Genomic DNA, 230,686 nt, shown 5'->3' with positions numbered 1-230,686 from the left:
TATTGATTGCATTATCACCCGGTTTATTTCCGAAGTCGATCACCTTGAAATGATCAGACTGCACGATAGAATTCCCTATTTTAAAACTGCTTTCAGCATGATCTCCAGCTGTAGCAACTTTACTGATTCCCGCAATGGAATTCTTATAAAACATAGTGTATGGGCTTCCGGTATCAAACTGCATATAATACGTCACAGTATCCAGGCTGAAGTGGACAGGTAAAAGCATTGCCTTTTTTGCCTTGTTTTCCCATTTTATTTTAACTGTTCCGCTTTCGTTACTGACGTGTAAATAATTTTTGTCTGGAGTGAATTTTCTGTCAAAATAGAAATATCCGGATAGGAGTGACAGCAGTATGAGAATTGAAGTAATGCTTAAAATCTTCTTAAATAAGTTCATTGTTTTTTTCTGCAATATTCTTTTATAATTTAAAAATCAGAGAAAAAACAGGACGACATTTTTATGACAATCTGATGTCACAGCTTATAAGAAGCTGTCTTTCAGGCTTATTGAAAGTTTTTGGGATTTGTTCAAACTCATGCCATTAATGATGACAATTCCTAATTTAAGAATACAAAACGTGATAAGACCATACATGAAAAGTGGTTTCTGTATTTGAAATTCTCTTTGAATAAAGGGAGTTATGATTAAAAACACAGAAAGCAGGAAGGTTAGAATAATTTGAATTTCAGTTATTTTTTTTCCAAGCTGTCTGTTATAAAAATCCTTTGTTTTTGAAGTCAGAATCAGAGGAAAAATAATTCCGCCAAAGGGAATAACCAAGCCTGCAAGCGCCGATAAGTTGATTAATTTGGAGCGCTCCGTATTGTTGATTTCTTCTCTTTCGAACAGACTTTCAGGCTTTAGCTCTAATGCTTTTGCTATTGCATTTAAGGTAAATCCTTTTAATGGGCTTCCGGCTTCAATCCGCTGAACTGTCCTCAATGAAAGCCCCGATTTTTCTGCAAGTTCATGCTGAGTAAGATGCTGTTTTTCCCGCCAATATTTTACTTTGTTCATTTTTTGGGAGCTATTAAAATAGCAGATAAGGGTTTGGCATCTCTGTGGGAGGTTTCAAAAAGAGATTTTTTGCAAGTTCTTTTGCATTCATCAGTAGTTATGTTTATATAATACTGCAAATATAGGATCGTTTTGTTTTAACATTCTACCTTTTTTACACCTCGACTTTAAATTCTAAATCAACATCATATCCTGATTGTCCACCCTGTACACCCCAGCTTTCTTTCATGCTGTCTCTCACAACAATGAGGATGTGGTCTTTTGGAATGCCTAATTCAGCCAGGTTTTTAACGGTTTCGCTAAACAGTTTTCGTTTAGCATCTATTGAACGTCCCGAAAATGCGTCAACACTAATCAGTGTATATAATTCTGGTTGTGTTTTTGTTGGTGAAACAGCAAATCGGTGAGGTGGATGCACTAAAAGTCTGATGGTTTTATCCTCCATTGGTATTTGAAATGCGGTTACCATTGCTGAATGAACTGCATCGATGATCTTATTTCCTTCTGCTTCGTTATAGTCTTTTCTGACTTCTATTAAAATGGCTGGCATATTTAATTTTCTTATAGTATTGGTTATTTGATATTTATTTTCACAGTACAGTAAGTTCTTTATAAAAAGTAGATTACGTTTCGGTTAACAGTTGCTTTAATTCATATTCCACCTCATCATCAGCCAGATCTTTAATCTTTACAAAGTTAAGATGCTCAATAAGTTTTATGGCTTTTTCATTTTGTAGGGTCGTAACTGCCCAAATGCGTTTTAATCCGATAGTATGGAGTCCGAATTCAATTGCTGAAGACAGGGCAGAAGTCATATAACCCTGGCCGCGGTATTGGGGCAATAGCACACAACCCAGTTCTCCTTCTCCGTTGTCAAAACCGCGATAATAACCGCAGGTGCCAACAATTTTATCGGTTGATTGATCTGCAATACCCCAGTGAATTGAATTTCCATTACGGTAATCAAGGTCTATTTTAGCCTGCATTGCTATGGCCTGTTCAGGTGTTGTAGCCTGAACAGCGTCGTAGAATGAGATTTCAATAATATCATTAATGTCGGAAGACTTAATCTCTCTTAACACTATTTTGTTGCCCGAAATGATTGGAAATTTGTCGTATGGTGGAAGTCTCATTTCATTTTATTGGGATGGTTGATGTGATGTTTAGTATCCTGATTCACGATGTGCAGGGTTATTCCTTTTTTTTAAATAACCTGTCAGGATAAGTATTACTGTCGATGAGCAAATGGGTGGTCTCATTTTTATTATTCTTTTGAAACCAGATTTTTTCTCCTTTAAATTTCGTGAAAAAGCTGCCATCCACATTTGCAGATAAGTTTATTTTTTTAGCCTGCCGGGTGCTTTGTATGTATAATTTGTTTTTCGTCAGCGATACATGAATCATTTGCGTACCAAACTGATAACTTCCGGTAAGAGACTTCTTCTGGGTGCGGGTCAGCTGTATTTCCTTCTGGGGAGGTTCTTCCATATTGTAAAGCAGATAACGTACACTTCCTAATTTTTCGAAAGCATCACCTGCATTTGCGAAAATGATGATGGTTTTATTGGTATCAGGATGTCGCTCTATCCACATTTTGTAACCGGGCCATCCGCCCGAATGCATCAGGATTTTTCCAAATTCTTTCGTGTTTTTTATCATCCAGCCAAAACCGTATCCGAAAGTAGTGCCATCGTTGAGTTCAGCAGGCGAAAAGGCTTCTTCGATCATCTCCCTCGAAACAAGTTTTTCGGTGTACAGCGCCTGCTCCCACTTCAGCATGTCGGGAGCGGTGCTGCTGGTAACCCCATCGCCATAAATACCGTCCATAAAATAAACAAACGCTTTATCAACCTGCGAACTATCCGCCATGATGTACGTATCTGTTTTTTCGTCTTTTACATAGCCATACGCATAGTTTGGGATTGTTCTCTTTTCATACCGTTTCCTGTAAACCTCTGTGTGGCTCATTTCAAGTGGCAGAAAGATTTTTTCTTTCACCTGGGTTATAAAATTCTGACCGCTCACCTTTTCAATTATTTTACACAGCAGCAAATATCCTGTATTGGAATATTGCCATTGTGTGCCGGGTGAAAACTCAACTTGGGGTTTCTTCTCGGCCAACAGTGCAATTGCATCCTCATTCATCAAAATTTTAGTGCTGTCCCAATGTTTTTCTGCAAGATCAACATAATCCGGTAGGCCGGAGGTATGGTTAAGCATGTGGCGGATCGTGATGTTATGATATGGGAGATCCGGAAGAAACTTTCGCAGACTGTCACTATAACTCAGCTTCCCCTGTTTTTCAAGCATCATGATGAGCATCGCAGTAAACTGTTTACCAATAGAACAGATTTCAAAAATAGATTCGGAATTGAGCAGCTCATTTTTTTCTCTGAAAGCAAACCCGTAGCTTTTTTGAAAAATGGGTTTACCGTTTTCGGCGATCAGCACGTTGCCGGAGAATTTATTGTCCCGGTGCAGCTGGGTGAAAATATTGTCGAACTGCGTAGCACGGTCTTGCGCGGTTAACATAAATGCACCGCAAAACACACCTGTAAGCACCAGTAATGATCGAATAATATTTTTCATTGTTTGTTGTGCTAGTTATTAATGAATATGAAAATAGGAGACAGACTGCTTGCTGATGAATCCCATGCAAAGTCTTGCATACCGGATATTGCGAATAATGCACTCCAGATTCTCCAGGTTAACAGCCATTAGATTACTTCTCTTACTGCGTCGGTCGTGTTGTCAACTGGTCAGGTAATGAAACTTTTATAATTTCAATATCCTGATAATCAATTCAAATTTACTAATTGTTTTTGAATTATTTTGTACGCTGCATTTTTTAAAAGATTCATTATCAGCAAAGGGGAAGCAAGTAGATAGTAATTTCTCTACATTAAAAAATAAGCAGGTATGAAATCTTTATTTATAGAATTCAAATCCCCGGATAGTCCCCATGTCACCCATACTTTACTTATCCAGATACACGGAAATACTTTTCCTGAATACGATTAATAAGCATCCCAAAATGAGATTAAAAGCTGCGAGTACTAAGTTTAGTGTATTATTCGGATCTCTGGGAAACAGCGGGTTAAAATCACGTTTAAGATCGTAGTACAGGTAGGAGATTACGGAGGTAAGATTTTCGAGAATCAAAAATCCGCCAATGATCACCAGTGCAAGGGTTACAATGTTTTTGGAATTGAAATTGTTTACTGGAATTCTGTTGTTTTCGAAACCTTTGTCAAGTTTAAACAGGTCAATAATCCGGTCGGGGAAACGTATAAGAAAGTACAGAATTGCAATACTGAATAAGACAATAATGAGAATGTAAATTAAAGTGCCGATTTTCTGACTCAAATCAGAGTCAAATCCTAAAACTGAGATCTGAGACGGAATGACTCCGAAGATAATCTGGATAAAAAAGTATAGACCGATAATCTTAATTAAAATTCTAAAGAAATCTCTGTTTAACATTCTGTTTGTTTTAAATTGAGGCTGGAGGATAGGCAGTTATGAATTTGACTTGGGAATTTTAAAAAGCAGAACAATCACATAGATTTGCAAAACGGTTCTCCGTCTGTAATTGTTTTTGTAAAATTCCAATTCATCATTTAGGGGATAGGTTAGTGGTGCAATCAATTGACACTGACAAACTTTTCTAAAAGCGCCGGAAGCTTAGTTTCGGAATTAATCTGATCATTATTCCAGAAACTCATCACACAGCTCACGTTTTTATTTCTGATGTTTTCTGCGATATAATAAATGGTCAGCGATTTTCCACCCGACATTCCGGCTAATGCAGAGGTCAGCCCTGTGAAATCATAAACCACTTTCTTCGCTTTTGTGGGAACGCCCTCAAATTGGAGATCTACAAGTTCTTCAGAGGTAACCTTTCCTCCCTTTCTTGATTTCGTGACGTTAAGTTGATTTTCAACTGATTCTTTTGCATCCTGCAGCGTCCTGTGAATACTCCAGTTCATTTCTCCTGAATACGGACATTGAACGGTATTCAAAAAAGTCCAGTAACACCTGTTTCCCAGTTCAACACTCCTTCCTGCAAAATCAATCGAACCAATTTCCATAGAAACAAAGTTTTGATCCGGAATTTTATTGTCGATAATGGCGTTAACTAATTGCTCTTCGGTTTCCTTATCCGGTGTGCCGTTTTTGATAAACCAAACAACATTCGTTTTCTTATCCGGAGTTTCGACAAAATAATAAGTGTCCGTTTGAAAATTGTTGTCCGTAATTTTTTGCTGCTTTGTTACAGAAAGATTATTATACCTGATCCGGTTGTTTTTTAGCTTAGCATCTGATTCCTGGATCTGGTGTTTCCTGAAAATCTTTTTCAGACCTTTTTCATCAAATGCAGTATTAAAAGTTTCGCTCGTTACACTGTAACCATCAATATTATACCAAATCTTCCCGTTATTTTTTAAAGCAGAAAGTCTTTCATAAAGAGTATTCTCCTGCGAAAAGCAAACAGAAAAAATGAAAATAAATAAGAGTTGTAGTGTTTTCATTTAAAACGGTATTTGTTATCATTACGAACTAACGGCTGTATATTACTAATCTTTGTAAATATAACGAAAAGGACAATTAGCGAAAATCTTTATGATGTAAACTTCAGCCCCGCTAATAGAAATACTTTGTTACAGGCAGTCTTTTTATTCACCCCATTTGTGAAATAATTTCATTTTCGTTTTACGGTTGTTCAGAATTAAAAAGCCATTAATTTGTGTTTCAGTTGAATTCCCTGGCTTAACAGCAATCATTCCGGTTTCAAAAAGATACACAGTAGAATTTTTAAAGTCAGTCTCAAATTTATTATTTTTCCCTATTAATTCTACGGAGTAGTTTCTTTTTGAGGTGTTTAACTCACCATTTTTAACATTCATACTGTCGGCTAATTTCCAACCATTTTTCTCCGCAAACGAAATTATTGAATTTTTGTCTAATTTATAATTTTCAGATTCCCAATTTATAATAGTTGTTCCTCCGAAAGGACCATGATCAGAAAAATTATATTTTATTTTGTCTTTGTCAAATTCTGTCCAGAATTTAGCAGGAATAATTTTGGAGCAACTATTCAAGATTAATATTAAAAAAATCAAAAATTTTCGATTAAACATGTTTTTGTAAGATTGCATGTAACTGCTGTTGTGTGTAGTTTATTTTATAATTAAATTCTGAAACTTTTAGATTCCAGAGTTTTAGCGTTTGAGTTGCGATAAGATAATCATCTTTTTCTCGAATTGATAATTGGTCTGTAAATGAACGTACAAATTTTGCCCAATAATTATTTTTAGAGTCGTTAAGCAAAAAGTAAAATCCTGCATCTCCAAAATTTTTGCCTGAAGAATCTAAAATTAATTCTCTATTTTTCCCAACACTTGGTTTCATAATCACAGTTGCATTTCCTTTTGGTAAAGGAAAAATGGCTTTTATAAAAGTTTGATTTGAAGGCAATTTGCAAGTTCCATAAATACCAGAATAAATAACTTGTCCAGTATTTTCAACTTTTCTTAACCAAATGGTATATTTTAATTCGTTTGTATTTTTGTCAAATAATTGAATGATTTCACTATTCAATTTTTCTTGATTATTGTTTTGCAAAGGAATGTTAAGTTGATTAATTCTTTTGCTGAAAAGTCGATTAACAACGAAACCAAACGGTTTGAAAAACGGATTCCATTTTACATCAAACACAAGTTCATAATTTGAAGTTTTCTCGTAAAATTCGATTACTTTTTTCGATAAACTATTTATTTCATTTTTACTTAAATTCAGTTGATTAATAGATGTTAAAAGTCCTTTAGATATTGAATTTCTTTCTACTGATAAATTTTCTTTTTCAGCTAATTGATTGATAAATTCTTCTCCAATTCCATTAACTTCTCCGAATGGACCGATTAGCCAATTGTCTTCATTTGGACTAAAATTTCGACCAGTAAAGATTACCCATTGCTGTGTAAACCAATCTTGGAATTTCTGCATTGTATAAGCTAAATTCATAGTTTGGTTTTTTCGTTATTTAGATAGTTTTTCTTTCCGTTCCATATTCCGTGTTCCGAAATGGGAAGAAATCGAAGAGTTGTAAATTCAAAATGAAAATCTTTTCGAGTTCTTTCTTTCATTGCATTTGAATGACGTTTTGGATTTTCCATTTTTGAATGACCATGAACCATTTCAGACATTTCCTTTTGTGATTTCCAAATAGTAAATGTAGAAATAAGATTTGGATAACGAATTGAAGCCAAAGATAGAGTAGTACCAGAATGATCACGTACTAATTTTTCTACAGGTCTTCCCCAACGTAAAAATCTTGGAATTTCTGTGTATTTCATTCTTGCTAAAGTGACAGCAACTACGGATTGATTTTCATTGTCAATTTCTATGTGAGTTTTCGGAATATTAAAATGTGAAATAGCTCCCCATTGTCTGATAAATTTTAGTTTTAAATACCAGCTTTTTGAAAGTTGTTTGCCCAAAGAATTTGATTGTAGAAATTCTGAAAATTGATTTTCATCTTCCCATTGAGCAAAAACAACTATTGTCCTTGAAAATAATCTAGTTGGTGAATAAATAGAAGAACCCAATTCCATTGCAGACATCGTTTCTTCGTGAATTAGGCCTTTAATTTTAGTTTTGGTAATTGGGGAAAGAACATTTTTTAATGCTGAAAAAAATGATAATTTAATTAAGTGATAAGTAAATAGATTTTGATTTTCGACTTCATTCATTTTATGACGAGCGTTCTTGATAAATTACACACAACTCTCAAATATACAAAACTTCTCCCGTCGACAACCAGATTTTACTCATTCTAAATTATTTCTGGTCTTAGTGTTTGTCAATTTCAGCCGTTTTGTAATATGCCTCTCAGACTCCCAACATCGAACAGTATACGGACAGTGTATATACAACGGATATAGAATGGATATACAACGGTTAGACAAAGGATATACAAAGGATATAGAAACTTGTCATTCATTTCTTTCCTCAGGCTGCTGTTTCCTTTGAAAATCCCTGTCATACTGTGCGTTTACCTCATATTGCCTGAGAACAGCAGTTTTCCCGTAAATGGACAAAACTGCCCTTTTCTTTCCCTTAATGGAAATTTTTGGAAAAAAGCGGCATTCTTTACATTTTAGCACCAGCTTTTCCTACCTCGGAGATTTTTGCGTTAGGAGATTCTCAAAGGCAGGGTTCAAACGAAGAAAAAAATGAAGCAAAAAGTAAGTATATTAAACTCTCGCTAATTTTCCTGATAACGCTGATGATAGGATTTAATGAGTTGAATAACGACCTGGGAGATTTTTGCGTTTAAGAAAAACTACCTTTAAGCCCTCGCTGATTCACTGATTTCGCTGATTTCGCTGATTTCCCAACCCTATACTTTTGCGTCCTCGCAGTGCAACGCTTCTAAATATTGCTGAAACGACCTAGGAGATTTTTGCGTTAAGAAAAATGGAATTTCTTCGCAACCAAATCTTCAATTGGCAATACCTAAAAATCCCCATTGTCTGAGTGGCGGCAAAAAATTGTGTACACAAAAACTTGTTGACTTTCCGCCCGAGTTTAGGGAATTTTCTCGAAGAAATTGCAGTTTTTTAGCAATCCGCCCTAAGGCGGATCGCCGATTCAATTAAAAATATATAAAAGATGAGGCAAAAAGATCCAGTCTTGATTTTTTCGTTCTTTTGCATCAAGGCAAAAGAACTTAAGATAAAAAATAACGACCTTTCTCGCACTCTCCTTCGGGAATCCTAGCCGCCGCTTCCCAAAAAACACCCTTTTTGGCAACGAGTCCGCAACAACTCCGCAACAACATCACCGGAAATTCGCTTCAGTTTACAGAACCACTTCACTCCCTGAAATAGTAACTCAGTTCAAAGAAATGTTAAAGGACAGTCAAAGGAAAGGGTACTTAATGTCCCCCGGATTGGAGTTCCCGAACTGGGTCAGAACCAACAGCATTATAAAATAACTGAAGATCACCTGCAAAAACTTCCTGCATTTACACTCAATAATTTTTGCCAATAATTTTATCATCTCAATAATTTCCCTATTTTTGACCAATGGAAAATTTCGTCGTTTCTGCAAGAAAATACCGCCCCCAGGAGTTCGATACTGTCGTGGGGCAGGCCCATATTACAGATACGCTCGAACACGCCATTGAAGAAAACCAGTTAGCCCAGGCGCTCTTGTTTTGTGGTCCTAGAGGGGTGGGTAAAACCACCTGTGCGAGAATCCTGGCCCGTAAGATCAATGAACGCGACGGTTCCACTTCCGAAGACGGTTTTGCCTACAATATCTTCGAACTCGATGCCGCTTCCAACAACTCCGTGGAAGACATCCGCGAACTGACGGATCAGGTGCGTTTTGCCCCACAGGTAGGGAAGTACAAGATTTATATCATTGATGAGGTGCACATGTTGTCCTCAGCGGCGTTCAACGCTTTCCTGAAGACACTTGAAGAACCGCCTGCACACGCGATCTTTATCCTTGCGACGACAGAGAAGCACAAGATCATTCCTACCATTCTGTCCCGTTGTCAGATTTACGATTTCAAAAGAATTACGATTGAAGACATTCAGAGTCACCTGAAAAACATCGCAGCAAAGGAAAACATCACTTATGAAGACGATGCCCTTTACCTGATTGCCCAGAAAGCCGACGGCGCACTGCGCGACGCGCTTTCCATATTCGACAGACTTTCTACATTTACCCAGAAAAACATTACCCTCGCCAAAGCCGCCGAGGTACTCAATATTCTTGATTACGACCAGTATCTCAACATCGTAGATCTGGCGCATGAAAACAGGATTCCCGATGTGCTATTCGCTTTCAACGAAATTGTGAAAAAAGGTTTTGACGCGCATATCTTCATTGCAGGATTGGGCAGCCATTTCCGTGATTTGATGATGGCGCAGAATCCTCATACGTTAAACCTGATTGAAGTAGGCGACAAAACCAAAGCAAGATTCTCCGAACAGAGCAAAAAGTGGAATGCCCAGCAGCTCATTGATGCGATTGAAATCTGTAACCATGCCGACATCAATTACAAAAACTCCAAGAATCCAAGGCTAACGGTAGAAATTGCTTTAATGCAGCTTTCGTCTCTGACAGCCGCAGGAACTGAGGTTAAAAAAAAAAGTATCTGATATTAGCGCCGCTTCTTAAAACAGCAGCTCCAACCATCCAACTCCCGAAATCAGAACCCAAACCGGCCGATTCAGAAGAAATTCCCAGGGAAGCTCCCCCCGTAATCGTAAAAACCGCCGCGCCCATTGCAGCCCGTAAGGTATCCTCCAAATTCAGCATCAGCGCCGTTTTGAACAAAACTGAAGTGGAAGAGGAAAAACCGGTTACCACCGCAAAAGAAACGCTCCCAAGCAACCACTTTACAGAGACCGACTTGCAGAAGGAGTGGGAGCAGTTCCTCAAAGATCTTCAGCGCAAAGACATCATCATTTACAGCGCGATCAGTTCCTTCAGACTGCAGAAAAAAGGTGAGGATATCGTTGAGGTCACTTATCCTTCAGAATCTGCGAAAATAGAATTTGAAAAGGTGAGGGCAGACTTCTTCAACCATTTCATGCACAAGGTAAATCATTTCAATATCACCATCGAATATAAAAATGATACCAGCCTGAAGAAAGAAATCATCACCAAACGGAAGATTTTCGATAAATTTGCTGAGATTAATCCTCTTTTAAAGGATTTAGATGAGATCTTCAAATTTGATTTAAATTAAAACCAAACGGAGTCAACATCGATGTTGACCAACCAATATTCCAATGGACTTACAAAATTTAGAAAACAGCTGGCTTCAGGATTTTCCCAGCCCTTTAATGATAGCCGGCCCATGCAGCGCCGAAAGCGAATCGCAGATGCTTGAAACTGCCCGAAGAATCAAGGAATCCAACGCACCGGTTCCGGTTTTCCGAGCCGGAATCTGGAAGCCCAGAACCAAACCCAACGGCTTCGAAGGGGTAGGGGTTATCGGCCTCAACTGGCTGAAAAAAGTAAAGGAAGAATACGGCTTCAAAACCGCTACCGAAGTGGCCAACGCCCATCATGTCGCTGCCGCTTTGGAGGCTGATGTAGATATTTTATGGATTGGTGCACGCTCAACCGTAAATCCATTCACCGTTCAGGAAATAGCTGAAGCGCTGAAAGGAACCGACAAACCGGTATTGGTAAAGAATCCTGTAAACCCTGATCTTGCCTTATGGATTGGCGCCCTTGAAAGACTTTTAGGTCAGGATGTTAAAAACCTTGGAGCAATACACCGTGGTTTTTCAACCTATCAGAAAACAAAATACAGAAATATCCCGAACTGGCAGATTGCACTGGATTTTAAGAATCAGTTTCCCAATATTCCGATGTTGGTAGACCCGTCGCATATCTGCGGGAACAGAACAGGCCTTGCCGGAATCGCTCAGGAAGCATTAAACGTCGGCTATCAGGGAATGATTATCGAAACACACTGCACTCCGGACGAGGCCTGGAGCGATGCCTCGCAGCAGATTACACCGGAAGTTCTCGCTGAACTGATCAGCAATTTACAAATCAGAAACTCCGATATTTCTGCCTTTGATGATGAAATGGGGCGGCACCGTACGCTGATTTCCGATCTCGATTTCCAGCTTATTGAACTGCTTTCTCACAGAATGAAGATTTCAGAAAAAATCGGAACGCTGAAAAAGGACAATAACATTGCCATCTTCCAGCCAGACCGCTGGAGAGTAATCACCGAATACGCCAACCAGAAAGCAGATGAAACAGGAATGTCTCAGGAATTCATCGAAAAGGTTTTCAAAGCCATCCATGAGGAGTCGATTGAAATTCAGAATAATATTTAAACAATGAACGGTTTTGAATTATTGAGTGATGAGTTGTTGGATGCTTTCAGGAATGAAGTCGGCGACCGCTTGCTCGATTCAATAAATGATGCAGGCGATTCTGAAATTGACGTAAATTATTTTGATTTTTACAATGCTGTTTCCTCTGTTTTTTCTTCTAAAATTGAAGGTGAAGACATAGAACTTGACAGTTTTTTGAAACATAAATTCTTAAAAGTAGAGTTTAAACCGGACTATACTTTGAGAGCAGATGATTTGTTTGCAGCCTACGAACTGTTGAAAATAAAAGAACTGAACCTCACTAATTTCCTGGAAGCACATGCGATATTAACCCGAAATTTACTGCCGAAATCGCAGCAGGGTCTGCTGCGAAATTCTCCGATGGTAGTAATGAATTCGGAGGGTAGGATCGAGTATTCAGCTACAGATCCAGGTCTCGTAAAAAGTGAAATTGATAAGCTCTTTCATGATATCGAAATAGTGTTATCGTTGGATTTAGATGAGTTAGAGGTCTTATACTACAGCTCGCAGATCCATTTCTGGTTCGTGAAAATTCATCCTTTTTATGATGGTAACGGGCGTGCGGGGAGACTGCTGGAAAAGTGGTTTTTAGTATCCCATTTTAACGAAAAAGGTTTCGCTCTTCAGACTGAGAAGAATTACTACCAGGATCTTCCCGTCTATTATAAAAATCTTAGAAAAACAGGATTTGAGTATGAAGACACCGATTTCTCAAAATCTTTAGATTTCATGCTTATGTCAGCAAATGCAATAATCAGTAAAAACACATGAAGGGTCTTATCACCAAATCTACGGGAAGCTGGTACCAGGTTTTAGAACAGGAAACAGGAAGATTCTTTGAAGCCAGAATCCGGGGTAAATTCAAACTCATTAAAACCAGACTTACCAATCCCTTGGCGGTAGGCGACAGAGTAGAGTTCTCCCTGGAACAGGATGAGGTCGCGTGGATTACGAAGATTGAACCGAAAAAGAATTACCTGATCCGCAAGTCGGTCAACCTTTCGAAAGAGGCGCATATCATTGCTTCGAATATTGATATTGCTTGCTTTATTTATACGTTAAGATTCCCGGAAACCTCCCTTGGATTTCTGGACCGTTTCCTCGCATGCTGCGAAGCCTACAACATTAAGCCGCTCATCCTTTTTAATAAAATGGACGTTTTAAGCGATGATGACAAAGAAATTGTTCAGAATATTGAGGCGCTTTACCAGAATATTGGGTATCACACTTTAGAGATCTCATCCTATTCTAAACTCAATTTAGAACTCCTTCAGGGCATCATCAAAGATCAGGTTTCGGTATTTTTCGGGCATTCCGGAAGCGGTAAATCTACTCTGGTCAATGCGCTGCAGCCCAATCTAAATCTTAAGACTTCAGAAATCTCGGCCACACAACTCAAAGGAAAACACACCACAACCTTTGCACAGATGCACTTTTGGGATTTTGGCGGAAGCGTTATTGATACCCCGGGTGTAAGGGAATTTGCGATGATTGACGTGGAGAAGGAAGAAATACAGCATTATTTTCCCGAGATTTTCCGGGTGGGGAGAGACTGTAAATTTCACAACTGCATGCACATCAACGAACCGAAATGCGCCGTACTTAATCAGCTTGAAACCGGCGAAATAGAGGAAACGCGATACATGACGTACCTGAAACTGATGGAAGAGGCAGAAGAAAATACTGCCCAATAAAAAAACCCAGCCGAAGCTGGGTAAAAACTAATAACCATGAAAACTCAAATTAAACATGAGAATCGAAAGTAAATTTACAACTTCCGTGCCAAAATAAATTAGCCTCTCATCAAAGGAATTTTCGGTACAAATATATAAAAGTTTTTGTACTTTTGCGCCATTAAAAAACAAGAGATATGTCAGGTAAAATTACATTCACCATGATTAAACCGGATGCAGTTGCAGATGGTCACATTGGTGCTATTTTAGGTAAAATTTCCGAAGGAGGTTTTAAGATCAAAGCTTTAAAATTAACTCAGCTAACTGTTGCTGATGCTAAGAAATTCTACGAAGTTCATGCTGAGAGACCTTTTTACGGGGAATTGGTAGACTTCATGAGTTCAGGACCAATCGTTGCAGCGGTTCTTGAAAAAGACAACGCTGTAGAAGATTTCAGAACGTTAATTGGTGCTACAAACCCTGCAGAAGCTGCAGAAGGAACCATCAGAAAAATGTTTGCAAGAAGCATTGGTGAAAACGCTGTTCACGGATCCGATTCTGATGAAAACGCTTTAATCGAAGCTGCTTTCCATTTTTCAGGAAGAGAAATTTTCTAAACCTGTGAAAAATACAACTGAAAAAGTCCCGGACATTCCGGGACTTTTTTATTTTACAGACGTGATCCTTATTTAAATTTTCAAAAGTTCTATGGTGCGTTCCGGGCTTTCGGAAGAGAACACCGCATTCCCCGCAACGAGTACATCAGCACCGGCATCGAAAAGTTTTGCGGCATTTTCCAGATTTACGCCTCCGTCAACCTCAATAAGCGCAGTGGAATTGTTTGAGAGTATGAGATCCTTTGTTTCAGCGATCTTCTTGTACGTGTTTTCGATGAATTTCTGCCCGCCAAAACCGGGGTTCACACTCATCAGCAGAACCAGATCTACATCAGCAATGATGTCCTCCAGCATTAAAACGGGAGTCGCAGGATTAAGTACAACACCCGCTTTTGCGCCCTTGTCCTGAATCATACTGATCGTACGGTGGAGATGGGTACATGCTTCGTAATGCACGGACACCAGATCTGCACCCATGTTGATGAATTCTTCAATATATTTTTCCGGCTCCACAATCATCAGATGCACATCTACAAATTTCTTTGCGTATTGCTGTACGGTTTTCATCACCGGAAATCCAAAGGAGATATTGGGCACGAATCTTCCGTCCATAACGTCGATGTGAAGCCAGTCTGCCTGCGAACCGTTGAGCATCTCGATATCCCGCTGCAGATTCCCAAAATCCGCCGAGAGTAATGACGGAGCGATTAATTTTGTTTTCATTCTTACTTTTTTATTCTTTTTACTTTTTACTTTTTCCGTGGCTCTTTTCTCAGTGATATTTCAGATTCATATCGGGTTTTATTTTCAGGAGCGTTTCGTAAATCAGTTTAATGACATTGGAAACATCTTCTTTAGAAACCATTTCTACCGTGGTATGCATGTACCGTAAAGGCAATGAGATCAATGCTGAAGGAACGCCGCCGTTCGAATGGGCGAAGGCATCAGTATCGGTTCCTGTCGCACGGCTTGCCGCCGCGCGCTGGAATGGTATATCCTTAGCTTTCGCCGTTTCCACAATAAGTTCACGGATAACATGATGAACGCTTGGCGCAAAGAAAACCACCGGTCCGGCCCCGCATTTCTGGTCGCCTTCCTTTTTCTTTTCGATCATCGGGGTGGTGGTGTCGTGAGTAACATCTGTAATGATCGCGATGTTGGGTTTAATGGTGTCTGCAATCATATCAGCACCATATAAACCGACTTCCTCCTGTACAGAATTGGTAATATAAAGCCCGAACGGAAGTTGATCTTTGTTTTCATGAACCATTCTTGCCACTTCAGCGATCATATAGCCTCCGATCCGGTTGTCAAGTGCACGACAGACGAAATATTTATCGTTAAGTTCGAAAAACTCATCAGGATAAGTAATCATGCAGCCTACGAAAACGCCCAAATCTTCTACTTCCTGTTTGGTGGTCGCACCGCAGTCGATAAAGATGTTTTCAAGTTTCGGAACCGGTTCGTTGGAACTGATTCCTCTTGTATGAATGGCTGGCCAGCCGAAAACTCCTTTCACAATTCCTTTCTCACCATGAATATTCACGACCTTCGACGGTGCAATCATCTGGTCTGAGCCTCCGTTCCGGATCACGTAGATTAAACCGTCATCGGTAATATAATTAACGTACCACGAAATTTCATCGGCGTGAGCTTCAATTACAACTTTAAATTCTGCCTCAGGATTGATGATGCCATAGCAGGTTCCGTAATGATCAAACTCAATTTGGTCCACATAAGGTTTTATATATTCCATCCAGACTTTCTGTCCGTTATGTTCGTAACCTGTTGGTGAGGCAGTGTTTAAATACTGTTCTAAAAATTTTAATGATTTATTTTCTTTTTTCATGAAAAAAGGAATGAATTTTGTTATTTTAAGCTTTGATTTTATACGAAGTAAAAATAATGAATTTTAACAAACCTGTCTTATTATTTCTACTGTTTTTAGGTCTTAATGCAAATGCACAGAAGGATTCGGTGGTGATCGCAAAACCCATTAGTCAATATCCGCCGGAATTACTTAAAACAGATGAATTTGGTAATAAATATTATTACGACGAAGCACAAAAGGCAAAAATATACGAGATTGACGGTGAGAATGTGGTGGTGATGGATGAATTAATTCTCTTTAACAAACCCCGGTTCAATAATCAGCTCGATCAGAATTACTACTATTTCCTCAATAAAAAACTCAACCGCGTTTATCCTCTGTTTCTTACTGCTCTGGAGCAATATCAGGACATACAGGATGAGATGAAAAACCTGGAACGCAGCGCCCAGAAAAAATATGTCAGCGAAAGACAGAATGCATTGGCGGCGCAGTATGAAGTTCAGTTGAGAGATTTAACCACAACCGAAGGCCGTGTTTTTGCGAAATTAATGAACCGTGCAACAGGGAAAACGGTTTATGAAATCATTCGTGAACTCCGCGGTGGCTGGAGTGCGTTCTGGTGGAATGTGAAAGGCAATATTGCCGATGTGGAAATTAAGGAACCTTATGATCCGCGCCGAAACCGTACCGACGAATTTCTGGAATCGCTCCTGCAAAGCAACTGGAACGCCGGATATTTTACGCCTTACCCTGGTTATCAGAATTTTAAAATCAAAAAATAATAATGAAGAAGATCCTCTCTAATCTGATGCTGCTTACGGCGGTATTGGCAGCCAATTTTATGTATTCGTTTGGTGTTACAGGACACCGTGTAGTTGCTGAAATCGCAGAAAACCATCTTTCAGGGAAAGCAAAAAGACATTTAAAAAAGATAATCGGCGACCAGAAACTCGCCTACTGGGCCAACTGGCCGGATTTTATAAAGTCTGATACCACGGGAGTCTGGAAACATACCGACCAGTGGCATTACGTGAACATCAGTCCGCAGGATAATTTCAAATCCTTTTCCGACAGTCTGCAGGTGCAGACCGGGCCAAATCTCTACACGCAGATCAAAACACTTTCTGCTCAGATTAAAGATATAAACACACCAGCTAAAGACAGGGAAATCGCTTTGCGCTTTCTCATTCACCTCGTTGGAGATTCGTCTCAGCCGATGCATGTTGGCCGTGCAGAGGATTTGGGCGGAAACAGAATAAAAATAAAGTTTTTCGGTGAAAACACGAATCTGCATTCCCTTTGGGACTCCAAGCTTATCGATTTTCAGAAATACAGTTATTCTGAATATTCGGCACTTTTGGACGTGAAATCCAAAGAAGAAGTAAAACAGATTCAGGCGGGAACTCTTGAAGAATGGTTATACGACAGCCACCAAAGCGCAAACAGAATTTATGCGAATACGGTGATGGACGTATCTTACGCCTACGATTACAATTATAAATTCGCAGATTTAATGGAACGCCAACTTTTATACGGCGGGCTGAGATTGGCTAAGATTCTCAACGATATATTATAGGAGTCTTTCTTTCAGATTTTCGAAAGCAATTTTATCGACAGGCAATATAAATGGATTCTCATCTGTATGGATGGGAATCCATTCTGTTTTTTCGATACACGGATCCATGATAAGAAAATCATTTTCATCGATGATTTCAACCAGATAATATATGGTTAAAAGCTGTTCATTTTCCCGGAACCGTGATACAACAAAATCTTCCTGTGTATAAAGGTGTGCCAGGACATTGATTTTAACATTCAGTTCCTCTTCAAATTCGCGGTGCAGACAGTCCAAAACTCCTTCTCCGAATTCAAGCCCGCCGCCTGGTAGTTTCATCAGCTGTTCACCCGCATACTCCTCATGCAGTACCAAAACTTTTCCGTCTTTGACAGCGGTGGCGTAAACGCGGATATTTAATTTATCAATCATGTTTTGCATTTAGATGAAAACAAAGTTAAGAAATTCGGTCAATTATTTTACTTCTCAGGCTTCAGTCAGCTTTATAGCATTGATCATCTCTCTTTTTCCCGGCGGACCGGCTTTTTTCTCTACTTTAAAATTGAGCGCTTCTAAAATCCTTCTCACACTGCCTTTGGAGGAGTAGGTGGTAAGCAGCCCTCCGCTTTTCATCTTTTCTGAAACCATCTGGAATAATGGTTTTTCCCATAAATCCGGCTGTACTCTTGCCCCGAAGCAGTCGTAGTACACCAAATCAATATTTGGCAACTTTAGGTCTTTAAGCTCAAAAAAATCACAATGATATTTTGTGAAGAAGAAATTGGGCAAAAGTTCAATGGTTTTGTTCCATTCACACTGGTGTAATTTTTTGTTGTATTCCTTAATAATTGCTTCGTCAAAAAATGAATCGTAAGCTAATTCTAAAATTTCATCTTCATTTACGGGGTATTTTTCGATGGTGAAGTACTCAATAACATGATTTTTATCAGTTTTCAAAAATTCATCAATTGTCACTAAAACATTCAGTCCTGTTCCAAAACCCAGTTCTAAAATATTAATTTCACAATTATTGACTAGTTTTAGTCCATTATTTATAAATACATGTCGCGCTTCCTGTAAAGCACCATGATGGGAGTGGTAATTCTCATTTAATTCATTGATATATAGCGTTTTGCTTCCGTCTGAAGTTGTTCTTATCTCTCTTCTCATCTCATTTTTTTTCAAAATTAATTTAAAATTTTGATATTAGAAAAATTATATTAAATTTGTAGAACATCAAAAAAAATTTTTAATATGATAATTCAAAAATCTACCAATCCGAGAATTTCAACCTTTGATCCTGAAAATTTTTCGTTTGGCAATACTTTTATCGACCACATGATTATCTGTGAATACGAAGACGGTATATGGGGCGATGTTAAATTGGTTCCTTATGGCCAGTTGCCATTTTCACCTGCAATGATGGGGGTAAATTACGGACAGGCTTGTTTCGAGGGAATGAAAGCTTATAAGGATAAGGATGGTCAGGTTTTTCTTTTCCGTCCGGAGAAGAATTTCGCAAGAATAAATAAATCTGCAAGCCGGCTTGCAATGCCCGAAGTTACTGAGGAAATGTTCATTGAAGGACTGAAAGCCCTGGTAGATATAGACCGCGCATGGATCCCGCAGGGTGAGGGAATGTCTTTATATATCCGTCCGCTTATTTTTGCAACTGAGGAAGCGCTGAAAGCAAGAATTTCCAATAAATATATGTTTGCAATCGTAGCAACACCGGCAAAAAGTTATTATTCAGAACCGGTTTCTGTACTGATTTCAGATTTTTATTCAAGAGCTGCAAACGGTGGAGTTGGTTCTGCAAAAGCGGCAGGAAATTACGCTGCATCTTTCTATCCAACCCAATTGGCTATCGAACAAGGTTATGAGCAGATCATCTGGACAGATGATGCGACACATGAATATTTTGAGGAAAGTGGTACCATGAATGTTTTCGTAAGAATTAATGATACAATATATACTCCGCCTACCTCCGAAAAAATTCTTGATGGGGTTACCCGCGACAGCTTTATACAGTTGGCAGAAAGAAGAGGAATTGAACTCAAAGTTGAGCCGGTTGCAGTGAAAACAGTAATTGAAGCGCAAAAGAACGGTACGCTGAAAGAAGTTTGGGGAGTGGGAACCGCAGTAGTAACTACAGTTTTCAAAGCCTTAGGTTACAACGGAGAAAAACTAAACCTTCCAAGCCTTTCTCTTGAAGAAAGTTTTGCATTAACCCTGCAGAAAGACCTTGTTGACATTCAGACTAATAAAGTTGAAGATCCTTTCGGATGGAGAGTTTTGGTTGAAAAGAAGATTTTGGAAACTGTTTAATCTCCATTAAAATAGTAGAAGAGAGCCGGGAAAAATTCAATCCCGGCTTTTTCGTTTGAGCATTTGGTGCGAATTCCTTATTTTCGCAAAGTATTTATGAAAAAATTCATCCTGATATCATCCTTACTGCTCATTGGCTGTGCGCAGAATCAGCAGGCGCATCCGCCGGTTGGTGGAATTCTGAGTGAAAAAGATCTGAATACTTCCAAAAACCGGGCGAAAAACTTAAATCAGACAGAAAGAGCACAAATTCAGGACTGGATCAAAAGCCAGCAGGAAAAATTCTATCCGATGAGTCTGAATTATTGGGTAAATATTGATAATCTGCAGCAGAATCAAAGAAAAAACGATGGTGACAGTATATCGTATGAATATGAAATATATGATTTTGATTTGGTAAAGCTTTATGATCAACCCAAAAAAAATAGTAATGTTCAGTTTGGCCGGTTTGAGGAACTGAAAGCGGTGGAAGATGCCCTGCGGTATTTGAATAAAAATCAGGAGGCGACCTTGCTAGTGCCTTCTGTGCTTGGTTTCGGTACTTATGGAGATAATGATAAAATCCCGAATGATATGCCTTTAATCATCAAAATAAAAGTACTTTAAAATCAAATAAATGCTAAAGAAAAATTTTTTAATCGCAATAGCAGCGATATCGCTGACGAGTTGCACTCCAATTTATAAAAAAATGAACGTAGACAAAGAAACTTACGAAGGACTGAAAGATGGCCTTTACGCAAATTTCCAAACTTCCAAAGGAAATATGATTGTGAAATTCGAAGACAAGAAAGCGCCGGTAACCGTAGCGAATTTTGTTGGTTTGGCTGAAGGAAAAATTGAAAATAAATCAAAAGCCAAAGGAGTTCCTTTTTATGACGGAACCATTTTCCACCGAGTGATTAAAGATTTTATGATTCAGGGGGGTGATCCCAAAGGAACCGGAATGGGTGATCCGGGTTACAAATTTGATGACGAGAAAAACGATCTTCAGCACACAGGTAAAGGAATTCTCTCAATGGCGAATTCGGGACCGAACACGAACGGATCTCAGTTTTTCATTACAGAAGTGGCAACACCGTGGCTTGATGGTAAGCATACGATTTTCGGATCTGTTGTAAATGGCGTTGAAGTGATTGATGCGATTGCTAATGTAGAAAAAGGTGCACAGGATAAACCTAAAACTGATGTTGTTTTAGAAAAGGTCGCAGTATTCACCAAAGGTGATGAATATAAAAACTACGATGCTGCTTCAATTTTTAATGACGGTAAAGGAAAGATTCAGGAAAATAACAAAGCGGTTATGAACCAGATAGAAGCAGACAAAAAGAAAAAAGCGGAAGAATTTGCTGCCAATCAGCAAAAACTTGTAGATGATTTAAAAGCGGAAATGCAGTCAACTACATCAGGGCTTTATTATAAAATTACCAAAGCCACTAACGGTGCAGCACCACAGCGTGGAGAGGAAGTTGCAGTGCATTACGCAGGTAAACTTGTGGATGGCAGCGAGTTTGATTCTTCCTTTAAGAGAAACCAGCCAATCGATATTCCTATCGGTGTGGGTCAGGTTATTAAAGGTTGGGACGAAGGAATTATGCTGTTGAAAGAAGGGGAAACTGCGACATTATTAATCCCCTCTGAATTGGGTTACGGATCAGCAGGTGCGGGCGGAGTTATTCCTCCAAATGCATGGCTGATCTTCGATGTGGAACTGGTAAAAGTGAAAAGTAACGCTTCCAGATAAACGAAGATTCTACAGTTTTTAACTTAATCTTAAGAATTATATAATCGAACACTTCAATCTGAAGTGTTCTTTTTTTTTTGTGTATTTATAAACCGCTTTCTTCCTAAAAGCTTTATAGCATTGATTAATTTCATTAAGGTGCTAAAAAAATGTTTTTATACAAGTTTGTTCTTTTGTAGTTTATTTCTTAATAAATACAATTTACGATTAAAATATTTAATAAAAAAAGGTGTTTTGACGGTATTTTATTTTTGGGATTGTAGGTAACTTTATTTAACACAAAATACACAGGTGATGAGAAACAAATTTATTCTGGGAATGTCGTTAATTCTATTTACGATTTCGCATGCGCAGGTGGGCATCAATACCACCACACCCAATGGAGCTACTGTTTTAGACATCAATTCCAACGAAAAAGGAATCTTGGTGCCGCGTCTTACAGATTCGGAACGGGATACTAAACTCGCAGACAATGATCCGTTAACCGTTCCTCCAGCAGGAGTTGTAAACTTAAATTTGGCGGCAGGTACACTTATTTACAATACATCTGCAGACCGGTTTGAATTCTGGGACGGTCTAGTATGGAGGCAATTATTTGTAGCAACCAGTTCCGTAGCAGGGAATGATGGGGTGGTGAAAGTAGATTCAGGCGCAGGAGGGGTAAAACCCATGCTGAGTTTAGCAGGTGCAGGAAATACTTATGGTCCTCCTGTACAGGTTTTATATAGCACGCCGCTGACTTTTGCGGCAAGCCCTACTACCAGCTGGCCTGAAACCACAGTTCCATACCCGGGTGTAACAGCCAATATTTATTCGGGTGCAACTGCTGCAACACAGCGCTGGAGAGAAAATCTGATCATGGGACAGGTACACATATGGAGGGTTATTGCTACCGCCACTGCCGGATCAAACTCAACAGGATCTCTTCTGGCAACCTTCAAAAATCCGGATTCAGGTTTTGAAATTAATTCCATTGCCCTGCTGCCTTCAGGATCCAGCGGTGTTCCCAAAGTTGTAACTTTTTATTTCTATACAATAGCAGACCCGCTCAGTATACCTGAAGCAACTAAAGGGTATCAGTTGTGGATGACCGCTGACCAGACGGTGTCAGTCCGGATCGACTCTATGACCAGAGTTTCACTGTTTAAAGACTAGTACGAGATGCAAAAAACGATAACTAATAACGACTCAATATAAACACAATTTATGAGAAGAAAAGAAGATGCTGAAAATGCATCTTCTTTTTTATACCACTTTTTCACCGCAGATTTTGCAGTATCGTGCATCGTCATCAATATCATCGTTCCCGCATCGGCCGCAGACCTTTTCAAGATTTTGTCTTTTGTTCCTCATTTCGGCGGTCACAATTCCGGTTGGTACTGCGATGATAGAGTAACCGGCAAGCATCAGAAGTACAGAGAGGAATTTTCCCAGTGGGGTGCCGGGCGAAACATCACCGTATCCTACCGTAGTTACCGTTACCACTGCCCAGTAAATACTTTGCGGAATGCTCTCGAATCCTTCTCGGTGACCTTCCACCATAAACATTAGTGATCCTACGATAACACAGAATATCACTAGGAACAGAAGAAAAATATAAATTTTTCGTGAACTGTGTTTCAGTGCTCTCACGATGAAATACCCATCGTTCATAAAGTCCAGGAGATTGAAAATCCGGAATACTCTGAGCATTCTCAGCATTCTTAAAATCAGAAAATACTTCGTAATCGGGAAAAACAGACTCAGATAAAAAGGAAGTATGGCGAGAAAATCAATAATTCCGAAAAAACTGAAAATATATGCTTTCTTATTTTTAATCGTGAGAATCCTTAAAACGTATTCAACAGTAAAGAAAGCGGTAATGATGATTTCAAGAATTACAAATAGAAGGTGCAGTTTCGCATCGAAAATCTGAACACTTTCCATCATGACGATAAATGTGCTCAAAAGAATGAGGAGCAAAAGAACAAGGTCGAAAAGTTTCCCTAGTTTTGTATCCGAGAGAAAAATAATTCGGTAGACCTGACGTTTCCATTTTGTTCGCTCAGATATGAAGTCATGTTCCTTTTCCATAGGTTTATTCACGATTAAAATTAAAGAAATAATTCTTATTTTCGCTACAAACTTAAGAAAATGACGGTAAAAGAGGCTATTTCTCAAATAGAAAAGAAAATCCAGATCCAGCAGGCAGAGGATTTTGATAATGTAGGACTTCTATGCGGAAATCTGCAGCGGGAAGTTACAGGAATTCTGGTTTGTCATGATGCTATGGAAAATGTTGTGGAAGAAGCTATTTCAAATAAACAAAATTTAATCGTCACTTTTCACCCCATTATTTTCTCCGGGCTAAAATCGATAACAGGAAAGAATTATGTTGAACGTGCGGTTTTGAAAGCAATTGAAAATAAAATTGCGATTTATGCCATCCACACTGCGTTCGATAATGATTATTTCGGGGTAAATTTCAGAATCTGCGAAGAGTTGGCGTTACAGGATCAAAAGGTGTTGATGCCTAAGTCACAGAACCTGAAAAAACTGGAAGTCTACGTGCCGGAAGATCACGCTGAAATACTTAAAGAAGCACTTTTTGAGGCTGGAGCGGGCAATATAGGTTTTTATGACGAATGCAGTTTTTCGGTAAATGGTAATGGGACATTCAGACCCATGGAGGGTTCCAATCCATTTTCGGGAACCCAAAATATCCGTGAAAATGCTCAGGAAAAACTTATTTCTGTAATTTTTGAAAATTTTAAACAGCGTAAGATCATCGATGCAATGAAAAATGCACATCCCTACGAAGAAGTCGCTTACCAAATCATCTCGCTCGAAAACGAGAATCAGTATTCCGGACTTGGAAGATTTGGCGACCTTAAAACAGAAATGGATGAAACTGATTTTCTGAAGTTTGTAAAGGAAAAATTCCTTTTGAAGGTCATTCGCCACTCACCTTTGAACAGCAGAAAAATTAAAAGAGTAGGGGTGCTGGGCGGAAGTGGCGCGAGCGGAATCCAAGCGGCGCTTTCTCAGCAATGCGATGCATATCTCACAGGCGATGTAAAGTATCATGATTTTTTTAAGAGTGAAGATAAAATGCTCATTTGCGACATCGGTCATTTTGAGTCCGAACAATTTGTAACCCAACAATTAATTGAGATTTTATCGGAAATTTTTCCTAAATTTGCAGTCTCAAAATCTGTTGAGAAAACAAATCCTGTAAATTATTTTTTATAAAAATATGGCTAAAAAAACTGTAGAAATCTCTGTTGAAGATAAGTTAAGGGCGCTTTACGACTTGCAAATCATCGATTCAAGATTAGACGAGATCCGCAACACAAGAGGTGAATTACCGATTGAAGTTGAGGATTTAGAAATTGAAATCGAAGGTCTGGAAAAAAGAGCCGAGAAGTTTCAAACTGAAATCAAAGAACAGAATGATGAAATCAGCACGAAGAATGAAGTGATTAATCACGCTAAAACTTTGATCGACAAATACAAAGCTCAACAGGAAACTGTTAGAAATAATAAGGAATTTGAAGCCTTAGAAAAAGAAATTGAATTCCAGGATCTTGAAATTCAGCTGGCTGAAAAGAGAATTAAAGAATTCGGTGTAAAAATCGCGCACAAAAACGAAACTTTTGAGGAACTGAACAACAAAATCAGTGAATTGAAGAATCACCTTAAATTCAAGAAAGAAGAGCTTGAAAATCTGGTTGCAGAAACACAGAAAGAAGAGGATTTCTTAATCGAAAAATCTAAGGAATTTGCTAAGAATATCGACGAAAGATTATTGGCTTCTTACCAGAGAATCCGCACCAATTCACCAACAGGTTTAGCGGTTGTAGGTCTGGAAAGAGGTGCGCCGAAAGGATCATTCTTTACGTTGCCTCCACAGAAACAGATGGAAATCGCGCAGAGAAAGAAAATCATCATTGACGAACACAGCGGAAAAATCCTTGTTGACGATGACATGGTTAACGAAGAAAACGAAAAAATGAAAGATATTATTAAATTCTAATAAATCTTCATCAAAAATAAAAAGGTTCGGAATTTCCGAACCTTTTTTTTTATTTCTGGTAACAGGTGTAATTAACCTACAACTGCTTCTTCAAGACAAACTTTAATTCTGTTCATTGCATCCTTCAGTTCTTTTTCTGAAGCAGCATAAGAAAAGCGGATACAGTTCGGGTTGCCGAAAGACACACCACCAACTGTTCCCACATAAGCATTTTCGAGAAGAAACATCGCGAAATCATCGGCGTTTTCAATCTCAGTTCCGTTCAGTTTTTTACCGATGTAGAACGAGATATCCGGGAAGAAATAAAAGGCAGCTTCCGGATAATTCACTTTAAATCCAGGAATTTCTTTCATCAGATTGTACACGATATCTCTCCTTTTTTGAAATTCGTCGATCATGTAACGGTACTCCGAAGGATCAGTTTTCAGGGCGGTTACCGATGCTTTCTGTGCCATCGTATTGGCGCCGCTCGTCATCTGTCCCTGGATTTTTTCACAGCCTTCCGCAAGCCATTTCGGACATGCAGAATAACCGATTCGCCAGCCTGTCATTGCAAACGCTTTCGACATTCCGTTAATCACCGCGGTCTGTTCATAGACCTGTGGAAATTCGGCAATAGAAGTATGTTTACCGTCGTAATTGATATATTCATAAATCTCATCGGAGATAATAGTGATTTGTGGATGTTTCGCCACAACATCTGCAATTTTTTCGAGTTCCTCGTAGGTATAAACGCTTCCGGAAGGGTTGCACGGTGAACTGTAAAGTAAAACCTTTGTTTTTGGAGTGATGGCTTTTTCTAGCTGTTCTGCGGTCATTTTAAACTCGCCTTCGATGGAAGTTTCCACAAAAACTGATGTTCCGCCCATCATTTTTACCATTTCATCGTAACTTACCCAATATGGCGCGGGCAGAATAACTTCATCACCGTCATTAAGCACAGATGCCAGAACATTTAAAATAGACTGTTTTGCTCCATTTGACACACAAATCTGGGAGGGTAGATAATTCAGGTTATTGTCGCGTTTCAGTTTTTCACAGATTGCCTGCCTTAAATCTAAAAATCCCGGAACCGGCGAGTAGTGGCTGAAATTATTATTAATGGCTTCAAAAGCGGCTTCCTTAATGTTTTTTGGTACGTCGAAGTCGGGTTCGCCGAGGGTTAAACTGATGACATCGAGACCATTGGCTTTCATTTCCCGAACTTTGTTGCTCATTACAAATGTTTGCGAAAAGCTCATTCTGCTAAGCCTTTCAGAGTGTTTTTCCATAATCATTCTTAATAAACTCAAAGATAATTTTTTTCTGCAAGGTTCTGAACTTGTTTTTTTAAATTTGTGGAAATTTAAATAAAATGCCTGCTGAACTTATTGAAAAGTATTTTCCGAACCTTACCGAACAACAGAAAGAACAGTTTAGTAAACTGCAAGAACTCTACGGGGAATGGAACGAAAAAATAAATGTGATTTCCCGAAAAGATATGGATTCACTTTATGAAAAACATATTCTGCACTCGCTTGGAATCGCCAAAGTCATGGAATTTGCACCCAATACAAAAGTTCTGGATATCGGAACCGGCGGCGGTTTTCCCGGGATTCCGCTGGCAATCCTATTTCCCGATTCGCACTTTACGCTGATTGATTCAATTGGTAAAAAGATCACTGTAGTGAAGGAAGTTTCTCAGGGGATCGGTCTGAAGAATGTCACTGCAATCCATGGCCGGGCGGAAGATCTAAAGGAGAAGTTTCATTTTGTGGTAAGCAGGGCGGTAACACAGATGCCGGTTTTCCTCCGTTGGTTAAAAGGAAAATTCGAAAAAGAGCAGTTCAATCCGAAGCACAACGGTGTTTTATATTTAAAAGGCGGCGATTTGTCTGAAGAACTTGCAGGTATGAAAGCTGAAATTTTCAGTCTTCATAAATTTTTCGAAACAGAATTTTTCGAAACCAAAAAAGTGGTATATTTATCAAAAGGAAATTTCAATTCTTAATTCATTAGATTAAAGTAATTATTGTTACTGTTTCACTAATAAATTTTACTTTTATGAAAACAATATTCAAATCAATTTTTGCCGCTGTTTTACTATTCGGTTTAGCGAGTTGTAATGACCGGCTAGAGGGCGATGAAATCACCAGCACCGAACCTCTAAAAATCGACAGTGTGAAAATCGCACAGGATACGATGGATATTTACAGTACGCAGACGATCAAAACCTACTCGCAGTTCAGTACGCAATGCGAGGGCTTTTACGGCTACGATTATCAGCATACTGCACCGCTTGAGCGTAAAGTGATTACCTATAAATTTAAAACATCTGCCAGTTGCGGTGAAATGGCGACCAGAACTTCTCAAATTAATTTCCGGCCTCAGGAAACAGGAACTTATCTTTTTAAATTCTGGACCGGCAAAGATGCAGCCGGCGCAAATACATGGATTGAACGGACAATCGTAGTTGAATAAACACAGATCAGTATATCATTTTTAAACATCAGGATTATAAGATTTTCCTGATGTTTTTTTATGGAATTTTTCTTAATTTACATCTTTATATTCTTTATGAAATTTCTTGATAAAATCGTCACCGAACTTCTCGCCCAAAATTCAGATCTGTCGGAATTCAATATTGTGCTTCCAGGTAAAAGACCTGTGGTTTTCATTAAAAAAATCCTCAAAGAAAAGCAGTATTCGGGCTTTCTACCCAACTTTTTCACCGTAGAAGATTTAATTAAAAATCTCTCGGGTAAGCAACCTATTCAGGGGATTTCGATGTGGCTTTTTTCCTTCGGGGTTTACCGGGACCTGCATCCAGACGAAGATTTTTCTAACTTCCTGAAATGGTTTCCTACGCTTTTGAAGGATTGGGATGATATCTTAAAGTTTTCCGAAAGCGACCAGCAGGTTCTGGAATACATGTTCGACGAGGAAAGAATCAAAAACTGGTCCGAAAATCTGGGAGAATCCGACGATACTCCAAGAAAGAGATTTCTCAATTTCTGGCAGAAAATGACGGTATTTCTTCCGCTCCTGAAGATGAAGCTCAGCGAGAGAAATTGGGCAACACCGGGAATGATTCACGAATCTGCAAAAAATAAAGTTGAAGGTTTTGCACAAAATACTGATGAAAAATTTGTCTTCTGCGGCTTTAATGCGTTTACTCCTGTAGAGGAAAAACTGGTTAAAAGTCTTTTGCAGTGGGATAAAGCGCAGTGTTTTTTTCAGGCGGATGAGTATTATGTGAATGATGAAAGACAGGAAGCAGGAAAATTCCTGCGGAGCCATAAAACCTGGAAAGAATTTAATGAGAGCCGGCCTTTCAGTTGGATGGAGAATGATTTTGCGCAGGCAAAAAAGATCAAAGTTTACGAAGTTTCCGGAAACATAACCCAGGCGAAAGTGCTGCCTGAGATTTTTAAAGAAATCAATCCAGAGGATCTGTTGAAAACTGCCGTTGTTTTACTCGACGAAAATTTGCTTCCTGCAACTTTAGATGCGATCAGCACGGTAGAATATCTTAACATCACCATGGGATTCCCGCTGAAAAATCTTGCGTTCAGCAATGCCATGAAAAAACTGTTTTATCTTCAGAAACAGCTTGAACAAAAGGATTCTTCCTATTACTATAATGATGTGCTTGCCGTTTTAGAAGAACTTCCGAACGGAGACGCAGACAGAAATATGATCTCGGTTTTCAAAGCGACAATTGAAGAAAGAAATATTGTTTATATATCCAAAAAACAGTTCTCAGATTTACTTTCTGATCTTTCTTATTTTCAGCTTTTTCAGAAACCGTCATCAGTGACTGAGTTTTTAGATTTGCTGATCAGTTATTGTTATGCGCTGAAATTCAGAGAACTGGATGATATTTTATATGAAAATATTGCTCACTTTGAAAAGAGTTTTAAGATCATTAAAAATCAGCTTTCGCCATATTCATTCCCTATAAATATGGAAACCCTGGAAGTGCTGATCAACCAGTTGGTGAGTTCTGAAGCTATTGATTTTCAGGGAGAACCGTTGGCCGGATTACAGGTGATGGGACTTTTGGAAACCAGACTTTTAAATTTTGAAAACATTATTTTACTCTCTGCCAACGAAGGAAAACTGCCGCTGGGTAATTCACAGAATACCTATTTGCCTTTTGACATCAGGAAACATTTTGGTTTGCATACGTTCTTAGAAAATGACGGAATTTATGCCTATCACTTTTACCGGTTGATTCAGGATTCGAGGAATGTCCATCTCCTTTTTAACGCTTTGGGTTCAGGGGTGAATACCGGTGAAAAAAGCCGTTTTATTACGCAAATCGAAATTGAAGATCCGTATCACCAACTTGAAAATATTATCATTGAAAACTCTTCAGATCCTATACGCCAGGAACCGATGCACATTAAGAAAACAGAGAAGGTCTTGGAGAAACTTGATGAATGGAAAAAGAAGGTTTCGGCCTCGCATCTTACTTCTTATATCTATAATCCAGTCGATTTTTACCTGACAAAAATCCTGAACACGCGGGAAGCCACTGAAATTGAAGAAGAACTCTCGCAGCGAAGTTATGGGAATTTGGTGCATTACGCCCTTCAGGATATATATGAAAAATTTATCGGTAAAAAGTTAACAGTTAATGATTTAGAGTTTTCGGATGAAGTTATTGTTAAAGTCATTAACCAAGCCATCGAAAAACTGAAACACCAAACTGAATTTTACGAAAAGGGAATGAATTTCATTCATAAATCCATCGCAGAAAGGGTAGTGCGGAGCGTCATCGAATATGATAAAAAATTGCTGGAAGAAGGAAACTCACTGGAGATATTAAGTGTGGAAGGTAATTTTGAGAATGTTGAATTTTTCCTGGATGAAGAAAAAACAAATCCGGTATATTTCTATGGTTTTATCGACCGTGTTGACCGCCTGAACGGAAATCTGAGGATTATCGATTTCAAAACTGCAAAAACTAAAAATCTTTCGATCTCAGCACCGAAAAAAGCGGAAGACGAAGAAAAGCTGGAAGAATTATTTTTCAGAGATGAATATAAGCAGGCGATGCAACTTTCAGTGTATGCTTATTCGGTTTTAAGCGCAGAAAAATATCCGGATAATTATCTGCAATGCGGAATCTGGAGTTTTGCTGAAGTAACAAAAGGAGTGCAGAATCTTCATCTTTTCGGAGAAAGAGAAATCTCGGAACAGCTTTTAGAAATTCCGATGAAATCTATTAAAAATGTAATTCTCGATATTCTTGATCCGCAACTGGAGTTTGTTGAAGAAGTGAAAGAAACGTGGGGAAATTAACTGAAAAAGCCTTCAGATTTCTGAAGGCTTTTTTTATAATATTTAAATCTCTATCCGAAGGCATTGATTCCTGTTACATCCATTCCTGTAATGAGTAAATGAATATCGTGGGTTCCTTCGTAAGTGATCACAGATTCTAAATTGGCCGCGTGACGCATCATCGGGAATTCTCCCATGATTCCCATTCCGCCAAGCATTTGTCGGGATTCTCTGGCAATATCAATCGCCATTTTTACGTTGTTTCGCTTCGCCATTGAAATCTGTGCAGGACTTGCTTTATGAGCATTTTTCAGGTTTCCTAACTGGAGGCAGAGCAACTGTGCTTTGGTGATTTCCGTTAAGAATTCAGCAATTTTTTTCTGCTGTAACTGGAAGGATGCAATGGGTTTTCCAAACTGTTTTCTTTCCTTGGAGTATTGAACAGCTGTACAGTAACAGTCTATTGCAGCGCCGATTACGCCCCATGAAATACCGTATCTTGCAGAATTTAGGCAGGAAAGCGGTCCTTTTAATCCAACTACTTTTGGTAACAGATTTTCTTTAGGAACTTTTACATTATTGAAAACCAGTTCACCGGTTTTGGAAGCACGCAGGCTCCATTTATTATGAGTTTCGGGAGTGGTAAATCCTTCGAAAGAACGTTCTACAATCAATCCCTGAACTTTTCCTTCTTCATTCTTTGCCCAGACAACGGCAATGTCACACAACGGCGCATTGGTAATCCACATTTTGGCACCGTTCAGCAAATAATGATCGCCTTTATCTTCGAAATGCGTTTCCATAGAACTCGGGTCAGAACCATGATTAGGTTCTGTAAGCCCAAAAGCGCCGATCATTTCACCTGAAGCTAAGTGGGGTAAATATTTATGTTTCTGTTCTTCTGAACCGTATTCGTTGATTGGGAACATGACGAGGGAACTCTGTACAGAAGCTGCGGAACGCACTGCAGAATCACCTCTTTCCAGTTCCTGCATAATAATTCCGTAGGAAATCTGGTCAAGACCTGAACCTCCGTATTCTTCAGGAATGTATGGCCCCAAAGCGCCGATTTTCCCTAATTCTTTCATCAGGCTGGGAATATCGGTGTGGTTCTGTGCCGCTTCATCTATTTTCGGCATTACAAAACTTTCAACCCAATCTCTTACCGATTGGCGGATTAACTTGTGTTCATCAGTTAAAAGTTCATCCATGAAGTAGTAATCCGGAATGGTTGTAAGCGGGTAGTATGACATAATTTTTATATTTGCCTAAAATTAGGATTTTTCGGAAAGGTGGCGAAATATTTCGGAAAATATTTAAGGAATCAATGTTTATTTTTTATCCACAAATTTGTAGAGATAAGGGGCTTTGTTGGCAGAACCGTCGAAGAATTTCTCCAGTCTTTCTAACGTATTAAGTGCCAGAATTTTCCGCTGAAAATTATTTCTCCGGAACTTCTCATCTAAAACTGTTTCATATACAGTCTGAAGTTCCTTCATCGTAAATTTTTCGGGAAGAAGATTACTCGCAACGATTTGTGTGTCGATGTTTTTCCGGATGTGCTGGAGCCCGCAATTAATAATTCTTTCATGATCGAAAGCCATTTTGGGAAGTTTATTCACTTCGAACCATTCGCAGGTTTCATTAAAAGTATCCGGAAAAGTATCGACCAGTGAAAAATCGATCAGGCTGCAGTATCCTACTGTAATAAAACGCTGAAAAATCCAGTGATCGGTTGGGACCTCAATATTTTTATTTTTAAGGAGGATCTGGTGAACATTGTTTTCGGTTCTGTTTTTCTCACCAAATGTGTGAAACTGTTCCAAAAAAATATCGGAAAGATGTGTTCTTTCGTAAAGCACCCGAAAAGCCGCCTCGTGTACGTCTTCATCATTAAAAACAAATCCGCCAGGCAAAGACCAGAGATCTAAATCATGGTATTTCAAAAGCAATACTTTGAGAATATCCTGATGAAAACCAAAGATTACACAATCTACCGAAATGTGCCGTACAAAGTCTTTGGTGTCGATGAGTTCCTGTAAATTCTGTTTGTTTTTTGAATCGTCTACTTTCATATTTAACAAAACTAACAATTATTTTCTTTTTTTGAGACAAAAGACCGGAAATAAATGAAACTTAGAAATAATAAACCAAAAACGGCTCCGGAAATAAATAGTGCATAGTAGCCACCATATTCAAATTCAAATACATAGGACATAATAATAGAACCCACCGAGCTGCCTAAGGAAGAGAAAATAACAATCAGACTGGTAAACAAATGAATTTCTGTCTTACCGATATTAGTGATCATTTGGGAGCTGATAACCGGATAAAGTGGTGAAAGAAACAATCCGATTAAGGGAAAAATATAAAGTGTAATCTGCAGATAACCGTTTGTTACCAATGCCTGGAATAAGAAAAGCATGCCCAGAATGGCTAAAGTACACCCAATAAAATATCTTGCCAGAGAAAAATGCTGAATAATCCGTGAGGTAATTATTCTCCCGATGTATGAAAACAAAGCCAAAAATGCCGAAGCCTGGAGCGCAAAGAAAGAATTCACATTCAGATGCTTTTTGTAAAAAGAAGGAAGCCAGGAATTGAAATTCTGTTCAATAAAAACAATTGCAAAAATAATCAGAAAGAAGAGAAGGTACTTTTTGCTGAAGAATTCTGTCACCTCACGAAATGAAAATAGTTTTGAACGGTCAGCATCTTTCCCAATTTGTGCGTTCAGCAGCAGTAAAATATTGATGACTGCCAAAAGAGCAATTATCCAGAACCCGAATTTCCAGTAATCAGCATATTCACTGGAAATAAGCCATCCAAAACCAATGTTTACCACGAAAATTCCAATCATAAATGAGGCCTCAACACTGCTCATGACTTTTGCCAGAGGAGTTTCTTCCAGAATATTATTCCTTAAAATTCCGTAAACCGAAATCTTAGCTACAGAAAAACTGATTCCTATAATGGCAAACCATAATTTAAAAAACCAGAAACCTCCGACAAACGGCAGTAGGAAACTGCAAACTGCAACAATAGTGAGGGAAAAAATTAAAGATATTTTGCTCCCAAAACGGTTGATAAAAATGGCTGCGAACAAAGAGACAATCGCAATTGGTAAATCTTTAAAAGCCTCAAGGAATCCTAAATTAGTGTATGAAATGTTTTCTTCAGAAAGCTGCAGAATGATAATTCCCATACAGTTCAAAACCATGGAAAAGATCAGAAAACTGATTTTAAGAGGAAGTGCAATCCTGGAATATTTTTGAATCATTTTAGAAAAATATGATTTTTTATTGCAGAGTTAATATTTGGGGAAGAAAATTTATTGTCTGTCTACGCATATTTAACTAAAATTAAGTATTTAAAGCCTCAAAAATAGAGGAAAAAATGAAATTAATTAAAAAAAAATTAATTGTATTGAAAAAAAGATTACATTTATTGTCTCAAATTGAGATAACAAAAACTATAAAAAATGAATTTAAATTATTCTAAAAGTCTCGGGTTAATCGCCGTACTTTATTTCACTTTTGGAGTTAACGCTCAGGTTTCAGATTCTTTAAAAGAAAAGAATATTGAAGAAGTAGTAGTGATTGGTTATGGATCTGTAAAAAAGAAAAATGCCACGAGTGCTATTGAGAACATTAAAGCTGACGTCTTCGAAAACCGCCCGATTTATAACGTTGGCCAGGCATTGCAGGGAAATGCCGCCGGGGTAAGCGTTATTCAGAATTCCGGTAAACCGGGACAATCCCTGAACGTGAAAATCCGTGGCAACAACTCCATTTCATCGGGGGTAAATCCTTTGTATGTGGTCGACGGAATCCAGACATTTGACATCAGTGGAATCAACACCGATGACATTGTAGATATGACAATCCTGAAAGATGCAACTTCCACTGCAATCTATGGCATCAGCGGTTCAGGAGGTGTTGTTATTATTACTACCAAAAGAGGAAAGGCTAACAAACCTCAATTGAATTTCAATGCGTATTGGGGAATATCTAACAAGGTAGACAACGTCGATGTTCTAAATCCGGAACAATACAAAACTCTGATATCCGAAATAAATCCGGCCTGGTTAAATACGATAAACGATCCTATGTATGCCGGAATTAATACGGATTGGAGAAAAGAAGTGTACCGTACGGGTTTCGATCAGAATTATAATGTAAACTACGCATTCGGAAACGAAAATGTAAGAGCCTATACGGCATTGGGATATCAGGGGATTACAGGTATCGTTTCTCCTTCAGATTTCGGAAGAACTTCTGCGAAAATAAATCTTGATGCAAAAGTTATCAACTGGTTGAAGGTAACTTCAAGTATAAATTACATCAATACAAGCTTAAACAATACATCGGATAATAATGCCGGAGCACAAGGTGGGGTAATCTTGTCTGCATTAACTACGCCTACTTTTATGCCTGCTTACGGCAGTCAGGTGAAAATAAGACCTACCGATTCGTCAGGTGAATATTTGAATGGCTACAAAGACGGACAATTTGCATTAAACCCTTTCACAGGAGGTTGGGAGAACCCGGTTTCTTTTATGAACAGGGAGTCCGACAGAACCAAAACTCAAAGATTTTTATCCAACTTGGGAATTGAGGTTAACCTTCTTAAAGATTTAGTTTGGAAGTCCAGCGTTTCCTTAGACCATATCAGCTCTACAAACGACAGATTCCTCGATCCGTACCGTTCGGAGTGGGGAAGACAACAGAAAGGAAGCGGTTCTGAAACAAATTTAACGTTCCAGGATTTCAACTTTGAAAATACGCTGAACTATACCTTGAAATCAGGAATCCATGATTTAGGGCTATTGGGAGGTTTCCAAATGCACGAGCGTAAGAATGATGGTCAGTATTATTGGGGAAGCCAGTTTGCAGATCCTTTACAGTCTCACTTTGTCTATGATGCCTCTAATCCGGCGCATGGAGAAATATACAGGAAAGAAGTTTTGAGAGAAGCATCATTCTTTGGTAGGGCCGTCTATACTTTGGCCAATAAGTATACAGTAATGGCTGTGTTCCGTGAGAATGGCAGCTCGGCGTTAGCAGATGATAAAAAGTGGGGATTCTTCCCGGGAGTATCTGCTTCGTGGAACATTGGAAACGAAGAATTCTTAGCAGATAATAATATAATATCTGAGCTGAAAGTAAGAGGTGGTTGGGGTAAGACAGGAAATGCTTCTGGAATACCTATCTATGCTCATTACAATTTGGAGAGACTTAATAAAGATGGAGGAAGCTGGTCTACTTATCAGTGGGGTAGTGATATAGGTTGGGAAGTTACGACTGATACCAATGTGGGAATAGATTTTGGCTTGGCTAACAACCGGATCAAATTTACAGCAGATTTCTATAAAAGAAAAACAGATGATCTGATTATGCCGATTACTATGGGATCTATAGGAAATATTCTGAGAAACGTAGGCTCCATGGAAAATAAAGGGATGGAATTTACCTTAAATACTGTAAATATTAAAAATGAAAATCTTACGTGGAACACCAATTTCAATATTTCATTTAATCAAAGTAAAGTCTTAGAACTTAAATGGATGCCAAATATTGATAAAGCCGGAATTCCGAGTGCAGGAAACTTAGTGAGATTCTCTGCAGGACAACCAATCAGTGCTTTCTATGGTTATCAGTTTGGCGGAGTAGACGCTGCTACAGGAGATATTATATATAAAGACCTTGATGGAAACGGTATGCTTAGTGCCGGTGACAGGACTTTTATAGGAGACCCAAATCCCGACTTTACGTTCGGATTTACGAACAATTTTTCGTACAAGAATTGGTATATGGATTTGCTGATAACAGGTTCTTATGGAAATGATATCTATAATGCATCCCGTTTCGAATTAGAAATGATGAATGATCACAAAAACCAGTCAACCAATGTACTGAACAGATGGATGAAACCTGGTGATATTACCGATGTACCAAGAGCATATGCAGCAAATTCAAAATTGGTGTCCGACCGATTTATCGAGGATGGCTCATTTATCAAGCTGAAAAGTGCAACATTGGGATATAATTTCAGTAATACGTTTAAAGGGATTAGTAAGCTTAATGTATACGTGACCGGTCAGAATTTATATACATGGACAGATTATACAGGATTCGATCCGGAAGTAAACGCATTTGCTTCTACCAATGGGGTATTGGGTATCGACTACGGAACTTATCCTCAGGTAAGAACATTCATTTTGGGACTAAAAGCTAATTTCTAATCATTAAAATTTACAATCATGAAACTAAATAAAAGTATATATTATCTATTTTTGGGTACTGCGCTAAGTATCGGAACCGTTTCCTGTGCAGATTATCTGAATACCGAACCAATTACAGACAGAGCTGTTGATTTCAGCGAAACGCCTTATACTAAAGCTTCCGAGGCTGAAGATCTAATGAAATCAATGTATGTAGGTCCGGGGTTTGGACATTCTAACTACTGGCAGCTGGATTATTTTGCGAACGGCGGAATGCAGACAGATGAAGCTTATGTAAGCGGTGATAACCAGGACAACAGACAGCAGGCAGAATACAGAATTCTATCTACAAACGGTAATGTTGACAGAAACTGGAAAGCAATTTATGAATTGATTAACAACTGTAATAAAGTGCTTAACTATGTTGACGGAATACAGGATCCCGCATTAACCGCGGAACGCAAAGCAGAAATGAAAGCCGAAGCCGCTATTGTAAGAGCGTTGTATTATTTTCATGCGGTACAGCTTTGGGGAGATGTTCCAATTGTAACGAAAGCAGTTATAGGAGTGACTTCTGAAAATTTTGAGGAGATCTATAACCAGGTTTTTCCGGCAAGAAAATCTAAAGAAGAGGTATATTCATTTATTATCTCGGATCTGGAAGGGGCCATACTTGCGGCTCCCGGTTCTTCAGTAAGCAAATACCGCGCAACGAGAGGTGTTGCGCAGGCACTTTTAGCTAAAGTATACGCAACAAAACCTAACCCGGATTATGCTAAAGTTGTTCAGTATGTTGATCAGCTATCAGGATCTTACAGCCTTTTACCGGATTACAATCATCTGTTTGATGGTAATCATAATGCCAATGCAGAATCTATTCTGGAAATTAATGCAGACGCAAGCAATATCTGGTGGTGGGGAACAGGAATGTTTATTGGTGACGGATGGCAGCGTTTCAATTTGCCAACCCACGATTTGGTAAATTCGTTTGATGCTCAGGGTGATAACATCAGAAAAGCAAATACCATTAAGTTTGATGTCGGAGTTAGCGACACCTACTGGACTGATAAAAACCACTATCCGTTTGCCTATAAGCAAAGAATTCAGGACGGAACACAGCATACCTACATCATCAGATACGCAGACATGCTGTTATTAAAAGCTGAAGCTAAGGTGAATCTTGGAGCGTATGCCGATGCAGAAGCTTTAATTAATCAGGTAAGAAACCGTGTTTCCCTACCGAATGTAGCAACTATTACCAGCAAAGAAGACGGTATGAACAAAGTTTTGAAAGAACGTTTGCTGGAGCTTGCTTTTGAAGGCCACCGATGGTTCGATCTTAAGCGTACAGGCAAGGCTTTAGAGATTATCAAAGCAAGAACCAATGGACAGGGAAGTCAATTAAGCTATGTAAACAATCTTACAGAACAAAGATTGTTGTGGCCAATTCCTCAGTCTCAGATGGATAACAACCCGAACCTTACCCAAAACGCTGGATATTAACTTTGATGATGATAAAATCAAATAAATCTTTATTAAAAAGTGCTGCACTTAGCGGTGTGGCACTTTTTTCATTATTTTCCTGCGGGAATAGAGTGTTGACAGAAACCGAAAATTCACAAGCAAAAAAAATCGAATTTTGGCTTACAAAAGGTGATGGTTCTGTAAAACTGCAACAACAGAATGCCCTCCATTTTGATAATGGATCGAACAGTTTCCCTACCATAGAAATTGATGAATCACAGAAATTCCAAACCGTTGACGGCTTTGGATACACCCTTACCGGTGGAAGCGTTCAGGTCATCAACACGCTTGCAGCCGATAAAAGAAAAGCGCTGTTAAATGAGATTTTCGGAAATATGGGGAATTCCATTTCTGTAAGTTACCTGCGGTTAAGTGTGGGCGCTTCAGATCTTGATGGTGAAGTTTTCTCCTATAATGATCTCCCGGCGGGACAAACTGATCTCAATTTAGAGAAATTCAGTTTGGCAAGAGATAAGGATTTGATCGCCATGCTGAAGGAAATTCTCGCCATCAATCCAAAAATAAAAATTATCGCTGCGCCCTGGTCACCTCCAGTTTGGATGAAAGATAACGGAAGTTCGATTGGCGGAAGTTTGAAGCCTGAATTCTACGGAGTTTATGCTAAATATTTCGTGGAATATATTCAGGGAATGAAAAAGGAAGGAATCACCATTGATGCGATCACACCTCAAAACGAACCGCTTCATCCAGGAAATAATCCAAGCCTTTTGATGACTTCCGAAATGCAGAAAGATTTCATTAAAAATCATTTGGGTCCCGAATTTAAAAAATCAGGTGTTTCGACGAAAATAGTTGTCTATGATCATAACTGCAACAAACCCGAATATGCGATCAATATTTTAGATGATCCGGAAGCCAATAAATATATCGACGGCTCTGCGTTTCACCTTTACGAAGGAGATATTTCAGCTTTAAGTATCGTTCACAATGCTCATCCGGACAAAAATTTATATTTTACTGAACAATGGACAGGCGCGAAAGGTAATTTCAAAGATGATTTAAACTGGCACACAAAAAACGTAATCATCGGCTCAATGCGAAACTGGAGCAAAATCGCCCTGGAATGGAATTTAGCTAATGATACTGCTTTCCAGCCACATACTCCGGGCGGATGTACCGAATGTAAAGGCGCCATCACCATTAATTCTTCCGGGGATTTTACCAGAAATGTTGCTTATTATATTATTGGACATGCTTCGAAATTTGTTCCTCAGAATTCGGTTAGAATTGCTTCAACACAAACTGAAAATATTGCTACAGCAGCATTTACAACTCCTTTGGGTAAAACAGTACTCATCGTACAAAATGACAGCGAAAGTGCAGAGAACTTTAATATTAAGTTTAAAGGAAATTCTGCTTCTGTCTCAATTCCGGGTAGATCTGCAGCAACGTATATTTTTTAAAAATACTCTTAATGCAACAGAAAATCACCATATTTTTATTCTTTTTCGTGGTAAAGTTATTTACGGGAGCCGTATCTGTATCTCATTTTTTCTCTGATAATATGGTATTGCAGCGTGATGCGAAAATTCCGGTTTGGGGATTTGCTGAGCCCAACGAAAAAGTAACTGTTGCATTCAAAAATCAGATTAAAACAACTGTAGCTGATGCTTCCGGTAACTGGAACGTATTGTTGGATAAAGAAAAATTTGGTGGTCCGTTTGAAATGAAAATTTCAGGCAGTAATCAGATTATTATTAAAAATATTTTAATCGGCGATGTCTGGCTCTGTAGTGGACAAAGCAATATGGAGTGGAATCTTGCAAGAGTTGATGGTTATCAAAGTGAATTAATTGAGCAGAATTTTCCTTTAGTCAGACACATTAAAGTTGAGAGAGCCATCAACACTTTACCCGAGAAAAATATCCAAGTAACCGCATGGAAAGTCGCCACTGCTTCAACAATAGGAGATTTTTCGGGTGTCGCTTATTTTTTTGCTAAAAAAATGTATCGGGAAACCAAAATTCCGGTTGGCATCATCAATTCTTCATGGGGCGGAACTAATGTTGAAACCTGGATCCCCAGAGATGGTTTTGAAAATTCCGAAGACTTTAAAGCAATGATTTCAAAAATGCCAAAAATTTCTCTGGATTCTTTGGTGAAATTTTCCACTGCTTCGAAAATCGCTGCTCTTCAAAAAAAACATCAGATAAACATTGAAGATTTCAATGAAACTTCGTACTTAAAAAGTGATTTTGATGACACCAAACTTCCGGAAATCTATCAGCCTAAAAGATGGGAAGATCAGGGTTTTGATGGTTTAGATGGAATTGTTTGGCTTAGAAAAAAAGTGACTTTAACTCAGGAAGATCTCGGCGGGAACGCGCAGCTTTTTCTTTCTCAGATCGATGACGAAGACATTACCTATTTCAATGGAAAACAAATAGGAACCAACAATTCCTATGATGCAGAACGGGTTTACACAGTTCCACAAAATCTGCTGAAAGCAGGTGAAAATATAATTGTCGTAAAAATTACAGATAACGGAAGCGGTGGTGGAATCTGGGGCGAACCTGAAAAATTAAAACTGGTTACCGCAAAATCTTCAATTCCACTTACCGGAAACTGGAAAATAACCATAGAGCAAATCTTCAACAGAATCAATGAAAATGAATTTCCGTCATTAGCTTACAACGCCATGATCGCTCCGTTGGTTCCGTTCAAAGTTAAAGGATTTCTTTGGTATCAGGGCGAATCGAATGAGGATCGAGCGGTGGAATACAACAAAAGTTTTCCTCTGCTGATCAATAGCTGGAGAGAAAAATTCGGGAAAGATCTTCCTTTTTATTTTGTGCAGCTTGCCACTTTTGAAACTCCCGGAAAAAACAGTAACGAGGGAAGTTCGTGGGCAGAACTCCGGGAAGCCCAGACCAATACTTTGAAGCTGAAAAATATAGGTATGGTAGTAACCACCGATATCGGCAATCCCAGTGACATTCACCCGTCCAATAAGAAATCAGTAGGGGAAAGGTTAGCGGATCTGGCGTTGAATAACGGAAATATCAGTCCGGTTTTTAATGATTTTAAAATTCAGAAAAACAAAGTTTCGGTAGGATTCAAACCGGTCGTAAAACTTAAAACATCAGATGATTCTACTTACGTGAAAGGTTTTGAAATTGCCGGCGAAGATCAGATTTTTTATCCGGCAACGGCAAAAATCTTTAAAAATAGAGTAGAAGTATATAGTGATAAGGTTAAAAATCCTGCCGCAGTAAGGTTCGGGTGGAAAGGAAATGCTTCAGAGAACAATCTGTTTACGGAAAACAATCTGCCGGTTTCGCCTTTTAGAACTGATCATTTTCCACTCACAACAAAAGAAGCGAAGTATAAGGTTAATCTTGATTAACAGAAAGATAATAGTAAATACTAAAAAAATAATGATAATGAGAAAAACATTGATTACATCGATCCTGCTTGGAACTTTCGTAACTGGATTCAGCCAGAATTACTGGAAAAACAGTACAAAGAAAACAGCAAAAGTAATCCTTACCAATGCAGCGACTAAAGAAAAACTTCAGGATAAAGGCCTGGTAAAGTTCGAAAAAATGGCCCAGCCAAAAGAAACAGATGCCTGCATTTTTGTGGATCCTGATTTTAAATATCAGAAATTAATCGGCATTGGCGGCGCTATTACAGATGCTTCAGCCGAAACGCTTTATAAAATGCCGAAAGCAAAACAGAAAGAAATTCTGGAGGCATATTACGGGAAAAACGGCTTGGGATACACCATCGTAAGAACCAATATGAATTCCTGCGATTTCTCCAGTGAATCCTATACCTATGTAAAAGATGGTGATGTGTCGCTTAAATCTTTTTCTGTTGCGAAAGACGAGAAATACAAAATCCCGATGATTAAGGAAGCTCAGAAACTCATTGGTGATCAGTTTACGTTTTATTTTTCGCCGTGGAGCCCGCCGGCATGGATGAAATCCAACAACAGTATGCTGAAAGGCGGTAGGCTGAAAGATGAATATTACCAACCGTGGGCAGAATATTACATTAAATTCATAAAAGAATACGAAAAACGCGGAATGCCGGTTTGGGGTTTAACCATACAAAATGAACCTATGGCAACGCAAACCTGGGAATCGTGTATTTATACTGCGGAAGAAGAAGGTAATTTCCTGAGAAACAACCTTGGGCCAACTTTATGGAAAAACGGCTACAAAGATAAAAAAGTAATCATTTGGGATCATAACCGCGATTTAATTTATCAGCGTGCTACGACAACCCTTCAGAATCCCGAAACGGCAAAATATGCACACGGAATCGGTTATCACTGGTACGAAACATGGAACAATAAATCCCAGCTTTTCGATAACTTAGAAGAAACCCAGAAGGCGTTTCCCAATATGTTCCTGGCATTTACCGAAGGTTGTAAAGAACAGTTCAAAATGGATCAGATTTATGATGTTTCCCTGGGTGAACTTTACGGACGCAATATGCTTAATGATTTCAACAAAGGAACGGCATTATGGACAGACTGGAATGTTCTTCTCGATGAAACCGGCGGCCCCAATCATGTTGGAAACTTCTGTTTTGCTCCTATTATCGCCGACACCCGAACCGGTGAAGTGCATTACACTTACGAATATTACTACATCGGCCATGTGTCTAAATATATTAAACCGGGTTCACAGAGAATTGGTAATTCGTCAAACAGAGCAGCACTTATTTCTACCGCTTTCATGAACGAGAAAGGGGAGTTGGTTACTGTGATAATGAATGAATCTGATAAAGATACCGATGCTTATTTATGGATCGAAGGGCAGGCAGCAAAATTGTCGGTTCCGGCACATTCCATTCAAACCGTGATTATATAACTAGTTTCTGTATTTTTTCATAACGAAAGAGCAACCAATTTTGGTTGCTCTTTTTATTAATCGAAAATTAAAGATAATTATTTTACCTTAAAATTCTTTTCAAAATTTGTACAGTCGATAGACTTCAGCGTGTGGCCTTCATATTTAAGTTGGGCAGGATTTGCATAAAAATCCCTGCTGCCTTCGGTTTTATGTTCTCCAATCCCTTCAATTAAATTTCCGTCTTTTCTGAGGAAATAGATTTCACGGTCAGAGGTTGTTCCTTCGGCCTCGAAAGTATAATTCAGCTTAATGGTATCGCCATTTTGTGTTCCCATCACATCACCGAAAGAACTGTCTTTCTCGAAATTTTTATAACGCATTTTACCGGTTATAGTGCCTAAATTATCGTCAAGCGAAACAAAAAGGGTGTCTTTTCCGGTTACCTCCATATAACAGGACTGTAGGGTAGAAGATTCTACAGGTTCATTGCTTTCAGGAACAGTAATAGAGTCCGGAGTTGCAGGCTGTGTATCAACAGTTTCGGTTGATTTTTTCTCACAACTTGCCGCTGTAAGTATGATTAATGCTGATAGTATTAAGTTTTTCATATAAGTTTTTATAATATTTGGGATTCTCTATATTTTTTAAAAGATAATATATTATGTTAAATGATATCAGAAATTACATTCAACTTTACTGAAGACAAAACTTTTAGTAAAATCGACTTTCGAAGGTTCTGCAAAAACAGTTGTCGAATCATTTATTTTCTCGACCTCTCCAATGCCTTCATAAAGTTTACCGGATTTGCTCAGAAGATAAATTTCGTTGAAACTGATATTTCCTCCCGTTGCCGTTCTGGACAATAATTTCAGCGTGTCACCGGATTTCGTTCCTGTAAAAGTTCCCGTTGAGGAATTGCTGGATTGTGGATTATTGTAAAGCAAACTGCCGGTAATATTTCCTGCGGAGTAAATCACGGAAAGTTTTACAGAATCCTGACCGTGCACAGCTTCGTAACATGTTTCTAAATTTTCTAACTGCTGAGAATCGCCTGTAAGATTTTTTTCTGCAGATTTATCAGAATTCTGGTTGCAGCTGAAAAGAGAAAACATGATGGCAGGTATTAATACGTAATTTTTCATGATAGATTGTATTTGCTGATTAGCTTTGTAAAGATAATAATATTTAGATTAAGGTATAATTTCTAAAAATATAAAACTCCTATAATTTATATTATGTTAAATTGGATTTGTTTCTGCAGAACTAAGTAAGTTCCTACGCTTCTGCAATCATTTTCCTTCTGTAACCTGCTGCTATAGCATTTGTAGTAAAAAAAAATCTCCCGCTTACCGGGAGACTTTAGTTATTAGTTTTTCAGACATTTTTCAAGGAACTGATCCTGTTCCCATAAAACGTGCAGAATACTTTCTTTAGCTGCATAACCGTGAGATTCTTTCGGTAAAAGAACCATTCTTACAGGCGCTCCCAGGTTTTTCAGTGCCTGGAAATATCTTTCGGTCTGAAGTGTGAATGTTCCTGGATTATTATCGGCTTCACCGTGAATAAGCAACATTGGAGTTTTCATCTTGTCAGCATTCATAAATGGCGACATTGTGTTGTAAACCTCCGGTACATCCCAGTAATTTCTTTGCTCAGACTGGAATCCAAACGGCGTCAGTGTTCTGTTATAAGCGCCGCTTCTTGCGATTCCACAGGCGTAATCTTTAGAATGCGTCAACAGGTTCGCAGTCATAAAAGCTCCGTAAGAATGTCCGCCAACCGCAACTTTGGATCTGTCGATATATCCTAATTTATCTACGGCATCAATTGCTGCTTTTCCGTTTGCAACCAACTGAGGCATAAATGTATCATTCGGTTCTGCTTTTCCTTCACCGATTATCGGGAAAGCTGCATCATCCAGAACTGCGTAACCTTTGTTCACCCAATAAATAAACGATCCGTAGCTTGGGAACGTAAAATCATTCGGGTTCTGGGTGTTTTGTCCAGCAGTGTTTTTGTCTTTATATTCTGTAGGATAAGCCCAGATTAACAGCGGTAATTTTTCTTTCGGGTTTTTTCTGTCGAAATTTGCCGGAAGATAAAGCGTTCCCGTGAGTTCTACTCCATCATTTCTTTTGTATTTGATAACTTCTTTATAAACATTTTTAATGCTTTCAAAAGGATTTTCAAAATGAGTTACTGCAGTTCCTTTTCCGTTTTTAATGTTTCTGATCGAATAATTCGGATATTGATTCGATGACTGCTCTACTACAAGAAGATTTCCGGTTTTGGCATCCAGAATGTCAATGATGTTTTCCTTGGAATTTTTCAGTTTCGAGGTATAAATTCTCTTTTTTCCAGAAGAATTCAAATCAACTTCATCAATAAACGGAAACTGACCTTCTTTCGTAAATCCTTCACCGACAAGATACGCTTTGTTATTTTTCGTATCAATAACTGTTCTTCCGTACTGATTTTTGGTGGTATTAAAGTTACCCGGATCGCTGTAAACGTCCTGATAATTGCGGTCATCAATAATTTTCGAAGCGTTATTTTTCAGATTGATGAGATAAGATTTTGTATTTCTTGTATCGTACCAGCTGTCTGAAACAATCGCAAAATCACCATTCGACCAATCAATACCACTGAAACGCTGCTTTGTTTTGAAGAAAGATTTCGGTGCATTGCTGAAAGGTGCTTCCCAAAGGAAAATTTCGTCTCTGTTTTCTACATTTTTAGACTGATCGCCCCCATCCAATGCCTCAGCATAAACCAAGGTTGAAGGCTGATCATCTCGCCAGCTCATATTTCTTTTTCCGGGTCTAACCGAAGAGAAACCTTTCGGCATAATCTCCGTAAGCGGAATTTCATTTACGGTTTTTACAGAATTACCGTCCTTATCGTACACGGTAGAAATCATTGGGAAACGGCTCAGCGGAACAATATAGGAATATGGTCGCTGTATCGTTGTAAGCATAAGATAATTTCCGTCCGGCGAAAAACTCATTCCTGAGTAAAGCGCTTCAGCTTTGAATGGAGTCAGATTTCCATTAAGAGATACTTTTACCAATTCTGCTTTTGCAAGCGTGTCGAAATTAGCTTCATCCTGTGGATTTTTTAGCAAATCCTGATAAGTTCTGTTTTGTGAAACTTTTCCGTCAGCATTTGAGACAGTAGGTCCGGAAGGTATCATTTTTTTATCATCGATCAGTGCACTTCTGCTGGCCGGAATCTGTTTTACCAAAAGAGTTTCCGAATCTTTCATCCAAACATAAGGCATTCCTAAGTTGGCATTAAGATGATCACCGGTAAGTTTTTTTGCGGTGGCTGTTGCGAGGTCAAGGATCCAAAGTTCCACTCCTTTCGCTGTGGTGTTGGTAAAAGCCAGTTTCTTTTCGTCTGGTGAAAAACTGGTGTAGGCAATTTTAGCATTAGCCGGAAGTCCTTTAACCTGAATTTCGTTTTTATCTTTTAACTTTCTAACTTTTAGATTATTAGCATAAGTAATTGTACTCGAAATGTTGGTTAACGGATTCACCCGTAAACCTGCAAGACGCATTTCTTCCTGGTTAAGATCATCCAGAGATTTGTAAGTAGGACGGTAAGAAAAGATGAGCCATTCTTTCTTGCTGTCCATCATTACACCTGGTGCTCTCTGGAAATCTGCCAGCTGAAGAATTTCCGCAGAAGGCTGCTGATACGTAATACTTTCCTGCGCGAAGGCAAATCCTGCATAAAGAAGCGCAACAAATGTTAGTTTAATTTTCATAAATATTAGGTTTGTTTTATAAAAAAATGCACAAACTTGCGTCAATGCATTTACTGATTTTTTTATGATGTTACCAGCCGGGCTCCCTTTTCCTGCCAATCATCGCATCGACAGAATATTTGCCGGGGCCGAAAGCGAAAAGCATTAAATAAACCGAAAGATAAAGCAGACTAGCTTCTCTTTTCTGGAAAGGATCGCCGCTGTGTACAATAAGCCCGGCAACTGCCATGGTAATGATAAGAAAAAATACTGCGAATCTGGTAAAAAGACCCAGAATAATAAAAATTGAACACACAAATTCAGCAAAAACCGCCAAAATCAACGAAGTTTTGTCGCTTAATCCAAGAAAGCTGAAAAACTGAATTTCTTCACCCGACAATAAATCCTGCAGTTTGGGATATCCGTGTGATAACATTGCAAAACCTACAAAAATTCTAGTAACAAGAAGAACAATATCAATAATCAGAGGATTACTTTTCGTTGAAGTAAAATAATTCATGAATCAATTTTTACCAAAAATAGTAAAATCCTTTGTAAAACGCAATTAACGCTAGGTTTTCTTTAGCGGTAACCGAAATTTTTTAAATCCCTCTCATTTTTTCGCCAGTCTTTTTTAACTTTTACGAATAGATTCAGATGAATTTTTTTGGCGAAGAATTTTTCAAGATCAATACGCGCTTCGGTGCCCACTTTTTTAATGGCTTCACCTTTGTGACCAATGATGATTCCTTTTTGCGTATCTCTTTCAACGTAAATGATTGAATCGATGAAGATAATTCCCTCTTTTTCTTTAAACATTTCAGTTACAACCTCCACCGAATAAGGGATTTCTTTATCGTAATTCAAAAGGATTTTTTCGCGGATCGCTTCGTTTACGAAGAATCTTTCAGGTTTATCGGTGTAAAGATCCTTGTCGTAATAAGGCGGATTTTCCGGAAGTAAAGATTTCAGTTTTGGTAAAATAACTTCGGTATTGAAACCTTTAAGCGCAGAGATCGGAAGAATTTCCGCTTTTGGAATCCTTTCATGCCACAACTCCATCGCCTTTTCAAGATCTTCCTGATTAGATTCGTCGATTTTATTAATAAGAATAAGAACCGGCACCGGAATTTTATTAAGTTTTTCTACCAAAAATTCGAAGGGTTCAGTTTTATCTAAAATATCAACAATAAACAAGAAAACATCGGCATCCTGAAGAGAATCCTTCACAAAATCCATCATTTTTTCCTGTAAACCGTACTTCGGATCCAAAACTCCCGGCGTATCCGAAAATACAATCTGTAAATCTTCTTCGTTGTACATCCCGAAAATTCTGTGTCTTGTCGTTTGTGCTTTCTGGGTAACGATCGCGAGCTTTTCGCCCATCAGTTTATTAAGAAGTGTCGATTTCCCGACATTGGGTTTCCCAACGATATTTACGAATCCTGCCTTGTGCATTATTTCTTTTTTTGAATAATTAAATAATATTGATCCGCATAATTTGTGAATCCCTGCAAAGATAGTGAAACATTGTTTGACCATTAAAGTTACAAAAGGATTTTTATCGCTTTGCAGTAAATGTCAGAAAAACTATCTTTGAAAGAAAATTATGAAACAATTTCTATTTTTTCTATTTATCGCGAATTTTTTCTCCGCTCAGAATTCCGATTTACTTCATACAAATTGGAAAATTACAAAAATGGTAAGCGAAGTTCAACCGGATCAGTTTCCACCTTCCATGCCCTATCAACAGGTTACCAATTTTTCAGTGACTGATCCACAACTCAATTTGTCTTTTTTCAATACCGTCTCAGCTAATTTATCGTTTAGTGTACAGGATGTGTTTACGGTAAATAGTAAAGCTTGCACATTAGCAGATTATTGGGGTGATAATGGAGAAGTAAATCAATTTTTTGCCTCTTTATGCGCTTTTTTCGAGATTGGGCATAGTTATCATTATTACATTGGAAATACTGGCAATGAAAAAACATTAGTTATTCACAATGCGATATTTGAAGAAATCCATTTTATATCCACCAATCTTGCAACTACAGAAAATAAATTATCCCAATATGCAATTGCTCCAAATCCGGTAACCACGATTTTGACTGTCCAAAATTCAGTGGGAATAAATTCTGTCCAATTATTTGACGTGTCAGGAAAATTAGTTTATGAATTAAAAAAGGAGAATGCCAAAACCTTGGATATTGATATGCGAAATTTCGAAACCGGAACTTATTTTATCAAATTAAATAATGATAAAACTTTTAAGATTATTAAAGAATAATTTGATTATTTTTTGAAAACCACCGGAAGAATTTCATTTTCAATAAGACCAAATTTTTTTCGGTCTTCATCGGAAAATTTTCTTGAATAAAAATTGATATCGGTATGAAAACCAACACTTTTTAGTCTTTCAAAGTAATCCATTCCGTACCAGCGAACGTGGTCGTACTGCCCGAAATGTTTCTGTCTTTCTTTAGGATCTTTAATACTGAAATCTTCGTAGGTTTTTTCTAAAGAATTCTTCATCGGCACCTGAAAAATTCCCCAGCCGCCTTTTTTCATCACGCGATAAAGTTCGCTCATCGCCTTTGCATCGTCTTCAATATGCTCCAGAACGTGATTGCAGAAGATCACATCGTAGCTTTCGTCTTCAAACGGAAGGTTCAAAATATCAGCCTTTACATCGACAATCGGTGAAAATAAATCGGCCGACGTATACTCCAGATTTTTCATTTTTTTGAACTTCCTCAGAAATTCCTGTTCCGGTGCGATGTGAAGGACTTTATAGTTTTTAGTAAAAAAATCGGTTTCATTTTTCAGATAGAGCCACATTTGGCGGTGTCTTTCCAAACTTAAAGTTCCGGGAGAAAGTGCATTTTCACGCTGTTTTCCGTATCCGTAAGGCAAAAATTTACGGTAAGATTTCCCATCGATAGGATCGGTGAATTTGTTGCCTTTAAACAGCTGATAAATCAACGGGCGAAGAAAAATGCTTAAGTTAATAAGCATTGGTCTTGGGATTTTGTTTAGAAGGAAATTGGCGATTTTTTTCATTAAAAATCCAGCGTAAATGGTTTTTCTTCGTCACTTACAATTCCTAAAGCTTCATAAATGTAGCTGAAAGTTGAAAGCAATACAGGTTTGCCATTAATAATACAAACATCGTGTTCGTAATGTGCTGAAGGTGAATTATCGAGTGAAGTCACTGTCCAGCCGTCATCATGAAATTTTACTTTCTCAGTTCCTAAATTAACCATCGGTTCGATGGCAAGCACGATTCCGTCCTTCAGAACTTTTCCGCTGCCTTTTCTACCGTAATTGGGAACTTGCGGATCTTCGTGCATTTTTCTACCCAAACCGTGCCCAACCAATTCGCGCACAACACCATAACCGTGTTTTTCACAATGTTCCTGAATGGCATTGGATATATCTCCTACTCTTTTTCCGCGGACGCACTGTGCAATGCCTTTGTATAAAGATTCTTTGGTAACCTTTAGCAGTTTTTTGGTCTCTGGAGCTACTTCGCCCACCTCGAATGAATAGGCATGGTCACCATAAAAACCATTCATATACACACCACAATCTACTGAAAGGATGTCGCCTTCTACCAAAGGTTTGTCGTTCGGAATGCCGTGTACTACTTCTGCATTAGGCGAAATACAAAGGTTTTTTGGGAAACCGTACATTCCTAAAAATGCAGGTTCGCCACCATGATCCCGGATGAATTCGCCACCAAGTTTATCCAAATGGTTGGTTGTAGCGCCGGGTTTTATTTCTTTGGCAAGCATTCCTAAAGTTTTGGAAACGAGTTGTGCACTTTCGCGCATCAGCCTCAGCTCGTCGAGTGTCTTTAATATAATCATAGGAAATAACTTTTACCAGAAAAGTCCTTTTTTCTTGTCTTTTTTCATTTTAGAATAGGCTAAAACTTCTGAGCCTTCAACACGGAATTCGATTCTTTCATTGATGATGTTATAGATTTCGCCCCAACCCGGAAATCCGCCAAGGTTTCTGTCATCGATAAATAAATCGGCATCAATTTTTCGCGAAGCTTGTGAATGATCAAAAATTTCACCTTCAAAACTTGAATTAACGGCATAAAATTCAACACCATTTTTTTTGCAGAATTCTACAGCTTCATCTAAAGTTTTCCCGTGTCTGTAAGTCCACAAAATTAATCTGTATCCTTCGGACTGAAGTTTTTTAAGCGTTTCAAATGCAAAAGTTTTGGGTTTGCCAATTCCGGGATATGCGTCTTCAACTACAGTTCCGTCGAAATCAATGGCCAGTTTTTTATTGCTTTTCATTATTCTAAATTATTCTAAAATTTCAGATGTGCAAAGATAATAAAATAAAAGAGCGGTTGAAAAAACAACCGCTCTCCTAAATTAATTATTATGTTGTATTATGATTTTACCCATTTAAACTGGTATTCTAAATCAGGAGTTGCAATTCGGTCGGTAATTCTCTGAAGTCTGCCTGGTAGTTTCATTAAATATTCCTGAGCTTTTTCAGCTTTTTCATTGAGCCCGGTAATATGTTCAATTTTCCAGTCTACAAGAAGGTCGCTCAGAATGTTGATGTAATCCTGACCGGTATAAACCATTGCGCGTTGTGCAGCATCGGAAAAATGGCCCCAAAGCTCACCGGCTTTCTGACCGGATTCACGCATCAAGTGAGCAGGCATTACGATTTTTTTACGCATCATATCTTCAAAAGCAAGCATCATTTCGGATGGGTCGAGTTCGAATATTCTTGTGACGAACTGTTTGTAGGCTTTTGCATGTCGCGCTTCATCAGCAGCGATCACCCCACACATTCTGGATAATTTGGTATTGCCTGTTTGTTTTGCAAGAGAACCTACTCTACGGTGAGAAATATTTGTCGCTGTTTCCTGAAAACTGGTATAAACAAAATTTCGGTAGGGATCCATAGAAGTTCCGATATCGAATCCGTCCTGAATTAAATACTGGGTGGTAATTTCCACTTCGCGCATATTTACGCGACCACAGAGATAAAGATATTTGTTGAGCAAATCGCCGTGACGGTTTTCTTCGGCAGTCCAGCTTCTGACCCACTGTGACCAGCCAGATCTGTTTTCCTGCTCTACGCCGTCGATTCCCATGATCCAGGATTCGTAACTTGGTAAAGCCTCTTCTGTAATACAGTCGCCGATTAGGGTGATAAACAGATCGTAACCCATTTCCTGGGCGTAAGTCTGGAGTTCTTCTACATCATGCTTAAAACTGTCCGCTGAAGGGTCAGGAAGGAAATCTGTAGGTTGCCAAATTTTTTCTACAGGCGTTAAATAGGAGGAAATAAAGTCATCAACTTCTTTACCTAAATTCCGCATGACTTCAATTCTCACTAATTTATTGTACATTACTTTTACTTTTTAGAAGGGACAAATATATATTAAATTTTAGTATTTCATGCATAGCTTTTTTGAAAAACTAAAAATTAATCGCCTATAAATATATTAATTTATTTGAAACTAACTTACCAGTACTTCGCCGGTCATAATCTCAGGAACTGGCACTCCCATTACTGTTAAAATTGAAGGAGCAACATCACCCAATTTACCCGGTTTTAAATTCCATGTACGGTCTTTATCCATTACAATCAGTGGAACCAGATTAGTTGAATGTTGTGTGTTCGGACTTCCGTCCGGGTTTTTCATTACATCAGAATTTCCGTGATCAGCAAGAATAAAAACTGCATAGCCGTGCTCATAAGCAGTTGTTGCGACTTTCTGGATGCATGCATCTACCGTTTCGGCAGCTTTTACGGCTGCAGAAAATACTCCGGTATGTCCTACCATATCAGTATTTGCGAAATTCAGGCAGATAAAATCTGCAGTTTCGTTTTCGATTTCCGGCAGAATTTTTTCGGTAATATCGTATGCCGACATTTCCGGTTTGAAATCATAAGTCGGAACATCTTTCGGACTCGGGCAAAGCAATCTTCGTTCTCCTATAAACTCGGCTTCCCGTCCTCCCGAAAAGAAAAAAGTAACATGTGGATATTTTTCTGTTTCTGCAACACGGATTTGCGTTTTTCCGTTGCGCTCAAGGATTTCACCCATGGTTTCCTCCAAAACTTTTTCATCAAAAACCACTTTTATATTTTGGTAGTCTTTATCATAATTGGTCATGGTAACATAATACAGATTCAGATGATTCATCCCAAACTCAGGAATATCGTTTTGTGAAAGAACTTCAGTAATCTCTCTTCCACGGTCTGTTCTGAAATTGAAACAGAAAACTACGTCATCACTTTCAATTTTTGTCATCGGTAAATTGCTGTCTTTCAGGCAAACAATGGGCCGGAGAAATTCGTCTGTGATTCCATCTTTATAACAATTGTCCAGCGTTCCGAGAATATCGCGGGTAGGTTCGCCAATGCCTCTTACCATTAGGTCGTACGCTAATTTCACCCTTTCCCAACGCTTGTCACGGTCCATTGCATAATATCTTCCGATAACGGAAGCTAATTTACCAGTGGTTAAAGACATGTGATCCAAAAGTTCTGCTATAAATGCTTTTCCGGAATGTGGATCACAATCGCGGCCATCGGTAAATGCATGCACATACACGTTATCATTCAAACCATATTCGTGCGCTGCAGTCAGCAATCCTTTGAGGTGGTTGATATGAGAATGTACGCCTCCATCAGATACTAAGCCAATAAAATGCACATTTTTTTTATTAAGCCTTGCATATTCAAAAGCCTGTGTAATCACATTTTCTCTCCCTAAAGTAGCATTTTCCACCGCCATATTGAGTTTGACAAGATTCTGATATACAACCCGTCCCGCCCCTAAATTCATGTGACCTACTTCAGAGTTGCCCATCTGCCCGAAAGGCAATCCTACGGCAATTCCGCTTGCTTCCAGGGTTGTATTGGGAAAATTATTATAACAGGAATCGATAAACGGGGTATTTGCCTGAGCAATTGCTGAAACTTCAGGGTTGGTTCCTATTCCCCACCCGTCGAGAATGGCTAAAATGGCTTTCTTTGACATTTTGAATATATTTTGTGATACAAATTTAAGGAATTGCGGGCAATAAACCGTTTAATAGCCGCTATAGTTTACGAAGTGGTTAACTCAGAATTTTCTCGAACGCCTTTCTCGCAGCGCCCCGGAAATAAACTTCACCACAATACGTATATCCCAATTTGTCTAAGATGCTCAACATCGGCAGATTGTCGAAATTAGTATCGACTTTTATACTGAAAACTGATTCTGATTTTGCAAGCTCTTCAATATTTTTAAAAAATTTTGTGGCTATTCCTTTTCCTGCAAATTCGTCGGAAACTGCCACCCTATGGATTACAACATATTCTCCGGAGCTTAACCAATTGCCTTCAATGATTTCATAAGCATGCTCAATATCGAAAATAATCGCTGCATATGCGGCAATCTGACCGTGGATTTCTAAAACATAACCAAAGCCTTTTTGAATGTCGGTTTCAACAGTTTCGATATTAGGATAGCCATCCTGCCACTGGTTACTTCCGTCATTTTTTCGGCGCTGAATAGCCTGCTGTAAAATTTTCCAGATGTTTGCTGTGTCCGCTATTTTAGCTTTTCTTACTATGTAATTCATGTTTTTTATACGCTTGGGATTGCTTAATTCTTACAAATTTAGCTAAACATTATAAGTATTGCCGGTATAGTTCACATCATAAACATTATATAAAAATACTTAATTTTAGAAAAAAATCATGAAGAAGAAGCTTGTCGTCTTTTCTGGCGCCGGTATTTCAGCGGAAAGTGGAGTTCAAACGTTCCGGGATTCTAACGGATTGTGGGAAAATCACCGAATTGAAGACGTGGCGAGTCCTGAGGGATTTAAGCGCAATCCGAAATTGGTTTTAGATTTCTATAATGCTAGGAGAAAACAACTTCTTGAAGTTGAACCCAACGAAGCCCACTTTATCTTAGCGGAACTTGAAGATTTATTTGAGGTCCATATTATCACGCAGAATGTTGATGACCTTCATGAGAGAGCCGGCTCTACCAAAGTTACTCACCTACATGGGGAACTGAAAAAGGCCAGACCTATTGACTCTGATACAGAAATGTTTTTCTGGGAAAAAGATCTGAATCTGGGAGACTTGGATGAAAATGGTGTACAGCTTCGGCCACATATTGTGTGGTTCGGTGAAATGGTCCCGGAAATGGATATGGCAATCTCAATTGCAAGGCAGGCAGAACTTTTGTTGGTTATCGGAACATCAATGCAAGTTTATCCCGCAGCCGCTCTTATTGACTATATTCCTTCCCACTGTAAAGTTTATGCAATCGATCCAAATCTAAAGAACAGTTTTGCGGACGATGCAAATTTTTTAAAGATGTCTGCCACGCAAGGAATGAAAAAACTTAAAGAGATTCTAATAATGAATCGGTAAAATATTCATAATCAAAAAATTAAGGAAATGCTGATTATGGTTATCAATATTACTGCTTCTAAAGTTGGTATTAGAAATAAAAAAAGAACCGATTAAAAACCGGTTCTCTTCTTTTTCATTATTTGTGTTGTATTTGATAGGTCAAAAGTACTATTAATATTGTCTAGAAAAACCGTGAAAACACCCTTTTTTAATATAAATTGTGTTTTATTGCAAATAAAACAATTCCGACACGGGTTTTTACATTGAGTTTCAAAAAGATAGAGTCTCTGTATCCGTCGATTGTTCGGGGACTCACGCACATTTGGTCGGCGATTTCGCGGTAAGTAAGTTCAGAACAGGCTAATTTTACGAATTCCAGTTCCCGGTCTTTTAATCCTTCGTTCAGATCGTTCATAAACTTCTGTTCGGTTTTGATCTTAAGCAGACTTTGCGTTACCAAGTCGGTATAAAATATTCCTTTTTCATGTACGATATTTATAGCATTGAATAAAATGTCGGGTGACATATCTTTAAGGAGATAACCTTTAGCCCCAGCTTTCAGCATCTTAATGATTGTCCCTTCGTTATCTTCCATTGTAAGGGCGATTATCTTTAGATTCGGGAATTTCTTAGAAATTTCGGCAGTTGTCTCGATGCCGTTTTTAATGGGCATATTGATATCCATTAAAACTACATCCGGAAAATTTTTGGTTTTTTGAAGCTCGTCAATAAAATCCTGACCGTTAAAACAATTCATTATAACCTGGAACTTGGGATTAAGGGAAATCATATTTTCCAATGCCTTAGATACCAGTTTGTGATCATCAACAATTGCAACTTTTACTGTTTCCATTGTCTTATTTTTTTGGATATATAAGTTTCAACACGGTGCCTACATTTTTCTCACTGCTAATCTGTAAGTCGGCATTCATCATCAGTGCCCGTTTTTTCATATTACTGAGGCCCGAGCCGTGTCCGCTCTGTTCATCGATTCCAATTCCGTTGTCAGTAATTGTAATGGTAAGTATTCTGGGTGCATCCTCAACCTGAATATTTAAATTTTTTGCTTTAGAGTGTTTCAGTGTATTATTGACGCTCTCCTGAATGATCCGGAAGATGATTACTCCATCCTTCGGGTTAATTTCTATATCGTGTTTATTGCTTCTAAATTCAATATCTATGAGTTTTAGGCGTGAAATCCGGTTCATCTCAATCTCCAGCGAATCAATAAGCCCAAAATGTTCTACCTGATCAGTGATAAAGGTCTTAGACATATTCCGGAGATCCTGAATGGTTTCCCCCAATAATTCGTTAATCTCATTCAGATTTGATTTGGCACTTTCCTCACACTGTGCGATCACCTGGTTAATCATAAGTTTTGCGACCGATAGTTTCTGACCAATATCGTCGTGCAGTTCCTGACCTATGTAAGTTAGCGTGACTTCACGCATTTCTATCTGGGCGAGCGTAAGTTCCTGCTGAAAATTCATTTCTTTCTCTTTTTGCAAAAGAAGAAGTTCACCTTTTTTTCTGACATAGAAAATATACACCAAAACCATCATTAAAATCACAAAGAGTATAATGATGGTTGATATTATCACCAGTATGTCGACCTCATTGGCTTTCAATTTTCCATAATTAAGTTTTCTTTTTTACTAAAGAATATGCCGGTGAGCATAATTGCGTATCCTGTAAAGTTAACAGAATAAAGTAAGATGAGAAAAATATCTTTAGAAATTGACAGTTGAATTGCATTTTTACTGATAATTATCAGGGGCAAAAGACCCAAATAAAGTACAATTAGACTGATTGCGATCCAAAAAGGGTAATATGAAGTAATGTTAAATATTTTTTCTGAATTGAAGGTTTCAAAGAAAAATAAGGTAATCGAAAAAAGTAAAAGTATGATGGTGAGGAAATATGTTAAATAAGGAAGATAGACAAAAAAATCACTCATGAAAATTATCGAAAGAGCAATATTCACGGAATTTAGACAAATAATGCCCAACTGAATTTTTTTCAAACGTTTGGTATTCAATATTTTATAGAAGTAAATCAAAACGATGCTGAAGAAACAAATGATAACTCCCCCAGCCATAAATGGCGTGGAATTATATTGGTCACCATAAAGCACTTTTCCGATTGTAGAAAACATTTCAGCGAGAAGTACCACAATCATCGATGCGATAAAATACCCGATATGTGGTCCTAATTTCTTCCGTTTTAATATTAATAGACTGATGATCAATAGATAAACAACAAGCAAGACACTTGTTAAATATAATCTGTTAATTTCCATAGCAAATACTAGTAAGGCGGATTAGCCGAAGAAAGATCCATTCCCGGCACTCCCTGAATCTCTGCACCTTTTACAGAAGAATTCTGGTCTTCAGATTTAGCTTGCGCGTCATCTTTATCTGATATAACAGTGGGAATCAAATACACTGTTTGGTAACCATAAAGTTTGGCATCCAATCTTGAATCGAAAGGTCCTTTAGCCGGATACTGTCCTAGTTTTATTTTAAGACCTGTTACTTTTTCTCCTTTGCTTTCTGCCTCTTTCTTGGCAAATGCGATATAACCTTCAAGTTCATCAATGGTGTACCAAAATTCTCTTGAATCTGGTTTGCCTTTTTCTCTCTTTTCGTTGATATATTTGTAATTGGTTGCCGAGTAAACCGAATCTAATTCCGACATTAGGTTTCCATCAATCAGTTTTTTCTGGTAACTGTCGTTTACTGATGATTGTTCAGGTTTTTTTTCAGTTTCAGCGGATTGCATTTGTTTGTTTTCCTGTGTGCAGCCAGATAAAACAACCGCAGTTAATAACAAGAGTATTGCTCTTGTTGAGTAGATTTTTATTCTCATAGTTTTTATTTTAACCAAAAATAGTTTATATTTGATTACAAATTATAGTAAAAACACCCTTTTTTTACTGATACCACAAAATTTTATATGTTTTCCAAAAATATTGCTCATAATTATCAAGAAATAAAGAAGAATTTACCTGAAGAGGTCCAACTTGTTGCAGTTTCGAAAACACATCCTGTAGAGGCAGTTCTTACAGTGTATAATTTAGGGCAAAGGGTATTCGGCGAAAATAAAGTACAGGAACTCTGTGAAAAGCAATCTCTTCTACCAAAAGATATCGAGTGGCACCTGATTGGACATCTCCAAACCAATAAAGTAAAATATATCGCACCTTTTATCGATACGATTCAGAGTGTAGATTCTTCGAAACTTTTAGAGGAAATCGATAAACAGGCCGCAAAAAACCAAAGAAAAATAAAAATTTTGCTTCAGGTAAAAATTGCTGAAGAGGAATCTAAATTCGGTTTGGAAATACACGAAGCAAAAGAACTTTTTCAGGAGTGGCTGAATGGAAAGTTTCCCCATATAGAAATTAACGGTTTAATGGGCATGGCCACCTTTACGGATGATAAAAACCAGGTGAAGAAAGAATTTACTCTTCTAAAACAAATCTTCGACAAACTCTCCTTACAGAAACCATTGAAACTTTTGTCGATGGGTATGAGTGACGACTATCCTGTTGCTATTTCCTGTGGAGCTAATTCCGTAAGGATTGGATCTGCAATTTTCGGAAACCGACAATATGACCTATAATTGGTTTTAGGTACGATTATTGCTGAATAATATGCAAATTTTAAACTGAATTTTTATTAAATCCATAAATTTTTATTAATGCAAAAAATCTTAATTGTTGAAGATGAAAAAGCCATTTCGGGCGTACTTCAAAGTATTCTTTCAGACGAGTTGCCGGATTACGAATTTGTAATCGCAGAAGACGGTCTCGAAGGCTTTAAGCATATTGAGAAAGATGATTTCGCCTTGGTCGTTTCCGATATCAAAATGCCTAAACTTTCAGGCACTGAGTTACTTAAACAATCTTTACAACTAAAACCAGATACCACATTCGTGATGATTTCCGGGCATGCAGATATCGATACTGCTGTAGATTGCCTGAAAGAAGGTGCATATGATTTCATTTCGAAACCCATTGATATCAACCGTCTTATTACCAGTGTTAAAAACGCTTTAGACAAAAGAAATCTTACCAGAACTAATCAGGTTCTGAAAGTAGAAAATACGACATTAAAGAAAAAAGTAAACAAGAAATATCAGATGATTGGTCAGTCCGCTGCCCTGAAGAAAATTCAGGACATGATTGAAAAAGTGGCTAGTTCTGATGCCAGAGTTTTAATTACTGGACCAAACGGGGCAGGAAAAGAATTGGTGGCTCACTCTATCCATGCGCAAAGTGAACGCAGCAAAGGACCAATGATTGAAGTTAACTGTGCTGCAATTCCATCAGAACTTATCGAATCTGAGCTTTTTGGACATGTTAAAGGCAGTTTTACAGGCGCCATCAAAGATAAACAGGGGAAATTTGAACTGGCAAATAACGGAACTATTTTTCTTGATGAAATTGGTGACATGACCCTCGTTGCTCAGGCAAAAGTTTTGCGGGCGTTACAGGAAAGCAAGGTTTCTCCGGTAGGAAGCGATAAAGAGATCAAAGTTGATGTTCGTGTTTTGGCAGCTACCAATAAAAACATGAAGCAGGAAATAGAAGCCGGGAAATTCCGGGAAGATTTGTATCACAGGCTATCGGTAATCGAAATCTACGTGCCGCCATTGGATGAAAGAAAAGAAGACATACGTCTGTTGGTAGATCATTTTGCCAAAACGATTTCCGAAGAGCATGGCACCGCTCAGAAGGTTTTCGACGAAAAAGCGATTTCCGCCCTTGAAAATTTCAGCTGGACAGGGAACATCCGTGAGTTACGTAATGTCGTCGAGCGGCTTATTATCTTAGGATCAAATCCGGTCTCGGAAGATGATGTTGCAAGTTTCGTAAGGAAATAATTACATTAAAATAAATAACTAGAAAAAGTTTGCAGTATTTTTGCTGCAAATTTTTTTTATGGCATTTCTCAACAAGCAGTACACGAAGGCGTGTCTTACATTAGCGCTTCCCGTTATGATCACACAGGTTGGTCAGGTATCGGTAAATTTGTTCGACAATATTATTGTGGGAAAACTTTTAGGAGCACAGGCTCTAGCCTCGGTATCACTGGGAAATGCGGTGTTTTTTTCGATTTTTGTATTTGCGCTTGGATTTTCGTTTGCCATTCCGCCACTAGTTTCTGAGGCTCATTCGCAGGAAAAACACAGCGTCATTAATTCAGTTTTCAGACATGGTTTTGTGATTAACCTGGGAATTGGATTGTTGCTGATGATTCTACTTTTCGCCGCCATGCCGCTACTCTATCATATGGATCAGCCGGTAGAAATTATTCCCGATACAATTGGATTTCTGAGCATCATGACTTTAAGTATTCTGCCGTTCATGGTGTTTCAGACGCTGCGCGAAGTCTCTGAAGGTTTATCTTACACCATCGGGGTAACCAAAGCCACCATTATTGCCAATGTCATTAATATTATTCTGAATTATGTCTTCATTAAAGGGATGTTTGGGTTTCCGGCGATGGGTGTCCAGGGATCTGCATTAGCAAGTTTAATCGCGAGAATTTTCATGATGATTTTTCTTTATTATGTCTTGCTGAAAGAAGAAAAAACCAGACAGTATATCAAGGCGTTTTCGTTAAAGATTGCAGAATTTTCCAAAGAAATGTTCAGTAAAATGCTGAAAATTGGTTTTCCTACAGCTTTGCAGATGTTTTTTGAAGTTACTGCGTTTGCGGGCGCGGCTTTTATCTGTGGGCTGGTTTCAGCAAAAGACATTGCGTCTCACCAAATTGCATTATCAATGGCTTCATTTACATTTAATCTTTGTATCGGATTTAGTGTTGCTTCCACAGTGCTTATTGGCCGCAAACTTGGCGAGCGGGATTATGTTGGGCTTAAGAAAGTCGGCATTAATAATCTGAAGATTGTCTTCATTTTTATGTTTGTATGCGGGGTGTTTTTCATTGTCGGCAGACATATACTCCCTACGTTCTTTACAAAACCTGAAGATATCGATGTGGTGCAGTTAGCAGCAAAATTATTGATCATTGCTTCCCTGTTTCAGCTTTCAGACGGAATCCAGGTCGTGGCACTCGGAAGTTTAAGGGGAATTCAGGATGTAAAGATTCCTTCTATTATTACTTTCATTGCGTATTGGTTAATAGCAATTCCTTTAGGTTATATTTTATGTGTTCCGATGAAAATGGGCGCTTTCGGAATGTGGATTGCCTTAGGTCTGGGGCTCACCGTCTCCGCGGTTTTGCTTGTTTACCGTTTTTTGAGTCTTTCGCAAAGAAAAATCAATGCAGCTCATTAATTAAAACCTTAAAACAGAAAATCCCCGAAATTACATTCGGGGATTTTTTATTTGAAGTTTGATTAACATTTCTATTTAAAACTCAATTTCCTGGTCAGGATGGATGTGATCGTAGTCAGCCACCATTTCCTCTTCGTAATTGGTCTTCTCTTTTTTGGCAAATCTGTTCTCCAGTCTTACCATAATCAGATAAACTACAGGTACAATAATCAGGGTAAGGAAGAGGGATGAAATAAGTCCTCCAATAATAACAATTGCAAGTCCGTTATTCATTTCTGCCGCTGCACCTGATGCCATTGCAATCGGAAGCATACCAAATACCATTGCAATAGTTGTCATCAAAATCGGACGAAGTCTCGCATGATTTGCCTGAACTAAAGCATTTTCAATCGACTCTCCCTTATCAATCCTGTGATTAGCGAAGTCTACAAGTAAAATTGCATTTTTCGCCACAAGACCAATCAACATAATGATACCAAGGATCGTAAAGATATTTAAACTCTGATTGGTTAATGCCAATGCCCAAAGTGCACCGATAAATGAAAGCGGAATAGAGAAAAGTACAATAAACGGTTTCAGGAAGTCATCATAAAGTACTACCATAATCATGTAAACCAAAAGGATCGCAGCAAGCAAGGCTACTCCCAAAGTTCCGAAACCTTCACTCTGGTTTTCCATATTTCCACCCCAGACCCAGTTTACACCGGCTGGTTTCTTCACTTCTGCCATTTTTGCTTCCCATTCCGATGCTACACCACCTGTCGTTTTACCTACAGTCTGTGCCTGTACGGTAACGGAAGGCGAACGGTCGTAACGCTCAAGCAGCGCCGGGCCGGAAGTAAAGTTGATGTCTGCGAACTGCGAAAGCTGAACTTTAAATCCGTCTTTATTCACAAAGTTGATGCTTCTCACATCGTCAATGTTGGTTCTGTTGGCTTCATCAAGAATGATATTGATGTCGTATTCATTGCTTCCTGTACGGAATTTATTATCTGTATTCCCGCTGAAAGCTGTTCTCAACGTCTGTCCCACGGTAGCCACATTTAATCCTAAAGATGTCATCTTATCACGGTCTACCGTAACCGAAATCTCTGGATTACCTTCTTCCACACTCAGTTTAATTTCTGAAGCTCCGTCGATTGTTCTCAACTTAGCTTCTGCGGCTTTGGCGTAAGACATTGCATCTTCCAGCGTTGTACCAGTAACGGTCATCTGAAGCGGGGCCTGTTCTGCACCCATAAACCCTACCGGCACCGTGGTTACTTTAGCGCCGACCAATACTTTTTCAAGTTCACGTTTCAGTTTGGCAGCATATACTTTGGTATCATCTTCTCTTTCAGATTTTGGAACCAGTTCAAGACTGATTTCTGATTTATAGTTGGTAGACTGCATCGCTCCCATTCCTCCACTCACCTGACCGACCGAAGTAATCATTTTAACGATTTCAGGTTTCTGCGCGAGGTACTTTTCAGCATCCTGGGTGATAAAGTTGGTCTCTTCAAGCGAAGTATCTTTCGGCATTTCGATCTGTACAAGGAACTCACCTTTATCATTTGCCGGGAAGAAGTCGGAGCCTATATACCCCATTACTGCCAATGCAATTGCGCTAACAAATAAAATAATGGTAATCCCGAAGGTTTTCAGTTTGTTTACTAAACTCCATTTCAGGATTCCTTCTATTTTGTGCGTAAACCAGGTAAGTCCGTTTTCAAATTTTTCAAGTATTTTACCAAAGAAAGATTTGTTATTAATAACTTCCAGTTTTCCGTAACGTGAGAAAAGCCATGGAACAACCGTAAATGAAACAAGTAATGAAAGCAAAGTTGCAATAATTACCGTGACACAGAACTGCGAGATAATGTCGGAAACCAATCCGGAACTCATCGCAATTGGCAGAAATACCACCACAATTACCAGCGTAATCGCCGTAACAGTAAATCCGATTTCTTTTGCACCGTCGTACGAGGCACGTACTTTGTTTTTGCCCATCTCCATGTGGCGGTGGATGTTTTCAATAACAACGATTGCATCATCCACAAGAATCCCAACCACGAGGGAAAGTCCAAGTAAACTCATTAAGTTCAGACTGTATCCCAAAAGATACATTCCGATAAATGTTGCAATAAGCGAAGTTGGAATCGCTACCATTACAATCAGTGCATTCCTGAAACTGTGCAGGAAGAACATCATTACAAATGCTACAAGCGCAATCGCAATCAGCAAATCTTTGATTACAGCGTTCGCCGCTTCCAGCGTAAAGGTAGAAGTATCACTTGCTAAAGTTATCTTGATATTACTTCCTTTGTACTGCTCTTCGATCTGGGCGATTTTTTCCTGCACCAAACGGCTCACTTCTACAGCGTTGGCATCGGTCTGTTTCTGTACCTGAAGCATCATGGTATTTTCCTGATTGATACGTGCTATTTTATCAGCTACCTTCTGGGTATCCTGAACCTCTGCTATATCTGAAAGACGGATGTTTTGCCCATTTTTAGATGAAATCGTAAGGTTTCTGAGTTCTTCTACTGAAGAAATTTTTCCTGCCAGACGGATGAGTGTGCTGTTTGATCTTGTTTTTAAACTTCCCGTAGGAAAATCTAAGTTCGACATTGTAATAATCTGCTGAACTTCCGGAATGGTAAGTCCGTAACCTTCCAGTTTTTCCTGGTTCAGGTTGATGCGGATTTCCCTTTCCTGCCCGCCAACAATATCCACTTTAGAAACCCCTGGAATTCTGGAGAATACAGGTTGAATTCGCTGATCAATAAGGTCGTAGAGTTCATTTTCGGTAAGGTTTCCGGTTACACCCATTCTTACGATCGGCATATCTGAAAGAGAAAACTGTGTTAGTGACGGTTCATCGATATCTTCCGGAAGGTCTGAACGGATGGCGTTAATCTTACGCTGCGCTTCATTTAGAGCAAAATCTACGTCGGCATCATTATTAAACTGAATGATGACCACGGAAAGACTTTCATAGGATTTAGACTGAATTTTCTTTACTCCTTCCAGCGCGGAAACCGCATCTTCTATTTTTCTTGAAACTGTATTTTCAACCTCCGAAGGCGAAGCACCCGGATAAACCGTAGCTACAGTTACCACTTTTACTTCAAATTTCGGAATAAGTTCGTAGTTCAGCTGCGAATAGCTGAAAAGCCCTCCAATGATCAGTAATGCAAGCATTACAATGACCAGACTGGGTCTTTTAATCGATACTTCTGCTAATTTCATCTATATATTCTTAATCGATTATTATTTAAGTTTACGGATCGGCGTTTTGTCGGTAAGGTTGATCTGGCCGCTGGTAACAACTTCATCACCTGCTTTCAAACCGCTGATAACTTCCACTTTGCTTCCGTAGTTTGCGCCTCCCTGAATTTTCGTCAGATAAGCAATATTATCTCTCACAACAAACACCAGATTATCGCTTACACTTCCTACAAAAGCTTCTCTAGGAATCGTAAGAACGTTGTTGTTGCCGCTTCTGTTAAAGATTGCAGTTCCGTACATCCCTGCTTTCAGTTTGTTGAAACTGTTGGAAACGGTAATTTCTACCGGAAATTTCAGTGCTCCTGAAGCTGACGGCGCGATGAAAGTAATTCTGCCATCAATAGCACCTTCAACCACATCAGGCTGAACTTTTACCGTATTGCCTACCGCAAGCTGGCTTACCATAGACTGGTCAACATCAACTTTAAGCTTAACTGAAGAGATATCTACCACTTCAACAATTGGAGTTCCCGGATTTAAAACGGTTCCAACTTCAACAAATTTCTGGTTTACGATACCGCTGACTTTAGAAATAACATTCGTATCACCTGACTGAAGATTTGCTCCCTGTAACTGCGTTCTGGCATTTTTTACCTGAAGCCTTGCCTGATCGAGCTGCAGCGCTGTTACTCCTCCGGTTTTATAAGCCATCTCGTAACGGTTCAGCGCCATAATCGCATTATCCAGATTTGCTTTCGCGCCGGAAACGTTTACATTGAGCTTTTCACCAGCCATTCTGCCAATACTCTGTCCAGCTCTTACGTAGCTGCCTTCTTTTACATAAAGTGCAATAAGCTGTCCGCCCATTTCTGCTGAAACCTGAGCCTGTCTGTTTGGTAAAAAAGTTCCGTTCACAGTAAATTCTCCGCTGATGTCTTCTGCTTTAACTACAGTTGTACGCACGGCTACATCTTTGTTCTTTTCGGCCACGATGGCTACTTTCTCTTCATTGCTTTTCTTGTTACGCTGAAGAATGAAATAAAATGCAGCGCCAATTCCCAGGATGGCAAGTATCGTGATGATTGTATTCTTTTTCATAGTTTTATTAATTGATATCGTTTAATGTTTTGAGTTTACCCTGTGATTTCAACAGGTCGATTTCTGCAAGTTTATAGTCTAATTTTGCTTTTGTAAGATTGTTTTTAGCCTCGGTAAGGTCGCGTTCTGCATCAAGAATGTCGTTTAATGTTGCCAAACCGTGCTGGTAATTGCTTCTGGTGTTCGACAGCACACTTTCTGCAAGTGAAACGTTCTCCTTCTGCATATCAATCATCGTCATATTGTTTTCAAGCTTGGTGATTGCGTTCTTGTGCTGAAGATCCAGACCCAGTTCGGTTTCTCTTAGATCTGCCTGTGCTTTTTCTATTTCTATTTTATTGAGTTCCACTCTGGATTTGGTTGCGAAGCCATTAAATATTGGTACTCTCACATTCAAACCAATCGATGCCATATCGGACCAGTAAACACCATTGTCTTTCCCGTTCCACCAAGGCATTTTATCGCCCTGACCAAGGAAACCGTAGTTTGCAGAAAGCGAAACAGTTGGATAATATTCTGCTTCGGTTGCTTTCTTCTGCCACTGCAGCAATTCTATTTGTTTGTTTACCAGTTTCACTTCACTTCTGTCAGAGAAATTTGTAGAACGGTCTGGCAGCAATGCTGGATCAAAAGTCTGCTCTGGAAGTGTAATTTCCTGAGCCATCGGCATTCCGATCATAAATTTGAGAGAGTTTTCTGCTAAATCTACCGTATTTTCAAGCTGCTTAACACCGGAACTCACATTATTACGTGCTACCACTACCCTGTCATAATCAATCTTTCTGGCTAATCCTGCATCATATAAACCTTTAATAATTTTGATGGTCTGATTAGTGATTGCAAGATTGCTTTCGGCATTTTTCAACATCTGATCTGCCTGATAAACCTGAAAGTAAGCGTTTGCAACTTTCTCGATAATCTGTTCTTCTGTAAGTTCTGCATTAAGAAGGTAAAATTCTTTAGTAGATTTAGCTGCCTTAAGGCCTACAAAAACTGATTGGTTAAAAAGATTCTGTGTAAGCTGGACCATATTGCTTGAAGTCCATTTCTGACCGAAAGCTACTTTTACCTGTTGCCCCGGTGCTCCAAATATTTCACCCGGTAACACAGATTCCTGCAGCAGAGGGTTATAGGTGGTAGAACTGTTGAAACTTATATTCGGATAAGCATTGGATTTTACCTCTGCAATCTGTGCATCTCCTTTACGGATATCTAGCCGGGCTTTTTCCGCGTCGGCTTTGTGCTCCAATGCATAGGAAATAGCTTCGGGTAAAGTAAGAACCTTGTTTTCCTGAGCATATAAAAATCCGCCGGACAGGATTAAGGTTAAGATTAACTTTTTCATTGTTATAAATTGTTATATTTTTTTAACTGTTGTTTGCCTTTTTCGGTGGTAATTGCATTCATATAAAACATGAGCGCAATATTGCTGTACTCTGTACGGTCGGTTTTACTCGTATCCAGAAACGGTGAATTGTCATAAGACATTACCATCTGAAAGTAGATACCTGCATATAATCTTGCATCGAAATCATCTCTGTAATAACCCTGCTCCCTACCTCTTTCAATGTTATGTATAAGTACTTCTGCGAATCTTTTTGAGAAGTTCATCATGTGCTTATTGAAGATTGCAGGGTAATATTTGATAAGCTGGCGTATTAATAATGAATTGTTGGACTTGGCTGCTTTTTCGATGTGTTCATCGCGACAAAACATGCGTTCCACAGCATTTTCTATTTTGTTATCCAGTTCACTGAGCTTCTCAATTACTTCTGTAAGCTTAAATTCCAACACATCTTCCAAAAGAGCCTCCTTGTTGGCGTACATTTGATAAAGTGTTTTTTTCGACATCCCAAATTCCTTTGCGATATCATCCATCGTGAGGGTTTTAGCGCCGTTATCGATAAAAAGATCAACGACTTTCTCCAGAAATTTTCTATCCATATCTAAATTTGAACGTGCAAATATAAAAAATAGGAAACTAATAAACCAAATAAGTTTCCTGGTTTTTTATTGAATTTTTCTATTGCCCTATTGCTGCTTTCAATCAAAGATAAAATCTCCAAGGGTGTAATCACCTCATTAATCATTATTTACAGTGATTTTTTAATTTTCATTTGAATAGGTGATTTTTCATTTTCCTTATCCTTCTACATTTGTATCACAAACTAACCAATAAAATTTTTTAACCATGAAAAAATTACTTTCTAGTGCATTCGCACTTATCGCAGTAAGCTTCGCTTATGCACAATCCAACGTAGATGTAACTACACAAGTCGGAACCGGTAACTATGCTACAGTTGACCAGGACGGATTAATGAATAACAATTCACTTTTGCAAGTTGGCAACAATAACGATGCTGATATTGACCAAACTGGATGGTTTAACCAAAACGACGCTGTAAGCTGGGGTAATGGCAACGATATCGATGTAGATCAGGTGGGTATTGGAAACTCTAACAGTACAGAACAGTACGGTAATAACAATGATGCGCAGACAGATCAAAACGGATTACTGAACGAAGTTGAGCAATTACAGGTAGGTAACGGAAACGATGCTTATGCTGAGCAAGACGGAGCTTTCAACTATGCATCCCAAGATCAGGACGGTAATAATAATGATGCATCGTCTGAGCAAACCGGTATGGACAATGTAGTTTATCAGTCTCAGGATGGCAACAACAATGATGCTGCTGCAATGCAAATGGGTAATGATAATTATATCCATCAGTTACAGGATGGTAATAATAACGATGCTACTCACGATCAGTATGGTAACGGAAACTACGCAGATTCTCACCAATACGGTAACAACAACGAAACCTTAGGTTTACAGATTGGAAACAATAATGACTTGATTCAATACCAATGGGGAAGCGGAAACTACGCTGACGACTGGCAAATTGGTAACAATAACTTAGCCGACACATGGCAAATTGGGACTAACCATTCACACATAGGAACACAGATTGGTAACTCCAATACGATGATTATTACTCAATCTAACTAGTAATAACTTTTATACACCAATGCAGGAGGAATTTCGGTTTCTCCTGTGTTTTTAATTAAGAAAGACCCCATGAAAACTTTATTTACATTTTTATGTTTTTTCTTTGCCTACCTGGGGTTTGCGCAGGTAAACTCCTATCAAATCAACAGTTTAAATGTACTCGATTATTATCAGAGAAACCACCAAGTTCAGGATCCCTTAAATGCTTCTCAAAGCATAGTACTCCAAATTGGGAACGAAAACACTGTAGAGGTAAGAGATCAAAGACAGGAGTATCTAGAACTCAGTCAAGTAGGTAACGACAATACGATATATTTTACAAACCCTAATAATTACCCTACAAATGCCGAAATAAATATACAGGGCTCAGGCAATTACGTTGATATTGTGGGTAGCAACAGCATTTCCGATGGCATGAAAATCAATATCAACGCCAATGACATGACGATTTATATGAGAAATTACTAATCCCTTGAAAATGAAAACTCTCATCTCAATTCTAGTCGTTTTTTTTCTGGCTAACCATACCTCTGCTCAACATTTAAGCGGAATTACCGGAAAAATTATAACCGAAAACAAAGAAGGTCTACTGAAAATTACAGCCACCGCAATTAGCAAATCAAGTATTCATTACAGCTTGAATTACATTCTAGTTTCTGTGAAAAAAGGAAAGAACGGAAGTTCGAGCAATAAACAAAGCGGCAAATTTTCATTAAAACCCAATGAAACTAAAACCTTTGCAGAAACTAATATCAACCTTACGAAACAAGATGCCTTGAAAGTGTATTTGTTTGTTAAGGATGAGGAATCTGATAAATTACTATCAAAAGACAGTTTGGAAGTTAATCCGGAAAAATTCAGTTCTGCAGTTAGTTACATCCCCGAAAGCAGTATTGAGTTGGTGGGCTTAACAATTGATGAAACCAAAACCAGACTCGGGCAATTATTCTACGAATCCTTTTTTAAAAAGTATAACCAAATTCCTAAGAAATTCGAAGGAACTGTAACCATTTCTGAACTTCCATCATTTGGGCGTAACAGCAGAATCATTGTCAGTCAGGATGATCAAATGATTCACAGCTTTTTAACCCGCCCTGATGAAGAATCTATAGATGCTGAAGCCGACCGGGCACTGGCAAACCTTGCGGAGTATAATTCCAGAAACAGTTTGAAAAATAAGGAATTTAAATATTAACAATTTCCACATGAAGAAGCTACTACTCATAGTATTTTTAACAGTATTTTCTATTTCAGCCATAGCACAGCAACTCGTGTATAAACCTATTAATCCCGCATTTGGCGGTGATACTTTCAACTACCAATGGTTAATGAGTTCTGCAAGTGCCCAGAACCAGTTTGATAATAATCTTAGGGGAGCATTAGATAGAAGTACAAATTCGCTTGACAGTTTTACCGAAAATTTAAACCGGCAAATCCTTAGTGAATTGTCGCGGAAACTTTTTGGAGATCAGTTCGGGGATGGTGATTTGCAGCCAGGAACCTACATTTTTGGTTCTATATACCTGGAAGTCATACAAACCGGTCAAGGATTACTTATCAATATTTTAAATACCGATACGGGAGAACAGTCAGAAATTCTTATTCCCGGTGGCGGTTAACAAAATTCAACCCTATGAAAACACACAACCTTTTAAAACTAGCATTTCTAACTCCACTTTTACTCCTATTTCAGCACTGCACACTATTTAATTTACCTACAAACAGCGAAAAATCCACCTTAGGAGAAATTACTCCTTATACACCGGAAATTAAAAATCTGCCGGCACCAAAAGAGAAAATTGTTGTGGGAGTTTATAAATTTCGCGACCAAACCGGCCAATATAAGGCAGCGGAGAACGGCGCGAGTTGGAGTACAGCAATTCCACAAGGAACAACAACCATACTATTGAAAGCTCTGGAAGACAGTCGTTGGTTCACCCCAATTGAGCGTGAAAATATTGGAAACTTATTGAATGAAAGGCAGATCATTAGAAGTACAAGAAAAGAATATGCGGGAAACGATGCTACCGAATCCTCAATGTTACCGCCACTGCTTTTTGCGGGTGTAATTCTGGAAGGCGGAGTAATTTCTTATGACACCAATGTAATGACAGGCGGAATTGGAGCCCGCTATTTTGGCCTGGGTGCTGGAGCGCAATACCGGCAGGACAGGATTACCGTTTATCTTCGGGCTGTTTCGACTTCTACAGGAGAGATTCTTAAAACGGTATACACATCCAAAACAATTCTCTCTACCAGCATAAACGGCAATTTTTTTAGGTTTATTGATGCCGAACGACTTCTTGAATCTGATGTAGGAATTACGCAAAATGAGCCGGTACATTTAGCGGTCACTGAAGCTATTGAAAAAGCAGTTCTTTCTTTAATTGTTGAAGGAGTTCGTGACAATCTATGGGCAAATAAACAGAAAAGCCCGGGGGATTTTAAAGAAATTATTGCCAATTATAAATCAGAAGAGAAATTGAATGACCAGCGGCTCATCGGCAACAAATTTCCAAACAGTGACCGGGGCAAGTTTTCTTTGTTCGCGTACGCAGAAGGTTTTAAAATTAAGGGCGACTACGTTGATGCAAAGATGACGCTGGGTGGCAAGGCAGGAATTAAGTATTTCCTTACTGATAATTTAAATGCTGAAGTAAATTTTAATGCAGTTACGATGGAGAACAAGGATATCTTCAAAAAATCAGTAATGATGTCGGAGATCAATTTAGAATATCTTTTCCTTTCAAAATATAAGTTCAGTCCGTTTGTTTATGCTGGAGGTGGCTCCTTTTTCTCGCCGGACAAAACTAGATACAAAGCACAGTTTGGAGGTGGATTGGAATATTTAGCTACTAAGAATCTTGCGGTTCGGGTCGTAAGTCAATATGATTTCGGATTTGATGATGACTGGGATGACTACATCAACGGATCACAAAAAGATCAGGGTGTGAGAATTGGGCTAGGCTTAAACTATTATTTCAGTTCAAAAAAAATTAAAAACTAAAATCATGAAGAAACTATTATATATCCTTACGTTTTTTGCGCTGATATTCTCTATTATTTCGTGTAGTGAGGAGTTGGTAGATAAAGTTCAGACCGGAACTTTAAAGGGCGTTGTTATTAAAAAAGGTACCAATCAACCTCTCAAAAATGTAAAAGTCCACACTACCCCATCTACAGAAACTGTTTTCACCAAAGATGACGGAAGTTTTATCATAGAAAACATCCCAATTGGCGATTATTCAGTCCGGGCAGAGCTCATGGGCTACCTTACAAGTTTTCAGGGCGTTAGTCTCAAGAATAATGCTCAAGTAGTTTCGGTTGTTTTTGAACTTAGTGATGATGATTCACTGAATTCTTCGCCATCGGTTCCTATACTATTAAGTCCGGTAGACAATGCTATTAATCAGCCACTTTCAGTAGATTTATCATGGAATGCAACAGATGCTGACTCTTTGGATATTTTAAAATATAAACTCACCGTTAAAAATGATTTCGATAGTCAGGTTGTTGAAATTAATGACTTGACAGAAAAGCATTATTTTCTTGAAAATTTGAAATTTGGCGTAACTTATTACTGGCAGGTTAGCGTAAACGACGGAGTGAATCCAGCGGTAAACAGTGAAGTTTTCAGGTTTAAAACTAATTCCGTTCCCAACAACAGGTTCCATTATGTAAAGAACACCAATGGCAATTACTATGTTGTTTCGAGTGATGAGGCCAATACGAATTTTCAGTTTACACCTCTTTCAACAAACAGTTGGCGGCCCCGACTCAATCAAAATGCGGGCTTAATAGCTTTTCTAAGGACAGTCGGCGGAAATGCACACATTTTTACCGCAAAGCCGGATGGTTCGCAGCCATTCCAGGTCACAGCAATTCCGATCGCAGGGTTTAATAATGCAGAAATTGATTTCTCATGGAGTACAAATGGAAAAGAATTTCTCTATGCAAGCTTCTCTAAACTTTACCGGATTAATAAGGACGGCAGTGGATTAGAACTTGTTTACTCAACGCCGGACGGTAGTTTTATTTCAGAATGCGACTGGAGTTACGACGGGAGCAAAATTGCATTGAAAACGAATGATCCTAACGGTTATAGTGTTAAAATTTATGTCATCGACATGTTGGGAAATACAGTGAAAACTGTGCTGGAAAATGTAGCAGGTGCGGCGGGAGGACTTAATTTTTCTGTAGACGGTAACCTTTTACTCTATACCCATGATATTTCCGGTCATCAGGAAGATAATTACAGGCAGCTCAATACACATATCTTCATTTATAATATGCTAACGGATACACACACCGATATTTCTGCGGCAACTGACAAGCCCGATGGAAGCAACGATTTGGATCCCCGATTTTCGCCTAATAATGCTGATGTGATTTTTACCAATACCTCTAATGACGGCATATCAGTAAAAAATATATTAAAAATTATCCTGGAGGATAATTCAAGAACTACCTTATTCCCCGACGCAGAAATGCCAGATTGGGAGTGATGTTTTCAAGGGAGTTGAGGAATTTATTCCTCAACTTTTTTTATTTTACAAAGCAGAGGAAATAACTCTGCTTTTTTAGTTTCCCGACTGATTGGTGGTTAATAAAGATAGGACTTAAGGTGCCTTATGAATGTAACGTGAAAGCTTAATTCCCAGATCAGTCCAAACTATCCTCGGATTTGCATTACGTTCAAGATGATAATCCGCATCAGAAATTTCGGTGAGAATTGCTTCAATATTAGCCCCGTGAATAAACCGGGAAAAACTATCCCATTTAAAACCTCCGGAATCAATCCTCTTGTAAACTAAAGTTTCGTTGCCATAATTCTGAAGTAAGGCAAGACGGAACATTTCAGCGCAGTAATCTAAAAAATTCTTCTGTTTTTCACGGTTCCATGCCGCGATGTTACGCCCCCAAAAAACGATATTCTTCAGAAATTCCGGTTTTTTCTTTACCTGAAATGCCTCGCGAACCCACATTACAAAAAGATCTTCAAATTCTGTATCTGCATTTTCGGAAACCAAAAGTTTCTGCGCGCTGTTCCAGTCACCCTGAGCCTGAAAAACGGTTTCTCTAAGTTTTTCATCTCCAATCTGATGATTGTTTTTAAGAAAAGTCTCGATGTCTTCGTCCTGAATTCTGGGAATTTCTACCAACTGAGTCCGTGAAAGAATAGTTGGTAAAATAAAATCGATATTTTCAGCGGTAAGGATGATTAAGGTATCTTTCGGCGGTTCCTCCAGAAACTTCAGGAATTTGTTGGCAGCAGCAATATTCATTTTGTCTGCCTGCCAAACAATCAGAATTTTGCTGCCGCCTTCGAAACTTTTTAAAGAAAACTTTTTATTCAGTTCATCAACTTCGTCGGCATAAATAGTAAGCTGCTTGTTCTCGGACTCCAGAATTTTAGTCCAGTCCTCATTATTAGCGTACGGATTAGCAAGAATCATTTCCCTGAAATTTTCAAGAAAATTATCGGAGAGTCCGCTGCTTTTTTCTTTAAACACAGGAAAACTGAAATGCAGATCAAGGTGATTCAGATGTTCTACTTTTGATGAAGAATGCAGATTTTCTTTCGCGAAAATTTCTTTTGCAAAAGCCAGTGCAAGCGGAAGTGTACCGTAACCCTCCTTCCCGATGAAAAGTTGTGCGTGTCCTACCCTGTTATCTGAAATGCTCTCTCTGAGGAGTTTTTTAAGATTTTCCTGACCTACAATCTGTTCCCAATTCATTTTTCAAAGATAAAAAAAAATGCCTCACGTAGGTTTTCTAAATGATTTCTATAACATCTACTAAATGATCATTATTCAAAGATTCCGACGAATTCTCCAGACTCAATTTTCATTTGTAATAACAGCAAAGCCCCTTAACAAACTTTAACCAAAGTAAATTTCCTCAATTCAGTATTATTTAAGATATTTGCGCATTATTTTTAAAAATAGAGAATGAAAAGATTTTTTGTATTACCACTCGCAGCAGCGGGATTTTTCCTGAATGCTCAAACGATTGGTAATTCTCCTTACGCTGCCTTCGGAATCGGGGATGTGAAGTATGATAACACAACTGATGTAAATGCGATGGGCGGAATCTCTACAGCTTATATCTGGGATTTCAACAATAATTTTAATTTCGGCAACCCCGCTGCAAATAAAAATTTAGAGCTTACTACGATAAAAGTTGAGGGAACCAACGAAAATAATTTCTTCAAATCAGATTACGACAATTCGAATGTTACCAAACATTCATCTTACCTTTCCAATATTGCTATAGCATTTCCGATTTCACAGAAAGTTAAATTTGGAATGGGTTACCAACCCTACAGCTCCAAAAAATATTCTGTATTAATACAGCAGGATGTGGAAGATTCCGAAGTAAAAACAGCTAATGTTTTTCGGGGTGAAGGAACACTAAGTACTGTTCAGGCAGCGTTGTCTTATCAGATTTCTCCTGAGTTCGGTCTAGGTTTCAGAACCAACTTCTACTTCGGAAATTTATATGATATTAATGAACTTACTTATTCCAACGCCGAGTTGATTAATGGATATGAAACCAAAAACAAGATTAAAACCTTCAATTTCACACTTGGTTCTGCTTATCAGAAAAAATTTGGTACCGACAGAAAGCTTACATTAGGCGCAACCTACACTTTCGGAAACACCGGTGAGATGGAAACTAACTACACGAACAGTACGTATTTTTACACCACAGGAAACCAAAAAGAAAATATAAGTATCATAGACGAGGATTTCAGTACTGATAAAAACCTTATCCCTATGGAGTTTTCATTCGGTGCGGGTTACGGACGTGATGCTAAATGGTTTGTAGGAACTCAACTGGATTATAGAAAAGGGGAAACCATTCAGTTTCTTGGCCAGCCGTTCACGAATCAGAATTCTTACAAAATCGCTGCCGGAGGTTGGTATTTACCTAACTTCAATAACTTCAGGAATTATTTCTCAAGAGTTACTTACCGCTACGGCGCTTATTACGAAAAAGGAAACCTTTCTTTCAACGGAACCAATATCAATCAGTTTGCTTTAACCGGAGGTGTTACCTTGCCTTTCGAAAACCGAAGTGCAGCCAGAATGAGCGGAATCGATCTTGGTTTAGAAATCGGGAAAAGAGGAACGCTGGAAAATAATATGATCCGCCAGAACTTTGTTAACCTGAGAATCGGACTGAATTTTGCCGATAAATGGTTTAACAAACGTCTTTATGATTAAGAAATGAATCTTATCGCTAAAATATTCTATAAAAATATAGCCGCCTTTTTGGGTTGTGCTATATTTTTTGGTTTAATTTCCTGTGATGAAGATTTAACAGCCATTAATAAAAACAACAACACCAACTTTCCCTCTCAGGTCATCAACAATGCCAATATTGTTCAGCGTGATTCGGGAATGGTAAAGCTGCGTGCTACGGCACCGCTTATCGAGAAATACGAATTCATCGACTCACCGTATATCGTTGCAAGAAAAGGTATCAATATTCTTTTCTACGACAAGAAAAAACCTAAAGAACCGGGAAAGATTAATGCCAAATATGCCAAGTTCAATGAAAAAAAGAAATTTTACGAGGCTAAAGGAAATGTAAGAATCACGACGAATGAAAATCAGATGTTCGCGATGCAGTCGGTATTTTGGGACCAGAATAAAAGACTCATTTACACTTCGGATACCGTGTACGTCACCGACAAAGATGGCTCCACACTTGTAGGAGCAAACGGAATGAAAGCCAAAGATGATTTCTCAGAATACACCTTTTACAACAATTCCGGCAACATAAACGCTAAAAAAATCCCCGAAAAAGGAAGATAATTTTCGTAAATTCGAAAAAATCTTTTTTTATGACCTTTCACGCAATCGGGTTGATGTCGGGAACAAGTCTCGACGGACTTGATATTTGTTTTGCCAAATTCCAAAGATTAAATTCCGAATGGAAATTCAGTATTCTTCAGGCTGAGACACTTCCCTATTCTTCTGTATGGGAAGAAAAGCTAAAGAATTCAATTCATTTGAATGCTGAAGATTTATTGGCACTGAATTCTGAATATGGTTTTTATCTCGGTGAAAAAGTAAAAGAATTTATTTCCAGAAATTCTCTCGCTAAAATTGATCTGATTGCATCGCACGGCCACACCGTTTTTCATCAGCCACAACGTCATTTCACGTTACAGATTGGTGATGGCAGGGCCATTAAAATTAGTAATAATATTCCTGTAGCCTACGATTTTCGCAGCCAGGATGTACTCATGGGAGGCAACGGTGCACCGTTGGTTCCGATTGGAGATGAACTTCTTTTTTCGGAATTTGACGCATGCCTGAATATTGGAGGATTCTCGAATATTTCTACGCGAAATAAGGGAAAAAGAATCGCTTTTGATATTTGTCCCGTGAATATTGTTCTTAACCGATACGCATCAACTCTCGGAAAAAAGTATGATGAAAATGGAAATTCTGCCAGAAACGGTAAGGTAAATGAAAAGATCTTAACATCATTAAATTCCCTTGGTTTCTACGCAGAAAATCCTCCAAAATCGCTGGGAATCGAATGGGTAAATCAGAGTATTATTCCGCTGCTCGAAAATGAAACGCCGCAGAATATTCTTGCAACTTTCACCGAACATGCGGCAGACCAAATTGCGCAGATTTTTAATCATTACCAGTTCAAGAACGTTTTATTTACAGGCGGGGGAACGTATAATTCCTATCTAATTGAACGCATTAAAGCCAAGTCAGCAACCGATATTATCATTGCTAGTCGGGAACTTATCGATTTTAAGGAAGCACTGATTTTTGCATTCATGGGTATTTTGAAAATGAATAACGAAATTAATGTACTTTGTTCTGCTACCGGGAGTTCGGCTGACCATTCGTCAGGAATAATCGTTTAAACAGAACTTTAACTTATTAATAAAATATTATGCAGATTGACATCAGAAAACTGGCCATCGAAGATTATGATGAGCTTAAAGAGACTATGCAGAAAGCCTATCCGGCTATGTCGGAAAATATCTGGTCTAAAAAAAGCATACAGAAACTGATCCGCATCTTCCGGGATGGGCAGATTTGCATTACCGTTGACGGAAAAATCGCAGCGGTTGCACTTTCCCTAATCGTGCAGTACGAACTGTATGGAGACGATCACACGTATAAAGAAATTACCGGAAATTATACCTTCAATACCCATTCTGATACCGGAAATGTACTTTATGGAATTGAAGTTTTTGTTGATCCCGAATTCAGAAAGTTAAGACTTGCCCGAAGACTTTATGATGTAAGAAAAGAACTTTGCGAAACCCTGAATTTAAAATCGATAATGGTCGGCGGACGAATCCCCAATTACCACCTGCACAGCGCAGAACTTTCGCCACGCGCATATATACAGAAGGTAAGAAATAAAGAAATCTATGATCCGGTATTGAGTTTTCAGTTGGCGAATAATTTCCTGCCGGTTAGAATTCTTAAAAATTATTTGCCTGAGGATCAACATTCCGAAGAAAATGCAGTGTTGCTGCAGTGGAATAATATCTACTACAGTAAAAAACCGAATACAATGCAGGATTCTGTGATCCGGTTGGGATTGGTTCAGTGGCAGATGCGGCATTTTAAAAACCTTGATGCTTTTTTTGAGCAGGTAGAATTTTTCGTGAATGTAATGGCAGATTACAAATCGGATTTCATCATGTTCCCGGAACTCTTCAACACGCCTCTGTTAGCTCCTTTCAATCATCTTTCAGAAAGGGAAAGTATGTTTAAACTGGCTGAACTGACCGAAGAAATTAAGCTGAAGCTTTCCGAATTTGCAATCGGTTACAATATCAATATAGTTGGCGGAAGTATGCCTCTTGTCGAAAACGGCGAACTCTACAACATCAGTTATTTGCTACACCGTGACGGCAAAATTGATGAACACAGAAAAATTCATATCACACCCAACGAGAAAAAATATTATGGTATGAAAGGCGGTAACGAAATTAAAGTCATCAATACCGATTGCGGAAAAATAGGTTTGGTAATATGCTATGATGTAGAATTCCCTGAATTACCAAGGATTTTAGCTGATCAGGGTATGAAAATCCTTTTCGTTCCTTATCTCACCGATACCCAGAATGCTTATACACGAGTTCGCCACTGCGCAGCTGCAAGAGCGATTGAAAACGAATGTTATGTTGCCATTGCCGGATGTGTCGGGAATTTGCCGGGCGTAAACAATATGGATATTCAATTTGGGCAGGCGGCAGTTTTCACACCTTCAGATTTTGCCTTTCCATCCAATGCGATTAAAGGGGAAGCAACACCGAATACAGAAACAACTTTGATTGTAGATGTGGATCTGAATTTACTGAAAGAACTTCATCACTACGGCGCAGTGCGCACCATGAGCGACCGGCGCAGAGATCTCTATGATACTGTAAATTTCAACAGCGAAACAGAATAAAAAAATCCCGGAACAGATAAGTTCCGGGATTCTTTATGGTAAGAATTTTTATTTTAAAGTTTAAATTCAAGTTTCACGTTAAAGAATCTTCCCGTTAACCGTACAGGAACCGGATAATTATAGCCTGTAGAAACATCATTAACCCATTGGTTAGCTACCGTATTGCTGATGTTGAAAGCATTAAAAATCTGTACTCCTAAAACAAGTTCATTAAAGTTACTCCAGAAACCGCTGTTTACTTTATTGTCTTTCTGATCGATGAAAACTTTAGACAAACCTATATCAACTCTTTTATAAGAAGGTAAAGTTCTCTGGTATTTATATGGCGCTTCAAAATCAGGTTTTCCGTTCGCGTCTAAAGAAATCGGTGTTCCCGAAGGAAGTCCGTTCGCATAAGTCAAAGTAAGATTTACACGCATCGAAGGAAATTTAGGCATATAATCCTGATAGAACATGGAAAATCTGAATCGGGGATCAGTTGGTCTCGGGATATAACCACGGCCTTCGATATTTTCGTAAACGCGCGCATAACTTGCGGAAATCCACGAATCTACACCTGGAACAAATTCACCGAACAATCTTGTATCAAGTCCGTAAGCGTAACCTTCAGAATTATTGGCTCCGGAATAGCGAATTCTTACGTTATCAAGATAATACGGAATCAGGTTATCCATTTTCTTATAGTAAACTTCCGTAGTTAATTTAAAAGGTCTTTCAGCCATTCTGAATTCATAATCGTTGGCTAAAATCACCTGCGTGGAACGCTGCGATTTGATGTTGGAATTAAAGTTGCCGTCAAGATCTTTAATTTCTTTATAGAAAGGCGACTGGTAATAAATTCCTCCCGAAATTTTAAAGAGCATATCCATTTCCCAATCAGGTTTGATGGCAAACTGCGCTCTGGGCGAAATAATGGTTTCATCGTTGAAATCCCAGTGAGATGCACGAACCCCGGCATTTACAAAAACTCTGTTCTGACCCCAGAAAAATTTCTTAGAATATTGAGCATATCCTGAAAGTCTGGTAGGCTGGATATGATTTTCACCTGCAATATGGAAGCGAAGACGTAGTTGAGACGGATCCAGAACCCCCGGATTGGTATAATCTCGCGGAGTGCTGTAACCTAATGAATCTACGAGTTGCCATTCATTGGTGAAATCTTTCAGGTTTTCTTTTTCGAATTTTAAACCTACCTCGAAATCTGTATTTACATCAGGTGAAAAACGTGTTTTTAACTGTGAGCCATAGGTTTTTACCAATAAATCATTTCTTGCGTGATCAATCTGCCCGCCAACATCATAAGAAGTAATTGGCGCTCCGGTTACCGGATCAAAAGTCTGCAGCATATATCCTGAAGCGATGGAGTAATATTCTCTTTCACGGTTTTGGTAAGCGAAATTATCAAGAGTAAAGGTCCATTTTTTATTTGGTTTAAAGTTGACAGACGCGGTGCCCATCATATTTTTATATTGGTCATCTTCCTGCCCGTTGTAAAAAACGCTCAGTTTTAAAGGAGTCTGTAAGCTTCCGAAATCCACTTCCTTTACTTTCGGAACCATTTCGTAATCATTTTTACTCCAGTATCCGATAAACGAAAAGTCCCACTTTTCATTCAGTTTATAATTGATATAAGACTGAAAATCCATGTACTGAGGATTAAAATCAGTATCTTCATTCAAAGTATTCAGTACCAGGTTCGTATTTCTATAACGGCCTGAAAACAGCGCAGAAAGTTTCCTGTTCTTGCTTGCTAAGCCTGTTGAAAGCCTACCGCCTATTAAACTTGCCTCGCCCGCCACTTCAAATTTTGTAGGCTGACGGTAATAAATATTTAATGCAGAAGACATTTTATCACCATATTTTGCCTCGAAACCTCCAGGAGAGAAATTAATTGCCTGAACCATATCAGGGTTGATGATACTCATCCCTTCCTGTAAAGAATTCCGGATTAAAAAAGGCCTGTAAATTTCAATGTCATTAATGTAGATAAGGTTTTCATCATAGTTTCCGCCGCGAACCATATACTGGGAAGATAGTTCCGTGTTTGAGTTTACTGACGGTAAAGTTTTGATCAGTCCTTCAACTCCACCTGAAAGCGATGCAACCTGCTGAGCTTCTTTTGCAGAGATTTCAATAGAAGTTAAATCCGTTACTTTAGGTTTACCTTTTTTCTGGAAAACCACTTCCTGAATTTGGGTTTCTCTTTCAGCATTCACGAACAAAATGTTCACGTTCTGAACTTTCGGAGTAGGTTTAATCGTTTTGCTGAATCCCCTGAAATTTTCCTTCTGTACCGAAAGAGTCTGTTCTTCCGGAGCGAGAGGGATTTTCACAAATCCGTTGTCATCAGTTATAAAATTCTGACTGTTATAGGAGACATTGGCTTGAGAAACAGGAGCACCGTTTTCGTCGAGAACTTTAAGATTAATTTGCGAAAAAACAAAAAGCGGCGAGAATACCAGGAGTAGAAGTATTTTTTTCAATGCGGTGAATTTAGATTTTAAAGATAACAAAAATTAGAGGATGGCCTGTCGTACGCGGGTTAATTTTTGAAGCAGATCTTCCAGTTTATCAAGTTGAAGCATATTGGCTCCATCAGAAAGCGCACAGCTTGGATCCGGATGAGTTTCTATGAAAAGTCCATCTGCACCTACGGCAATTCCCGCTTTTGCAATGGTTTCAATAAGTTCCGGTCTTCCGCCTGTAACCCCCGAATTTTGATTGGGTTGCTGAAGCGAATGCGTAACATCTAAAATTACGGGTGCATATGCTCTCATGGTAGGAATTCCACGGAAATCAACGACCAAATCGGTATAACCAAAAGAATTTCCACGTTCGATAATGGCCGTTTTTGGATTGCCTGAATCTGTAACCTTCTGTACCGCGAACTGCATGGATTCCGGGGAGAGAAACTGGCCTTTTTTCAGCGTAACACATTTATTGGTTTTTGCTGCAGCAATAAGCAAGTCGGTTTGGCGTACCAAAAAAGCCGGAATCTGTAGAACATCTACATAATTTGCAGCCAAAGCCGCATGTTCGTTTTCGTGAATATCTGTTGTTGTTGGAATATTGAAAGTCTCGCCTACTTTCTTCAGGATTTCCAGAGATTTTTCTTCACCAATCGTGGTGAAAGAATCTACACGGCTGCGGTTTGCTTTTTTGAAACTTCCTTTGAAGATATAAGGGATTTCATATTTATTGGTAAGTTCTACTACTTTTTCAGCGATTCTCAGCGCCATATCTTCACCTTCGATAATGCACGGACCGGCGATAAGGAAGAAATTTTTCGAGTCTTTATGATGAATATTATCTAAGTACTGAATCATAATATAGTTTTCTAATTTATTATAAGTACAAAAATACGGTTTTTCTGACAGAAAAGCGACCGGAACTGCTTTGCGCCATTCTTATTTTTTCTGCTCCTTCAGTGCCTTTTCGAATTTATCGACGTGAACTTTATACTGGTCCTGCCCGATTTCTTTTTTGTAAATATCAATCCACTTTTCAGCATTTTCTAAGTCGGGAGCGTTATAAAATTTAGAAATCTGATTGATAATACTTTCGCTCTTATAACTGGCAGTTTTAAAGTGTTTAAAATTTGCGGTCAAATAGTCGGCGGCTTCTGAAAATTTATTCTGGTTAAGCATCGCGTAATGTTTTTCCTTAATGAAAAGTTCATTACTGAATCCGTTTTTTGCTGCTTCGGTAACGGTTTCTTCACCTTGAGCAAATTTTCCCAGAGCGTTGTACGCGTAGGCAAGTTCGAAATAAAATTTTTCAGATTTAAAACCGCTTTCTTTTAATTTTTCCAGGCCTTTCAGTGCTAAAGCCGATGCACCGCCGCCATTCATAAAACTGTATTTATCAACCAATACATCGTTTTCAGGTCTTTTGGATTTGTAATGTTGAAGAAACGATGCAGTTTCCGGCAGTTTGAACCCGGTAACCTGCTGGTCAGAAAGTGCAGCGACCTGTAAACCTAAATTCTGCCATCTCGCAATGATATTGGTTTCCGCCGGTTTGTAGACAAGTTTTCCATTCTCGGGCACCAGTGTCCCGAACAGCTTAAAAGTGTAACCTGCATTCTCGTCAAAGTATGGCAGGCCCACATTGAGAAATTTATCAGTAGCCTTTGGTGGCAGAATAACGAGCCGGTTTTCAGCATTGACAAACGCTGTATTAAAATTGAATTCTTTTGGAACCTGAATTTGTGTATGTCCTAGAAAAAATGAAAAAAAACCAAAGAGAACAAGTAGTTTTTTCATGATAATTTATTTAAGTTTAATAAATATTTTATCAAAGGTATTGATATTTCGGGAGGAGATTTTATCTTTTAACTGCTTTTTTCCTAAAATTTTTCCGAAGCTGGAATCCAGCGTACTTCCTTTGGGAACCTGCCAGTAAAAGGTGTTTGCAACAATTTCAGCTCTTTCTTTTTCTGCTTTTTTTGCATTTGTAAATTCTTCGAGCAGAATATTTTCCGAACCTTCTGTTCCCACAAAAACATAGATATGCAGATCATCAGCCTTGCTGAATGGATTATTGTTTAGAATTTCAGCTATTTCATCCTGGTTTTTCAGAAAAAGAAAAGCCTCATATTCGAAATAATGCGACATCGCTTTCTCTAAAATTTTCTTCAGTTCCGAAGGTTTTTTATCCGACGAAAACAAAATGTTTCCTGATGCAAGAACGGTAGAAACATCTTTCATTCCGGCATCAGAAAACACTTTAATGACTTCTGCCATCTTCAAGGAAGTACCGTTAACATTCACTCCGCGAAGAAAAGCACAGTATTTCATGGGTATATTTTATTGCGTAGCCTTCATGATCGCATTGGTAATCTGAGCCTCTTTCTCTTTGGAATACGTTGAATCATACGGGTTCATCACATCAAATAAATAAGTGTAAAACGGAGTAATTACCTGTACTTTTTCAGATTCTCTAAAGGCTTTTTCCTTGCCCATGGTCTGTAGATTCTTCACGAAACTGTTGAAGCGTTTATCCACCGTTTCAATGGATTTTAAAAGATACTGGTAGCCTTTTTCGTTTTGTCCCAATTTATTGTATGCATCTGAAACTGCTCCCACAACCAGAGAATATTCCATTGGTTTTGTGCGCATCTGTTTTCCTACAAATCGCTGCTCATAAGCTGAAAGACTGCTATAATAATCATACTCCTCGAAGATTCCTTTTTTCAGCTCTTCAGCCAGTTTCAGACCTTTCTGCTCCTGACCTGAAACGATATATCCGTAAACCATTGAACTCAGTGAACGGGGATCATTGTATTTTTCAACAGGAATTTCTCGGGAAGCCATATCAAGCATTTCCAAAGCTTTATTTTTCTGTCCCGAAAGTGCCAAAGCTTCGGCTGCGCGGCTTGCAGAACTTCTGTAGCTTACAATATTCTGTGTGCAGGTTTCATCAAAATGAACGCTTAAATCCTTGAAATTTCCCCAACGGTAATTTTTAACGATGTTGTATAGTGAATTAGCATCTACTCTACCCATTTCACCATCTTCACGTTCCGGAGTATTGATTGGAACAAGACGGTAACTGAAACCATCAAACTGTAGATAATTACCAAGATAGAAGATGTTTTCCGGATCGTAAATTCCGCCTGTGGAGAAATTAATCGGTCTGTTCCAGTCGAAATTGGCAAGAATATCAAGCAGGATCAAATTGTTTTTGAACATACTGTTGCTCTTGTATTCGATGGTGATTTTATCGACTGCCAGCGCGGCATCTTTCGCTTCAATAGTTCCTGATTTCACTGCATTGGCTTTGTTTACCGGCAAAATAAATTTAGAAACGGGAAGGAAATTAAATTTCTCATATTTCGCTTCACCGAAAAGCATCTTCAGGATTTCGTCTTTATCTTCTGATTTTACTTTAATGAAATCTACCGCTTCTTTCATTGTCATAGAATCCTGAGTCATAAACTTTCTGAATCCTGCAAAAGCTGTTTCCGGAGCACCCTGATCTTTCAGGTTGGCAAAGACGTTTTTCCAGTCTTCCGGACTCATAAGGTAAACCTGATCGTTGGTCCCGTCGCGGTAATCCTCATGGTTAAGGACAGACGGTACAGGCATTGAATTATAGGTTCTTCTCTTTACCTGATCGATATTCCACGGTGTCGAAAGCAAGGTGAAATTCACCACTTTTACGTCATCACGCATGCCCGAAGTTTCCTGCATTCCCCAAATCGGATACGTATCATTATCGCCATAAACAAAAAGAATATCATTTTTCGGAAGCGATTTCAATGTCGAATACGCGTAATCATAAGCCGCGCTTCTGCCGCTTCTGTCGTGTACATTATAGTTCTGGAATCCCATCATGAAAGGAATTCCCATCAATACAATTCCTGCCACAACATTTACTGCATTGGATTTTACTTTTTCCTGAATGAACCAAAGTATTGCAGCTGCACCCAAACCTATCCATACCGAAAAGGCAAAGAATGAGGCAACCATCGCGTAATCTCGTTCCCGAACTTCAAAGGGCTTAACGCCGGTATAGAAAATAATTCCGACACTTGTGATTACAAATAGTGAAAGGATTGCGTAAAACCTGCCAAAATCGCGGTTCAGCTGGAAGAAGAAACCAATCAAACCCAATAAAAGTGGTAAAAAGAAAAAGGCTACTGTACTTTCGTTTTTGAATTTTGCGGGCATTTTACTTTGGTCGCCCCACATGGCATTATCTACAAAAGGAATACCTGAAATCCAGTTTCCTCGGTTGTTTTCCATGTGTCCTTCCAGATCATTCTGTCTTCCAACAAAATTCCACATCAGATATCTTACAAAATAGTATCCGTTTTGAAAAGTGAAGAAATAATCTAAATTCTGCGATAAGGAAGGCTTCTGAACATTGATTAAATTATAAGGTTTTACCTTGAGGTAATCTTCAACTTTTATACTTCCCTCTTCATATTTCTGGCGTAATTCCTCGAAAATCTGTTTTGCTTCAGGACTGTCGGCAACGTCTTCATTGGCGTAGTTAAATGAAAAATCCGGTGCGCCATACATCGATATATAGTTGGCCATCACGGCTTGATCTTCATTAAACATTCTCGGCATAAACCCAACGTGATCCTTGCTGTAAATATAATTATAACGCTCGCCTACTTTACGGTAGGTGCCGGTTGGCTCATCTTTTTCGTAAACATCGCCAGTTTTTTCGGTTTTGTAGCTTCCGTCGTCATTTTTCTGGATTCCGTTTGCATCCAGATATGCTGTGTAATTCTGCCCATAAGAAGTTGGCCAGTCACCATATTGCTCGCGGTTATAGTAATCGAGCATTCCAATGGCGTTATCTGGATTATTAAGGTTCATGGGAGGATTTGCAATCGCACGGATCGGGATTACCATCCAGCATGAGAAACCAATCATCATGTAAACTACCGATAAAGCAACGGTTTGATAAATGCTCTTCCTTGATTTTTTAGCATAATTAATAGCAAAATAGCAGAAAGCAATCAGCAAAATAAACGCGATAATGGTTCCGGAATGAAAAGGAAGGCCAATTCCATTTACAGCAAAAATTTCCATTTTACCGAAAAGCGTCATTATTAACGGGAAAATTCCTTTAAATACAATTCCCAGAATGACTAAAGTGAATACGTTTGCCCAAAGAAAACTTTTCCAGGTAAACGTATAATTTCTTGCGTAATAAATTAAACATACCGCCGGAATGGCAAGCATGCCCATCATGTGAACTCCTACAGAAAGACCGGTTACGAAGAAAATTAAAATAATCCATCGTTCGTTATCAGAATCATGATATTCGTTTTCCCATTTGGTAATTAGCCAAAGTAGAAGCGCAATAAATAAGGTTGCCATTGAATAAACCTCGCCCTCCACCGCAGAAAACCAAAATGTATCAGAAAAAGTGAAACAAAAAGCTCCTATCGCCCCCGCAAATAATATTGAGATTTCCTGGTGTTTGGTAATTTCATCAAAATCTTTATTCAGAAGCCTGCGCACCAAATGCGTGATGATCCAGAACAGGAACAAAATAGTGAACGCACTGAAAAGCGCTGACATTGCATTAATAACGATCGAATAATTCTCACCATTACCAAAAGCAAACATCGCTGCAACAGCTCCTACCAGCTGAAAAAGCGCAGCACCGGGAGCATGGGTAACCTCGAGTTTTGTAGCAGAAGCAATATATTCTCCCGTGTCCCAAAAACTGAAATTATGCTCTATGGTTGATAAATAAGTGATGAAAGCAATAGCAAAGATAACCCATCCTAAAATGGTATTCCACTGTTTAAAAGACCAGTTTTTCATAAATAATATTCAATGTTGCGAAAATAAGGTTTTTCTTTAATTATATAAGTACTTTAACAAAGTTTAAATAAGACTCCCTTAATCCAGAATATATTTATCATCATTGTATTATGCTGTAAATCAGAAAAAAATTTATAAATTGTTGTATTATTTATTTTTTAGTATTTTTGCACTCGGTTTTATAGAGAAAAAATGACGAAAAATGACTAATGTTCACGATAATATTCTTGGCTTAATTGGCAACACCCCTTTGGTAAAACTCAATACAGTTACCAAAGATATTCCTGCAACAGTTTATGCTAAACTAGAGTCTTATAATCCCGGCCATTCTACCAAGGACAGAATTGCAGTTCACATCATCGAAGCTGCCGAAAGAAAAGGCCTTATAAAACCTGGCTCAACCATTGTAGAAACTACATCCGGCAACACAGGATTTTCTATTGCAATGGTTTGTATCATTAAAGGTTACAAATGTATTCTTGCTGTAAGCAACAAAACGAAGAAGGAAAAAATCGCTTATCTGAAAGCTTTGGGCGCTACTGTTTATATCTGCCCAGCTAATGTAGCCGCTGATGATCCGAGATCATATTATGAAGTTGCGAAGAGAATCGCTTCAGAAACTCCGGATTCTATCTATATCAATCAATATTTTAACGAACTGAATATTGATGCACATTATCAAACCACAGGACCTGAAATCTGGGAACAGACAGAAGGGAAAATTACGCATCTTATTGCATGTACAGGAACCGGCGGAACGTTATCAGGTTCGGCTAAATTTCTAAAAGAAAAAAATCCTAATATTAAAGTTATAGGTGTTGACGCGTCCGGCTCTATCCTGAAAGGTTTCCATGAAACAGGAAAAATCAATGAAGACGAAATTCACCCTTACCAAATTGAAGGAATGGGCAAAAATTTAATTCCTGCAGCATTATTATTCGACAAAGTAGATGAATTCGTACGCGTAAATGACGAAATGTCCGCTTACCGAACCCGCGAAATTGCTCTGAAAGAAGCCATTATGGGAGGTTATACCACAGGCGCTGTTACGCAGGGTCTTATACAGTACGCCGGCTCCCATGAATTTTCAGCGGATGATGTTGTGGTAGCTATTTACCCCGATCACGGTTCCCGATATATCACTAAGGTTTACAGTGATAAATGGATGGAGGAACAGGGATTCATCAACAATTGTGTTCACAATTACGACGAAGTTTTCAAAACTGAAATAATCAAGTAATAAACTGTGAAATATATCACATAAACCTTTTTGTAGCTTACAAAAAGGTTCTTTTTGTTCAAATTTTGTTAACTTTGTTCTCTATATAAAAATTAAAAAATCTTATAAAATAATGACAGATATTTTTGATCGGTTACGCCAGAATCCAGGACCACTCGGGCAGTTTGCAGATTATGCAGAAGGATATTTCGTTTTCCCTAAACTTGAAGGACCTATCGGCCCCCGAATGAGATTTCAGGGCAGAGAAGTTGTTTTCTGGAGTGCTAACGATTATTTAGGGTTGTGTAATCATCCCGAAGTTTTAGAGGCTGATGCAAAAGCAGCTGCTGAATTCGGAATGTTCTACCCTATGGGCGCAAGAGCGATGTCCGGTGAAACTGCTCAACACCAGCAATTGGAGAAGGAATTGGCAGAATTTGTTGGTAAAGAATCAGCTTATCTTTTGAATTTCGGTTATCAGGGAATGGTTTCTACCATCGACGCTTTGGTAGGCCGTCATGACGTCATTGTGTACGATGCAGATTCGCATGCGTGTATCGTGGATGGAGTCCGCCTTCATATGGGTAAAAGTTTCACGTACAAACATAACGATATTGCGAGTTTAGAAAAGAACCTTGCAAGAGCTACCAAAGTTGCTGAAGAGCAAGGCGGCGGTATTCTTGTGATTACTGAAGGTGTTTTCGGGATGCGCGGAATGCAGGGGAAAATTAAAGAAATCTGTGCCCTAAAATCGAAGTTCAATTTCAGACTTTTGGTCGATGATGCTCATGGTTTTGGAACATTAGGGAAAACCGGTGCCGGCGCTGGTGAAGAACAGGGTTGCCAGGATCAGATCGATGTTTACTTTTCAACCTTCGCGAAATCAATGGCCGGCTTTGGTGCATTTATCGCAGGTGATGCAGATATCATCAGAATTTTAAAATACAATTTGCGTTCTCAGGTTTTCGCAAAATCTTTAACAATGCCAATGGTAATCGGAGGTTTGAAAAGATTGGATTTGCTTCGATCAAGACCGGAAATCAAAGCAAAACTTTGGGAAAACGTAAATAGGCTCCAGAATGGGTTGATAGAAAGAGGATTCAATATTGGCGGTACAGATACCTGTGTAACTCCTGTAATGATGCAGGGTTCTACTGTTGAAGCTACTTTACTGGTAAAAGATCTGAGAGAAAATTACGGTATATTTACTTCAGTTGTAATCTATCCGGTAATACCGAAAGGGATGATCTTATTGCGATTAATTCCTACTGCATCTCATACGGACGCAGAAATTAATGAAACCCTGGATGCATTTGATGCCATTCACGATAAACTTACCTCAGGTTTCTACAAGGAGCAGGAGCAGAAATTACTTGAAGAAAAAGGTTTATCCTTTAAATCAACATAGAATTTTTCAGTATTTATATTTTACTATATACCGCTTGAAAAATTCAGGCGGTTTTTTATTACCCCACTGTGAAGTTTAAAAAACACCATTAACAAAATTTTTATAAAAATAACAAGATGAAACAGATTTTAATCACCAAACAGGATTTCACCCGAATACACAAATCAATTAGCGATGCCAAACAAAACAGCAGTATCAAAAAAGACGAAGCAGAAAAGCTGCTGAAAGAATTGCATTCTGCGAAAGTAGTCCCTTCAGAGGAAATTCCGTCCGATGTGGTGACGATGAATTCCATCGTGAAGTTTCACTTTGAAAATAACCAGAAAGAAATGCAGTTTCAGATCGTTTATCCGGCTCAGGCAGATTTTAAAAACGGTAAAGTTTCCATCTTTTCCCCTGTTGCGGCAGCCTTGATCGGCTATGGAGTGAATGATGAAATCGACTGGATTGTTCCTTCCGGAACCACAAAAATTATCATCGACGAGATCATTTATCAGCCCGAAGCAGCCGGAGATTTTGATCTGTAATCATCACAAAGCATATTTGAAGAGAGCCGTTGGATCTGATACCAACGGTTTTTTAATGATTACAAGCGACAGTATCTGAAAGATTTAAAATAAATTTGCAAAAACATTCCTTTGAAAGACCTTCTGCTCATCACGCCACCTTTTACACAACTCAATACTCCCTATCCCGCAACGGCTTACCTTAAGGGTTTCCTAAACTCCAAAGAGATTCCGAGCTTTCAGATGGATTTAGGAATTGAAGTAATTTTAAAAGTTTTTTCACGTGAAGGGCTACAGAATCTATTCAGTACGGAACCAGATCTTGCAAGATACTCAGCAAACGCGCAAAGAATATGGACTTTAAAACAAGAATACATCAAAACGATCGATCAAGTTATTCTTTTTCTTCAGGGACAAAACCCAACATTGGCGCGACAGGTCTGCAGCATGAATTTTTTACCCGAAGCATCCCGCTTCAACACGATAGATGATCTGGAATTTGCTTTCGGAAACATGGGTTTGCAGGATAAGGCAAAACATCTTTGCACTCTTTATTTAGAAGATATTTCAGACTTTATTGTTGAATGTATTGATGAAGATTTCGGGTTCAGCAGATATGCAGAACGCCTTGGCAGAAGTGCGAATTCCTTTGATGAGTTATATCTGAAACTGGCAGGATCCAATACTTTCATTGATGAAATTACGCTGAGCATTCTTCAGGAAAAATTGGAGTCGGTACAACCAAAACTTTTATGTTTTTCGGTCCCTTTTCCGGGAAATTTATATTCCGCTTTCCGTTGCGCAAAATTTATTAAACAAAATTTTCCTACAGTTAAAGTCGCGATGGGAGGCGGTTTTCCGAATACTGAATTAAGAGAGCTTAAAGATCCACGAGTTTTCGAGTTCTTCGATTATATCACTTTAGATGATGGCGAACTCCCGGTTGAGCTTCTGCATAAAAACCTTGAGAATGTCGACAACACTGAATTTAAGAGAACCTTTCTGTTGGACAATGGCGAAGTAATCTATCAAAATAATTCCCTTAAAACAGACTATAAACAGTCTGAAATTGGCACTCCCGACTATTCCGATTTGCCGCTGCAACACTATATTTCCGTGATAGAAATCGCGAATCCTATGCACAGTTTATGGAGCGACGGAAGATGGAACAAACTTACTATGGCCCACGGCTGTTATTGGGGGAAATGCACGTTCTGCGACATTTCTCTTGATTATATCAGATTATACGAACCTGTATCGGCAAAGATACTGGTAGACCGGATGCAGGAATTAATTACGAAAACGGGTGAAACGGGATTTCATTTTGTAGACGAAGCCGCTCCACCAGCGCTTATGCGGGAAGTTGCGCTCGAAATCCTTCGCCGAAATTTAGTTGTTACGTGGTGGACTAATATCAGATTCGAAAAAAGTTTCAGCAGAGATTTATGTTATCTGTTGAAACTTTCAGGATGCGTAGCAGTTTCAGGTGGTCTGGAAGTTGCCAGCGACCGCCTTCTCAAACTTATTGACAAAGGAGTTTCTGTAGAGCAGGTTGCGAAAGTAACCAGGAATTTTACCGAAGCAGGGATTATGGTTCACTCCTATTTAATGTATGGTTTTCCTACACAAACGGTTCAGGAAACTGTGGATTCACTGGAAATGGTGCGCCAGCTTTTTGAAATGGGAATTCTGCAGAGCGGTTTCTGGCATCAGTTTTCAATGACTGCACACTCGCCTATCGGAATCAGTCCCGAAGAATTCGGTGTAAAACCTGAAAAGAGAGAGATTCGGTTTGCCAATAACGATATTGATTTTATTGATGAAACTGGAATTGATCACAGTAAATTTGGATTCGGATTAAAAAAATCGCTTTTTAATTACATGCACGGAATCAATTTCGAAATGCCGCTTCAGGATTGGTTCGATTTTAAAATCCCAAATACAAACATTCATCCGGATTACATTCATGACTGTTTGTTGGTTGAGGATGATTTTAAATTCAAAGGGAATTCAAAAATTATTTTTCTGGCCAAAAATCCCGTTGTGGAAAATTTTGTGAAAAGCAAAAAAGGAAACTCCTGGAACGTCTCGCAGCTCACCTTCCATTTGAATACCAATATCGTAAAGATTGAGCTTGATCAGGAAAAAGCACAATGGCTTTTAAATATTATTCAGGAAAATCCAATTGAAAAACCGCAGAAAACTACACTTCTGCAACTGAAAAATAATTTTGAGGAGTCATTCGATGATTTTGAACTGTTCTGGTTTTCAAAACCGGTGCAGCAGCTCAGAGAAAACGGCATTATTCTGAGTCTTTAGCCTTAATCTAAACTAAAAAATAAAAAATCCCGCTCTTTTAAAAAACGGGATTTTTATGATGATTAAAGTTAAATTATTCTGCGAGAATAATTCCTTTATTGTTGCTGAATTCGATTACTCCACTTTTCACAGGGAAAGAAAATACGCTTTCTTTTTCGTTCTCTTTCGTGAAATGCTTTTCGTATTTTTCATCAATATCATTGGTAAAAACTCTTACTTTTCCACCGATTAATGAAGCTACGATTGCGGCGTGATCTTTCATGATATGGAAGTCGCCATTTTTTCCGGGAAGTAAAACTGATTTTACATCGCCTTCAAAAACTACAAATTCCGGGGTTAGTATCTTTATATTCATTATAAATTGCTTTTGGCTTTTGGCTAATCGCTATGGGCAATAAGCCATAAGCTGTTTATGCGTTTTCCGCTAACATTTTCTCACCAGCTTCAATCGCTTCTTCGATAGTTCCTTTAAGGTTGAAAGCAGCTTCTGGCAAATGATCTAATTCACCGTCAATGATCATGTTGAATCCTTTGATGGTATCTTTAATATCAACCAATGCACCTTTCAGTCCTGTAAACTGTTCTGCAACGTGGAAAGGCTGAGAAAGGAAACGCTGTACTTTTCTTGCACGGTAAACTGAAAGTTTATCATCTTCTGAAAGTTCTTCCATACCAAGAATCGCGATGATATCCTGTAATGCTTTGTATTTCTGAAGGATTTCTTTTACTCTCTGTGCACAGTCATAATGCTCATCACCTAAGATTTCAGGAGTAAGGATTCTTGAAGTTGAAGCCAATGGATCAACCGCAGGATAAATACCTAATGAAGCAATTTTTCTGTCCAATACTGTAGTTGCATCCAAGTGAGCAAATGTAGTAGCCGGAGCTGGATCCGTTAAATCATCCGCAGGTACGTAGATCGCCTGTACTGAAGTAATGGAACCGTTTTTAGTTGAAGTAATTCTTTCCTGCATCGCACCCATTTCAGATGCCAAAGTTGGCTGGTAACCTACCGCTGATGGCATACGCCCAAGAAGTGCAGATACCTCAGAACCTGCCTGAGTAAAACGGAAGATGTTATCAACGAAGAAAAGTACATCTCTTCCTTGTCCCTGTCCGTCACCATCACGGAAGTTTTCCGCAATTGTAAGACCTGAAAGTGCAACACGTGCTCTTGCTCCAGGCGGCTCGTTCATTTGTCCGAAAACGAAAGTACATTTAGAGTCTTTCATTTCTTCCAGATCAACTTTAGATAAATCCCATCCTCCATTTTCCATAGAGTGCATGAATTCGTCGCCATATTTAATAATGCCTGATTCAAGCATTTCTCTTAAAAGGTCATTTCCTTCTCTTGTTCTTTCGCCTACTCCGGCGAAAACTGAAAGTCCACCGTGGCCTTTCGCAATATTGTTAATCAATTCCTGGATCAATACTGTTTTACCAACACCTGCACCACCGAACAAACCAATTTTTCCACCTTTTGAATAAGGTTCTACTAAATCGATTACTTTAATTCCTGTAAACAGTACTTCTGCTGAAGTAGAAAGCTGATCGAATTTCGGAGCCTCACGGTGAATCGGTAAACCGTTTTCTTTGGAAACTTCAGAAATCCCGTCGATAGCATCTCCAACTACATTAAACAGTCGGCCATATACGGCATCTCCTGTAGGCATGGTGATTTGTCTTCCTTGCGAAATAACTTCCTGCCCTCTTTGCAGACCATCAGTTGCATCCATTGCGATACATCTTACAGTGTCTTCACCAATATGTTGTTCTACTTCCAGAATTACTTTATTACCATCCGCCTTCAAAATTTCCAGTGCATCATAGATCTTCGGAAGTTCCGCAGCATCTGCGAATACTACATCGAGTACAGGACCGATAATTTGAGAGATTTTTCCTTTAATTTGGTTTGCCATTGCTAATTTTTTTCTTGAGTGCAAATATAATGAAAGTTCCCAATTCTGCAATTGCTTTAAAAGAAGATTTTTATCATATTTGCAGCATCAAAATTTCTTCTTTTGAAAATCATCAAAAACCTTCACGATTATCACGAAAAAACGCCTTTGGCACTTTCCATCGGAATGTTTGACGGGGTTCACCGCGGGCATCAGACCATCATCAAAAATCTGAATTCCGCAGCTGCACACAAAGGTTTAGAGTCAGCGATTCTCACATTCTGGCCACATCCCAGAACAGTTTTCAGTCCGAATGATGATTTAAAACTTTTGAATACAATTGAAGAAAAAACCTATCTGCTCGAAAAAAATGGTGTACAGCATCTTTTTCTGAAAGAATTTAATGAAGAATTCAGGAATTTAACCGGCGAAGAATTTGTCAAACAGATTCTGGTTGAGAAACTGAACGTAAGGCACTTAATTATCGGCCACGATCATACTTTTGGGAAAAACCGGAGTGGTGATTTTAAGCTGCTCCAGAAAATGGGTCCCGATTTTGGATTTGAAGTTGAGCAGGTTGAAGCGGTAGATTTTCTGGACACCCACATCAGCTCTACTCAGGTAAGAAATGCACTGACGAATGCTGATATCAATGCAGCCAATGAAATGCTTGGCTACCATTATTCAGTTTCCGGAGAAGTGATTCATGGCAAGAAACTGGGCAGAACAATCGGCTATCCCACTGCAAATATTTTGGTCAATCGGATGAAGATTTTACCTAAAAACGGGGCTTATATTGTTGATGTTTTTAGTGAAGAACAACAATTTAAAGGGATGCTGAGTATCGGCACCAATCCTACGGTCGAAGGAAAATCACTTTCTGTGGAAGTGTATATCCTGGATTTTGACAGTGATATTTATGACAAAAAAATTTCAGTGAATTTCCGTGAATTCCTTCATAATGAAATCAAATTCGAAAGTCTGGAAAAACTTATTGAAAGACTGGATGAAGACAAAAGACTTACTGAAAACTTTCAGTTTTAATTAAATCATAACAAATTTAAAACCTCTTCCCTCTTCTTTTTAGTCAAGGAATTTAAGATTAAATCATAAGAAGAATCGATTAATTTCATAATTAAATCGCGTTTCAAACCATCGCATTCCACCGAATTCCAGTGGGTTTTGTTCATATGATAAGCGCCGGTAATCTGGGGATGTTTTTCCCGCAGTTCGGCACTCCATTCAGGATCTGTTTTTACTGCGATACTTAAAGGCTGTTTTTCAAGAGACATCAGTAAAAACATCTTTCCTCCCACTTTCATCACCAATGTTTCTTTATCGAAGGGAAAAGTTTCTTCTACCCCTTTTTTGGCGAGACAGTAATCCAGAATTTCGTTGGCATCCATATTTTATATAATGAGAGGGGTGTACAGTTCAGACTTTCAAACAAATTTAGTAATTTTAAAGATGCGAAAATTGTTCGTTTGAGATTACTTACCGCTAATATTTATAGATATGAAAGCACTTGTTATTGGCGCAACCGGCGCAACGGGAAAAGATTTGGTTAATCAACTACTGAATGATAAGGATTATGAAGAGGTAAATATCTTTGTGCGCAAACCCGTGTCCCTAGATAATCCTAAACTCAAAACGCATATCGTCGATTTCGAAAAACCTGAAGAATGGAAAGATCTGGTGAAAGGAGACGTCGCTTTTTCCTGCCTGGGAACTACGCTGAAAGCTGCAGGAAGCAAAGAAGCGCAGAGAAAAGTAGATTATGACTACCAGTATAATTTTGCAAAAACTGCGAAAGAAAATAGTGTGGATGATTATATCCTGGTTTCATCGTACGGCGCAAATCCCAATTCAAAAATTTTCTATTCGCGGATGAAAGGTGAACTGGAGCACAGCATCAAAGCATTACATTTTAACAAATTAATGATTTTCCAGCCCGGAATGCTCGACAGAAAAAATTCCGAAAGAACCGGGGAAGTTTTGGGCGGAAAAATCATCCGTTTTGCCAACAAATTCGGTGTGTTTACCCAACAAAAACCTTTACCTACGGATATTTTGGCGAAGGCAATGATCAATTCTTCGAAGATTAAGTCTTATGGTTACTCTAAGATAAAACTGGGTAATATTTTTGCTTTTGCCGAAAAAAGCCACGATTAGAAAATGAAAAAAGCCCTGAAAATTCAGGGCTTTTTAATATATTTTTTTTGAAAGTTACACTTTCATAATCTCTGCTTCTTTCACTTTCAAGTGTTCATCGCACATTTTCACATACTTGTCTGTTACTACCTGAATTTTTTCCTCTGCATCTTTAATAAGGTCTTCGGAAACTCCGTCTAATTTTTTCAGTTCCTTCATCCCATCCTGCCGCGCGTTGCGGACGGTTATTTTTGTGGATTCCGTCTCAGATTTTGCATGTTTTGCAAGTTCACGTCTTCTTTCTTCAGTTAATGGTGGTACATTGAGGATAATATTTTCCCCATTGTTCATTGGCGCGAACCCCAGGTTTGAATTGATAATCGCCTTTTCGATCGCTCCAATTGCTGTTCGGTCCCACGGCTGTATGGAAATCGTCATCGCATCGGGAACCATCACATTGGCAACTTGGTTAATGGGCGTTGGTGCACCGTAATATTCAACCATTACGTCCTGAACCATTGTTGTAGATGCCCGTCCGGCTCTGATTTTCTGAAAAGCGTGATCCAAATGCTTCATGGCTGCATCCATTTCCTGCTTCACCATATCAATAATCATTTCTAAATCTTCCATAGCGTTTTGTTTTCCGGTTTAATTCAGGACTTTCTAGAATCATCATTCACGAAATGGCCTGCAGTAAATTATTTGAATTGATTTATATATTAACTAAGGTACCAATATTATCTCCTTCTACGATTTTAAGAAGGTTTCCCTCTTTATTCATATCGAAAACAATGATGGGGAGTTTGTTTTCGTGGCTCAGTGTGAAGGCAGTCATATCCATCACTTTCAGACCTTTTTCGTATACTTCATCAAAGGTGAGGGAATTGAATTTTACAGCATTTTCGTTTTTTTCGGGATCTGAATCGTAAATTCCGTCGACTCTTGTTCCCTTTAGAATTACATCAGCGCCAATTTCAATCGCTCTCAGCGTTGCTGCAGTGTCGGTTGTAAAGTATGGATTTCCTGTACCCGCACCGAAAATTACCACTCTTCCCTTTTCCAGATGTCTGGTTGCTTTTCTTTTGATAAAAGGTTCTGCCACTTTATCCATTTCAATCGCGGACTGTAGTCTGGTGTAAATTCCGGCATCTTCAAGTGCGCCCTGTAGCGCCATCCCGTTAATTACGGTTGCCAGCATTCCCATATAATCGCCCTGAACACGGTCCATACCGGTTGCAGCTCCTGCTAAACCACGGAAGATGTTTCCACCACCGATTACAATGGCAACTTCGCAGCCTTTATCTACCACTTTTTTTATTTCCGCAGCATATTCTTTCAGCCGGTCATTATCGATTCCGTACTGTCGGTTTCCCATTAAAGCTTCACCGCTAAGTTTAAGCAGAATTCTTTTATATTTCATTTTTTATCTTTTATCTCTATTTTTGCTCTGCAAATATAATGAAACGCAAATAATCTCGTTAATAGAATTATATTTACAGAGAAAAATTTTTGATAATTTTTTAAAAAAATTATTTTTGCAAACATAAATACAAATTTGAAAAAAACTGCTTCTGTTTCGCTTCTGTTATTCACTACCCTTTTGTTAGCCCAGGAAGGGACAAATGTTTACCCTTTCCTTAATATTCCGGTATCAGCGCGGCAGGCCGCTCTGGGAGGTGATGCGGTCTCTGTGCGGGATTACGATGTAAGTTTTGCCGGGGTAAACCCTGGTCTTATGAATCTGGAGCAGGATGAAATGATTTCTCTTAATTATGCCTCCTATCTTTCCGACTCAAAATACGGAACTATCAGTTATGTAAAAGATTTGGAAGAAGGCCATTTGGTAAGTCTGAATGCTCGGTATATGGATTACGGAAAAATACCCAGAACAGACGAAAGCGCAGTTATTGACGGCGAATTTGGTGCCATGGATGCCTCAATTGGACTTGGCTACGCTTATCAGTTTGATGAAGACTGGACCATCGGCGGAAGTGCAAATTTTGTCTCTTCAAGAATAGATAATTATACCTCGATGGCAGTTGTTGGCAATGCCGGTGTAACTTACCATAACAGACAAAGTAATGAGACGGTGGCACTCGTGTTCAGGAATTTTGGGTATCAGTTTAAAACTTTTAACGGTCTTCGGGAAAATGTAGCTTTCCGTGTGGATTTGGGTTACACAAAAATATTAGACGAATTTCCTGTGGCACTTACAATCACGGCTCATGATCTGCAGAAACTGAATATTTCTCAGGATTACAACAACAACGGACAGGAAATCAGCTGGAGCCGTAAAATAACAGACCACCTTTCCTTCGGTGCCGAACTGTTTCCGCAGCAGGCATTTAATATCAGATTTGGTTATAACGTAAAACGGGGTAACGAATTGGCTGTATTAGACCAGCGCAGTTTTTCGGGCCTTTCTGCAGGTTTCGGGATCAAAATTTCTTCTTTCCGTTTTGATTATGCCCATGTACGCTACCACAATTCCTCGAATGTAAATCTGTTCGGTCTTACTCTAGACCTTATTGAAGTTGGTGGAAACCGACGGTAATTTCCTTTCAAAATTTATTTTCTTCCTATAATCGGTTTCGCAAATTCAAAAAAAATGATGAAATTTGCGGCATGAGAAAACCTGTTATCGCCATCGACGGCTATTCATCGACCGGAAAAAGTTCAATATCTAAAATTATTGCACAGCGGTTAGGGCTTGTTCATATGGATACAGGTGCACTTTACAGAGGAATTACTTATTTTGCCATAAAAAACTGCAGTGATGCAAATGCAAATGGTACGATCGATTTGGAACTGCTTTTTTCTAAGTTAAATGAAATTAAACTCCGTTTTGAAGAAGTAGAAACCGAGCTTGTACTCTTTCTTAATGACAGCGATATTTCAAAAGAAATCAGATCTAATGAAGTATCATCACAGGTAAGTTTAATTGCCTGCCAAAAAGAAGTTCGTGACTTTTTGATGGAAACACAGCGGTCAATTGCTTCGAACGGCGGGGTGATAATGGACGGTAGAGATATTGGGACGGTTGTGTTGCCGGATGCCGATTATAAATTTTTTCTGACAGCAAGTATTGAGGAACGGACAAAACGTCGATTTCTTGAACTTCAGAGCATGGGTATGGAAAGTAATGAAGATGAAGTGCGGCAAAACCTGATTACCCGTGACAAGATTGACAGTACCCGTGAGGTGGCTCCGCTGAAACAGGCACATGATGCTATTCTTATCGATAACTCTACACTTACAAAACAGGAGACCATAGCACTGATTCTTTCATATATCAAAGAGTTTTAACATAATTTTAAGATGGCAGATTTTTTAATTGGTATATTAATTGTTAACTTTATGGAAGATGAAAATCACATCAAACACTTAATTATTAACTATTAAAATTATCTAAAATGTCTAAGAAAGGAAATAATGCGGCAGGAGTTTTGGCAGGTTTACTTGCGGGCGCTGCAGCAGGTGTAGTTCTGGGGATGCTTTACGCTCCTGAAGAAGGATCTGAAACCAGAAAAAAAATCAAAAACAAAGCAAACGAAGTGAAAGATCAGGCTGTTGATCAGTACGGTAGAGTTTCTGAAAAAGCAAAAGAGCAGTTTCAGGATGTTTCCGGAAAAGTAAGAGATCAGTATGGTAACATTTCTTCTCAGGTTAAAGAAACTGCTGATAAAGTGGTATCTTCCGTTAAAGAAGGTTACGATAAATACAAAGACCAGGCGATCGCTAAAACAACTGAGGTTGTGAAGGACGTAGAAAATGAATTAGACGGATTGAAATCTTAATTGAATTTCCGTTTTATTCCATTAAATAAAAAGGAACTTTAATTCTAAGTTCCTTTTTTTGTAACTTTAAACAAAAATATTATGCTTGACCTTGTAAAAGAATATGCTGAAAAACGGTTAGATCTGCTGAAAATGGAGGCGACAGAAAAATCATCGGTCACCGCAGGAACTTTTACTTTTTTAGCTATTGCCGTTGTTGCGGGATTGTTCTTTCTAATATTGTTCAATATCGGTCTCGGATTACTTATAGGTTCATATCTAGGGAATTATGCATACGGTCTGCTGATCATGGCAGGTTTTTACCTCTTGATTATTTTAATCGTTTTTCTTGTACGAAATTCCATCAAGAATGCCGTGGCAAATAAAATTATTCAATCACTAAACAGCTAAATTAATGGGAACGAAATACAGCAGCCTGGAAGAACTCCGACGTAAAAAACAGTTACTTAAAAGTGAAGTCGCAGAAATTGAGGATTTAATCACCTTCGACAACACTAAAGAAAGTTTGAGCGCCTTTACCAACGGTTTTACAGATAAATATCTAAAAGAAGAAATTAAGCCGGATGGTGAAACCAGTGTCTCGCTTAATACCAATGAGATTGTGAAAGAATTTTCGACCAGTATAAAAGATACAGTTCTCAACCGTAATGCAGTTTATGGATTTGCCAAAAGCGACGCCGGAATGAATTTAGTTGAAAACGCTCTCAAGATTGGCGCAGTAACTTTTGTTGGAAATTATGCCCGAAAAAGTCTCTACAACACAAGTTGGAAGAAAAAAATAATCGGCGTAGCACTTATTTACTTAGCTCCCATTGCACTAAGATATGTTCGTGAAAAACTTGAAAACTATCAGCGAAACAGAACTGCTTCCAGTATGGAACAGTTAATTTAATTAAAAACCGCGATGCGGTTTTTTATTTTTCTGAAAAGATTTGTCCTAGGATAATTCCGGCCGCCATCGAAACATTCAGGCTTTCTGTAGCGCGGGATTTTCCGAAGCGAGGAATGGTAATTTTCTGGGTAATAAGCGCTTCAGTTTCAGGGCGCATACCATTGCCTTCGTTACCAAGAACAAGTCGGAATTTTTCTGGAAACGGGTAAGTATACAGATTTTCTCCTTCCATATCTGTCCCAAGCACTGGCAAGGGAGAAGTTTGCAAATAATCCTGAACAGCTCCGTAAACTACATTTACCCGAAGAAAAGAACCCATGCTCGCCTGTATCACTTTTGGATTGTAAACATCAACGGTATCCTCACTGCAGAAAATCTGTTCGATGCCAAACCAGTCCGCAAGACGGATGATGGTGCCGAGATTTCCCGGATCCTGAATTCCGTCCAAAACCAGTTCAATAGAAATGTCTGGCGAAGTTTTTGCTGCAATGAGTTCGCAAACCGCAACAGAATCTTTGGGATGTTGCAGAAAGCTTATTTTTTTTAATTCGGTTGGGGAAACAGTGGAAATATTTACATTTTCAATCGAAAATTCCTGAGCATTTACGGTGAAAATTTCACTGATTTTGTAACGGGAAAAGGGAATTTCTTTAATTGTTTTATTACCTTCAACCAAAAACAAATTGTATTTTTGTCTGAACTTCTTCCTGTCTAGAGACTGTAAAATCTTTATTTTATGAGCCGTAAGCATTTATCAAAATATTTTCAAAAGTATTACTTATTTTTCGCTTCTGCAATTACTGTACTTTTTCTGTACGCCTGCAGCACGACAAAGAAAGTTCCCGATGGCGAATTTTTACTCACAAAAAACAACTATAAATTCGAGGATGGTAAACTGCTCGTTGATGAAATTCCCAATTATGTAAGCCAGAAACCCAACAAAAAGCAGCTTTTTCTCTTCCCCATCGGTCTTTGGATGTACAATGCTACAGATCCTAAATACGATTCAATCCTGAATGAATATATGACCTATCCATCAGAAATGAGGGACCAGAAACTTCGCGATTCACTTTTTATTAAATATAATCACCCGGAATATGTAGGAAAAAGCTTGTTTTACGAAAGATTCATGCACAATATCGGTCAGCCACCTGTAATTCTGGACCAGGGAAAAACCGAGACAAGCGCGAACTCGATCCGCAAATTCTTTGTTTTTAAAGGATATTGGGATGCTGATGTAAAATTCAGTCATGATTTGGATTCAGCGGATAAAAAAGCGGAAGTGAATTATCTTATTACGCACAAAGACCCTACTTACATCAGCGATTATTACTATAATATTCCCGATCCTAATATCCGACGCATTTATGAAGAAGATTTAACCAAAAGTCTGGTTAAAGGCAAAGAAATTCTCGATCAGAGTACTCTGGAAAAAGAAGTGAAAAGGATTAATGACCTGATGAAAGAGCGTGGATATTACAAATTTAATAATTCAAACGAAGAGATTTACTTCACCGCAGATACACTCCAGAACCGTAAACAGGTGCCGCTGACGATGGACATTCACAAAGATTCCATGGATTCCCGTTACAAAATCACAACCATTGGGGATATTAAAGTTCACCTGTTAGAAAAACTTGCCGACTCTACAGAAACCGTGAAAGATTCTCTTTTAGGAATTAATTTTTACCGGCTTGATGACCAGTTTAAAACCATGTCTCTCTGGCGACCGATTATCTTAAAGAAAGGTGATGTGTACAAGCAAAGAAACCTTGATCTGACGAAGAGAAATATTACTTCCATGAACAATTTCAGCATCATAAAGTATGATGAAATTCCTCGCAAAGAAAACGACAGTATTTTAGATGTTAGCTATTTCCTGGCTCCACTGCCAAAATATGATTTAAAGATTGCAACCGATATTAATTATTCCCAAATCCTCAATTTCGGTATTTCGCCCTCTGTAGATCTTACCACCCGTAATGTTTTTGGCGGTGCCGAAAACTTAATTACCAGTGTTTCCGGAATTTTCGGATCGGTGGTTAACACAAAAAATACCGATAAACGAAGTCTTGCCTACGAAATTTCTGCTCAGGCATCACTGAACTTTCCGAGACTTTTAATGCCGTTCAAAACGTGGAAACTCATCCCGAAACGCTACTCTCCCACCTCGTCCATTGTACTGGGTACTTCAATACAGGATAATATTGGTTTGGGCAGGATTGGTTTCAATGCAGGTTTAAATTATTTTGCGAATGTAAACGATATAGTTTCGCACCGCTTATCGCTCTTTAACACCCAGCTGAGTATTACTAAAAACAAAGACCGCTATTACGACTTTTTTCCCGCTGATGCGGAGGTTAGGAAGAATATGTTCCAGACATATTCACCTGATCTGTACCAGTCCTTCGAGAACGGACAAATCAGTTCAGATGAATTTTCCACAATTATTTTGAACGATACCAATTACCAGAATTCTTTGGCCGGAGATCAACTTTCGCTTTACAATACCTTCCGACAGTCACTTATTAATAAAGACCGCCAAACGCAGGACGTACTTATTTCTTCCATGATTTATAATGTAATTTATAATGAAATCGGAAAGAAAGACAGACCTAATCCGTTCTATTTAAATGCTAAGTTCGAAGTGGCCGGCAACGCTCTTGATCTCTTCAGCAGCAGCCCGAAAGTGGCCGGAGTTGTGTCGGGAGAGACGAAGAAGATTTTTGATATTCCGTATTCTCAGTTCGTGAAGTTTGACGTTGACGTTCGGAAGTATTTTACATTTTTTAATGATAAGCACACTTTAGCCTTGCGTCAGTTTATTGGTGTCGGAATTCCCTACGGAAACTCATCTACAATGCCATTTGTAAGATCATATTTTAACGGCGGCTCCAATGATATACGCGCCTGGAGAGTTTTTGGCGGACTTGGTCCTGCTGATTCGCAACTCGACGAGAAAATACGTTCGTATGTTATGGATAATGTGAAGCTTACCACAAACATTGAGTATCGAATGCCTTTTACACCTATGTTCGAAGGAGCGGCGTTTATCGATGCTGGGAATATCTGGAGTTTAAAAGACAGCGGTTTTGGAGACGAATTTAAGTTCAATAAGTTTTTATCCCAGATGGGAGTTGGGACAGGGCTTGGACTTAGAGTAAATGTAGCCTACATCACGCTAAGGCTTGATGCTGCTTATAAAGTTTACGATCCAAACCAACCGGTTGGTAACCGATGGGTTTTAGGAAGCACCTGGAAACCGGTACTGAATTTTGCTTTCGGATATCCTTTTTAATGGTAATTTTTTTATTTTGCGTATTTTCTATTAATTTAACAAAATAATTAATATTTATTTACGTTAAAAATGAAAAAAACTATGAAATTAACATTAAACTTACTGCTTATCACTGTTCTTTTAGCAGCGGTATCGTGCAGAACAGACGAAACGCCAACGCTTGACGTTGCCGAGGATCCTTTTTTTAACCTTAATGTTGGTAATCAATGGGTTTACAAAACTTATAACAATCCTGACTTCACAAATCCACAAAGTGTTGCAACATTTACCGGAAGAGTTGATTCTGTAAGTATTGTCAGTACAACAAACATCCAGGGTTTTACATTGGCAAAACAGCGGACTAAAATTCACTTCCCATATTCAAATTTAAATGGAAACGTAAGTTACAGATATCTGCGGGTAAACACAAAAGGACATTTGGTTTCTTACCCTGTTTCGGATAATATTGAAATTACTGAAACTGGAGGGCACGTTTTACATCCCGGTAACGATTTTAACTTCACTTATAACAATCCAATACTCGATGGGCCGGGATCTCCCCTTATAGGCAATGTATTATATCAGTTGCAAAGCGAAACTAATATTACTGTAGAAGGAACAAATTATACGGTATTCCCTTATAAAGGGTTATTTACACCTCTCTCGACAACCAATGGTCTTCTACCCAAAACGCAGGACATTTCGTACAAAAAAGGCTTAGGTTTGGTTAAAGAAATCTGTCATGCTGTATATGGTCTAGATTATCTTGAAACCCGTCTTGTTTCTTTCAAAATTGTCAACTGACAAAATTTACAAATCATTGATATCCATAAAATTGCCAAAGAATATTTTGGCAATTTTTATTATATTTGATATCAACCAATATCAACCCTATGAATTCAAAAAGGTCATTCTGCGTTGCGTTTATCGCCGCTTCCGCTCTGTTTTTCTCTCAGGAGAGAAATCTCAGAAACATTCAGAAACTAACATTCGGTGGCGATAATGCTGAAGCTTATTTTTCCCCTGACGGAAAAAAACTAACGCTGCAGGTTACCAATCCAGCAATCGGCGCACACTGTGATCAGATTTATCTGTTAGATTTAAATCAGAAAGATATTTCGACGAAAAATTTAAATCTTATTTCAACAGGAACGGGTAGAACAACCTGTTCTTTTTTCATGCCCGACGGTAAGCATATTCTCTACGCCTCCACCCACGAAGCGAATAAGGAATGCCCACCAAAACCCAAACCTCGCACAGACGGAAAATATCTGTGGCCGGTTTATGCTGAATTCGATATTTACGAAGCGGATTTAAACGGTAAAATAACTAAAAAACTTACCGATTCACCCGGTTACGATGCTGAGGCAGTGGTTTCACCGGACGGAAAATATATTGTCTTTACTTCCTCAAGAAGCGGTGACCTGGAATTATGGCGAATGGATATCAACGGAAAAAATCTGAAGCAGCTGACTTTCGGGCTGGGTTATGATGGCGGCGCTTTTTTCTCTCATGATTCCAAAAAACTGGTCTTCCGTTCGTCAAGACCTACCACAGCAGCGGAAATTAAGGAATACAAAGATCTTCTCGCAGAAAACCTGGTGGCGCCTACCAACATGGAGATTTACACCATGAATATCGATGGTACCGGCCTGAAACAGATTACCAATCTCGGCAAAGCGAATTGGTCGCCTTACTTTCATCCGTCGGATCAAAAGATTTTATTTTCATCGAACCACCATTCAACAAGAGGTTACGATTTCCAGATTTATTCCATTGATTTAGACGGAAGTAATCTTACACAAATTACTTATGAAAGCGAGTTCAACGCTTTTCCCATGTTCTCACATGACGGAAAGAAACTCGTCTTCTCAAGCAACCGACAGGCGGGAAAAGCTCATGAAACCAATGTTTTTATCGCAGATTGGGTTGAAACAGACCAGCGCGAAATAATATCAGAACAAAATCTCAGAAAAACCGTTTCTTATCTGGCATCGGACGATCTGAAAGGACGTTTGGCTGGAAGTGAAGGTGAAAAAAAAGCAGCGGAATTTATCTCCAGAGAATTTAAAAATCTTAAACTTAACACGATTGACGGAAAAAACTTTACCCAGAATTTCAGTTACGATGTTAAACTTAATCCGCACGAGGAAAGTTCTGCTGTGAAAATTAACAGCCGTAACGTAATCGGTTATCTTGATAATAAAGCTTCTAAAACAATTGTAATCGGCGCGCATTATGATCATTTGGGACTCAATGAGCACCACAACTCTACTCTGATGAATTCCGACGGCCAAATCCATAACGGCGCGGATGATAATGCTTCCGGAGTTTCCGCAGTATTGGAACTCGCCAGAACGTTTTCGCAAAATAAAACAAAAGAAAAAGCAAACTATGTTTTCGCGCTGTTCTCTGGCGAAGAAGATGGTTTAATGGGCTCCAAGAAATTCGCTGAAGAGGTAAAAACTAAATATCCGAACGTGATTTCAATGATTAATCTGGATATGATTGGGCGCTTGAACAAAGACAAAGATCTTACGGTGGGCGGCGTAGGAACCTCACCCATTTTCGGAGAAATGATCAGTAAATATAAACCTTCAGGCTTTAATCTGGCGATTGACAGCGCCGGTGTGGGTCCGTCGGATCATACGAGTTTTTATCTGAAGGATATTCCGGTTTTATTTCTGTTTACCGGAACGCATACCGACTATCATAAACCTACTGACGATACTGAGCGCATTAATTTCACAGGATTGCGCAATATTACCAATTACGTTTTCAATTTAGTAAGCGGTTTGTCTGAAAAAGAAAATATTCCTTTCACCAAAACCAAAATTTCGCAGAGCAAAGCAGTTCCAAAATACAAAGTAACGCTGGGAATTATGCCAAGTTATGCAGACTCCAAAGATGGTCTGCACATCGACGGTGTTACGGAAAAACGGCCGGCAGATCTGGCGGGAATTAAAGCTGGCGACATTCTTAAGAAGATTGGCACTTGTGAAGTTAAAGAAGTCTACAGTTATATGGATTGTCTTTCGAAAATAAATTCAGGTGACGAACTTCCGGTAACCGTTATTCGTGACGGTAAAGAAATGACACTAAATGTGAAGTTCTAAGAAATCCCTGACAAATAAAAGACGCTCTTTAATGGAGCGTCTTTTAATTTTAAGTCATTGAATTATCCTTCGTCGAAAAGGCTGCCAATCGTTCCCTCATCCGGAAAATCAGCGTCGCCTTTCACATCTTCATCAATAAAACTGATGTGACCTTCCGTAGATTCCACCACATCAAAACCTGGGTTTATCTCTTCAGCAGGTTCCGGAATGGTAATGTTGATGGTCTTTACCTTGCTTTTTGTAAGCTGATTTCCTATCGCTTTTATCCCTTTTACCGCGATAAAGTCATCAATACTGATGGTTTCGGGATCTTTTTCTTTGCCCTTGTCTTTCGCGAAAACGATTTCAGCTGTAGCATTATTGGAGACAATTACCTGCTCAATAAATGACTTTGGATGTTCAGAAGGCATAAAACTCTGAATATTTGTATTGTTTTCGAGTAAAAACCGCTTAATAAAATACATCTGCTTCTCCCCATCGAAATAAATCGCCGTGATTGGCTGTTCGGGATTCCATTTTTCCAGGATCAGATACTCATCGTCGAATCGGTTCATCAGGTCAAAAGTCACCAATTTTGCCTCGCCCTGCGCATTCACGGTAAGGATTTTATCATCACCTTTAAAATTTCCAAGCAAAGTTCCGCGGGCATCAGCATTAAGTCTCCTCACGGTATCATCGAACCAGATTTTTCTCGGCGCCAAAGTAGAATGACCTTCCTCTTTCATATCGATTTTCTTGATGGCATATTTTGTCACCAGATTTCCCTTCGAATCACGGCCTTTAATGGCGAGATCCGAGAAATCGATCTCCATTTTATTTTTCCGGATTCTTGCGTTAGGCTTCAGTAAAACGCTTACCACTTCAGCTTCACCATTTGGATTCGCGGAAAAATACAGCATTTCTGAACCTTTTTTCTCCGAAGCCAACTTGTAATCCGTGTTTCGGGTAACACCGGTTACCGAAAATCTTTTCATGTAATAAGCGCCGTCTCTGCCCTCGCGGTAAATCATGTTGTAAACTGTACGTTTGTCATTCTTTTTCCAGACTGCCACGTGTTCAATGTTTTTGCCGATAAAGGTTTTAGCTTCCACTTTCACCACCTTCATGGTGCCGTCTTTCTGGAAGGTAATGATGTCATCAATATCTGAGCAGTCGAATAAATACTGGTCTTTCCTTAAAGAAGTTCCGATAAATCCTTCCTCAAAATTAGCATAGAATTTTTCGTTGGCTACCGCAACTTTGGTGGCATCGATCGTATCAAAAATCCTCAGTTCAGTTCTTCTTTCCTTGCCTTTTCCGTATTTCTTCTGGATATTGAGAAAATAATCAATCGCGTAAGCAACAAGATTTGCCAGATGATGTTTTACCTGCTCGATTTTTCCTTCGAGATTCAGCAGATTTTCGATGGCCTTATCCTGGTCGTAACGCGAAATCCGCATAAACGGAAGTTCTGTCAGTTTAATAATATCATCAGTTGTTACCGCACGCAGAAGGTTTTTTGTAAATGGTTTCAGGGCTTTGTCAACCGCTTCGTATACTTCTTCCTTAGAAGATTTACCTTTGATCTCCTGATAGATTTCGTTTTCAATAAAAATCTTCTCCAGACTTGCAAAATGCCATTTTTCCTGAAGTTCGTGCAGTTCGATCTCAAGTTCTTTTTTGAGCAGCGCAACGGTGTGGTCGGTATTCCGTCTCAGGATTTCTGAAACCGTTAAAAATTCCGGTTTATCGCCAACAATTACGCACGCGTTAGGTGAAATCGGAATTTCACAATCGGTAAATGCGTAAAGTGCATCAATCGTTTTATCCGGCGAAACATCATTGTTGAGATGAATATTGATTTCAACCGTATCAGAAGTATTATCCTCAATTTTCTTGATTTTAATCTTCCCTTTTTCGTTGGCTTTAATAATGGAATCGATGAGATCGCCGGTATTTTTACCAAAGGGAAGTTCTGTAATGCAGAGCGTATTTTTTTCTTTCTGAATGATTCTGGCTCGTGCACGTATTTTTCCGCCGCGTTCACCGTCGTTGTAGTTGGAAACATCAAGCATTCCGCCGGTAAGGAAATCCGGGAAAAGTTCGAATTTTTTACCTTTCAGATGTGCAATGGAGGCATTAATCAGTTCATTGAAATTATGAGGCATAATCTTAGTCGAAAGTCCTACGCCAATCCCCTCAACACCGGATGCCAAAAGCAAGGGAAACTTTACCGGAAGATCAATCGGTTCATTGTTTCTGCCGTCGTAAGATTTGGACCATTCTGTGGTTTTAGGGTTGAAGACCACTTCCAGGGCGAAAGGAGTAAGCCTCGCCTCGATATATCTTGCTGCTGCAGCAGAATCGCCGGTAAAAATATTTCCCCAGTTTCCCTGGGTATCGATCAAAAGTTCTTTCTGGCCGATCTGCACCATCGCATCCGTAATGGAAGCATCACCATGGGGGTGATATTTCATGGTATTCCCTACAAGATTTGCAACTTTATTGTAACGCCCGTCTTCAAGTTCCCGCATGGAATGCATGATCCGGCGCTGCACCGGTTTGAATCCATCAAAAATAGAAGGAATGGCCCTGTCGAGAATAACGTAGGATGCGTAATCCAAAAACCAATCTCTGTACAGACCGGAAACTTTTTTCAGGGATTCTTCGTGGTGATTTTCTTGTTCTTCCATCAACTTATTGCTCTCTCTTAATTTCTTGGTTTTCTTTAATGACTTTGCTTAACGAGAATTTCAGGTCTTTCAGTTCCTTTTTACTCAGGTAAGATATATCGTATTTTAAGGTGATTACCTTATTTTTTTTGCTGGAAACGCTAATATAGAGTTTTCGGAAAATAAGGACATCGATGATTTCGTAGCTGACGAGTTTATACTTGGGAAATTCGTCGCTGATAGCCTTCTCGTAAAATAAAACATTGCGGTTTTTGAAATTCAGAGCTTCACCATCGCTGTCGTATTCGAAGATCTGCCGACCTCTGAGATAAAATATCAAACCTAGAAAACTGGGAATGATAATGAGCAAGGCAGTTGTGCCTTTACCTAAAAAATCAAATTTAAAAAGTTCCATAAAGAATGCTCCACAGCCAAATACGAAAATCAGTAGAATTGTAGTGCTTATAAAATTATAGAAACCTGCTTTGTTTCGGTTATTGAGTCTCATGTCGTATTCTAAGGTTTCTTACACTTCGGCGTGGGTTAGGATTTCTTTCTTATCGATATCGGGATCCTCGACCACCAGATTCTGCAGGATAAATGTCTGCCGGTCGGGTGTGTTTTTACCCATATAGAATTCCAGAAGCTGTTCGATGGTCTGGTCTTTTCCTAAAACCACCGGTTCAAGACGGATATCCTTGCCGATAAAATGCTTGAACTCGTCCGGAGAAATCTCCCCAAGACCTTTAAAGCGGGTAATCTCAGGATTCTTCCCGAGTTCATTTAAGGCTTTTATCCGTTCAGTCTCGGAGTAACAGTAGCGGGTTTCTTTCTTGTTTCTTACGCGGAACAATGGAGTCTGCAAAATATAAAGATGTCCGTTTTTGATTAAATCGGGAAAAAACTGCAGGAAGAAGGTAATCATGAGCAGGCGGATGTGCATCCCGTCCACATCGGCATCGGTAGCGATAATCACGTGGTTGTAGCGCAAATCTTCCAGCGAATCTTCAATATTCAGTGCTGCCTGAAGGAGATTGAATTCTTCGTTTTCGTAAACTACTCTTTTGGTGAGTCCGTAACAGTTCAGAGGCTTACCTTTTAACGAGAAAACTGCCTGGGTTTCCACATCCCGCGATTTGGTAATAGAGCCGGAAGCGGAATCACCCTCGGTAATGAAGATCATGGTTTCCCCTTTTCTTACGGCTTTCTGGTCGTTATAATGTTCGCGGCAGTCGCGGAGTTTTTTGTTGTGAAGCGAAACCTTTTTTGCTCTTTCGCGCGCCAGTTTCTGAATCCCTGAAAGTTCTTTTCTCTCCCTTTCAGAAATAATAATTTTACGGTGAATTGCTTCTGCAATCTCCTGATTCTGGTGCAGGAAATTATCCAGTTTATTCTTTAAAAAGTTGGTAATGAAAGTTCTTACGGTTTCCTTTCCTGGCTCCATTTCGTTGGAACCTAATTTTGTTTTAGTCTGTGATTCGAATACCGGCTCAATTACCTTAATGGCAATGGCAGCAATAATAGACTTCCTGATATCAGCCGCTTCGAAGTTTTTATTGAAATATTCACGGATGGTTTTTACGTAGGCTTCGCGGAAGGCATTCAAATGCGTTCCACCCTGTGTTGTATTCTGCCCGTTGACAAAAGAAAAATAAGTTTCAGACTGGGATTTATCCGAATGGGTAATCGCAACCTCAATGTCTTCATCTTTCAAATGAACGATGGGATATAAGATTTCACCTTCAATTTCTTCCTGTAAAAGGTCTTTCAGTCCGTTTTCGGAAAAATACGTTTCCCCGTTGAAGATAATTTTCAGTCCGGGATTCAGGTAACAGTAATTCTTGAGCATCTTTTCGATATACTCTTTCCTGAATTTGAAATGGGTAAAAATAGTTCCGTCGGGAATAAAAGTGATTTCGGTACCGTTTCGGTCTGATGTTTCAGTTTCGGCATTATCGTTGGTGATCATTCCTTTAGAAAACTCAGCAACTTTTACTTTCCCTTCACGTACCGATTTTACACGGAAATATTCAGAAAGTGCATTTACCGCTTTCGTACCTACCCCATTTAACCCGACTGATTTTTTAAAAGCTTTGGAGTCGTATTTTCCTCCGGTATTCATTTTAGAAACGGCGTCAACTACTTTCCCTAAAGGAATCCCTCGTCCGAAATCGCGGATGGTTGCTTTACCTTCATCAATTTTAATTTCGATCCTTTTACCGGATTTCATTACGAACTCATCAATGGAATTGTCGATGATTTCTTTGAGCAAAATATAAATCCCGTCGTCTGCTGAAGAGCCGTCGCCCAGCTTTCCGATGTACATTCCGGGACGAATCCGGATATGTTCCTGCCAGTCGAGGGTTCTGATGTTATCTTCGGAATAATTTACAGTGGTGTTTTCGCTCATGGTTTTCGCAGAATGCTTTTAAAATTCAGTAACTCACAAAAATAGCGAAACTAAATTTATATATAAAATTTTGTGGAAAAATAATTGATGCGTATCATATTGAATCCGAAATGTTAAATTCTTGGATTAATGCTGATAGAAGTTCAGTAGATGATGATAAAGTTCAGCTTAGATTTCCGGGTCTGCAGGGATTATCATTTCATCCGTTTCCGCTGAATTTTCCTTTTTTCCCAGACCTTTTTCAATCTTGTAGATTTTAAAAAGAATTCCCGGCAGGGAAAGCAAAACTGGACCAAAAACGAGACCCATTACCCCAAAGATTTTCAGCCCTAAAACCACTCCGAAAACTGTAATAAGAGGATGAATATCTGCCATTTTTTTCAACAGGGTAAAACGTAAAACATTATCAATGCCGCCCACAAGAACCAGACAGTATAAAGTAAGGAATAACCCGCCGCTTACGTCTCCACTCGCAATCTGATAAACACATACAGGAATATAAATAAACATGGTTCCTAAAACCGGAACAATAGAGGCCGCACCTGTTAATAATCCCCAAAAAATCGCATTGTGGACACCAAAAATTGAATATCCGATCATCGCGATCACTCCCTGTGCAAACCCTAAAATAGGGATCCCGTACGCATTCGAGGTAATGAGATCGGCATTTTCCCGGAGAAAAAACTTTTTACTTTCCTTAGAAACCGGCAGCAGTTCTTTGAATCTTTCCTCCATCACTCTGGCGTTGATGAGCATGAAATAAAGGATGAAAAGCGCTGTGAAAATATTGGCAAAAGTCTGCCCTACCCACTGCACCGTTGAGGGAATATAGGAAACAATTTTATTCAACAGCTGCAGGACCTTCTCATCCGAAAAAGTAAGATCAAAACGTTTTAGGAATTCATTGTTTTCAATCAGTATGCGGATTGAATTGAATTTATCCAGAATTGCATCCCGGTCACTGAGAAACTCATTAATTTTGGGTATCAGAATCTCCAGAATGATCCAGAGCGGTATGGCAAAAGTGATAATGATTAAAAATATAATCAGCGTGATCGAGAGGTTCTTATTGCGTTTTTTCTCCTCAACAAGTCTCAGATAAAACTTTCGGGTAAGTACATACAGCGTGATCGCACCCAGCAAACCTGATATAAAATACTTCAGTTCAACCAAAATAATCAGAATAAGCAGAAGCGCGATGAATAAAATGGCTTTCTGAACATTGATTTTCTCAAACAGTTTTTGCATGTTTCCCGGATTTTTACTTAAAAAAACATTTAATTATCAGCGTGCCGCTTAAACAGCATTTTGTAGAGTTCGTGCGCGGTGAGTGGCATTAAACCAAGTATTGCCGCCATGATCCATCCCTTCTGGTCCAACATATGAAGCTTGAAAGCATCCCGAAGTAGTGGAACAAAAAGCACCAGAACCTGAAGCAGAATTCCCAAAACAATAGCACCGATCAGGTATTTGTTGCTGAAAAACCCAACTTCGAAAATACTCTTTTTCATATTTCTTAATCCCAGAGAGTAGAAAAGCTGAGCAAATACCAACACCATAAAAGCCAAAGTCCTCGCATTTTTTACTACTTCGTCCGGGACATTTCTATCTGAGGGCGAATATCCCATCTCGTAATATCCGAACCAGAACGCGAAAATACAGATAAGCCCGATAAAGAGACCGCCCAAAACAGCCTGCAGACCTGCCCCATGAGAAAAGAAATTTTCTTTCGGATCACGAGGGTTTTCATTCATTACCTCAGGGTCGCCATGGTCCATTCCCAACGCAATGGCCGGCAGAGAATCGGTGATTAAATTAATCCATAAAAGCTGTGTGGCAATGAGCGGCGACGCCCAACCTATAAGCAAAGCTATAACCATCAAAACCACTTCACCCAGATTGCAGGTAAGCAGAAATATCACCGACTTTTTAATATTGCTGTAAATATTTCTGCCCTGCTCTATAGCTTTTACGATGGTGGAAAAATTATCATCAGTCAGAATCATGTCAGAAGCGCCTTTTGCAACGTCTGTACCGGTAATTCCCATGGCTACCCCAATGTCTGCAGCATTTAATGACGGGGCATCATTTACCCCGTCGCCCGTCATGGAAACAATATTTCCGTTGGCTTTAAGGGCACGTACAATCTTTACTTTGTGCTCAGGCGACACACGGGCATATACGAGGTACTGATCCACCTTATTCTTTAAGTCTTCTTCGCTTAAATCATCCAGTTCGGGACCGGTAATGACTTCGTCGGGATGCTGTGCGATTTCCAGATCTTTCGCAATGGCAAAGGCTGTGTTTTTGTGATCACCGGTAATCATTACTGTCTTAATTCCTGCATTTTTGGCAAGTGCGATGGAAGGTTTCACTTCGTCTCTCGCCGGATCAATCATGCCTACGAGACCAAGAAGTACCAGCTCCTGCTCCATTTCTCCGGGTTGAGTATCTTTTGCGGCGGTTTTGTATGCCAAAGCTAATGTCCGCAATGCCTGATCCGACATTTGCCGTGCTGCATTGCTGAAATTTTCCAAATCACTGGCTCTAACATCCCGGATTTCACCGGCAATAAATATTTTAGTACAGACTTTTTTCAGACTTCCCAATGCTCCCTTCGTGAAAACCTTATAATCCCCATCTTCTTCCTTCACCAGAACCGACATCATTTTTCTGTCACTGTCGAAAGCTTTTTCATTGATTCTTTTGGTGTTTCTGCTCAAATCTTTTCTGTCCAGATTAATAGTGTCTCCCAGCGCCAACAGTGCAATTTCGGTGGGATCTCCGGTCGAACTGCCGTTTTCGAGTGTTGCATCAGAACACAGGATCATGCCTTTGGCAAGAAATTTTGCAGAGTTTGGAATTTCATGTGTCTTGTCATCATCCAGATCAATCAGACCATCGGAGGTAAAAATCTGAGTAACCGTCATTTTATTCATGGTTAAAGTCCCTGTTTTATCGGAACAGATGACATTAACCGAACCCAGCGTTTCCACTGCGGGAAGGCGGCGGATGATCGCATTTTTCTTCGACATAGAAGTCACGCCTATCGAAAGTACCACCGCTACAATGGCCGCCAATCCTTCCGGAATAGAAGCTACTGCCAGCGATACAGCAGTAAGAAACATTTCAGCCAAATCCCTGCCCTGAAACCATGCTAAAACAAAAATAAAAGCGCAGATGGCCACCGCAACCTTTCCGAGCATTTTACCAAGATCATTAAGTCTTTTCTCCAGCGGAGTTTTGGTAGATTCTTCGTTATCAATAAGGTGTGCAATTTTTCCCACTTCGGTTTTCATTCCGGTTTCTACAACAACGCCTACGCCCCGTCCGTAAGTCACGACTGAAGTCATGAAAGCTTGGTTTTCACGGTCACCAATCGGCGTATTTGGATCATCATAAATATCTTCAGCCTTTTTGTTTTCGGGTACAGATTCACCGGTAAGGGCCGATTCTTCGGTCTGAAGATTGGCAGTTTCAATCAGTCGAAGGTCGGCGGGAATAATTCGTCCGGCTTCAAGAATTACAATATCGCCTGGAACAAGTTCGGCACTGTCGATTTCTTTGGTATGAGCATCTCTTTTCACCAGTGCTTTTGGCGACGACATTTTTATCAGGGCTTCAATCGCTTTTCCGGCTTTTACTTCCTGATAAACGCCAATTCCGGCATTAATCATAATAACCAAAACAATGATCACCGAATCCACATACTCGCCCATAAGTAAAGTGATCATTACTGCGGCAAAAAGTACATAAATCAGCCAGTCGTTGAGCTGCGAAAGAAAGATCTGAAAAACAGTTTTCTTTTTCTTCGCCTGAAGTTTATTTTCTCCGAACTTATTCCTTCGGAGTACCACTTCATCTTCAGTCAGGCCTTTCTCGGGGTTTACTTTAAGATTATCTAAAGTTTCATTGATCGATTTGGTAAACCACATGGTATTATTTTATGTTTTACAGACACCTAAATTTAAGCATAATTCCTTTAAGAACATACTCCTGCGCCACTTTAAGACACAAAAAAAACCTTTCCAAAATGAAAAGGTTTTAATAAAATGGTTTTATCTAAAATTTTTCGACCCATTTCTGATAGCTTTCGACAAAACTTTTCAGAAATTTTTCGGTAGCTTCTACCACGGTTGTTCCATCTTCTTTAAAAATTTCAGCGGCATTACCGATATAAGCTTCGGGCTGCGCCATCATATAAACATCCAGAAACACAACGGCCTGACGGATATTATGGTTGGCACCAAACGCGCCCAATGAGCTTGGGGAAGCGGTAACAACAGCTCCCGGTTTGCTTTGCCAAACGCTGCTGCCATAGGGCCGTGAACCAACGTCGATGGCGTTTTTTAAAGCGCCGGGAATGGTCCGGTTGTATTCTGGAGAGACAAATAGAACACCATCAGCGGCTTTAACTTTAGCGCGGAAATCTGTCCATTCCGGCGGAGGACTTTGATCCAGATCTTCGTTATATAGCGGAAGATTTCCAATTTCAACAATTTCCATTTCCAGATTTCCTTGCGAAAGCCTGATCAATTCATTAGCGATCTTTCTGTTGTATGAATCTTTTCTTAATGAGCCTACAAGCACTGCAATTTTTTTTGCCATAATAATTTTTAGTGTTAAGATTAGATGAATTTAAACCTTTAAATCACCCACATATAATTTAAAATTCCCTAAACTGCCAGATATCCGCCGTCTACAGGATAATAAGATCCGGTCACGAAAGAAGCATCATCTGAAGCCAGGAAAAGCAGCATTGCCGCGATTTCCTCAGGTTGGCCCAATCTGCCGAAAGCATGTTTGGTTTCGAGGAAGTCAAGTGCTTCTCTGCCCATCGCTTCTTCGTTCACCATTCCGCTGTAAATAAATCCCGGTCCTACTGCATTAATGCGCACATTATCTTTAGCATATTCCCACGCAACTGATTTGGTAAGCCCTACGACACCGTGTTTTGCGGCCACATAACCGGATGAGGTTGCGAAACCTGCCTGACCGAGGATAGACGCGATATTAATGATGCTGCCGCTACCGTTTTTTACCATTGCGGGAGCCTGGTATTTCACGCCGTAGAAAACTCCTGAAAGATTGATATCAATTACTTTTTTCCAGCCTTCCACAGACATATCACCTGCTTTGTTAACTTCGCCGCCGATTCCGGCGTTGTTCACCGCAACATCAAGCTTGCCGAATGCTTTCAGCGTTTCTTCAACAAGTCTTTCGTTATCTTCCGGGCTGGACGAATCTGCTTTCACGAAAATGGCTTCTGCGCCGCTGCTATTAATTTCTTCCACAACTTTTTTGCCATGCTCTTCGTTGATGTCGCTCACCACAACTTTAGCGCCTTCTTTGGCAAAAAGTACTGCGGTAGCTTTTCCGATTCCGGAACCTGCGCCTGTAATGATCGCTACTTTGTTTTCTAGCTTTTTCATAGGTTTTATATTTAAAAATTTAAATTGAAGTAATTTCTGTGTCCCTGAAGATCTTGGAGTTTCTTACAAATTTAGGTCAACTAAAATCTTAAAACGTTGATATATGTTAATTTAACAGATTTTAAGACATAAAAAAAACAGGCTTAATTGCCTGCTTTGAATTATACTGTAAGTGATGGTATGCAAATATTACTTTATACATTAAATCTGAAATGCATCACGTCACCGTCTTTAACGATGTATTCTTTTCCTTCTACCCTCATTTTACCGGCTTCCTTTACTTTGGCTTCAGAACCGAAATTGAGGAAATCCTCATAGCCGATCACTTCAGCACGGATAAATCCTTTTTCGAAATCGGTATGAATCACTCCTGCCGCCTGTGGTGCTGTCCAACCCTGACCGATGGTCCAGGCACGAACTTCCTTCACTCCCGCTGTAAAATAGGTCTGAAGTTTCAGCAGGTCGTAAGCTTTTCTGATGAGTCGGTTAACGCCAGGTTCTTCCAGCCCAAGTTCTTCAAGGAACATCTGTCTTTCCTCGAAAGTTTCCAGTTCGTTGATGTCGGCTTCGATCTGTGCAGCCAAAACAACCACTTCAGCGTTTTCTTTCGCTGCCATTTCCTCGATTTTGGCGATCCATTCGTTGCCGTTTTTAATGGAATTTTCATCCACATTACAAACATAAAGAACCGGTTTGTTGGTGAGAAGCTGAATTTCAGAAATCACAGACTGTGCAAAATCATCCATTTGAAATTCTCTCGCATTTTTACCGTCTTCTACAAATTTCTGTAGATTTTGAAGGGTTTCATAAGTTAAAACATCTTCCTTTTTACCGGATTTAATGAACTTTTTAGCTTTATCAACTGCTTTACCTATCGCCTCCATATCTTTAAGCTGCAGTTCGATGTCGATGATTTCTTTGTCACGCAGCGGATCAACAGTTCCTTCTACGTGAATGATGTTTCCGTTTTCGAAACATCTTAAAACATGGATTATCGCTTCGCATTCGCGGATATTTGCCAGAAACTGATTTCCCAGACCTTCCCCTTTACTTGCGCCCTTCACCAGTCCGGCAATATCTACAATTTCTACTACGGCCGGTAAAACACGTTCAGGGTTTACCAGTTTTTCAAGTTCGAATAAACGCTGATCCGGAACGGAAACGGTTCCCAGATTGGGTTCAATCGTACAGAACGGATAGTTGGCAGACTGTGCTTTAGCGTTGCTCAGACAGTTAAAAAGGGTTGATTTACCTACATTGGGCAAACCTACGATTCCACATTTCATAAATTTTTGCTTTTAGCAAGACACTTTTGGCGCGTTGCAGTTTAAATTAAAGGTGTGCAAAGATAATGTTTTTGAACAAAACCTGAAGCAATTTAATCTTTCTGATTATTCATCGTAATTAAAAGTTTTTCAGCTGAAAATCAACACGTTATACTTAAATCAAAAATATCACTATAAAAATAGTTGTAAGAGTGGGATTTATTCCTACATTTGTATCACTAAATACATAGTGATATGCAGATTGCTCAATTAACCAAAGCCGAAGAACAGGTAATGCAGTATCTCTGGGAGATAAATAAAGGTTTTCTGAAAGATATCCTGGAACTTTTCCCTGACCCTAAGCCGCACACCAATACCGTTTCAACGATTTTGAAAGTGTTGAAGGAAAAAGATTTTGTCAATTATGAGGTCCATGGAAGACAGCACGAGTATTTTCCTCTCGTTTCCAAAGAAAAATACAGCGGAAAATCGATGAAAAGTCTGGTGAAAAATTACTTTGAAGGATCTTACAAAAACGCGGTTTCATTCCTTGTAGAAAAAAACGAGATGAGTGTGGAGGACTTGGAAATGCTGCTGAACGAACTTAAAAAATAACAGTCATGGAAACACTTATTCTGTATCTGGCAAAAGTTATTTTAACATCGGGTGTAATGTTTTGCTACTACCGGTTGTTTTTAAAAGACAGGACTTTTCATCACTACAACAGATTCTATCTGCTCATCGTATTGTTGGTAAGTCTTCTGCTGCCGTTGCTGAAAGTAGATTATTTTACAGTTGAAGTAAACAGCGGTATTTATTTGTTGATAAACAGATTACAGTATTTTAATGAATCTAAAACTTTAAGCCATGATTTCATTTATCTTACATATTTTATTTACGCTTTTGGATTGGTTGCTCTCCTTTTTCTCAGCAGGCTGATTTATGGGATGATTTCCATCCAACTGCTTAAGAGAAAATACCGGAGAGAACAGATTGAGGACATCAGCTTCTACCACACCAATCTGCCGGAAGCTCCGTTTTCCTATTTCAGAAATCTGTTCTGGAAAGATTCCATCGCCTTGAATTCAGATTTGGGACAACAGATTCTGAAGCACGAAATGGTACATATCGAGCAGAAGCATTCCCGGGATAAAATCTTCACCGAAATCATTACCGCGGTATTTTGGTTCAATCCCTTCTTCTACCTTATCAAAAAAGAAATTACATTAATTCATGAATATCTGGCTGATAAAAAAGCCATCAAAAACTCGGACACGAAAGCATTTGCGCAGATGCTTCTGGCAAGTCAGTTTTCCGGAAAACACTTACCCGCCGCGAGTCCGTTCCTTAGTTCCAACCTTAAAAAAAGAATCACAATGCTTACCAAATCAAAAACCAAATACAGCTATGCGCGTCGTCTGTTCGCATTGCCCATTCTGTTTATCCTTACGTTCGCCTACCTTGTTAACGCAAAAAACAGAGAAATAAAAGAAACCAACCTGGAAATTGAAAAGTTTATTGCCATCGAACAAAAAGATACCTTAACCGCACCGCCGGTTCCCCCGGTTCCGCCTGCAATAGAGAAAGAAATAAAGCTGAAGAATGAGGAGCTTAAACCGCTGAACGATGCCCTGATTAAGAATAATGAAGAGGCTAAAAAATTAAGCAAAGAGATGAGTCTTACAGGCAAAAAGCTCGAAAAATTAGCGAAGAAAAACGACTTCAACAGTCCTAAGTTCAAAGAATTGGAAAAAGAAATGGGCCAGCTGAGCGGGAAAATGGATCAGCTTTTCAATTCGGAAGACTTTAAAATCAATATGAAAAAGCTGGAACTGAAACAGGTTGAAATGGATAAACTATATGCACAGCTCGACAGTTTCTATAATTCTGAAGATTTTAAAATGAAGATTAAAGCGGCAGAAAACCAGGCCAAAGCAGCCTACCAGCTATATAACTCACCGGAATTCAAGAAAAAGATTCAGGAAGCTGAGCGCAAAGCAAAGGAAATGGAAAAGAAAGTGAATTCCCCGGAGTTCAAAAAGCAAATTGAAGAAGCAGAAAAACGCGCCAGAGAAGTTGAGTTAAAAATCAGTTCACCGGAATTCCAGCAGCGGATTAAAGACGCCGAAATCGCAGCAGAAAAGGCGGCTAAAGCCTCTTTCTCAGCCAATATCCTGAAAGCAGAGGGCGGTGGCGAGGTAAAAGTATTCATTGACGGCAAACAGGTCAGCAAAGAAGAAATGAATCAGCTATCGCCAGACCGCATCGAAAAAATGAATGTGATTAAAAAAGGATATGAAGGAACAAATTCCGGAGAGATCCGCATCACCACGAAAAAATAAAAACGTAACGATTGCCCGAGTATGAACCCTTGGGCAATTTTTTTAATCCTATAAAAATCATCAATGAGAATATTAATTCCCCTCTTCTTACTATTTTGTAACCTGTCTTTTGCGCAGAACCAGCGTTTCAGCTACTACTATTCTTTCGTGAAAGATACCTTAAACACCCAGGAAGTTACGAAAGAACTGATGAATCTTGATATCACTAAAAACGGTTCGGCATTTTACAGCCACGATGTGCATGTCTCGGACTCTACAATGACAGCTTATTTCGAAAAGCAGATTAAAACCACCGGCTCAATGAATGTTGACACCAGAATGATGTCGCAGAGAAAAGGAACAGTAAAGTACCGGATTATTAAAGAGTATCCCGATTTTAAGATCGCGTCAGTGCTGAATATCGGAATGGATTACTACAAAGTATCAGATGACCGTAAATTAATTTGGAAAATACTCCCCGACAGGCAAAAAATTGGGGACTTCAATGCACAGAAAGCCACCACGGAATTTGCAGGGAGAAAATGGGAAGCCTGGTTTTCTTCGGAACTTCCGTTTCAGGACGGGCCTTACAAATTCCACGGATTGCCCGGATTGATTATTAAACTTCAGGATCATACCGGAACGCATCAGTTTGAATTGGCAGGAATTTCGAAATTTACAGAATCACCTGAAAATTTTTCAGGTTTTGGAGGAGGAAATAAGGTCATCGAAATTAACCGGCTTCAGTACAGAAAACTGTATCTGGAAGACCGCAATGATCCGGCAAAAGTGATTAAGCAGGCAATGGCTAACGGCGCGGCATTGAAGTTTACCGATCAGAGCGGGAATGTTATTCCCCCGGCCCAAATGATCAAAAACAGAGAACAAAACGCGAAATCAAAAAATGCGAAAGACAATAATGTCATTGAAGTCGATTTGCTGAAGTGACTTTCTGAATTCCTGACAACTTTCATATGAGCTTTAAATAATATTTTCCCTAACTTTAATCTATCAAAATTCCTAAAATTTTAAAGTCATGGAAAACCACAACCTTACCCACGAATTTCCTGAATACGAAGACAGAATCAATGTCCTGAAGCTGAATGACAACGATTTTAAGAAAATGTATGTGAATTATGAGGAAGTAAACGCGCTCATTCAGCATTATGAAGAAGGAGAACAAAATCACACCACCGACGAACACTTAACCGATTTACGCAAAAAAAGGGTTCATTTAAAAGACAATCTTTATTCCTACTTAAGGCAAAACTAAAATGACATACCATCATATATTCCAAAGCGGCTCAAAAAGCCGCTTTTTTGGCACCTTATTTTCTGTATACTCGGGAAATGGATCTGTTGAAATACTTTTTAATCATACCGTTCTTCCTCCTTTCCTGTTCTGATCAACAGGATTTTACTGAGGTAAAAAACCAATATTGGGATATGTTTAGAAAAAAGAAAACAGACACAGATACTGCAGTTACTGAAACTGTTACAAATCCTGTGATCAAAACCACGCCCAAAAGCAACCCTGGTAATGATAATCAACGCAAAGGCGTGGTGAAATTCGCGTACCGCTATCTCGGAACTCCTTATGTTTATGCGGCGGCAGATCCCAACACCGGTTTCGACTGTTCAGGCTTTATATATTATGTGTACAGGCATTTTGGATTTGAAGTCCCGAGGTCTTCAAAAGAATTCCTCCATTTCGGGCAGGAAATCTCTGTTGATCATGTGCAGGTTGGTGATTTACTCATCTTCTACGGCACCGACCTACAGACTCCGGAAGTTGGTCATATCGGTATCGTTTCACGGGCTGCCGGCAGCAACTCCGATTTTATACATGCTTCCAGTGGGAAAGCAAATGGTGTCACAGTTTCCAGCCTTTCTTCTCCTCATTATACAGCAAGATTTGTAAAAGCAATCACCGTAATAAGCACTTCGGAGAAGTAAAATAATACGCGCCGGATTCCCGAAAACACAATCTTTTGCCGGACAGAATTAAACTTTCTATAATTTTCTGTATTAATTTCTGTTAATTCTATATCACTTTGCAAATTATCCGACAAAAAAGTTTACTTTTGCACCGTCAAAAAACGATTATGCAAAACATTAGAAATATCGCAATCATTGCGCACGTTGACCACGGAAAGACTACATTGGTCGACAAAATCATTCACGCCACCAGTGTATTCCGCGAAAATCAGGAATCAGGTGATCTTATCATGGACAATAATGACCTTGAAAGAGAGCGTGGAATTACCATTTTATCAAAAAACATTTCGGTAACTTATAAAGACACCAAAATTAATGTAATCGATACTCCAGGTCACGCCGATTTCGGTGGTGAGGTGGAAAGAGTATTGAAAATGGCTGATGGGGTTCTGCTTTTGGTAGATGCCTTCGAAGGACCAATGCCTCAGACGCGTTTCGTACTTCAGAAAGCTTTGGAATTAGGATTAAGACCGGTTGTGGTCATCAACAAAGTTGATAAACCTAACTGCCGTCCGGACGAAGTTCATGATCAGGTTTTCGATCTGTTCTTCAACCTTAACGCAACCGAAGAGCAGTTAGATTTCCCTACGTTCTATGGTTCATCTAAACAGGGCTGGTTTAACTCTTCATTAGAGCAAACCGAAAATATCTTCCCGTTATTGGATGGGATTTTAGAACACGTTCCTGCTCCGGAAGCTAAAGAAGGTCCGCTGAGAATGCAGATTACTTCACTCGATTTCTCTTCTTTCTTGGGAAGAATCGCGATCGGAAAAATCACCCAGGGTTCTGTAAAAGAATCTGAATGGGTAGGTCTTGCTCAGGAAGACGGCAACATCATCAAAGGAAAAGTAAAAGAATTATACGTTTTCGAAGGTCTTGGTAAAAAGAAAGTTCAGGAAGTAAAAGCCGGAGATATCTGTGCAATCGTAGGTTTCGATAAATTCCAGATTGGGGATTCATTCGTAGATCTTGAGAATCCGGATCCATTGCCGCGTACAGCAATCGATGAGCCGACCTTGAACATGACTTTCTCTATCAACAACTCCCCTTTCTTCGGAAAAGACGGTAAATATGTAACTTCAAATCACCTGAAAGAAAGGCTGATGAAGGAACTGGAGAAAAACCTAGCTTTAAGAGTTGAGCCAACTGAAGATGCAAATACGTTTTTGGTATTCGGACGTGGTATTCTTCACCTTTCGGTTTTAATTGAAACCATGAGAAGAGAAGGTTACGAAATGACCATCGGTCAGCCGCAGGTAATTCTGAAAGAAGTTGACGGTGTTAAATGTGAGCCTTATGAATCTATGGTTGTCGATGTTCCGGAAGAGTACGCTTCCAGAGTAATCGATTTGGCGACTCAGCGTAAAGGTGATCTTCATATCATGGAAACCAAAGGTGAAATGCAGCACATGGAATTCGAAATTCCTTCACGTGGTTTGATCGGACTGCGTTCTCAAATGCTTACCGCAACAGCGGGTGAAGCAATTATGGCACACCGTTTTGTAGATTACAAGCCTTTCAAAGGAGCAATCCCGGGAAGACTGGTAGGCGTATTGGTAAGTAAAGGTCAGGGACCGGCTACAGAATACTCTATCGCTAAACTTCAGGACAGAGGAAAGTTTTTTGTTGATCCGGGCGAGGAAATCTACGAAGGTATGATCATCGGTGAGCAGAACAAACCTGGCGATCTGATTGTGAATATCGTGGAAGCCAAGCAGCTGAACAACATGCGTGCATCAGGGAAGGATAAAGACGGAAGTATTGCTCCGAAAATCTTATTCTCTCTGGAAGAATGTATGGAATACATCCAGGGCGACGAAGCCATCGAGGTAACTCCAAACTTCATCAGAATGCGTAAAAAGATTCTTTCTGAAAACGAAAGAAAGCGTATCGAAAGAGGTGCAAAAGGATAATTCCTTTTTTATATAAAGCAGAAGCCCCGTTTTTACGGGGCTTTTTTATTAGCCGTACTGTTTGTGATCATCAATCTTTTACAATCAAAATTTCTCAGAAGTACAGCGGTGCGAATTTTGTTGCTTGTTCGTGTACTCCTGTCGGTCAATCCGTTCTTGTTATAAGACGCCTGCCAGTACATCACCAGAATTCAATAACTTTATTTAAATATTCAATAATGAAAAGAACCAAATTTACGCTTTTAGCGCTGGCTGCCACGATGCTGTTTTCCTGCACGGCACAGCAGAATGCCACCACTGAAAACACATCTCAGGAACAGACCGCGTCGCAGGGACAGAACAGCATTGATCGTTTTGCCGACATTGAGGTACTTCACTACGACGTCCCGGGCTGGAACAATCTGACTTTAAAAGAAAAAGAATATGTCTATTACCTTAGCCAGGCCGGCTATTCAGGCCGCGATATTACCTGGGATCAGAACTATGAGAACAACCTGACCATCCGCCGTGCCCTTGAGCATATTTATCAGAATTACAGCGGTAACAAAACCACGCAGGACTGGCAGAATTTCGAAATTTACCTCAAACGCATCTGGTTCGCAAATGGCATTCACCATCACTACTCCAACGAAAAGATGAAACCTGCGTTTTCCAGAGCCTATTTAGACCAGCTTTTAAAAGACACAAACACACCCCTGAACGCCACCGTGGCTGATATGCTTTTTAATGATAAAGACAGTAAAAAAGTCAATCTCGATCTGAACAAAGGCCTTTTGGAAGGCTCCGCCGTTAATTTCTACGGTGACGGCGTTACGGCAGATGAAGCTGACCGTTTTTACGCCAATATGAAAAGTACTGATCCAAAGCGTCCGCTTTCAACCGGCCTGAACTCAAAGCTGGTTAAAGAAAACGGTAAGGTGACAGAAAAAGTCTGGAAAAGCGGTGGAATGTACGGCAAGGCAATCGACCAGATTACCTACTGGCTCGAAAAAGCCAGAACCGTAACCGAAAACCAGAAGCAGGCAAACGCTTTAGCCTTGCTGATCAAATACTATAAAACCGGCGACCTCAAAACCTGGGACGATTACAACGTAGCCTGGGTAGATGCTACCGAGGGAAATATCGACTATATCAACGGCTTCATCGAAGTCTACAGCGATCCGCTTGGCCACAAAGGCTCCTATGAAAGCGTAGTGCAGATCAAAGACTTCGACATGTCTAAAAAGATGGAAGTCCTTTCGAAGCAGGCACAGTGGTTTGAAGACAACTCTCCGCTCCTGACTCAACACAAAAAAAAGAACGTGGTAGGCGTCAGCTATAAAACCGTGATCGTTGCCTCAGAATCGGGCGATTCATCTCCCAGCACCCCGATTGGGGTCAACCTTCCCAATGCTGACTGGATCCGCGCTGAGCACGGTTCCAAATCCATTTCGCTGGGCAATATCATCGATGCCTACGATAAAGCTGCCGGTTCGGGCCGTCTCAAAGAATTTGTTAATGACGACGAAGAACTCCGTCTGGCGAAGCAATATGGTGAGCTGGCAAGCAAACTGCACACCGCGCTGCATGAGGTTATAGGACACGCCTCAGGACAGATCAATCCGGGTGTGGGAACACCGAAAGAAACGCTGAAAAGTTATGCCTCCACCATGGAGGAAGGCCGCGCGGACCTCGTGGGTCTTTATTTCCTCTATAACCCTAAACTGCAGGAACTTGGCCTGACCGATGACTGGAAAGGGGTTGGTAAAGCAGCTTACGACAACTATATCCGTAACGGATTGATGATGCAGCTGGTGCGGCTGGATCCCGGAGCCGATATCGAAGAATCGCACATGCGGAACCGCCAGTGGGTCAGCGCCTGGGTCTTTGAAAAAGGGATGAAGGACAATGTCATCGAAAAGATGACCCGTAACGGGAAAACCTATTTCAATATCACCGATTACGACAAACTTCACGATCTTTTCGGGCAGCTGCTGCGCGAAACCCAGCGCATCAAATCTGAAGGAGACTATAATGCCGCCAAAAATCTGGTTGAAAACTACGGTGTAAAAGTAGATCAGGAGATGCACAAAGAGGTTCTGGCGCGTAATGCCCAATATAAGGAAGCGCCTTACCGGGGATTTGTCAATCCTTACATTACGCCTGTTAAAAACGCCGGTGGTCAAGTTACCGACTATATCTTAAAATATCCCCAGACATTTGCGGAACAGATGCTGCGATATTCTAAAGAATACAGTTTCCTGCCCGACCATAATTAAATATGAAGCCGCCTCAATAGATTGAAGCGGTTTTTTTAGGGAAAAAGCAGGTGTTATTTATACAAAAAATAAGATTGCACCTTGACTAATTTTTATGTAATATTAGCCGGCCAATTATGCGTTGTGTTAAAAAGTAACCGTCTTTCGTTCGATTGTCAAGAGAACCGTTGTAGAAGTATTATGGTAATGTGTTTACTCATAACCAATTTTTTGTGGGCGAAATCTCCGGACACTAGATATTTAATAGACAGTTTAAAAAGAGAATTACAGCGTAAAAAGCAAGATGATCAAACACAGATTTCCATATACAACCAGTTAAGTTTATCGTACAGAAAGATAGCTCCAGACAGTAGTATTTTCTACGCGACACAGGCCCTAAAACTTGCAGATTCCCAGAACTCACAGATTGAAAAAGGCGACGCCCTTCAGAACTTAGGAATCTCTTATTTCTATGGTAATGACTTCAAAAAATCTTTAGATTATTTATACCAGTCTTTGAAAATTCGGGAGAAAATGGCCGACCCCGAGAAAATTGGTCATACGCTGAACAGCATTGCGAACGTGTATTATAATCTTAACAATGTTTCAGAAGCACTGATTTATTACAAAAGGGCGCTGGCACTTGCCCGTAAAAACCGTGATAAAAAAAGGGAAGCAGCCATTCTTAACAATATGGGCAGTCTATATGTTTCCAATAACCGGGTTGATACTGCATATGTACTGTTAAATCAATCTGTCGCCTTACTTGAGCATCTTCGGGATTCGCCTACTTTAAGCAGTTCTTATAATAATTTGGCGCAACTCTACCGTAAAAACGGGGCATACACCAAGTCTTTGCAGTATGATGAAAAAGCGCTGAAAATCAATAAACAAATGGGCAGGAAATGGGAAATTTCCTATATCTCTAATTCTATCGGAGAAACCTATTTACTGATGAAAAACTATAACAAAGCTTATGAATATTTCAATGAAGCGCTGCGGACTGCAGAACAACTGCAGAACCGCGACATCCTGCTTTTCAGCTACCGTTCATTGACTAAATATTACAGTGCTGTAGGAAATTACGCTCAGTTTGATAACTTTTTTCACAAATACGAAGAAACGAAAGATGCCATTTTTACCAACCAGAACACCAGCTCTATCGCAGAGATGCAGGTGAAATATGAAACAGAAAGAAAAGAAAAGGAAAATGCGCTACAAAAACTCCAGATTGCGAAACAGAGAAGTTTAAAAAATTCATTTATTTTCCTTTCCATACTTGTTCTCATTATTGTGGTAATTCTATTCTTCAGGTTTCAGGTGAAGAAAAAACTAAGCTCAGATCTTGAAGTTTTGGTGAAGAAAAGAACGCACGAGTTGCTTGTCAATCAATCCAAACTCACGGAAGCACAAAGAATCGGGAAATCCGGCAGTTGGGACTGGGATTTTGTAAATAATCACCTGAGCTGGTCCGATGAGCTTCCTGTGATCTTAGGTCAAAACAATAAAGACCTTAACTGGATTGCGGTATTGCGAACCATCCATCCCGACGACCGTCCCCGAATCCTGGATATCATCCGAAAGAAATTTAATGATTATGATCAAAATCTGGTATTCGATTTCAGAACGATAGCACACCGCAGCGTAAAAAAGTACGTCAGTGTGTATGCCGAAATAACGAAAGACCTTGCAGGAAACATTACTTTGATTCAGGGAAACATTCAGGATATTACCGAACGTAAGCTGGCAGAACTGGCCCTCATCGAAAGTGAACAGTTATACCGCCAGCTTATCAGTGCTTCACCGGATGCCGTTTTTCAAATTGATGCCCACGGACTCATTGTTTTTGCCAGTCAGCAGAGTAAAAAACTTTTCAGGATTTCTGACGAAAGTATGATCACCGGAACCCATATTGATAAATGGATCGCTAAAACTGACCACTTTCGGGTAAGTGAGAATTTCAAACTCGAAAGCCCACAGAATACGGGCAGAGATCTTCACGTTACTTTACAGAGGAAAGATGGAAGCACGTTCTCTGGGGAGCTGCGGACCGCAAAAATCAGCGATTCGGAAGGAAAACCCATTGGCTTTATTGTCGTTGTAAGGAATATTACAGACCGGAAAGAGGTAGAACAGCGCATTTTGCGGAATACCATCGAAACAGAAGAGCGCGAAAGACAGCGGTTTTCTGAAGATTTACATGATGGCTTAGGACCACTGCTCTCTACCGCAAAAATTTACCTTGAACTTATTTCTGCCAGAATGGAAAAACCTGTAGAGCAACAGGAATTTATCAGAATGACCGATGATCTTCTGCATGAATCCATCAGAAGCACCCGGGAAATTGCAAATAATCTCGCACCCAATTTATTAAATGATTTCGGACTGATTGAGGCGCTTCGGGTGTATGCCGACAAAATCAATAAAATGAATACTGTGGCTGTCAATCTTACTATTGATGAAGGTTTTCCTGATTTACCGAAACAGATAGGCGTGGCACTCTACAGAATTTTATCTGAACTGCTGAATAATTCACTGAAACACTCCGCAGCAACCAAAATTGAAATGGAACTTCACGCAAGCAGTGAGCAAATAGAGATTAAATATTCGGATAATGGAATTGGGTGCGACATAAACAAAATACTTTCTTCGCCCACGAAAGGATTGGGCCTGTCGAACATCATGTCGCGCGTAAAATCGATAAACGGGCAGTGTAACTTTTCTTCCGTTCCGGGTAAGTATTTCAGGACAGAAATCACCCTTTCGGCCCTTGTCGAAAAAGAGCATCCACTTCAAACTTCATTAAATACATGACAGACATTATAAAAATAATCTTAGCTGACGATCATGCCATTTTTCTGAAAGGACTGCGCATGATGGTTAATGAATGCAGTAATTTTAAAGTAATTGGAGAAGCTTCTAATGGTCGGGAACTTTTAGACCTTTTAGACCAGATAAGTCCGGATATTATACTTACGGATATTAAAATGCCCGTGATGAACGGCGTTGAGGCAACAAAAGCAGCAGTCGAAAAATATCCTCATCTAAAAATCATGGCACTTACCATGTTCAGTGACCTCAAATATATGCGTCTCATGGCAGAAGCGGGAGCCAGTGGATTTATTCTTAAAAGTATCGGCAAGACCGAGCTGGAGTTGGCCATCAATACCGTAAGCAGCGGTAAAACTTATTTTTCTCCTCAGTTACTCGGCGAGATTGCAGAGTCCGACCCGGTAGAATCATCCGGAATCTATCTGAAAGATGTAAATGAAAGGCTTACCGAGCGTGAACTTGATGTACTGCAGTACATTGTTAAAGGCTTCTCCACTCAGGAAATTGCCGACCGGTTATTTATCAGTAAAAGAACCGTGGAAGGCCATCGTGCAAACCTTATTCTGAAAACCGGGACCAGAAATGTCGTAGACCTAGTTATTTACGCCATCCGAAACCGCCTTGCTATTGTTTAGAGAAAAAAGAGGTCTTATTTTATCATTTTCGTAGCAGATCTTCCAAACATTTTTTTGCGACAGGTATTTTTACGCTGACCTGATTTTTCTTATTGTACTAATTTCACATTGTACAAGTTTAATCTATGACAAAAATCGCAATAGTAGATCCGCATCCCGCTTTTCGGGATAGCTTAGGGATGATGCTTCATGAATTTCTAGCCGAAATTCAGATTACTGGTGTCGAAACCAGTCAACAGTTTGTTTCAGACCTCGACCAAATTTCCCCAGACCTCGTCATCATCGATAGCAGACTGCCCGATAGAAGCGGTATAGAGACCGCCATAATCGCATTGGCCAAAAAGCCTTTGCTGCATATTATTATGCTGATTATGTTTCCGGAGGACCAATATGTTCAGAAAGCGAGAAAAGCAGGAGTAAAAGGTTTTCTGCCCAAGCCGCCGGGGCTCAAAGAACTTAGGGATGCCTGTGATACAGTAATGAGTGGCGGGTCTTACTTTCCTGCTGAAATAAAAATGCCGTAAAAAGAGAATCTAAAATCACGTAAAAATACGCTAACGCGGCGCAGCCAAAAAATTTAACTTCGCCATTATAAATCACATGATTGCAATCACTAATCTTTTATTTTCAATATCTAACTAAAAATTATTATGAAAAAAAACTCCTTATTTAACAAAAAACATGGTGCCCTTTTATGTGGGCTCATGCTCAGCTTTGCGGCTGCTTCATCTTTGTCGGCACAGTATTTTTCAAAAGTGACCACAGGAACAATGGTGAATACACCAATCAAAACCTACAGTGCTTCGTGGGCCGATTATAATAACGACGGTTTTGACGATATGCTTATTGTGGGGAATTTAGATTCCCCCTCCACACTGTATAAAAATAACGGGGACGGTACTTTCACCCCCGAGACCGGCAATGTGATTTATACCACCACCGGAACTTCTATCGCCGCTACATGGGGCGATTATAATAATGACGGGAATATTGATCTGTTCATCTGTAATACAGCAAATAGCGGCCCGGCAATGGCAAAAAACTTCTTGTACCGTAATGATGGAAATGGTGTTTTTACCCGTATTACGGAAGGCGATATCGTGAATGATACCGACTGGTCCCTGAGCGCTGCTTGGGCAGATTATGATAAAGACGGTTTCCTGGATTTATATGTGGCCAACTACACCGGACCAAACAGGCTATACCACAATAATGGAGACGGCACTTTCACAAAAATCACCAGCGGTGCGGTGGTTACCGATGTGAATGACACCTACGGTGCCTCTTGGGTAGATTATGATAATGATGGCTGGCAGGATTTATACGTGGTGAATTATTTCAGCGATACGCTGCCCGGACAGAATAACTGTCTCTACCGCAATAATGGCGACGGAACTTTTACCAAAAATACAACTTCTGTTATTGCCAACGATTCGGCGCTTACCCAGGGTGCCTCGTGGGGAGATTTCAATAATGACGGATTAATGGATCTCTACATGACTGTCAACCATTTCGCGGATGTAAAGCACCATCTTCTTTACAAGAATACCGGTAACGGTAATTTCGAACTCGTAAACTCCGCCCCTTCTATTGACGGAGGGGTCGCATTCGGCTCTGCATGGCTTGATATGGATAATGATGGATACCTCGATCTCAGTGTTTCCAATAACGGGGGAACTGCATTGCGCCTGAATTATCTCTACAAAAATAATGGTGACGAAACTTTCACCAATCAGACTTCAGACGTTACAACGCTTACGCCAATCCGTGATTATGCCACGACAATTTCAGATTATAATAATGATGGATATCCGGATATTTTTACTCCATCCTACTCCCCAGCACTACAGCATGGTCTTTACAAAAATAACGGAGGTACCAATAACTGGATCAGTTTGCGCTTACAGGGAGTTGAATCTAATCGTTCAGGGATTGGAGCCCGGGTTTATTGCTATGCCAACGGAATGATGCAAACCCGTGAGGTTTCTTCCACTTCCGGACAATATACCGGCAGCAGTTTGGTGCAAACCTTCGGAATTGGGGCAGCCACCACAATTGATACCATTCACATCGAATGGCCTTCAGGAATCCGCCAGATTATTACTAATCCGCAACCTAATCAGATCTATAATATTGTGGAAACCGCTGCTCTCGCAACACATGAAAACTTCAAAAGCAAATCGCTTACAATATTCCCGAATCCGGCAAAAGCTGATGGAAATATCTATGTAAAATCCATGAAAACAGGTGCCTATGATTTAACTGTTACTAATTATGCAGGTCAGCGCCTGAAAACCCTCAAGGTTAAACTGGAGAGCGGAAAAAGCAAAGAAGTAAACCTGGGATTATTACAGCCGGGAGTATATATCGTCACCACTTTCAATCATGAAGAAAGTGTTTCACAGAAGCTGATTATTGCCAAATAAAATTTCAAGGATTTCGGCTCAGATGAGCTTGAACGTTACTACAGTTTTAGCCTCTCAGTCCTTTTGGAATTGAGAGGTTTTTTAATTTTAATCAGATTACCGACAGACCTGGAGCTTTTCCAATTTCAAAATAAATTTGCGCCTTTAGTTCAAGAATCCGGCTTGGGACTTTTAGATATAATGGTTCTCATTACACCCGGCAGCCACCGCTGCAGACCTACGAAAAGTCTGCCGTGCGCCGTGAACACGTAATTTCTTTTTCGTCTGATCACCGCCCTTACCATTACTTTTGCGGCTTTCTCAGCGGGCCATATTAAATTGGCCGGACGCGGATCTGTCCTCTCGGGATGCCATACGCCGTCATTATCCATCCTTGCAATTTCAGAAGCCACGAATCCCGGATGCAGCGTCGTGCAGCTCACTCCTGTACCCATCAGCTCCACCTGAAGACTGAGTCCGATGGAATGTACTGCCGCTTTTGAGGCGCCGTACGCACTCAGATTGGGATTGGGAAGAAAAGCACCCACGCTCCCTACAAGACCGATTCTTCCTCCTGTCTTCTTTAAATGCGGCAGTGCGTATTTCACGGTTAGCGCTAAACCGGTTACATTCCCCTGTAACTGCCTGCTCCAGTCTTTAGCGGTCAGATTTTCTATGCTTCCGAAAACGCCGAAGCCCGCATTCGCCATCACCACATCCATCCTTCCCCAAGCCAGAATCAGCTGCTCCACCGCCATCTCAATGCCAGATTCATCCAGAATGTCGCACGGTATTACGAGGGCCTCACCGCCGGATGCTGCAATTTCTGCTGCCAATTCTTCCAGAAGGTCCCTGCGCCTGGCGGAGAGCACCACTTTGTAGCCCAGTCCCGCCCATTCCCGCGCCAGTGCTTTGCCGATGCCCGACGAGGCACCGGTAATCCATACGACGTTTTCTTTTGAATTTTTCATGATCTGTATTTTGGTATGCGTAAATGATCAAGTGGCAACAAATATAATAAAGGCTGCTCAGTCCAAACCAAACGCAGCGGTACAGGCGGATTCATTCACGGAATAATAGTATTGCCCGACTTCGTCATTGGAGTGCATTCAGTTCACAGGTCAGAAGTTCGTAGTTCTCTTCATCAAAACTTACCAGCATTACTTTTTCAACCGCAGTTTGCCCTTCCAGGAAGCGTGCTACGGTCGCTACTGCAATTTTTGCGGCTTTGTCTTTCGGAAACCGGTAAACTCCTGTACTGATCGCCGGAAAAGCCACCGTGCGGCATCCGTATTCCACCGCGAGTTCCAGTGAGCACGTATAACACTGCGCCAGTTTTTCTTCTTCGTTGCGATTTCCGTTATTCCAGACCGGGCCCACCGTATGAATGACATATTTTGCGGCCAGCTTTCCCGCAGTGGTAATCACCGCTTCACCTATTTTACACCCACCCTGTTTTGCTACAATCTTCCGGCATTCCTCCAGGATTTCTTTTCCGCCGGCACGGTGAATAGCTCCGTCTACCCCGCCGCCGCCCAACAGCGAAGTATTGGCGGCATTTACCACCGCATCCGCAGGAACTTGGGTGAGGTCTCCTTTGATAATTTCTATTTTGGAAGTTGACTGGATCATGTGATTATTGAAGATCTTAAGGTTTTTTTACAAATCAAATATAAAAAATTACCACCAACCGGTTTCGGGTGAAAACACGGTTTGGGAAGAACGCAAGAGGTTTGAAAATTTGAATAAAAGAATCAGCTGCTTATTGACCCGCAGGTTACAATACTTACCCCAGACAGAACAGCTATGGTAAATGCGGTTTTAGCAGTTGTTAAGACAGCAGTTTTACCTCAATACCTTTTCGCAGAGTATGGTGTATTTCTGCAATCTGATCGACCTTTTTGATGAGAGCGGAAATCTCTTCGGGCGTCATTGCAGGCGCCTCGACGGAAACTTCGTAAAAAATATTCCTGGCAGATTCGCCTTCGCCCCCGAATTCTCCGGAAACTGATATTTTTACTGCCGAGATTTCTACATTTTCCTTTTTAGCTTCGCGATACAAATCATTACAAAAACAGGTGGCCAGAGAAAGGAATAAAAGTTCGCCACCATTAACCGAAAGACCATAGCCGTCCGCCTTTGTATCGATGGTCATATCTTTCAGATTAGCTTCAGTGCTGACGGTAATTTCGTTACTCCGAAAGGAATTGGTTATGCATGCTGAAATTTTCATTGTTCTTCACCGTTAAGCGGTCCCCCGCGAATATTATCTATTATAACAATCGTCTGATCTGTAAGTTGGCTTAATTCTACCTCTAAAGTCGCTCAACTTTATAATCGTCCAGCATTACCGTAGCGTACGCTTTTTACCCGGATTTTATCATCACTTCAGGATTGAGCAAAAAGATTGATTTTTACAAACCTGTCAGCGCTCCGTTTTCTCTGTTTGGTCTTTAATTTCCCTGTTCGGTTTTCCTGTCAAGGAAAGTCTCTATCATCGGAACAACAAGATTACTTTCTTTAAAGTCCGGTGTCAGTGTAGTAATTTCTCCGATATACTGTCCATGTCCGCCTGGAATTATAGCTAATTCTGAATGGGCAATCTTTCTGTGAAGTTCCAGAGCATGTTCTGGAGTAATGACGTCCCTGTCTCCAATTATAATAAGGGTTGGTGCCTGTATGGACTTAATGGGCGCGTCGGGAATGTCTTTAAAGTTCAGCATTCTCTTTACATCCCGGTCGTGCATTATCGGTAAGCCATTAGGGTCAGCTGCCACTTTTTTATAACCGGCTTTCAGTGGTGCAGGCATATTATCGAGCGTAGCCTGCTTCATAAAATCCCAAAACCACTCTGGAACGCCGTTGCGTTTGGCAAGTGGCGAACCTAAAATAATCTTGCCCACAATTTCAGGATGTCTTATGGCAATCTGCATAGTCGTTGTTCCACCGTTGCTGAATCCAAGAAAGTCAGCTCTGTTGATGTTTAAGTTTTTTAGAAGGGTGGCAACATCGTCTGCATCCTGTTCAAAGGTCAGGTCTGCATGTCGGTCGCCTGTTCTGCCATGGGCTTGCAATTCGACTGCGATCACTTTTCTTTTCCTGGAGAGCAAGGGAATGAGTTTCTCAAAATTAGTCTGAATCGTGGAACCGCCACCGTGAATTAAAACGATAGGTTTTCCCTCGCCATAAATCTCGTAATACATTTGAAGTCCGTTCACCACGGAATATCCACTTGTCATTTCAATATTTTTTATGTGCTGAAGCCTCAAAAACGGTCTGATTTTGCTCCGCACTTTTACAGCAGCATAAATCCTGCCTTTTTATACATGGTCTGTTCTTTTTTTCAGTCTCTTAAGAACTTTAGTATATAATTTTGAATTTCTATTCTCTGCCTTTCATTAGCCTTGTCGTCCATTTCATTATGGATGGTATTGGCCAATTTTACTGTTTTTATTTTATACTTTTCAGTTTCCTTCCCGGTCGGTAACACCCCTTCATCTGCCGGTTGATCGCTTGACCGCAATGAATACACCCTGACCTTTTCTGATTTTGGCAAAGGCATTCTCCGGTTGTCTAATGTTATTATTTTTTTAACTGTTCCCGGATATTTCTGCGGGAAAAGCGCGGTCATATCCCCGCCGTTTGAATGTCCGATAAGTGTTATGTTTTTGAAATCTAATTCCGGATTTGTGGTTTTGAGTCTGTTGATAACGAATAAAATATTATCTGCACCACGATCCCAGAACGGCCTTCTTACAGTTTGCGGAATTCCTGTTAAAGGGATTAAACTGTCAGTTTTAAGTTCGTGCTGGATGCTTACCACGAAAAATCCTTCTCTTGCCAAAAATTCCGTCAGATAGGTGTACGCCAAATAATCGCCACCTTTATTCTGCCCATAACCATGACTGAAAATGACCGGTTTCTGTTTTCCGGATACTTTGGAAGCCGGTTTATACACAGCAACAGGAATGGCTCTCTGTCTGCTTTGGTCGTATAAGGTCAAAGTATCCAGACGGTACTTAAATTGGGGTTGGTCTGCAACAGAGTTCCCGGACGTTGAACAACCTGCAAAAAGCGTGATGATGAGAAAATAAAGTAATTTATTCATCTGCTGAAAGTGTTTTTATAGTTATTATTTTGAAATGCACCCCACATGGTGTCTTGAATCCATCATTTCGCAGGAATGAGGATGCTGAGTGCCGTTGAGTCTTTCGTTTTTATTAAATCTTTTATTTAGCTTCCGCATTTCTTATTTCCTTGCAGTTAAAGCTTCCAGTAAATAAAATTTGCATCACGTTTGGTTTCAATGAAGTTTAATTTTTGCAGCAATTTTATTGAAGAACTGTTCTCTTTGAGCGTAGCTGCTGTAATATTGACGGACGGATCAACAGTTAAAACCCAATTAATCAAACATTTTGCTGCTTCCTCTGCATATCCCCTTCCTCTATCGGCTTCTATAAATCCATAGCCAATATCGCAACTGTTATTTAAATGATCAAAGCCTTTAAACCCAATATCTCCAATGATTTCCTCAGTTTCTTTTTTGATGACCATCCAGGATTCGAAGCCTGTTGGAGAACTTACTTTTGATAAATTTGCTATTATTCTTGGTATGTCTAAAGTTTCTGAATCCGGGCAGTTTCTGCCTTTTTGTAATCCCATTCTTTCAAGGATATCGTAGTTTTCATTCAGAATTTCTGCGCAAATTTCCATTGTAAACGGAATTAATAACAGCCTTTCGCTGAAAATTGATTTCGGTAATGGTATTGTATTTTTCAAATAATAAAATTTATAATCTGCGAAGGTAAAAAGGTAGTTAGGTATTGCTTTTATCTGTATCCATATATGGTAAATGTCCCGTTATCTTCTTCATACGGGATGTTCAGTTCATTTAATAGCTGTTCAAATGCATCGGTCGCGTCATGGATTTTGGGACTAACCAAACGGCCCTGGTACTCAGCAAACTGAGGCCTAACTTTAATATATTCAATCGCAAAAAACAGCGACATTCCTTCCTTGTAAAAGGGATTCCAGTCACCTAACCAATGGGGTTGATGATCGATCTGAACTTCTGCGAAAGTTTTATTTTCCAGTATTAATTTTTCAACATAGGGTGGCGCAAATGGTAATTTTGCTACTGCACTTTGTAGCTCCAGCCATTTGGTATCATTCATTACAGCGCTCAGACCTTTCCCGGCAACAACTTTTCTCACTTTTTCCCGCAATTCCCGTGTCTCACCATCATTCTGAATGTAGTACTTATATTTTTCTCTTTCAGAAACATTCGCGTCTTCAAAAATACTGAAGTGTCCCGGATGTTGGTCGCCTTTTTCCATAAGCTTATAATACAGTTATTAAGAAGAACAGGCTGATGCAAACCAAAATTGGAAAATAAAACCGCCCGGAGCAAAATGCTTTTTCTGATTTATCTCGCCTAACGTTTCGGTATTTCTGTTGTCGGGGACTTTTATAACTGATCTTTGTAAATATAACAAAAACAAAAGTTAGCGAAAATCTTTATGAGGTAAAACTTCCACCCCGCTAATAGAAATGTATTGTTTGGCGATGTTTTTTTTATTGCAGATAATTTTGGCTATACGTTTCTGTGCTTGCCGAAAGCGGGCTTTTCGTGGCTGAAACTTTCGACTGAAATATAAATTTCTACCGAAGCACAAATTTTTTATCTGAAAACTTCCCGCCGGCTATTGCCACACCCTTTTAGCAGAGGGACTTTTTATCTAATTTGTTTGAGAATCCAACTCATAGTTTCTTTAGAATCCATAATGCTCCAGGAATGAGGATGTATTGATCCATTTAATCGTTTCCCCTTCTTAAATGTGGTAATTACTTCTGCATTTTTGTTTCCTTTCAGTTGAAGCATATTGATCATTGCGGAAATATTTGTACAGTTTAAATCATAAAGATCTCGATGCCTGTTTTCTAATTGCCATTCGACGCCCGGTTCGGTATAAATTAAGATGGGGATATTTGCGAGATATTTTGCGTTGCCTCCATCTTCTTTCCGATAAGTGAACATAGAGTATTTTTCATATTCATCCGGTAAATCAGTTGGACTTCCTCCAAAAGTAGTATTGAAATCATTAATTACCCAATTGGCTTCGCCAACACCAACTTCCGAAAAATCCCGTTTAATTTCTCTTGCCGCTCTTTGATACATATGTTCAAAATCGAGTGGAACATCAACTGCAAAAATTGCTTTTGGAATAAATGAGGTGTTTTTATCTCTTACCGCTCTTTCTGCAAAAGTAACTGAAAGCATTCCTCCACCGGAAAAACCCCCTAAAACAATTTTATCATTTGAAATAGTATATTCTTTCATCAAATGAATGGCTATTCTGTTGGTTTTATCTAATTCTTCTATCATTTTTGTGGAACCATCCGAGAAATGCGGTAAAATAACTATGAAATTATTTTTTACAGCAAATTTAGGCAGGTCGATTTGCTTTAATACATCTTCAGGTGTTTCACCTCCTCCGTGAAATAAAAATAAAATAGCAGTTGGTTTTTTCTTCGGAACTATTTTCAGGTAATAATCATCAGGATTTTCTAATTTAATCTTCTCTGTTTTCTGAGCGAAAATACTCAAGGTAAAAATAAGAAGAACTAGTATTAAAATTCTGTGTTTCATTTGTGGAGTAGTGTTTGGTAAGTCGTTCTGCTAAGGGTTGGGTATTTCTGTTGGCGGGATAAAAATACGAAAACTTTCTACTTGCTAAAATCTTAGTAAATCGCTAAAATCTTCGATGTAAACTTCAACCCCGCTAATTGAAATACACTGTTATCTGCAGTTACTTTTCCGCGTATTCTTTTTCAAGATAATTTTTAGTTTCTTTGAAATATTCAGACAAACCTGAAAACTCATGTTCTCCAGGATACCAATTTGCAAATTTCCAATATCTCCATTTTTCATTTACATTTTTAGGTGGAATTAAAAGAAAATATTGTTCTTCGTCTTTTCCTGCAATTAGAATACTATTTTCAAGTTCAGGTAAATAGTTGTAAGATTCAATGGTATGCTTTTCAATATTTCTTAAATAATCAATTTGTTCAACTTTATGAAACGTAGGTTCAACATTGTTTGGAGCACTAAAACCATTAGAAATTTTTAAAAACTCTTTGTAGTCTTCGGGAAGAATAATTCCAAGTCTTTTTTCAACATTTTGGATTTGTTCATTTTTGATAGGCTCAAAACCTAGCCAATTATTTTCAATCTGAAATTTAGTTGCGGTTTCATTTGCTTCTCCAATTTTAACTGAAAATATTGAAATTGCTATCAAAAGTTCTTTCATTGCAGTGTCTTTATGTAATTCTGACTAACGTTAAATTTAAACATTGATAATCAGTTAGTTATATTTTCAAAATTTTATATTTAAAAATAGTGAAATTTTATTCGTTAGCGGCTAAAAACAACTTCGTTTTCGAGTAGGGGAATTGCAGATAACTCCAAATATACGCAATTAATCCATAACCACGAATCATGGTTTTTACTCATTATCAGATGTTTGTGTACACAAAACCATTGCGTATGATGAATAAATTAAATGATGAGTTATCCATAATGCGAATATAATTATTCCATCACCTGTAACGTCCGCAGCCATCCCTACCATAAGCAAACACGATCCCATGTTTTTCGTTCTACTTTATGGCCTATTGCAGGATAGTGTATGGATAGTGTATGGATAGTGTATGGATAGTGTATGAAACTGAACAGTGTAGCGGCTGATACATTTTTAGTCATTGAACTGAAATCCGACAGCCGGATTATTCTGCCGTCTACACGCTCTCCCCACTCACCTTAAAAGTTTTTGATATAAGAATCGAAATCACCCAGCGATTGATCCTCATAGATTTTCGCAAACTGCGCAAACTGGTAAAAACCGTACTTGTACGGATCTGCACCAAGTTCCTCATAATGGTCATTGAAATATTGAACGGGATCCTCTCCCTCCGGAACCGGATTAGGCAGCTGTTTTACCATTTTCTTTGCATAGTCGTAGCACTGTTTCAGCTCCTGCGTATGCCCGGTTTTCCTCCAGTACAGGATGGCAATGGTATTGGCAGTGTACTCATTGCGGTACAGGTTGGGGTCAGATTTCCCTGAGGCATGCTGCAGCGCATGTCCCATTTCGTGAGCCACATAAAAGCCGTTGAAAAAATACCCAAACATCTTTTCCCCTTCTTCAGCGCTGCCCGCCAGTTTGGCGAAAAAGGCCTTCTGCTCAGGAATAACCTCACGCCACACCGGAAGATTCACCTGATTGCTTTTGCTTGAGTAAAAGATCAGATAAGGCTGCGTATTCACAATGGCCGACGGCGTCACGACAATCACCGGTGCGATGGCATTCACTTTAACCGTGAAATCTTTAACGACAGTATTGGCATCAGCGGTGAGTGCTGCAGCGTCGTGGTAAAGTTTAAACATTTTCCCTTGCGCATGCATACTTAATGATGCGGAGAACAACATAAGGATCAGAATTTTTTTCATGGCAGTGTTTTTTATAGGGAGTCGGTTCCCCGGTGAAATAAGTAATCAGTCCAGACTGGAAGAAGAAACAACCTCCCTTTTTCAATACCGTGAAATTACAAAAACACCTCAAAAAAGCACTGCGTGTTTTCACCCATTTACAATGACGGGTGTATAATGCTAATAAGATCAAGGGTTTCGCTGAAGTTAAACAGACAGTTCCTGTGCTTCAAAAATCTTCACAGGCTTCTTATCCTCGCCGATTGCAACAAGCGTAAAATCGCCGCTCACCGCCTTTTCTCTCATATCCCTGTACATTTCCTCAATGTAAATATCGATAGAAACCTTCAGGCTGCTGTTTCCTACATATTTCACACGGCCAATAAGTTCAACCAGTGTATCTGCAGGAATAGGTTTTTTGAAATCGATGCGGTCGCAGCTTACAGTAACAAAAGATTTGCGTGCAAAGCGCGTGGCCGTCATAAAGGCAACTTCGTCCATCATTTCCATAACTTTGCCTCCGAACATCGTGTTGTGATGATTGGTGGTGTTGGGAAAAACGACTTTAAAAACGTGAGTTTCAGAAGATTTAATTTGGTCTTCGTAATTCATCTCTGTATATTTTATAATTAAACATTGAAATGAATAAAATCCTGGAGATTTTACTTCAGATCGCGAAAGTTTTTTGGGGATCCGACTTACTCCTAAAGCAGATTACGGTTGCGCGACAGTTCGTGAGTTACACACGATTCACCCTTTACAGGCTGCAAATATAGAGAAAAAATCCAGTCCCGAAGCAGGTCTCTGCTTTTGTATTAAAATTTGTATTTCAGGTCTGGTGAAGAGGTTGAAGTAAAAACCCATCACAACAAGCGTCTACCTGAGTTGAAGGGAAATAAAGATCTTCCACTAACCTGCCGCTCAGCCAAAAGACGCTCACGGTTCGCGATGCGGCCTGTTTTGTGCTATTCTGAAACCAAGATCATCAATTTTAAATTTCAATGGGTGACTCCGTCTGCGGGTGGTCGACATTACGCTGCGTTCTGCGTCACAAAAACCTCCCCCACGGAAAATACGGTAAGAGCCATAAACTTCGGTGTCGTAAAGGTCTGTACACCATTCCCACACATTGCCCAGCATATCATAGAGTCCCCAGGCATTGGGTTCCTTCTTTCCCACCTTATGGGTTTTGTTTTCTGAGTTCTCTTTATACCAGGCAATTGATTCCAGTTCACCGTACCGTATTCCTTTTGTCCCTGCTTTGCAGGCATATTCCCATTCGGCTTCTGTGGGTAAGCGGAAGCCGTTTGCTGATGCATCAAAGATGATTTCTCCGCTTTCATCATCAGTTGCATAACAGGGTTTCAGGTCATTCTGATCCGAAAGTTTATTGCAGAACAGCACCGCATCCTTAAAAGTTACGGTTTCTACAGGCAGATCACCTCCTTTAAAAGTGCTTGGATTTTCATTGGTAACCTCAGAATATAAGTCCTGGGTCACAAGATATCTGGAAAGCAGAAAGGGTTCGATACCAACCGTCCATCGCGCTTTGGTTCTGTCATCACGCAGCTCAATACTTCCTTTGGGTATTTCAGCCATTTGGCCAAAAACAGCTGACGTCCTCATCGGGCAGCATGTATTTTTAATACTTCAGGAGTTGAATTAACAAAGCGCTTTTTGTTATTTCCATTGAAGTGGGTTAAACTTTTACTTTTATAACCGCGCCCGCCGAAACTACCGATGATCAGTGAGATGACTGGTGTTCCAGTGGGTGTCCGTAGAGCGGTGGTCAGGGAAACAGGGGCCGTCGCGGTTTTCATTTTTGAACAGCATAATTAAGTTCCACTACTCCATTCTTGAATTGATTTGTAGATAATAAATCGAGTTTCGTCTGTTGCCCATATTCAGGAAACAGGCGGATCCCTGTACCAAGGAGTATAGGATTCACAAACAGCCAGTATCCGTCAATCAGGTTCAATGACAGAAGCGAATGGGTTGCCGTAGGGCTTCCGAACAGCAAAATTTCACTTCCCGGCTTGTTTTTAATGTCCAGTAACAGTTCCCCTATCTGATCGCTGAGGAAGGTGGTTTCTGGCCGTTCAGCGTCACGAATTGTTTTAGACAAAACCAGTTTATGGGCGCTTTTATACCATGCTGAATGTTCGGTGTCGTGTCTGGATGCATTGGGCTGCGCAGCGGCATCGGGCCAATACTCTTCCATCATCTCATAGGTTTTGCGGCCGTACAGCGCAGTGTCGGTCTGGCTTATACGATGACCCACATGATCAAATATTTCCTCATCAGCTTTGATCCAGTCCATCTCCCCTTCGGGACCCGCCACAAAACCGTCGAGGGAAATGTGCATAAATGAAATTATATTTCTCATCCTGATATTTTAATGGGTTGTCTGATTTTATAATAATTTGCCCCACCATGATGGAAAAAGAACAGCTGTCGGTCAGGAGTTGCGAACGAAGGAGCTGTGGAGTGACGTCCGTGGATTTCTGTTGGCGGGACTTATAATAACTTGTTTTGTAAATATAACGAAAAGAACAATTAGCAAAACTCTCCATCCCGTAAACTTCAACCCCGCTTATAGAACCAGCGGTTTATTTCGGTGTTTTAGCCAAAATTTCTAGCAGTTGATAGCTGTTATGACTATATGAATCTAATGGAGGATTGGCTGTATAAGTTTTTCTGAGTTTAAGTTGATATTCAAAGTTTTCTTCATAATCAAATCCTTCTATGCTCACCACTTTGGTCCATTCCTGGGAATTCGACTCTTTTATTTTCATGGCTTTGATCGGTTCAAAGTCAGGTGGAATGGCGTAGTCTACATATTTGTCATGTACGGTCGCAGTAACAGTCGAAATGTTGCCGGTATCTTCATCTCTACTGCAACTTATGGTTAACAGCGCAACCAGGGAAAATATGGAAAGCAAGTAAATAATCTTTTTCATTTTTTTCTTTTTAATATCGGCTAACGTTTGGGTATTTCTTTTGTCGGGGCTTCTATAACTTGTTTTGTAAATATAACGAAAAGAACAACTCGCGAAAATCATTATGATGTAAACTTCAACCCCGCTAGTAGAAATGCCTTGTTGCAGTTTTATTATGCAAGTCCATGAGTTCCGAAATATTCAACAATTTTTTTAGAAATATTAATTCTAGAATTTAAATAGCAATCTCCCCCATCCATTACATGGATTTTTTCTTCTCTCCAATCGCTCATATAACCACAAAAACAAAATACATTAATTATTTTTTCTCCATTTTCATTTATTAAAACTGAGTATTGGCGGAAATAATATCTTAAGTCAATTTTTTCGTCATTAAAATTCCTTTTATTAGATTCATTTTCCTTATTCCATTTTTCAATCTTAAGTTTTAACTCATTATTGAATTTATTTACAGCTTCAACCAAATTCGTATTGATAATTTTCAATTCCGATTTTGATAATGTCGTCTTTTTCTCTGTTTTATCATCAAAAACGGCAATATAGTTTCTTTCTTCTAAAGTGTCTGATTTTTTAAATTCTTGAAATTGCACAACGACAGGTTCTAGATTGTCTTTTTTATTACATGAAAATGACGAAAATATGATAAGTAGTAATGTGAATTTTCTCATTAAGAATTTGTTAGATGGCTTTGCGAAAAATTGCGTACAACGTTTGGGTATTTCTGTTGGTGGGGATTATGATAACTGGTTTCTGTAAGTATAACGAAAGGAACAGCTGCTGAAAATATTGATAAAGTAAACTTCAATCCCGCCAATAGAATACACTGTCTAATTCACAATAATATTTCCATTACTATCGTAATTAAATCCCCAGATTATTTCACTTGTAGAAACTAATTCATCATAATTATAACGCTTCTCAGTATATTTTCTAAAATTATTTTTTGAGAGACTTCGGTAGAAATACTCATCCAATAAAAAAAACTTTTTAGTTGGATTTATTGAAGAATCATAATTTTCAAATGTTCGGGTTATTTTCTCGCCAACATTTGTTCCGTTATTCTGATTAAAAAATTCAGTCTTTATTAGATTATCTTTAGAATCATAATAAAATTTTTCAATATACGTCCAGATATAATCATTAGGATCGTTCGGATCATAAGGCATATTGGGAAATGTAGTGATAATTTCTACAAGCTTATTATCTGCGTAAGTGAAGTTTAATTTTTTATTTAGAAAATGGTGTGCCGAAGGAATCTCCTTTGTCAAAATTTGGTTTTGCGGATTTAACGAGTAATTCTTGGTTTCTTTAAGAACAGAAAACTCTGCTGAAGACGAAAAATTTTCAACTAAAACATTTTGATTTGAATAAACTAAAGTTGTAAAAACATTTTTCGAAAAGGCTCCGTTAAATCCCGATGAACTAGAGATGGGTACAAATCCTCCAATTTTTTTTACTAATTTTTCTTGATGATCATATTCAAAATAAAAATCTATTTCATTCGTATTTATCCAATTACCTGATTTATTTAAATCAATTTTAATATTTGTTATTAAAGGGTTTGTTGTTTCATCAAGAATTGGCTCTTCATCTCTTGAACAGGATAAAAATATTGTTCCTAAAAATAAAATTGTAAAGAGTTTCCGCATTTTTTATAATATTACAGCTAACTCCAAATATACGCATTTAACCAACACATCTACAGTTAATTCCCTCAGTAACAAAGAAGATTGCAATTCAAAATCAGAAGACGGAGGAGATGATGATATTATTTAATTTAATGAAGTCAGTTTAAAAACCATCCAAATGTTCCGGTTTTCCCTGAGGTCAGTACAAATTTGCGGGAAAACCCAGGGAAAGCATACCATGCTCGTCTTAAACAACATAAAATGTAAAATGGTGTACAGAATCTTTGCAGTAGTACAACGCAAATCAAACTTTGTGAACCTGCATAAATTTGCCGCCTAACTTTATCGCTTTTTGCTTGCTTTTTGTCATAGAATATGTTAGCTGTAGTTGTAATTTTTTTAATTTTTTTTTGTAGTCATTTTTTTGTATAAGCTAAAAATAGTATTAGCTAAAAATGAACAAATTGAAAGTATCGAAAAGGGTAGAAGAAATTCATCATTTTTTTGTTTAATCAATATCATTGTTCCACATATCAATATCATTTGGGTTATTGATAAGATTTTATTTGTATTAGTCCTTAAAAGAGAAAGAATTCCATAACCTAAAAAGTAAAATATTAGAATAATTGGGAAATATAACTTTGTAAAGTGATTTAGTTTGTTCAATCTTCCCCAAGAAATTGTATGATTAAATCCATTTGGAGCAAAAAAATAAAAAATAACAAATAATCATAATCAGAATTACCAAATAGAATTTACTTTGAAATATTATATTTAAAAATTTCATTTATTTTTTATGTTTAAGCACAATTTTGGCTGCTATTACAGCTAACGTTTGGGTATTTCTGTTGGCGGGACTTGTTATAATTGCTTTTTGTAAATATAACAAAAGGAGCAATTAGCTAAAACCTTCATGATGTAAACGTCAACCCCGCTAATAGAAATACTTTGTTATAGGCAGTTTTTATTTTTCATCGCGCTTATTAATTCCATCGATTTTATTAGAAGGCAAATTTGCATATATTCCACTTACTTTATTAGGTAATGCAATCATATATTCAATTATTACATTTATCAAATCGAATAATTGAGAAACTGTTTCAGGATTATCTGTATCTATTTGTCCTGGATGAACAGCATCATTTCCTGTTACACGAACAACATCAAGTGATTGTTGAACAATTTGGGGAAGTCCTTTCTTAACAAGGTTCTTTATATCTGTGTTTATATTTTCTCCTTGTTCTCCAAGTTCTTTGCATAAAACTTGAATTGAAAGTCGTAATAATGCAGCTGCACCTCGTGGTGATTTATTACTAATTGATGCAGCTTCAAGGTATAAGTTTTTTACATTTTGAGGCATTTCAGTATTTGGGAATGGTGAACTGCCAGTTGTAGGGAAATACATCTTGTCTTTTATCCAAATTGAAGTTTCATTACAATGTTGACAAGTAGCAGAACCTAAAATATTTAACGATTTTTGTGCCCAGTTGTCAAATTTCATATCTCTTGTTTGCCATTCTTGTTTTGCTAGAACTCCACAGTGAGGACAGGTAAAAGAATTCTCTAACGATTTTGGTAGAATATATTTCATTTGTGCTGTGTCTTTTTAAAATTGCAGGTAACGTTCGGGTATTTCTGTTGGCGGGCTTATTAGAATTGCTTTTTGTAAATATAACAAAAAGAACAATTAGCAAAAATCTTTATGATGTAAACGTCAAACCCGCTAATAGAAATACTTTGTTACCTGCTGTGTTTCTATAATTTTTCAGAATAATGTTTGTCAGAAATTACTGGTTCAGCAAATCCAATAGTTCCGTTATTTTCCAATTCAGTTAATTTAATAAATATCTCATTATAATTTTTTTCAAAAGGAATTTCCATAACAAAATAATTTCCTCCCGCCCCTTCGCTTTCACACCCTAAATCTTTGAATTCATCACGCAAATCTTGGGAATCCAGGTTTTCGTCTATCAGAATTATTTGAATTGTTGAGTTTCCACTTGGTTCAACAACTTTTCTGAAAGTCAATCGTTCTTCATAATTGTCATATTCTGCGTATACAATATCACCACAAGAAAATTTTGGCCCATAAAAAGGAATATTATCAATTTTATAAAGTCCTTTTTCAGCATCTATAATTTCTGTCCAAAGAGTTTCAACGACAATTTCGTCGAGAACGTCACTAAAATATCGAACTAAAATCTTTTCAGAATTATAAGATTGCATCATCGTCAAACATTTCTTCAACATTATTTAAGACTTCGCAATCACAATAACCTCCATTTTCTTGAAGCCAATTTTTGACTTCCTGAATGTTTTCTATTTTGTATTCTTGCAAAAATTCATTTGTTAATTTTAACGAATCATCACAATCATATTCACCAAGTTTTTCATCCAAAAAGTCAAATAACTGAGTGAATTTTTCTCTTGAAATTGGAAGCGAATTTTCAAATTCAAGTTTTGCTTTTTCTCTCAATTCTTTTTTGATTTGTTTTCTTCTTTCAATTTCGTTTTTATCTGGCATTTTCCTTTGGATAACGTTTTTTATAAACTTGCAGCTAACGTTTGGGTATTTCTGCAGGCGGGCTAAAAATACGAAAACTTTGCTACTTCCTAAAAACTTAATTAATCGCTAAAATCTTCGATGAAAACTTCATACCCGCTTGTAGAAATACCTTGTTGTACGACTTTTTTTTAAGATTTATTTTTTTTGTCGAATTATAACTCGAGTTCTCTGCGGTAATTTATTGCTGAAAATATAGCTCCAAACATAAATTGAGTCATTTTCCCAACTTATTATTTGCTGCTTCCAAGAATCTTTAGATTCATTAATTATTTTTCCTTTTTGATTTAATTTTTTCGAAATAAGTTTGATATTATTCTTGTAAATTTTAGAAATTATGGAATCATTGTCTTTAGGTTTACTCCAGGCATATTCAATAACTCTAACTACGCTATCTTTTTTTGTGAAAAAGTAAGAAATAGTGTTTTTTAAATTTGCTGTATCTCTCCAAAAAACAAATGGTTGTTCAAATTCATATTTCTTAATATCAGGAAAATAGGATTCACCTAATGTCATCTTATATGGTTTTCTCACTTGAATTCCCTTATTTTGGTCTTCTATTGTACCAATTTCTTCTGCGAATTTTCTTTGAAAATTAAAATTCGTGTTCTTAATGGAATATTCTCTCTGGATTTTTTCATTTTTCTTACAACTCAAAAAAAAGAATAAAGTGAAAATTAGGGGAACTATTCTATTCATGGCTGATTTATAAAATGTCGTACAACGGTTGGGTATTTCTGCAGGTGGGCTAAAAATACGAAAACTTTCTACTTGCTAAAAACTTAATTAACCGCTAAAGTCTTCGATGAAAACTTCGTACCCGCTTGTAGAAATAGCATGTTATCTACAGTTTTTATTTACTAATTTTTTCTCGTTCCTGTTCATTCATTGTCCTAATTTCGTACACCGACATTTTATTATTTTCCATAAAATTTATGATGTTATAAATTGCATTTCCTTTAAGCGTATCATTTTTTAAAGCGAATGTAATTTGTAAAGGGATCTGTGAATTATTGACAATATTTGCTTTGTATTTTTTTAAAATTTGAATGATATCATTCGTCTTAATTGCAGTGCTTTTCTGAATTTTTAAAATATTTTTTTTAACTATTTTAATTGAATCCTCTCTAGAAAGTGCTGTCAAATTTCCACACATTAGAACAGGATTTTCTAGATAATTGATTAAATAGTATGATTTAGAACTGTCAGAAATCATAAAATGAATCGCTCCAATATGATAGTCATCGTTGTATCTTTTGTCTTTATGTATTTCAATTATTTCCAATGAATCTGATTGTAGATTGTTTTTAATACTGTCTAATTTTCTATTATTTTCAGAAACGCTAAAATAATTGTTATGCACCAATAGTTTTGAGCCGTCGTCATTTTGCTTTTTGGAACAACCAGAAAGGAGAAGTATAATTGTCAAAAAAAATGCTAATCTCATTTTAAAAATTATGGTTGTAAAATTGTAGATAACGGTTGGGTATTTCTGTTGGCGGGGATTATGATAACTTGTTTTTGTAAATATAACAAAAAGAACAACTTGCGAAAATCTCTATGATGTAAACTTCAACCCCGCTAATAGAAATAGCTTGTTATGTGCAGGAACAACTATTCGAATTCCAATTCTTTAAATTTTAAAAATTTCCTTCCAAATAAAGAAAAAACAGATTTTTCAACAATTCTAAATTTTTTCTTTGCAAAGTTGTCCATAAATTCCCAAATATCTTTTTTCATATCCTGAAGTTTTATTTCTGTAGTTCCCTTATAGTAGTCAAACCATTCACTATGAATTTTTTCTCCATTCAATTTGTTGACAATACTATATTCCCAATCGATGTTTACAGAATCATTTAAAAAAAATTCAATGTTGTCATCGGGAAATGATAATTCTATTTCAATTGCGTTATTAATTTCAAGGATTACTTTACTGAAATTTTCTTGCGGGACAACTTTATACTTAAGTTCAATTGCATGATTAACTAAATTTTTAAATGTCATCTTTACAGTTTCGGTCTTTAAAGTTCTTGCACATAACGGTTGGGTATTTCTGCAGGCGGGCTAAAAATACGAAAACATTCTACTTGCTAAAAACTTCATTAACCGCTAAAATCTTCAATTGAAAACTTCATACCCGCTTGTAGAAATACCGAGTTACCTGCAGCTTTCTCTATAATTTCATTTTTTCCGGTAATCTTCAGTTTTTTTTATACTACCATCTTTATTATAGAAAGTCCAAATACTATCTTTTGTCCATCCATCATTTAAAATGTAAAATTCCGTTCTTTGATTTTGTCCAGCTACTTCATAGTCATAAGTAACTTCTTTATAGCGGTGATTTCCTTTATCATATTCACGGGAACCAATAATATATTATGCATCTGTCAATTGTACATACACAAAATAAAATAATATTAAAGCTAAAGGTGTTGAAAAAAAGAAAAGAATCTTGTCAGTAATTCCAAGGAAATTTACAATTTTTTGTTTGAATAGAAGAAAGAGAATTATACCTGAAATTATCCAAAAAATAGGAAAGTATATTAATACGTATCCTAAAGATGAACTTTGGTCATTGTATATATTAAGAATAAAAACTCCAGTAATTATGCTATAAATAACTGCAAAAATTATTAAAACTGGATTTGGTTTCATTCGAGCGATTTTTTAAAGTTGCAGGTAACGGTTGGGTATTTCTGTTGGCGGGGATTATTAGAACAGGTTTTTTATAAATATAACAAAAAGAACAACTAGCGAAAATCCTCATGATGTAAACTTCAACCTCGCTAATAGAAATACTTTGTTATGCGACGTTTTTGCTTTCTAACAGTGTTTTAATTTTAAAATAAATTTTGTCTTTGATTACGTAGGTTTCACAAAATTTATTATTTAATTGCATGTTAAAGTGCATTCCGGTTCCCCAAACACCAGCTCTATCTTGAATGTCATAAAAACTTGGAAATAGATTAATTAAGCTCAGGAAATTACGTTTTAACGATTTCATAATCTTTGGACAATTCCCAAAATCATCAACTACCTTAAGTTTGAAAATTTTCTTTCCGAGGGTTTGTCCAGTTCTCCATTCTAATATTGAATTTAAAATCATAACTGTCGGAATAGCACAAATAATACTTAACAAAACTGTTTGGTGAAATAAAAATCTGAAAGTTAAGAAAACAGGGATTATATCAATAATCTTCGCAAAGAATCTGACCGAATAGACTTCTTCAGAATGCGTGTCAAAGTTAAAACCGTATTCAAATCCCTGATAAATTCTATGTCCAAATTCATCAAAATTTTGAGTAGGTCTGTGAATGGTTTTGTTCTGTTTTAATTCTGAAATTTTCAATTTAGCGTTGCTTTATAAAATGTCGCATAACTCGCCGGTATTTCTGTTGGCGGGGATTATGATAAATGGTTTTTGTAAATATACCAAAATGAACAATAAGCGAAAATCTTGATGATGTAAACTTCAACCCCGCTAATAGAAATACCATGTTAGCAGCAGTATTTTTTAACTACCTTGAAAAAGATAACAAGCAATATTAGATTTTGGTGAGTAAAAAACATACAAATTTCCATTTCCACCGCCGAATTCAAGATTTTCTTCAGGAAAATTTTCAGGAGAACTAGTAATTTTGGGGCCGCTATTCAATTGTACTATAAAATTCATGGTTTCATTAGTTTTTGGACATTTTGGAATTTCAGGATATTGCACCCATAGTGGAATTCCCGAATGACCAATTTCCCCTAATTCATCAGATTCCTGGAAATTGAATTTTAAAGTTTTGTAAATTACATTTTCATCGTTATCTTCTAATTCTTCGTATAGATATTCTATTTCTTCCAATTCATCAGCTGTATCTAGAATTGAAATTACATTCTCTTTACTGTAGTCCAAATAAATTTTTGTAAAATCTGTGTAAACTGGAACAAAAAGGTGTAATGGTGAAGTCAAATAATCCAAATATTTGTTTCTTGGACTGATAAAACCTAAATATTGAAATTTGACACTTGAATTATTTATAAAAGAAATTTCAGGTGGTTGTATTCCTCCAAGTTGATTAATTCCATTCTCTGAAGGATTAATAGTAGAAAATGTATGTTCTTTAAATTTTCTGAAAGTGAGATTTTTCTCATTTTTCAATAAAATTCTATTATGTTTTTCCTGATTTTTATAATCAAACATTTTAGTCAACTTTTCATCCTCAAAAATTAATTCCCGAAATTCATCAAATTTTAATGCGGTTTCTTTGCTTACAGAATGAGTTTTTAGGATATCAAAATATTCATCTTCGCTTTCAAAGTTTATTTCCGGTAGAACTAGAAAAATACTTTTAGTTTTTTTACTTGAAAATAAATTTTTAAACATATTGTTGGGATAATATTGCTGCTAACGTTTGGGGATTTCTGTTGGCGGGGATTATGATAGCTGGTTTGTGTAAATATAACAAAAAGAACAACTACCAAAAATCTTCATGATGTAAACCTCAACCCCGCTAATAGAAATACTTTGTTGTACGGCGTTTTTTTACTCACGTTGTTTTTTCCATTTTTGTTTCATTGAAGTTATTTTTTATCCAAAGATTTGCAACTTCAACATGGTGATAAAATAATATCCAATTTGTGTTTTCAGAAATTATTGTAACATCATCTGAACTTGGATACAAAAAGTCAGTCCAATATTTTAGAAATATTTCTTTAGAAGTTTTTAATGTTACTTTTCTTTCCCAAGATATTATTAAATCTTCGTCAAATAGTTTTAGATAATTTTCTAATTTTAATTTAAATTTTTCAATTTTTTCGTTATTCTCTGCATTTGCAGAAAACCAATCAGTTTCCATATATTTTCCTAATCTATTTGATTCAATTTCAAAAAAGTCAATCACTTTGTTCAACCTTCTTGATTCGTCCTTCGATAAAGGAAAAATTTCCTTCTTTTCAGTTTCTAAAATTTCAGAGTTATGAATTTTATCGAATCTCCATCCTAATTCAAAACCTTTTAAAGAGATAATTTCTCTCTTGTCAATTTTTATATTCAATTCTTCGCGGTGTTTTTATAAAATGACGTACAATGGTTGGTGATAGGCGCCGTTGCTTGCAATGGCGCCTATCACTTGTTGTGCGCTGTTGCTTGTTCTCTGCTAAGATAACAAAAACAGTTTACAGTTGCCGACTTCGGAATCCGGATAAATGATTTTAGAAAATTGTCTCCTATCAGACCGTAATGATAGGCGCAGCTTTATAAAATCTCAGCGTTAAAATTCCTGCAACACTTTAGAGTTAAGTCAGTTACATAATAAAAAACTTGACTTTATCAATTTTTTCTTATAACTTTGGCAAGCCTTTTAAGCGGCTCCGCTTTGAAAGTAAACTTTCAGCAAATCCAACTTTGCAAGGCTTGACGAAAAAGATCCTATTTTACGTCCCTTAACTCTTTCCATTTCCAGGTTGAATTTTAATCCTATTTATCAGATAACGGGGGCGAGCAATTGCGCACAACGGAAAAAGTATTTGCGAAGGGCGGGCTAAATGGAACGAAAAGTTCAATTTCGACCGAACGAAGCAAATTGCTTTTTCAGATTAACAAATTACAAAAAAAAGTAATATGAAAAAGCAAGTTGCGACTAAATGCATCGGGTTTTTCTATTATGAATTCAACCCCGCCTTTTGCAAATAATATGTTGTACGCAGTATTATTGTGTTTTTGTTTTGTATAATCTTATTGCAGATATAACAATCCATAGAAAATAAAATAGGAAAACAATTCTTTGTCCTACAGACGGAATGTTTGGAAAAAAGAGATACCAAGAACCAAAAACTATAGTCAGCCAAACACAAATTAGTGTAGGTTTTATAAGAGGTTGCCAATTCGTATTTTTCTTCCATATTTTGGGATAAGTAAATGCCGTAAAAAGAAATGAAATATAACTTCCGTAACTCCCAATCATATGCAATATAGTTGTAGTTGATTTTCTGTTCTCCATATCAGCGGGGAAAATTCCGGAAAGAGTCATAAATAGACCACTTAAAATAAGACCATAATAAGGGATTTTTGAACTATTATTTTTGGCAGAATATTTATAAAGTCCGATTGAAAACATTGCAATTAATAGTCCGGGAATGATATATCCCAAAATATTCCAAAACCATAAATTAGGAGCATCGAGAGAGCCTAATTCACTGATTGCTTTATATTTAAAACTGTATTCAGGACGCATATTTGCCATTACAAAGTAAGTAGTCCCAAGCAAAAATGCAGAAGCAATTCCTGAAAATGCAAATCCTTTATTATTCATTTCATTTTTTGAAACAAATTTAACGGTAAATTAAATAAGTCAATTTGATGTTTATCAAAAAGTGATTTCGGCTCTTACTCGGCTCAATGTTTCTTGTGTAATTCCCAAGTGGCTTGCAAGCATTCCCAAAGGAACTCTACCTAATTTATTCGCCGATTGTTTTGAAAAATATTCGTATCTCTCCTTTGCAGTATGAAATTGTAAGGAAATTATTCTTTCAGATTGTTCAACAAAATATTTAGAGATAAGTATTCTTCCAAATCTTTCCATTTCAGGAAAATCCGCAAAACATTTTTCGAGTTCGTAAATATTGATTACGATAAGCTCGGAATCTTCTAATGTTTGAATGTAACAGTTGTCAGGAACATTTTTCATAAAACTATAAATAGAAGTAATCCACTCGTTTTCTGCGGCAAAATTGTCTGTTACTTCTTTTTCTCCTTTTTCATAATAAATTCGGATTAGTCCAGAGCTTATGAAATATGTTTTATCACATACTTTGTTTGGACGATGTATGAATTTGTCTTTTTTTACAATTTCAGCTTTCGATATTGATATAATTCTTGCTTTTAAGTCTTCGGAAACTTTAATTACGTTCTCAATATTTTGGAGTAGTGATTCAATCATCGGCAGTTGTGAAAATATTGCGTACAACGTTTGGGTATTTCTGTTGGCGGGGATTATTATAACTGCTTTTTGTAAATATAACAAAAAGAACAACAAACGAAAATCTTCATGATGTAAACTTCAACCCCGCTAATAGAAATACTTTGTTATGCGACGTAATTATTTAAAGTCTTTCTCTGAAATCTTTTTATTATAGTATAAATCAACAATTTTTGCGACTTGGTTACCATCTTCAGAAACAAAAGTTTGCTTAGTTTCATATGTCAAATCACCAAACTTTTTGTAGTCGTCATAAAGCACAGTTGAGAATGAATTTTTTTCAGGATTTTTTACAACTTCCGATTTTGCTAATAAATTTGAGGTTTTGTCATAGTACAAATAAGTCACTTTTCCATTACTTAAAGTTGCTTTGATTTTGTAGCAATCTTTATTGTTCGCTTTTTCTTCCCCAATAAATTCCAAAGTATAAAGAGATGTATCAATATAGTCCAAAGAATTTATAATTTGGTTTCGATAATTTTTGTCCTTAAATTGTTCTTGGTCAGCAACAGTTTTCTGACCATTTACAACATCATAACCGATTTTTCCATCATAAAAAGATTTATAAACAATTCTTCCTTGATATTCAATTTCGAAACTGCCTTTGTTTGGTTCCATTTCTTTTGTAATCCAAAAAACATTTCTACCATCCATCACCGTTTCAGATTTAGTATATAAAGTTTTTATATTTTCAAGTAATTTTTTTCCGCCTTGTGCTTGGATTGACTTTTCAACAATTTCATTTGATTTATTGATTTGAGAATTTTGTGCAAGTAGAGTGGTTGTGGAAAGTACAAATGTGCAAATAGTTGTAGTAAATTTCATTTTCTGATCTGTTTTTATATTATGTCGCATAACGTTTTGAGGCTTGGCGTCAGTGGCGGAAATTAAAGCGAAAAGTTTCAATTTAGCGACACAGTAAGCAAAAGCCAATTAATTGAATAAATTTAAGAAAAAAGTTAATATAATTGGCTTTTTGCGGAATAGAAAGCCGAAACTTCCAATTATAGCCTTAAACCGCCATTGCGCCAAGCCCTTGTTACAGGCAGTTTTTGTTTTAGAAATCGGCTTCATATCCGTGTCCGTTTTTACCGTAGAAAATTAGCCATTTCGCTAAGGAAAACAAAATATGCAATTTGCTTTCAATAGTGTCTTCGTCTGTGTCAGGCGGAAGTCGCTGTGATTTTAAGTATTCTAAGTTATGTTGTTTGGCTAATTTGTCTGCTATGTCCATTAGTCTGTTTCCATAGTCCAATGTTTCGTTTGCCATTTTTGTGTTCCACGCTTCGCTTACCAAATCTTCTCCGATTATATCTTCGCAGTCCCGAAGAAATTCACCACGAAATACATTTTCGTCTTGTCCAAGTGCAATATAAACAGGAACACCATCTTGTTCTTTTGCCAATTCAATTACATAATATCCTTCATAATCTTTCAAGAATTGGTCAAGTGGTGGTTTTTCTTCAAGTTCGTCATATTTGTTTCTAATCCATTCGTCCGCTTCTTTGTCTCGTCCAACTCTTGGTGCTTTTATTGTCTCGTAAGTTTGAATTTGATTTGCAAACCACTCTTCCAACAAATCTTCTTTTGTTGCAATTTTTTTTCCTTTCAACTTGTCAAAGAATGTTGGTTGAGGAATTTTGTCCTGTGATACCATTTCAAAAATTTCAATGAAACGTTTTTCAAAGCCTGGTTTGGGTTTCCCCATTGGTCGCATATCTAATCCCATATTCTGTCGTGATGTGTCTGTTTAAAATTGCCTGTAACGGTTGGTGATAGGCGCCGTTGCTTGCAATGGCGCCTATCACTTGTTGTGCGCTGTTGCTTGTTCTCTGCTAAGATAACAAAAACAGTTTACAGTTGCCGACTTCGGAATCCGGATAAATGATTTTAGAAAATTGTCTCCTATCAGACCGTAATGATAGGCGCAGCTTTATAAAATCTCAGCGTTAAAATTCCTGCAACACTTTAGAGTTAAGTCAGTTACATAATAAAAAACTTGACTTTATCAATTTTTTCTTATAACTTTGGCAAGCCTTTTAAGCGGCTCCGCTTTGAAAGTTAACTTTCAGCAAATCCAACTTTGCAAGGCTTGACGAAAAAGATCCTATTTTACGTCCCTTAACTCTTTCCATTTCCAGGTTGAATTTTAATCCTATTTATCATATAACGGGGGCGAGCAATTGCGGCTAACGATTGGGTATTTCTGTTGGCGGGGATTATTATAATTGATTTTTATAGATATAACAAAATGACCAATTTGCGAAAATCTTTATGATGTAAACTTCAACCCCGCTAATAGAAATAGCTTGTTATCTGCAGGCATTTTTTATTGTTTTTTATCCCAATCCAAAAAGTTTTTAAGGTAGGTTGGGTTGTCAATTTTGTCAAAGCCTGTTTTTTTCCAAAATATAAAAGTTAAAACAATTGGCTTTATTTCTGCGTTCTTATTATTAAACTCATATTTTACATATTTTTTTTCAGTTCCAAAAATTATTGTGTCCTTAATTTGAATTCTGTCTATAGGAGTTATTTGGGGTTTAATTGTTGAGTAATTTTTCCGTAGTTTGTAGAAATACATATGCATTGCTCCTGAATATACTTGTCCATCCTCAAATAATTCTAGTGAATTGTTAAATTCATTATTTTCTATACAAGTCCAATATTTATCAACAGTTTTTTTAATTTGTCTTTCAGGAGAATTTAAAACAAAAAAGTAAAAAAATAGCGCTAAAAATGGTAAAGAAAATGTTAATATAAGATATTTATTTTTCAAATTATTAATTTCGGGTTGTTTCGATTTACTTGCAGATAACTTGTATATATGTCCTACTTTGTCAGACAAATACAACATGTTTTGTAGGGATTGGTCTGAAAGTCATGAGACATATTTCTGTCCTCTAAGATATATTTTTTTTCTTTATAAATCATCAAAACGGACTTTTTATTTGCTGCAGATTCTTTGTATTCACATGCGTATAGATTTCCGTAGTTCTGCTGCTGTTATGTCCCAATAGCTCCTGAATATAACGCAGGTCTGTGCCGCTTTCAGTACACTCTGATGACTTTTTGCAGAATACATACTCTCCCGCTCCTTACCTTCAAACCGAAAAACCTTGGCAAAGAGACCCTCAACAAAATCAATCCTGTTCTACCTGCCGGCTTTCAATGCCTGTCACACAACTATCCAACACATCTACAGTTAATTCCCGAAGTAACAAAGAAGATAACAGTTCGAAATTCCGAAGACCAAAAAGATAATGAGAGGTTAGGATTTTAATGAAGTCCTTTCAAAATTATCCAGATATTCCGGCTCTCCCTCAGGCCTGTAAATAAAATTCCGTGAAAATACCCCTGAAAAAACCGTAAAATCACCCCTCCCGCTAAGCTGCTGTTTTTATAATTTCGAATGACTAAAAACACAATAAATAACCACAACATGTCAAAAAATTTATTCCCCCACCTCCACTACAACGATCTGCAAAACTATTATGAACAGGTATTTGCTGAATTCCCTGCCCTCTTAAACATCCAGAAATCCGACATCCTTACCGATCAGGATGTCTGCGATTACCTGAAAATCTCCGTAAAGACCCTCCGGAAATTCTGCCGCGAAGACAAGATCCGCTATTCCCGCCTCGGCGGCCGCTATTACTACATCCGCCAGATCTTTATCCTCAATCTTATTCAGGTCTATAACGACTGACAGATTCAGATTCAAAATAAAACCCTGCACTTTACACAAAGTGTTTCAGAATGAATCCCCATTTCTAAATGGGGATTTTTTTGGTGCAGATTCAGAACAGTCTCCACATCATCTAAACTAAGCCAAAGGATATACAGTATACGGACAGTATATATACAGCGGATATAGAATGGATATACAATGGTTAGACAAAGGATAGACAAAGGATATAGAAAAGTAATTGTATTTTTTTCATCAGCACCTCATGTTGACGCTCAAAACCTCCTGATAAAAGGCGTTTACCTCCTGCGGAACACTTTAGAAACAAATCCCTTTAATGGATAAATCTGCCCTTATGTTGACTTTTAAGGAAATGAATGGAAAATTTTGGAAACTTTTTCCCCGTTTTTAAAACACGTTCCGGAAATCTTCAACTTTACATCAATAAACAATCAAAAACCAAAACCATGGGTAAAATTTATGACTCCCTGTTATCAGGAACCTCGGGCCGAACCGGCCGAATCGTAGTGGCAAACATGTTCGGAAACGAATTCACTAAAATCCGTCCACGCAAAAGAACTTCAGCACCAAGCGCAAAACAGCTGCTCATTTACCAGCGCATGAGATTAAGCGCAGAATTCATGCAGTCTTACCGCCCTTACGCCTGTGATCATTTCGGTAAACGCATCGGGATGAAATCCTGTTACAACCTCGCCATGACCAATCTGATGACCAATTTCACCATCGATTTTGTAGCGGGAACCATTACGCCTCAGTACCCTGCCATCTCCTTTTCCAAAGGAACCTTGCTTGCAGCGGTACCCCTAACCCTGAGCCTTCCCACTCCGGAAACCCTTACCGTTACCTGGCAGGACAATTCTGCCGGTAACCCAAACCGTGAAACCGATTGGGTACAGATCCTGATTGCGGCCAAAGACCAGCCCCTAACCACCTTTGTCGAAAATGCCGCAATGCGCGACGCCGGCACCTATACCGCAAACGTACCCCCACAGATGGTAGGTCAGGACCTTTACGTCTGGCTCGCCTTTCGCGACACGCTGGGCGAAGAGGTATCCAACTCTGTCTACGCCGGAACAATCATCTAAACCAAAGAAAGCACAGGGATCTCCTGTGCTTTTTTTTGGCTTTTTATCATCATGAAATGAGAACCGTTGGCTTCAGTTCATCTTCCGCTTCAGGGAAATAAAGTGTAAAAGCTTAGGATTCCCTTCATTTCATCAAAAGTAAAAACCTGTGTAGTTAGAGAATCCTGAATATCACGGTTTCCTTTAAATCTTCAGGCCTAATTTTTCGCGCTGCCGCTTTCCTTTTCTACATTCGTTTTCGAGCTTTCTTTTACCTTTTGGTTTCCAAAGCGTTTTACAAATGATAGGTTGACTCCGTACCAGTCCCATTGGTTAACATTCCTGAACGTTCCGATCGGAGAATAAGTAACAAAATCATTTCCGGGCCTCTGGAAGATATTGTTGAAACGGATTCCGGCTTCCATCTGTGTTTTTGGGAAGATCTTGGTAGCCCCGAAGCTGTGAAAGAAATTGATTTTGTTCCCCATAGAATTACCCCAGTTTTGGGAGTGCATCCCAAACCATCCGTTCAGATTAATGTTTTGATTAAAAAGGTTGGTATAGGAAAAGTTAGTAGAACCGTTGAAATTAGTGACATGATCCTTCATCCCTACAAAATTGTTTCGTTCTTTAAAGTCGCTGTTATCAATATAGCTCACGCCCAGATTAAGGTTCACGTTCAGTTTGTTTTTCAGGAAATTCTGGTTGGTATTGGCGTACAGCGAGTAATTATTGATCCTTCCGTAATAGGTGGTAGGCATCGCAATAGTATTTCCGTCTTCTACGGTATAAGAGGTCCAGTAATCCTGATTGGTCGTGGAGTAGTTTGCAGAAAGAAAATACTTCTTGTAAAGCCCCAGTTTCAAGCCGAATCTGTCATTGGGGTTGGGCTGTAAGTCCATATTTCCGCGGCGGTAAGTCCCGTTCTCCGTCGGCATCAGAAAAGGATTGAATTCCATATACCATGGCCTCCACAGGCTGTGTTTGTAGGTTGCAGTTAAGTTATAGTTTTCGTTAAATGAATATTTCAAAAGCAGATCCGGCATCAGCGTACCATAAGAATCCTTTCTTTCAACGGAACCTACCTCCTGTTTTACCGTGAAATTGATATACTCGTATCTTAAACCGATTCTGGTTTCCAGCTTCTTAAAAAAGGTTTTGCTGAAGTTGGCGTACAGTGAGTTCAGGTTTTCCATATACCGGAAGGTATTGGTTCTGCTGCCGTCTGCTGCCCAGGTATTATTCTGAAAATTGAAGTAATGAAAAGGCATTTCATTATTCTTGAAATTAGTCTTCCCGCCAAACTCAAGCTGGTCACCGGTTTTACCCACCGGTTGCGAGTAATCAAGTTTTAGATAATATTCACGGTTCTGGTTATCGGCGGTTGTTTTAATCCCTTCAAAAGGGTTTACATTCCATATTGTCGAGTGAATATTGGTATTATCGTTGCCGTCATAATTAATTCCTGCATTCAGATCCAGAATTTTATTCTTCTCTTTGTCATAGTATTTATAAAAAACATTGCTTCCTATAAACCTGTTTTTACCTTCGCCGTCTACTGTTTTGGTGTAAAATTTCTGCAGCATATCATTAAGGAAAAAATCTCCTCTTGCATCAGAAACTGAACTGTTATTTGATCCGTAATATTCCATCACCAGTCCAATATTATTCTTATCGTCAAGTTCAAATTCGGTAGACGACGAAGCAGAAGGCGATTGCCAGTTACTGTTGGTTTCAGAAGTTATTTTGGTAAGGCTGTTGTCAGCGTAAATGAGGTTTTCATTATAAGCTTTCATCACATTATTATTGTTGCTGAAGCTTCCGCTGAATGACTGCGTGAACTTTTTTCTGTGGTAATTGAGGTTGACACTGGACGATTGGGAGTTTTTATAACTCTGCGAATTATTCATCGAAACACTTCCTTTCAGACCTTCGTTATCATTTTTTTTAAGAACGATATTAATCACCGCGCCGGAAGTTTCATACTTTGCAGAAGGAGTGGTAATCACCTCTATTTTCATCAGGTTATCTGCAGCGATGGTTTTTAAATATTCTTTAAGTTCTTTTCCGGTGAAGACTGATTTTCTGTCATTGATGTATACCGTAACACTGCTGCCTTCTGCCTGAACATTATCATTGTTGTCGATATTAACCAGTGGCGTCATCCTCAGTACGTCCCACGTCGTGTTTCCGGTAAGGATGGCACTGTTGGCCACGTTGAAAACAGTACGGTCTGCCTTGTTTTCTATCGTCGGTTTACGGGCAATAACTACAACCTCTTTAATATTTTGGGTTTTGGAGCTATCCGGCTTTATTTCCTGTCCGAAGGTAAAGACGCCACAAAGCACAGCAGCAGCGGTAATTTTTTTTGTCATAGTGATCAGTTAATACCAATTAGACAGCAAAACAGGCAGAGATGTTACATGGGCAACACTATTTTCATAAAAAACAGTGCAACCCTAAAAAAAGCGGGTACGGATTCTGATTGCGGCTAAAGACCAGCCCCTCACCACCTTTGTCGAAAATGCCGCAATGCGGGACGCCGGGACCTATACCGCAAACGTACCGCCACAGATGGTAGGTCAGGACCTTTACGTCTGGCTCGCCTTCCGGGACACGCTGGGCGAAGAGGTATCCAACTACGTCTACGCTGGAACAATCATCTAAAACACACCAAAGCACAGGGATCTCCTGTGCTTTTTTTTGATATTATTTAATTTCAAATGAAAAACGTATGTTTGATGGTCATTATACCCGACTTAGGAGATTTTTGCGTCAATAAAATTGTAATCTCTTCACATCCTTCTTCTTCTTCTCTTATAAACCGCATAAAAATTTCCACTGTTCGAGTGGCGGCAATACATTATATAAAACAAAACCCATTTGATTCCCGCCCGAGTTTGGAAATTTTATTAGAAGAGATTATAATTTTTAGCAAAAAGATCCAGTCTTGAACTTTTGGTTCTTTTGTTTAAAGACAAAAGAACTTAATAATAAAAAAGAAATATATTCATAGGAATCCTCTCTCTTCAAAAAACATCAACCCCCACATACCTAAACATCAATTTTTCAGTTTCAGATATAATAGTATTTTTGTCCCATGAACATCCGCAACTTAAAATATAGTCTTATCGCCGCAATGGCTCTTTTTATAAATTCCTGCTCCACGCAGAAGCCTCAGGTGAAGAGCAAAGGTAAAACTGCAAAGACCCAGGTCACCAAACCTGTGCCTCCAAAAACTCCCACAACTCCTGTTGCTGCCGGAAAAGAGGAAGTAAAAGTAAACCTTCCCGAAATCAACCGCGAATTCCGTGCGGCATGGATTGCTACAGTCGCCAACATCAACTGGCCTACCAGAAACAACCTAACCACCCAGCAGCAGAAAGATGAGGCCGTTCAGTTGCTTGATATGCTTAAAGGAGCGAACTTCAACGCGGTGATCTTCCAGGTGCGCCCTTCCGCTGATGCGATGTACAAAAGCGATCTGGAGCCCTGGTCTTATTTCCTTACTGGGCAGACCGGCAAAGCGCCTTCCCCCTATTATGACCCCCTGGAATTCTGGATTGAAGAGGCCCACAAACGCGGCATGGAACTTCATGTCTGGATGAATCCTTACCGCGCTCATCACACTACGGGAGGTTCCGTAACTTCCTCCAGCATGGCCTCTGTCATGTCCCAGAGCGTATATAAACTGAGAAACGGCATGTACTGGATGGATCCTTCTGATGAAAGGGTACAGAACCATGTCTCCAGCGTTATCAAAGACCTGGTAAAACGCTATGATATCGATGCTGTACATATCGACGATTATTTTTATCCCTATAAAGAATACCACGGCGGCAGGGACTTTCCTGATGACAAAACCTGGAATCAGTATAGAAATTCCGGCGGCAACCTTTCCCGCGCAGACTGGCGCAGGGCTAACGTTAACAAGATTATTAAAAGGCTTCACGATGAAATCCATGCGGAGAAAGCGACCGTAAAGTTTGGGATCTCCCCTTTCGGTATCTGGAAACCGGGTTATCCAGCAGGCGTAACCGGTTCTTCGCAGTACGATGAACTCTATGCTGATGCAAAACTCTGGCTGAATGAAGGCTGGTGCGACTATTATTCCCCTCAGCTTTACTGGAAAGAAGGCGGTGCCCAGAGTTTCTCAGCCCTCCTGAAATGGTGGAAAGACGAAAACATCAAGAACATCCACCTCTGGCCGGGACTGAATACAGTAGGGGTAAAAGCAGATAATAAAACAAGTGAAATTACGGGACAGATGAACACCATCCGCCGCATGCTGCCAAAGAACGGCGCTGGAGAAATCCATTACAGTACCGACGGTTTAAAAAAGAATCCGGAAATGCTCAGCGCAGTGAAAAACCTTTACCGCGAAGATGCACTGGTACCGGCAACACCCTGGATTAAAACGAAGAAATTAATGACACCTGACCTGTCAGTCGCTAAATCTGGTGACGCGTACAACGTGACCTGGAATACGAAAGATAATGCAGAGGTCTTCCGCTGGGTGTTATTCGCGAAATATGGCGACACCTGGGAAACAGAAATCCTGGACCGCGATAACACGGCCAAAGCCCTTCCACTGACAAGAAACGGTAAAAAACTGAATACAGTAGCGGTAAAAGCGATTGACCGCCTAAGCAATGAAAGCGATTACGACGCGCAGAAGCTTTAGGAGATCTTCGTCAGAACTGCCAGATACTGGTCATTTTCATCTTCAAAGATAATCTCACCCCGAAAGCCCGATTCACCTGCAATCCGGGTCATGGTATCAGAATCCAGATACAGCCACCGGAACCATTCGGTCAGTTCCCTGTCAAACTCGTAGCGCGTTTTTATTTCTCCGTAGTAATGACTGACGGGCATTGGCACATCTTCGTACATATACGCAATATCGCAGGAATCAAAGATAATCTGACCTTCGGGATTCAGCAGCGTATCAGCTTTCTTCAGAAAATCGCTGAAACCTTTTAAAGTCGACGAAATCCCGATACCGTTCATGAGAAGCAGTAAAGTATCAAATTTCTGTCCTTCAAAGACGAAGAAATCCTCACATATCACGTTGGGCACGCCTCTGTCTTCCATCACTTCACACGTCAAAGGTGAAATTTCAAGCGCTGTAACATCAAAATCTCTTCTTTTAAGCTCAAGGGCATGAGATCCCGCGGCGGCACCAATGTCCAGTACTTTCCCAAGGCAGTTATCTATGGCTACTCTCTCCAGTTCCGGCATTTTTTTGAAATTCCTGAAATAATAGGAAACAGGCATCTCTACCTTGGGCCCAAATTGGTCGTGAACAAAAAGTTTCTTTCTGCGGTCTGTAAAATGGAAGTCATGGATGGCTTTGCCGGGTAGGTCGGTCATAGTTCTATTTTCTTAATACAAAGATATTAAAACATGCATTATTTACATTGTAGTAAAATACTGATGCAACCTTATCCTTTTATATAATAGCTGTTCCCATGTGACTGATGTATAAAAATTCTCATTTATGATCTCTAAAAACCTGCACCACCAGCCACAAAAAAAAGAGAATCACTTTCGTAATTCTCTCTTAGTAGCGGGAACCGGACTCGAACCGATGACCTTTGGGTTATGAGCCCAACGAGCTACCTACTGCTCCATCCCGCGATGTACCTTCAGAAATTTCTGCGGCTCGCGTTGCCTTGCAGAAAACTTAAACTTAGTAGCGGGGACACGACTCGAACGTGCGACCTCCGGGTTATGAGCCCGACGAGCTACCTACTGCTCTACCCCGCGATATTGGATTGCAAATATACGAATATTTTGATTCCGCGCAAGTCTTCGCACCATAATTTTTATTTCATCATATTTTAATAACTTTGTGTATGGCTAAAATCTTAAAAATATATCCGGATAATCCTCAGGAAAACCTTATTGCTGAGGTGGTTAAAACACTGAACAACGGCGGAATCATTATCTATCCTTCGGATACAGTATATGCCTTGGGATGCAATATTTTCGATATCAGAGCTATGGAGAAACTCGCCCAGATCAAAAAAATAAAACTCGAGAAAGCGCAGTTCTCTATTATCTGTAACGACTTAAGCCATTTATCAAGCTTTACACGTGCTATTGACACTCCGGCATTTCGGTTTTTAAAGAGTAAAATTCCCGGTCCTTATACTTTCATCCTCGAAGCGAATAAAAGTCTTCCACTTGCCTACAAAGGAAACAAAACAGTAGGGATACGGGTTCCCGACCACCCCATCCCACAACTGATCGTGGAAAAACTGGGCCACCCCATCGCCTCAACTTCCATTAAAGATGACGATGAAGTCATCGAATATTCTACGGATCCGGAATTGATTGCAGAGAAATACGACCATCTGGTCGATATCGTCATTGATTCAGGTTATGGGGATAATGTTGCCTCTACCATCGTAGATTTAACGAGCGGTGAACCCGAAATCATCAGACAGGGCAAAGGAGAGATTTAATCGGATAAAATATGCTCTGACCGGATTTTGATATACTCATTGCTCACCCAAAATAAAATTTAAAAAGATTCAGAGTTTTGAACTCATCCTTCCGAACACCCACCTTATGAAAATTATTACTTCCCCCGCCAAACTCATGAATATTGAAAATTCTACGGAATTTCTGAAGTCTACTACTCCGGGATTTATTGAGGAAGCGACATTTATTCACTCCCATTTAAAAGAAAAAACACCGAAATATCTGGCTGATTTAATGGAAATTTCCGGCAAACTCGCCGATGAAAACTGGGCGAGAAACCAAAAATGGAACGCAAAACCAAAAACAAAAGAGTCGGCACCCGCTATGTTTGCCTTTACCGGTGAGGTGTACCGTGGATTAGATGCGAAAACGCTGGATAAAAAAGCAGTCAATTATCTTCAGAAGAATTACCGGATTCTTTCCGGGTTGTATGGTTTATTGAAACCTTCCGATAAAGTGATGCTTTACCGTCTCGAAATGGGGAGGCATTTTAAATTCGACCAGTACAAAAATCTCTACGAATTCTGGCGTGAAAAAATCACCGAACAGCTTAACAGCGAACTGAAATCGAAAGACCTTATCCTGAATTTAGCCAGCCACGAATATTTCAAAGTCCTTGATAAAACGCAGCTGAAAGCTCCCGTTATCGATTTTGAATTCTATGAACTGAAAGAAGGAAAGCCAAAAACCGTCGTTGTATACACCAAACATGCGCGCGGTTTGGTGGTACGTTACTGTGCGGAACACCAGGTAAAAACACTGAATGAAGTGAAAGGTTTCAATCTTGAAGGCTACCGTATTGATGAAAAACTTTCCACCAAAACCAAACTGGTTTTCACCAGATAATCTAACATTAAATTTATAAAGATGAACTATCATACCAGAAAATGGATTAAACCTGAAGATTTAAATCCCAATCATACGCTCTTCGGCGGCAGACTGCTGCAGTGGATCGATGAAGAAGCCGCTCTTTACGCCATCGTGCAGCTTGAAACACCCCGATGTGTAACCAAATACATTTCCGAGATCAACTTTATCAGCTCCGCAAAACAGGGCGATATTATTGAAATAGGAATTGAAGCCACAGACTTCGGGAACACCTCAATCACTTTAACCTGCGACGTGAGGAATATGATGACCCGCCAAACCATTATCACCATTGATAAAATTATTTTCGTAGGGGTAGATGATGAAGGAAAACCGACAAAACACGGCAAAACAAAGATCGAATTCATTGCTGACCGGCTGAAAAGCATCGAATGAAACTCTATATCAAAAACATGGTTTGTAACCGCTGCATCACGGCGGTAGAAAGAGCATTTAAGGATTTAAATCTCGAAATCAGTACCGTGACGCTTGGCGAAGTAGAAACCGCTGATGATTTAGATTCAGCTGAACTCCGTAAACTGGATGAATCTTTAAGGGAATCGGGTTTCCAGATTTTAGAAGATTCAACCCAGCAGCTCATTGAGAAGGTGAAGAACACCGTAATTCTGCTTATTGACACTATGGATATTGCAGAAGACTTTGTACTTTCCAGATTTATCTCAGAAAAACTTCACCGCGATTACAGTGCAGTTTCTAAATTGTTTTCACAGAACGAGAATGTTACGCTCGAGCAGTACTTCATTCTTCAGAAAATAGAAAAGGTAAAAGAACTGCTTCTGTACGACGAATTTTCACTGACTGAAATATCCGGTCAACTGGGATATAAAAGTGTTCAGCATTTATCTTCGCAATTTAAAAATGTAACGGGATTTACCCCTTCAGGATTTAAAAAACTTAAAATTAAAAACCGTATTCCGCTCGACGAAATCTGAAAATTATAAGATTCTTCCCTATATTTATAACAGTGTTCATTTTCATTTTAAGAAATTTGAACAATAAAATTAGCATATGGAAAATCATCATACTCATCCTTCAGAGAAAATCTCGCCGAGCTCCGTTTATTACTGCCCCATGGAATGCGAGGGGGAAAAAGTATATTTCGCCCCCGGCAAACGATGCCCAGTCTGCAATATGTTTCTGGTTCCCATCGAGGAACGGGAAGATTATAAGAATAAGCCCGCGACTTTCTCGAAAACAAATCTACCCGAAAACTTTAAAGATAAAGTTGGCGAATATTTCTGTCCAATGTTCTGTGAAAGCGACAAAACCTATGATTCAGATACTGGTTGCCCCGTTTGCCACATGCATCTTGAAGAAATTACAGAGGATTTAATCAAAAACGCTTCACCTCAAGGACAATCACCCAAACCTTCCCCTAATGCGCCTTTACGTACAGACAGTCAGGCGGGAAAATATTATTGTCCGATGTTTTGTGAAGGTGAAAGGGTTTACGACTCGAATGTCGGCTGCCCGGTTTGCGGAATGGATCTCGTACAGATTCCGTCGAAGGACAGTGACGGCGAAGATGAAACCTTCAAAATTCTCAAAAAGAAATTCATTACCGCACTGGTATTTACAATTCCGGTATTTATCCTTTCCATGGGCGGGATGTTGTTTACTTTTCCGTTCTCCCATGAGGTTCAGGGAATTTTAGAATTGGTTTTAACGCTTCCGGTGCTGTTTTATGCCGGCTGGTTTATAATGAAGCGTGGCTGGGTTTCCTTTAAAAACAGGAACCTCAATATGTTTTCGCTCATTGCGCTGGGCGTTGCTGCTGCATTTCTATTCAGTATTACCGCCCTCTTTTTTCCAGATATTTTTCCCCACGAGATGGTTCATGATGGTAAAGTACCACTCTATTTTGAAGCCGTAAGCGTCATCCTGACCTTGGTGATTTTAGGTCAGCTCATGGAAGCTGGCGCCCATAAAAAAACCGGTAATGCCATTAAGGAACTCATGAATCTTTCACCGGATGAAGCTAATCTGATCACTAATGGAAATGAAAAAAGAGTTCCGCTTTCTGAGGTAAAAATTGGCAACATTCTGCGCGTAAAACCGGGCGAAAAAATTCCCGTGGACGGAAAAATAACAGAAGGAAATTCCAATATTGATGAAAGTATGATTACAGGAGAACCGATTCCCGTAGAGAAAAAAACCGGCGATTACGTTACTTCCGGAACCATCAACGGCAACGGCGTTTTCCTTATGAAAGCTGAAAAAGTTGGCGATGAAACCCTGCTTTCCCAGATCATAAAAATGGTGAATGAAGCCAGCAGAAGCAAAGCCCCAATCCAGAAACTGGCAGACAGGGTCTCGAAAATTTTTGTACCAACGGTAATTGCCGCTGCAGTGATTACTTTCGTTCTTTGGTATATTCTGGGTGGTGAAAACCGCCTGATCCTGGCCTTTATCAATGCAGTTGCGGTATTGATTATAGCCTGTCCCTGCGCTCTGGGGCTTGCCACTCCAATGAGTCTGATGGTTGGAATCGGTAAAGGCGCCAAGAACGGAATCCTCATTAAAAATGCTGAGGCGCTGGAACAGATGCAGAAAGTAAACGTCCTGATTACAGATAAAACAGGAACGCTTACCGAAGGAAAACCAAGTCTGGATGAAATTTCCGTGTTAGAAAACGGGGATAAAAGTCAAATCCTGAAATTGGCGGCAGCACTGAATCAGAATTCAGAACACCCTTTATCCAGCGCAGTTCTAACTGAATTTAAGAAAGAAAATACCAAATTTCATAAGGTTGAAAACTTCGAAAATATTTCCGGAAAAGGAATTAAAGGAACCATCAACGGAGCCACTGTCCTTCTCGGAAATGAAGCATTACTGAATCAATTTAACATTACCGTTCCCGAAATCCTAAAAAATGAAGTCATCCGAAAACAGGATGAAGCGAAAACCGTTTCTTATCTCGCTTTTGGTGATCAGGTACTCGGATCCCTGAACTTTTCTGATAAAATCAAAGAATCTTCAAAACAGGCCATCGAATATCTTCAGAAGAACAAGGTGGAAGTGATCATGATGACCGGTGACAACGAACACACCGCAAAAGCCGTTGCCCAATCTCTGGGAATTAAAAAATATTTTGCCAGCCAACTTCCGCAGGATAAACTGGAAGAAATAAAGCGGCTGCAGGCAGCGGGAAATGTCGTGGCAATGACCGGCGACGGAATTAACGATGCACCCGCGCTTGCCCAGTCTGACGTAGGAATCGCAATGGGAACCGGTACCGATGTCGCCATCGAAAGTTCAGAAATTACCCTGCTTAAAGGTGATATTTTAGGTGTTGCCAAAGCAAGGGTATTGAGCGAGAATCTGCTACAAAATATTAAACAAAATCTTTTTTTCGCCTTCATCTATAACATCTTTGGCATTCCGCTTGCAGCGGGTTTACTGTATCCGTTCTTCGGAATCCTCCTCAGTCCGATGATTGCAGCCGCAGCAATGAGTTTCAGCTCGGTGTCTGTAATCCTTAATTCACTGAGGTTAAACAGGGTAAATTTAAACATTCCTGAAAGCTGATCTTTATTCGGAGCCATCATTTTTCTGAGGTTAAGATTTTAAAGATTCAGTGGAATTACATCAGAACCAAACATTAAAATATAATATTATGGCAAAGAAAACCACTACAGGCGGTAAGGTCGCTCCAAAAGCAGACGCGGCAGACAAACTGAAAGATTTTATGGTCGACGGAATGAAAGACCTTTACTGGGCTGAAAAAGCTTTGGTAAAAAACCTTCCGAAGATGGCAAAGAACGCCACTTCAAAAAAACTTAAAGATGCCGTAAACGGGCATTTGGCAGAAACAAAAAATCAGGTAAAAAGACTTGAAGATGCTTTTAAAGCTTTAAAACTTAAGCCTGAAGCTGTAAAATGTGACGCGATGGACGGTCTTATCAAAGAAGCTGAAGGCATTCTGGAAGAAACCGAACCTGGCGCAGTGCGCGACGCAGCAATTATTGCAGCAGCACAAAAAGTTGAACATTACGAAATCGCGTCTTACGGTACAATCGCTACTTACGCAAAATTACTCGGGCAAAAAGAAGTCCTTAATCTGATGCTTGAAACTTTAAATGAAGAGAAATCCACAGACAAAGATTTAACCAAACTGGCGAAATCTGAAATCAATCTTAAAGCAAAATAACTTTTAACAGTTATGTATTCATCCCGGGCAACATATTCTTGTTGCCTTTTTTTAACCAATTAATAGAAAAACATGTCGAATTTAAACAATAAGAAAATTGCGGTTCTTGCGGCGGACGGTTATGAACAGTCGGAGCTTGAAAGTCCGGTAGAAGCCCTGAAAAAAGAGGGTGCAACGGTAGAGATCATTTCACTGAAATCAGGAGAAATCAAGGCAATGAAAGATCATGAATGGAGCAATTCCGTGGCTGTAGATAAAACAGTGTCCGATGCGAAGGTTTCCGACTATGACGCACTCCTTCTTCCGGGCGGCGTATTAAACCCCGATGCGGTGCGCGCTGATAAAGATGCTGTAGCTTTCGTAAAAGATTTTTTCACTGCTCAGAAACCTGTAGCTGCCATTTGTCACGGTCCACAAACTTTAATCAATGCGGAGGTGGTGAATGGTGTGAAGATGACTTCTTTCAAAGCCATTTCCAAAGATTTACAGAATGCAGGAGCTGAGTGGGTTGATGAGGAAGTGGTGACAGACGGCAACCTTACAACGAGCAGAAAACCCGAAGATTTACCTGCTTTTAATAGAAGAATAATTGAAGAATTCGGAAAATAGTCATCATTAATACGATCCCAAATGCACGAAAAAATTCCGCCACAGCAAACGGGTGCCAAAAGCGACACCATTTCGGAAATTGAACTGGATTCAGTTTCACTGGCAAAAACCCATTTCGACATCGTGAAAAGACGTTTTGTGGATGTCAACTGCTGGGAGCTTTTTGCCGGTACCGAAAAGGCGGAATTTTCTCTTCGTGACAAACAAGGTGAACTATCCCTGGATCCGCCGAAAGTCGGTGATTATTTCAGAATTAAAGTTCCGGGACTTCATAACCCCACTGGCGACGGTTATGACTGGGTGCAGGTTGAAAAATTTGAAGAAGAACATTCAGACAACTCCGAGTGTGTATACATCAGAGTCAGACCAACTTCTGATCCCACAAAACGGGATGAAACAACGGCGCATTTTTTCGATCCGAAGGCAACTTCAAATTTCCTCATTAAAAGAGAAGGGAATAAAATTTCAGCAGAAGTTCATGGGAGAAATGAAGTACCGAATACCGAAGATCTCACCATTATTGAAAAAATCAGGAACAGTCTGGTCGCGGTAGGCGGAATGATTGCCGGGAGTAAATTCCAGTGGAAATCACTTACAGAAGGTCTCATTAAATATGAAGCATAAGACTTACATCGGCTGTTCGGGATTCTCCAACCGCGACTGGAAAGGCTTTTTCTTTCCGGAAGAACTGCCGTCGAAGGAGCAGCTGAACTTCTACTCCACCCAATTCAATACAGTTGAAATCAATTCCACCTTTTACCGTCGACCTAGGCCACAAACTCTGGAGAACTGGTATCAAAGGACTGATGAGGATTTTAAATTTTTCATCAAAATTCCTAAAACAATCACCCACATCAAACGTTTAAAAGAGACTGCAGCGGAAACTGCTGATTTCTGCCAGCACATTCATCATGGAATTCAGGAAAAGCTTGCGGGTTTTCTTTTTCAGATGCCGCCAAGTTTTCATTACAGGGAAGAACATCTGGAACAGCTGATTACAACTGTAGATTCCCGGTTTCTAAATGTTGTTGAATTCCGCCATGAATCGTGGTGGACAGAAGAGATTTTTGAAACTTTAAGAAAGAAAAATATTGTAGTTTCCGGCGTGAGTTTCCCGAAAAATATTCCTGATGATTTCATCATCAACAATAGTAAATCGGTTTATTACAGACTTCACGGAGTTCCTGTGCTTTTCAAATCTGAATATTCTGAAGAGGAATTAAAGAAACTGGCAAAGGATATCAAAAAAGCAAAACAGGATGTTTTTGTATTTTTTAACAATACCTGGGGAACAGCGGCTTTAAAGAATGCATTTTATCTGAAGGAACTTCTCGAATAATTTTTTTAGAACTTTCTTTCAATCACGTAATCCAGCATCAGGTTCAGCGAGTGTTTTGCTTCTGAATCCGGGAATTCGTTGAGGATATTTTTTGCGCGCTGCTGGTAATCTTTCATAACAGAAATTGCATAATCCAGTCCGCCGGAACTTTTCACAAAAGCGATCAGTTCTTTGACGCGTTTGGTATCATTATTATACCGCTTAATCGTATTGAAATAATGCTTTCTGTCGGTTTCGTTAGCAGTTTTCAACGTGTGGATCAGCGGAAGCGTCATTTTCTGTTCCTTAATGTCGATTCCTACAGGTTTACCAATAATATTTGACGTAAGATAATCAAAAAGGTCGTCTTTGATCTGAAAAGCCATTCCGGTAAGGGTACCGAACTCCATCATTTTCTTGGCCATCGTTTCATCCACATTGTTGGATACTACGCCGATTTCGCAGCATGCCGCGATTAAGGTCGCCGTTTTCTGGCGTATAATTTCGTAGTAAACTTCTTCGGTAATATCAAGTTTGCGGGCTTTTTCAAGTTGAAGCAACTCTCCTTCCGCCATTTCACGGATTGTTCTTGAAATGACAGCGAGAAGATCAAAATCCTTATGATCTGTTGAAAGCAGAACGGCTTTAGAAAGCAGATAATCACCTACCAGAACCGCAATTTTATTTTTCCACAAAGCATTGATGGAAAAGAAATTACGGCGTTTAAAACTTTCATCCACCACATCATCATGCACCAAAGTTGCGGTATGAATAAGCTCAATCATCGATGCACCACGGAACGTTTTTTCGTTGACCTCGCCTACCAGTTTTGCACACAGAAAAACAAACATTGGCCGCATCTGCTTGCCTTTGGTCGTTACAATAAACCGCGTTACTTTGTCTAAAAGCGGCACATTGCTCTGCATGGATTCATAAAACTTCTGTTCGAAAAGTTTCATTTCACCGGAAATGGGTTTCTTGATTTCTTCTACGGTATTCGCCACGTACTATGAATAAAGATGTTGAAAGTTAAATACCGACAAATATAATTAAAATTTGCCGGAGAATCGAAGTTTATTACAGATTGAAATGCTTAGCGGAATTTATCTGCCGGAATAAAATAGAAAGCCTGTTTTGCTGTTCCCAAAGGTGTGCGGAATTCTTCGCCGGAAATATAGACACCATTTTCATCCACTTCAATTCCTTCGATCTGGCCAACGCTTAACGAGGAACCGAGGTAATATTTCTTAGGCTGCTGACTGAAGAAAACTCCCGGTTCTGATTCATTAAACACGGAAAGAAAAACCTCAGTATTTTTCGTGTAACCAATCAAAAAAAGTCTTCCATCAAAGTATGCCGCATCCGTAACAACGAAACCAATTCTGAAACTTTCGGTCTTTTCGGCAGCCTGATTGTCCGCAAGTTCTGGATTCAGCACGTAATGCGTGGTCGATTTTGATACCCATTCTTTTGTAAAGACATGAATTTTTCCGTTGAGAACAATCATCGCTTCCGCATCGAAATCATTATTGATGACTTTTCTGCTGAAGTCCTGCTGCTCCGGATAAAAGAAAGGAATTTCCTGTGCTGCAGAGTTATTATCATACGGAATTTTATAAATTTTGAGGTTCTTCCGTGTTCCGGCATTATTTCCGAAATCACCAGTGTAAAAATACAGCGAATCGCTCGCAATGGCTTCCCAATCAATGTTTGTGAGTCCGGTTTTAATCGTTTTTAAAATTTTACCTGAGGATTTGTCGATTTCAAAAATTTCAGAGGAATTACCCCCATCATTCATCACATACAGTCTACCGTTGCGGAAACTGAGCCCTGAATTTTCTTTCAGCGAATCATTCAGGTACGCAACCCTGTATCTGCCGATCTTTAAAAAGTCGGCTTGCTGCGCAAAGCCATCAGCAAAAAGAAGTAACGCGAAAAATAAAAGTAATCTGTTCATTATAATTTACGTCTTAACAGCAGGATGCGGATTTTTACAAAATCATAGAGCAGTCCCAGCAGCAAAATTAAACTTCCGAAGAGAAGCGTTCTGATACCGAAATGTGTGTAAAGAATTCCTCCTGAAACACCTCCTGCAAAAAAAAGCCAGATTATGATTAAACGGAGTTTTATTGATTTGATGAGCTTCTTTTTATGTGCCTGATCTTTATAAAAGAAAAGTTGAGAAAACTCGATACCCATATCGGTAAACAGTCCGGTTAAATGTGTTGTACGGACCACCGCATTTGATATGCTTGTTACGAGTGAATTCTGCATCCCCATCGCAAATAGAAGGCTGAAAGCGATCATATCCGGATTTTCCGAAATAAGATATGTCCCTGTAATTCCTATGCCTGCAAGGATTACAGCCTCGGTAATAGTAGGGACAACATAAATAAGATTTTCCCGTCTTCGCGAATAAATTTCAACCATAAAGTTGGAAATGAAAGCACCCAGAAAAAAGAAAAAGATATAAAGTGCCACGTGAAAAGCACTCCGGAAATCCTGCTTGAAAGCTTCATCTACAAAGTAAGCGAAATGTCCTGTAACGTTTGTTGTAAGTTTCTGCACCGAAAAAAATCCCACCACATTTACCAAACCAGCCACGAAACTCAGCAGTGAGGCAATCCCAAGATTATGCTTTTCGGTACGGGTTTTTCCTTTGTGGCTGAACATTACTCACTGGATTTATTCGCCAACTGCCCACAGGCCGCATCGATGTCTCCTCCCCGGCTTCGGCGGATCAGCACAGTAATTCCGGCGTTTTCGAGTTGGCGTACATAATTTTCCTCGGCTTCTTTATTGCATTTATCGTATTTTCCGTCGCCGATGGGATTATACTGAATTAAGTTCACTTTACTCGGAACCTGCTTACAGTAACGGATGAGCGCTTTGATGTCTTCATCCTGATCATTGATTCCTTTCCAGACGCAGTATTCAAATGTTATAGGATTTCCAGTTTTTTCGTACCAGTATTTTAAAGAATCCATGATATCGGTAAGCGGAAATTTATCGGAGAAAGGCATGATTTCATTCCTTTTCGACTCGATCGCTGAATGTAAAGAAAGCGCAAGTTTTACCCGCAGATCTTCATCGGCAAGCATTTTAATCATCTTAGGAATCCCTGACGTTGACACGGTGATTCTCCGCGGCGACATGCCCAAACCTTCGGGCTGTGTAATTTTCCTGACCGCATCTACTACATTTTTGTAATTCATCATCGGCTCGCCCATTCCCATGAAAACGATGTTTGAAAGCGGTCTGTCGAAATAAAGTTTGCTTTGTCTGTCGATTAAGGCTACCTGATCCACAATTTCTGCAACTTCCAGATTTCTCATCCTTTTCAGGCGTGCGGTTGCACAAAATTCGCAGTTCAGAGAACAGCCAACCTGAGACGAAACACAGGCTGTAGTACGGGTTTCTGTAGGAATCAGGACCGATTCTACGAGAAGTCCGTCGTGTAGTTTTACACCGTTTTTAATGGTTCCGTCGGTCGATTTCTGAAGCTGGTCAACCGAAATGGGATTGATGATGTATTCCTGAGAAATTTTCTCTCTGAGGTCTTTAGAAAGATTGGTCATTTCATCAATAGAATGCAGATTCTTGCTCCACAGCCAGTCATAAACCTGCTTCGCGCGGAAGGGTTTTTCGCCGATCTCTCTGAAATAATCAGTCAGCTGTTCTAAATTTAATGTCCGTATATCTTTCATAAAAAGTCTCGCAGATTTAGCAAAGTCGGCAGATTCTCTTTCTGCGTCATCAGCAAATCTGCGAGAAATATTTAAAGTTAATTGATCTTACAGAATCAGCATTGCGTCCCCATAAGAATAGAATTTGTATTCGTTTTTAATGGCTTCTTCATAGGCCTGCATCAGGAAATCTTTCCCTGCGAACGCTGCGATCATCATTAAGAGTGTAGATTTTGGCGTATGGAAGTTGGTAATCATCGCATTGGCAACACCGAAATCATGTGGCGGGAAAATAAATTTATTCGTCCAGCCATGATAAGGCCCGATCTTTTTATTGGATGAAACCGAAGTTTCCAAAGCTCTCATGGTAGTGGTTCCCACTGCACAAACTCTGCGCTGCTCAGCAACCGCTTTGTTGATGATATCGGCGTTTTTCTGATCAATGATGGCTTCCTCAGATTCCATTTTATGTTTGCTTAAATCTTCAACCTCAATCGGGTTAAAAGTTCCCAAACCAACATGAAGTGTTACTTCAGCGAAATCGATTCCTTTGATCTCGAGTTTCTTCATCAAATGTCTGGAGAAGTGCAAACCTGCTGTAGGAGCTGCAACGGCACCTTCGTGCTTGGCATAGATGGTCTGGAAACGTTCTGCGTCTTCAGGTTCTACGGCTCTTTTGATATATTTTGGAAGTGGAGTTTCGCCCAGTTCTTTCAGTTTCGAGCGGAATTCCTCGTAAGAACCGTCATATAAAAATCTCAGGGTTCTACCTCTGGAAGTCGTATTATCGATTACTTCGGCAACCAAAGATTCGTCTTCAGTGAAAAACAATTTGTTTCCGATTCTTATCTTTCTTGCAGGATCAACCAAAACATCCCAAACGCGGGTTTCTTTATCGAGTTCTCTTAAAAGGAAAACTTCAATTTTGGCACCGGTTTTTTCTTTGTTTCCATACAATCTCGCCGGGAAAACCTTGGTATTATTGAAGATAAAAAGATCTTTTTCATCGAAATAATCTACAACATCTTTGAAAGTTTTATGTTCGATTGTCTGCTTTTTGCGGTCTAGAACCATGAGTTTGGCGTCGTCTCTGTGCTCTGCAGGATACTCTGCCAGGAGTTCTTCCGGCAAATGGAAGTTGAAATCAGATGTTTTCATTTTTTAAATTACGGTTTAAAAATTAGCCGAAAAACCCAATGATTTTCGGACTGCAAATATACGGCTTTGAAAAGGCAAAGTCAAGTGTTTGCCTATTTAACTAGAATTTCAGGGATTTAGGAAGCGTTAATTTAAGTTCTACATCATTATGATCTTCAAGTAAAAATTCACAGCTAACTTTTCTCTCGGTGATATCGTCCCTTACCACCATGTAATTTCCCGGTAAATTTGTATCATTCGTCAACGTATAATGAACACTTCTGCTTAACGCGAACATTGGAAACATATTTTTACTGGTCGGTTGCAGGGTAAGAATATGCTTAGCAACAGGTTTCTTTGCTTTTTTTGAACTGAAAATCTGCATTGAAACCTGCTTTGGAGAGGTTTCTGATATTTCACCAAAAGTAACATACTGGTTTTGATGAATTAAATGTTTCGTATTCAGCTTGTAAGAATAATCATATTCAAAAGCGAAAAAAATGTTTCCCTTTGATTTACTTTCTTTTACTGTAAAACGATGTGCCAGATCAGTTTTGGAATCAAAGAGTGTGGCACTAAGATATTCCGGAACTCTTGTAACCTTCAGGAAATAATTAAAATTATCGGAATTAAAATAGTTCACCGATTCTTTAATACCCTTTTTCTTTGCGTTATTAAGTACGTATCTGGTAACCGTATCAAAAGAATAAGTCTGTGCAGAACTCAATACAAACACAAAACTAAAGGCCACCAAATTAAGTTTCTTCATAAAAATGTTTTTATAATTTCCCATTCTTTTAGTTTTTTATCGAACGAAATCGTATGAAGCGGACTTGTTGAAGGTAAAACAAATACAGGAATTTCTGATTCTTTGCCTAAAATTTTCTTTAAATTCTTAAATGATTTCTGACCATTACAGAAAATCACGTTGATTGAAGGATGGTTATTTAGCATTTTCGTAATATCATTATGTTCCTCGTTTCGGATCTTCGTGTCGAGGCTTCCCTCGCGTTCGCAGGTATCGATGACGTCCCACAAAGCAATATTGTTTTTTCTGATGGTTTCAATTCTTGTCTCATAATCACCACTGAAATCCTTTCCTAGAAGTTCAAAAATAATTCTCCAGAACTGGTTTTGCGGATGCGCGTAATATTGCTGCATTTCCAGGGATTTAACGCCGGGAACCGAGCCTAAAATAAGAATTTTAGATTTTTTAGAAACAACCGGCGGAAAGGATGAAATTCGGTTCGACATTATTCAGGAGGTTTTACTTTAAAAAATTGGAATGATTAATGCAATCATTAAAAATATTAAAAAAATCAGTTATGAAAAAATTATCATTATTAATGGGAATGCTGATCCTGCTCTTCACGATCAGCTGCAGAGATATTGTGAATACGGTTTTAGACGCGCTGCCTCCTTTTGATGTTCCGTTTACGACTACAGTGACCATTCCCTTCGTGAACGTAAGTACCATGACATACACCAGAACACCAGAAATCCCAATGAATATAAATCTGGACGCTAAGATCAAAGAAAATAATCCAAATTATTCTATTAATAACCTGAAATCGGTAAAGATGAGTACGCTGAGTATGGATTTTATCAGCTCAACCGTCGATACGAAACTTGATGTTATTAAAAATGCGAGAGTTTATATTAAAGCTCCCAACCAGCCGGAAAAACTTATCGCTACAGTGGTGAATAATACCAATCCTAATACGGTTACATTTACGGTGCCAGATGAAGAACTGATCAACTATTTTAAAACTAGCCAGAATTCCTTAATTTTTGAAATTCAGGCGAGCGCCGTAGCTGCGGACCAAATCACAATGAAGATGAATACCGGTTTCAAGGTAAAAGTTCAGTTATAAAATTTAAACTGTGAAAAATAAAAAAAGCTTCTGGAATAATCAGAAGCTTTTTTTTATTACATTTTTTGGTTCTAAAGCGTTTCTCTTAACCATTCGAAAAATTCGCGCTGCCATACCAAGCCGTTCTGTGGCTTAAGCACCCAGTGATTTTCGTTCGGAAAATAAAGAAATTTAGATTTCAAACCGTGAAGTTTTGCTGCCTGAAATGCCTGCTGGCCCTGCTCATATCCAACGCGGAAATCAATTCCACCCTGAATGATCATGATTGGTTTGTTCCATTTATCCACAAAATTTGAAGGATTAAATTCGTTATAGGCTTTAGGTAAAGGCTGATCTGTAGGTTTTCCTAGATCCCAGTTGGCAAAAAACAGTTCTTCGGTAGTTCCATACCAGGATTTCATATCGAAAAGTCCGTCGTGAGCAATAAAAGTTTTAAATCTGTTTTCATGGATTCCGGCCAGCATAAAAACGCTGTATCCTCCGTAACTTGCTCCTACAGCACCCATTCGGTCAGCATCAACGTATGGCAAAGTTTTGGCGTAATCTGTTGCTGATAAATAATCATCCATTACCTGTCCGCCCCAGTCTTTAGAAATCTGCTCGTTCCATTGTGTTCCCCAGCCCGGCATTCCGCGGCGGTTTGGCGCAACTACAATATAACCGTTGGCTGCCATCAGCGCGAAATTCCAGCGGGTGCTGAAATACTGAGTTAATGCTGACTGCGGACCGCCCTGGCAATAAAGAAGGGTTGGATATTTCTTATTAGGATCGAAGTTGGGTGGATAATGAATCCAAACGCCCATTTCTTTACCATCCGTCGTTTTTACCATCTTCAGTTCCGATTTTCCCGGCGTTAATTTGGCATAATTCGCTTTATTAACCTCTGTTACCTGAGTCATTGTCCCGGATTTTAAATCTACTGAAAACAAGTCAGGATTATGATTGATGTCGTTTCTGGAAACCAAAAGCTGGTTTTTGTTTTGAGCATAAATCTCATTCACATCAAAATCACCTTTCGTTACCTGCTGAATTTTAGCATTCTTGGGATTCAGAGAAAACAGCTGTTTTGTCCCGCGGAAGGCTGTCGTAAAATAGATTGTTTTTGAATCCTGAGTCCAGAAGACATCGCCAACTACGCTTTCATCCCACTCTTTCGTAAGGTTGCTCACCTTTCGGGATTTCCAGTCCATCAATTTAATATCATTTTTGTCTGCTTCGTAACCGTCTCTTTCCATCGACATCCACTGCAAAGTCTTTCCGTCCGGAGAAAATTTCGGAGCAACATCGTAACCTTTATTGCTTTCAGTAAGATTGGACGTAGTACCTGCTGCTAAATCATAAGCAAAAATATCGGTATTGGTTGATTGGGCGTATTCCGCTCCGCTCAGAGGTTTTGTAACGTATAAAAGCTGTGCAGAATCCGGACTCCAGACAAAATCTTCAGCTCCGCCAAAAGGGCGTTGCGGCGAATCCCACATTTTACCTTCAAGCAAATCTTTTGCATTTTCAACTTTGTCTGCAACGTTCACCACGAAAACGTGATTATATTTTCCTTCGCTGAAATAATCCCAATGGCGGTGGTTCAGGTCGGTATAAATGTGAGCGGAAGATTTCGGAACATCCTGATATTTGTCTTTACCCATCACTTTTTCAACCAAAACCTGCTTACTGAAGGCAATCTTTTTTCCGTCGGGTGAAATCACAATATTATCGACTTCGCCAATCGTGTAAAATTCTGCCCAGGTTTTTCCTGCATCTTTCGAAAGGTAAATTTTATCGCCTTCCTGTACGTAGATGCCGTTTTTATCCCATTGGATCAGGGCTTTTTTACCTAAGTCAAGATTAGCAGCTTCAGCATTTTTGATATTGAGAAAATAGGTTTTCTTATTGTTTTTTTCAGTTTTCAGATCGGTCTTCCCAATGGTATAAATTAAAGACGACTGATCGGGTGAAACTGCCGAAACGCCAATTTTATTTAATGTCCAGAGGATTTCGGGCGTCATCACATTTTGTGCATTCATAAGAAAAGGCGCAGCTACTGCGAGAATAGTGTGTTTTAACTTCATAAAAAATCAATTTTGATCATTACAGATGCAGACTGCAACTGTGTTTACAAATATAGAAATTTATGATGATTTGCTGTGCTTAAAAGATTCCGGTTAAGCTCCATCCAAATATTACCGGTAAAACAAAAATCACCGCTGGTCGCGGTGATCTGAGATTTGATTTATTTAAAGTTTATTCTGAAGAAGTAAAAATCCCGTTCAACAGTGAAGTAATAAGTGACAGCGCAATGCTGAAAATAAATGCCCACCAGAACCCATCAATCGTCATCCCGTCAATAAAATAATCTGCAATCAGAATAACCAGAGCATTAATGACCAGGGAAAAAAGCCCCAGAGTAATAATGGTAAGAGGCAGACCGAGAATTTTCAGAATGGGCGAAACAATCAGGTTCAGAATCCCCAGAACGATTGCAAACACAATTGCCGTGGAAAACCCATCGAAATGTACGCCTGAAAGAATTTTAGTGAGAAAAAATGCCACTACTGCGGTAACAAGAAGTCGGATGATTAAATTCATAGTTTATAGATTTATAGTTTAGTTAAGGTTGAGTAATTAGTTTTCTTAAAAGTCATGCTTTTGCCAATCCACTTAAATTTCCAGTATCCGCGTACTTTCAGAAGGCCGTTTTCCGTGATCTGGGCAGAGGAATCCCATAACCTGCCCGAACTGGCATCATAGATTTTACCATGTTCCCATTCGTTTTTTGCCGGATTATATACAAGACCATCCAAAACCTCCATTCCTAATATCTTTCTGTGCCGCAGACTGGGATCAGGATTTTCGAAATCGGTACGGGTATGCATCGGTTTTCCGCTTCCTTTGCTCTCGTCGAACCAAATCACTTTGGCCTTATACTCACCTTTCAGTTTGTATACCTCTACAGCAACACTGTGATCGGTTGCAAGCCATTTGCCAAGCACGTGATCTGCCTTAGACTGGGCATTTAAATTCAGAAAACAAAAATAAAGGATTAAAACGAGATTTTTTATAAGCATGGCTTTCCCTATACAAGTTTTTTGCCAACTTACCTACTATCAGCCAGTTTTGTTGATTATTATTTTTCGATCGCAGTAAATTTTTACGAAATCTGAAACCCAATCACCATTTATATTTTTCTCTCTTCCCAAAAAATATTATCTTCAGCACCAAAAGTTATATAGAATGAAGAACTATGCTAAAGCTTTAATGCTTTCGACGGTCCTTGCAGCGGGACTCAATGCCCAAACGCAGGACCAAATGACAAAATCCATAATGGATGAAACTTACAACAATTCCCAACTTGAGAAACTCGCCTATGAATTGCTCGATGGAATCGGTCCAAGACTGGTGGGAAGTCCAAAAATGCAGCAGTCTCACGACTGGGCGGTAAAACAATTCAAAAACTGGGGAATCGATGCACGCAACGAACAGTGGGGAGAATGGAAATCCTGGGAAAGAGGAACTTCTTCTCTCGAAATGGTCTATCCTTATGCAAAATCTCTTGAAGGGATGCAGCTCGCCTTCAGCCCGGCGACTCCGGCTAAAGGTTTAACTGCAGATGTGGTGATGCTTCCGACCTTCAGCAGTAAAGAAGATTTCACCAAATTTCTTTCATCAGTAAAGGGAAAACTCGTTATGGTTTCCCAATATCAGGCATCCGGCAGACCTGAATACAACTGGAAAGAATTTGCAACACCAGAATCTTTCGAAAAAATGCAGGCGGAGTCCAAAGCCGCATCTGAAGCGTGGCAGAATTCAATTAAAGCTTCAGGAGAAACGTCGCGTACCTTGAATGCAAAGCTTGAAGCAGCCGGTGCAGCCGGAATCATTTCTTCAAACTGGTCCCGGGGCTTCGGTGTTAACAAAATATTTTCGGCAGGAACAAAAAAAATCCCGGTTATGGATGTTTCTCTTGAGGATTACGGACAGCTTTACAGAATGCTGAAAAACGGAACTACACCAAAACTGAAAATCACAGCCAATTCTAAAGACAAAGGAATTGCACCAACCTTCAATACCGTTGCCGAAATCAAAGGTTCAGAAAAACCTGATGAATATATTATACTATCAGCACACCTCGATTCCTGGGATGGCGGCACCGGTGCAACCGATAACGGAACCGGAACCATTACCATGATGGAAGTTGCAAGAATACTGAAAAAATTATATCCTAATCCAAAAAGAACCATCATCGTAGGCCTTTGGGGAAGCGAAGAACAGGGACTGAACGGATCACGCGGTTACGTTTCTGCGCATAAAGACCAGATGCCAAAGATACAGGCGCTGTTCAACCAGGACAACGGAACGGGACGTATCGCCAACATCAGCGGACAGGGATTCCTGAATTCTTATGATTATTTGGGAAGATGGCTTGCTGCCGTACCAAAGGAACTTACCAAAGACATCAAAACAACGTTCCCGGGCACTCCAGGCGGTGGCGGATCAGACCATGCATCATTTGTTGCGGCAGGAGTTCCAGCCTTCATGTTGGGCTCTTTGAACTGGAGCTACGGAAATTACACCTGGCATACCAACCGCGATACTTATGACAAAATCGTTTTTGATGATGTAAAAAGCAATGTAGCTTTAATCGCTATTATGACATATATGGCCAGCGAAGATCCGGAAAAAACGTCTGCAGAAAGAATTAAACTTCCTGTTAACGAAAGAACCGGTGAACAGATGAAATGGCCTGAAGTAAAGGAACCAACAAGAAAAGGAGGTCTCGACTAATTTCATACCTTCACATACGGAAACGTTCAGCTTTTGCTGAACGTTTTTTTATTTATCAAGTTCAATCCAAACCGGCGCATGGTCGCTTGATTTTTCCCAACCCCGCACATCTTTGTCGACACCGGCTTTTTTTAGATAAGGAAGTACTTCGGTTGACAGTAAAAAATGATCAATTCTTAAACCCGCATTTCTTTCATAAGCATTACGGAAATAATCCCAGAACGTATAGATGGTTTCGTCGGGGTAAAGGTGCCGCAAAGCATCAGTCCAACCCTGATCGATCAAATTTTTAAAAGCCTCACGCACTTCCGGCAGAAAAAGCGCATCTTTAGCAAACTTCTCAGGTTTATATACGTCCTTCTCTGTTGGCATCACGTTGAAATCTCCTATCAAAAGCACTTTCTTATTTGAAGTTATAAGCATTTCTGCGTGTGCATCGAGGCGCTCAAACCACTTCATTTTATAATCAAATTTTGGCCCTGGTACCGGATTCCCATTCGGAAGATAAATGCATGCAATAATTAAATCTTCAATCTTCACCTCCAGATAGCGGCTTGCATCATCGTCATCATCTCCGGGAAGTTTTGTACGGGAAATCTCCGGTTTACCTTTTCTCGAGAGCACTGCTACTCCATTCCAGCTTTTCTGTCCGAGCCACACGGCCTGATATCCCGCTTCAAGGATTTCAGTTTCAGGGAATTTTTCCTGAGGTGCTTTAAGTTCCTGGAGACATACGACATCCGGCGCTTTTTCTTTCAGCCATTTCAGCAGTACAGGCAGGCGGCCATTCACGCCGTTCACATTATAAGTTGCAATTTTCATAGGTTCTTATGATATCAAAGTTAAAAACTCCCCGTTTAATTGGACGCATTTTTGATGGTCTAAAATCAAAACCAACTTTTATGAGAGCAATCTGGAACGGAGCCATTGGATTCGGGCTCGTCAATATTCCCATCAAACTTTATTCCGCGACTGAGGAAAGTAATCTGGATCTAGATATGCTGGACAAGGACGATCTTTCCAATATTAACTTTAAGAGAGTAAATGCGACAACGGGAAAAGAAGTAAAATGGGAAAATATTGTAAAAGGTTATAAACTGGAAGACAGCTATGTGGTCCTTACAAAAGAAGATTTCGAGGAAGTAAATCCCGAAAAATCGAAAATCCTGAACATTAAACAGTTTGTAGACGTACACGAAATTGACAGTGCCTATTTTGAGTCCTCCTACTTTCTGGAACCACAGAAAAACGGTGAAGAAGCTTACAAACTGCTGTTGAAAGCACTTTTAAAAACTAAAATGGCAGGTATTGGGACTTTCATTCTCCGAGAAAAAGAAATTCTTTGTCTTGTGCGGCCTTACGAAGACAAAATCCTCATGGTTAACAGAATGCGCTATCCGGAAGAACTCAGAAGTTTTGAAGACCTGAAAATTCCTAGCGCTAAAAATCCCAAAGCTGACGAACTGGAAATGGCGGAATCTCTCATCAAACAGCGCGCAACAAAATTTGATCCGGCGAAATATAAAAACACCTATAATGATGATTTAATGGCCATCATCAAAGCTAAATCTAAAGGAAAAGTAAAAAAAACCGAGACCAAAGAAGAGGTTTCCGCAAAAGCAACCGACCTGATGGCACAGCTGAAAGCAAGTCTGGAAGCCGGAAAAGCCAAGGCAGGTTAAAAAATAACTTAGTAAAATTTTCAGAAGATGCCATTAGAGAAATACAACGAAAAAAGGGATTTTAAACAGACGGCAGAACCCAAAGGAAAATCCCAGAGTAGTAAAGGAAAACTGAAATTCGTGATTCAGCGCCATGCCGCCAGCAGGCTGCATTATGATTTCCGGCTGGAAATGGATGGTGTACTGAAAAGCTGGGCTGTCCCGAAAGGACCTTCCTTAAATCCGGAGGACAAACGCCTTGCGATGATGGTTGAAGACCACCCTTTTGCTTACCGCAGTTTTGAAGGAAGTATCCCGGAAGGGAATTACGGTGCCGGCGAAGTGGAAATCTGGGACGAAGGAACTTACGAACCTCTGGAAAAAGCTAAAGGTAAAACCGATGATCTGCTTATGCAGGCAGAATTGCATAAAGGTTCTCTGAAATTCATCCTTCACGGTAAAAAGCTTAAAGGCGAATTTGCCCTCGTAAAAATTAAAAATTCTGACAGCGGAGAGCCCTGGCTTCTCATCAAACACAAGGATAAATTTGCCACAGACCATTACGATGCTGAAGAAAATACCGCAGAAGATTCCGCCGTTACAGCATATCTAAATTCAAAAAAAAAAGTAAAAAAAGTTGAGAAAAAGTCGGAGGAGGTAAAAACATACCGGAATTATACTCCTTCACTCAGCGGCGAGAAAAAACTCACCAAGTTCATTACTCCCATGCTTGCGGGAACTACTGATAAACCTTTCAGTTCCCCGGACTGGGCGTTCGAAATTAAATGGGACGGCTACCGTGCCGTGGCCGATCTCCGGAAAGATATTCAGCTGTATTCCAGAAATGGACTTTCGTATGTTGAAAAGTTTAAGAAAGTGAGTAACTCGCTGAAATTTCAGGAACACGAAATGATTCTGGACGGCGAACTGGTTGCGTATGATGATCAGGGAAAGCCGAATTTCCAGTGGCTGCAGCGGATTGGCGATAATCCCAACCTAAACGTGATTTATCAGGTTTTTGATCTCTTGTGGCTGAACGGTCATTCCACAGAAAATCTAAGTCTCATCCAAAGGAAAGAACTTCTGAAAGACGCTTTGGTAGAAACCGAATACATCAAATACCATGATCATGTCCTGGAAAATGGAGAAAAATTTTTCCGGCTGGTAGAGAAGATGGAACTGGAAGGCATGATCGCCAAGAAAATAGACAGCACTTACCACCGCGGTACCCGAAATGGTGATTGGCTGAAAATAAAAAGCCAGAAGACCGAAGAAGTCCTTATTTGTGGATTTACCGCTCCTAAAGGCAGTCGCAAGAAATTTGGATCACTAGTTCTCGGACGTTATGATGGGGATGAACTGATTTTTTGCGGACATACAGGTACCGGCTTCAGCGACAAAGGTCTTGTAGAACTCTACGGAAAAATGGAACCGCTGATTACCGATAAGCCACCTTTCACGACGACACCAAAGACCAACGATAAACCGACCTGGCTTAAACCTGAACTTATTGCTGAAATTAAATTCACGGAACTTACGGGCGACCATATCTTCAGACATCCTGTTTTTCTGAGGCTCAGAGAAGATCTTAATCCCAAAGATCTTAATGTCAGGAAAGATGAAGAAAAATATGTCGCTGATCCAGTACCATTAAAAAAATCAGTTATGAAAAGAGAAAATGAGCAGCTGCAGAAATTTGGAAAGCAGGAAGTGAAACTGACCAACCAGAATAAAATTTATTTCCCGAAAGATCAGGTTACCAAAGGCGACGTGATTGCTTATTACCAAAGCGTTGCAAAATATATTCTGCCCCACCTGAAAGACAGGCCTCAGTCGATGAACCGATTTCCTAATGGAATAGATGGGATGAGCTTCTATCAGAAAGACGCCTCCGACGAAATCCCGGACTGGATTGAAACCCAGAAAGTATTTTCGGAGTCCACCGATAAATACATCAATTACATCCTCTGCAACGATAAGGCAACGATGGCTTATCTTAATAATTTGGGCTGCATCGAGCTTAATGTCTGGACAAGCCGGAAAGAAACCACCGATAAACCGGATTATCTGGTGCTGGATCTTGATCCTTCGGACAACAATACATTTGAAGACGTAATTCTTACCGCGCAAACCGTGAAAAAGGTAATGGATAAAGCCAAAATAAAAGGATACTGCAAAACATCGGGCAGTTCAGGAATCCACATTTATATCCCGGCGGGCGCACAGTATTCTTTTGAACAGGTTAAAAATTTTGCCCATATCATGATGCAGATGGTGCAGAAAGAACTTCCGGATCTCACAACACTCGAACGCACCTTACAGAAGCGGGACAAAGGAAAAATTTATCTTGATTACCTCCAGAACCGCCGCGGACAAACCCTTGCCAGCGTATACAGCCTCCGTCCGAAAAACGGCGCACCGGTTTCCATGCCCATTGAATGGGACGAACTGAAAATCGGCCTCAAACCTACTGATTTCAACATTGAAAACGCATTGGCAAGAATTGAGGAAAAAGGCGATCTCTTCAAACCGGTACTGGGCAAAGGTTTTGATATGCTGAAGGCAATTTCACTTTTAGAAACGGAATAACAGCAGGCCAGGCAGATTTGGTTACATATTTGATAGACCCATTTCATGGAAAGTCAAAATTATACCAATCATAAAAGATACTACGCGCCGCATCACTTCATCTATCTACCGCTTCTGGCAGTACTTCAGATTGTAGGAATTTGGAAAAGTTTCAGTGATGAGCAGTACGGTTTAGTTTGGCAATTGTTTTCGGTCGTAATTTTCCAGCTGCTATTTCTGGCAATTATGCTCAGGCAACACTATGCACTCGGAAATCAGAACAGAATCATAATTCTTGAATTCAAACAAAGGTATTTTGAACTCTTTGGGAAAAGGTCCGATGAAGTAGCGGAGAAGTTAAGTTTCGATCAGATTGCCGCTTTGCGTTTTGCCTATGATGATGAGTTTAAAATATTACTGGAGCGTACGCTGAGCGAAAACCTTTCCGGTGATACGATTAAAAAGTCCATCACGGGATGGAAGCCTGATTTTCAAAGAGTTTAAACGCACATTACTAAATTTAAATACAAACACTAAAAATCACTGTTATGAAAAAATTCACATTATTAAGTCTGGCATTATTAGCAATGTTTACCCTAACCGGCTGCGACGCCATTGAAACCATTTTTAAAGCGGGTATGTGGTGGGGATTCATTTTAGTCGCTGCAGTTATCGGTCTGATTTTCTGGTTGTTTTCACGAGGCAGGAAATAATTAAACTTATGTAAAGAGTATGCAGAAGAAATCAAAAACCAAAATCCGGCCTCCGCAGAAACAGAACAAACCGGGGCTCGAGAAAAAACTTTCTCCCGCTCCAGAAAGTGAACCCGTTCAGCAGGAGCAAAAGCTTAAAGGCAAAACCGCCATTATCACCGGAGGCGACAGCGGAATCGGCAAAGCGACTGCATTGATTTTTGCGGCGCAGGGTGCAGATATCGTAATTCCTTACCTCAGTGAAACCGTTGATGCAAAAGAAACCCGGAAGGAAATTGAAGAATTGGGCAGAAATTGCCTTCTTATAAAAGGTGATCTCGGTAATGAGAATCACTGTAAAAAAGTGATCAGCAAAACCATTTCTGAGTTTGGAAAACTTGATATTCTTGTAAACAACGCAGCCAATCATTGGGAAGCTGAAAGCATTGAGGATATCAGTACGGAACAGCTGATGACGACCTTTCATTCCAATTTTTTTTCGCTGTTCTGGCTCACTAAATATGCAATGAAACATTTAAAAAAAGGAAGCTGCATTATCAATACGACTTCTGTAACAGCGTACCGCGGAAGTGACCACCTCATCGACTATGCTGCCACCAAAGGAGCGATATTGTCTTTCACAAGAAGTTTGTCCGCCAATCTTGCAGAAAAAGGAATTCGGGTAAATGCAGTAGCTCCCGGACCAATATGGACGCCACTTATTGCCTCTACCCTATCTAAAAAAGCAGTTTCCGAATTTGGAAGTGATACGCCCATGAAACGTGCAGGTGAACCCAATGAAGTAGCAACCTGCTTTCTCTTCCTCGCAAGCGATGATTCTTCGTACATGACCGGTCAGGTACTTCACCCCAACGGCGGCGAAATTGTAAACGGTTAAAACACTGATAATGATATGAAAAACCCCGAGACAGACATTGTAATTTCCCTGAGTCCCTCGAAGATTGTAAAAATCATGAAGGATCCTGTAAAATCTGCTAAAGCGGTAAGTTTAGTTTATACCAGTGACCGCGAAGCAGACGGAATTATACGGCGGAAGTGGGGTAAGAAATTTGTCTATTATAACGGTGGCGAGAAGATAAAAGATCACGATGAAATCCAACGGATCAATAAACTTGCGATTCCGCCCGCGTGGGAAAACGTCTGGATTTGCGGCTTGCAGAATGGCCATCTTCAGGCGACCGGTATTGATGCGAAACGCAGAAAACAGTACAGATATCATCCTGTTTGGAATGCGCTCCGCAACCACACGAAATTTTACAGAATGCTGCAGTTTGGTTACGCACTGCCCCAAATCCGGCTTCATCTGGAACAGGATCTTTCTCTGAAGACCTTAGAAAAAAGGAAAGTTCTAGCGGTTGTTGTCAGTCTGATGGAAAGAACCAATATCCGTATCGGAAACAATGTTTATGAAAAACTTTACGGATCTTTCGGATTAACGACTTTAAAAGATAAACATGTCAATATTAAAGGGCAGAAAATCAATTTTTCCTTCAAGGGAAAAAAAGGAATTTATCACGATATCGATCTGAAAAACGCTAAACTTGCCAAAGCGGTACAGAACTGCAAAGATATCCCGGGGAAGGAACTTTTTCAATATTACGATAGTGACGGCAGCAGGCATGCAATCGATTCCGGGATGGTAAATGAATATATCAAAGAAATCAGCGGTGATGATTTTACAGCAAAAGATTTCCGGACCTGGTCTGGCACCGTAAACGCACTCATCGCTTTTAAAGAAATCGGTGAAGCAGAAAACGATTCAGGTTATAAATCAAAAGTAAAAGAAGCTCTTGAAATGGTTGCCGAAAATCTGGGAAACACTGCGACTGTCTGCCGTAAATATTATGTTCATCCGCTAGTCATTAACCTTTATGAAAACCGTTCGATTAAGAAATATCTGGATGAACTGGACGCGATAGAAATCGATGACGGAAGTTCGGGACTTACTAAAGAAGAACATATTGTGATGAAAATCCTTGAAAACGAAAAGCTTTAAACTAAAATTAACCTCTAAATCAGAAATCATGAAAATAGAACTTCAGGAAAACGAAATTACCATCGTTCAATTAGGCACTGCTTTTGAAGAAAATGGCGTAATCATGCGCAAAGTAACCTTCGAAATACAGGGCAAAGAATTTGAGAGAGATATTATTCTGGGACCCAACGGAACGGGCGCAGACTTTACGGACCCACAAAAATTCTATATGATGAACAAAGAGCAGGTAGATGCAAATTTGATTCTGTTCCTTTCAGAACATCATTTGTACAACAATTTGGATCAGCAATCATAGACTACAACAAAAAAAACAGCAATACGCTGTTTTTTTGTTTGTTTAATGAGGCTTTTATATCGCAGATTTTAAATTCTAGTGTGGTAATTTTTCTCTGAAGTACCCGTATACCCATGTTCCGGCAATTGCACTCAGCAAGGTAACCACTACAGCAGTTGCACCTGTTCCAATCTGTGCGAAAAGCGGTCCGGGACACGCACCGGTTACTGCCCAACCGAAACCGAATATCAGTCCGCCATAAATCTGACCTTTGTTAAATTCTTTTTTGTGGAAAACGATTTCTTCTCCATAAATTGTTTTAATGTTGAATTTCTTGATAAGCCATATCGAAATCATGGCCACAAAAATGGCACTTCCAATGATTCCGTACATGTGGAAAGACTGCAGCCTGAACATTTCCTGAATCCGGAACCAACTGATCACTTCGGCTTTTGTAAATACAATTCCGAAGAAAATTCCGAGGAGAAGATATTTTAAATTGTGATACCAGCGGTGCTCCAGTTTGCTTTCATTCACACACATGGTATCCAAAGATCTTATTTCCAGATCATCTTTTGTAGTATTGTTTTGTTGCATTTTTTTGGTTTAAAGTGAAAGAATAATCGGAAGTAACACATTGGCCATCAGAAAGCCCCCAATCATAAAACAGACCGTAGCGATAAGACTTGGAAGCTGCAGGTTAGCAATTCCCATGATCGAATGTCCGCTTGTACATCCGCCTGCATATCGTGTTCCGAATCCTACGAGGAATCCGCCGCCTACCATCATCAATAAACCCCGTAAAGTAAAAAGTGCATCCCAGTTCATAAGCTGAGTAGGAACCAGATTGTTATAATCGGTGATCCCATAACCTTCCAGTTCCTCAGCTAAAGCAGGATGAACCGCAACAGGATCCGAACCCGTCAACAGAACCGAGGTTATAATACCTCCAACAAAAATTCCGAAAACAAAGAATAAATTCCAAACCTCCTTTCTCCAGTTATATTTAAAGAAAGGAATATTTGCAGGCAGACAAGAGGCGCAGATGTGCCGTAAAGAAGAAGAAATCCCGAAAGATTTATTGCCAAGTATCAATAGCGCCGGAACGGTTAGTCCGATCAATGGTCCTGCGACATACCAAGGCCAGGGCTGCTGAAGAAATTCTATCATAAATTTTTATTTTTTTAACTCAAAATATTTCCGAAAAGCGAAGTAAATCAACTGAATTAACATTAAGTTGATGCACTGATTTCCGGTCTGCAAAATTAATCAAATGTTTCCAAAAATCCCGGTAATGGATTTCGGGTGATTTTTATGACGGGAAACTCCTCACTTCAGCAGCATCACTACTGAAGATTATGAATTGAATAAAAGATTTTTGAAAATCAGCTATTTCTGTTCCGGATAATTTTCATCAGATCTTCCAGATAATCGGTCTGCACCTCCTGTATTTCGAGCAGCTTTTTATTTTGATTCACGAGCAGATGGTCGATTTTCTCGCTCAGCAGCTTAATTTCGAGTTCGGCTTTCAGATTGATTTTATAATCGTGTTCTCCCCTGATTCTGTCTTTCTGTTCCTGGCGGTTCTGGCTCATCATGATGATGGGAGCCTGTATTGCAGCGATGCACGAAAGAATGAGATTAAGCAAAATAAAAGGAAACGGGTCTAAAGGTTTTGCAGCTAAAATCCAGATGTTGGTAACCATCCATAGTATGATAAATGCAAAAAAAGTAATAATAAAACGCCAGCTTCCGCCGAATAATGCAACACGGTCGGCCAACTTTTCCCCCACCGTTAATTCCGCGTCGATATCATCCATAATATTTTCCGAAAGAATGGAATTATTTTTAATCGCATCCATCACATCAAGATCAATGATCGCAAGTTCCCCTTTTTCCTCGGTGATCAATGAAGTGAGATATAGCCGGCGGTAACGGTTCAGCTCCCCTAATGAAATAAAGTCATCTTTAGAAAAGCCCGGATATTCATTTTGAATCAGATTAAAAACTCCGGTCCGGATGTCATGGCCCTCAATTTCTTCTCCTTCGGAAATTTTTTGGTTGCTGATGTAGCTGTCTTTCATATTCTTAGGCATTATTAAATATTGAAACTCCAGATAAAGTTAGTCATTATGGAATTGAAATAAATATTTAATTGTCACATTTTCAAACGGATAAACTTTTTCCGGAACCATTTTATCTGAAAACAAGAACCGTCAGAAATATTCTTCTTAAGATTTAAAAAACTTTTTTCAGAAAAATTACGGTAATTTGCAGCCCGTCCTAAAAATGAAGTTGTACCATGAAATTATGTATTGCCGAAAAACCAAGTGTTGCCAGAGATATTGCGAAAGTATTGGGTGCTAATATGCCTAAACAGGGCTATTTCGAGGGTAACGGTTTTTGGGTAACCTGGACGTTCGGACATCTCTGCACGTTGAAGGAACCTCATGATTACAGTCCGCATTTCAAGTCATGGGATCTCATCTTTCTCCCGATTATTCCGCAAAATTTCGGGATCAAGCTTATTCCGAATGCAGGCGTTGAAAAGCAGTTTAAAACGATAGAAAAATTAGTGGATGAATGTGCGGAAGTAATTAACTGCGGTGATGCCGGGCAGGAAGGTGAACTGATACAGCGCTGGGTACTTCAGAAAGCAAAGTGTAAAAAACCCATGAAGAGACTCTGGATCTCTTCCCTCACAGAAGATGCAATCCGGGAAGGTTTTGCAAATCTGAAACCTGCCGAAAATTATCAAAATCTGTATCTGGCAGGAAATGCAAGAGCCATTGGAGACTGGCTGCTGGGGATTAATGCCACCCGTCTTTTTACGCGCAAATTTGGCGGAAACAAAGGGGTACTTTCCATCGGGCGCGTGCAGACTCCTACCCTTGCCATGATTGTACAGCGGCAGAAAGAAATTGATGCTTTTAACACGGAAGAATATTGGGAACTGAAAACCAAATACCGCGACGTGCTTTTTACCGCCGCAATTGACCGGTTGAAGACCAAAGAAAAGGCAGAAAAAGGCCTCTCATATCTGAAACAATACGAATTTGAAATTATTGCTTTTGAAATTAAAGAAGGTAAAGAGAAAAATCCAAGACTTTTTGATTTAACGGCGCTACAGGTTGAAGCCAACAGGAAATACGGCTACTCTGCGGAAAATACACTGAAATACATCCAAAGCCTCTACGAGAAAAAACATACGACTTATCCGCGTGTAGACACCACTTATCTTTCAGAAAATCTGCATCCTAAAATTGAAGGAATTCTGCGTTCGATGAATTTTTACGCGCAGTTTACCGCACCCCTGCTTTCACAGCCAATACCGAAATCCAAAGTGGTTTTTGATGATGCTAAAGTAACCGATCACCATGCGATTATCCCAACGGAAATTCCGCCTTCATCAAGCTTATCAATAGAAGAAAAGCTTATTTACGATCTGGTTGCTAAGCGTTTCATCGCTGTTTTTTATCCTGAATGTAAAATTTCCAATACTTTGGTGGAAGGGCAGGTCGGAACTATTCCGTTTAAAGCTTCCGGCAAACAGATTCTGGAACCCGGCTGGCGCGAAGTTTATGCTTCTGACAAAAAAAGTGATTCCGAAAAAAAGGATAAAGACGAGGAGCAAACCATTCCGGAATTTAAAAGCGGGGAAAAAGGACCTCACCAACCGCTCATTCACCAGGGAAAAACCAGTCCGCCAAAGCCTTACACCGAAGCTACCCTGCTCCGTGCGATGGAAACTGCCGGGAAGCAGGTTGATGATGAAGAATTGCGCGAAATGATGAAAAACAACGGTATTGGAAGACCTTCTACCCGTGCGAATATCATCGAAACACTTTTCAAAAGAAAATATATCGAAAGAAAAAAGAAAAATATTCTGGCCACCACAACCGGCGTTGCACTTATTGATACCATTAACGACGAACTGCTCAAAAGCCCCGAACTTACAGGAGAATGGGAATTCAAACTCAGAAAAATTGAGCGCGGTGAGTACGAAGCCAACCAGTTTAAGGATGAACTTGTGACCATGGTGACGGAACTTACCCGAAAAGTCATCAATGAAAAAGCAAAAATTATCACCTTCAAAGATGAATCAAAACCGACAGATAAAGAAAAAACCATAAGAAAAGCCACAACAATCGTTTGGGAAAATGAAACCTGCCCTAAATGCAGCGGGGAAAAACTGATGAAAGGAAAAACTGCAGTTGGATGTTCAAATTTCAAAGGCTGCGGATTCAAACTGCCTTTCATTATCTTCGGAAAAAAACTCACTGAAAAGCAGCTTCATGATGTGATCATGAAAGGAAAATCATCAAAACTTAAAGGATTTAGCGAACATCCAGATCAAGTTACTGAAGGCGTGCTGAGACTTTCTGAATTTTTTTTGGCAGAACTGACGGCGGAATAAAACTCCAACCCTTTAATAAATCCACAGCATTATTTTCAAAATCTTACCTTTGCGAAAGATTGGCTTACCTACTTAAAAAACCAACTTTAATTAGAGGATGCATTAAGATTCCTCACAACCTCAATCATATGACTATAGAAAAAAATCACGTAGTAGCGGTGCATTACACGCTGAACGCTCTGGAAGCAAACGGAGAAAAATCATTTATCGAAAAAACGGATGCTGACAATCCTTTTACTTTTCTTTACGGAGTGGGAATGATGCTTCCTAAATTCGAAGAGGAACTTCACGGAATGAGCGCTGGCGAACAGAAATCATTTACCATTACTGCCGAGGAAGGCTACGGCGAAAAGCAGGAAGATGCCACTACGCAATTGCCTGCTGCGATGTTTGAACAGTCTGGAATGCCGCCGGTTGGCGCAATTTTACCTTTACAGGATCCGGAAGGAAATCATATAAACGCCATTGTTCTGGAAGTGACTCCGGAAGCGGTAACCGTAGATCTGAATCATCCAATGGCAGGAAAAACTCTTCATTTCGATATCGAAGTTGTAGCAACCCGTCCCGCAACCGAAGAGGAACTGGCTCATGGTCATGCGCACGGCATCGACGGGAACGCCGGACATTAATCGTAATTACAGTTAATAGCGCGATCCTGATCACAGTTATTAACTCATCAATAAAAAAGTACACTGCATCAGCAATGTACTTTTTTAATTTTTATGAAAACAAATGATTACAGTCTTGATTCTGTATCGTCATTATACCATCTGTCATAAGTTGTGCGGGCATCTTCTTCGTTTCTTGGTTTGTAGCCCATATAGATTCCACCGTTCTTAATTTCGTCTTCGTATCTTCTTGCTTCATCTTCAGGAACACCCGTTCCGGTTAATGCGCCAACAAGTCCTCCTGTTGCAGCTCCGGCACCGGCTCCTGCCAATCCGGCTGCTAAAGGTCCTGCAATTACCAAACCTAATCCAGGTAATAAAACATTAGAACCAATTGCGGCTACTGCACCCACTACTGCACCGATTCCACCACCGATTAATGATCCCTTTCCGGCATTTTCAGCTACTTTATCTCCTAATTCAGAATCTGCATCACTGTTTGTAAAATAACGGTCACGTGTACTGTCGGACATCATTACGTTTACATCGTCTTTAGAATAACCTCTACCGTGAAGATCCTCGAAAGCACTGTCGGCCTCTTCTCTGGTTCTGAATACTCTTGATACATAATCGTTTCTGAATTCTGGTTTGTAATTTGAATTTTCCATAATAGTAAAAAAATTTTAAGTTAATATTTTGTTTAAGGTTTTTGGTAAAATTCAATAACGGTGCCATCTATCGGCGATTTAACATTGTTTAACATAATAATTTTTCACCAGGACTGAAGTTTAATCAGGAATACTGAATCTTCTGAAGCGCTCAATTTACTGAGGCTCAGAAACAAAATTCCTGACCAGTTAAATACGATTTATATCAATCACCAGAATCATTTTAAAGCTCCTTAACAAATCAAAAAACCGTGCTGGTAGATTTCCAACACGGTTTTATGATTTTTTAAATGTACTGTTTAAATAAACAGACTATGGATTGGTTGAAAAAATTGAACCGTTCGCAATCATTGCTCTTCTGTTCATCTTCAGGATATCCCTCACCCATTCTGCAAAATCTTCCGGCTGAAGCACTTTATCAGGATTACCATCCGTAAGTCCGCCCTGGATGGACATATCAGAAGCGATTGTACTGGGAGTTAGCGTAATTACCCTGATGTTTTGCTTTCTCCATTCCGCCATCATAGATTGAGACAGGGAAACTACCGCAGCTTTAGATGCGGCATAAGCCGACATATTCGGGCCACCTTTCAATCCTGCTGTTGAAGCTACGTTCACGATATCGCCTTCCCCTTTCTCCTTCAGAAACGGATAAGCTGCTTTTGCAGCGTAGTACACGCCAAAAAGATTAGTTTTTATCACCTGTTCCCAAGTTTCCGATGGCATTTCTGCAATCGACCCGAAATCACCAATTCCCGCATTGTTTATAAGGATATCAATTCCTCCAAGTTCATCAGCCAATGCTGAAATACCTACCTGAACAGCTTGTTCATCATCCACACTGAAAACCGAATAAGCGGCGTTTACTCCCAAAATTTTTAATTCTTCAGTAGTAGTTTTAAGATTTTCCTCATTTCTTCCCGTGATACCTATGTTTACCCCTTCATTTGCCAGGGCTATTGCTACAGCTTTACCAAGACCTCTTCCGCCACCTGTTACAATGGCATTTTTTCCTTTTAAGTTCATAATGCTAATTATTTTGAGGGACAAAGTTAAGCAATCCGCTCGTTAAACACTTTTCTGAATGATTTACATGGTCAATGACCTCTATTTATAACAGCAAATTGTTTGAGAAAATATACGTGCTGCTATTAGGATATAAAGCCTGAATTTGTATATTTGCACCTCACTGCCCGGATGGTGAAATTGGTAGACACGCTCGTTTCAGGTGCGGGTGCCCACAAGCTTGCAGGTTCGAGTCCTGTTCCGGGCACAGAAAAGCCTTCTTTTTTAGAGAAGGCTTTTTCTTTTATTCTGTTCAGGGTTATTAATCTTATTTCTTCAGAAATTTAGCATTTATAAATTCCCAAACCATAGGAAGAATTGAAATCCCTATAATTCCAAAGATTACCGTTTCAAAATTTTCCTGTACTATCGGCATATTTCCGAAGAAATAACCCAAGAGGGTCAAACTGAATACCCAAACCACGCCGCCAATCACATTATATTTAATAAACGTCGAATAGTTCATGGAGCCAATCCCCGCAACGAACGGCGCAAAAGTCCGGACAATAGGAACAAACCGCGCAATGATGATGGTTTTCGGGCCATTCTTTTCATAAAATTCCTGAGTCTGCGCGATATATTTCGGGTTTACAAGTTGCTTTTCTCCTATTTTCCAGTTCAGAATTTTCAGTCCGATGTTTTTACCAAGCGCATAATTAAGGGTGTCACCCAAAATTGCTGCTACCGTAAGTAATCCCAGAATCAGCCACAGATTAAGGTGGGCAGTTTCTCCAGATGCACCAATCACTCCCGCACAAAAGGTTCCGGCTGCAAAAAGCAGTGAGTCACCTGGCAGAAACGGCATTACGACCAGGCCGGTTTCCACAAAAATAATGAGGAAAAGAATGAGGTAAATCCACACTCCATAATCCACGATCATCGTAAAAAGGTGCTGATCGAGGTTCAGAAAAAAATCGAGAACAGTTTGTACAAACTCCATAGTTTCAAATAAATTTATTGGCCCGCAAAAATACATCAAACAATCTGCAAACCGAAATGTAAAGCCCATCTTTAAGAAAACTTAACGCAGCAATTACAGGTGTCGACCGAAGATATTTTTTTGCAGTCTGAAAATCAGGTCAGCGTTAATCATTATCTTTGCATCTTCGTTTAATAAATATAGCCCGCACTTTTTTATGGCACTTACGCTTTTTAACCCTTTTGAAGATTTAATTTTCGGTGAACAGTTCTGCTTTCTTACCGGAGAACTCACTACCGAAAAAATGACTGTTTTCCCCGAGTGGCTTATGCAGCATTTTAAATTTGATACCGACCGTATTGAAATGATGGATAAGTCTAAAACCTATGTCTATGCAGATCTTCATCTTCCCTGCACACCGCGCGTAAAAAAAGCTTTTGAAGAACTTGATGTAAAAATTAAAGAAGCCTACGATAAAGGCTACGAAGGTATGTCTGCGCTGGATGAGCAGCTTCTGTTTCTCTGGACCGGAAGAATGGTTTACGGATTACTCTATTACGAAATGCAGTACGAAAGCAACAGAATGCTGAAGATGGGCAGGGATTTTAACCTTTCGCCAATGCTTAGAGAAAGGTTTGGGAATTTTCATCTTATGCTGCAGTCGATTGTGGAACCTGTCACCTTTGTTGGGAAAAAACCTTGGAGTATCGCAGTGTTCCCCCTTAAATATTCGGCAGACATCTTCAGTTACCGGGATGATGCCGTTAATCTGCTCTTTTCTTTTGGCGTTAATGGCTTCGGTTATATCGCCTGTCTACAGGATAACGGTGTAATTGGTGAAAAACAGCAGGAAATTCTCGGGAAAATGAAGGGCCACATTTTGCATCCCGTACAGTTTGAGGAACTGTATGCAAGATTCCATTATTCCGATTACATTTTACAGTATAAACCTGAATATAAAATTGAGAGTGAAGGAAATTCTGTTACCATAGAATCTCTGCCGATGACTTCCAATGCCGGCCGGCCCCTTTTCGGATTTTGGGATCAGGACCTCTTTGCCCAGCTGCTCGCAAATTACTGGCAGGTCTATGGAATACAGAAAGAAGATATCATTAAATTCCAGAAGCCGTTCCTAAGTTTTCTAGAGAATCCTTATACACAGGAATTTATTGATCCGGAATCAATCTCGCTGCCGTTTTAAAGAGACGGTTTTTATTGTTGAATCCTTTTTGAAACACTACAATGATTAAATCTAAAATTTTAAAAGAACAGTGGAAAGCGGTAGAATTTGATTTTGAGTTCACCAACAAGACCCGTTTTGAAATCTCTAACCTTGGAAATTTCAGAAGTTTTAATAAAGTTTCTGATGGCCGCATTCTGAACGGATCACTTACGGAAGGTTATAAAGTGATCCGTTTGAAACTCTATAAACCCAGAGATGAAAAAGATCAGATCATATTTGATGAACTAAAAACGGAAATCTCTGAACTGTATAAACTTAGGAGACTCAAAAAACAGCACCACAGCACTGCTGAAAGCATTCAATTTACCACAAATCACATCGAAAAAAAGAAAGCGCAACTGAGTAAGAAACTGGCCCGTAATCTGAAAAAACGAACAATCAACCATCATTTTATGGTTCACAGGTTGGTAGCCACCTATTTTCTACCGCCGCCAGAACAGGGACAAACCATTGTTGGGCACCTGAATTACAATAAACTCGACAATACTGCGAGCAACCTGCGATGGATGAGTCAGGAGGAAAATACGCTCCATCAAAGCAAAAACCCAAAGGTTATTGAGGAAAAGAAATGGCGCAAATACAATCCGAAACCCCGTGCAAACGGAATGAAGCTCACGTCCACCCAGGTGATCCACATCAAACTGCTGTTGAGGCGGAACAAACCATCCAAACAGATTGCAAAACAGTTCGGAATTTCAGAAATGCAGGTCTGGCGGATTAAAAGCGGAGAAAACTGGTCAAGTGTTAAAATTCCTGACTAAACCAACATTCTTATTTCTTGTAGTACGTACAGTGAAATAGTCGACCTTTTTCACTTTTTAAAAGGTTGATGCATCATCCGCAAATCTCTTAAATTATACCCCCACTGCTTCTCACTCAGCGAAAATTCACCTTTAAAACGCGCGGGGTATTTTCCTGCGCTTAAATCTTCAATTTCTGAATACGATCGTTAACATCTAGTCATAAAAACGATCGTTTCTACAGCCAACTCAAAGCATTAAAAACACCCTTTTTCGTATATATGAATAAGGAGTAAAGGTTAAATTTCCTTACAAGCTTTTCAACTGTTAATTAACGGATAATTAACGGTATAAGCTTCATCGTGGAATGATTTTAGTTAACGTAATATATAACCAAACAAGTTGGCGGTTACAGAGGCGGAAGTCAGGGCGGCTGTTCGTCGCGTGGTGGCGGAAGAGGAAAAAACGACCAATGAGAGACAGCCAGGGCATATCTACTTCAGATTGAAGAATTACACGTAGCGGATCCGGCCGTAGAGACGGTCTCGGAAGCAGAGGAGGAAGAAATTCTTAATTAAATAACATGGGCCGGCTTCTTTTTCCTTACCACATTAAATAAAAATGTTATGGAATCAGATAAAACAAAAGCAGCGGGAACTTCCACTGCAGAAGCAGCGAAAACAGCAGTTAAGAAAAGTACTGCGCGATCCCCGATAACCACCGGGCAAAACGTGATGACGGACAACAGTTCTGTAAACCGTGACTACAGCCAGGAAGCAACTAAAGAAGGTGCACTTTATAAATTTTTTCTCGACGGACTAAAAGATATGTATTTCGCTGAAAAACACATCCTCGAAGTACTGCCAAAAATGAAGGAAGCTGCAACAACCGGGGATCTTCAGGATGCCTTCGAAGACCATCATTTAGTAACCCAGAAACAGGTTTCACGACTTGAAAAAGTATTTAAATCAATCGGAGAAAGCCCGGAAGCCAAAAAATGCGATGCCATTATCGGTATCGTAAAAGCAGGTGAAAACATCATCAAAGAAACTGAAGAAGGAACCATGACCAGAGATACAGCGCTGATCATCGCGGCACAGAAAGTAGAACATTACGAAATTGCTTCATACAGAGGGCTGGTAGCCTTAGCAGAAACCTTGCAGCAGGACAGGGCTGCTGATCTGCTGCACCAGACGTTGGAAGAAGAGGAAGAAACTGATCTCGATCTTACCGACATTGCTGAATCTTCAATTAATTTTCATGCTGCCGAGGAAGATGATGAGAATGATAATGATACGGATTAATTATAAATATGATAAAGCAAGCGCTTTGCTTGCTTTTTTTGTAGCCTGCTATTCAGTAATAAATACCTTGCACCTACCCGATTTTATAATGGTAATGAATTTATAACACTTAACTTTAAAAAAAACCATATGAAATATACTACAGTTATGGCAGCACTGGGAATCGTCTTTCTCTCTGCATGCTCGCAAAACGACAAACCCCAGAATACCACGCCGGCAGACTATGCGGAGACAGAACGTGACCTGATTCAGAACCGCGAAAAGGATTCCATTATGGGTGACAGCATCAATGCCTCTACGGCAATGCCTCCACAGCAGACACACGAGAAAAACCCCAATCAGTCCGGTCTGGAATAATAAATCACCGAATATTAAGAAAATCAACACCTGTGGTTATCGCAGGTGTTGACTCTTATTGGGTATTTTTCACATATAAATTTACTTGATTTTTTAGTATTTTCATCAACCATAACTACATTTAACCCACTTTAATTCGCCATGGCACCTTTTTTGTTGCGTTTTCGTTAATTTAGAGGACATTCGACAGGAACGTTAATTCTAAATCGTCTTTTAGTCTCCCTCTGGTTTTACCATCTTACTATATTTGTTATCACTACGCTCTGGTGATATTATATTTTTTTGCGAGAACATACCATTCACAAGGACGTCGGTTTCCGACTACTAAACATTAAAATATACTATTATGAAAAACGTACCGTCACAAAACGAAGGACCACACCATTACGACATGATTGTCTTCTGCCACCTCCGTTGGGATTTCGTCTTCCAAAGACCGCAACATTTAATTACCCGCCTATCCCACGATTACCGTATTTTGGTAGTTGAAGAGCCCGTACAGACCCGGCTCAACGGATCTGGTCCCTTTCAGGTTAAAGAAATCAGCCCAAACATTCACGTGTCAGCCGCCGGTTTCTGATATGAAAGATATCGGTTCCTATCTCCGTAAAAAATTAAATAATGCTTCTTTTACCGTAGGTTGGTTTTACTCGCCAGCGTTCGTGGACGTGCTTAATGAGCTTGACTTTGAAACCGTTGTCTATGACTGCATGGACGAACTTACTCTTTTCAAAGGTGCATCACCTCATCTGCTGGAACCACCTCCTCCAACCATTCGCTTCCCCATGAGGAAATCCACCTGTTTGTGAATTGGTCAAAAACGATTCACCCGACAGGTATCGCCGGATGAATTCTAACTATAAATGTAATGATTATTTTTTATTCGGAAAAAATAGGTCTCCTTGAAGTGCATCAGTAATTATTTCCATGGATCAAGCACTACTTTGACGCAACCGTCCTCTTTCTTATCGAAGATCTCGTACCCTTTAGCGACATCGGTAAGCGACATCCGGTGGGTAATCACATCATCAAGGACTACTTTTCCTTCTGCAACGTAACCCAACAGTTTATCGATAATAGCATGAACCGGAGCCTGCCCGGCTTTTACAGTGAGGCCTTTATCAAAAATCTGCCCCAAACGGAAATTATCATAATTTACAGGATAAACCCCGAGGATGGAAACTCTTCCTCCCCTTCTTGCAGCACTGAAGCAGGCATCCAATACCTTTATACTTCCTTTTTCGAAATTTACCGTGGCTTTTACCCGGTCTACAATATTGCGCTCTGGCTCAAAACCTACTGCATCAATACAGAGATCCGCACCGCGACCCTGAGTCAGATGGCGGATTTCCTCTATGGTGTCCTTGGCATTTTTCCACAGCACGGTTTCGCAGCCTGTCTGGGCTTTAACCCGGTCAAGACGGTACTGCAGCGTATCGATTACAATTATTTTCGAGGCATTGTGAAGTACCGCACTTTTTGCTGCCATCACTCCTACAGGTCCGGCACCGAAAACAGCAACGGTCTCCCCTCCTTTCAGTTCGCCCCACATTACTCCGGTATAGCCCGTAGGGAAAATATCGGTGAGAAAGAGAACCTGAGAATCGGTAAGATGGTCCGGCACTTTTCGGGGTCCTGTATTGGCGAAAGGGACACGGACATACTGGGCCTGCCCGCCGTTGTAACCTCCGTACAGATCGCTGTAGCCAAACATGCCTCCACCCTTTTCAGTCAGGATTCCGCCTTCGGGTCCATACATATCCGGATTGCTGTTTTCACAGTGACCCGGAAGATCGTGGTCGCAGAAAAAACAGCCCCCACAGGCGATTGGGAAAGGTACCACAACACGATCACCTACTTTCAAACCGTGGACATTACTTCCTGTCTCTTCTACGATCCCCATAAATTCATGTCCCATCACCATAGGACGGGCCTGGGGAATACCACCGGAATACATGTGGAGATCACTACCGCAGATGGCAGTGGAAGTTACTTTCAGAATTACATCATCCTGAGCTTCTATTTTCGGGTCTTCTGTTTCGTCGCAGGTTATTTTCCCGGGACTGTGAAATACGGCTGCTTTCATATTTTTTATTTTAAATGTTTAGGTTTAGTGTTGGGTTCTTTCGAATGCCTGAAGAGCATTACTGCTGCTGCTGCCAAAGATGCTGCAAACATCAGTTTTTTAGTGGTGGGAGAAGGCGGCGGAATCATGGTTTCCCCATAAATCCGGTGCGGTTCACCAGAGGGAACCAATACGTTTCCGTTGGTTTCAGATGGATCAGAATTCTTCATCATCAGCCTCATTCCCGCGGACATACTGTTAACCATTACTTTCGGAAAAACCCCGTAAAGATTTTTCAACAAGAAGGAAGTCCAGTCGGTATAATTCGTTTTTTTCGGATGCTTCGCCGTCTTCACCATCTTTGCGGCGAGTTCGCGCGGATCGAAGGAAAGTGGAGGTATTTTAGAGGAAAAACCTGAGTATTTTGCCGAATGCATATTGCCTGTTGAACGCTGAATGCCGGGATAAAGTGCACAGACATGGATGTTGGGATAATCTGACACCTCGCCCTGAAGCGCTTCTACCATTCCTCTTGCACCGTATTTCGATGCAGAGTACGCAGCTCCGTAAGGCGCGGGCATCCAGCCGCCAATGGATATGTTATTGATCAGCACTCCCTCTTCCTGTTTTTTAAAAATCGGAAGAACCGTATGGGCTGCAAAAAGATAGCCCAGCAGATTGGTCTTCACCACCTGTTCTACTACTTCCACCGGCATTTCCTCTAATTTACCGGTAGCCATCACTCCGGCATTGTTGATCCAGATATCGATCCGGCCATTGAACTGCAGCGCCTGTTCAGCGAGATGTTTCACCTGCAGGGAATCTGATACGTCAGTAGGCACTGCCACTGCATTGGCACCAAGACCACGGCACAGCTCGAGGGTCTCTTCCAGCGCAGGCTCACCGCGTGCAGCCAAGACGACGGAACATCCTTCTATTGCAAAGGCTTCTGCTGCCGCGCGCCCTATTCCACTGCTGGCTCCGGTAATTACGACGGTTTTTCCGCTTAGGGAATATATGTCAAATGTTTTATCCATTTTGATTATTTTAAAATTCAGATGCCTTCACATCATTAAACAGGAAATCAGAGACCAACGATTACCACCCTTATTTGTTCAGGTGCACCGCTGGCGGTAGTAATCATCACCGAATCTTTATCGATAATGGTAATGCCACTGTTGAGCTCGTTTCCGGTAGCGACATTATACAGGGCGACTATAATATCTGTGGTTCCAAGGTTATGCTGGATTCTTGTGGTTTCACCCGGGATCGTCACAGCAGTTCCGCGGGGAGTTACAGGATTTGATGCTTCCATGATATACTTCATTTAGAGGTTAATCGGTTTAAGATTTTCGGTGGCAGGTGCTGTAAGGAGGTTGCCGTCGGTATCGAATCTCGAACCATGGCAAGGACAGTCCCAGGTTTTTTCGGAGGTATTGAAATTCACTGTACAACCCATGTGAGGGCATATGGCAGAAAGAAGCTTTACCGCACCCTGATCATCGCGGTACGCGGCCACATTTTTTCCTTCAAAAACAATTACTTTTCCTTCCCCGTTTTCAAGCGAATCGAGCTCAGCCTTTTTATCAGCTGCAAAACGGTCTTTGATCAGATGAAATACGACATCAACATTTTCCTTCACAAACTCCCGTGCACTGGCAGTGAATTCCAAACGGGAGGGAGATACGGTTTCCGCAAGTCCGTTTTCCAGACCGTCTATCAGATCTGCAATAATATCCGCCGCCAGGGTTCCCCAGGTCATTCCGTTACCGTTATATCCTGTTGCGATAAAGACATGATCTTCACCAGGCATTCTGCCGATGTACGGCAAACCGTCCACGGGCACATAATACTGCGCAGACCACTGTTCAACGATTTCAGTAAAAACAAAGTGATCCTGCGCGTAAGCCTTCAATGCTTCAAAAGGTCTCTCCGTATCCTGTTCATGTCCTGTTTTATGGTCGAACCCACCAATGATCAGATACCATTGCCCGTTAACCTCGTGATAGCGGAAATAATGATAGGGATCGTGTAAATCTGCTCCCTGGGCAAGCTTCAGTGGCGGACCATCAAGTTTCGCTGCAAGGGCGTAGCTGCGGTACGGTGCATTCATCGTGCTGAAGCGGGTGATTCCGGGAGGAATGTGCGTTGCCCAAACCAAATTCTTTGCTGTAAATTTTCTTCCGAATTCTGTCTGAACCTCTACGCTTTCAACACTGGACTGATGACTGCTGATCCGGGTATTGAGCAATATTGCTCCACCTCTCAACTCGAATTCATGGGCAAGAGCGGTAATATATCTGAGAGGATGAAACTGTGCCTGGCCTTCAATTTCAATCGCTTCACGGAAAGGCACTGTAAAGGGAATCTCCGTCACCTGCCGTCCGTGAACTCCCAATTCCTGATGAGCGTCAAAAATATCTGAGAGTTGTTTGTCATGCTTTTCTTCCGTACTTAAAAGATAGAAACTGCAGCGGTCGAAATCGCAGGAAATTCCACATTCTTCGATGTTTTCAGCTACCCTGTCAACCACCTTTGCGGCATTTTCAGCCACTACTGAGGCGGCATCCAACCCAAAACGGCTGATTAACTGATCATAGGACACATCAAAAAAATTATTGATATGCGCAGTGGTTCCTCCGGTGGTTCCGGACCCGATACTGTGCTGTTCGATAACCAGACAACGCTGCCCGCGCTTCTGGAGTTCATACGCCAGACTTATACCGGTGAGCCCTGCGCCCACAATTATCGTATCTACCGTGTCCGGTATTTCTGTGGTATTCTGCAGGAATGAAGAATCGTTTTGCCAGATGCTTTTGTTTGTACCGTCTCTTTTCATTTGGAATTATTTTTGTTTCCTGGATAAGATAAAAAATGCTCAATTATTATATATAATGTATTAATAACCGTAAAATAAAAGGGATATTCTAAAAATAGACAGAAAAATGCAAACTATTGATAACAAAAACCTTGCCTTGGTTTCCCAATTATTCATAAAAAACCGCATTACGGTTGCCGTTGCTGAAAGCTGCACTTCGGGAATGCTGCAGTTTACCCTATCGCAGGCTCCGGATGCGATGTCTTTTTTTCAGGGCGGAATCACGGTGTATAATGCAGGGCAGAAATCCATGCATCTTGACGTCAACCCTATTATGGCAGAGGCATGTGATTCAGTTTCAAAGGAGATTGCGGAACAAATGTCGTTGTCGGCGGCAGGAAAGTTTAATGCTGAGGCAGGTATTGCGATTACAGGGTACGCACAACCTGTGCCGGAAAAAGGGATAACAAACTGCTACGCCTATATTGCAGTAAGCAAAAAAGGTAAAATTATCGTTTCAAAAAGAATAAAGGGCGAAGCGGAAAAAACCCTGTCTGAAAATCAGCAATTATATACCCAGAAAATTATCGGTGAGCTATTGAAAGCCTTCTAGTTCTTTGTTTTTGAGACCTTTCAGCGTCCTTCGTAGTATTCTACATCGGGTTTACCGATTACTCCGGCACTTTTCATCTTCTCTTTGAGAATTTCTGAGGTCATAAATGCTTTGGCTTTATTAAGATCGGTGATATCGAGAACGACCTGTATTTTAAGCGGCTGTTCTACATCCTTTGCAATTAACACATCCACGAGTCCGGCATCAGCACGCAGCTTTTGACCGGCATCGAAAGCATTGACCCATTTGATATAATCTTTGATTTTAAAGTTCATGATGAGCCATCTGGGTTCGTTGGCATCGGGATTAAACCGCAGAACTTCATAAAACTCAGACTTTAAATTGGAAATATCGACGGCTGCGGACCTACCGAGAAAATCGGGGTTTTTCAACGCCTTTTTGGCCTGCTGCACTTCCTTAATCATTCCAACAAACATCATGTGCTTCGGATGGTCAATTTTAGAACTGATTACAATCATTTCAACACCACTGTTCCGGCGGCTTAATGAATCCTTCATAAACACGGGCTTCCATACCTCAAAATCTTTGACTTCAAAAGTTGTTTCAACAATTCTGTCGAGGCTGGGTTTTGGGTTTTGTGCCATACTGCTGATGGAGACAAGCAATGCGGGAACGATTAGTCTCCATAGACTCACGAATGCTTTTATTGTTTTCATGATTTGGGGTTTTTAAAGTAATAAATCACGGAAATTTCACAATGTAAAGCTACTTGATTTTATTCAACAATAACAGAAATAAAATGAATATATTTAATAAGTTATTAATTAAATGTTAATTAATTCAGCCTTAAAACCCTTTAATTATAAACCTCTTTCAGTTTTACACACTCTTCCCGGGATGTAGAAATATGGTCTTTTAAATGGACTGAATATCACGAGCGAGGGTATAAAAAAGCCGGAAGAATATCTTCCGGCTTTGCTGTTTAAATGAATTTCGGTATCCCCCTATTCAACAATCATTTTCGCAGACTGGGTTGAAGTCGTGATAAAATAAAGTCCTTTTGGCAGTGATTTCAGTTGAAGGCTTTCGTTGTTTCCTACATTAGAAAGGGTCTGAAGCAATTGTCCTGTCACACTGTAAATTTTCACCGTTTCCTTTTTGGTGATTCCGGTAACGAAGAATTCCTGATTTTTTACTGGGTTAGGATACACCGTAAGTTTCTGGTTTCTAACAGAAGTATCATCAGTTGCCATCGCCGAATAGCAGGTCCAGCTGAGGTTATCAAAAGAAACACGGTTGCTGGTGATCTCATCGATAAGTTCAATAACTACATTTCCTGCTACATTGATACCTTCGATGGTAGTGGTAGTTTTGGTTTTTGAATACGGAATCTGCCCTTTTACTTCTCCATTGATCTTTAAGATATAGTTGCCATTAGAATCACTGAACGGAAGATAGGTTGTTACAGTAAATGAGCCGATACCGCCTGAAATTACAGAAGATTTCAGTGACCCTTTTCTAAGACAGATCGCTCTGCTTGCCCCGTCAATATAAACCTGTGCATCAGTTCTCGCATAAGTAGCAGTCCATACAATTCCTTTGTTCGACCAGGTTCTGTCGGCATACGACGAAGAAACCGCCGGCATATTCTCGAAATCTTCAGTACCGCAGGTTGTGCCCTCTCCGGTGCTGCCTTCCTGTGTAGTTCCCTCTACCGCCGTACTGTTTCCTGAAGCGTTTCCTGAAGAATCTTTGGCTACTACATGGAAAGTATAAGTTGTGGAAGGATTCAATCCTGAAACCGTTGCTGTGGTTCCAAATACATTCGATTTGAACACCCCGTTTACATATACGTCATAACTGCTTACATATACATTATCAGTTGAGGCACTCCAGCTCAGAGAGATACTTGATGAGGTAGCTGCTGTAACCGCAAGATTCATCGGAACACTCGGGGCTTCTGTATCTCCGGCAGTTCCTCCACTGAAGGTATCAGGCCAGTTGTTCTGTGCTGCAGGACCTCCCCAGATTACGGTAGCCAGATAAGGATTGTCGATAAACGGGTTTCTGTTTTTCTGGGTTTGAGCTACTACATTGTTTCTCTGGATTTCAAAACCTGATACAGGATCTTCAATATTCCATTTAAGCAAAATATCCGGGAAATCCTGTGAATAGGTATTCGGGTTCATGGTGATATTCAGCGGCAGACATCTGGTATTGTATCTTACATACATATACATCAGGATTCTGGCTACATCACCTTTCCACTCATCACCCGGATACCATCCGCCACGGCTGGTTTTATAGGCAGTTGCACCTGCGCCGTCATCAAAAAGAAGACTGCCTCTGGTACTGTTCAGGGTATTGTCTGCCGGTCTCAGGTGATGCCCGTCAGCTCCGGGACCTGAAGTTCCAAGATTCGGGGTTCCTTTAGATTTTGCATACACGTGTTCGCGGTTCCAGGTTCCTCCTACAGGACGGCTTCTCTGGTGAGTTCCTGATGCCTGGGAGCCGTAAATCAGAAGAAGATTTCCCGGTTTGTCAGGATCTACATCACTCGTTTTCATCAGAGTCTGCAGCTCGCTGTAGGAAATTGTTTTGGTGTGAGTCGTGGTAATTAAAGACGCCAGTTCGCTTTTCAGGGCATTGCCGGTTTTGTTGAAATTAACTCCAGAATAATAGGACGGAGCGCTCTGCGCATAAAGTAAGAACGAAAAAATACTTACTAAAAATGATAATTTTAGTTTCATAATAAATTGATATTGTTAATTTTTATAGTTGCGATGGGTTGATTCCGGTGATAAAGGGTAAGGTCTTCGTCTTTTACAGTGATGGGAAAGCGTTCGTCTGCAGTCAGAAAAAACTCAGCACCGAAAGCCACTAAAGTTGCGTTTAACGCCGTTGGAAGTGAAGGTGACTGTACGCTAACAGGAATACCCTTCTGCAGCACTTCTTCAGACATGATAATGCCCTTATCCGAATTTATGCTTCCTGAGTCAAAGGCGATCGCCTTCGTCCACAGTCCGGGGTGATTTTTGCCTTCACCAACAAAGATTCTGTTTTCCGCAGTGTCAATGCCGATGACATAAAGAGGAGCTTTTTTACCACCCACCTCAATCCCTCTCCGCTGTCCGGGGCGGAAGTATTCCACGCCGGGATGACCGCCCACCAGAAAGCCGTCGAACAAAGAATACTGATGGGTACGGGATTCCCAGCGAAGCGCTTCCAGTGCGGAAGTGAACTCAGGCTTCGCTTCTGTGTAAAGCGGAGAATCGGCTGGGATTTCGACAAGCTGTCCTTTTATAACCATTAATCTTTTATCTTTATGTGAGAGATAAGTTCCCGATAAAGGGGCAGCTAAAGTACTCATTATAAATGAACTGACAAGTGAGGAAACTCATCCTGAGGTTTAATTTTGATCAACGCGCACTATTTTGTAGAATAAAAAGCATAAACCACAGTGTAACATATTGATTATTAACCAATTACCCAGAAATATGATTAAAGTTATCTTTTGAATCTTTTTTACCTCTTTGCTCAACGACAGAGGGTTAGAATTAATCTGTAGCCCAAAATTCCTTTGCGCTGATTAACAAAAAAAGCTCCCTTACGGAAGCTTTTGCAACATAGGTTTATAAAATTACAGAACACCGGTTTTCACCATGCATTCCCGCATTTTTTCGTAAGTTCTTTCAATATCATGATCCAGACCGATAGAGAAGCGGATGAGGCCGGGCGAAAGCCCCATTTCTTTCTGCTCATCCTCAGGAATTTCAGAGGAGGTTGAGCTTCCCGAGGCCGAAAACAGCGTTTTATAGAATCCCAGACTCACCGCAAGATAACCGAGGTTTTCATGCTGCATCATTTCCATCAGCTCATTGGCTTTCTCCACGGTTTTTACATCCAGCGCGATCAGGCCGCCGTATCCGTATTCTTCATGCATCATACCGGTAAAGAGTTTATGCTGAGGATGGCTTTTAAGTCCCGGATATTTCACGTTAAGACCGTCTTTTTCCCACCGTTCCGCCAGATACTGGGCATTTTCACTGTGTTTTTTCATGCGGATATGCAGGGTTCTGAGATTTTTCAGAATACTTGCCGCCCGCAGACTGTCCATGGTAGGCCCCAAAAGCATGCAGGCCCCACTGTTTACGTTTTTCAGGTCATTGATGAAAGCTGAGGTAGCGCACACTACTCCACCCACGGCGTCACTGCTGCCGTTAATGAACTTGGTTAAACTGTGAATGGTCACATCCGCGCCCAGAAGTTTTGGCGAAATACTCAGCGGAGAAAAGGTATTGTCTACGACCAACTGAAGCCTGTATTTTTCAGCAAGTTCGGAAAGGCCTTTTAAATCAGCGATTTCAAGCAGTGGGTTGCTCACCGTTTCGCAGTAAAGGACTTTGGTGTTTTCATTGATGGCTGCTTCCACTTTTGCCAAATCGGTAATATCCACAAAAGAAGTTTCAATCTTTAAACCCGGCAGAAAATTCTTCATAAAAGCATAGGTTCCGCCATAAATGGTTCGGCTGGATACGATATGCTCGCCGGATTTGCAGAGCTGCAGCAGCACAGAAGTGATCGCGCCCATTCCTGAAGCAGTGACGTTTGCATTCTCTGTTCCTTCCATCTGAGCGAGGGCTTCGGAAAGGTAGAGGTTGCTGGGAGATGAGTGACGCGAATACAGGTAACAACCGTCGGTATTGCCTTCGAAGGTATCGAACATTGTTTTTGCGGATAGGAAGGTATAGGTTGAACTGTCGGAGATGGAAGGGTTCACCCCGCCAAACTCACCGAAATACTGCAGGTCCTGAATATTATTGGCTGCGTTGAATTTTTCCATGGTAATCATTGTTTTTATGTTGTTTAAAATTGGCAGTATTCCAATTATAAAACAAACAGATTATGATTTAACCGAAAATAAAAGGTAAAAAAGCGTATTTTACAGATTTAAATTCTAAATTAGAGGACGAATTACAACCGTTACCAACTTTTTTTCAGATGAACCTTGATCCCAAAGACCGACAACTGCTGCTCCTGCTTCAGGAAGATTCCAAAAGAACCACCAAATCCATGGCCGCGGAGCTTGATTTATCGGTAACTGCAGTTTTTGAACGCATCAAAAAACTTGAAAAACTGAAAGTCATCAATAAATATGTAGCGCTGGTCGACAGGAAACTCATCCGGAAAGATTTCATGGTGCTCTGCCACGTTAAACTCGAGCAGCACCGCAAGGAGTATATTACACAGTTCGAACGGGAGATCACGCAGTTCCCCGAAGTGCTGGAATGCTTTCATGTAAGCGGTGATTACGATTACATCCTGAAAATCGCCTTAAAGGACATTCAGGAGTATCGCGAATTCATGGTGACCAAACTTACGAACCTGCAGCACATTGCCAGCACCCATTCTTCCTTTATGATCAAGGAAGTGAAGAGTACAACGGTGGTGAACCTGGAGTGATGCTTTAAATCAGATTGATCAGCTTAGCTGTTCGGATACCATTTTCTTTTCAGCCAGAAAGCCACATTTACAAGGGCAATAAGTGCAGGAACTTCCACGAGCGGCCCGATCACTCCTGCAAATGCCTGTCCGGAATTAATGCCGTAAACCCCAATGGCAACCGCAATGGCCAGCTCAAAGTTATTGCCAGCCGCGGTAAAGGAAATCGCTGCGTTCTTCGAATAATCAGCTCCTAGTTTTTTACCCAGAAAGAAACTTACCAGGAACATCAGAACAAAATAAATGACCAAAGGAACCGCAATACGCAGCACATCAAAAGGAATCTGTATGATCATTTCACCTTTGAGGCTGAACATAACCACAATGGTGAACAACAGCGCAATTAGAGTAACTGGGGAAACTTTAGGAATGAAAACCGTATTGTACCATTCTTCTCCTTTTGCTTTCAACAGGAAATACCGGGTCAGGAAACCGAGCACAAATGGAATTCCCAGATAAATTGCCACACTTTCGGCAATCTGAGCGATGGTAATATCGACTTCGGAGCCCGTGATACCAAATAATGGCGGTAAAACCGTTATGAAAAGGAATGCGTAGATGCTGTAAAAAATTACCTGAAAGATACTGTTGATCGCCACGAGTCCGGCGGCATATTCCCTGTTACCTTCGGCAAGCTCGTTCCAGACCATGACCATGGCGATGCATCGTGCAAGACCGATCAGAATGAGACCGATCATGTATTCAGGCCTGTCGTGCAGGAAGATAATGGCCAGCGCAAACATCAGAACAGGTCCGATAATCCAGTTCAGGAGCAGCGATGTGCCCAGGATCTCTGTATTTTTAAAGACTTTCGGGAGTTCGCGGTACCGCACTTTCGTGAACGGCGGATACATCATCAGAATCAGTCCGATTGCCAGCGGAATATTGGTGGTGCCGTAGGAAAATGCATTAATAATCTTTGATGAATCCGGATAGAAATAACCTATACCGACGCCCAGAAACATTGCCAGAAAAATCCAGAGGGTAAGATTTTTGTCGAGGAAGGAAAGTTTTTTTCTTTCGTGTGGAGTGCAGTTGTTTGCAGACATTAATTTTAAGTTTTGAGAAAACACTGCCCATTATAAAAACGCGACAGCAGGCGTTAAACTTTTATCGAATCATGCTCATCACATAATACATCTCGGCAGCGATCTCCAGACTTCTTTCATAATAGGTGCGGTCCATCTCATGGGTTCCGTCGCTGGATTTTGGGTCTTCAAACTTTACCGCTACGCGCTTTTCTGCCCCCGCGATAAACGGGCAACCCACGTCGGCATTGGAGCAGGTCATCACCGCGGCAAAACCGGATACCGGATTGAATGCATCATCATATTTCTTGGAAAAACAGATGACCGGATGTGCATTCTCTGCATATTTTACAGCGTATACCGGATTGTCGGTGTCACACAGCTTCTGAATTTCCATTCCCTGACTGTGGAGTGTTTCCGCCACTTTCGGGAACATGGCAGTGGCCTCTGTTCCGCCGGAGTAACAATACACGTTCCTGATGTTAAAATGTTCCGCCATCACCTGTGCCCAGATCTGGGAAAGGTGACTTCGGCGGGAATTGTGGGTACAGATGAAGTTCAGGTTAGTTCTTTCCCCCGCATCTGCTTTTTTCTGAATGAACCCAGCAAGAGGTTTAAGGATTTCCTTTCGTTCTTCGGAAACGGGCATAATGGAAATGACCTCAATGCTTTCTCTTAGGTTTTTGAACATGGTTTTACTTTTTATAAGATGATCAGGAGATTATACTGTTTAAAGGATCTAAAAGCCTAGCAGCAGCCGGAGCCCGGAGCACAGCTGGCGGATTGAAGTTCTGAAAGTTTTACTCTCGGTTTTTCCTGAGGAATTCCACACGCATCCTGAGCCAGACAGGCCGTGGTTTTAGTCGTAAGCACAAACTCTTTTCCATTAAAATCCAAACCGAATTTCCCGATGGTCGACTGCTGGTATTCCACTTCGATCTCTACGTCCTCCAGGCCGAGTTTATCTTCGGAAAGGGCAATGATCTTTTTGAGTTTCTCAGCTTCCAGGCGGTGGTCGTTATCGGTAGAAAACCAAAGCTGGAAGTTGATGGCTTTTTCGTCGCGGATCACACCGCCACAGTCGATAAATTTTTTATTGATCTGCCCCACTTCGGTCACGTGGAAATGGTCTGGAACCTGTTCGCCGTTTTCTAATACAAAATGCAGTTCCTGCAGGTTGGTAAGAATGTTCTTGATTTCTGAAAGTCTCATAATGAATGGTTTTGAAGGTTATTATTTTAACATCTGTTGTTTTCGAGGGAATCCATTTTATGGAAAATATGGTTGATGAAGGAGTCGAACTTTTGAATCGTTTCCTTATTGATGCAGTAATTAATGGCTTTGCCATCGATGCTTCCCTGAATAATTCCGGCATTTTTCAGTTCTCTGAGGTGTTGCGAAACAGTAGGCTGTGCAAGAGGGAGTACCTCAACAATATCGTTGCAGATGCAGGTATTGGTGGTGAGCAGATATTCAATAATGGCAATCCTGGCAGGATGTGCCATGGCTTTCAGCAGTACCGCCATTTCATTCTGTTCATCGGTAAAATGCTCTGTTTTGGTAAGTCCCATAATGGTTAAATTTTTTGATCATGTTTTAATATTGCAATATTACGATAAATGTAAATACCATGATATATTTTTTTAAAAAACTTTAATCACAAATCATCCTGTTAATATTTACGGTGAAACGGAAGCACCGTGGATATTCGCCTGTAAATCAACTGATAAATAGTTTCTATCAGCAGGTTAACCCCACAAATTTTCGTAACTTTACTGTATAAATGATGATGAAGGCAATCTCTTGTCTTTCTGTTCTTTTCTCTGCGCTGTTCAAATCTGCGGCAAGACACGAGGTTGGGAGTTACTGAATTACTAAAAACACCTGTTATGAGAACTGTTATTGTCCCTACCGATTTCTCGAATCCCTCCAAAAACGCTGCACGTTTCGCGCTCAACCTGGCTATTGGGCTGAAAGCTGATCTGCACCTGTGTCATGCGTATCATGATCCTGTTGAAAGCCCCATAATAGGCGAAGTTCCATGGACATTACTGGAACTTCCCGATGTAAAGAAAGATGCAGAAAAAGCATTGAAAAAACTGGCAAAAGCTTTAGAAACGAAAGAAAACATTATACAGGGTGATAATCCCGGCCTTTTCAAGCCTGCTATTACCTGGTCTGCGGAACAGAAGCATCTGGTGAGCCTTATTGATGACAAGGCAAAAGAAACCAAGGCGATGCTGGTGGTGATGGGTATGACCGGTAGCGGAAAACTGAACAGACTTCTGTTTGGAAGCAGCAGTCTTAAAATGATTAATGAAAGCAAATATCCGCTTCTGATCGTTCCCCATCATCACCGGTACAGAAAGATGGAGAAAATTGCGTTCGCTACAGACCTCAACAGGCGGGATCAAAAAACCGCCCGGTCCGTCGCGAGGTTTGCGAAATATTTCGATGCCGAACTGATGGTCAGCTATGTCACCGGATTTTCGGACCTGATTGATGAAAAAGCCTATCTCCACAAAAAAGAGGAGTTTATCAAGAATATCGACGGAAAAGTCACTTATCTGCCCATTGAAGTGGTTGGAGTCAATACCGGTCTCGGGGTACTGAGATATAAGGACGTGGATCTGGTGGTGATGGGACATGAGCGCAAAAGTTTCTTCGAAAGAGTCACAACGGGAAGCCACAGTGCAACGCTGGCCCGTAAGGTTCAGATGCCGCTCATGATTATTCCTGAAGGCGCTCCACTGCTGTTCTGATCAGATGACAGGGAAAAGTCCAGCATTCTTTTTTGCCGCAGAGGCCGATGTTTAAAACCGCTACTGAATGAAATTTTTCAGCAGTACCTCTTCATTCACTTTAAGAAGCAGGAGGTTCTCCAATTCATCAGCCTCTCCTCCTTTGCCTGCGTGTTCTGCCAGATCGGTGAGCGCACTGTTTTGGCTCCCGGTAGTTATCGTAAAGAGCAGGGTGTACAGGTCGGCGAATGATTCCGGGTGATGCAGGTCTGCGTCATTGATTCTTTTTCTTAGCAAGGCAAAGAAAACGTCCAGGCTTTCATTGACGCTGTCGGAAGCTGAAATCATGTACTCATAAACCGTTTTAAATGAAATCTCAAGATTCTTTAAGCCTTTATAAACATACTGCACCGTACCTGTGGCGGAAGAACCGGTTTCCCAAGCGGGGTCAAACAGAATTTTCATGAAATAAGGTCTGCCCTCCTCTGCACACAACGAAAAGCCCAGAATTATTCCGGCATTGCAGTCGGTGGAGGCAGTGGTATTTCCGAGTTCATAGAGATTTTCGAGAACCTGCTGCCGGTCGTTGAGTTTGCAGACCAGTGCCGGTACAAACTCGGGAAACAGGTTTTTGCCATAACAGTCTTCAATGGATTCTTTGATTTCTTTCTGAAGACCGCTGCAGTCGAAATGGAGCAATCCCAATGCTGCATAGGCAGAAATATAATAATCAGTGGTCTTCTCTTTAAAAAGGCAGTCTGCCAGAATGGGCATGACCGGTGCGTACTTTAAATGACCAAGCACTTCCAGAATTTCGGGATCGGCATCCTCTTTCAGACGGTCGCCCTCAACAGCCACACCGAAAAGCGCTTCCGCAACCGACAGGTTACCCAATTTTTTGAAGATGGGAAGCAGATAGGAATGGGTGAAATCATTTGGATGGGTGAGATATTGGCTCAGAAGCGCATGGGCGTCGCTTTCTCCACCACATTTTATAATGGCATTGACCATGGAAGAGATAACGGCAGTGTTACTTCTGGGAGGCTGCAGTTTAGTCAGCAGTTCGGCGGTGGTGGTAAGCATATAAGCAGATTTTACGGGATGAGTTTCATTCAAATATACATCAAATTTCCACCCGGCGTTACGATGCTGATCAGTCCGGAGTAGTGATGGCTGAAAGCGGTTCTGCGAGGCCGATTAAAATACCTTCCGGTCCGCGGATATAACAGAGTTTATAGGAATCCTCATACCTCACCACTTCGCCTACCAGCTTTGCGCCCAGTGGGTAAAGCCGCCCGAGTGTGGCCCCGAGATCCGCTACGGTAAACATCACCCGCAGATACCCCAAAGCATTCACGGGTGCTTCACGGTGGTCGGCAACCGTTGCAGGGCGGACCAACCTTGAAAGTTCCAGCCGGCTGTGTCCGTCGGGGGTTACCAGCATGGCAATTTCTACAGCCTGGTTCCCCAGACCGGTTACGCGGCCCGCCCACTCTCCTTCAATCATCATTCTTCCTTCGAGGCTCATACCCAGTTCCACAAAAAACTCAATGGCAGCATCCAGCGATTCCACCACAATACCTGTATTGTCCATCCTCAGTAAATTTTCAGATTTCATGGCTGTCATTTTAAAGTTGAATGCAAATGTTTAAATGCGGATCGGCACACCGCCTGCTGTTTAATCTGACCTCTGTTCTTCCGGGGTCCTTCTATCCGACAGCGGTTCCGTGATTGCGGGAAAGGGGTTTATAATACAGTATTAGCGCCCCGCTGGTCAGCTGTTTGGTTTTCAAAAGTTTAAAAACAGTTCTGTCTTTCAGTTCTTCAAATAAAAGTCTTCCTTTCCCGGCAATTACAGGATGTATACAGAGCTGCAGCTCGTCGATGACCTCCAGGTTGAGAAGTTGGATGATTAAACCCGGACTGCCGATGAGGATATCGCCTCCGGATTCTTGCTTTAAATTGGTCACCAGGATTTCTGGCGGCCGGGAGGCTAATTCGGCGGTGTCCCAATGGGTCTGTTTAAGATGGCGGGAGAAAACGATTTTCGGAATACGGTCGATGGCCTTTGCAAAGTCATCCTGTTCCTTTATCCCGGAAGGATGCTGCAGCAGGGTTTGCCAGTACTGCATGAGTTCGTACGTTTTTCTTCCGTAGAGGATGAGGCCTGCACTGTTCAGCAGGTTGGTATAATGCAGATGCAGTTCTTCATCGGGCAGACCCGCGGTATGGTCAAGGACTCCTTCAACAGTGGTATTCACCGCAGCAATTATTTTTCTCATCTCAGCATTTTTTAATGATTTCCACACCCGGTCTTCGCAGACGTGGCGGTTTTACTGTGCTCCATCTTCGCACTTTTTAAAAGTCAATTTCGCAATCAAAGGGCAGGACTAAGGTACAAAATCCTGTAATTCGGGGGAGTGAAAAGCGATATCTGTAAGAAAGTGCACAACCATGGCTGTAATAAAGAGAAGTAAAAAGCCAAAACATAACACCTGATTATCTGAAGGTTACACCGACAGGCACATTTGTCCCCCCATTTGTCCCCCCATACCTTATGCGTACTGTGAGATAACTTACTTTATTTTGTGTCCAATTAATTCCCAACCCTGTTTTAAACAGATGAATTAACAGGATCCATCTGCAGGAAAACGGTCAAAGGAGCTGTCCTGCATTACTCACTGAAAAAGAAAAATAACCTAAATACTACACTATGACAAAATTTTTACTTAGCGCTGCAGTTTTAGCAGCATCATTTACCTTGGGCCAAACCTATGATAACGGAGGTTTGAGTACAGGAGCTACCTCAAAAAGCGGTGTTGCTGCTCCTGCAGGCTATACCTGGTCTGAACTTCAGAATAATACAGGAAATAGTGCGGAAGCTAACACCAGCCTGGGGTTGGGTGGTACGTACAGTTCTGCTACTACAAGCTATTTTCTTGCAGACGATTTTACTGTTCCAGCCGATACACAATGGAATATTACCCGTATTGATTTTTTTGCGTACCAGACTAATTATACCGGAACTGCTTCTCCTTTCAATACCGTACGAGTTAATATATTCAGTTCTGATCCTTCTGTGACGGGTGCAGTAAGTGTTTTTGGAGACGATACCACCAATCGGTTTCTTTCGAGTGTGGATGCTGATATGTACAGAACCGGTCACAGTACAATTCCGGTTGCTTCAACTCCCTCAACGAACCGAAAAATATGGAAGGTTACAGCCAATACTCCAGTTAGTTTACCATCCGGAACCTATTGGATGAAGTATCAGTTACAGAATGCTGTTGCCGCTAATGCCGGCTTTTTACCTCCGGTTACCATTGCAGGAACAAGAGGGTTACCCGACTTTAATGCCAAGCAATACAATGCCATCGATGGAATGTGGACTTCTATCATCGACTCAGGAAATCCTACTGCGGCACCGGATTATTCTTTGGATATGCCCTTTGTCATCACCTTTACCACGGGTAATTTAGGGACCGATGCAGTAATGCAGTATGATAACAGAATAAAAGTGTACCCTAATCCCGTGAATGACCATTTTAGAATCAGTAATCCGGGAAAACTGGCGATCAGTTCAGTAGAAATAATGGATGCCGGCGGAAGAACTGTAAAAGTACTGAAAAGCGCTGATGAATATCAGGTTTCTGATCTTCCAAAAGGAAATTATCTGGTAAAAATTAACAGCAACGAAAGTCCGAAGATTACCAAACTGATTAAGCTGTAAATAAAGAAACCTCTTTATTACCGCTTATAAAATAGGAATACCGGACATTGATACCACGAAAAGATCAAGCTAAAGCGCGGCTTAATGCGGCTTTATGACGGTCAGTTTTTTGGTATCAATCCGGAATCTTAACACTACAAAACCTCTTTTAAAGCAATTTAAAGGAGGTTTTTTTGTAGGCGGAAAAGATATAACTCAGGAAAGAGGTTAAACAGGTCGGGTTCTGCAATAAAAAGATAATGATCAACACAGCGTTTTTCCCGCTGTTAGCATCTCGGTGTCTCGTTTTTAGAATAAATGATTTTATTTAACCTGAGTAGTGGTAGTGATTGACATCTTCTGTTGAGGCTTCAAATTGACACAGGCTGTACTATAAAGGGTTATCCAAACAGCAAGTACCGTGGGAGTGATCCGGAAATTCATCGCTGTCTTCTGAAGCTGTCGAATATCGTGGTCAGCCAGTCCGGTGTGTAAAGGCCTTCATTTAATAGGTGCAAATACCAGCTAAATGACTGATTACCAGTATCACTGATTTGTATAAACACTTTGTCCCCTATTTGTCCACCCTGTGTTTTTGGCGCAGCCCATCAATGATGGTAATTTTAGCGCTACATTATTTAAACAATCACTATGAAAAAACGACTATCAATTTTTCTGTTGATGATGCTGGGTATTTTCAGCTATTCACAGGTTATTTTCCAGGAAACTTTCGACGGGATCAGCGGATCTACCACCGGCGGTGCTGGCACCTATAAATTCCCTCCGGGCTGGCTGCTCAGGAACGTCGATAATAAAACTCCCTCCAGCCAGGTTGGCTATGTGAATGAGGCCTGGGAAAGACGGGAAGATTTTCAGACCAACGTGATTGATTCCGTAGCATTCAGCACCTCATGGTACAGTCCTTCCGGGCAGGCAGACGACTGGATGTGGACCCCAAAAATCACGGTACCCGATACCGGTGCCGATGTGGTCTTAAAGTGGAATGCCAAAGCCTATGATCCAGCATATCCGGATGGATATGAGGTGAGAATTATGCTGGACCCTACAGAGCCTACCGGCGGACCTGGAGTGATGGGCAACCAGCTTACTTCCTCGGTGCAGTTATTCAGCACTCCTGCTGAAAACACTGCCTGGACGGCCCGAAGCCTAAGCCTTAATGATTACAGAAACAAAACCTTCAGAATTGCATTCAGGAACAATTCTACCGACAAATTTATTCTTGTCATTGATGATGTAGAAGTGTCGGCCCTTATCAACATTGACGCTTCCATTACTGCGGTGAAGAATTATGAATATACCCACTATCCGCTCTCTCATTCTGCCGCAGGCGTTCCTTTACATGCCACCATTAAGAATGAAGGGGCATTGACTCTTACTGATGCAAAAATTAAAGCCAGTCTCATTGATGACCTGAATAATGCAGTTGCCAGTGTATTTTCGGCGGCCATTACTTTAAATCCGGGACAGACAGCCACACCGTCTTTCCCCGCGATGCCGGTAACAGCAACAGGGAACTACCATATCCTGTATGAAGTGGCCTTAAGCTCACCAGACCAGAATCCTGCAAACAACACTAAACAGTCGCTGGATTTCATGATCACAGAATCCACCATGGCGCGTGATAACGGTGTTGCTACAGGTGTTTTAGGAATCGGTGCCGATACTCTGGGTTATCTGGGCCAGGCATTCACCACGAAAGTAACTTCTGTGGCAACAGGCGGAACGGTGAGTTTCGGTCTAGGTGACGAAACGGCCACCTACCGTCTGGCTTTATGGAGCGTTGATCCTGTCACCGGAAAACCACTGAGCATTATTGCAGAAACCGCCAACCAGACCGCAGGTACCGACCCTTTTACCACTACTGTTTCTTTTGCAGGCGCACCGGTGGTTCTGCCACCGGGCACCTATGTGCTTACCGCGGTAGAACTTGATAAAACGCTCGCAGTTAGCATGACCAATGATGTCTTCACCCCGGGCACTACTTTCGTGAACTGGGCGACTAGTCCTTTAAACGGCTGGGCGCACAACGAGGATTTCGGAACAAATTTTGCCAAATCTTACGCCTTAAGACTCCAGGTACAGGAGGATCCTACGTTGGGAACCTCCGCGGCAGATCTCAACAAACTGATCAGCATTTATCCGAATCCGGTAACTGATGTTCTTAAGATCGCTTCAAAAGAGAAATTACTGAATGTTCAGGTATATGCTGCCGACGGTAAACTGATGATGGTAAAACAGAACAGATCACACGATCAGCTGGAAGTATCCCAGCTTCCTGCAGGCATGTATGTGCTTAAAATCACCACCGCAAAGGGTGAACAGCAGGTGAAGTTTATTAAGAAATAAAAGCTGCTCTTTTTTTAAATAAGCAAAGGTCGCCGTGAGGTGACCTTTGTTTTTTTTAATGACCGCTTTTTTTCACTGCTCAGCCTGTCATTAACTACGTCGAATCTTCGGATTCTGAACGGAATAAAATATAATGAAGAATCTGTATTACCATAAAAGTCTTCTTAACCGCGTTCCCGTAACTTTAACAGCGTTTAAAACTTCCGAAATATCTTTTCCCGGACGGTGAACTCTTTTATTTTCAATTAAAGCAGTTATTTGCTCCTCGGTCAGCCTTTCCACTTTAAGACTTAAAACAATATTTTATAATTTTTCCTTTTTCACCAGTGCTATTAAATGTTCCAGCGAAACCTTCAGTTTTTGGGCAGTTTCTTCAACATTGATATGCCCTAAAAGGTACTCCTCATTTTTTCCTTTTCCCGAAATACCGGTGTACATAATGTGCCATTTTTCACCGTTATAATGCGGTACTATGCGGAGCACTTTCACCTCTTGCAAATCAGTTTTCACAGTGTCGCTGTCGGAAAATATTTTTACCAGAAAGTTGTTTTCACATGCCACCGATACCACCTTTATCTGCCCAAAGGTAAATGCAGATTTATACAAAGCATCAATGGTTTGTACCGTTTCTTCTTTGGTTTGTGCTTTTGCAGAAAATGTGCTTACTGCGAAGGCGAGGATGAGGTAAATATTTTTCATTGTAATTATGTTAATCAGAATACACTGCGCGGAAACCTGAGCCGCCTGTGTCAGTTAAACCCTACTCCAAAGGGCATTGGAATATCTACGATACCGCTAACGGGTGGGTATTTCTGTTGGCGGGGATTATTATAATTGTTTTCTGTAAATATAACAAAATGAACAACTAGCGAAAATCTTTACGATGTAAACTTCAACCCCGCTAATAGAAATACACTGTTAGCTGCAGGTTTTTTGTAGATTTTCGTTTATGATTTTAGTTATTTTTCCAATTGCTACAATTTTTGCACCTTCTCTCATTTCAAAATCTAAATTTTCGTAAAGCATATTTTGAAATAATTCTGGTGATAAAATTTTAATTTTTGCCTCAACATTGTCGCCTGGAAAAACATATTCTTTATTTATAAATATTTGTTGTCCTGAAGTAGTCATTTCTGAAAAAGGAAATTTTACTTGAGGTCTGTAACCAGATAAAGCATAAGAATTTCTTCCTCCATTTTCAGTTGTCAAATATTGTAATTCTGCTAGAAAATCAATTTCTTCAAATTTTGAATTATAGTAATTTAAAATTTGGGTAATTATTTTATCAAAATCATTTTCTTGTATTTTTTGTTCAGCGTTTTTAATCATTTCTGCAATAGACGTTGTAGATTCAATTTTGCAAGCGTTATTTAGAATGTTAGTTTTAGATTTAACTTCAATTTTTTTTAGTGTTATTGGACTTCCTACAAATTTTCGTAATTTCGTTATGTATTCAAAAATATTTGTTTGATTATTTGAGTCCCAATCATTCATAGCTGTCAAAAATAATTCAGCTAATTGTTTAATTTCTACATTTTCATTTTCAAAATCAACAATATTTTCTAAAGTTCTAAATGTCGTAATTTCTCTATCCATCGAGTTTTGATAAACTTCTGACTAACGTTAAATATAAACATTGATAATCAGTTAGTTATATTTTTAATATTTTATATTTAAAAATAGTGAAATTTTATTCGTTAGCGGCTAAAAACAACTTCGTTTTCGAGTAGGGGAATTACCGCTAACGGTTTGCGTATTGGCGATGGTGCGGCTTTCACGAGGAAACTTTCTTATTATAAACTAAACTTCGGAACATCTAAAATGGTTAAACTTGCGATTCCTCCGCACTATTGCCAATACTATGTTATCTGCATCCGCTTTTCAATTTTGCATTAAATCCGGTCCACAGTTTCATTGATTTGCTTTTCTTTATATTCTGAATTTGAAACCTTTCCAAAATTGTATTTTATTCCGACAGAAAAAGTTGGAGTATTTCCATAAAAACTGCCTTTCGTTATGATTTTGTCATAACTTAATTTTTGGATAAATTTATTTTGATTGAAAACATCATTGTAACGCAAAGTGAAGTCAAAATTTGAAATTGATTTAGTCAATCCCAAATTTAATAATACCATTTCGTTGTACTCGTAAATTCCTTGCATTCTTTTGGTAATCCAAGAGCCATCTAAAAGAAAATTAAAGCCTTTTCCAAGTTTAATCGTATTATTTGTATAGAGATAAAGATACGGTGTGGATTGATTTATAACTGCAAGACGGTCTTCTGTTTTTGAATAATTTATGGATAAACTATTCTGGGAAGATAAAATTTTATATTCAAATGGAACATCCAATCCTAGACTTGCCCCACTTTCTTTGTCAAAATTTTTGGTAGTAAACTTTGATATATTTTCGTTTTCATTATAAAAAAGTCCGAAGCCTATCGGGTTTTTGCTTTCATACACAGAAGCATTTATTGCCCATTTTTTTAAGTTGATGCTTGCTGAAAGTTCGTTGGTGTAAGAGGGCAAAAGATCTGGATTTCCTTGGTATTCTACGTAAGGGCTACTGTATAATCCGCCCGAAGCCAAATCATTGTAACCTGGTCGTGAAATACTCCGTTTATAGTTTACCGTGTAGATATAATTCTCATTTTGCTTGAAAGATAATTCGGCACTGGGGAACCAATCCACATATTGTCTATCAATATTCGTCTCATCCAAAATTTGGTTGAAACCATTTGCGGACGTTGTTTCTAAACGAATACCACCTTTGAAATTTATTTTTTCTTTTTCGCCAGAAAATTCTGCGTAGGAAGCCCAGTTTTCTTCATTGAAAAAGTTTTTAAAATACTCAGAAGGATTTACATTTCTATAATCTGTTAAATTATCGGTAACAGCGTCTGCTTTTGTAAAACTTCCTCCAATACCTACTTGGTAATTTTCTTTAATTTTCTTCTCAATATCAATTCTTCCGGAAAAAGCATTCACTGAATATTTTTGTTTTCTAAACTGGCTGAAAATAGATCCAACATTATCAACATTATTATAAAATTCAAGATCTACATTATTGCTTTCTCGTGTATATTGCAAACCTGTAAAAATGGTAGCATTAATAGACTTAAGTTGCTTGTTATAATTAAAAATTGAATTGATCGTGGCTCTTTTTCTGTCCTGCGGATTTAGTGTTAATATTTGCGATTTTAGTCCGTTTACTTCGTAGTTGGTTACCGTGTTATTATCACCTTTATCTGGTCTTAAATTTCCATTTATTGTAAATGTTAAGTTATCTCCGTCATTCAATTCTTGATATAAACTGGCTCCCAAAATAACTTGCGGACGATTGGTAAGTGATGTAATGATGTAGTCTGAATTGATATTTCTGCTGGGAACCGAATAATCGAAACCATTACTTTCCCAATGTTTTATTTGATTGTAGGATGCATTTAATTTCCACTCTGTTTTATTTTTTTTCTGTTGAAAATTGGCTGAAAAATTATTGGTGAAACGTTTGTTAAAAACAGCGGTTTCATTTAGCGTGATTTTATAACCTTCTTTTTTGCTGTTTTTTAATATTATTTTGATAACCGCTTTCCCTTCTGCTTCATATTTTACTGATGGATTCCTTATTATTTCTACAGATTTAATTTCATCAACAGATACAGCAGATAATACATTAAAATCAACTTCTTGATTATCTATATATAATAGCGGAATACCTTTCCCCACCATTGTCAAACCTTCTCCATTTGCATCTACATAAATAAACGGCAATTTGCCCAATAAATCTTTGGATGTTGCAACCTTACTTAATGATGAATTTGCAACATCTATGTCAATATTTCCATTTTGAATCTTAAAAGGATTTCCTGTGCGTGAGATTTTGATTTCCTCGATATTAGAAACCTTTTCATTCAGCATTATACTTAAAGTAAGATCTGACGAAAGTTGGAAAGGGGGTTCATTTTGTGTGATATCATTTGATACTATCTGTAAATGATACTGAGCGGGTTTGAGTTGTAAAAATTCAAAATTACCATTTTGAGAAATTGTTGTTTTTAAAAGTTCATTATTTGCTGTAAAAAGATAGACTTGTGCTGCTGCAATATTATTTTGTTTACCGTCAGTTATGTTACCATTTATTTTAAAATTTTCTTGTTGCGCAAAAAAAGGTAGACTTAAAAATAAAGTGAAAAGTTTGATTAATTTGAACATTGTTGAAAATGAAATTTTTTATTGGAAATTATTTTTTGCTTTAAAGGAAGACAATTAACAGCGTTATATTATTACAGCCGACACTGGTTTTTTTTGGTGCGGTTGCAGATAAC

At 39.5% G+C, this 230,686-nt stretch carries 220 protein-coding genes, 3 tRNA genes and 2 pseudogenes (1 of these 225 cut by a window edge); 96 read left to right on the top strand and 129 right to left on the bottom strand.

Features of this window, described 5'->3' with window-relative positions; all coding sequences use genetic code 11:
* The 10 genes from KTV93_RS01120 to KTV93_RS01075 form a co-directional block, all read right to left on the bottom strand.
* On the bottom strand, positions 1-400 hold the start of the coding sequence (locus KTV93_RS01120; protein WP_218249497.1) for a hypothetical protein. The gene continues 512 nt to the left of window position 1, outside the view; only the first 400 of its 912 coding nucleotides appear in the window; its start codon is at positions 398-400; its stop codon lies off the left edge, out of view.
* Between the two features lie 84 nt (positions 401-484).
* Entirely contained in the window at positions 485-1,021 is a 537-nt protein-coding gene (locus tag KTV93_RS01115) for a helix-turn-helix domain-containing protein (protein WP_218249496.1), read from the bottom strand.
* A 154-nt stretch (positions 1,022-1,175) separates the two neighbouring features.
* A complete protein-coding gene (locus KTV93_RS01110) occupies positions 1,176-1,571 on the bottom strand; it encodes a tautomerase family protein (protein ID WP_218249495.1) in 396 nt (131 codons plus the stop codon).
* 73 nt (positions 1,572-1,644) lie between these two features.
* Positions 1,645-2,154 carry a GNAT family N-acetyltransferase gene (locus KTV93_RS01105; protein ID WP_218249494.1) on the bottom strand — a complete coding sequence of 170 codons (510 nt, stop codon included), beginning with the start codon at positions 2,152-2,154 and terminating at the stop codon, positions 1,645-1,647.
* A 58-nt stretch (positions 2,155-2,212) separates the two neighbouring features.
* Positions 2,213-3,610, bottom strand: a complete 1,398-nt coding sequence (locus KTV93_RS01100) for a serine hydrolase domain-containing protein (RefSeq protein WP_218249493.1) — start codon at positions 3,608-3,610, stop codon at positions 2,213-2,215.
* Between the two features lie 387 nt (positions 3,611-3,997).
* Positions 3,998-4,504, bottom strand: a complete 507-nt coding sequence (locus KTV93_RS01095; RefSeq protein ID WP_218249492.1) for a hypothetical protein — start codon at positions 4,502-4,504, stop codon at positions 3,998-4,000.
* A 161-nt stretch (positions 4,505-4,665) separates the two neighbouring features.
* Positions 4,666-5,553 (bottom strand): hypothetical protein, encoded by an 888-nt coding sequence (locus KTV93_RS01090; RefSeq protein ID WP_218249491.1) that lies wholly within the window; start codon positions 5,551-5,553, stop codon positions 4,666-4,668.
* 144 nt (positions 5,554-5,697) lie between these two features.
* On the bottom strand, positions 5,698-6,162 hold the full coding sequence (locus KTV93_RS01085) for a hypothetical protein (protein WP_218249490.1): 465 nt from the start codon (positions 6,160-6,162) through the stop codon (positions 5,698-5,700).
* A complete protein-coding gene (locus KTV93_RS01080) occupies positions 6,155-7,045 on the bottom strand; it encodes a hypothetical protein (RefSeq protein WP_218249489.1) in 891 nt (296 codons plus the stop codon). Before KTV93_RS01080 ends, KTV93_RS01085 begins: the two co-directional genes overlap by 8 nt.
* A complete protein-coding gene (locus KTV93_RS01075) occupies positions 7,042-7,773 on the bottom strand; it encodes a hypothetical protein (protein ID WP_218249488.1) in 732 nt (243 codons plus the stop codon). The genes KTV93_RS01080 and KTV93_RS01075 overlap by 4 nt, the downstream gene beginning before the upstream one ends.
* 1,338 nt (positions 7,774-9,111) lie before the next feature.
* Between KTV93_RS01075 and dnaX the strand changes: the two genes are divergently transcribed.
* On the top strand, positions 9,112-10,197 hold the full coding sequence (dnaX, locus tag KTV93_RS01070) for a DNA polymerase III subunit gamma/tau (RefSeq protein ID WP_218249487.1): 1,086 nt from the start codon (positions 9,112-9,114) through the stop codon (positions 10,195-10,197).
* Here the strand turns inward: dnaX and KTV93_RS01065 are convergent.
* Positions 10,178-10,357, bottom strand: a complete 180-nt coding sequence (locus KTV93_RS01065) for a hypothetical protein (RefSeq protein ID WP_218249486.1) — start codon at positions 10,355-10,357, stop codon at positions 10,178-10,180. The two genes, dnaX and KTV93_RS01065, sit on opposite strands and share 20 nt — an antisense overlap.
* 10 nt (positions 10,358-10,367) lie before the next feature.
* Here KTV93_RS01065 and KTV93_RS01060 point away from each other — a divergent pair, with 10 nt between their 5' ends.
* From KTV93_RS01060 to KTV93_RS01040, 5 genes are all read left to right on the top strand, one after another.
* Positions 10,368-10,790 carry a hypothetical protein gene (locus KTV93_RS01060; RefSeq protein WP_230259173.1) on the top strand — a complete coding sequence of 141 codons (423 nt, stop codon included), beginning with the start codon at positions 10,368-10,370 and terminating at the stop codon, positions 10,788-10,790.
* A 43-nt stretch (positions 10,791-10,833) separates the two neighbouring features.
* Positions 10,834-11,901, top strand: coding sequence for a chorismate mutase (locus KTV93_RS01055; RefSeq protein WP_218249485.1), 1,068 nt, complete (start codon positions 10,834-10,836; stop codon positions 11,899-11,901).
* Between the two features lie 3 nt (positions 11,902-11,904).
* The gene (locus tag KTV93_RS01050) at positions 11,905-12,693 is read left to right on the top strand and encodes a Fic family protein (protein ID WP_218249484.1); all 789 of its coding nucleotides are present in this window, start codon (positions 11,905-11,907) and stop codon (positions 12,691-12,693) included.
* The gene (rsgA, locus tag KTV93_RS01045) at positions 12,690-13,616 is read left to right on the top strand and encodes a ribosome small subunit-dependent GTPase A (RefSeq protein WP_218249483.1); all 927 of its coding nucleotides are present in this window, start codon (positions 12,690-12,692) and stop codon (positions 13,614-13,616) included. Before KTV93_RS01050 ends, rsgA begins: the two co-directional genes overlap by 4 nt.
* A 176-nt stretch (positions 13,617-13,792) precedes the next feature.
* Positions 13,793-14,212 carry a nucleoside-diphosphate kinase gene (locus KTV93_RS01040; protein ID WP_218249482.1) on the top strand — a complete coding sequence of 140 codons (420 nt, stop codon included), beginning with the start codon at positions 13,793-13,795 and terminating at the stop codon, positions 14,210-14,212.
* Between the two features lie 72 nt (positions 14,213-14,284).
* Here the strand turns inward: KTV93_RS01040 and rpe are convergent, their stop codons facing one another.
* Entirely contained in the window at positions 14,285-14,935 is a 651-nt protein-coding gene (gene rpe / locus KTV93_RS01035; protein WP_218249481.1) for a ribulose-phosphate 3-epimerase, read from the bottom strand.
* A 49-nt stretch (positions 14,936-14,984) separates the two neighbouring features.
* Positions 14,985-16,061, bottom strand: coding sequence for a M42 family metallopeptidase (locus tag KTV93_RS01030; protein ID WP_218249480.1), 1,077 nt, complete (start codon positions 16,059-16,061; stop codon positions 14,985-14,987).
* A 56-nt stretch (positions 16,062-16,117) separates the two neighbouring features.
* On the opposite strand from KTV93_RS01030, the gene KTV93_RS01025 reads away from it, so the two are divergent.
* A complete protein-coding gene (locus tag KTV93_RS01025; RefSeq protein WP_218249479.1) occupies positions 16,118-16,825 on the top strand; it encodes a DUF4294 domain-containing protein in 708 nt (235 codons plus the stop codon).
* A 2-nt stretch (positions 16,826-16,827) separates the two neighbouring features.
* Positions 16,828-17,619 (top strand): S1/P1 nuclease, encoded by a 792-nt coding sequence (locus KTV93_RS01020; RefSeq protein ID WP_218249478.1) that lies wholly within the window; start codon positions 16,828-16,830, stop codon positions 17,617-17,619.
* On the opposite strand, the gene KTV93_RS01015 is transcribed toward KTV93_RS01020, so the two are convergent.
* Positions 17,614-18,030: an NUDIX domain-containing protein gene (locus tag KTV93_RS01015; RefSeq protein ID WP_218249477.1), complete on the bottom strand. Its 417-nt coding sequence runs from the start codon at positions 18,028-18,030 to the stop codon at positions 17,614-17,616. The genes KTV93_RS01020 and KTV93_RS01015 overlap by 6 nt on opposite strands.
* 54 nt (positions 18,031-18,084) lie before the next feature.
* Entirely contained in the window at positions 18,085-18,768 is a 684-nt protein-coding gene (mnmC2, locus tag KTV93_RS01010) for a tRNA (5-methylaminomethyl-2-thiouridine)(34)-methyltransferase MnmC2 (protein ID WP_218249476.1), read from the bottom strand.
* 84 nt (positions 18,769-18,852) lie between these two features.
* On the opposite strand from mnmC2, the gene KTV93_RS01005 reads away from it, so the two are divergent.
* From KTV93_RS01005 to KTV93_RS00990, 4 genes are all read left to right on the top strand, one after another.
* Positions 18,853-19,926, top strand: a complete 1,074-nt coding sequence (locus KTV93_RS01005) for a branched-chain amino acid aminotransferase (RefSeq protein WP_218249475.1) — start codon at positions 18,853-18,855, stop codon at positions 19,924-19,926.
* Positions 19,927-20,022: 96 nt separating this feature from the next.
* A complete protein-coding gene (locus KTV93_RS01000) occupies positions 20,023-20,532 on the top strand; it encodes an FKBP-type peptidyl-prolyl cis-trans isomerase (protein ID WP_218249474.1) in 510 nt (169 codons plus the stop codon).
* An 82-nt stretch (positions 20,533-20,614) separates the two neighbouring features.
* Positions 20,615-21,667 carry a peptidylprolyl isomerase gene (locus tag KTV93_RS00995; protein WP_230259172.1) on the top strand — a complete coding sequence of 351 codons (1,053 nt, stop codon included), beginning with the start codon at positions 20,615-20,617 and terminating at the stop codon, positions 21,665-21,667.
* Between the two features lie 294 nt (positions 21,668-21,961).
* Entirely contained in the window at positions 21,962-22,822 is an 861-nt protein-coding gene (locus KTV93_RS00990; RefSeq protein ID WP_230259171.1) for a hypothetical protein, read from the top strand.
* Positions 22,823-22,912: 90 nt separating this feature from the next.
* On the opposite strand, the gene KTV93_RS00985 is transcribed toward KTV93_RS00990, so the two are convergent.
* On the bottom strand, positions 22,913-23,740 hold the full coding sequence (locus KTV93_RS00985) for an ion transporter (RefSeq protein WP_218249472.1): 828 nt from the start codon (positions 23,738-23,740) through the stop codon (positions 22,913-22,915).
* 60 nt (positions 23,741-23,800) lie between these two features.
* Here KTV93_RS00985 and KTV93_RS00980 point away from each other — a divergent pair, with 60 nt between their 5' ends.
* Together KTV93_RS00980 and KTV93_RS00975 are read left to right on the top strand one after the other, a co-directional pair.
* Positions 23,801-24,898, top strand: coding sequence for a Nif3-like dinuclear metal center hexameric protein (locus KTV93_RS00980; RefSeq protein ID WP_218249471.1), 1,098 nt, complete (start codon positions 23,801-23,803; stop codon positions 24,896-24,898).
* A gap of 4 nt (positions 24,899-24,902) precedes the next feature.
* Positions 24,903-25,682 (top strand): zinc ribbon domain-containing protein, encoded by a 780-nt coding sequence (locus KTV93_RS00975; protein ID WP_218249470.1) that lies wholly within the window; start codon positions 24,903-24,905, stop codon positions 25,680-25,682.
* A gap of 71 nt (positions 25,683-25,753) precedes the next feature.
* Here KTV93_RS00975 and KTV93_RS00970 read toward each other — a convergent pair whose 3' ends face one another.
* On the bottom strand, positions 25,754-26,953 hold the full coding sequence (locus KTV93_RS00970) for a pyridoxal phosphate-dependent aminotransferase (protein WP_218250463.1): 1,200 nt from the start codon (positions 26,951-26,953) through the stop codon (positions 25,754-25,756).
* 83 nt (positions 26,954-27,036) lie between these two features.
* Here KTV93_RS00970 and rsmG point away from each other — a divergent pair, with 83 nt between their 5' ends.
* The 3 genes from rsmG to KTV93_RS00955 all read left to right on the top strand — a co-directional run bounded on the left by rsmG (position 27,037) and on the right by KTV93_RS00955 (position 30,971).
* Positions 27,037-27,672 carry a 16S rRNA (guanine(527)-N(7))-methyltransferase RsmG gene (gene rsmG, locus KTV93_RS00965; RefSeq protein WP_218249469.1) on the top strand — a complete coding sequence of 212 codons (636 nt, stop codon included), beginning with the start codon at positions 27,037-27,039 and terminating at the stop codon, positions 27,670-27,672.
* A gap of 53 nt (positions 27,673-27,725) precedes the next feature.
* The gene (locus KTV93_RS00960) at positions 27,726-28,142 is read left to right on the top strand and encodes a hypothetical protein (RefSeq protein ID WP_218249468.1); all 417 of its coding nucleotides are present in this window, start codon (positions 27,726-27,728) and stop codon (positions 28,140-28,142) included.
* Between the two features lie 96 nt (positions 28,143-28,238).
* Positions 28,239-30,971, top strand: coding sequence for a PD-(D/E)XK nuclease family protein (locus KTV93_RS00955; RefSeq protein WP_218249467.1), 2,733 nt, complete (start codon positions 28,239-28,241; stop codon positions 30,969-30,971).
* Positions 30,972-31,021: 50 nt separating this feature from the next.
* Here KTV93_RS00955 and KTV93_RS00950 read toward each other — a convergent pair whose 3' ends face one another.
* The 3 genes from KTV93_RS00950 to KTV93_RS00940 all read right to left on the bottom strand — a co-directional run bounded on the left by KTV93_RS00950 (position 31,022) and on the right by KTV93_RS00940 (position 34,230).
* A complete protein-coding gene (locus KTV93_RS00950; protein WP_218249466.1) occupies positions 31,022-32,203 on the bottom strand; it encodes an acyl-CoA dehydrogenase family protein in 1,182 nt (393 codons plus the stop codon).
* A 78-nt stretch (positions 32,204-32,281) separates the two neighbouring features.
* Positions 32,282-33,025 carry an NUDIX hydrolase gene (locus KTV93_RS00945; protein ID WP_218249465.1) on the bottom strand — a complete coding sequence of 248 codons (744 nt, stop codon included), beginning with the start codon at positions 33,023-33,025 and terminating at the stop codon, positions 32,282-32,284.
* Between the two features lie 11 nt (positions 33,026-33,036).
* The gene (locus tag KTV93_RS00940) at positions 33,037-34,230 is read right to left on the bottom strand and encodes an MFS transporter (RefSeq protein WP_218249464.1); all 1,194 of its coding nucleotides are present in this window, start codon (positions 34,228-34,230) and stop codon (positions 33,037-33,039) included.
* Positions 34,231-34,431: 201 nt separating this feature from the next.
* Here KTV93_RS00940 and KTV93_RS00935 point away from each other — a divergent pair, with 201 nt between their 5' ends.
* Genes KTV93_RS00935 through KTV93_RS00915 form a run of 5 tightly spaced genes read left to right on the top strand, consistent with a single transcriptional unit; the run spans position 34,432 to position 43,541 of the window.
* Complete coding sequence (locus tag KTV93_RS00935; RefSeq protein WP_218249463.1) at positions 34,432-37,194, top strand: SusC/RagA family TonB-linked outer membrane protein; 2,763 nt, start codon at positions 34,432-34,434, stop codon at positions 37,192-37,194.
* 18 nt (positions 37,195-37,212) lie between these two features.
* Positions 37,213-38,676 (top strand): RagB/SusD family nutrient uptake outer membrane protein, encoded by a 1,464-nt coding sequence (locus tag KTV93_RS00930; RefSeq protein ID WP_218249462.1) that lies wholly within the window; start codon positions 37,213-37,215, stop codon positions 38,674-38,676.
* An 8-nt stretch (positions 38,677-38,684) separates the two neighbouring features.
* Positions 38,685-40,121: a glycoside hydrolase family 30 protein gene (locus KTV93_RS00925; RefSeq protein ID WP_218250462.1), complete on the top strand. Its 1,437-nt coding sequence runs from the start codon at positions 38,685-38,687 to the stop codon at positions 40,119-40,121.
* Between the two features lie 11 nt (positions 40,122-40,132).
* The gene (locus KTV93_RS00920) at positions 40,133-42,064 is read left to right on the top strand and encodes a sialate O-acetylesterase (RefSeq protein ID WP_218249461.1); all 1,932 of its coding nucleotides are present in this window, start codon (positions 40,133-40,135) and stop codon (positions 42,062-42,064) included.
* Positions 42,065-42,101: 37 nt separating this feature from the next.
* Complete coding sequence (locus KTV93_RS00915) at positions 42,102-43,541, top strand: glycoside hydrolase family 30 protein (protein WP_218249460.1); 1,440 nt, start codon at positions 42,102-42,104, stop codon at positions 43,539-43,541.
* Positions 43,542-43,618: 77 nt separating this feature from the next.
* On the opposite strand, the gene KTV93_RS00910 is transcribed toward KTV93_RS00915, so the two are convergent.
* The 5 genes from KTV93_RS00910 to era form a co-directional block, all read right to left on the bottom strand.
* Positions 43,619-44,131: a hypothetical protein gene (locus KTV93_RS00910; protein ID WP_218249459.1), complete on the bottom strand. Its 513-nt coding sequence runs from the start codon at positions 44,129-44,131 to the stop codon at positions 43,619-43,621.
* A 66-nt stretch (positions 44,132-44,197) separates the two neighbouring features.
* Positions 44,198-44,665: a hypothetical protein gene (locus KTV93_RS00905; protein ID WP_218249458.1), complete on the bottom strand. Its 468-nt coding sequence runs from the start codon at positions 44,663-44,665 to the stop codon at positions 44,198-44,200.
* 224 nt (positions 44,666-44,889) lie between these two features.
* Positions 44,890-47,292, bottom strand: coding sequence for an alpha/beta hydrolase family protein (locus KTV93_RS00900; RefSeq protein ID WP_218249457.1), 2,403 nt, complete (start codon positions 47,290-47,292; stop codon positions 44,890-44,892).
* A 70-nt stretch (positions 47,293-47,362) separates the two neighbouring features.
* Positions 47,363-47,791 carry a DoxX family protein gene (locus tag KTV93_RS00895; protein ID WP_218249456.1) on the bottom strand — a complete coding sequence of 143 codons (429 nt, stop codon included), beginning with the start codon at positions 47,789-47,791 and terminating at the stop codon, positions 47,363-47,365.
* A 62-nt stretch (positions 47,792-47,853) separates the two neighbouring features.
* Positions 47,854-48,729 carry a GTPase Era gene (gene era, locus KTV93_RS00890; RefSeq protein ID WP_218249455.1) on the bottom strand — a complete coding sequence of 292 codons (876 nt, stop codon included), beginning with the start codon at positions 48,727-48,729 and terminating at the stop codon, positions 47,854-47,856.
* Positions 48,730-48,880: 151 nt separating this feature from the next.
* Here era and KTV93_RS00885 point away from each other — a divergent pair, with 151 nt between their 5' ends.
* Positions 48,881-49,558 (top strand): T9SS type A sorting domain-containing protein, encoded by a 678-nt coding sequence (locus KTV93_RS00885; RefSeq protein WP_218249454.1) that lies wholly within the window; start codon positions 48,881-48,883, stop codon positions 49,556-49,558.
* Between the two features lie 5 nt (positions 49,559-49,563).
* Here KTV93_RS00885 and KTV93_RS00880 read toward each other — a convergent pair whose 3' ends face one another.
* The 6 genes from KTV93_RS00880 to KTV93_RS00855 all read right to left on the bottom strand — a co-directional run bounded on the left by KTV93_RS00880 (position 49,564) and on the right by KTV93_RS00855 (position 54,887).
* Entirely contained in the window at positions 49,564-50,331 is a 768-nt protein-coding gene (locus tag KTV93_RS00880) for a class I SAM-dependent methyltransferase (RefSeq protein ID WP_218249453.1), read from the bottom strand.
* The gene (map, locus tag KTV93_RS00875) at positions 50,331-51,140 is read right to left on the bottom strand and encodes a type I methionyl aminopeptidase (RefSeq protein ID WP_218249452.1); all 810 of its coding nucleotides are present in this window, start codon (positions 51,138-51,140) and stop codon (positions 50,331-50,333) included. The genes KTV93_RS00880 and map overlap by 1 nt, the downstream gene beginning before the upstream one ends.
* A gap of 12 nt (positions 51,141-51,152) precedes the next feature.
* Positions 51,153-51,584: a BT0820 family HAD-type phosphatase gene (locus KTV93_RS00870; RefSeq protein WP_218249451.1), complete on the bottom strand. Its 432-nt coding sequence runs from the start codon at positions 51,582-51,584 to the stop codon at positions 51,153-51,155.
* A gap of 98 nt (positions 51,585-51,682) precedes the next feature.
* Positions 51,683-52,660 carry an acyl-ACP desaturase gene (locus KTV93_RS00865; RefSeq protein WP_218249450.1) on the bottom strand — a complete coding sequence of 326 codons (978 nt, stop codon included), beginning with the start codon at positions 52,658-52,660 and terminating at the stop codon, positions 51,683-51,685.
* A gap of 111 nt (positions 52,661-52,771) precedes the next feature.
* A complete protein-coding gene (gene gpmI / locus KTV93_RS00860; RefSeq protein ID WP_218249449.1) occupies positions 52,772-54,301 on the bottom strand; it encodes a 2,3-bisphosphoglycerate-independent phosphoglycerate mutase in 1,530 nt (509 codons plus the stop codon).
* A 79-nt stretch (positions 54,302-54,380) separates the two neighbouring features.
* Complete coding sequence (locus tag KTV93_RS00855) at positions 54,381-54,887, bottom strand: GNAT family N-acetyltransferase (RefSeq protein WP_218249448.1); 507 nt, start codon at positions 54,885-54,887, stop codon at positions 54,381-54,383.
* A gap of 118 nt (positions 54,888-55,005) precedes the next feature.
* On the opposite strand from KTV93_RS00855, the gene KTV93_RS00850 reads away from it, so the two are divergent.
* Complete coding sequence (locus KTV93_RS00850; protein ID WP_218249447.1) at positions 55,006-55,692, top strand: SIR2 family NAD-dependent protein deacylase; 687 nt, start codon at positions 55,006-55,008, stop codon at positions 55,690-55,692.
* Between the two features lie 190 nt (positions 55,693-55,882).
* On the opposite strand, the gene KTV93_RS00845 is transcribed toward KTV93_RS00850, so the two are convergent.
* The 3 genes from KTV93_RS00845 to KTV93_RS00835 all read right to left on the bottom strand — a co-directional run bounded on the left by KTV93_RS00845 (position 55,883) and on the right by KTV93_RS00835 (position 58,542).
* Positions 55,883-56,527, bottom strand: coding sequence for a response regulator transcription factor (locus tag KTV93_RS00845; protein ID WP_218249446.1), 645 nt, complete (start codon positions 56,525-56,527; stop codon positions 55,883-55,885).
* A gap of 4 nt (positions 56,528-56,531) precedes the next feature.
* Positions 56,532-57,164, bottom strand: a complete 633-nt coding sequence (locus KTV93_RS00840) for a sensor histidine kinase (RefSeq protein WP_218249445.1) — start codon at positions 57,162-57,164, stop codon at positions 56,532-56,534.
* Positions 57,165-57,981: 817 nt separating this feature from the next.
* The gene (locus KTV93_RS00835) at positions 57,982-58,542 is read right to left on the bottom strand and encodes a hypothetical protein (protein ID WP_218249444.1); all 561 of its coding nucleotides are present in this window, start codon (positions 58,540-58,542) and stop codon (positions 57,982-57,984) included.
* 87 nt (positions 58,543-58,629) lie between these two features.
* On the opposite strand from KTV93_RS00835, the gene KTV93_RS00830 reads away from it, so the two are divergent.
* The 3 genes from KTV93_RS00830 to KTV93_RS00820 all read left to right on the top strand — a co-directional run bounded on the left by KTV93_RS00830 (position 58,630) and on the right by KTV93_RS00820 (position 61,981).
* Positions 58,630-59,298 carry a YggS family pyridoxal phosphate-dependent enzyme gene (locus tag KTV93_RS00830; RefSeq protein WP_218249443.1) on the top strand — a complete coding sequence of 223 codons (669 nt, stop codon included), beginning with the start codon at positions 58,630-58,632 and terminating at the stop codon, positions 59,296-59,298.
* Positions 59,299-59,376: 78 nt separating this feature from the next.
* Complete coding sequence (locus KTV93_RS00825) at positions 59,377-60,561, top strand: sigma-54-dependent transcriptional regulator (protein WP_218249442.1); 1,185 nt, start codon at positions 59,377-59,379, stop codon at positions 60,559-60,561.
* A gap of 58 nt (positions 60,562-60,619) precedes the next feature.
* Positions 60,620-61,981: an MATE family efflux transporter gene (locus tag KTV93_RS00820; protein WP_218249441.1), complete on the top strand. Its 1,362-nt coding sequence runs from the start codon at positions 60,620-60,622 to the stop codon at positions 61,979-61,981.
* 75 nt (positions 61,982-62,056) lie between these two features.
* On the opposite strand, the gene KTV93_RS00815 is transcribed toward KTV93_RS00820, so the two are convergent.
* From KTV93_RS00815 to KTV93_RS00800, 4 genes are read right to left on the bottom strand one after another with little or no spacing between them, the layout of a single operon-like run.
* The gene (locus tag KTV93_RS00815; RefSeq protein ID WP_218249440.1) at positions 62,057-65,212 is read right to left on the bottom strand and encodes an efflux RND transporter permease subunit; all 3,156 of its coding nucleotides are present in this window, start codon (positions 65,210-65,212) and stop codon (positions 62,057-62,059) included.
* 21 nt (positions 65,213-65,233) lie between these two features.
* The gene (locus tag KTV93_RS00810) at positions 65,234-66,289 is read right to left on the bottom strand and encodes an efflux RND transporter periplasmic adaptor subunit (RefSeq protein WP_218249439.1); all 1,056 of its coding nucleotides are present in this window, start codon (positions 66,287-66,289) and stop codon (positions 65,234-65,236) included.
* A 7-nt stretch (positions 66,290-66,296) separates the two neighbouring features.
* The gene (locus tag KTV93_RS00805; RefSeq protein ID WP_218249438.1) at positions 66,297-67,634 is read right to left on the bottom strand and encodes a TolC family protein; all 1,338 of its coding nucleotides are present in this window, start codon (positions 67,632-67,634) and stop codon (positions 66,297-66,299) included.
* Positions 67,635-67,636: 2 nt separating this feature from the next.
* The gene (locus KTV93_RS00800) at positions 67,637-68,233 is read right to left on the bottom strand and encodes a TetR/AcrR family transcriptional regulator (RefSeq protein ID WP_218249437.1); all 597 of its coding nucleotides are present in this window, start codon (positions 68,231-68,233) and stop codon (positions 67,637-67,639) included.
* Between the two features lie 247 nt (positions 68,234-68,480).
* Between KTV93_RS00800 and KTV93_RS00795 the strand changes: the two genes are divergently transcribed.
* The 6 genes from KTV93_RS00795 (at position 68,481) to KTV93_RS00770 (ending at position 73,804) form a co-directional block, all read left to right on the top strand.
* Positions 68,481-69,299: a hypothetical protein gene (locus tag KTV93_RS00795; RefSeq protein WP_218249436.1), complete on the top strand. Its 819-nt coding sequence runs from the start codon at positions 68,481-68,483 to the stop codon at positions 69,297-69,299.
* A gap of 69 nt (positions 69,300-69,368) precedes the next feature.
* On the top strand, positions 69,369-69,767 hold the full coding sequence (locus KTV93_RS00790; protein WP_218249435.1) for a hypothetical protein: 399 nt from the start codon (positions 69,369-69,371) through the stop codon (positions 69,765-69,767).
* A 10-nt stretch (positions 69,768-69,777) separates the two neighbouring features.
* Positions 69,778-70,494, top strand: a complete 717-nt coding sequence (locus KTV93_RS00785; protein WP_218249434.1) for a curli production assembly/transport protein CsgE — start codon at positions 69,778-69,780, stop codon at positions 70,492-70,494.
* Between the two features lie 10 nt (positions 70,495-70,504).
* Positions 70,505-70,918, top strand: coding sequence for a curli production assembly/transport component CsgF (locus KTV93_RS00780; RefSeq protein ID WP_218249433.1), 414 nt, complete (start codon positions 70,505-70,507; stop codon positions 70,916-70,918).
* A gap of 14 nt (positions 70,919-70,932) precedes the next feature.
* Complete coding sequence (locus tag KTV93_RS00775) at positions 70,933-72,306, top strand: CsgG/HfaB family protein (protein WP_218249432.1); 1,374 nt, start codon at positions 70,933-70,935, stop codon at positions 72,304-72,306.
* A gap of 4 nt (positions 72,307-72,310) precedes the next feature.
* Positions 72,311-73,804 carry a carboxypeptidase-like regulatory domain-containing protein gene (locus tag KTV93_RS00770; protein ID WP_218249431.1) on the top strand — a complete coding sequence of 498 codons (1,494 nt, stop codon included), beginning with the start codon at positions 72,311-72,313 and terminating at the stop codon, positions 73,802-73,804.
* A gap of 114 nt (positions 73,805-73,918) precedes the next feature.
* Here KTV93_RS00770 and KTV93_RS00765 read toward each other — a convergent pair whose 3' ends face one another.
* Positions 73,919-75,037, bottom strand: a complete 1,119-nt coding sequence (locus KTV93_RS00765; RefSeq protein ID WP_218249430.1) for a DNA polymerase III subunit — start codon at positions 75,035-75,037, stop codon at positions 73,919-73,921.
* 213 nt (positions 75,038-75,250) lie between these two features.
* Here KTV93_RS00765 and bamG point away from each other — a divergent pair, with 213 nt between their 5' ends.
* From bamG to KTV93_RS00745, 4 genes are read left to right on the top strand one after another with little or no spacing between them, the layout of a single operon-like run.
* Positions 75,251-76,528, top strand: a complete 1,278-nt coding sequence (gene bamG, locus KTV93_RS00760; protein ID WP_218249429.1) for a BamG family beta-barrel-assembly machinery protein — start codon at positions 75,251-75,253, stop codon at positions 76,526-76,528.
* A gap of 3 nt (positions 76,529-76,531) precedes the next feature.
* A complete protein-coding gene (lptC, locus tag KTV93_RS00755; RefSeq protein ID WP_218249428.1) occupies positions 76,532-77,122 on the top strand; it encodes an LPS export ABC transporter periplasmic protein LptC in 591 nt (196 codons plus the stop codon).
* Positions 77,123-77,151: 29 nt separating this feature from the next.
* Positions 77,152-78,198, top strand: a complete 1,047-nt coding sequence (locus KTV93_RS00750; RefSeq protein WP_218249427.1) for an anhydro-N-acetylmuramic acid kinase — start codon at positions 77,152-77,154, stop codon at positions 78,196-78,198.
* Between the two features lie 29 nt (positions 78,199-78,227).
* Positions 78,228-79,745: a carbon-nitrogen hydrolase family protein gene (locus KTV93_RS00745; protein ID WP_218249426.1), complete on the top strand. Its 1,518-nt coding sequence runs from the start codon at positions 78,228-78,230 to the stop codon at positions 79,743-79,745.
* Positions 79,746-79,798: 53 nt separating this feature from the next.
* Here the strand turns inward: KTV93_RS00745 and KTV93_RS00740 are convergent, their stop codons facing one another.
* From KTV93_RS00740 to KTV93_RS00720, 5 genes are all read right to left on the bottom strand, one after another.
* Entirely contained in the window at positions 79,799-81,976 is a 2,178-nt protein-coding gene (locus KTV93_RS00740; protein ID WP_230259236.1) for a TonB-dependent receptor plug domain-containing protein, read from the bottom strand.
* A gap of 285 nt (positions 81,977-82,261) precedes the next feature.
* Complete coding sequence (gene kdsA / locus KTV93_RS00735) at positions 82,262-83,071, bottom strand: 3-deoxy-8-phosphooctulonate synthase (protein ID WP_218249425.1); 810 nt, start codon at positions 83,069-83,071, stop codon at positions 82,262-82,264.
* 81 nt (positions 83,072-83,152) lie between these two features.
* Positions 83,153-84,010 carry a hypothetical protein gene (locus KTV93_RS00730; RefSeq protein ID WP_218249424.1) on the bottom strand — a complete coding sequence of 286 codons (858 nt, stop codon included), beginning with the start codon at positions 84,008-84,010 and terminating at the stop codon, positions 83,153-83,155.
* A 6-nt stretch (positions 84,011-84,016) separates the two neighbouring features.
* Positions 84,017-84,544: a DUF1697 domain-containing protein gene (locus KTV93_RS00725; RefSeq protein WP_218249423.1), complete on the bottom strand. Its 528-nt coding sequence runs from the start codon at positions 84,542-84,544 to the stop codon at positions 84,017-84,019.
* Between the two features lie 9 nt (positions 84,545-84,553).
* Complete coding sequence (locus tag KTV93_RS00720; protein ID WP_218249422.1) at positions 84,554-88,039, bottom strand: glycosyltransferase family 117 protein; 3,486 nt, start codon at positions 88,037-88,039, stop codon at positions 84,554-84,556.
* Between the two features lie 202 nt (positions 88,040-88,241).
* Between KTV93_RS00720 and KTV93_RS00715 the strand changes: the two genes are divergently transcribed.
* The 4 genes from KTV93_RS00715 (at position 88,242) to KTV93_RS00700 (ending at position 93,491) form a co-directional block, all read left to right on the top strand.
* Complete coding sequence (locus KTV93_RS00715) at positions 88,242-89,279, top strand: PLP-dependent cysteine synthase family protein (RefSeq protein ID WP_218249421.1); 1,038 nt, start codon at positions 88,242-88,244, stop codon at positions 89,277-89,279.
* Positions 89,280-89,391: 112 nt separating this feature from the next.
* Positions 89,392-90,666 (top strand): aminotransferase class I/II-fold pyridoxal phosphate-dependent enzyme, encoded by a 1,275-nt coding sequence (locus KTV93_RS00710; RefSeq protein ID WP_218249420.1) that lies wholly within the window; start codon positions 89,392-89,394, stop codon positions 90,664-90,666.
* Positions 90,667-90,782: 116 nt separating this feature from the next.
* Positions 90,783-91,193, top strand: coding sequence for a nucleoside diphosphate kinase regulator (rnk, locus tag KTV93_RS00705; RefSeq protein WP_218249419.1), 411 nt, complete (start codon positions 90,783-90,785; stop codon positions 91,191-91,193).
* A gap of 111 nt (positions 91,194-91,304) precedes the next feature.
* The gene (locus KTV93_RS00700) at positions 91,305-93,491 is read left to right on the top strand and encodes a B12-binding domain-containing radical SAM protein (protein WP_218249418.1); all 2,187 of its coding nucleotides are present in this window, start codon (positions 91,305-91,307) and stop codon (positions 93,489-93,491) included.
* 73 nt (positions 93,492-93,564) lie between these two features.
* Here the strand turns inward: KTV93_RS00700 and KTV93_RS00695 are convergent, their stop codons facing one another.
* Both KTV93_RS00695 and atpD read right to left on the bottom strand, forming a co-directional pair.
* Positions 93,565-93,846 carry a FoF1 ATP synthase subunit delta/epsilon gene (locus tag KTV93_RS00695; RefSeq protein ID WP_218249417.1) on the bottom strand — a complete coding sequence of 94 codons (282 nt, stop codon included), beginning with the start codon at positions 93,844-93,846 and terminating at the stop codon, positions 93,565-93,567.
* A gap of 55 nt (positions 93,847-93,901) precedes the next feature.
* The gene (atpD, locus tag KTV93_RS00690; RefSeq protein WP_218249416.1) at positions 93,902-95,410 is read right to left on the bottom strand and encodes a F0F1 ATP synthase subunit beta; all 1,509 of its coding nucleotides are present in this window, start codon (positions 95,408-95,410) and stop codon (positions 93,902-93,904) included.
* 102 nt (positions 95,411-95,512) lie between these two features.
* Between atpD and KTV93_RS00685 the strand changes: the two genes are divergently transcribed.
* Positions 95,513-96,433: a bifunctional riboflavin kinase/FAD synthetase gene (locus tag KTV93_RS00685; protein WP_218249415.1), complete on the top strand. Its 921-nt coding sequence runs from the start codon at positions 95,513-95,515 to the stop codon at positions 96,431-96,433.
* 5 nt (positions 96,434-96,438) lie between these two features.
* On the opposite strand, the gene KTV93_RS00680 is transcribed toward KTV93_RS00685, so the two are convergent.
* Entirely contained in the window at positions 96,439-96,795 is a 357-nt protein-coding gene (locus KTV93_RS00680; RefSeq protein ID WP_218249414.1) for an MmcQ/YjbR family DNA-binding protein, read from the bottom strand.
* Between the two features lie 109 nt (positions 96,796-96,904).
* Between KTV93_RS00680 and KTV93_RS00675 the strand changes: the two genes are divergently transcribed.
* Positions 96,905-97,561: an NAD(P)H-binding protein gene (locus KTV93_RS00675; protein ID WP_218249413.1), complete on the top strand. Its 657-nt coding sequence runs from the start codon at positions 96,905-96,907 to the stop codon at positions 97,559-97,561.
* Positions 97,562-97,615: 54 nt separating this feature from the next.
* Here KTV93_RS00675 and frr read toward each other — a convergent pair whose 3' ends face one another.
* Together frr and pyrH are read right to left on the bottom strand one after the other, a co-directional pair.
* Positions 97,616-98,170 (bottom strand): ribosome recycling factor, encoded by a 555-nt coding sequence (gene frr / locus KTV93_RS00670; protein WP_218249412.1) that lies wholly within the window; start codon positions 98,168-98,170, stop codon positions 97,616-97,618.
* An 82-nt stretch (positions 98,171-98,252) separates the two neighbouring features.
* Positions 98,253-98,960 carry a UMP kinase gene (pyrH, locus tag KTV93_RS00665; protein ID WP_218249411.1) on the bottom strand — a complete coding sequence of 236 codons (708 nt, stop codon included), beginning with the start codon at positions 98,958-98,960 and terminating at the stop codon, positions 98,253-98,255.
* A gap of 135 nt (positions 98,961-99,095) precedes the next feature.
* Here pyrH and porQ point away from each other — a divergent pair, with 135 nt between their 5' ends.
* The 5 genes from porQ to KTV93_RS00640 all read left to right on the top strand — a co-directional run bounded on the left by porQ (position 99,096) and on the right by KTV93_RS00640 (position 102,229).
* Positions 99,096-100,094 carry a type IX secretion system protein PorQ gene (gene porQ / locus KTV93_RS00660; RefSeq protein ID WP_218249410.1) on the top strand — a complete coding sequence of 333 codons (999 nt, stop codon included), beginning with the start codon at positions 99,096-99,098 and terminating at the stop codon, positions 100,092-100,094.
* 71 nt (positions 100,095-100,165) lie between these two features.
* Positions 100,166-100,846: a (d)CMP kinase gene (gene cmk, locus KTV93_RS00655; protein WP_218249409.1), complete on the top strand. Its 681-nt coding sequence runs from the start codon at positions 100,166-100,168 to the stop codon at positions 100,844-100,846.
* Between the two features lie 107 nt (positions 100,847-100,953).
* Positions 100,954-101,337 (top strand): YtxH domain-containing protein, encoded by a 384-nt coding sequence (locus tag KTV93_RS00650; protein WP_218249408.1) that lies wholly within the window; start codon positions 100,954-100,956, stop codon positions 101,335-101,337.
* An 81-nt stretch (positions 101,338-101,418) separates the two neighbouring features.
* Complete coding sequence (locus tag KTV93_RS00645) at positions 101,419-101,727, top strand: phage holin family protein (protein ID WP_218249407.1); 309 nt, start codon at positions 101,419-101,421, stop codon at positions 101,725-101,727.
* Positions 101,728-101,731: 4 nt separating this feature from the next.
* Positions 101,732-102,229, top strand: a complete 498-nt coding sequence (locus KTV93_RS00640; RefSeq protein WP_218249406.1) for a phosphoribosyl-ATP pyrophosphatase — start codon at positions 101,732-101,734, stop codon at positions 102,227-102,229.
* Between the two features lie 22 nt (positions 102,230-102,251).
* Here the strand turns inward: KTV93_RS00640 and KTV93_RS00635 are convergent, their stop codons facing one another.
* Complete coding sequence (locus KTV93_RS00635) at positions 102,252-102,980, bottom strand: TrmH family RNA methyltransferase (RefSeq protein ID WP_218249405.1); 729 nt, start codon at positions 102,978-102,980, stop codon at positions 102,252-102,254.
* Between KTV93_RS00635 and tamL the strand changes: the two genes are divergently transcribed.
* The 3 genes from tamL (at position 102,966) to KTV93_RS00620 (ending at position 108,622) form a co-directional block, all read left to right on the top strand.
* A complete protein-coding gene (gene tamL / locus KTV93_RS00630; protein ID WP_218249404.1) occupies positions 102,966-105,527 on the top strand; it encodes a translocation and assembly module lipoprotein TamL in 2,562 nt (853 codons plus the stop codon). The genes KTV93_RS00635 and tamL overlap by 15 nt on opposite strands.
* Positions 105,528-105,608: 81 nt before the next feature.
* Complete coding sequence (locus KTV93_RS00625) at positions 105,609-106,310, top strand: hypothetical protein (RefSeq protein WP_218249403.1); 702 nt, start codon at positions 105,609-105,611, stop codon at positions 106,308-106,310.
* 89 nt (positions 106,311-106,399) lie between these two features.
* A complete protein-coding gene (locus KTV93_RS00620; RefSeq protein WP_218249402.1) occupies positions 106,400-108,622 on the top strand; it encodes a M20/M25/M40 family metallo-hydrolase in 2,223 nt (740 codons plus the stop codon).
* Between the two features lie 62 nt (positions 108,623-108,684).
* Here the strand turns inward: KTV93_RS00620 and KTV93_RS00615 are convergent, their stop codons facing one another.
* From KTV93_RS00615 to ychF, 8 genes are all read right to left on the bottom strand, one after another.
* The gene (locus tag KTV93_RS00615; RefSeq protein WP_218249401.1) at positions 108,685-111,294 is read right to left on the bottom strand and encodes a DNA gyrase/topoisomerase IV subunit A; all 2,610 of its coding nucleotides are present in this window, start codon (positions 111,292-111,294) and stop codon (positions 108,685-108,687) included.
* Between the two features lie 4 nt (positions 111,295-111,298).
* Positions 111,299-111,781, bottom strand: coding sequence for a hypothetical protein (locus KTV93_RS00610; protein WP_218249400.1), 483 nt, complete (start codon positions 111,779-111,781; stop codon positions 111,299-111,301).
* 18 nt (positions 111,782-111,799) lie between these two features.
* The gene (locus KTV93_RS00605; protein ID WP_218249399.1) at positions 111,800-113,683 is read right to left on the bottom strand and encodes a DNA topoisomerase IV subunit B; all 1,884 of its coding nucleotides are present in this window, start codon (positions 113,681-113,683) and stop codon (positions 111,800-111,802) included.
* Between the two features lie 168 nt (positions 113,684-113,851).
* Positions 113,852-114,931: an AI-2E family transporter gene (locus KTV93_RS00600; protein WP_218249398.1), complete on the bottom strand. Its 1,080-nt coding sequence runs from the start codon at positions 114,929-114,931 to the stop codon at positions 113,852-113,854.
* Positions 114,932-114,960: 29 nt separating this feature from the next.
* On the bottom strand, positions 114,961-117,618 hold the full coding sequence (locus KTV93_RS00595; protein WP_218249397.1) for a cation-translocating P-type ATPase: 2,658 nt from the start codon (positions 117,616-117,618) through the stop codon (positions 114,961-114,963).
* A 127-nt stretch (positions 117,619-117,745) separates the two neighbouring features.
* Complete coding sequence (locus KTV93_RS00590) at positions 117,746-118,291, bottom strand: NADPH-dependent FMN reductase (protein ID WP_218249396.1); 546 nt, start codon at positions 118,289-118,291, stop codon at positions 117,746-117,748.
* Between the two features lie 68 nt (positions 118,292-118,359).
* On the bottom strand, positions 118,360-119,115 hold the full coding sequence (locus KTV93_RS00585; protein ID WP_218249395.1) for an SDR family NAD(P)-dependent oxidoreductase: 756 nt from the start codon (positions 119,113-119,115) through the stop codon (positions 118,360-118,362).
* A 194-nt stretch (positions 119,116-119,309) separates the two neighbouring features.
* Positions 119,310-120,401 carry a redox-regulated ATPase YchF gene (gene ychF / locus KTV93_RS00580; protein ID WP_218249394.1) on the bottom strand — a complete coding sequence of 364 codons (1,092 nt, stop codon included), beginning with the start codon at positions 120,399-120,401 and terminating at the stop codon, positions 119,310-119,312.
* Between the two features lie 234 nt (positions 120,402-120,635).
* Between ychF and KTV93_RS00575 the strand changes: the two genes are divergently transcribed.
* From KTV93_RS00575 to KTV93_RS00525, 11 genes are all read left to right on the top strand, one after another.
* Positions 120,636-120,995, top strand: coding sequence for a BlaI/MecI/CopY family transcriptional regulator (locus tag KTV93_RS00575; protein ID WP_218249393.1), 360 nt, complete (start codon positions 120,636-120,638; stop codon positions 120,993-120,995).
* Between the two features lie 5 nt (positions 120,996-121,000).
* Positions 121,001-122,722 (top strand): M56 family metallopeptidase, encoded by a 1,722-nt coding sequence (locus tag KTV93_RS00570; RefSeq protein ID WP_218249392.1) that lies wholly within the window; start codon positions 121,001-121,003, stop codon positions 122,720-122,722.
* Between the two features lie 63 nt (positions 122,723-122,785).
* Positions 122,786-123,649 (top strand): GLPGLI family protein, encoded by an 864-nt coding sequence (locus tag KTV93_RS00565; RefSeq protein ID WP_218249391.1) that lies wholly within the window; start codon positions 122,786-122,788, stop codon positions 123,647-123,649.
* Between the two features lie 88 nt (positions 123,650-123,737).
* The gene (locus KTV93_RS00560; RefSeq protein WP_218249390.1) at positions 123,738-123,974 is read left to right on the top strand and encodes an HP1242/YdcH family protein; all 237 of its coding nucleotides are present in this window, start codon (positions 123,738-123,740) and stop codon (positions 123,972-123,974) included.
* A gap of 173 nt (positions 123,975-124,147) precedes the next feature.
* A complete protein-coding gene (locus KTV93_RS00555) occupies positions 124,148-124,657 on the top strand; it encodes a C40 family peptidase (RefSeq protein WP_218249389.1) in 510 nt (169 codons plus the stop codon).
* A gap of 149 nt (positions 124,658-124,806) precedes the next feature.
* On the top strand, positions 124,807-126,612 hold the full coding sequence (typA, locus tag KTV93_RS00550) for a translational GTPase TypA (protein WP_218249388.1): 1,806 nt from the start codon (positions 124,807-124,809) through the stop codon (positions 126,610-126,612).
* A gap of 218 nt (positions 126,613-126,830) precedes the next feature.
* Positions 126,831-128,870, top strand: a complete 2,040-nt coding sequence (locus tag KTV93_RS00545) for a dipeptidyl peptidase 3 (protein ID WP_218249387.1) — start codon at positions 126,831-126,833, stop codon at positions 128,868-128,870.
* Between the two features lie 186 nt (positions 128,871-129,056).
* Positions 129,057-131,663, top strand: a complete 2,607-nt coding sequence (locus tag KTV93_RS00540) for a tetratricopeptide repeat protein (RefSeq protein ID WP_218249386.1) — start codon at positions 129,057-129,059, stop codon at positions 131,661-131,663.
* A complete protein-coding gene (locus KTV93_RS00535) occupies positions 131,660-132,316 on the top strand; it encodes a response regulator (protein ID WP_218249385.1) in 657 nt (218 codons plus the stop codon). The genes KTV93_RS00540 and KTV93_RS00535 overlap by 4 nt, the downstream gene beginning before the upstream one ends.
* A gap of 125 nt (positions 132,317-132,441) precedes the next feature.
* Positions 132,442-132,840: a response regulator gene (locus KTV93_RS00530; protein ID WP_218249384.1), complete on the top strand. Its 399-nt coding sequence runs from the start codon at positions 132,442-132,444 to the stop codon at positions 132,838-132,840.
* Between the two features lie 126 nt (positions 132,841-132,966).
* Positions 132,967-134,742, top strand: a complete 1,776-nt coding sequence (locus KTV93_RS00525) for an FG-GAP-like repeat-containing protein (RefSeq protein ID WP_218249383.1) — start codon at positions 132,967-132,969, stop codon at positions 134,740-134,742.
* A 149-nt stretch (positions 134,743-134,891) separates the two neighbouring features.
* On the opposite strand, the gene KTV93_RS00520 is transcribed toward KTV93_RS00525, so the two are convergent.
* From KTV93_RS00520 to KTV93_RS00370, 31 genes and pseudogenes are all read right to left on the bottom strand, one after another.
* Positions 134,892-135,692: an SDR family NAD(P)-dependent oxidoreductase gene (locus tag KTV93_RS00520; RefSeq protein ID WP_218249382.1), complete on the bottom strand. Its 801-nt coding sequence runs from the start codon at positions 135,690-135,692 to the stop codon at positions 134,892-134,894.
* A gap of 124 nt (positions 135,693-135,816) precedes the next feature.
* A complete protein-coding gene (locus tag KTV93_RS00515; protein ID WP_218249381.1) occupies positions 135,817-136,353 on the bottom strand; it encodes an O-acetyl-ADP-ribose deacetylase in 537 nt (178 codons plus the stop codon).
* Between the two features lie 199 nt (positions 136,354-136,552).
* Positions 136,553-136,954: an OsmC family protein gene (locus KTV93_RS00510; protein ID WP_218249380.1), complete on the bottom strand. Its 402-nt coding sequence runs from the start codon at positions 136,952-136,954 to the stop codon at positions 136,553-136,555.
* A gap of 220 nt (positions 136,955-137,174) precedes the next feature.
* Positions 137,175-137,960: an alpha/beta fold hydrolase gene (locus tag KTV93_RS00505; protein WP_218249379.1), complete on the bottom strand. Its 786-nt coding sequence runs from the start codon at positions 137,958-137,960 to the stop codon at positions 137,175-137,177.
* A 104-nt stretch (positions 137,961-138,064) separates the two neighbouring features.
* The gene (locus KTV93_RS00500; protein ID WP_218249378.1) at positions 138,065-138,829 is read right to left on the bottom strand and encodes an alpha/beta hydrolase family protein; all 765 of its coding nucleotides are present in this window, start codon (positions 138,827-138,829) and stop codon (positions 138,065-138,067) included.
* A 155-nt stretch (positions 138,830-138,984) separates the two neighbouring features.
* Positions 138,985-139,500, bottom strand: a complete 516-nt coding sequence (locus KTV93_RS00495) for a GNAT family N-acetyltransferase (RefSeq protein ID WP_218249377.1) — start codon at positions 139,498-139,500, stop codon at positions 138,985-138,987.
* Between the two features lie 50 nt (positions 139,501-139,550).
* The gene (locus KTV93_RS00490) at positions 139,551-140,057 is read right to left on the bottom strand and encodes a DUF6678 family protein (RefSeq protein ID WP_218249376.1); all 507 of its coding nucleotides are present in this window, start codon (positions 140,055-140,057) and stop codon (positions 139,551-139,553) included.
* Between the two features lie 398 nt (positions 140,058-140,455).
* Positions 140,456-141,370, bottom strand: a complete 915-nt coding sequence (locus KTV93_RS00485; protein WP_218249375.1) for a hypothetical protein — start codon at positions 141,368-141,370, stop codon at positions 140,456-140,458.
* A gap of 160 nt (positions 141,371-141,530) precedes the next feature.
* Positions 141,531-142,031, bottom strand: a complete 501-nt coding sequence (locus KTV93_RS00480; protein WP_218249374.1) for an SMI1/KNR4 family protein — start codon at positions 142,029-142,031, stop codon at positions 141,531-141,533.
* Positions 142,032-142,540: 509 nt separating this feature from the next.
* Positions 142,541-143,230: a hypothetical protein gene (locus tag KTV93_RS00475; protein WP_218249373.1), complete on the bottom strand. Its 690-nt coding sequence runs from the start codon at positions 143,228-143,230 to the stop codon at positions 142,541-142,543.
* A 186-nt stretch (positions 143,231-143,416) separates the two neighbouring features.
* Positions 143,417-143,821, bottom strand: coding sequence for an acyl-CoA thioesterase (locus KTV93_RS00470; protein WP_218249372.1), 405 nt, complete (start codon positions 143,819-143,821; stop codon positions 143,417-143,419).
* 324 nt (positions 143,822-144,145) lie between these two features.
* Positions 144,146-144,835 carry a formylglycine-generating enzyme family protein gene (locus KTV93_RS00465; protein ID WP_218249371.1) on the bottom strand — a complete coding sequence of 230 codons (690 nt, stop codon included), beginning with the start codon at positions 144,833-144,835 and terminating at the stop codon, positions 144,146-144,148.
* Positions 144,836-145,025: 190 nt separating this feature from the next.
* Entirely contained in the window at positions 145,026-145,595 is a 570-nt protein-coding gene (locus tag KTV93_RS00460; protein ID WP_218249370.1) for a dihydrofolate reductase family protein, read from the bottom strand.
* A 223-nt stretch (positions 145,596-145,818) separates the two neighbouring features.
* Complete coding sequence (locus tag KTV93_RS00455) at positions 145,819-146,169, bottom strand: DUF4377 domain-containing protein (RefSeq protein ID WP_218249369.1); 351 nt, start codon at positions 146,167-146,169, stop codon at positions 145,819-145,821.
* 152 nt (positions 146,170-146,321) lie between these two features.
* On the bottom strand, positions 146,322-146,837 hold the full coding sequence (locus tag KTV93_RS00450) for a hypothetical protein (RefSeq protein WP_218249368.1): 516 nt from the start codon (positions 146,835-146,837) through the stop codon (positions 146,322-146,324).
* A 159-nt stretch (positions 146,838-146,996) separates the two neighbouring features.
* The gene (locus KTV93_RS00445) at positions 146,997-147,818 is read right to left on the bottom strand and encodes a hypothetical protein (protein WP_218249367.1); all 822 of its coding nucleotides are present in this window, start codon (positions 147,816-147,818) and stop codon (positions 146,997-146,999) included.
* 943 nt (positions 147,819-148,761) lie between these two features.
* On the bottom strand, positions 148,762-149,388 hold the full coding sequence (locus KTV93_RS00440) for a DUF4145 domain-containing protein (protein ID WP_218249366.1): 627 nt from the start codon (positions 149,386-149,388) through the stop codon (positions 148,762-148,764).
* A gap of 164 nt (positions 149,389-149,552) precedes the next feature.
* The gene (locus KTV93_RS00435; protein ID WP_218249365.1) at positions 149,553-150,026 is read right to left on the bottom strand and encodes a DUF4265 domain-containing protein; all 474 of its coding nucleotides are present in this window, start codon (positions 150,024-150,026) and stop codon (positions 149,553-149,555) included.
* A complete protein-coding gene (locus KTV93_RS00430; RefSeq protein WP_218249364.1) occupies positions 150,010-150,321 on the bottom strand; it encodes a DUF2695 domain-containing protein in 312 nt (103 codons plus the stop codon). Before KTV93_RS00430 ends, KTV93_RS00435 begins: the two co-directional genes overlap by 17 nt.
* Before the next feature lie 177 nt (positions 150,322-150,498).
* Positions 150,499-151,059 (bottom strand): hypothetical protein, encoded by a 561-nt coding sequence (locus KTV93_RS00425; protein WP_218249363.1) that lies wholly within the window; start codon positions 151,057-151,059, stop codon positions 150,499-150,501.
* 154 nt (positions 151,060-151,213) lie between these two features.
* Positions 151,214-151,807, bottom strand: a complete 594-nt coding sequence (locus KTV93_RS00420) for a hypothetical protein (RefSeq protein ID WP_218249362.1) — start codon at positions 151,805-151,807, stop codon at positions 151,214-151,216.
* A gap of 167 nt (positions 151,808-151,974) precedes the next feature.
* Positions 151,975-152,364, bottom strand: coding sequence for a hypothetical protein (locus KTV93_RS00415; protein ID WP_218249361.1), 390 nt, complete (start codon positions 152,362-152,364; stop codon positions 151,975-151,977).
* 799 nt (positions 152,365-153,163) lie between these two features.
* Positions 153,164-153,709 carry an RDD family protein gene (locus tag KTV93_RS00410; protein ID WP_218249360.1) on the bottom strand — a complete coding sequence of 182 codons (546 nt, stop codon included), beginning with the start codon at positions 153,707-153,709 and terminating at the stop codon, positions 153,164-153,166.
* Between the two features lie 165 nt (positions 153,710-153,874).
* Positions 153,875-154,732 (bottom strand): hypothetical protein, encoded by an 858-nt coding sequence (locus KTV93_RS00405; protein ID WP_218249359.1) that lies wholly within the window; start codon positions 154,730-154,732, stop codon positions 153,875-153,877.
* Positions 154,733-154,895: 163 nt separating this feature from the next.
* A complete protein-coding gene (locus KTV93_RS00400; protein ID WP_218249358.1) occupies positions 154,896-155,402 on the bottom strand; it encodes a hypothetical protein in 507 nt (168 codons plus the stop codon).
* A 654-nt stretch (positions 155,403-156,056) separates the two neighbouring features.
* Complete coding sequence (locus tag KTV93_RS00395) at positions 156,057-156,659, bottom strand: DUF998 domain-containing protein (protein WP_218249357.1); 603 nt, start codon at positions 156,657-156,659, stop codon at positions 156,057-156,059.
* A gap of 54 nt (positions 156,660-156,713) precedes the next feature.
* Positions 156,714-157,286: a Crp/Fnr family transcriptional regulator gene (locus tag KTV93_RS00390; RefSeq protein WP_218249356.1), complete on the bottom strand. Its 573-nt coding sequence runs from the start codon at positions 157,284-157,286 to the stop codon at positions 156,714-156,716.
* 159 nt (positions 157,287-157,445) lie between these two features.
* Positions 157,446-158,150 carry an outer membrane lipoprotein-sorting protein gene (locus KTV93_RS00385; RefSeq protein ID WP_218249355.1) on the bottom strand — a complete coding sequence of 235 codons (705 nt, stop codon included), beginning with the start codon at positions 158,148-158,150 and terminating at the stop codon, positions 157,446-157,448.
* A gap of 232 nt (positions 158,151-158,382) precedes the next feature.
* Positions 158,383-159,054, bottom strand: a complete 672-nt coding sequence (locus tag KTV93_RS00380) for a hypothetical protein (RefSeq protein WP_218249354.1) — start codon at positions 159,052-159,054, stop codon at positions 158,383-158,385.
* Positions 159,055-159,654: 600 nt separating this feature from the next.
* Complete coding sequence (locus tag KTV93_RS00375; RefSeq protein ID WP_218249353.1) at positions 159,655-160,170, bottom strand: hypothetical protein; 516 nt, start codon at positions 160,168-160,170, stop codon at positions 159,655-159,657.
* Positions 160,171-160,255: 85 nt separating this feature from the next.
* Positions 160,256-160,375 (bottom strand): annotated as a pseudogene (locus tag KTV93_RS00370) (tyrosine-type recombinase/integrase); the annotation flags it as partial.
* Positions 160,376-160,764: 389 nt separating this feature from the next.
* Between KTV93_RS00370 and KTV93_RS00365 the strand changes: the two are divergent.
* Together KTV93_RS00365 and KTV93_RS00360 are read left to right on the top strand one after the other, a co-directional pair.
* Entirely contained in the window at positions 160,765-161,031 is a 267-nt protein-coding gene (locus tag KTV93_RS00365) for a helix-turn-helix domain-containing protein (RefSeq protein WP_218249352.1), read from the top strand.
* A 356-nt stretch (positions 161,032-161,387) separates the two neighbouring features.
* Positions 161,388-162,116, top strand: coding sequence for a DUF6266 family protein (locus tag KTV93_RS00360; protein ID WP_218249351.1), 729 nt, complete (start codon positions 161,388-161,390; stop codon positions 162,114-162,116).
* Positions 162,117-162,313: 197 nt separating this feature from the next.
* Here the strand turns inward: KTV93_RS00360 and KTV93_RS00355 are convergent, their stop codons facing one another.
* Positions 162,314-164,470, bottom strand: coding sequence for an outer membrane beta-barrel family protein (locus tag KTV93_RS00355; RefSeq protein WP_218249350.1), 2,157 nt, complete (start codon positions 164,468-164,470; stop codon positions 162,314-162,316).
* Positions 164,471-165,195: 725 nt separating this feature from the next.
* Here KTV93_RS00355 and KTV93_RS00350 point away from each other — a divergent pair.
* Complete coding sequence (locus KTV93_RS00350) at positions 165,196-166,779, top strand: glycoside hydrolase family 10-like protein (protein ID WP_218249349.1); 1,584 nt, start codon at positions 165,196-165,198, stop codon at positions 166,777-166,779.
* On the opposite strand, the gene KTV93_RS00345 is transcribed toward KTV93_RS00350, so the two are convergent.
* The 3 genes from KTV93_RS00345 to KTV93_RS00335 form a co-directional block, all read right to left on the bottom strand.
* Positions 166,776-167,468 carry a class I SAM-dependent methyltransferase gene (locus KTV93_RS00345; protein WP_218249348.1) on the bottom strand — a complete coding sequence of 231 codons (693 nt, stop codon included), beginning with the start codon at positions 167,466-167,468 and terminating at the stop codon, positions 166,776-166,778. The two genes, KTV93_RS00350 and KTV93_RS00345, sit on opposite strands and share 4 nt — an antisense overlap.
* A 194-nt stretch (positions 167,469-167,662) precedes the next feature.
* A tRNA-Met gene (locus tag KTV93_RS00340) sits at positions 167,663-167,735 on the bottom strand.
* Between the two features lie 56 nt (positions 167,736-167,791).
* Positions 167,792-167,864 (bottom strand) — tRNA-Met (locus KTV93_RS00335).
* A gap of 89 nt (positions 167,865-167,953) precedes the next feature.
* Between KTV93_RS00335 and KTV93_RS00330 the strand changes: the two genes are divergently transcribed.
* The 9 genes from KTV93_RS00330 to KTV93_RS00290 all read left to right on the top strand — a co-directional run bounded on the left by KTV93_RS00330 (position 167,954) and on the right by KTV93_RS00290 (position 175,570).
* On the top strand, positions 167,954-168,565 hold the full coding sequence (locus KTV93_RS00330) for an L-threonylcarbamoyladenylate synthase (RefSeq protein WP_218249347.1): 612 nt from the start codon (positions 167,954-167,956) through the stop codon (positions 168,563-168,565).
* 106 nt (positions 168,566-168,671) lie between these two features.
* Positions 168,672-169,430, top strand: a complete 759-nt coding sequence (gene yaaA / locus KTV93_RS00325; RefSeq protein ID WP_218249346.1) for a peroxide stress protein YaaA — start codon at positions 168,672-168,674, stop codon at positions 169,428-169,430.
* Between the two features lie 21 nt (positions 169,431-169,451).
* A complete protein-coding gene (locus KTV93_RS00320) occupies positions 169,452-169,847 on the top strand; it encodes an acyl-CoA thioesterase (RefSeq protein ID WP_218249345.1) in 396 nt (131 codons plus the stop codon).
* Complete coding sequence (locus tag KTV93_RS00315; protein WP_218249344.1) at positions 169,844-170,404, top strand: helix-turn-helix domain-containing protein; 561 nt, start codon at positions 169,844-169,846, stop codon at positions 170,402-170,404. Before KTV93_RS00320 ends, KTV93_RS00315 begins: the two co-directional genes overlap by 4 nt.
* 76 nt (positions 170,405-170,480) lie before the next feature.
* The gene (locus tag KTV93_RS00310) at positions 170,481-173,000 is read left to right on the top strand and encodes a copper-transporting P-type ATPase (RefSeq protein WP_218249343.1); all 2,520 of its coding nucleotides are present in this window, start codon (positions 170,481-170,483) and stop codon (positions 172,998-173,000) included.
* A gap of 88 nt (positions 173,001-173,088) precedes the next feature.
* Complete coding sequence (locus tag KTV93_RS00305; protein WP_218249342.1) at positions 173,089-173,622, top strand: ferritin-like domain-containing protein; 534 nt, start codon at positions 173,089-173,091, stop codon at positions 173,620-173,622.
* Between the two features lie 72 nt (positions 173,623-173,694).
* Positions 173,695-174,231: a type 1 glutamine amidotransferase domain-containing protein gene (locus KTV93_RS00300; protein WP_218249341.1), complete on the top strand. Its 537-nt coding sequence runs from the start codon at positions 173,695-173,697 to the stop codon at positions 174,229-174,231.
* Between the two features lie 21 nt (positions 174,232-174,252).
* On the top strand, positions 174,253-174,855 hold the full coding sequence (locus KTV93_RS00295) for a hypothetical protein (protein WP_218249340.1): 603 nt from the start codon (positions 174,253-174,255) through the stop codon (positions 174,853-174,855).
* Entirely contained in the window at positions 174,845-175,570 is a 726-nt protein-coding gene (locus tag KTV93_RS00290) for a DUF72 domain-containing protein (RefSeq protein ID WP_218249339.1), read from the top strand. Before KTV93_RS00295 ends, KTV93_RS00290 begins: the two co-directional genes overlap by 11 nt.
* A 5-nt stretch (positions 175,571-175,575) precedes the next feature.
* On the opposite strand, the gene KTV93_RS00285 is transcribed toward KTV93_RS00290, so the two are convergent.
* The 7 genes from KTV93_RS00285 to KTV93_RS00255 form a co-directional block, all read right to left on the bottom strand.
* Positions 175,576-176,553, bottom strand: a complete 978-nt coding sequence (locus tag KTV93_RS00285; protein WP_218249338.1) for a polyprenyl synthetase family protein — start codon at positions 176,551-176,553, stop codon at positions 175,576-175,578.
* Between the two features lie 89 nt (positions 176,554-176,642).
* Positions 176,643-177,506, bottom strand: coding sequence for a YncE family protein (locus KTV93_RS00280; protein ID WP_218249337.1), 864 nt, complete (start codon positions 177,504-177,506; stop codon positions 176,643-176,645).
* Positions 177,506-178,222, bottom strand: a complete 717-nt coding sequence (locus KTV93_RS00275) for a YoaK family protein (RefSeq protein WP_218249336.1) — start codon at positions 178,220-178,222, stop codon at positions 177,506-177,508. Before KTV93_RS00275 ends, KTV93_RS00280 begins: the two co-directional genes overlap by 1 nt.
* Positions 178,222-179,256, bottom strand: coding sequence for a dual-specificity RNA methyltransferase RlmN (gene rlmN / locus KTV93_RS00270; protein ID WP_218249335.1), 1,035 nt, complete (start codon positions 179,254-179,256; stop codon positions 178,222-178,224). Before rlmN ends, KTV93_RS00275 begins: the two co-directional genes overlap by 1 nt.
* Positions 179,257-179,343: 87 nt before the next feature.
* Complete coding sequence (gene queA / locus KTV93_RS00265; protein WP_218249334.1) at positions 179,344-180,393, bottom strand: tRNA preQ1(34) S-adenosylmethionine ribosyltransferase-isomerase QueA; 1,050 nt, start codon at positions 180,391-180,393, stop codon at positions 179,344-179,346.
* A gap of 100 nt (positions 180,394-180,493) precedes the next feature.
* Complete coding sequence (locus tag KTV93_RS00260; protein WP_218249333.1) at positions 180,494-181,141, bottom strand: hypothetical protein; 648 nt, start codon at positions 181,139-181,141, stop codon at positions 180,494-180,496.
* Positions 181,138-181,626 carry a DNA-deoxyinosine glycosylase gene (locus KTV93_RS00255; protein WP_218249332.1) on the bottom strand — a complete coding sequence of 163 codons (489 nt, stop codon included), beginning with the start codon at positions 181,624-181,626 and terminating at the stop codon, positions 181,138-181,140. Before KTV93_RS00255 ends, KTV93_RS00260 begins: the two co-directional genes overlap by 4 nt.
* 71 nt (positions 181,627-181,697) lie before the next feature.
* Here KTV93_RS00255 and KTV93_RS00250 point away from each other — a divergent pair, with 71 nt between their 5' ends.
* Entirely contained in the window at positions 181,698-182,246 is a 549-nt protein-coding gene (locus KTV93_RS00250) for a hypothetical protein (protein WP_218249331.1), read from the top strand.
* Positions 182,247-182,317: 71 nt separating this feature from the next.
* Here KTV93_RS00250 and KTV93_RS00245 read toward each other — a convergent pair whose 3' ends face one another.
* The 3 genes from KTV93_RS00245 to KTV93_RS00235 all read right to left on the bottom strand — a co-directional run bounded on the left by KTV93_RS00245 (position 182,318) and on the right by KTV93_RS00235 (position 185,308).
* On the bottom strand, positions 182,318-184,312 hold the full coding sequence (locus KTV93_RS00245; RefSeq protein WP_218249330.1) for a S9 family peptidase: 1,995 nt from the start codon (positions 184,310-184,312) through the stop codon (positions 182,318-182,320).
* 172 nt (positions 184,313-184,484) lie between these two features.
* On the bottom strand, positions 184,485-184,829 hold the full coding sequence (locus KTV93_RS00240) for a phage holin family protein (RefSeq protein ID WP_218249329.1): 345 nt from the start codon (positions 184,827-184,829) through the stop codon (positions 184,485-184,487).
* 11 nt (positions 184,830-184,840) lie between these two features.
* Positions 184,841-185,308: a DUF2147 domain-containing protein gene (locus tag KTV93_RS00235; RefSeq protein WP_218249328.1), complete on the bottom strand. Its 468-nt coding sequence runs from the start codon at positions 185,306-185,308 to the stop codon at positions 184,841-184,843.
* Between the two features lie 166 nt (positions 185,309-185,474).
* Here KTV93_RS00235 and KTV93_RS00230 point away from each other — a divergent pair, with 166 nt between their 5' ends.
* Positions 185,475-187,025, top strand: a complete 1,551-nt coding sequence (locus tag KTV93_RS00230; RefSeq protein WP_218249327.1) for a M20/M25/M40 family metallo-hydrolase — start codon at positions 185,475-185,477, stop codon at positions 187,023-187,025.
* Between the two features lie 48 nt (positions 187,026-187,073).
* Here KTV93_RS00230 and xth read toward each other — a convergent pair whose 3' ends face one another.
* Positions 187,074-187,847: an exodeoxyribonuclease III gene (xth, locus tag KTV93_RS00225; RefSeq protein WP_218249326.1), complete on the bottom strand. Its 774-nt coding sequence runs from the start codon at positions 187,845-187,847 to the stop codon at positions 187,074-187,076.
* An 80-nt stretch (positions 187,848-187,927) separates the two neighbouring features.
* On the opposite strand from xth, the gene ku reads away from it, so the two are divergent.
* From ku to KTV93_RS00190, 7 genes are read left to right on the top strand one after another with little or no spacing between them, the layout of a single operon-like run.
* The gene (ku, locus tag KTV93_RS00220; protein ID WP_218249325.1) at positions 187,928-188,707 is read left to right on the top strand and encodes a non-homologous end joining protein Ku; all 780 of its coding nucleotides are present in this window, start codon (positions 187,928-187,930) and stop codon (positions 188,705-188,707) included.
* Positions 188,708-188,734: 27 nt separating this feature from the next.
* A complete protein-coding gene (gene ligD / locus KTV93_RS00215; RefSeq protein ID WP_218249324.1) occupies positions 188,735-191,275 on the top strand; it encodes a DNA ligase D in 2,541 nt (846 codons plus the stop codon).
* A gap of 45 nt (positions 191,276-191,320) precedes the next feature.
* The gene (locus KTV93_RS00210) at positions 191,321-191,758 is read left to right on the top strand and encodes a DUF6526 family protein (RefSeq protein WP_218249323.1); all 438 of its coding nucleotides are present in this window, start codon (positions 191,321-191,323) and stop codon (positions 191,756-191,758) included.
* 44 nt (positions 191,759-191,802) lie between these two features.
* Positions 191,803-191,967, top strand: coding sequence for a phosphatidate cytidylyltransferase (locus KTV93_RS00205; RefSeq protein WP_218249322.1), 165 nt, complete (start codon positions 191,803-191,805; stop codon positions 191,965-191,967).
* A 19-nt stretch (positions 191,968-191,986) separates the two neighbouring features.
* Complete coding sequence (locus KTV93_RS00200; protein WP_218249321.1) at positions 191,987-192,844, top strand: SDR family oxidoreductase; 858 nt, start codon at positions 191,987-191,989, stop codon at positions 192,842-192,844.
* Between the two features lie 15 nt (positions 192,845-192,859).
* Positions 192,860-193,963 (top strand): DNA topoisomerase IB, encoded by a 1,104-nt coding sequence (locus tag KTV93_RS00195; protein WP_218249320.1) that lies wholly within the window; start codon positions 192,860-192,862, stop codon positions 193,961-193,963.
* Positions 193,964-193,991: 28 nt separating this feature from the next.
* Positions 193,992-194,258, top strand: a complete 267-nt coding sequence (locus KTV93_RS00190) for a hypothetical protein (RefSeq protein WP_218249319.1) — start codon at positions 193,992-193,994, stop codon at positions 194,256-194,258.
* A gap of 75 nt (positions 194,259-194,333) precedes the next feature.
* Here the strand turns inward: KTV93_RS00190 and KTV93_RS00185 are convergent, their stop codons facing one another.
* The 3 genes from KTV93_RS00185 to KTV93_RS00175 form a co-directional block, all read right to left on the bottom strand.
* Complete coding sequence (locus tag KTV93_RS00185) at positions 194,334-194,834, bottom strand: DUF6691 family protein (RefSeq protein WP_218249318.1); 501 nt, start codon at positions 194,832-194,834, stop codon at positions 194,334-194,336.
* A gap of 9 nt (positions 194,835-194,843) precedes the next feature.
* Complete coding sequence (locus KTV93_RS00180; RefSeq protein ID WP_218249317.1) at positions 194,844-195,407, bottom strand: YeeE/YedE family protein; 564 nt, start codon at positions 195,405-195,407, stop codon at positions 194,844-194,846.
* A 215-nt stretch (positions 195,408-195,622) separates the two neighbouring features.
* The gene (locus KTV93_RS00175; protein WP_230259166.1) at positions 195,623-196,333 is read right to left on the bottom strand and encodes a DUF1003 domain-containing protein; all 711 of its coding nucleotides are present in this window, start codon (positions 196,331-196,333) and stop codon (positions 195,623-195,625) included.
* 206 nt (positions 196,334-196,539) lie between these two features.
* Between KTV93_RS00175 and KTV93_RS00170 the strand changes: the two genes are divergently transcribed.
* Both KTV93_RS00170 and KTV93_RS00165 read left to right on the top strand, forming a co-directional pair.
* The gene (locus KTV93_RS00170) at positions 196,540-198,654 is read left to right on the top strand and encodes a type IA DNA topoisomerase (RefSeq protein WP_218249316.1); all 2,115 of its coding nucleotides are present in this window, start codon (positions 196,540-196,542) and stop codon (positions 198,652-198,654) included.
* A 128-nt stretch (positions 198,655-198,782) separates the two neighbouring features.
* Positions 198,783-199,283: an FKBP-type peptidyl-prolyl cis-trans isomerase gene (locus KTV93_RS00165; protein ID WP_218249315.1), complete on the top strand. Its 501-nt coding sequence runs from the start codon at positions 198,783-198,785 to the stop codon at positions 199,281-199,283.
* 107 nt (positions 199,284-199,390) lie between these two features.
* Here the strand turns inward: KTV93_RS00165 and KTV93_RS00160 are convergent, their stop codons facing one another.
* The gene (locus tag KTV93_RS00160; protein ID WP_218249314.1) at positions 199,391-199,930 is read right to left on the bottom strand and encodes a general stress protein; all 540 of its coding nucleotides are present in this window, start codon (positions 199,928-199,930) and stop codon (positions 199,391-199,393) included.
* Positions 199,931-200,242: 312 nt separating this feature from the next.
* Entirely contained in the window at positions 200,243-200,956 is a 714-nt protein-coding gene (locus KTV93_RS00155) for a 3-ketoacyl-ACP reductase (protein WP_218249313.1), read from the bottom strand.
* 165 nt (positions 200,957-201,121) lie between these two features.
* Here KTV93_RS00155 and KTV93_RS00150 point away from each other — a divergent pair.
* Positions 201,122-201,203 (top strand) — tRNA-Leu (locus KTV93_RS00150).
* A gap of 60 nt (positions 201,204-201,263) precedes the next feature.
* On the opposite strand, the gene KTV93_RS00145 is transcribed toward KTV93_RS00150, so the two are convergent.
* The gene (locus tag KTV93_RS00145; RefSeq protein ID WP_218249312.1) at positions 201,264-201,935 is read right to left on the bottom strand and encodes a DedA family protein; all 672 of its coding nucleotides are present in this window, start codon (positions 201,933-201,935) and stop codon (positions 201,264-201,266) included.
* Between the two features lie 196 nt (positions 201,936-202,131).
* Here KTV93_RS00145 and KTV93_RS00140 point away from each other — a divergent pair, with 196 nt between their 5' ends.
* The 5 genes from KTV93_RS00140 to KTV93_RS00120 all read left to right on the top strand — a co-directional run bounded on the left by KTV93_RS00140 (position 202,132) and on the right by KTV93_RS00120 (position 206,367).
* On the top strand, positions 202,132-203,115 hold the full coding sequence (locus tag KTV93_RS00140) for a hypothetical protein (protein WP_218249311.1): 984 nt from the start codon (positions 202,132-202,134) through the stop codon (positions 203,113-203,115).
* Between the two features lie 41 nt (positions 203,116-203,156).
* The gene (locus tag KTV93_RS00135) at positions 203,157-203,918 is read left to right on the top strand and encodes an NUMOD4 domain-containing protein (protein ID WP_218249310.1); all 762 of its coding nucleotides are present in this window, start codon (positions 203,157-203,159) and stop codon (positions 203,916-203,918) included.
* 605 nt (positions 203,919-204,523) lie between these two features.
* On the top strand, positions 204,524-205,201 hold the full coding sequence (locus KTV93_RS00130; protein WP_230259165.1) for a ferritin-like domain-containing protein: 678 nt from the start codon (positions 204,524-204,526) through the stop codon (positions 205,199-205,201).
* Positions 205,202-205,330: 129 nt separating this feature from the next.
* A complete protein-coding gene (locus tag KTV93_RS00125; RefSeq protein WP_218249309.1) occupies positions 205,331-205,558 on the top strand; it encodes a hypothetical protein in 228 nt (75 codons plus the stop codon).
* Positions 205,559-206,043: 485 nt separating this feature from the next.
* Entirely contained in the window at positions 206,044-206,367 is a 324-nt protein-coding gene (locus KTV93_RS00120; protein ID WP_218249308.1) for a hypothetical protein, read from the top strand.
* A 110-nt stretch (positions 206,368-206,477) separates the two neighbouring features.
* Here the strand turns inward: KTV93_RS00120 and KTV93_RS00115 are convergent, their stop codons facing one another.
* From KTV93_RS00115 to KTV93_RS00100, 4 genes are read right to left on the bottom strand one after another with little or no spacing between them, the layout of a single operon-like run.
* Positions 206,478-207,644: an alcohol dehydrogenase catalytic domain-containing protein gene (locus tag KTV93_RS00115; protein WP_218249307.1), complete on the bottom strand. Its 1,167-nt coding sequence runs from the start codon at positions 207,642-207,644 to the stop codon at positions 206,478-206,480.
* A gap of 5 nt (positions 207,645-207,649) precedes the next feature.
* Positions 207,650-208,660: an SDR family oxidoreductase gene (locus tag KTV93_RS00110; protein ID WP_218249306.1), complete on the bottom strand. Its 1,011-nt coding sequence runs from the start codon at positions 208,658-208,660 to the stop codon at positions 207,650-207,652.
* A gap of 47 nt (positions 208,661-208,707) precedes the next feature.
* On the bottom strand, positions 208,708-208,950 hold the full coding sequence (locus tag KTV93_RS00105; RefSeq protein WP_218249305.1) for a hypothetical protein: 243 nt from the start codon (positions 208,948-208,950) through the stop codon (positions 208,708-208,710).
* Positions 208,951-210,462: an FAD-dependent oxidoreductase gene (locus KTV93_RS00100; RefSeq protein ID WP_218249304.1), complete on the bottom strand. Its 1,512-nt coding sequence runs from the start codon at positions 210,460-210,462 to the stop codon at positions 208,951-208,953.
* A 106-nt stretch (positions 210,463-210,568) separates the two neighbouring features.
* Here KTV93_RS00100 and KTV93_RS00095 point away from each other — a divergent pair, with 106 nt between their 5' ends.
* Positions 210,569-211,054, top strand: coding sequence for a CinA family protein (locus KTV93_RS00095; RefSeq protein WP_218249303.1), 486 nt, complete (start codon positions 210,569-210,571; stop codon positions 211,052-211,054).
* A 20-nt stretch (positions 211,055-211,074) separates the two neighbouring features.
* On the opposite strand, the gene KTV93_RS00090 is transcribed toward KTV93_RS00095, so the two are convergent.
* The 4 genes from KTV93_RS00090 to KTV93_RS00075 form a co-directional block, all read right to left on the bottom strand.
* Positions 211,075-211,731, bottom strand: coding sequence for a hypothetical protein (locus KTV93_RS00090; protein WP_218249302.1), 657 nt, complete (start codon positions 211,729-211,731; stop codon positions 211,075-211,077).
* A gap of 288 nt (positions 211,732-212,019) precedes the next feature.
* On the bottom strand, positions 212,020-213,765 hold the full coding sequence (locus tag KTV93_RS00085) for an endonuclease (RefSeq protein ID WP_218249301.1): 1,746 nt from the start codon (positions 213,763-213,765) through the stop codon (positions 212,020-212,022).
* A complete protein-coding gene (locus tag KTV93_RS00080; RefSeq protein ID WP_218249300.1) occupies positions 213,762-214,385 on the bottom strand; it encodes a tRNA methyl transferase PRC-barrel domain-containing protein in 624 nt (207 codons plus the stop codon). The genes KTV93_RS00085 and KTV93_RS00080 overlap by 4 nt, the downstream gene beginning before the upstream one ends.
* A gap of 270 nt (positions 214,386-214,655) precedes the next feature.
* On the bottom strand, positions 214,656-215,858 hold the full coding sequence (locus tag KTV93_RS00075) for an aminotransferase class I/II-fold pyridoxal phosphate-dependent enzyme (protein ID WP_218249299.1): 1,203 nt from the start codon (positions 215,856-215,858) through the stop codon (positions 214,656-214,658).
* 158 nt (positions 215,859-216,016) lie between these two features.
* On the opposite strand from KTV93_RS00075, the gene KTV93_RS00070 reads away from it, so the two are divergent.
* Complete coding sequence (locus KTV93_RS00070; RefSeq protein WP_218249298.1) at positions 216,017-216,478, top strand: Lrp/AsnC family transcriptional regulator; 462 nt, start codon at positions 216,017-216,019, stop codon at positions 216,476-216,478.
* A 23-nt stretch (positions 216,479-216,501) separates the two neighbouring features.
* Here the strand turns inward: KTV93_RS00070 and arsB are convergent, their stop codons facing one another.
* From arsB to KTV93_RS00050, 4 genes are all read right to left on the bottom strand, one after another.
* Positions 216,502-217,566 carry an ACR3 family arsenite efflux transporter gene (arsB, locus tag KTV93_RS00065; protein WP_218249297.1) on the bottom strand — a complete coding sequence of 355 codons (1,065 nt, stop codon included), beginning with the start codon at positions 217,564-217,566 and terminating at the stop codon, positions 216,502-216,504.
* Positions 217,567-217,627: 61 nt separating this feature from the next.
* Positions 217,628-218,236, bottom strand: a complete 609-nt coding sequence (locus tag KTV93_RS00060; RefSeq protein WP_218249296.1) for an arsenate-mycothiol transferase ArsC — start codon at positions 218,234-218,236, stop codon at positions 217,628-217,630.
* Positions 218,237-218,292: 56 nt separating this feature from the next.
* Complete coding sequence (locus KTV93_RS00055) at positions 218,293-218,757, bottom strand: DUF6428 family protein (protein ID WP_218249295.1); 465 nt, start codon at positions 218,755-218,757, stop codon at positions 218,293-218,295.
* Positions 218,758-218,783: 26 nt separating this feature from the next.
* Positions 218,784-219,116 carry an ArsR/SmtB family transcription factor gene (locus KTV93_RS00050; protein WP_088469030.1) on the bottom strand — a complete coding sequence of 111 codons (333 nt, stop codon included), beginning with the start codon at positions 219,114-219,116 and terminating at the stop codon, positions 218,784-218,786.
* A 318-nt stretch (positions 219,117-219,434) separates the two neighbouring features.
* On the opposite strand from KTV93_RS00050, the gene KTV93_RS00045 reads away from it, so the two are divergent.
* Positions 219,435-220,307 (top strand): universal stress protein, encoded by an 873-nt coding sequence (locus KTV93_RS00045; protein WP_218249294.1) that lies wholly within the window; start codon positions 219,435-219,437, stop codon positions 220,305-220,307.
* A gap of 60 nt (positions 220,308-220,367) precedes the next feature.
* On the opposite strand, the gene KTV93_RS00040 is transcribed toward KTV93_RS00045, so the two are convergent.
* The 3 genes from KTV93_RS00040 to KTV93_RS00030 all read right to left on the bottom strand — a co-directional run bounded on the left by KTV93_RS00040 (position 220,368) and on the right by KTV93_RS00030 (position 222,568).
* The gene (locus KTV93_RS00040) at positions 220,368-221,369 is read right to left on the bottom strand and encodes a hypothetical protein (protein WP_218249293.1); all 1,002 of its coding nucleotides are present in this window, start codon (positions 221,367-221,369) and stop codon (positions 220,368-220,370) included.
* A 70-nt stretch (positions 221,370-221,439) separates the two neighbouring features.
* The gene (locus KTV93_RS00035) at positions 221,440-221,904 is read right to left on the bottom strand and encodes a VOC family protein (RefSeq protein WP_218249292.1); all 465 of its coding nucleotides are present in this window, start codon (positions 221,902-221,904) and stop codon (positions 221,440-221,442) included.
* A gap of 91 nt (positions 221,905-221,995) precedes the next feature.
* On the bottom strand, positions 221,996-222,568 hold the full coding sequence (locus KTV93_RS00030) for a dihydrofolate reductase family protein (RefSeq protein WP_218249291.1): 573 nt from the start codon (positions 222,566-222,568) through the stop codon (positions 221,996-221,998).
* Positions 222,569-222,999: 431 nt separating this feature from the next.
* Between KTV93_RS00030 and KTV93_RS00025 the strand changes: the two genes are divergently transcribed.
* Both KTV93_RS00025 and KTV93_RS00020 read left to right on the top strand, forming a co-directional pair.
* On the top strand, positions 223,000-224,016 hold the full coding sequence (locus KTV93_RS00025; RefSeq protein ID WP_218249290.1) for a T9SS type A sorting domain-containing protein: 1,017 nt from the start codon (positions 223,000-223,002) through the stop codon (positions 224,014-224,016).
* A 630-nt stretch (positions 224,017-224,646) separates the two neighbouring features.
* The gene (locus tag KTV93_RS00020; RefSeq protein WP_218249289.1) at positions 224,647-226,362 is read left to right on the top strand and encodes a T9SS-dependent choice-of-anchor J family protein; all 1,716 of its coding nucleotides are present in this window, start codon (positions 224,647-224,649) and stop codon (positions 226,360-226,362) included.
* A gap of 180 nt (positions 226,363-226,542) precedes the next feature.
* Here the strand turns inward: KTV93_RS00020 and KTV93_RS12560 are convergent.
* From KTV93_RS12560 to KTV93_RS00005, 4 genes and pseudogenes are all read right to left on the bottom strand, one after another.
* Positions 226,543-226,653 (bottom strand): annotated as a pseudogene (locus KTV93_RS12560) (Fic family protein); the annotation flags it as partial.
* 12 nt (positions 226,654-226,665) lie between these two features.
* Positions 226,666-227,061, bottom strand: a complete 396-nt coding sequence (locus KTV93_RS00015) for a hypothetical protein (protein WP_218249288.1) — start codon at positions 227,059-227,061, stop codon at positions 226,666-226,668.
* A 219-nt stretch (positions 227,062-227,280) separates the two neighbouring features.
* Complete coding sequence (locus tag KTV93_RS00010) at positions 227,281-227,958, bottom strand: EF-Tu C-terminal domain-related protein (RefSeq protein WP_218249287.1); 678 nt, start codon at positions 227,956-227,958, stop codon at positions 227,281-227,283.
* A gap of 296 nt (positions 227,959-228,254) precedes the next feature.
* On the bottom strand, positions 228,255-230,573 hold the full coding sequence (locus KTV93_RS00005; protein ID WP_218249286.1) for an outer membrane beta-barrel family protein: 2,319 nt from the start codon (positions 230,571-230,573) through the stop codon (positions 228,255-228,257).
* Positions 230,574-230,686: the final 113 nt, after the last annotated feature.

Source organism: Kaistella faecalis, assembly GCF_019195395.1.
Classification (GTDB): Bacteria; Bacteroidota; Bacteroidia; order Flavobacteriales; family Weeksellaceae; genus Kaistella; species Kaistella faecalis.
The sequence above is the reverse complement of the archived record's forward strand: the minus strand, read 5'-3'. Positions and strand labels throughout refer to the sequence as shown.

Excerpts from the sequence above, each read along its gene's own strand:
- KTV93_RS01115 (WP_218249496.1), bottom strand. The coding sequence starts at position 1,021 with ATGAACAAAGTAAAATATTGGCGGGAAAAACAGCATCTTACTCAGCAT.
- KTV93_RS01110 (WP_218249495.1), bottom strand. The coding sequence starts at position 1,571 with ATGCCAGCCATTTTAATAGAAGTCAGAAAAGACTATAACGAAGCAGAA.
- KTV93_RS01105 (WP_218249494.1), bottom strand. The coding sequence starts at position 2,154 with ATGAGACTTCCACCATACGACAAATTTCCAATCATTTCGGGCAACAAA.
- KTV93_RS01100 (WP_218249493.1), bottom strand. The coding sequence starts at position 3,610 with ATGAAAAATATTATTCGATCATTACTGGTGCTTACAGGTGTGTTTTGC.
- KTV93_RS01095 (WP_218249492.1), bottom strand. The coding sequence starts at position 4,504 with ATGTTAAACAGAGATTTCTTTAGAATTTTAATTAAGATTATCGGTCTA.
- KTV93_RS01090 (WP_218249491.1), bottom strand. The coding sequence starts at position 5,553 with ATGAAAACACTACAACTCTTATTTATTTTCATTTTTTCTGTTTGCTTT.
- KTV93_RS01085 (WP_218249490.1), bottom strand. The coding sequence starts at position 6,162 with ATGTTTAATCGAAAATTTTTGATTTTTTTAATATTAATCTTGAATAGT.
- KTV93_RS01080 (WP_218249489.1), bottom strand. The coding sequence starts at position 7,045 with ATGAATTTAGCTTATACAATGCAGAAATTCCAAGATTGGTTTACACAG.
- KTV93_RS01075 (WP_218249488.1), bottom strand. The coding sequence starts at position 7,773 with ATGAATGAAGTCGAAAATCAAAATCTATTTACTTATCACTTAATTAAA.
- dnaX (WP_218249487.1), top strand. The coding sequence starts at position 9,112 with ATGGAAAATTTCGTCGTTTCTGCAAGAAAATACCGCCCCCAGGAGTTC.
- KTV93_RS01065 (WP_218249486.1), bottom strand. The coding sequence starts at position 10,357 with ATGCTGAATTTGGAGGATACCTTACGGGCTGCAATGGGCGCGGCGGTT.
- KTV93_RS01055 (WP_218249485.1), top strand. The coding sequence starts at position 10,834 with ATGGACTTACAAAATTTAGAAAACAGCTGGCTTCAGGATTTTCCCAGC.
- KTV93_RS01050 (WP_218249484.1), top strand. The coding sequence starts at position 11,905 with ATGAACGGTTTTGAATTATTGAGTGATGAGTTGTTGGATGCTTTCAGG.
- rsgA (WP_218249483.1), top strand. The coding sequence starts at position 12,690 with ATGAAGGGTCTTATCACCAAATCTACGGGAAGCTGGTACCAGGTTTTA.
- KTV93_RS01040 (WP_218249482.1), top strand. The coding sequence starts at position 13,793 with ATGTCAGGTAAAATTACATTCACCATGATTAAACCGGATGCAGTTGCA.
- rpe (WP_218249481.1), bottom strand. The coding sequence starts at position 14,935 with ATGAAAACAAAATTAATCGCTCCGTCATTACTCTCGGCGGATTTTGGG.
- KTV93_RS01030 (WP_218249480.1), bottom strand. The coding sequence starts at position 16,061 with ATGAAAAAAGAAAATAAATCATTAAAATTTTTAGAACAGTATTTAAAC.
- KTV93_RS01025 (WP_218249479.1), top strand. The coding sequence starts at position 16,118 with ATGAATTTTAACAAACCTGTCTTATTATTTCTACTGTTTTTAGGTCTT.
- KTV93_RS01020 (WP_218249478.1), top strand. The coding sequence starts at position 16,828 with ATGAAGAAGATCCTCTCTAATCTGATGCTGCTTACGGCGGTATTGGCA.
- KTV93_RS01015 (WP_218249477.1), bottom strand. The coding sequence starts at position 18,030 with ATGATTGATAAATTAAATATCCGCGTTTACGCCACCGCTGTCAAAGAC.
- mnmC2 (WP_218249476.1), bottom strand. The coding sequence starts at position 18,768 with ATGAGAAGAGAGATAAGAACAACTTCAGACGGAAGCAAAACGCTATAT.
- KTV93_RS01005 (WP_218249475.1), top strand. The coding sequence starts at position 18,853 with ATGATAATTCAAAAATCTACCAATCCGAGAATTTCAACCTTTGATCCT.
- KTV93_RS01000 (WP_218249474.1), top strand. The coding sequence starts at position 20,023 with ATGAAAAAATTCATCCTGATATCATCCTTACTGCTCATTGGCTGTGCG.
- KTV93_RS00995 (WP_230259172.1), top strand. The coding sequence starts at position 20,615 with ATGAACGTAGACAAAGAAACTTACGAAGGACTGAAAGATGGCCTTTAC.
- KTV93_RS00990 (WP_230259171.1), top strand. The coding sequence starts at position 21,962 with ATGAGAAACAAATTTATTCTGGGAATGTCGTTAATTCTATTTACGATT.
- KTV93_RS00985 (WP_218249472.1), bottom strand. The coding sequence starts at position 23,740 with ATGGAAAAGGAACATGACTTCATATCTGAGCGAACAAAATGGAAACGT.
- KTV93_RS00980 (WP_218249471.1), top strand. The coding sequence starts at position 23,801 with ATGACGGTAAAAGAGGCTATTTCTCAAATAGAAAAGAAAATCCAGATC.
- KTV93_RS00975 (WP_218249470.1), top strand. The coding sequence starts at position 24,903 with ATGGCTAAAAAAACTGTAGAAATCTCTGTTGAAGATAAGTTAAGGGCG.
- KTV93_RS00970 (WP_218250463.1), bottom strand. The coding sequence starts at position 26,953 with ATGGAAAAACACTCTGAAAGGCTTAGCAGAATGAGCTTTTCGCAAACA.
- rsmG (WP_218249469.1), top strand. The coding sequence starts at position 27,037 with ATGCCTGCTGAACTTATTGAAAAGTATTTTCCGAACCTTACCGAACAA.
- KTV93_RS00960 (WP_218249468.1), top strand. The coding sequence starts at position 27,726 with ATGAAAACAATATTCAAATCAATTTTTGCCGCTGTTTTACTATTCGGT.
- KTV93_RS00955 (WP_218249467.1), top strand. The coding sequence starts at position 28,239 with ATGAAATTTCTTGATAAAATCGTCACCGAACTTCTCGCCCAAAATTCA.
- KTV93_RS00950 (WP_218249466.1), bottom strand. The coding sequence starts at position 32,203 with ATGTCATACTACCCGCTTACAACCATTCCGGATTACTACTTCATGGAT.
- KTV93_RS00945 (WP_218249465.1), bottom strand. The coding sequence starts at position 33,025 with ATGAAAGTAGACGATTCAAAAAACAAACAGAATTTACAGGAACTCATC.
- KTV93_RS00940 (WP_218249464.1), bottom strand. The coding sequence starts at position 34,230 with ATGATTCAAAAATATTCCAGGATTGCACTTCCTCTTAAAATCAGTTTT.
- KTV93_RS00935 (WP_218249463.1), top strand. The coding sequence starts at position 34,432 with ATGAATTTAAATTATTCTAAAAGTCTCGGGTTAATCGCCGTACTTTAT.
- KTV93_RS00930 (WP_218249462.1), top strand. The coding sequence starts at position 37,213 with ATGAAACTAAATAAAAGTATATATTATCTATTTTTGGGTACTGCGCTA.
- KTV93_RS00925 (WP_218250462.1), top strand. The coding sequence starts at position 38,685 with ATGATAAAATCAAATAAATCTTTATTAAAAAGTGCTGCACTTAGCGGT.
- KTV93_RS00920 (WP_218249461.1), top strand. The coding sequence starts at position 40,133 with ATGCAACAGAAAATCACCATATTTTTATTCTTTTTCGTGGTAAAGTTA.
- KTV93_RS00915 (WP_218249460.1), top strand. The coding sequence starts at position 42,102 with ATGAGAAAAACATTGATTACATCGATCCTGCTTGGAACTTTCGTAACT.
- KTV93_RS00910 (WP_218249459.1), bottom strand. The coding sequence starts at position 44,131 with ATGAAAAACTTAATACTATCAGCATTAATCATACTTACAGCGGCAAGT.
- KTV93_RS00905 (WP_218249458.1), bottom strand. The coding sequence starts at position 44,665 with ATGAAAAATTACGTATTAATACCTGCCATCATGTTTTCTCTTTTCAGC.
- KTV93_RS00900 (WP_218249457.1), bottom strand. The coding sequence starts at position 47,292 with ATGAAAATTAAACTAACATTTGTTGCGCTTCTTTATGCAGGATTTGCC.
- KTV93_RS00895 (WP_218249456.1), bottom strand. The coding sequence starts at position 47,791 with ATGAATTATTTTACTTCAACGAAAAGTAATCCTCTGATTATTGATATT.
- era (WP_218249455.1), bottom strand. The coding sequence starts at position 48,729 with ATGCACAAGGCAGGATTCGTAAATATCGTTGGGAAACCCAATGTCGGG.
- KTV93_RS00885 (WP_218249454.1), top strand. The coding sequence starts at position 48,881 with ATGAAACAATTTCTATTTTTTCTATTTATCGCGAATTTTTTCTCCGCT.
- KTV93_RS00880 (WP_218249453.1), bottom strand. The coding sequence starts at position 50,331 with ATGAAAAAAATCGCCAATTTCCTTCTAAACAAAATCCCAAGACCAATG.
- map (WP_218249452.1), bottom strand. The coding sequence starts at position 51,140 with ATGATTATATTAAAGACACTCGACGAGCTGAGGCTGATGCGCGAAAGT.
- KTV93_RS00870 (WP_218249451.1), bottom strand. The coding sequence starts at position 51,584 with ATGAAAAGCAATAAAAAACTGGCCATTGATTTCGACGGAACTGTAGTT.
- KTV93_RS00865 (WP_218249450.1), bottom strand. The coding sequence starts at position 52,660 with ATGTACAATAAATTAGTGAGAATTGAAGTCATGCGGAATTTAGGTAAA.
- gpmI (WP_218249449.1), bottom strand. The coding sequence starts at position 54,301 with ATGTCAAAGAAAGCCATTTTAGCCATTCTCGACGGGTGGGGAATAGGA.
- KTV93_RS00855 (WP_218249448.1), bottom strand. The coding sequence starts at position 54,887 with ATGAATTACATAGTAAGAAAAGCTAAAATAGCGGACACAGCAAACATC.
- KTV93_RS00850 (WP_218249447.1), top strand. The coding sequence starts at position 55,006 with ATGAAGAAGAAGCTTGTCGTCTTTTCTGGCGCCGGTATTTCAGCGGAA.
- KTV93_RS00845 (WP_218249446.1), bottom strand. The coding sequence starts at position 56,527 with ATGGAAACAGTAAAAGTTGCAATTGTTGATGATCACAAACTGGTATCT.
- KTV93_RS00840 (WP_218249445.1), bottom strand. The coding sequence starts at position 57,164 with ATGAATTTTCAGCAGGAACTTACGCTCGCCCAGATAGAAATGCGTGAA.
- KTV93_RS00835 (WP_218249444.1), bottom strand. The coding sequence starts at position 58,542 with ATGAGAATAAAAATCTACTCAACAAGAGCAATACTCTTGTTATTAACT.
- KTV93_RS00830 (WP_218249443.1), top strand. The coding sequence starts at position 58,630 with ATGTTTTCCAAAAATATTGCTCATAATTATCAAGAAATAAAGAAGAAT.
- KTV93_RS00825 (WP_218249442.1), top strand. The coding sequence starts at position 59,377 with ATGCAAAAAATCTTAATTGTTGAAGATGAAAAAGCCATTTCGGGCGTA.
- KTV93_RS00820 (WP_218249441.1), top strand. The coding sequence starts at position 60,620 with ATGGCATTTCTCAACAAGCAGTACACGAAGGCGTGTCTTACATTAGCG.
- KTV93_RS00815 (WP_218249440.1), bottom strand. The coding sequence starts at position 65,212 with ATGAAATTAGCAGAAGTATCGATTAAAAGACCCAGTCTGGTCATTGTA.
- KTV93_RS00810 (WP_218249439.1), bottom strand. The coding sequence starts at position 66,289 with ATGAAAAAGAATACAATCATCACGATACTTGCCATCCTGGGAATTGGC.
- KTV93_RS00805 (WP_218249438.1), bottom strand. The coding sequence starts at position 67,634 with ATGAAAAAGTTAATCTTAACCTTAATCCTGTCCGGCGGATTTTTATAT.
- KTV93_RS00800 (WP_218249437.1), bottom strand. The coding sequence starts at position 68,233 with ATGGATAGAAAATTTCTGGAGAAAGTCGTTGATCTTTTTATCGATAAC.
- KTV93_RS00795 (WP_218249436.1), top strand. The coding sequence starts at position 68,481 with ATGAAAAAATTACTTTCTAGTGCATTCGCACTTATCGCAGTAAGCTTC.
- KTV93_RS00790 (WP_218249435.1), top strand. The coding sequence starts at position 69,369 with ATGAAAACTTTATTTACATTTTTATGTTTTTTCTTTGCCTACCTGGGG.
- KTV93_RS00785 (WP_218249434.1), top strand. The coding sequence starts at position 69,778 with ATGAAAACTCTCATCTCAATTCTAGTCGTTTTTTTTCTGGCTAACCAT.
- KTV93_RS00780 (WP_218249433.1), top strand. The coding sequence starts at position 70,505 with ATGAAGAAGCTACTACTCATAGTATTTTTAACAGTATTTTCTATTTCA.
- KTV93_RS00775 (WP_218249432.1), top strand. The coding sequence starts at position 70,933 with ATGAAAACACACAACCTTTTAAAACTAGCATTTCTAACTCCACTTTTA.
- KTV93_RS00770 (WP_218249431.1), top strand. The coding sequence starts at position 72,311 with ATGAAGAAACTATTATATATCCTTACGTTTTTTGCGCTGATATTCTCT.
- KTV93_RS00765 (WP_218249430.1), bottom strand. The coding sequence starts at position 75,037 with ATGAATTGGGAACAGATTGTAGGTCAGGAAAATCTTAAAAAACTCCTC.
- bamG (WP_218249429.1), top strand. The coding sequence starts at position 75,251 with ATGAAAAGATTTTTTGTATTACCACTCGCAGCAGCGGGATTTTTCCTG.
- lptC (WP_218249428.1), top strand. The coding sequence starts at position 76,532 with ATGAATCTTATCGCTAAAATATTCTATAAAAATATAGCCGCCTTTTTG.
- KTV93_RS00750 (WP_218249427.1), top strand. The coding sequence starts at position 77,152 with ATGACCTTTCACGCAATCGGGTTGATGTCGGGAACAAGTCTCGACGGA.
- KTV93_RS00745 (WP_218249426.1), top strand. The coding sequence starts at position 78,228 with ATGCAGATTGACATCAGAAAACTGGCCATCGAAGATTATGATGAGCTT.
- kdsA (WP_218249425.1), bottom strand. The coding sequence starts at position 83,071 with ATGATTCAGTACTTAGATAATATTCATCATAAAGACTCGAAAAATTTC.
- KTV93_RS00730 (WP_218249424.1), bottom strand. The coding sequence starts at position 84,010 with ATGAAAAAACTACTTGTTCTCTTTGGTTTTTTTTCATTTTTTCTAGGA.
- KTV93_RS00725 (WP_218249423.1), bottom strand. The coding sequence starts at position 84,544 with ATGAAATACTGTGCTTTTCTTCGCGGAGTGAATGTTAACGGTACTTCC.
- KTV93_RS00720 (WP_218249422.1), bottom strand. The coding sequence starts at position 88,039 with ATGAAAAACTGGTCTTTTAAACAGTGGAATACCATTTTAGGATGGGTT.
- KTV93_RS00715 (WP_218249421.1), top strand. The coding sequence starts at position 88,242 with ATGACTAATGTTCACGATAATATTCTTGGCTTAATTGGCAACACCCCT.
- KTV93_RS00710 (WP_218249420.1), top strand. The coding sequence starts at position 89,392 with ATGACAGATATTTTTGATCGGTTACGCCAGAATCCAGGACCACTCGGG.
- rnk (WP_218249419.1), top strand. The coding sequence starts at position 90,783 with ATGAAACAGATTTTAATCACCAAACAGGATTTCACCCGAATACACAAA.
- KTV93_RS00695 (WP_218249417.1), bottom strand. The coding sequence starts at position 93,846 with ATGAATATAAAGATACTAACCCCGGAATTTGTAGTTTTTGAAGGCGAT.
- atpD (WP_218249416.1), bottom strand. The coding sequence starts at position 95,410 with ATGGCAAACCAAATTAAAGGAAAAATCTCTCAAATTATCGGTCCTGTA.
- KTV93_RS00680 (WP_218249414.1), bottom strand. The coding sequence starts at position 96,795 with ATGGATGCCAACGAAATTCTGGATTACTGTCTCGCCAAAAAAGGGGTA.
- KTV93_RS00675 (WP_218249413.1), top strand. The coding sequence starts at position 96,905 with ATGAAAGCACTTGTTATTGGCGCAACCGGCGCAACGGGAAAAGATTTG.
- frr (WP_218249412.1), bottom strand. The coding sequence starts at position 98,170 with ATGGAAGATTTAGAAATGATTATTGATATGGTGAAGCAGGAAATGGAT.
- pyrH (WP_218249411.1), bottom strand. The coding sequence starts at position 98,960 with ATGAAATATAAAAGAATTCTGCTTAAACTTAGCGGTGAAGCTTTAATG.
- cmk (WP_218249409.1), top strand. The coding sequence starts at position 100,166 with ATGAGAAAACCTGTTATCGCCATCGACGGCTATTCATCGACCGGAAAA.
- KTV93_RS00650 (WP_218249408.1), top strand. The coding sequence starts at position 100,954 with ATGTCTAAGAAAGGAAATAATGCGGCAGGAGTTTTGGCAGGTTTACTT.
- KTV93_RS00645 (WP_218249407.1), top strand. The coding sequence starts at position 101,419 with ATGCTTGACCTTGTAAAAGAATATGCTGAAAAACGGTTAGATCTGCTG.
- KTV93_RS00640 (WP_218249406.1), top strand. The coding sequence starts at position 101,732 with ATGGGAACGAAATACAGCAGCCTGGAAGAACTCCGACGTAAAAAACAG.
- tamL (WP_218249404.1), top strand. The coding sequence starts at position 102,966 with ATGAGCCGTAAGCATTTATCAAAATATTTTCAAAAGTATTACTTATTT.
- KTV93_RS00635 (WP_218249405.1), bottom strand. The coding sequence starts at position 102,980 with ATGCTTACGGCTCATAAAATAAAGATTTTACAGTCTCTAGACAGGAAG.
- KTV93_RS00625 (WP_218249403.1), top strand. The coding sequence starts at position 105,609 with ATGAAATTAACATTAAACTTACTGCTTATCACTGTTCTTTTAGCAGCG.
- KTV93_RS00620 (WP_218249402.1), top strand. The coding sequence starts at position 106,400 with ATGAATTCAAAAAGGTCATTCTGCGTTGCGTTTATCGCCGCTTCCGCT.
- KTV93_RS00615 (WP_218249401.1), bottom strand. The coding sequence starts at position 111,294 with ATGGAAGAACAAGAAAATCACCACGAAGAATCCCTGAAAAAAGTTTCC.
- KTV93_RS00610 (WP_218249400.1), bottom strand. The coding sequence starts at position 111,781 with ATGAGACTCAATAACCGAAACAAAGCAGGTTTCTATAATTTTATAAGC.
- KTV93_RS00605 (WP_218249399.1), bottom strand. The coding sequence starts at position 113,683 with ATGAGCGAAAACACCACTGTAAATTATTCCGAAGATAACATCAGAACC.
- KTV93_RS00600 (WP_218249398.1), bottom strand. The coding sequence starts at position 114,931 with ATGCAAAAACTGTTTGAGAAAATCAATGTTCAGAAAGCCATTTTATTC.
- KTV93_RS00595 (WP_218249397.1), bottom strand. The coding sequence starts at position 117,618 with ATGTGGTTTACCAAATCGATCAATGAAACTTTAGATAATCTTAAAGTA.
- KTV93_RS00590 (WP_218249396.1), bottom strand. The coding sequence starts at position 118,291 with ATGGCAAAAAAAATTGCAGTGCTTGTAGGCTCATTAAGAAAAGATTCA.
- KTV93_RS00585 (WP_218249395.1), bottom strand. The coding sequence starts at position 119,115 with ATGAAAAAGCTAGAAAACAAAGTAGCGATCATTACAGGCGCAGGTTCC.
- ychF (WP_218249394.1), bottom strand. The coding sequence starts at position 120,401 with ATGAAATGTGGAATCGTAGGTTTGCCCAATGTAGGTAAATCAACCCTT.
- KTV93_RS00575 (WP_218249393.1), top strand. The coding sequence starts at position 120,636 with ATGCAGATTGCTCAATTAACCAAAGCCGAAGAACAGGTAATGCAGTAT.
- KTV93_RS00570 (WP_218249392.1), top strand. The coding sequence starts at position 121,001 with ATGGAAACACTTATTCTGTATCTGGCAAAAGTTATTTTAACATCGGGT.
- KTV93_RS00565 (WP_218249391.1), top strand. The coding sequence starts at position 122,786 with ATGAGAATATTAATTCCCCTCTTCTTACTATTTTGTAACCTGTCTTTT.
- KTV93_RS00560 (WP_218249390.1), top strand. The coding sequence starts at position 123,738 with ATGGAAAACCACAACCTTACCCACGAATTTCCTGAATACGAAGACAGA.
- KTV93_RS00555 (WP_218249389.1), top strand. The coding sequence starts at position 124,148 with ATGTTTAGAAAAAAGAAAACAGACACAGATACTGCAGTTACTGAAACT.
- typA (WP_218249388.1), top strand. The coding sequence starts at position 124,807 with ATGCAAAACATTAGAAATATCGCAATCATTGCGCACGTTGACCACGGA.
- KTV93_RS00545 (WP_218249387.1), top strand. The coding sequence starts at position 126,831 with ATGAAAAGAACCAAATTTACGCTTTTAGCGCTGGCTGCCACGATGCTG.
- KTV93_RS00540 (WP_218249386.1), top strand. The coding sequence starts at position 129,057 with ATGTGTTTACTCATAACCAATTTTTTGTGGGCGAAATCTCCGGACACT.
- KTV93_RS00535 (WP_218249385.1), top strand. The coding sequence starts at position 131,660 with ATGACAGACATTATAAAAATAATCTTAGCTGACGATCATGCCATTTTT.
- KTV93_RS00530 (WP_218249384.1), top strand. The coding sequence starts at position 132,442 with ATGACAAAAATCGCAATAGTAGATCCGCATCCCGCTTTTCGGGATAGC.
- KTV93_RS00525 (WP_218249383.1), top strand. The coding sequence starts at position 132,967 with ATGAAAAAAAACTCCTTATTTAACAAAAAACATGGTGCCCTTTTATGT.
- KTV93_RS00520 (WP_218249382.1), bottom strand. The coding sequence starts at position 135,692 with ATGAAAAATTCAAAAGAAAACGTCGTATGGATTACCGGTGCCTCGTCG.
- KTV93_RS00515 (WP_218249381.1), bottom strand. The coding sequence starts at position 136,353 with ATGATCCAGTCAACTTCCAAAATAGAAATTATCAAAGGAGACCTCACC.
- KTV93_RS00510 (WP_218249380.1), bottom strand. The coding sequence starts at position 136,954 with ATGAAAATTTCAGCATGCATAACCAATTCCTTTCGGAGTAACGAAATT.
- KTV93_RS00505 (WP_218249379.1), bottom strand. The coding sequence starts at position 137,960 with ATGACAAGTGGATATTCCGTGGTGAACGGACTTCAAATGTATTACGAG.
- KTV93_RS00500 (WP_218249378.1), bottom strand. The coding sequence starts at position 138,829 with ATGAATAAATTACTTTATTTTCTCATCATCACGCTTTTTGCAGGTTGT.
- KTV93_RS00490 (WP_218249376.1), bottom strand. The coding sequence starts at position 140,057 with ATGGAAAAAGGCGACCAACATCCGGGACACTTCAGTATTTTTGAAGAC.
- KTV93_RS00485 (WP_218249375.1), bottom strand. The coding sequence starts at position 141,370 with ATGAAACACAGAATTTTAATACTAGTTCTTCTTATTTTTACCTTGAGT.
- KTV93_RS00480 (WP_218249374.1), bottom strand. The coding sequence starts at position 142,031 with ATGAAAGAACTTTTGATAGCAATTTCAATATTTTCAGTTAAAATTGGA.
- KTV93_RS00475 (WP_218249373.1), bottom strand. The coding sequence starts at position 143,230 with ATGAAAAAAATTCTGATCCTTATGTTGTTCTCCGCATCATTAAGTATG.
- KTV93_RS00470 (WP_218249372.1), bottom strand. The coding sequence starts at position 143,821 with ATGAATTACGAAGACCAAATTAAATCTTCTGAAACTCACGTTTTTAAA.
- KTV93_RS00465 (WP_218249371.1), bottom strand. The coding sequence starts at position 144,835 with ATGAGGACGTCAGCTGTTTTTGGCCAAATGGCTGAAATACCCAAAGGA.
- KTV93_RS00460 (WP_218249370.1), bottom strand. The coding sequence starts at position 145,595 with ATGAGAAATATAATTTCATTTATGCACATTTCCCTCGACGGTTTTGTG.
- KTV93_RS00455 (WP_218249369.1), bottom strand. The coding sequence starts at position 146,169 with ATGAAAAAGATTATTTACTTGCTTTCCATATTTTCCCTGGTTGCGCTG.
- KTV93_RS00450 (WP_218249368.1), bottom strand. The coding sequence starts at position 146,837 with ATGAGAAAATTCACATTACTACTTATCATATTTTCGTCATTTTCATGT.
- KTV93_RS00445 (WP_218249367.1), bottom strand. The coding sequence starts at position 147,818 with ATGCGGAAACTCTTTACAATTTTATTTTTAGGAACAATATTTTTATCC.
- KTV93_RS00440 (WP_218249366.1), bottom strand. The coding sequence starts at position 149,388 with ATGAAATATATTCTACCAAAATCGTTAGAGAATTCTTTTACCTGTCCT.
- KTV93_RS00435 (WP_218249365.1), bottom strand. The coding sequence starts at position 150,026 with ATGATGCAATCTTATAATTCTGAAAAGATTTTAGTTCGATATTTTAGT.
- KTV93_RS00430 (WP_218249364.1), bottom strand. The coding sequence starts at position 150,321 with ATGCCAGATAAAAACGAAATTGAAAGAAGAAAACAAATCAAAAAAGAA.
- KTV93_RS00425 (WP_218249363.1), bottom strand. The coding sequence starts at position 151,059 with ATGAATAGAATAGTTCCCCTAATTTTCACTTTATTCTTTTTTTTGAGT.
- KTV93_RS00420 (WP_218249362.1), bottom strand. The coding sequence starts at position 151,807 with ATGAGATTAGCATTTTTTTTGACAATTATACTTCTCCTTTCTGGTTGT.
- KTV93_RS00415 (WP_218249361.1), bottom strand. The coding sequence starts at position 152,364 with ATGACATTTAAAAATTTAGTTAATCATGCAATTGAACTTAAGTATAAA.
- KTV93_RS00405 (WP_218249359.1), bottom strand. The coding sequence starts at position 154,732 with ATGTTTAAAAATTTATTTTCAAGTAAAAAAACTAAAAGTATTTTTCTA.
- KTV93_RS00395 (WP_218249357.1), bottom strand. The coding sequence starts at position 156,659 with ATGAATAATAAAGGATTTGCATTTTCAGGAATTGCTTCTGCATTTTTG.
- KTV93_RS00390 (WP_218249356.1), bottom strand. The coding sequence starts at position 157,286 with ATGATTGAATCACTACTCCAAAATATTGAGAACGTAATTAAAGTTTCC.
- KTV93_RS00385 (WP_218249355.1), bottom strand. The coding sequence starts at position 158,150 with ATGAAATTTACTACAACTATTTGCACATTTGTACTTTCCACAACCACT.
- KTV93_RS00380 (WP_218249354.1), bottom strand. The coding sequence starts at position 159,054 with ATGGGATTAGATATGCGACCAATGGGGAAACCCAAACCAGGCTTTGAA.
- KTV93_RS00365 (WP_218249352.1), top strand. The coding sequence starts at position 160,765 with ATGTCAAAAAATTTATTCCCCCACCTCCACTACAACGATCTGCAAAAC.
- KTV93_RS00360 (WP_218249351.1), top strand. The coding sequence starts at position 161,388 with ATGGAAAATTTTGGAAACTTTTTCCCCGTTTTTAAAACACGTTCCGGA.
- KTV93_RS00355 (WP_218249350.1), bottom strand. The coding sequence starts at position 164,470 with ATGACAAAAAAAATTACCGCTGCTGCTGTGCTTTGTGGCGTCTTTACC.
- KTV93_RS00350 (WP_218249349.1), top strand. The coding sequence starts at position 165,196 with ATGAACATCCGCAACTTAAAATATAGTCTTATCGCCGCAATGGCTCTT.
- KTV93_RS00345 (WP_218249348.1), bottom strand. The coding sequence starts at position 167,468 with ATGACCGACCTACCCGGCAAAGCCATCCATGACTTCCATTTTACAGAC.
- KTV93_RS00330 (WP_218249347.1), top strand. The coding sequence starts at position 167,954 with ATGGCTAAAATCTTAAAAATATATCCGGATAATCCTCAGGAAAACCTT.
- yaaA (WP_218249346.1), top strand. The coding sequence starts at position 168,672 with ATGAAAATTATTACTTCCCCCGCCAAACTCATGAATATTGAAAATTCT.
- KTV93_RS00320 (WP_218249345.1), top strand. The coding sequence starts at position 169,452 with ATGAACTATCATACCAGAAAATGGATTAAACCTGAAGATTTAAATCCC.
- KTV93_RS00315 (WP_218249344.1), top strand. The coding sequence starts at position 169,844 with ATGAAACTCTATATCAAAAACATGGTTTGTAACCGCTGCATCACGGCG.
- KTV93_RS00310 (WP_218249343.1), top strand. The coding sequence starts at position 170,481 with ATGGAAAATCATCATACTCATCCTTCAGAGAAAATCTCGCCGAGCTCC.
- KTV93_RS00305 (WP_218249342.1), top strand. The coding sequence starts at position 173,089 with ATGGCAAAGAAAACCACTACAGGCGGTAAGGTCGCTCCAAAAGCAGAC.
- KTV93_RS00300 (WP_218249341.1), top strand. The coding sequence starts at position 173,695 with ATGTCGAATTTAAACAATAAGAAAATTGCGGTTCTTGCGGCGGACGGT.
- KTV93_RS00295 (WP_218249340.1), top strand. The coding sequence starts at position 174,253 with ATGCACGAAAAAATTCCGCCACAGCAAACGGGTGCCAAAAGCGACACC.
- KTV93_RS00290 (WP_218249339.1), top strand. The coding sequence starts at position 174,845 with ATGAAGCATAAGACTTACATCGGCTGTTCGGGATTCTCCAACCGCGAC.
- KTV93_RS00280 (WP_218249337.1), bottom strand. The coding sequence starts at position 177,506 with ATGAACAGATTACTTTTATTTTTCGCGTTACTTCTTTTTGCTGATGGC.
- KTV93_RS00275 (WP_218249336.1), bottom strand. The coding sequence starts at position 178,222 with ATGTTCAGCCACAAAGGAAAAACCCGTACCGAAAAGCATAATCTTGGG.
- rlmN (WP_218249335.1), bottom strand. The coding sequence starts at position 179,256 with ATGAAAGATATACGGACATTAAATTTAGAACAGCTGACTGATTATTTC.
- queA (WP_218249334.1), bottom strand. The coding sequence starts at position 180,393 with ATGAAAACATCTGATTTCAACTTCCATTTGCCGGAAGAACTCCTGGCA.
- KTV93_RS00260 (WP_218249333.1), bottom strand. The coding sequence starts at position 181,141 with ATGAAGAAACTTAATTTGGTGGCCTTTAGTTTTGTGTTTGTATTGAGT.
- KTV93_RS00255 (WP_218249332.1), bottom strand. The coding sequence starts at position 181,626 with ATGTCGAACCGAATTTCATCCTTTCCGCCGGTTGTTTCTAAAAAATCT.
- KTV93_RS00250 (WP_218249331.1), top strand. The coding sequence starts at position 181,698 with ATGAAAAAATTATCATTATTAATGGGAATGCTGATCCTGCTCTTCACG.
- KTV93_RS00245 (WP_218249330.1), bottom strand. The coding sequence starts at position 184,312 with ATGAAGTTAAAACACACTATTCTCGCAGTAGCTGCGCCTTTTCTTATG.
- KTV93_RS00240 (WP_218249329.1), bottom strand. The coding sequence starts at position 184,829 with ATGAATTTAATCATCCGACTTCTTGTTACCGCAGTAGTGGCATTTTTT.
- KTV93_RS00235 (WP_218249328.1), bottom strand. The coding sequence starts at position 185,308 with ATGCTTATAAAAAATCTCGTTTTAATCCTTTATTTTTGTTTTCTGAAT.
- KTV93_RS00230 (WP_218249327.1), top strand. The coding sequence starts at position 185,475 with ATGAAGAACTATGCTAAAGCTTTAATGCTTTCGACGGTCCTTGCAGCG.
- xth (WP_218249326.1), bottom strand. The coding sequence starts at position 187,847 with ATGAAAATTGCAACTTATAATGTGAACGGCGTGAATGGCCGCCTGCCT.
- ku (WP_218249325.1), top strand. The coding sequence starts at position 187,928 with ATGAGAGCAATCTGGAACGGAGCCATTGGATTCGGGCTCGTCAATATT.
- ligD (WP_218249324.1), top strand. The coding sequence starts at position 188,735 with ATGCCATTAGAGAAATACAACGAAAAAAGGGATTTTAAACAGACGGCA.
- KTV93_RS00210 (WP_218249323.1), top strand. The coding sequence starts at position 191,321 with ATGGAAAGTCAAAATTATACCAATCATAAAAGATACTACGCGCCGCAT.
- KTV93_RS00205 (WP_218249322.1), top strand. The coding sequence starts at position 191,803 with ATGAAAAAATTCACATTATTAAGTCTGGCATTATTAGCAATGTTTACC.
- KTV93_RS00200 (WP_218249321.1), top strand. The coding sequence starts at position 191,987 with ATGCAGAAGAAATCAAAAACCAAAATCCGGCCTCCGCAGAAACAGAAC.
- KTV93_RS00195 (WP_218249320.1), top strand. The coding sequence starts at position 192,860 with ATGAAAAACCCCGAGACAGACATTGTAATTTCCCTGAGTCCCTCGAAG.
- KTV93_RS00190 (WP_218249319.1), top strand. The coding sequence starts at position 193,992 with ATGAAAATAGAACTTCAGGAAAACGAAATTACCATCGTTCAATTAGGC.
- KTV93_RS00185 (WP_218249318.1), bottom strand. The coding sequence starts at position 194,834 with ATGCAACAAAACAATACTACAAAAGATGATCTGGAAATAAGATCTTTG.
- KTV93_RS00180 (WP_218249317.1), bottom strand. The coding sequence starts at position 195,407 with ATGATAGAATTTCTTCAGCAGCCCTGGCCTTGGTATGTCGCAGGACCA.
- KTV93_RS00175 (WP_230259166.1), bottom strand. The coding sequence starts at position 196,333 with ATGCCTAAGAATATGAAAGACAGCTACATCAGCAACCAAAAAATTTCC.
- KTV93_RS00170 (WP_218249316.1), top strand. The coding sequence starts at position 196,540 with ATGAAATTATGTATTGCCGAAAAACCAAGTGTTGCCAGAGATATTGCG.
- KTV93_RS00165 (WP_218249315.1), top strand. The coding sequence starts at position 198,783 with ATGACTATAGAAAAAAATCACGTAGTAGCGGTGCATTACACGCTGAAC.
- KTV93_RS00160 (WP_218249314.1), bottom strand. The coding sequence starts at position 199,930 with ATGGAAAATTCAAATTACAAACCAGAATTCAGAAACGATTATGTATCA.
- KTV93_RS00155 (WP_218249313.1), bottom strand. The coding sequence starts at position 200,956 with ATGAACTTAAAAGGAAAAAATGCCATTGTAACAGGTGGCGGAAGAGGT.
- KTV93_RS00145 (WP_218249312.1), bottom strand. The coding sequence starts at position 201,935 with ATGGAGTTTGTACAAACTGTTCTCGATTTTTTTCTGAACCTCGATCAG.
- KTV93_RS00140 (WP_218249311.1), top strand. The coding sequence starts at position 202,132 with ATGGCACTTACGCTTTTTAACCCTTTTGAAGATTTAATTTTCGGTGAA.
- KTV93_RS00135 (WP_218249310.1), top strand. The coding sequence starts at position 203,157 with ATGATTAAATCTAAAATTTTAAAAGAACAGTGGAAAGCGGTAGAATTT.
- KTV93_RS00130 (WP_230259165.1), top strand. The coding sequence starts at position 204,524 with ATGGAATCAGATAAAACAAAAGCAGCGGGAACTTCCACTGCAGAAGCA.
- KTV93_RS00125 (WP_218249309.1), top strand. The coding sequence starts at position 205,331 with ATGAAATATACTACAGTTATGGCAGCACTGGGAATCGTCTTTCTCTCT.
- KTV93_RS00115 (WP_218249307.1), bottom strand. The coding sequence starts at position 207,644 with ATGAAAGCAGCCGTATTTCACAGTCCCGGGAAAATAACCTGCGACGAA.
- KTV93_RS00110 (WP_218249306.1), bottom strand. The coding sequence starts at position 208,660 with ATGGATAAAACATTTGACATATATTCCCTAAGCGGAAAAACCGTCGTA.
- KTV93_RS00105 (WP_218249305.1), bottom strand. The coding sequence starts at position 208,950 with ATGAAGTATATCATGGAAGCATCAAATCCTGTAACTCCCCGCGGAACT.
- KTV93_RS00100 (WP_218249304.1), bottom strand. The coding sequence starts at position 210,462 with ATGAAAAGAGACGGTACAAACAAAAGCATCTGGCAAAACGATTCTTCA.
- KTV93_RS00095 (WP_218249303.1), top strand. The coding sequence starts at position 210,569 with ATGCAAACTATTGATAACAAAAACCTTGCCTTGGTTTCCCAATTATTC.
- KTV93_RS00090 (WP_218249302.1), bottom strand. The coding sequence starts at position 211,731 with ATGAAAACAATAAAAGCATTCGTGAGTCTATGGAGACTAATCGTTCCC.
- KTV93_RS00085 (WP_218249301.1), bottom strand. The coding sequence starts at position 213,765 with ATGAAACTAAAATTATCATTTTTAGTAAGTATTTTTTCGTTCTTACTT.
- KTV93_RS00080 (WP_218249300.1), bottom strand. The coding sequence starts at position 214,385 with ATGAGTACTTTAGCTGCCCCTTTATCGGGAACTTATCTCTCACATAAA.
- KTV93_RS00075 (WP_218249299.1), bottom strand. The coding sequence starts at position 215,858 with ATGGAAAAATTCAACGCAGCCAATAATATTCAGGACCTGCAGTATTTC.
- KTV93_RS00070 (WP_218249298.1), top strand. The coding sequence starts at position 216,017 with ATGAACCTTGATCCCAAAGACCGACAACTGCTGCTCCTGCTTCAGGAA.
- arsB (WP_218249297.1), bottom strand. The coding sequence starts at position 217,566 with ATGTCTGCAAACAACTGCACTCCACACGAAAGAAAAAAACTTTCCTTC.
- KTV93_RS00060 (WP_218249296.1), bottom strand. The coding sequence starts at position 218,236 with ATGTTCAAAAACCTAAGAGAAAGCATTGAGGTCATTTCCATTATGCCC.
- KTV93_RS00055 (WP_218249295.1), bottom strand. The coding sequence starts at position 218,757 with ATGAGACTTTCAGAAATCAAGAACATTCTTACCAACCTGCAGGAACTG.
- KTV93_RS00050 (WP_088469030.1), bottom strand. The coding sequence starts at position 219,116 with ATGGGACTTACCAAAACAGAGCATTTTACCGATGAACAGAATGAAATG.
- KTV93_RS00045 (WP_218249294.1), top strand. The coding sequence starts at position 219,435 with ATGAGAACTGTTATTGTCCCTACCGATTTCTCGAATCCCTCCAAAAAC.
- KTV93_RS00040 (WP_218249293.1), bottom strand. The coding sequence starts at position 221,369 with ATGCTTACCACCACCGCCGAACTGCTGACTAAACTGCAGCCTCCCAGA.
- KTV93_RS00035 (WP_218249292.1), bottom strand. The coding sequence starts at position 221,904 with ATGAAATCTGAAAATTTACTGAGGATGGACAATACAGGTATTGTGGTG.
- KTV93_RS00030 (WP_218249291.1), bottom strand. The coding sequence starts at position 222,568 with ATGAGAAAAATAATTGCTGCGGTGAATACCACTGTTGAAGGAGTCCTT.
- KTV93_RS00025 (WP_218249290.1), top strand. The coding sequence starts at position 223,000 with ATGACAAAATTTTTACTTAGCGCTGCAGTTTTAGCAGCATCATTTACC.
- KTV93_RS00020 (WP_218249289.1), top strand. The coding sequence starts at position 224,647 with ATGAAAAAACGACTATCAATTTTTCTGTTGATGATGCTGGGTATTTTC.
- KTV93_RS00015 (WP_218249288.1), bottom strand. The coding sequence starts at position 227,061 with ATGAAAAATATTTACCTCATCCTCGCCTTCGCAGTAAGCACATTTTCT.
- KTV93_RS00010 (WP_218249287.1), bottom strand. The coding sequence starts at position 227,958 with ATGGATAGAGAAATTACGACATTTAGAACTTTAGAAAATATTGTTGAT.
- KTV93_RS00005 (WP_218249286.1), bottom strand. The coding sequence starts at position 230,573 with ATGTTCAAATTAATCAAACTTTTCACTTTATTTTTAAGTCTACCTTTT.